The 228,047-nt window shown below is 63.8% G+C and carries 210 protein-coding genes; 133 read left to right on the forward strand and 77 right to left on the reverse strand.

Annotated features, from left to right (window positions below):
• Positions 1–195, forward strand: a 195-nt coding sequence (locus tag IVB31_RS24340; RefSeq protein WP_247328667.1) for a hypothetical protein, incomplete at its 5' end; no start/stop codon positions are given.
• 275 nt (positions 196–470) lie between these two features.
• Entirely contained in the window at positions 471–689 is a 219-nt protein-coding gene (locus IVB31_RS24345; protein ID WP_247328671.1) for a hypothetical protein, read from the forward strand.
• 120 nt (positions 690–809) lie between these two features.
• Here the strand turns inward: IVB31_RS24345 and IVB31_RS24350 are convergent, their stop codons facing one another.
• The 3 genes from IVB31_RS24350 to IVB31_RS24360 form a co-directional block, all read right to left on the reverse strand.
• On the reverse strand, positions 810–1,106 hold the full coding sequence (locus IVB31_RS24350) for a hypothetical protein (RefSeq protein WP_247328676.1): 297 nt from the start codon (positions 1,104–1,106) through the stop codon (positions 810–812).
• A 54-nt stretch (positions 1,107–1,160) separates the two neighbouring features.
• Entirely contained in the window at positions 1,161–2,705 is a 1,545-nt protein-coding gene (locus IVB31_RS24355) for an FAD-dependent monooxygenase (protein WP_247328679.1), read from the reverse strand.
• Positions 2,706–2,935: 230 nt separating this feature from the next.
• On the reverse strand, positions 2,936–3,280 hold the full coding sequence (locus IVB31_RS24360) for a response regulator (RefSeq protein ID WP_247328682.1): 345 nt from the start codon (positions 3,278–3,280) through the stop codon (positions 2,936–2,938).
• A gap of 234 nt (positions 3,281–3,514) precedes the next feature.
• Here IVB31_RS24360 and IVB31_RS24365 point away from each other — a divergent pair, with 234 nt between their 5' ends.
• Both IVB31_RS24365 and IVB31_RS24370 read left to right on the forward strand, forming a co-directional pair.
• A complete protein-coding gene (locus IVB31_RS24365; protein ID WP_247328685.1) occupies positions 3,515–3,871 on the forward strand; it encodes a hypothetical protein in 357 nt (118 codons plus the stop codon).
• A gap of 20 nt (positions 3,872–3,891) precedes the next feature.
• Positions 3,892–4,209 (forward strand): hypothetical protein, encoded by a 318-nt coding sequence (locus IVB31_RS24370; RefSeq protein ID WP_247329199.1) that lies wholly within the window; start codon positions 3,892–3,894, stop codon positions 4,207–4,209.
• A 140-nt stretch (positions 4,210–4,349) separates the two neighbouring features.
• Here IVB31_RS24370 and IVB31_RS24375 read toward each other — a convergent pair whose 3' ends face one another.
• Positions 4,350–5,321 (reverse strand): hypothetical protein, encoded by a 972-nt coding sequence (locus tag IVB31_RS24375; RefSeq protein ID WP_247328688.1) that lies wholly within the window; start codon positions 5,319–5,321, stop codon positions 4,350–4,352.
• A gap of 384 nt (positions 5,322–5,705) precedes the next feature.
• Here IVB31_RS24375 and IVB31_RS24380 point away from each other — a divergent pair, with 384 nt between their 5' ends.
• From IVB31_RS24380 to IVB31_RS24530, 31 genes are all read left to right on the forward strand, one after another.
• Positions 5,706–6,323, forward strand: coding sequence for a M23 family metallopeptidase (locus tag IVB31_RS24380; protein ID WP_346730894.1), 618 nt, complete (start codon positions 5,706–5,708; stop codon positions 6,321–6,323).
• 18 nt (positions 6,324–6,341) lie between these two features.
• The gene (locus IVB31_RS24385; protein ID WP_247328694.1) at positions 6,342–7,628 is read left to right on the forward strand and encodes a phage terminase large subunit; all 1,287 of its coding nucleotides are present in this window, start codon (positions 6,342–6,344) and stop codon (positions 7,626–7,628) included.
• Positions 7,629–8,019: 391 nt separating this feature from the next.
• Positions 8,020–8,430 (forward strand): hypothetical protein, encoded by a 411-nt coding sequence (locus tag IVB31_RS24390; protein ID WP_247328696.1) that lies wholly within the window; start codon positions 8,020–8,022, stop codon positions 8,428–8,430.
• A 156-nt stretch (positions 8,431–8,586) separates the two neighbouring features.
• Positions 8,587–9,162 carry a hypothetical protein gene (locus IVB31_RS24395; RefSeq protein WP_247328698.1) on the forward strand — a complete coding sequence of 192 codons (576 nt, stop codon included), beginning with the start codon at positions 8,587–8,589 and terminating at the stop codon, positions 9,160–9,162.
• Positions 9,163–9,658: 496 nt separating this feature from the next.
• Positions 9,659–10,375, forward strand: a complete 717-nt coding sequence (locus IVB31_RS24400; protein ID WP_247328700.1) for a hypothetical protein — start codon at positions 9,659–9,661, stop codon at positions 10,373–10,375.
• Positions 10,376–10,394: 19 nt separating this feature from the next.
• Positions 10,395–11,546 (forward strand): hypothetical protein, encoded by a 1,152-nt coding sequence (locus tag IVB31_RS24405; protein ID WP_247328702.1) that lies wholly within the window; start codon positions 10,395–10,397, stop codon positions 11,544–11,546.
• A gap of 381 nt (positions 11,547–11,927) precedes the next feature.
• A complete protein-coding gene (locus IVB31_RS24410; RefSeq protein ID WP_247328704.1) occupies positions 11,928–12,101 on the forward strand; it encodes a hypothetical protein in 174 nt (57 codons plus the stop codon).
• 59 nt (positions 12,102–12,160) lie between these two features.
• Positions 12,161–13,822, forward strand: coding sequence for a hypothetical protein (locus tag IVB31_RS24415; protein ID WP_247328706.1), 1,662 nt, complete (start codon positions 12,161–12,163; stop codon positions 13,820–13,822).
• Positions 13,815–13,994 (forward strand): hypothetical protein, encoded by a 180-nt coding sequence (locus tag IVB31_RS24420; protein WP_247328709.1) that lies wholly within the window; start codon positions 13,815–13,817, stop codon positions 13,992–13,994. The genes IVB31_RS24415 and IVB31_RS24420 overlap by 8 nt, the downstream gene beginning before the upstream one ends.
• 1,255 nt (positions 13,995–15,249) lie before the next feature.
• Positions 15,250–15,729, forward strand: coding sequence for a hypothetical protein (locus tag IVB31_RS24425; RefSeq protein ID WP_247328711.1), 480 nt, complete (start codon positions 15,250–15,252; stop codon positions 15,727–15,729).
• Between the two features lie 3 nt (positions 15,730–15,732).
• Positions 15,733–15,984 carry a hypothetical protein gene (locus IVB31_RS24430; protein WP_247328715.1) on the forward strand — a complete coding sequence of 84 codons (252 nt, stop codon included), beginning with the start codon at positions 15,733–15,735 and terminating at the stop codon, positions 15,982–15,984.
• Between the two features lie 141 nt (positions 15,985–16,125).
• On the forward strand, positions 16,126–16,425 hold the full coding sequence (locus IVB31_RS24435) for a hypothetical protein (protein ID WP_247328718.1): 300 nt from the start codon (positions 16,126–16,128) through the stop codon (positions 16,423–16,425).
• A 162-nt stretch (positions 16,426–16,587) separates the two neighbouring features.
• Complete coding sequence (locus IVB31_RS24440) at positions 16,588–17,220, forward strand: hypothetical protein (protein ID WP_247328720.1); 633 nt, start codon at positions 16,588–16,590, stop codon at positions 17,218–17,220.
• A gap of 35 nt (positions 17,221–17,255) precedes the next feature.
• Positions 17,256–18,131 carry a hypothetical protein gene (locus IVB31_RS24445; RefSeq protein WP_247328722.1) on the forward strand — a complete coding sequence of 292 codons (876 nt, stop codon included), beginning with the start codon at positions 17,256–17,258 and terminating at the stop codon, positions 18,129–18,131.
• A 363-nt stretch (positions 18,132–18,494) separates the two neighbouring features.
• Entirely contained in the window at positions 18,495–19,457 is a 963-nt protein-coding gene (locus IVB31_RS24450; protein ID WP_247328724.1) for a DUF5309 domain-containing protein, read from the forward strand.
• A gap of 79 nt (positions 19,458–19,536) precedes the next feature.
• Positions 19,537–19,899 carry a hypothetical protein gene (locus tag IVB31_RS24455; RefSeq protein WP_247328727.1) on the forward strand — a complete coding sequence of 121 codons (363 nt, stop codon included), beginning with the start codon at positions 19,537–19,539 and terminating at the stop codon, positions 19,897–19,899.
• Position 19,900: 1 nt separating this feature from the next.
• The gene (locus IVB31_RS24460) at positions 19,901–20,212 is read left to right on the forward strand and encodes a hypothetical protein (RefSeq protein ID WP_247328729.1); all 312 of its coding nucleotides are present in this window, start codon (positions 19,901–19,903) and stop codon (positions 20,210–20,212) included.
• Positions 20,212–20,544 carry a hypothetical protein gene (locus IVB31_RS24465; RefSeq protein ID WP_247328731.1) on the forward strand — a complete coding sequence of 111 codons (333 nt, stop codon included), beginning with the start codon at positions 20,212–20,214 and terminating at the stop codon, positions 20,542–20,544. Before IVB31_RS24460 ends, IVB31_RS24465 begins: the two co-directional genes overlap by 1 nt.
• Entirely contained in the window at positions 20,541–21,194 is a 654-nt protein-coding gene (locus tag IVB31_RS24470; protein ID WP_247328733.1) for a hypothetical protein, read from the forward strand. The genes IVB31_RS24465 and IVB31_RS24470 overlap by 4 nt, the downstream gene beginning before the upstream one ends.
• A 20-nt stretch (positions 21,195–21,214) precedes the next feature.
• Entirely contained in the window at positions 21,215–21,646 is a 432-nt protein-coding gene (locus tag IVB31_RS24475; RefSeq protein ID WP_247328735.1) for a hypothetical protein, read from the forward strand.
• Between the two features lies 1 nt (position 21,647).
• Positions 21,648–22,370, forward strand: a complete 723-nt coding sequence (locus IVB31_RS24480) for a hypothetical protein (RefSeq protein WP_247328739.1) — start codon at positions 21,648–21,650, stop codon at positions 22,368–22,370.
• A 615-nt stretch (positions 22,371–22,985) separates the two neighbouring features.
• Positions 22,986–24,458 (forward strand): hypothetical protein, encoded by a 1,473-nt coding sequence (locus tag IVB31_RS24485; RefSeq protein WP_247328741.1) that lies wholly within the window; start codon positions 22,986–22,988, stop codon positions 24,456–24,458.
• On the forward strand, positions 24,455–24,769 hold the full coding sequence (locus IVB31_RS24490; protein WP_247328743.1) for a hypothetical protein: 315 nt from the start codon (positions 24,455–24,457) through the stop codon (positions 24,767–24,769). Before IVB31_RS24485 ends, IVB31_RS24490 begins: the two co-directional genes overlap by 4 nt.
• 1,990 nt (positions 24,770–26,759) lie before the next feature.
• On the forward strand, positions 26,760–27,056 hold the full coding sequence (locus IVB31_RS24495; protein ID WP_247328745.1) for a hypothetical protein: 297 nt from the start codon (positions 26,760–26,762) through the stop codon (positions 27,054–27,056).
• A gap of 156 nt (positions 27,057–27,212) precedes the next feature.
• The gene (locus IVB31_RS24500) at positions 27,213–28,100 is read left to right on the forward strand and encodes a hypothetical protein (protein WP_247328747.1); all 888 of its coding nucleotides are present in this window, start codon (positions 27,213–27,215) and stop codon (positions 28,098–28,100) included.
• A 708-nt stretch (positions 28,101–28,808) separates the two neighbouring features.
• Positions 28,809–29,663, forward strand: a complete 855-nt coding sequence (locus IVB31_RS24505; RefSeq protein ID WP_247328749.1) for a tail fiber domain-containing protein — start codon at positions 28,809–28,811, stop codon at positions 29,661–29,663.
• Between the two features lie 10 nt (positions 29,664–29,673).
• Positions 29,674–30,870 (forward strand): hypothetical protein, encoded by a 1,197-nt coding sequence (locus IVB31_RS24510; protein ID WP_247328751.1) that lies wholly within the window; start codon positions 29,674–29,676, stop codon positions 30,868–30,870.
• A 101-nt stretch (positions 30,871–30,971) separates the two neighbouring features.
• Positions 30,972–31,412: a hypothetical protein gene (locus IVB31_RS24515; protein WP_247328753.1), complete on the forward strand. Its 441-nt coding sequence runs from the start codon at positions 30,972–30,974 to the stop codon at positions 31,410–31,412.
• A gap of 167 nt (positions 31,413–31,579) precedes the next feature.
• Positions 31,580–31,846: a hypothetical protein gene (locus IVB31_RS24520; protein ID WP_247328755.1), complete on the forward strand. Its 267-nt coding sequence runs from the start codon at positions 31,580–31,582 to the stop codon at positions 31,844–31,846.
• Entirely contained in the window at positions 31,843–32,337 is a 495-nt protein-coding gene (locus IVB31_RS24525; RefSeq protein ID WP_247328760.1) for a hypothetical protein, read from the forward strand. Before IVB31_RS24520 ends, IVB31_RS24525 begins: the two co-directional genes overlap by 4 nt.
• Positions 32,338–32,596: 259 nt before the next feature.
• A complete protein-coding gene (locus IVB31_RS24530) occupies positions 32,597–33,598 on the forward strand; it encodes a tail fiber protein (protein WP_247328763.1) in 1,002 nt (333 codons plus the stop codon).
• Here the strand turns inward: IVB31_RS24530 and IVB31_RS24535 are convergent.
• Positions 33,591–34,259 (reverse strand): FkbM family methyltransferase, encoded by a 669-nt coding sequence (locus IVB31_RS24535; RefSeq protein ID WP_247328767.1) that lies wholly within the window; start codon positions 34,257–34,259, stop codon positions 33,591–33,593. The genes IVB31_RS24530 and IVB31_RS24535 overlap by 8 nt on opposite strands.
• A 100-nt stretch (positions 34,260–34,359) precedes the next feature.
• Between IVB31_RS24535 and IVB31_RS24540 the strand changes: the two genes are divergently transcribed.
• From IVB31_RS24540 to IVB31_RS24580, 9 genes are all read left to right on the forward strand, one after another.
• Positions 34,360–35,046 carry a hypothetical protein gene (locus IVB31_RS24540; protein WP_247328770.1) on the forward strand — a complete coding sequence of 229 codons (687 nt, stop codon included), beginning with the start codon at positions 34,360–34,362 and terminating at the stop codon, positions 35,044–35,046.
• A gap of 2 nt (positions 35,047–35,048) precedes the next feature.
• On the forward strand, positions 35,049–35,198 hold the full coding sequence (locus tag IVB31_RS24545; RefSeq protein WP_247328772.1) for a hypothetical protein: 150 nt from the start codon (positions 35,049–35,051) through the stop codon (positions 35,196–35,198).
• Positions 35,198–35,449, forward strand: a complete 252-nt coding sequence (locus IVB31_RS24550; protein WP_247329203.1) for a hypothetical protein — start codon at positions 35,198–35,200, stop codon at positions 35,447–35,449. The genes IVB31_RS24545 and IVB31_RS24550 overlap by 1 nt, the downstream gene beginning before the upstream one ends.
• A complete protein-coding gene (locus IVB31_RS24555) occupies positions 35,440–35,823 on the forward strand; it encodes a hypothetical protein (protein ID WP_247328774.1) in 384 nt (127 codons plus the stop codon). The genes IVB31_RS24550 and IVB31_RS24555 overlap by 10 nt, the downstream gene beginning before the upstream one ends.
• Positions 35,820–36,119 (forward strand): hypothetical protein, encoded by a 300-nt coding sequence (locus tag IVB31_RS24560; protein WP_247328776.1) that lies wholly within the window; start codon positions 35,820–35,822, stop codon positions 36,117–36,119. The genes IVB31_RS24555 and IVB31_RS24560 overlap by 4 nt, the downstream gene beginning before the upstream one ends.
• A 67-nt stretch (positions 36,120–36,186) precedes the next feature.
• The gene (locus IVB31_RS24565; RefSeq protein WP_247329206.1) at positions 36,187–36,615 is read left to right on the forward strand and encodes a GNAT family N-acetyltransferase; all 429 of its coding nucleotides are present in this window, start codon (positions 36,187–36,189) and stop codon (positions 36,613–36,615) included.
• Between the two features lie 230 nt (positions 36,616–36,845).
• Positions 36,846–38,114 (forward strand): CoA transferase, encoded by a 1,269-nt coding sequence (locus IVB31_RS24570; protein WP_247328778.1) that lies wholly within the window; start codon positions 36,846–36,848, stop codon positions 38,112–38,114.
• Positions 38,115–38,248: 134 nt separating this feature from the next.
• Positions 38,249–39,454, forward strand: a complete 1,206-nt coding sequence (locus IVB31_RS24575; RefSeq protein ID WP_247328780.1) for an acyl-CoA dehydrogenase family protein — start codon at positions 38,249–38,251, stop codon at positions 39,452–39,454.
• 9 nt (positions 39,455–39,463) lie between these two features.
• On the forward strand, positions 39,464–40,027 hold the full coding sequence (locus tag IVB31_RS24580) for a flavin reductase family protein (protein WP_247328782.1): 564 nt from the start codon (positions 39,464–39,466) through the stop codon (positions 40,025–40,027).
• A 25-nt stretch (positions 40,028–40,052) separates the two neighbouring features.
• Here the strand turns inward: IVB31_RS24580 and IVB31_RS24585 are convergent, their stop codons facing one another.
• Positions 40,053–40,961 carry an NAD(P)-dependent oxidoreductase gene (locus IVB31_RS24585; protein ID WP_247328784.1) on the reverse strand — a complete coding sequence of 303 codons (909 nt, stop codon included), beginning with the start codon at positions 40,959–40,961 and terminating at the stop codon, positions 40,053–40,055.
• 164 nt (positions 40,962–41,125) lie between these two features.
• Between IVB31_RS24585 and IVB31_RS24590 the strand changes: the two genes are divergently transcribed.
• From IVB31_RS24590 to IVB31_RS24615, 6 genes are all read left to right on the forward strand, one after another.
• The gene (locus tag IVB31_RS24590) at positions 41,126–42,109 is read left to right on the forward strand and encodes an ABC transporter substrate-binding protein (protein ID WP_247328788.1); all 984 of its coding nucleotides are present in this window, start codon (positions 41,126–41,128) and stop codon (positions 42,107–42,109) included.
• 78 nt (positions 42,110–42,187) lie between these two features.
• A complete protein-coding gene (ilvD, locus tag IVB31_RS24595) occupies positions 42,188–43,882 on the forward strand; it encodes a dihydroxy-acid dehydratase (RefSeq protein WP_247328791.1) in 1,695 nt (564 codons plus the stop codon).
• Positions 43,883–44,003: 121 nt separating this feature from the next.
• Entirely contained in the window at positions 44,004–44,849 is an 846-nt protein-coding gene (locus IVB31_RS24600; protein ID WP_247328794.1) for an ABC transporter ATP-binding protein, read from the forward strand.
• Positions 44,846–45,631 (forward strand): ABC transporter permease, encoded by a 786-nt coding sequence (locus IVB31_RS24605; RefSeq protein WP_247328796.1) that lies wholly within the window; start codon positions 44,846–44,848, stop codon positions 45,629–45,631. The genes IVB31_RS24600 and IVB31_RS24605 overlap by 4 nt, the downstream gene beginning before the upstream one ends.
• Positions 45,628–46,395: an ABC transporter permease subunit gene (locus tag IVB31_RS24610; protein ID WP_247328799.1), complete on the forward strand. Its 768-nt coding sequence runs from the start codon at positions 45,628–45,630 to the stop codon at positions 46,393–46,395. The genes IVB31_RS24605 and IVB31_RS24610 overlap by 4 nt, the downstream gene beginning before the upstream one ends.
• Before the next feature lie 37 nt (positions 46,396–46,432).
• Positions 46,433–47,479: a peptidase M29 gene (locus IVB31_RS24615; RefSeq protein ID WP_247328802.1), complete on the forward strand. Its 1,047-nt coding sequence runs from the start codon at positions 46,433–46,435 to the stop codon at positions 47,477–47,479.
• On the opposite strand, the gene IVB31_RS24620 is transcribed toward IVB31_RS24615, so the two are convergent.
• The 5 genes from IVB31_RS24620 to IVB31_RS24640 are packed head-to-tail and all read right to left on the reverse strand — an operon-like array spanning position 47,476 to position 53,200.
• Positions 47,476–48,468 (reverse strand): 3-hydroxybutyryl-CoA dehydrogenase, encoded by a 993-nt coding sequence (locus IVB31_RS24620; protein ID WP_247328805.1) that lies wholly within the window; start codon positions 48,466–48,468, stop codon positions 47,476–47,478. The two genes, IVB31_RS24615 and IVB31_RS24620, sit on opposite strands and share 4 nt — an antisense overlap.
• A gap of 3 nt (positions 48,469–48,471) precedes the next feature.
• Positions 48,472–49,560, reverse strand: coding sequence for an NAD/NADP-dependent octopine/nopaline dehydrogenase family protein (locus IVB31_RS24625; protein WP_247328808.1), 1,089 nt, complete (start codon positions 49,558–49,560; stop codon positions 48,472–48,474).
• Positions 49,557–51,080, reverse strand: coding sequence for an AMP-binding protein (locus IVB31_RS24630; protein WP_247328812.1), 1,524 nt, complete (start codon positions 51,078–51,080; stop codon positions 49,557–49,559). Before IVB31_RS24630 ends, IVB31_RS24625 begins: the two co-directional genes overlap by 4 nt.
• Positions 51,081–51,082: 2 nt before the next feature.
• Positions 51,083–52,372, reverse strand: coding sequence for an acyl-CoA dehydrogenase family protein (locus IVB31_RS24635; protein WP_247328816.1), 1,290 nt, complete (start codon positions 52,370–52,372; stop codon positions 51,083–51,085).
• A gap of 12 nt (positions 52,373–52,384) precedes the next feature.
• The gene (locus tag IVB31_RS24640; RefSeq protein WP_247328819.1) at positions 52,385–53,200 is read right to left on the reverse strand and encodes an alpha/beta hydrolase; all 816 of its coding nucleotides are present in this window, start codon (positions 53,198–53,200) and stop codon (positions 52,385–52,387) included.
• A gap of 196 nt (positions 53,201–53,396) precedes the next feature.
• On the opposite strand from IVB31_RS24640, the gene IVB31_RS24645 reads away from it, so the two are divergent.
• The 4 genes from IVB31_RS24645 to IVB31_RS24660 all read left to right on the forward strand — a co-directional run bounded on the left by IVB31_RS24645 (position 53,397) and on the right by IVB31_RS24660 (position 58,789).
• Positions 53,397–54,158 carry an SDR family oxidoreductase gene (locus IVB31_RS24645; RefSeq protein ID WP_247328821.1) on the forward strand — a complete coding sequence of 254 codons (762 nt, stop codon included), beginning with the start codon at positions 53,397–53,399 and terminating at the stop codon, positions 54,156–54,158.
• Between the two features lie 44 nt (positions 54,159–54,202).
• Entirely contained in the window at positions 54,203–55,039 is an 837-nt protein-coding gene (locus tag IVB31_RS24650) for an enoyl-CoA hydratase family protein (protein WP_247328824.1), read from the forward strand.
• A 93-nt stretch (positions 55,040–55,132) separates the two neighbouring features.
• Entirely contained in the window at positions 55,133–57,484 is a 2,352-nt protein-coding gene (locus IVB31_RS24655; RefSeq protein WP_247328828.1) for a bifunctional salicylyl-CoA 5-hydroxylase/oxidoreductase, read from the forward strand.
• A 54-nt stretch (positions 57,485–57,538) separates the two neighbouring features.
• Positions 57,539–58,789, forward strand: a complete 1,251-nt coding sequence (locus IVB31_RS24660; RefSeq protein ID WP_247328830.1) for a flavin-dependent oxidoreductase — start codon at positions 57,539–57,541, stop codon at positions 58,787–58,789.
• Between the two features lie 10 nt (positions 58,790–58,799).
• Here the strand turns inward: IVB31_RS24660 and IVB31_RS24665 are convergent, their stop codons facing one another.
• Entirely contained in the window at positions 58,800–59,258 is a 459-nt protein-coding gene (locus tag IVB31_RS24665; RefSeq protein ID WP_247328833.1) for a cupin domain-containing protein, read from the reverse strand.
• 27 nt (positions 59,259–59,285) lie between these two features.
• Positions 59,286–60,461, reverse strand: coding sequence for an ABC transporter substrate-binding protein (locus IVB31_RS24670; RefSeq protein ID WP_247328836.1), 1,176 nt, complete (start codon positions 60,459–60,461; stop codon positions 59,286–59,288).
• A gap of 276 nt (positions 60,462–60,737) precedes the next feature.
• Between IVB31_RS24670 and IVB31_RS24675 the strand changes: the two genes are divergently transcribed.
• The 3 genes from IVB31_RS24675 to IVB31_RS24685 all read left to right on the forward strand — a co-directional run bounded on the left by IVB31_RS24675 (position 60,738) and on the right by IVB31_RS24685 (position 63,548).
• On the forward strand, positions 60,738–61,229 hold the full coding sequence (locus IVB31_RS24675) for a MarR family transcriptional regulator (protein ID WP_247328839.1): 492 nt from the start codon (positions 60,738–60,740) through the stop codon (positions 61,227–61,229).
• A 147-nt stretch (positions 61,230–61,376) separates the two neighbouring features.
• Entirely contained in the window at positions 61,377–63,068 is a 1,692-nt protein-coding gene (locus tag IVB31_RS24680; protein ID WP_247328843.1) for a benzoate-CoA ligase family protein, read from the forward strand.
• 15 nt (positions 63,069–63,083) lie between these two features.
• The gene (locus IVB31_RS24685; protein ID WP_247328845.1) at positions 63,084–63,548 is read left to right on the forward strand and encodes a RidA family protein; all 465 of its coding nucleotides are present in this window, start codon (positions 63,084–63,086) and stop codon (positions 63,546–63,548) included.
• Between the two features lie 58 nt (positions 63,549–63,606).
• Here IVB31_RS24685 and IVB31_RS24690 read toward each other — a convergent pair whose 3' ends face one another.
• Together IVB31_RS24690 and IVB31_RS24695 are read right to left on the reverse strand one after the other, a co-directional pair.
• Entirely contained in the window at positions 63,607–64,581 is a 975-nt protein-coding gene (locus tag IVB31_RS24690; protein ID WP_247328847.1) for a CHAD domain-containing protein, read from the reverse strand.
• A gap of 25 nt (positions 64,582–64,606) precedes the next feature.
• Positions 64,607–66,139 (reverse strand): bifunctional aminoglycoside phosphotransferase/ATP-binding protein, encoded by a 1,533-nt coding sequence (locus IVB31_RS24695; RefSeq protein ID WP_247328849.1) that lies wholly within the window; start codon positions 66,137–66,139, stop codon positions 64,607–64,609.
• A 193-nt stretch (positions 66,140–66,332) separates the two neighbouring features.
• Between IVB31_RS24695 and IVB31_RS24700 the strand changes: the two genes are divergently transcribed.
• Together IVB31_RS24700 and IVB31_RS24705 are read left to right on the forward strand one after the other, a co-directional pair.
• Positions 66,333–67,172: a universal stress protein gene (locus IVB31_RS24700; protein WP_247328852.1), complete on the forward strand. Its 840-nt coding sequence runs from the start codon at positions 66,333–66,335 to the stop codon at positions 67,170–67,172.
• Between the two features lie 70 nt (positions 67,173–67,242).
• Positions 67,243–69,936 carry a bifunctional acetate--CoA ligase family protein/GNAT family N-acetyltransferase gene (locus tag IVB31_RS24705; protein WP_247328854.1) on the forward strand — a complete coding sequence of 898 codons (2,694 nt, stop codon included), beginning with the start codon at positions 67,243–67,245 and terminating at the stop codon, positions 69,934–69,936.
• Between the two features lie 9 nt (positions 69,937–69,945).
• Here IVB31_RS24705 and IVB31_RS24710 read toward each other — a convergent pair whose 3' ends face one another.
• Positions 69,946–70,434: a phage holin family protein gene (locus IVB31_RS24710; RefSeq protein ID WP_247328856.1), complete on the reverse strand. Its 489-nt coding sequence runs from the start codon at positions 70,432–70,434 to the stop codon at positions 69,946–69,948.
• Positions 70,435–70,710 (reverse strand): hypothetical protein, encoded by a 276-nt coding sequence (locus tag IVB31_RS24715; protein WP_247328858.1) that lies wholly within the window; start codon positions 70,708–70,710, stop codon positions 70,435–70,437.
• A gap of 173 nt (positions 70,711–70,883) precedes the next feature.
• On the opposite strand from IVB31_RS24715, the gene IVB31_RS24720 reads away from it, so the two are divergent.
• Genes IVB31_RS24720 through IVB31_RS24730 form a run of 3 tightly spaced genes read left to right on the forward strand, consistent with a single transcriptional unit; the run spans position 70,884 to position 73,897 of the window.
• Positions 70,884–72,020 (forward strand): ABC transporter permease, encoded by a 1,137-nt coding sequence (locus IVB31_RS24720; RefSeq protein ID WP_247328860.1) that lies wholly within the window; start codon positions 70,884–70,886, stop codon positions 72,018–72,020.
• 2 nt (positions 72,021–72,022) lie between these two features.
• Positions 72,023–72,790 (forward strand): ATP-binding cassette domain-containing protein, encoded by a 768-nt coding sequence (locus IVB31_RS24725; RefSeq protein WP_247328863.1) that lies wholly within the window; start codon positions 72,023–72,025, stop codon positions 72,788–72,790.
• Between the two features lie 3 nt (positions 72,791–72,793).
• Entirely contained in the window at positions 72,794–73,897 is a 1,104-nt protein-coding gene (locus IVB31_RS24730; protein WP_247328866.1) for an MlaD family protein, read from the forward strand.
• A gap of 6 nt (positions 73,898–73,903) precedes the next feature.
• Here the strand turns inward: IVB31_RS24730 and IVB31_RS24735 are convergent, their stop codons facing one another.
• Entirely contained in the window at positions 73,904–74,221 is a 318-nt protein-coding gene (locus tag IVB31_RS24735) for a cytochrome c (RefSeq protein ID WP_247328869.1), read from the reverse strand.
• Between the two features lie 147 nt (positions 74,222–74,368).
• Between IVB31_RS24735 and IVB31_RS24740 the strand changes: the two genes are divergently transcribed.
• Positions 74,369–75,079: a helix-turn-helix domain-containing protein gene (locus IVB31_RS24740; RefSeq protein WP_247328873.1), complete on the forward strand. Its 711-nt coding sequence runs from the start codon at positions 74,369–74,371 to the stop codon at positions 75,077–75,079.
• A gap of 498 nt (positions 75,080–75,577) precedes the next feature.
• Positions 75,578–76,306, forward strand: coding sequence for a Crp/Fnr family transcriptional regulator (locus IVB31_RS24745; protein WP_247328876.1), 729 nt, complete (start codon positions 75,578–75,580; stop codon positions 76,304–76,306).
• On the opposite strand, the gene IVB31_RS24750 is transcribed toward IVB31_RS24745, so the two are convergent.
• Positions 76,303–77,079 (reverse strand): cyclase family protein, encoded by a 777-nt coding sequence (locus IVB31_RS24750; protein WP_247328879.1) that lies wholly within the window; start codon positions 77,077–77,079, stop codon positions 76,303–76,305. The two genes, IVB31_RS24745 and IVB31_RS24750, sit on opposite strands and share 4 nt — an antisense overlap.
• Before the next feature lie 324 nt (positions 77,080–77,403).
• On the opposite strand from IVB31_RS24750, the gene IVB31_RS24755 reads away from it, so the two are divergent.
• The 4 genes from IVB31_RS24755 (at position 77,404) to IVB31_RS24770 (ending at position 81,107) form a co-directional block, all read left to right on the forward strand.
• Complete coding sequence (locus IVB31_RS24755) at positions 77,404–78,375, forward strand: TRAP transporter substrate-binding protein (protein WP_247328882.1); 972 nt, start codon at positions 77,404–77,406, stop codon at positions 78,373–78,375.
• 72 nt (positions 78,376–78,447) lie between these two features.
• The gene (locus tag IVB31_RS24760; RefSeq protein ID WP_247328884.1) at positions 78,448–78,993 is read left to right on the forward strand and encodes a TRAP transporter small permease; all 546 of its coding nucleotides are present in this window, start codon (positions 78,448–78,450) and stop codon (positions 78,991–78,993) included.
• A complete protein-coding gene (locus IVB31_RS24765; RefSeq protein ID WP_247328886.1) occupies positions 78,984–80,276 on the forward strand; it encodes a TRAP transporter large permease in 1,293 nt (430 codons plus the stop codon). The genes IVB31_RS24760 and IVB31_RS24765 overlap by 10 nt, the downstream gene beginning before the upstream one ends.
• Before the next feature lie 24 nt (positions 80,277–80,300).
• Positions 80,301–81,107, forward strand: coding sequence for an SDR family oxidoreductase (locus tag IVB31_RS24770; protein ID WP_247328888.1), 807 nt, complete (start codon positions 80,301–80,303; stop codon positions 81,105–81,107).
• A 12-nt stretch (positions 81,108–81,119) separates the two neighbouring features.
• Here the strand turns inward: IVB31_RS24770 and IVB31_RS24775 are convergent, their stop codons facing one another.
• From IVB31_RS24775 to IVB31_RS24790, 4 genes are read right to left on the reverse strand one after another with little or no spacing between them, the layout of a single operon-like run.
• Positions 81,120–81,818: a substrate-binding domain-containing protein gene (locus tag IVB31_RS24775; RefSeq protein ID WP_247328890.1), complete on the reverse strand. Its 699-nt coding sequence runs from the start codon at positions 81,816–81,818 to the stop codon at positions 81,120–81,122.
• On the reverse strand, positions 81,815–83,947 hold the full coding sequence (locus tag IVB31_RS24780) for a molybdopterin cofactor-binding domain-containing protein (protein ID WP_247328892.1): 2,133 nt from the start codon (positions 83,945–83,947) through the stop codon (positions 81,815–81,817). Before IVB31_RS24780 ends, IVB31_RS24775 begins: the two co-directional genes overlap by 4 nt.
• Complete coding sequence (locus IVB31_RS24785; protein ID WP_247328894.1) at positions 83,944–84,414, reverse strand: (2Fe-2S)-binding protein; 471 nt, start codon at positions 84,412–84,414, stop codon at positions 83,944–83,946. The genes IVB31_RS24780 and IVB31_RS24785 overlap by 4 nt, the downstream gene beginning before the upstream one ends.
• A gap of 15 nt (positions 84,415–84,429) precedes the next feature.
• Positions 84,430–85,401, reverse strand: a complete 972-nt coding sequence (locus IVB31_RS24790) for a tripartite tricarboxylate transporter substrate binding protein (protein WP_247328896.1) — start codon at positions 85,399–85,401, stop codon at positions 84,430–84,432.
• A gap of 234 nt (positions 85,402–85,635) precedes the next feature.
• On the opposite strand from IVB31_RS24790, the gene IVB31_RS24795 reads away from it, so the two are divergent.
• The gene (locus IVB31_RS24795; protein WP_247328898.1) at positions 85,636–87,726 is read left to right on the forward strand and encodes a molybdopterin-dependent oxidoreductase; all 2,091 of its coding nucleotides are present in this window, start codon (positions 85,636–85,638) and stop codon (positions 87,724–87,726) included.
• 133 nt (positions 87,727–87,859) lie between these two features.
• Positions 87,860–88,642, forward strand: coding sequence for an enoyl-CoA hydratase/isomerase family protein (locus IVB31_RS24800; RefSeq protein ID WP_247328900.1), 783 nt, complete (start codon positions 87,860–87,862; stop codon positions 88,640–88,642).
• Between the two features lie 929 nt (positions 88,643–89,571).
• On the opposite strand, the gene IVB31_RS24805 is transcribed toward IVB31_RS24800, so the two are convergent.
• The 3 genes from IVB31_RS24805 to IVB31_RS24815 form a co-directional block, all read right to left on the reverse strand.
• Positions 89,572–90,000, reverse strand: coding sequence for a heme-binding protein (locus IVB31_RS24805; protein WP_247328902.1), 429 nt, complete (start codon positions 89,998–90,000; stop codon positions 89,572–89,574).
• Positions 89,993–92,971: an FAD-binding and (Fe-S)-binding domain-containing protein gene (locus tag IVB31_RS24810; RefSeq protein ID WP_247328904.1), complete on the reverse strand. Its 2,979-nt coding sequence runs from the start codon at positions 92,969–92,971 to the stop codon at positions 89,993–89,995. Before IVB31_RS24810 ends, IVB31_RS24805 begins: the two co-directional genes overlap by 8 nt.
• 105 nt (positions 92,972–93,076) lie before the next feature.
• On the reverse strand, positions 93,077–93,814 hold the full coding sequence (locus tag IVB31_RS24815) for a GntR family transcriptional regulator (RefSeq protein WP_247329209.1): 738 nt from the start codon (positions 93,812–93,814) through the stop codon (positions 93,077–93,079).
• A 133-nt stretch (positions 93,815–93,947) separates the two neighbouring features.
• On the opposite strand from IVB31_RS24815, the gene IVB31_RS24820 reads away from it, so the two are divergent.
• From IVB31_RS24820 to IVB31_RS24860, 9 genes are all read left to right on the forward strand, one after another.
• Entirely contained in the window at positions 93,948–95,150 is a 1,203-nt protein-coding gene (locus IVB31_RS24820; RefSeq protein ID WP_247328906.1) for an alanine--glyoxylate aminotransferase family protein, read from the forward strand.
• Between the two features lie 54 nt (positions 95,151–95,204).
• Positions 95,205–96,488 carry an MFS transporter gene (locus tag IVB31_RS24825; protein WP_247328908.1) on the forward strand — a complete coding sequence of 428 codons (1,284 nt, stop codon included), beginning with the start codon at positions 95,205–95,207 and terminating at the stop codon, positions 96,486–96,488.
• A gap of 116 nt (positions 96,489–96,604) precedes the next feature.
• Entirely contained in the window at positions 96,605–97,804 is a 1,200-nt protein-coding gene (locus IVB31_RS24830) for an aminotransferase class V-fold PLP-dependent enzyme (RefSeq protein ID WP_247328911.1), read from the forward strand.
• Between the two features lie 30 nt (positions 97,805–97,834).
• Positions 97,835–98,632, forward strand: a complete 798-nt coding sequence (locus tag IVB31_RS24835; RefSeq protein WP_247328913.1) for an enoyl-CoA hydratase/isomerase family protein — start codon at positions 97,835–97,837, stop codon at positions 98,630–98,632.
• 541 nt (positions 98,633–99,173) lie between these two features.
• Positions 99,174–103,085, forward strand: a complete 3,912-nt coding sequence (locus tag IVB31_RS24840; RefSeq protein WP_247328916.1) for a VCBS domain-containing protein — start codon at positions 99,174–99,176, stop codon at positions 103,083–103,085.
• 223 nt (positions 103,086–103,308) lie between these two features.
• Positions 103,309–104,283 carry a tripartite tricarboxylate transporter substrate-binding protein gene (locus tag IVB31_RS24845; protein WP_247328918.1) on the forward strand — a complete coding sequence of 325 codons (975 nt, stop codon included), beginning with the start codon at positions 103,309–103,311 and terminating at the stop codon, positions 104,281–104,283.
• Between the two features lie 163 nt (positions 104,284–104,446).
• Entirely contained in the window at positions 104,447–104,989 is a 543-nt protein-coding gene (locus IVB31_RS24850; RefSeq protein ID WP_247328921.1) for a tripartite tricarboxylate transporter TctB family protein, read from the forward strand.
• Positions 104,990–105,000: 11 nt separating this feature from the next.
• Entirely contained in the window at positions 105,001–106,548 is a 1,548-nt protein-coding gene (locus IVB31_RS24855; protein WP_247328924.1) for a tripartite tricarboxylate transporter permease, read from the forward strand.
• 125 nt (positions 106,549–106,673) lie between these two features.
• On the forward strand, positions 106,674–107,549 hold the full coding sequence (locus tag IVB31_RS24860) for an outer membrane protein (RefSeq protein WP_247328928.1): 876 nt from the start codon (positions 106,674–106,676) through the stop codon (positions 107,547–107,549).
• Positions 107,550–107,627: 78 nt separating this feature from the next.
• Here IVB31_RS24860 and IVB31_RS24865 read toward each other — a convergent pair whose 3' ends face one another.
• A complete protein-coding gene (locus IVB31_RS24865; RefSeq protein ID WP_247328931.1) occupies positions 107,628–108,821 on the reverse strand; it encodes a CoA transferase in 1,194 nt (397 codons plus the stop codon).
• Positions 108,822–108,957: 136 nt separating this feature from the next.
• Positions 108,958–109,272, reverse strand: coding sequence for a hypothetical protein (locus IVB31_RS24870; RefSeq protein WP_247328933.1), 315 nt, complete (start codon positions 109,270–109,272; stop codon positions 108,958–108,960).
• 201 nt (positions 109,273–109,473) lie between these two features.
• On the opposite strand from IVB31_RS24870, the gene IVB31_RS24875 reads away from it, so the two are divergent.
• The 4 genes from IVB31_RS24875 to IVB31_RS24890 all read left to right on the forward strand — a co-directional run bounded on the left by IVB31_RS24875 (position 109,474) and on the right by IVB31_RS24890 (position 115,341).
• Positions 109,474–112,413: a M10 family metallopeptidase C-terminal domain-containing protein gene (locus IVB31_RS24875; protein WP_247328935.1), complete on the forward strand. Its 2,940-nt coding sequence runs from the start codon at positions 109,474–109,476 to the stop codon at positions 112,411–112,413.
• A gap of 473 nt (positions 112,414–112,886) precedes the next feature.
• Positions 112,887–113,735, forward strand: coding sequence for a right-handed parallel beta-helix repeat-containing protein (locus tag IVB31_RS24880; RefSeq protein ID WP_247328938.1), 849 nt, complete (start codon positions 112,887–112,889; stop codon positions 113,733–113,735).
• Between the two features lie 70 nt (positions 113,736–113,805).
• Positions 113,806–114,654, forward strand: coding sequence for a right-handed parallel beta-helix repeat-containing protein (locus IVB31_RS24885; protein ID WP_247328941.1), 849 nt, complete (start codon positions 113,806–113,808; stop codon positions 114,652–114,654).
• A 123-nt stretch (positions 114,655–114,777) separates the two neighbouring features.
• Positions 114,778–115,341 (forward strand): tetratricopeptide repeat protein, encoded by a 564-nt coding sequence (locus IVB31_RS24890; protein WP_247328943.1) that lies wholly within the window; start codon positions 114,778–114,780, stop codon positions 115,339–115,341.
• Between the two features lie 17 nt (positions 115,342–115,358).
• On the opposite strand, the gene IVB31_RS24895 is transcribed toward IVB31_RS24890, so the two are convergent.
• On the reverse strand, positions 115,359–115,955 hold the full coding sequence (locus IVB31_RS24895; protein ID WP_247328945.1) for an A24 family peptidase: 597 nt from the start codon (positions 115,953–115,955) through the stop codon (positions 115,359–115,361).
• Between the two features lie 4 nt (positions 115,956–115,959).
• Positions 115,960–118,344, reverse strand: a complete 2,385-nt coding sequence (gene gspD, locus IVB31_RS24900; RefSeq protein WP_247328948.1) for a type II secretion system secretin GspD — start codon at positions 118,342–118,344, stop codon at positions 115,960–115,962.
• A 129-nt stretch (positions 118,345–118,473) separates the two neighbouring features.
• Between gspD and IVB31_RS24905 the strand changes: the two genes are divergently transcribed.
• Genes IVB31_RS24905 through gspM form a run of 9 tightly spaced genes read left to right on the forward strand, consistent with a single transcriptional unit; the run spans position 118,474 to position 125,970 of the window.
• The gene (locus IVB31_RS24905; protein WP_247328951.1) at positions 118,474–120,183 is read left to right on the forward strand and encodes an ATPase, T2SS/T4P/T4SS family; all 1,710 of its coding nucleotides are present in this window, start codon (positions 118,474–118,476) and stop codon (positions 120,181–120,183) included.
• A 5-nt stretch (positions 120,184–120,188) separates the two neighbouring features.
• Positions 120,189–121,400, forward strand: coding sequence for a type II secretion system F family protein (locus tag IVB31_RS24910; RefSeq protein ID WP_247328955.1), 1,212 nt, complete (start codon positions 120,189–120,191; stop codon positions 121,398–121,400).
• 25 nt (positions 121,401–121,425) lie between these two features.
• The gene (gspG, locus tag IVB31_RS24915; RefSeq protein ID WP_247328959.1) at positions 121,426–121,881 is read left to right on the forward strand and encodes a type II secretion system major pseudopilin GspG; all 456 of its coding nucleotides are present in this window, start codon (positions 121,426–121,428) and stop codon (positions 121,879–121,881) included.
• Entirely contained in the window at positions 121,844–122,338 is a 495-nt protein-coding gene (locus IVB31_RS24920; protein ID WP_247328962.1) for a prepilin-type N-terminal cleavage/methylation domain-containing protein, read from the forward strand. Before gspG ends, IVB31_RS24920 begins: the two co-directional genes overlap by 38 nt.
• Positions 122,316–122,711, forward strand: a complete 396-nt coding sequence (locus IVB31_RS24925) for a prepilin-type N-terminal cleavage/methylation domain-containing protein (protein WP_247328964.1) — start codon at positions 122,316–122,318, stop codon at positions 122,709–122,711. Before IVB31_RS24920 ends, IVB31_RS24925 begins: the two co-directional genes overlap by 23 nt.
• A gap of 26 nt (positions 122,712–122,737) precedes the next feature.
• A complete protein-coding gene (locus IVB31_RS24930; protein WP_247328966.1) occupies positions 122,738–123,442 on the forward strand; it encodes a general secretion pathway protein GspJ in 705 nt (234 codons plus the stop codon).
• Complete coding sequence (locus IVB31_RS24935; RefSeq protein WP_247328968.1) at positions 123,439–124,353, forward strand: type II secretion system protein GspK; 915 nt, start codon at positions 123,439–123,441, stop codon at positions 124,351–124,353. The genes IVB31_RS24930 and IVB31_RS24935 overlap by 4 nt, the downstream gene beginning before the upstream one ends.
• Before the next feature lies 1 nt (position 124,354).
• Positions 124,355–125,392: a PilN domain-containing protein gene (locus tag IVB31_RS24940; RefSeq protein ID WP_247328970.1), complete on the forward strand. Its 1,038-nt coding sequence runs from the start codon at positions 124,355–124,357 to the stop codon at positions 125,390–125,392.
• A complete protein-coding gene (gene gspM / locus IVB31_RS24945) occupies positions 125,389–125,970 on the forward strand; it encodes a type II secretion system protein GspM (RefSeq protein WP_247328972.1) in 582 nt (193 codons plus the stop codon). Before IVB31_RS24940 ends, gspM begins: the two co-directional genes overlap by 4 nt.
• Positions 125,971–125,998: 28 nt before the next feature.
• Here gspM and IVB31_RS24950 read toward each other — a convergent pair whose 3' ends face one another.
• Positions 125,999–129,547 carry an autotransporter domain-containing protein gene (locus IVB31_RS24950; protein WP_247328975.1) on the reverse strand — a complete coding sequence of 1,183 codons (3,549 nt, stop codon included), beginning with the start codon at positions 129,545–129,547 and terminating at the stop codon, positions 125,999–126,001.
• 391 nt (positions 129,548–129,938) lie between these two features.
• On the opposite strand from IVB31_RS24950, the gene IVB31_RS24955 reads away from it, so the two are divergent.
• The 9 genes from IVB31_RS24955 to IVB31_RS24995 all read left to right on the forward strand — a co-directional run bounded on the left by IVB31_RS24955 (position 129,939) and on the right by IVB31_RS24995 (position 140,245).
• Complete coding sequence (locus tag IVB31_RS24955) at positions 129,939–130,550, forward strand: hypothetical protein (protein ID WP_247328978.1); 612 nt, start codon at positions 129,939–129,941, stop codon at positions 130,548–130,550.
• Positions 130,551–130,763: 213 nt separating this feature from the next.
• A complete protein-coding gene (locus IVB31_RS24960) occupies positions 130,764–132,317 on the forward strand; it encodes an oligosaccharide flippase family protein (RefSeq protein WP_247328980.1) in 1,554 nt (517 codons plus the stop codon).
• Positions 132,318–132,320: 3 nt separating this feature from the next.
• Positions 132,321–134,159 (forward strand): asparagine synthase (glutamine-hydrolyzing), encoded by a 1,839-nt coding sequence (gene asnB / locus IVB31_RS24965; protein WP_247328982.1) that lies wholly within the window; start codon positions 132,321–132,323, stop codon positions 134,157–134,159.
• A gap of 3 nt (positions 134,160–134,162) precedes the next feature.
• Positions 134,163–135,251 carry a glycosyltransferase gene (locus IVB31_RS24970; protein WP_247328986.1) on the forward strand — a complete coding sequence of 363 codons (1,089 nt, stop codon included), beginning with the start codon at positions 134,163–134,165 and terminating at the stop codon, positions 135,249–135,251.
• A gap of 43 nt (positions 135,252–135,294) precedes the next feature.
• Complete coding sequence (locus IVB31_RS24975) at positions 135,295–135,900, forward strand: acyltransferase (protein WP_247328989.1); 606 nt, start codon at positions 135,295–135,297, stop codon at positions 135,898–135,900.
• Positions 135,890–136,741 carry a class I SAM-dependent methyltransferase gene (locus IVB31_RS24980; RefSeq protein WP_247328991.1) on the forward strand — a complete coding sequence of 284 codons (852 nt, stop codon included), beginning with the start codon at positions 135,890–135,892 and terminating at the stop codon, positions 136,739–136,741. The genes IVB31_RS24975 and IVB31_RS24980 overlap by 11 nt, the downstream gene beginning before the upstream one ends.
• A gap of 3 nt (positions 136,742–136,744) precedes the next feature.
• The gene (locus tag IVB31_RS24985) at positions 136,745–137,680 is read left to right on the forward strand and encodes an NAD(P)-dependent oxidoreductase (protein ID WP_247328994.1); all 936 of its coding nucleotides are present in this window, start codon (positions 136,745–136,747) and stop codon (positions 137,678–137,680) included.
• Positions 137,673–138,866, forward strand: a complete 1,194-nt coding sequence (locus IVB31_RS24990) for a glycosyltransferase family 1 protein (RefSeq protein WP_247328996.1) — start codon at positions 137,673–137,675, stop codon at positions 138,864–138,866. The genes IVB31_RS24985 and IVB31_RS24990 overlap by 8 nt, the downstream gene beginning before the upstream one ends.
• A 329-nt stretch (positions 138,867–139,195) precedes the next feature.
• Complete coding sequence (locus IVB31_RS24995) at positions 139,196–140,245, forward strand: hypothetical protein (RefSeq protein WP_247328998.1); 1,050 nt, start codon at positions 139,196–139,198, stop codon at positions 140,243–140,245.
• A gap of 95 nt (positions 140,246–140,340) precedes the next feature.
• Here IVB31_RS24995 and IVB31_RS25000 read toward each other — a convergent pair whose 3' ends face one another.
• From IVB31_RS25000 to IVB31_RS25080, 17 genes are all read right to left on the reverse strand, one after another.
• Complete coding sequence (locus tag IVB31_RS25000; protein ID WP_247329000.1) at positions 140,341–141,303, reverse strand: UDP-glucuronic acid decarboxylase family protein; 963 nt, start codon at positions 141,301–141,303, stop codon at positions 140,341–140,343.
• Between the two features lie 159 nt (positions 141,304–141,462).
• The gene (locus IVB31_RS25005) at positions 141,463–142,212 is read right to left on the reverse strand and encodes a glycosyltransferase family 2 protein (RefSeq protein ID WP_247329002.1); all 750 of its coding nucleotides are present in this window, start codon (positions 142,210–142,212) and stop codon (positions 141,463–141,465) included.
• A 12-nt stretch (positions 142,213–142,224) separates the two neighbouring features.
• The gene (locus IVB31_RS25010) at positions 142,225–143,628 is read right to left on the reverse strand and encodes a capsule biosynthesis protein (RefSeq protein ID WP_247329004.1); all 1,404 of its coding nucleotides are present in this window, start codon (positions 143,626–143,628) and stop codon (positions 142,225–142,227) included.
• Between the two features lie 4 nt (positions 143,629–143,632).
• Positions 143,633–145,021: a surface carbohydrate biosynthesis protein gene (locus IVB31_RS25015; protein ID WP_247329007.1), complete on the reverse strand. Its 1,389-nt coding sequence runs from the start codon at positions 145,019–145,021 to the stop codon at positions 143,633–143,635.
• 73 nt (positions 145,022–145,094) lie between these two features.
• Positions 145,095–146,609, reverse strand: coding sequence for a hypothetical protein (locus IVB31_RS25020; protein WP_247329010.1), 1,515 nt, complete (start codon positions 146,607–146,609; stop codon positions 145,095–145,097).
• A 10-nt stretch (positions 146,610–146,619) separates the two neighbouring features.
• A complete protein-coding gene (locus IVB31_RS25025; RefSeq protein ID WP_247329013.1) occupies positions 146,620–147,438 on the reverse strand; it encodes an SDR family oxidoreductase in 819 nt (272 codons plus the stop codon).
• On the reverse strand, positions 147,435–148,151 hold the full coding sequence (locus IVB31_RS25030) for an acylneuraminate cytidylyltransferase family protein (protein ID WP_247329015.1): 717 nt from the start codon (positions 148,149–148,151) through the stop codon (positions 147,435–147,437). Before IVB31_RS25030 ends, IVB31_RS25025 begins: the two co-directional genes overlap by 4 nt.
• The gene (locus IVB31_RS25035) at positions 148,148–149,056 is read right to left on the reverse strand and encodes a gfo/Idh/MocA family oxidoreductase (RefSeq protein ID WP_247329017.1); all 909 of its coding nucleotides are present in this window, start codon (positions 149,054–149,056) and stop codon (positions 148,148–148,150) included. Before IVB31_RS25035 ends, IVB31_RS25030 begins: the two co-directional genes overlap by 4 nt.
• Positions 149,053–150,099 carry a nucleotidyltransferase family protein gene (locus IVB31_RS25040; protein ID WP_247329019.1) on the reverse strand — a complete coding sequence of 349 codons (1,047 nt, stop codon included), beginning with the start codon at positions 150,097–150,099 and terminating at the stop codon, positions 149,053–149,055. The genes IVB31_RS25035 and IVB31_RS25040 overlap by 4 nt, the downstream gene beginning before the upstream one ends.
• 84 nt (positions 150,100–150,183) lie before the next feature.
• Entirely contained in the window at positions 150,184–151,182 is a 999-nt protein-coding gene (locus tag IVB31_RS25045; RefSeq protein ID WP_247329021.1) for a methionyl-tRNA formyltransferase, read from the reverse strand.
• Positions 151,179–152,246: an N-acetylneuraminate synthase gene (gene neuB, locus IVB31_RS25050; protein WP_247329024.1), complete on the reverse strand. Its 1,068-nt coding sequence runs from the start codon at positions 152,244–152,246 to the stop codon at positions 151,179–151,181. The genes IVB31_RS25045 and neuB overlap by 4 nt, the downstream gene beginning before the upstream one ends.
• Positions 152,243–153,412 carry a UDP-N-acetylglucosamine 2-epimerase gene (gene neuC / locus IVB31_RS25055; protein ID WP_247329026.1) on the reverse strand — a complete coding sequence of 390 codons (1,170 nt, stop codon included), beginning with the start codon at positions 153,410–153,412 and terminating at the stop codon, positions 152,243–152,245. The genes neuB and neuC overlap by 4 nt, the downstream gene beginning before the upstream one ends.
• Positions 153,405–154,589 carry a LegC family aminotransferase gene (locus IVB31_RS25060; protein ID WP_247329028.1) on the reverse strand — a complete coding sequence of 395 codons (1,185 nt, stop codon included), beginning with the start codon at positions 154,587–154,589 and terminating at the stop codon, positions 153,405–153,407. Before IVB31_RS25060 ends, neuC begins: the two co-directional genes overlap by 8 nt.
• A 19-nt stretch (positions 154,590–154,608) precedes the next feature.
• Positions 154,609–155,628: an NAD-dependent 4,6-dehydratase LegB gene (locus IVB31_RS25065; protein WP_247329031.1), complete on the reverse strand. Its 1,020-nt coding sequence runs from the start codon at positions 155,626–155,628 to the stop codon at positions 154,609–154,611.
• Between the two features lie 133 nt (positions 155,629–155,761).
• Entirely contained in the window at positions 155,762–156,964 is a 1,203-nt protein-coding gene (locus IVB31_RS25070; protein WP_247329034.1) for an HAD-IIIA family hydrolase, read from the reverse strand.
• A gap of 148 nt (positions 156,965–157,112) precedes the next feature.
• The gene (locus IVB31_RS25075; RefSeq protein WP_247329037.1) at positions 157,113–159,605 is read right to left on the reverse strand and encodes a hypothetical protein; all 2,493 of its coding nucleotides are present in this window, start codon (positions 159,603–159,605) and stop codon (positions 157,113–157,115) included.
• 51 nt (positions 159,606–159,656) lie between these two features.
• Positions 159,657–160,541 (reverse strand): class I SAM-dependent methyltransferase, encoded by an 885-nt coding sequence (locus IVB31_RS25080; RefSeq protein WP_247329039.1) that lies wholly within the window; start codon positions 160,539–160,541, stop codon positions 159,657–159,659.
• A gap of 452 nt (positions 160,542–160,993) precedes the next feature.
• Here IVB31_RS25080 and IVB31_RS25085 point away from each other — a divergent pair, with 452 nt between their 5' ends.
• From IVB31_RS25085 to IVB31_RS25095, 3 genes are read left to right on the forward strand one after another with little or no spacing between them, the layout of a single operon-like run.
• Positions 160,994–161,734: a hypothetical protein gene (locus tag IVB31_RS25085; protein WP_247329041.1), complete on the forward strand. Its 741-nt coding sequence runs from the start codon at positions 160,994–160,996 to the stop codon at positions 161,732–161,734.
• Between the two features lie 59 nt (positions 161,735–161,793).
• Complete coding sequence (locus IVB31_RS25090; protein ID WP_247329043.1) at positions 161,794–162,669, forward strand: hypothetical protein; 876 nt, start codon at positions 161,794–161,796, stop codon at positions 162,667–162,669.
• 13 nt (positions 162,670–162,682) lie between these two features.
• Positions 162,683–163,897 carry a hypothetical protein gene (locus IVB31_RS25095; RefSeq protein ID WP_247329047.1) on the forward strand — a complete coding sequence of 405 codons (1,215 nt, stop codon included), beginning with the start codon at positions 162,683–162,685 and terminating at the stop codon, positions 163,895–163,897.
• 71 nt (positions 163,898–163,968) lie between these two features.
• Here the strand turns inward: IVB31_RS25095 and IVB31_RS25100 are convergent, their stop codons facing one another.
• Complete coding sequence (locus IVB31_RS25100; protein ID WP_247329050.1) at positions 163,969–164,907, reverse strand: glycosyltransferase family 2 protein; 939 nt, start codon at positions 164,905–164,907, stop codon at positions 163,969–163,971.
• A gap of 236 nt (positions 164,908–165,143) precedes the next feature.
• On the opposite strand from IVB31_RS25100, the gene rfbF reads away from it, so the two are divergent.
• The 4 genes from rfbF (at position 165,144) to IVB31_RS25120 (ending at position 169,264) form a co-directional block, all read left to right on the forward strand.
• Positions 165,144–165,914, forward strand: a complete 771-nt coding sequence (gene rfbF, locus IVB31_RS25105; RefSeq protein ID WP_247329053.1) for a glucose-1-phosphate cytidylyltransferase — start codon at positions 165,144–165,146, stop codon at positions 165,912–165,914.
• Positions 165,911–166,996 carry a CDP-glucose 4,6-dehydratase gene (gene rfbG / locus IVB31_RS25110; RefSeq protein ID WP_247329055.1) on the forward strand — a complete coding sequence of 362 codons (1,086 nt, stop codon included), beginning with the start codon at positions 165,911–165,913 and terminating at the stop codon, positions 166,994–166,996. The genes rfbF and rfbG overlap by 4 nt, the downstream gene beginning before the upstream one ends.
• Before the next feature lie 80 nt (positions 166,997–167,076).
• The gene (locus IVB31_RS25115) at positions 167,077–168,318 is read left to right on the forward strand and encodes a class I SAM-dependent methyltransferase (protein WP_247329057.1); all 1,242 of its coding nucleotides are present in this window, start codon (positions 167,077–167,079) and stop codon (positions 168,316–168,318) included.
• Positions 168,311–169,264, forward strand: coding sequence for a Gfo/Idh/MocA family oxidoreductase (locus tag IVB31_RS25120; RefSeq protein WP_247329059.1), 954 nt, complete (start codon positions 168,311–168,313; stop codon positions 169,262–169,264). Before IVB31_RS25115 ends, IVB31_RS25120 begins: the two co-directional genes overlap by 8 nt.
• A 10-nt stretch (positions 169,265–169,274) precedes the next feature.
• On the opposite strand, the gene IVB31_RS25125 is transcribed toward IVB31_RS25120, so the two are convergent.
• From IVB31_RS25125 to IVB31_RS25160, 8 genes are all read right to left on the reverse strand, one after another.
• Positions 169,275–170,114, reverse strand: a complete 840-nt coding sequence (locus tag IVB31_RS25125) for an SDR family oxidoreductase (RefSeq protein ID WP_247329061.1) — start codon at positions 170,112–170,114, stop codon at positions 169,275–169,277.
• A 13-nt stretch (positions 170,115–170,127) separates the two neighbouring features.
• Positions 170,128–170,889 carry an SDR family NAD(P)-dependent oxidoreductase gene (locus IVB31_RS25130; protein WP_247329063.1) on the reverse strand — a complete coding sequence of 254 codons (762 nt, stop codon included), beginning with the start codon at positions 170,887–170,889 and terminating at the stop codon, positions 170,128–170,130.
• On the reverse strand, positions 170,886–171,734 hold the full coding sequence (locus IVB31_RS25135) for a TIM barrel protein (protein WP_247329066.1): 849 nt from the start codon (positions 171,732–171,734) through the stop codon (positions 170,886–170,888). The genes IVB31_RS25130 and IVB31_RS25135 overlap by 4 nt, the downstream gene beginning before the upstream one ends.
• Positions 171,731–172,495 carry an SDR family oxidoreductase gene (locus IVB31_RS25140; RefSeq protein WP_247329069.1) on the reverse strand — a complete coding sequence of 255 codons (765 nt, stop codon included), beginning with the start codon at positions 172,493–172,495 and terminating at the stop codon, positions 171,731–171,733. The genes IVB31_RS25135 and IVB31_RS25140 overlap by 4 nt, the downstream gene beginning before the upstream one ends.
• Entirely contained in the window at positions 172,488–173,177 is a 690-nt protein-coding gene (locus tag IVB31_RS25145) for an acylneuraminate cytidylyltransferase family protein (RefSeq protein WP_247329072.1), read from the reverse strand. The genes IVB31_RS25140 and IVB31_RS25145 overlap by 8 nt, the downstream gene beginning before the upstream one ends.
• Entirely contained in the window at positions 173,177–175,096 is a 1,920-nt protein-coding gene (locus IVB31_RS25150; RefSeq protein ID WP_247329075.1) for an N-acetylneuraminate synthase family protein, read from the reverse strand. The genes IVB31_RS25145 and IVB31_RS25150 overlap by 1 nt, the downstream gene beginning before the upstream one ends.
• Before the next feature lie 21 nt (positions 175,097–175,117).
• Positions 175,118–176,494 (reverse strand): CBS domain-containing protein, encoded by a 1,377-nt coding sequence (locus IVB31_RS25155; RefSeq protein WP_247329079.1) that lies wholly within the window; start codon positions 176,492–176,494, stop codon positions 175,118–175,120.
• Between the two features lie 242 nt (positions 176,495–176,736).
• On the reverse strand, positions 176,737–177,960 hold the full coding sequence (locus tag IVB31_RS25160) for an AMP-binding protein (RefSeq protein ID WP_247329083.1): 1,224 nt from the start codon (positions 177,958–177,960) through the stop codon (positions 176,737–176,739).
• Positions 177,961–178,046: 86 nt separating this feature from the next.
• Between IVB31_RS25160 and IVB31_RS25165 the strand changes: the two genes are divergently transcribed.
• Positions 178,047–179,198, forward strand: a complete 1,152-nt coding sequence (locus tag IVB31_RS25165; RefSeq protein WP_247329088.1) for an AGE family epimerase/isomerase — start codon at positions 178,047–178,049, stop codon at positions 179,196–179,198.
• A gap of 3 nt (positions 179,199–179,201) precedes the next feature.
• On the opposite strand, the gene IVB31_RS25170 is transcribed toward IVB31_RS25165, so the two are convergent.
• The 6 genes from IVB31_RS25170 to IVB31_RS25195 all read right to left on the reverse strand — a co-directional run bounded on the left by IVB31_RS25170 (position 179,202) and on the right by IVB31_RS25195 (position 186,336).
• Positions 179,202–180,041 (reverse strand): ABC transporter ATP-binding protein, encoded by an 840-nt coding sequence (locus IVB31_RS25170; RefSeq protein ID WP_247329090.1) that lies wholly within the window; start codon positions 180,039–180,041, stop codon positions 179,202–179,204.
• A gap of 163 nt (positions 180,042–180,204) precedes the next feature.
• Positions 180,205–181,488, reverse strand: coding sequence for an ABC transporter substrate-binding protein (locus IVB31_RS25175; RefSeq protein WP_247329092.1), 1,284 nt, complete (start codon positions 181,486–181,488; stop codon positions 180,205–180,207).
• Positions 181,489–181,533: 45 nt separating this feature from the next.
• A complete protein-coding gene (locus tag IVB31_RS25180) occupies positions 181,534–182,607 on the reverse strand; it encodes a branched-chain amino acid ABC transporter permease (RefSeq protein ID WP_247329095.1) in 1,074 nt (357 codons plus the stop codon).
• 3 nt (positions 182,608–182,610) lie between these two features.
• On the reverse strand, positions 182,611–183,504 hold the full coding sequence (locus IVB31_RS25185; protein ID WP_247329097.1) for a branched-chain amino acid ABC transporter permease: 894 nt from the start codon (positions 183,502–183,504) through the stop codon (positions 182,611–182,613).
• An 82-nt stretch (positions 183,505–183,586) separates the two neighbouring features.
• Positions 183,587–185,518: a long-chain fatty acid--CoA ligase gene (locus tag IVB31_RS25190; protein ID WP_247329099.1), complete on the reverse strand. Its 1,932-nt coding sequence runs from the start codon at positions 185,516–185,518 to the stop codon at positions 183,587–183,589.
• Positions 185,515–186,336 carry an ABC transporter ATP-binding protein gene (locus IVB31_RS25195; RefSeq protein WP_247329101.1) on the reverse strand — a complete coding sequence of 274 codons (822 nt, stop codon included), beginning with the start codon at positions 186,334–186,336 and terminating at the stop codon, positions 185,515–185,517. The genes IVB31_RS25190 and IVB31_RS25195 overlap by 4 nt, the downstream gene beginning before the upstream one ends.
• Before the next feature lie 330 nt (positions 186,337–186,666).
• Here IVB31_RS25195 and IVB31_RS25200 point away from each other — a divergent pair, with 330 nt between their 5' ends.
• Positions 186,667–187,341, forward strand: a complete 675-nt coding sequence (locus tag IVB31_RS25200; protein WP_247329104.1) for a Crp/Fnr family transcriptional regulator — start codon at positions 186,667–186,669, stop codon at positions 187,339–187,341.
• 117 nt (positions 187,342–187,458) lie between these two features.
• Here the strand turns inward: IVB31_RS25200 and IVB31_RS25205 are convergent, their stop codons facing one another.
• The 3 genes from IVB31_RS25205 to IVB31_RS25215 all read right to left on the reverse strand — a co-directional run bounded on the left by IVB31_RS25205 (position 187,459) and on the right by IVB31_RS25215 (position 190,348).
• Entirely contained in the window at positions 187,459–187,893 is a 435-nt protein-coding gene (locus IVB31_RS25205; RefSeq protein WP_247329108.1) for a VOC family protein, read from the reverse strand.
• 226 nt (positions 187,894–188,119) lie between these two features.
• Positions 188,120–189,382, reverse strand: coding sequence for an MFS transporter (locus IVB31_RS25210; protein ID WP_247329111.1), 1,263 nt, complete (start codon positions 189,380–189,382; stop codon positions 188,120–188,122).
• 123 nt (positions 189,383–189,505) lie between these two features.
• Positions 189,506–190,348 carry a uroporphyrinogen-III synthase gene (locus IVB31_RS25215; protein WP_247329114.1) on the reverse strand — a complete coding sequence of 281 codons (843 nt, stop codon included), beginning with the start codon at positions 190,346–190,348 and terminating at the stop codon, positions 189,506–189,508.
• Positions 190,349–190,491: 143 nt separating this feature from the next.
• Here IVB31_RS25215 and purU point away from each other — a divergent pair, with 143 nt between their 5' ends.
• Complete coding sequence (gene purU / locus IVB31_RS25220; RefSeq protein WP_247329117.1) at positions 190,492–191,355, forward strand: formyltetrahydrofolate deformylase; 864 nt, start codon at positions 190,492–190,494, stop codon at positions 191,353–191,355.
• 72 nt (positions 191,356–191,427) lie between these two features.
• Here purU and IVB31_RS25225 read toward each other — a convergent pair whose 3' ends face one another.
• Positions 191,428–191,712, reverse strand: coding sequence for a hypothetical protein (locus IVB31_RS25225; protein WP_247329121.1), 285 nt, complete (start codon positions 191,710–191,712; stop codon positions 191,428–191,430).
• 519 nt (positions 191,713–192,231) lie between these two features.
• On the opposite strand from IVB31_RS25225, the gene IVB31_RS25230 reads away from it, so the two are divergent.
• From IVB31_RS25230 to IVB31_RS25255, 6 genes are all read left to right on the forward strand, one after another.
• Entirely contained in the window at positions 192,232–193,410 is a 1,179-nt protein-coding gene (locus IVB31_RS25230; RefSeq protein ID WP_247329123.1) for an ABC transporter substrate-binding protein, read from the forward strand.
• Positions 193,411–193,602: 192 nt separating this feature from the next.
• Entirely contained in the window at positions 193,603–194,472 is an 870-nt protein-coding gene (locus IVB31_RS25235; protein ID WP_247329125.1) for a branched-chain amino acid ABC transporter permease, read from the forward strand.
• A gap of 8 nt (positions 194,473–194,480) precedes the next feature.
• A complete protein-coding gene (locus IVB31_RS25240) occupies positions 194,481–195,509 on the forward strand; it encodes a branched-chain amino acid ABC transporter permease (RefSeq protein WP_247329127.1) in 1,029 nt (342 codons plus the stop codon).
• On the forward strand, positions 195,506–196,261 hold the full coding sequence (locus IVB31_RS25245; RefSeq protein WP_247329129.1) for an ABC transporter ATP-binding protein: 756 nt from the start codon (positions 195,506–195,508) through the stop codon (positions 196,259–196,261). The genes IVB31_RS25240 and IVB31_RS25245 overlap by 4 nt, the downstream gene beginning before the upstream one ends.
• Positions 196,254–196,970, forward strand: a complete 717-nt coding sequence (locus IVB31_RS25250) for an ABC transporter ATP-binding protein (RefSeq protein WP_247329132.1) — start codon at positions 196,254–196,256, stop codon at positions 196,968–196,970. The genes IVB31_RS25245 and IVB31_RS25250 overlap by 8 nt, the downstream gene beginning before the upstream one ends.
• Before the next feature lie 22 nt (positions 196,971–196,992).
• Positions 196,993–198,111 carry a cobalamin-independent methionine synthase II family protein gene (locus IVB31_RS25255; RefSeq protein ID WP_247329134.1) on the forward strand — a complete coding sequence of 373 codons (1,119 nt, stop codon included), beginning with the start codon at positions 196,993–196,995 and terminating at the stop codon, positions 198,109–198,111.
• Positions 198,112–198,281: 170 nt separating this feature from the next.
• Here the strand turns inward: IVB31_RS25255 and IVB31_RS25260 are convergent, their stop codons facing one another.
• Positions 198,282–199,988, reverse strand: a complete 1,707-nt coding sequence (locus tag IVB31_RS25260) for a caspase family protein (protein WP_247329136.1) — start codon at positions 199,986–199,988, stop codon at positions 198,282–198,284.
• A gap of 175 nt (positions 199,989–200,163) precedes the next feature.
• On the opposite strand from IVB31_RS25260, the gene IVB31_RS25265 reads away from it, so the two are divergent.
• The 3 genes from IVB31_RS25265 to ahcY all read left to right on the forward strand — a co-directional run bounded on the left by IVB31_RS25265 (position 200,164) and on the right by ahcY (position 204,323).
• Complete coding sequence (locus tag IVB31_RS25265; protein ID WP_247329214.1) at positions 200,164–201,519, forward strand: hypothetical protein; 1,356 nt, start codon at positions 200,164–200,166, stop codon at positions 201,517–201,519.
• Positions 201,520–201,579: 60 nt separating this feature from the next.
• Positions 201,580–202,776 carry a methionine adenosyltransferase gene (gene metK / locus IVB31_RS25270; protein ID WP_247329140.1) on the forward strand — a complete coding sequence of 399 codons (1,197 nt, stop codon included), beginning with the start codon at positions 201,580–201,582 and terminating at the stop codon, positions 202,774–202,776.
• A gap of 125 nt (positions 202,777–202,901) precedes the next feature.
• Complete coding sequence (gene ahcY / locus IVB31_RS25275) at positions 202,902–204,323, forward strand: adenosylhomocysteinase (RefSeq protein ID WP_247329143.1); 1,422 nt, start codon at positions 202,902–202,904, stop codon at positions 204,321–204,323.
• Positions 204,324–204,410: 87 nt separating this feature from the next.
• Here the strand turns inward: ahcY and IVB31_RS25280 are convergent, their stop codons facing one another.
• Positions 204,411–205,259 (reverse strand): hypothetical protein, encoded by an 849-nt coding sequence (locus tag IVB31_RS25280; protein ID WP_247329146.1) that lies wholly within the window; start codon positions 205,257–205,259, stop codon positions 204,411–204,413.
• A 161-nt stretch (positions 205,260–205,420) separates the two neighbouring features.
• On the opposite strand from IVB31_RS25280, the gene IVB31_RS25285 reads away from it, so the two are divergent.
• Both IVB31_RS25285 and IVB31_RS25290 read left to right on the forward strand, forming a co-directional pair.
• The gene (locus IVB31_RS25285; protein WP_247329149.1) at positions 205,421–206,878 is read left to right on the forward strand and encodes an NAD(P)/FAD-dependent oxidoreductase; all 1,458 of its coding nucleotides are present in this window, start codon (positions 205,421–205,423) and stop codon (positions 206,876–206,878) included.
• 140 nt (positions 206,879–207,018) lie between these two features.
• The gene (locus IVB31_RS25290) at positions 207,019–207,174 is read left to right on the forward strand and encodes a hypothetical protein (protein WP_167768006.1); all 156 of its coding nucleotides are present in this window, start codon (positions 207,019–207,021) and stop codon (positions 207,172–207,174) included.
• Here the strand turns inward: IVB31_RS25290 and IVB31_RS25295 are convergent.
• Positions 207,105–207,815: a hypothetical protein gene (locus tag IVB31_RS25295; protein WP_247329151.1), complete on the reverse strand. Its 711-nt coding sequence runs from the start codon at positions 207,813–207,815 to the stop codon at positions 207,105–207,107. The two genes, IVB31_RS25290 and IVB31_RS25295, sit on opposite strands and share 70 nt — an antisense overlap.
• Positions 207,816–208,050: 235 nt before the next feature.
• Here IVB31_RS25295 and IVB31_RS25300 point away from each other — a divergent pair, with 235 nt between their 5' ends.
• Positions 208,051–208,980 carry an aspartyl/asparaginyl beta-hydroxylase domain-containing protein gene (locus tag IVB31_RS25300; protein ID WP_247329153.1) on the forward strand — a complete coding sequence of 310 codons (930 nt, stop codon included), beginning with the start codon at positions 208,051–208,053 and terminating at the stop codon, positions 208,978–208,980.
• Positions 208,981–208,986: 6 nt separating this feature from the next.
• Here the strand turns inward: IVB31_RS25300 and IVB31_RS25305 are convergent, their stop codons facing one another.
• Positions 208,987–209,529: a hypothetical protein gene (locus tag IVB31_RS25305; RefSeq protein ID WP_247329155.1), complete on the reverse strand. Its 543-nt coding sequence runs from the start codon at positions 209,527–209,529 to the stop codon at positions 208,987–208,989.
• Positions 209,530–209,659: 130 nt separating this feature from the next.
• On the opposite strand from IVB31_RS25305, the gene IVB31_RS25310 reads away from it, so the two are divergent.
• Positions 209,660–210,118 (forward strand): nuclear transport factor 2 family protein, encoded by a 459-nt coding sequence (locus IVB31_RS25310; protein ID WP_247329157.1) that lies wholly within the window; start codon positions 209,660–209,662, stop codon positions 210,116–210,118.
• Positions 210,119–210,188: 70 nt separating this feature from the next.
• Here IVB31_RS25310 and IVB31_RS25315 read toward each other — a convergent pair whose 3' ends face one another.
• The 3 genes from IVB31_RS25315 to galE all read right to left on the reverse strand — a co-directional run bounded on the left by IVB31_RS25315 (position 210,189) and on the right by galE (position 213,860).
• On the reverse strand, positions 210,189–210,890 hold the full coding sequence (locus tag IVB31_RS25315) for a fumarylacetoacetate hydrolase family protein (RefSeq protein ID WP_247329159.1): 702 nt from the start codon (positions 210,888–210,890) through the stop codon (positions 210,189–210,191).
• Between the two features lie 35 nt (positions 210,891–210,925).
• Complete coding sequence (locus IVB31_RS25320) at positions 210,926–212,728, reverse strand: ABC transporter ATP-binding protein (RefSeq protein ID WP_247329162.1); 1,803 nt, start codon at positions 212,726–212,728, stop codon at positions 210,926–210,928.
• A 118-nt stretch (positions 212,729–212,846) separates the two neighbouring features.
• Complete coding sequence (galE, locus tag IVB31_RS25325) at positions 212,847–213,860, reverse strand: UDP-glucose 4-epimerase GalE (RefSeq protein WP_247329167.1); 1,014 nt, start codon at positions 213,858–213,860, stop codon at positions 212,847–212,849.
• A 126-nt stretch (positions 213,861–213,986) separates the two neighbouring features.
• On the opposite strand from galE, the gene IVB31_RS25330 reads away from it, so the two are divergent.
• Positions 213,987–215,024, forward strand: coding sequence for a glycosyltransferase family 4 protein (locus IVB31_RS25330; RefSeq protein ID WP_247329169.1), 1,038 nt, complete (start codon positions 213,987–213,989; stop codon positions 215,022–215,024).
• Between the two features lie 178 nt (positions 215,025–215,202).
• On the opposite strand, the gene waaF is transcribed toward IVB31_RS25330, so the two are convergent.
• The gene (waaF, locus tag IVB31_RS25335; RefSeq protein ID WP_247329171.1) at positions 215,203–216,273 is read right to left on the reverse strand and encodes a lipopolysaccharide heptosyltransferase II; all 1,071 of its coding nucleotides are present in this window, start codon (positions 216,271–216,273) and stop codon (positions 215,203–215,205) included.
• A 161-nt stretch (positions 216,274–216,434) separates the two neighbouring features.
• Here waaF and rfaD point away from each other — a divergent pair, with 161 nt between their 5' ends.
• The 6 genes from rfaD to IVB31_RS25365 all read left to right on the forward strand — a co-directional run bounded on the left by rfaD (position 216,435) and on the right by IVB31_RS25365 (position 224,387).
• A complete protein-coding gene (gene rfaD, locus IVB31_RS25340) occupies positions 216,435–217,415 on the forward strand; it encodes an ADP-glyceromanno-heptose 6-epimerase (RefSeq protein WP_247329173.1) in 981 nt (326 codons plus the stop codon).
• A gap of 11 nt (positions 217,416–217,426) precedes the next feature.
• Positions 217,427–218,911, forward strand: coding sequence for a D-glycero-beta-D-manno-heptose-7-phosphate kinase (rfaE1, locus tag IVB31_RS25345; RefSeq protein ID WP_247329176.1), 1,485 nt, complete (start codon positions 217,427–217,429; stop codon positions 218,909–218,911).
• Complete coding sequence (locus IVB31_RS25350) at positions 218,908–220,194, forward strand: O-antigen ligase family protein (RefSeq protein ID WP_247329178.1); 1,287 nt, start codon at positions 218,908–218,910, stop codon at positions 220,192–220,194. The genes rfaE1 and IVB31_RS25350 overlap by 4 nt, the downstream gene beginning before the upstream one ends.
• A gap of 112 nt (positions 220,195–220,306) precedes the next feature.
• Positions 220,307–222,220 carry a nucleoside-diphosphate sugar epimerase/dehydratase gene (locus tag IVB31_RS25355; RefSeq protein WP_247329180.1) on the forward strand — a complete coding sequence of 638 codons (1,914 nt, stop codon included), beginning with the start codon at positions 220,307–220,309 and terminating at the stop codon, positions 222,218–222,220.
• 2 nt (positions 222,221–222,222) lie between these two features.
• Positions 222,223–223,443, forward strand: coding sequence for a glycosyltransferase family 4 protein (locus tag IVB31_RS25360; protein ID WP_247329182.1), 1,221 nt, complete (start codon positions 222,223–222,225; stop codon positions 223,441–223,443).
• The gene (locus IVB31_RS25365) at positions 223,440–224,387 is read left to right on the forward strand and encodes an NAD-dependent epimerase/dehydratase family protein (protein WP_247329184.1); all 948 of its coding nucleotides are present in this window, start codon (positions 223,440–223,442) and stop codon (positions 224,385–224,387) included. The genes IVB31_RS25360 and IVB31_RS25365 overlap by 4 nt, the downstream gene beginning before the upstream one ends.
• Here IVB31_RS25365 and IVB31_RS25370 read toward each other — a convergent pair.
• Both IVB31_RS25370 and IVB31_RS25375 read right to left on the reverse strand, forming a co-directional pair.
• On the reverse strand, positions 224,375–225,394 hold the full coding sequence (locus tag IVB31_RS25370) for a glycosyltransferase family 4 protein (protein ID WP_247329187.1): 1,020 nt from the start codon (positions 225,392–225,394) through the stop codon (positions 224,375–224,377). The two genes, IVB31_RS25365 and IVB31_RS25370, sit on opposite strands and share 13 nt — an antisense overlap.
• A complete protein-coding gene (locus IVB31_RS25375) occupies positions 225,391–226,350 on the reverse strand; it encodes a lysylphosphatidylglycerol synthase transmembrane domain-containing protein (protein ID WP_247329189.1) in 960 nt (319 codons plus the stop codon). The genes IVB31_RS25370 and IVB31_RS25375 overlap by 4 nt, the downstream gene beginning before the upstream one ends.
• A 177-nt stretch (positions 226,351–226,527) precedes the next feature.
• On the opposite strand from IVB31_RS25375, the gene IVB31_RS25380 reads away from it, so the two are divergent.
• Together IVB31_RS25380 and IVB31_RS25385 are read left to right on the forward strand one after the other, a co-directional pair.
• Positions 226,528–227,094, forward strand: coding sequence for a hypothetical protein (locus tag IVB31_RS25380; RefSeq protein WP_247329191.1), 567 nt, complete (start codon positions 226,528–226,530; stop codon positions 227,092–227,094).
• Between the two features lie 2 nt (positions 227,095–227,096).
• Positions 227,097–228,047 (forward strand): mannose-1-phosphate guanylyltransferase/mannose-6-phosphate isomerase (locus IVB31_RS25385; RefSeq protein WP_247329193.1); only part of this gene is annotated, 951 nt, incomplete at its 3' end.

The following is a 228,047-nucleotide window of genomic DNA, read 5'->3' on the forward strand; positions in this document are numbered from 1 at the left end:
ACAGGCATGAGCGAATTACTTCAGAAGCTGCTTCAAGCACGTGCTGAACCCCGACAAGAGGCGGAATGGCCGCTTTGGATCGCGCAGGCGCTGACGCACAAGCCCGAGACCCCTCCGGTAGGTGACTCGCCCACCAAAGCGGTCAATACCGGCCAACCGCGCAATATTCGGGTATTGAAGCGCGTCGAACCCTGAGCGGGATCAGCCGCTGGATACGGCGGCTTCTTCGGACCAAGGCTCCGTCTGGAACGCGATCACGCAACAAGCGTTGAAACCATGAGACGATTATTTATGTGACAATGGTCACATTCAACCGTTCGTGTTGTTGCCGTGGCGGCACACCGGGGCCATAATTGTCTCACACATGACTTGAACCTTCTTGGTCGAAGCCGGAACTACCGTTAGCGTAAGGCCTCCTTAACCCGAATGCGCAGAAATAAGAATCACCGAATGCGCTGGAAAGAAGCGTCATGGCTCTGATCGCTTATCTGCAATCTACAGTTGCCGAGCTATCTGAGTGGGTGCATCCGTCTAAGAAAGCCGACAAGGCTGGTGAGCAAGCGCCCATGGTCGGGCACTATAAGGTTGATTACTCGGAGCCGACACAGGCGCAGGTTGACGCAGCTAATGCGGATTGCGCGGATGTGTTGAAAACTGGCGAATGGATTTCCGTCAACCGTAAGTCGTGATATTGCCCCTGTATGGGGCAGCCCTGCTATCCGCTCGACTCACTACCTCAACAGTACGATGTAGTCTGGTGCCTTTATCCGGAAAGCGGACTCACGCCCGGGCCAACAGTTCGACCGTCGTTAGTTCTCGATGTTCGGGTAAATGAGAAAGAGCAGATGGGTGCGGTGGTTTGCACCTACGGCACAGGCGAATTTGACGATAGTCACGTTAAGGGCGACTTGATCATTCCAGTGGGCGAATTCAGGAGTTTGGGCCTCCACAAGCCCACCAGATTTGCCTTGTCCCTGAATAGCCGTATGCAACTGCTTTGGGGGCCAAAATACTTTGTCGCGCAGCCCTATATGAGAGCTATGCAAATCAGGATCGGCAGTCTTACCGATGAGCAGATTGCGCGCGCGATAGCATGTCTCAATCATCGCGGTTTGAAGCCTTACGCCTAACTGCGGCTTGTAGGGTCGACGACGCGGGGTTCATGAGAGAGCAGCCGGTCCGAACCACCTCGTCAGCGCCTCCGCAAGTCCGCGTTGGCTCCCATCTCCCACCCAGGCCACATGCCCGTCGGGCCGCACCAGCACTGCGCTCGGTGCGGTGACTTGTCCGATGGCCGGGAGCGCCCATGCGCCATCATAGTCGGCGTCGACGATAGCGATGCGATCTGCCCAAGCCGTGATGTGAACGCTGCCCGGCTTACCGAAATTGAGCAGCAAGCCTCGCGCGCCGTGCAGCAGCGTGAACAGTTTTAGCGGGCGGCCTGCGACCATCACATCGAGATCGGGCATGCGCCGCCCGAGCAGCTTGTGCCCTTCGCCGAGATCATAGCGAATGTCGAGCCCGCTCATCATCGCGCCGAAGCGTTGTCGCGGCTCGTCCATCGCGAGCAGCTCCGCCACGACATCGCGCGCGGCCTTGAGGCCGTCCTCGCCGCGGCGGAGCAGGGCGATTTGCGCCATGGTGTTGCGCAAGGTCCGCGCGGCGACGGGATGACGCTCAGTGTGGTAGGTGTCGAGCAGGCTGTCGGGCGACATGCCGTTGACGACCTGCGAAAGCTTCCAGCCGAGATTGACGGCATCCTGCACGCCAATGTTGAGGCCTTGCCCGCCGACGGAGTGATGGATATGCGCGGCATCGCCGGCGAGCAGCACGCGTCCCCTGCGATAGGTCACGGCCTGGCGGGCCGCATCGGTGAAGCGGGAGATCCAGGACGGGCTGTGGAGTCCGAAGTCGGTGCCGTACACGGCGACGAGGGCCTCGCTGAGATCGCGCAAGCCGGGCTCGCCGGTGTGCTCGAGCGTCGCTTCCGTGACGACGACCAGCACGCGCCCGCTCTCGGTCTTGCTGAGGCCGTGAAAGCCGAGCGCGTCGTGGCGCAGGCCCCAGGCGGGCTCACATGCCGGCTCACATTCCGGCTCCTGGCGCATCTCGACCTCGGCCATGAGGTTGCTCAGCGTCGGACCTGTGCCGGCGAAGTCGATGCCGGCGGCCTTGCGCACCAGGCTGCGGCCGCCGTCACAGCCGACCAGATAATTCGCGCGCAAGGTCGCACCGCCCGATAGCGTCACGTCGATGCCGGTCTCGTCCTGCGCAAAGCCCGTCACCTCGGAATTCCGATAGATCGGCACCGCGAGCTCGCTGACCCAGTCCGCCAGGATGCGCTCGATGTGGTTCTGCCGCAGCGCCAGCCCGTAAGCGTGCCGGGTCGGGAGATCGCTGATGTCGAGCCTGGTCCAGGCGAAGCCCGCGAGCTGGGTGATTTGTCCTTCGCGCAGGAAGCGGTCTGCGACGCCGCGCTGATCGAGGATCTCGATGGTCCGGGCGTGCAATCCGCCGGCGCGCGTGCCGATCAGGTCCTGGTTCGCGCGCCGCTCGACGATGGCGACGTCGACCTTTGCGAGCGCGAGTTCCGCGGCCAGCATCAGCCCGGTCGGACCGCCGCCGGCGATGACAACGGCATGGTTGGTCTTTGTCTTGGCGCTGGCTCGGCCGCGCGACCCGGACGTCGGAAGCAATACAGGCATCTCGTGACCCCTCGACTGGTTGCTTGGGTCGGGGGTTCTACGGCAGGAGCCGGGACTTGAAGCAAGCCCCTTGCGCACCACATATCAAGCTGGGAGGAAGAGCTTCGTCTCCCGCGCTGCCTGCGTTGACACGTCGGGCAAAACACCGGCAGAATGGTATCATCGAAAAGAGTTTGGTTCAGCCCGCGCGGAAGCATCCGCCGCGGGTTTTGTTTTGGGCGCCGTGCCGTTCAGCACACGCCGGTGGTGCGCTGCATGGTGTCGGCGAGTTCCTCGAACGAGAACGGCTTCCTGATCATCGGCAGGCCGCCGCGCCGGGGCTCGCGCCCCGACAATTGCAGGACCTTCAACTCCGGGCGGACCCGCCTCGCCAGCTCCGCCAGTTCATGACCGTCCATCCCGGGCATGTTGATGTCGGTGATGAGGATGGTGATGTTTCCGTTCTGCCGGAGCCGGTCGAGCGCGTCCGGACCGCTCCGGGCGCTGACCACCTTGCATCCGAGATCGTCCAGCATGTCCGTGAGGACATCGAGCACGCCGGGATCGTCGTCAACAACCAGTACAGTGTGGCTCATCGCACCAAGGTCCTCCTGATGAGAGAATGAACGCGCCACGCGCCGTGTAGGTTCCAGCACGCATTGGTCGAACGACAGACGTTTGACACGTCGGGCAAAACACTGGCAGAATGGCATCATCGAAAGATTTTTGGTTGGGCCCGCGCGGAGCGATCTGCGGCGGGCTTTTTACTTCAACATAGGTTTTGACACGTCGGGCAAAACACCGGCAGAATGACATCATCGAGAACGAGTTTGGTTCACCCGCGCGGACAACATCCGCCGCGGGTTTTTTCGTCTCGATGGCGAGATCGGACGGCGGCGGCGCATTGCGGCCACGCACTCGTCAAACCTGGAGCGCCGATCGGCGCGCCGTCGTCCGAACCATTGCTGGCCGTGCACGCGCGAACGTGCCGGCCCGCGGCGCTGGGCCATTTGCTCGCGCCGCTGCGGTCTCCGGGAACGGAGATAGGGTTCGCGCCCGAAACGATCGCGCTTCGTCATGCGATCTGCCGCGCATTTTCTTTTCTTGGAGAGATGATGACTGCTTACCTGATATCGCTCGCGCTCGCGGGCCTCGTCGCAATCGTGCTGTGGGAGATTTTTTCTTGAGCGAGGAGGTCGACTCGGGGCTGGATAACGCGCCGGCCCGCTCCCCCACGCCCAGGAAGACGTCCAAGGCGCGGACGCTGACCGAGATCCGCTCGCTGGCGCGCAGCCACACCAGAACCGCCATCCGTGTGCTCGTCGGCATCATGCGCAGCGATGACGCGACGCCGGCAGCGCGCGTCTCGGCCGCCAACGCCATCCTCGACCGCGGCTGGGGCAAGGCCGCGCAGCCGATCGAGAACGGCGAGGATGGAGCACCTGATTTTGTTCACCGGGTTGAGCGCGTCATCGTGCATCCGGAAGACACCGGCAATGCCGATGCGGCAGAAGGCAACGTCTGAGCCGGCGGACATGCAAATTCGGAATTTCGATTGATCGTTTGACACGTCGGGCAAAACACTGGCAGAATGGCATCATCGACAGAAGCTTGGTTCAGCCCGCGCGGGAAGCAATCCGCCGCGGGTTTTTCGTTCGGTGATCTCTAATTTGTGGTCTGCTTGCCGGTCCGGCGCTGCCCGGCATAGGCGCGCTGGACGGGGTCGCTGCAGTAGGACAGCCTTCGGCCGTCGCCGGTGAAGTGTCCGTCCTTGATGATCCAGAGGATGACGGTCTTGTGGTCGATCTTCTTGAACATCAGATTCTCACTGTCTGGGGTAGAGGCGGTGTCTTGCACGCTCACGGCATCCGGACCTGAAGTCGCTTGCGGCGCGCAGGTCGCGCCGATCCTGACGGTGTCCGGAAGCTGAACCCGCGTATTGTCAATCTTGCAGATGTTCGAGGCTGTCGTGATCGACTTTCCGGAGAACGAAACGATGGTGTCGTTGAACTTCGCGCAGCGCCCCTCGAAATCGGCGCCTGCTGTTGCGTAGACGCCATCGCGCGGATGGGCGCTCTTGAGGGTTCGCTCCTGTTCAGCCTTCTGCTTGGCTTTTTCCTTGGCTTTTTCCTTGGCTTCGAGTTTTGCCTCAGCATAGGCGCGTTGCGTTTCCTTGGGACAATAGGTCTCTCGCCATGCCGAACCTTCGAACTTTCCGTTCAGTGTCTTTTGAACGGAGACAGTCCCTGCATTCAGTCGCTTGATCAGCATGATCTCTTTGAACCTCCTGTTCTCCCAATTGGGATCACGAGGATAAACGTTCTGGGCCAGATTGTAGTCGTTGCAGGTCATTTCCAGCCTCAAGGAGCCCGGACCGCTTGTCGTCGTTGATCGAATATCGCAGCTCCACTCGTAGCCGACGACCGACTTTTCGCTGAGATCAATCCTGAGATTGTTCTCGTCGTTGCAGGACGATCGAAAGTTCTTGCCAGGCTCGGCGTAGATGCCGTCCTGGAGTCGCCACTTCCCAAGGTTTTGATCTAGGGGCTCTTGGGCAAAAGCAGGAAAAGCAAGTGCGACACAAGTTAGTGCCGGAAGAACTCGGCTCAGAACGCGGCAACTCGAACCTTGTCGCAAGAGGAGTCTCCAACAGTTGCATGAGCCTAAGCGTTACAGCCAGAGCGTGAAGAGGAAACTACCTGACCGGATTGGGTTGAGCAAGTCACCGGTCCCGCCACGAGCGTGCGTGGCAAGTTGTCTGGCGGTTGCGTCTTGCGACCAGTGACCACAACAAGCACTATAGTGGAGTTTCGATTTGTCTTGGGAAGATATGATGCGACGCATTTTGCCGCCAGTCGACGGTGCATCGCCTCATGTTACCAATCGCTATGGTGAGAGGTTCAATAGACCGCCCGGCTCTTCCAATCCTCACGGTGGCGTCGACTTCAATTATGAAGTTGGGGGGCAGCGTGGAATCAATCTCAAGCATCCTGATCTGCGATCGCCAGTAGATGGCGTGATATAGAGAGCGCAGGAGAGGGCACAAGCGGTCGGATTGCGATTAGGGACCGGAACGGCTTTCTTCATGAAATCTTGCATACCGACAGGCAATATGTGCGTGTCGGCCAACCGGTGGCCGCGGGCCAGTTGATCGGCGCGATGGGAAATGTCGGCGTGATAACGCACGACGGAAGGCCTGGCGCCCATCACGTCCACTATCAACTCAAGGATTCCGCTGGCGGGGTCGTGGATCCGGGCGCCTTCGCCGATGCTCTTGGCCCCTTCGATCCCAATCCAGCACCACCGGCATACGTTCCGGAGTATCTGCAATATGTGCGAGATGCGGCCTTCGTACCTGAGTTTTCGCGCGACGACGTGCGGATCCTGAGAAGGATGCCCGCCGGAAGTCCAGATCGGTCCCCCTTCAATTCAAAGCAGGAGGAAGTGCCCTATCCCCGTGCTGCTTCTCCGCTCCCGCCAGGTACCCAAGGGAGTGTCGGCGAGCGCTTCGGATACTGGCCCGAACTGGCCAGAAGCGATGGCTCCGCTGATCCGAACCGGCTTTTGCGAGGACAACCCGGCATCCCAAACAACGAAGACTGGTCCGCGATGTGGCGCAGGCGCATTGGCCTGCCCTAGGGCGAGCGAGCGTATCCATTGTCCATCCTGAAAATTCCGACGGCCAAGATCTTCGAGCCGCTCCTGAAGCCTGCGCGCTATAAGGGCGTCTATGGCGGACGCGGCTCGGGTAAATCGCATTTCTTCGGCGAGCTCCTGGTCGAGACCTGCCAGGCCGAGCGCGGCACGCTCGCGGTCTGTATCCGCGAGGCGCAGCGGACGCTGGCGCAATCCTCGAAGCGTCTGATCGAGGGCAAGATCGCGAGCCTTGGTCTCGGCCACGGCTTCAGGCTCTTCAGCGACAAGATCGAGACCCCCGGGGACGGGCTGATCATTTTTCGGGGCCTTCAGGATCACACGGCCGACTCGATCAAGTCGCTGGAAGGATTTCGCATCGCCTGGATCGACGAGGCGCAGTCGCTGAGCGCGCGCAGTCTCGCGCTGCTGCGGCCGACGATCCGCGCAAGGGACTCCGAGCTGTGGGCGAGCTGGAATCCGCGCCGCAAGAGCGATGCGATCGACGATTTTCTGCGCGGGCGCCGGCCGGACGGGTCTGTCGTCGTCAAGGCGAACTGGCGCGACAATCCGTGGTTCCCGGAGGTACTCGTGGAGGAGCGAACGCTGGACCAGAAACTCTATCCGGAGCGCTACGATCACATCTGGGAGGGCGAGTATGCACGCGCCTTCGAGGGAGCCTATTTCGCCGCGCTCCTGTCGGAGGCGTGTACGCAGGGACGGATCGGTAAAGTCGCCGCAGATCCGCTGTTGCCGCTGCGCGCCTTCGTCGACATCGGCGGCGCAGGCGCCGCGGCGGATGCCTTCACGATCTGGATCGTGCAATGGGTCGGCTCGGAAATCCGCATCCTCGATTATTACGAGAGCGTCGGTCAGGTGCTGGCCTTTCACGTCAACTGGTTGCGCTCGCGCGGCTATGATCGCGCAGTGCTCTATCTTCCGCACGACGGCATCGCCGCCAACAACATCACCGGCAAGCGCTATGAGGATCATCTGCGCGAAGCCGGTTTTGCGGTCGAGCCGCCGGTGAAGAACCAGGGCCCCGGCGCGGCCATGATGCGGATCGAGGCGCTGCGACGGCTCGGGCCGCAGCTCTGGTTCAACGCGGACACGACAGAGCCCGGCCGCGAAGCGCTCGGCTTCTATCACGAGCGCAGGGACGAGACGCGCAACATGGGGCTGGGCCCGGAGCACGATTGGTCGAGCCACGCCGCGGACGCGCTGGGGCTGATGGCGATCTGCTACGAGCAGCCGGGCAGGGCGGCCGCGTTCAACCGGCCGATCCGGTATGCCGAGCAGGGGTGGGTGTGAGTGAGATACGCTGCCGAAGTAAAACCTGGGGTTGACATGTGTTCCTGTTATGTTCTAAGAAATGTAACTTCTACCCCTGCGTGAGTTCTGGGATGTCGGCTTTGGGACTCCTGGTCGATCTGGTCGGATACGCAGTGGCGCGATCCATCTGCCGTTCCTTTCATTCGGCAGGGTCTATGTCGAGCCATTCAGTGCATCTCCACCACCGTTGCGATGGCCTGGCTATCGCCGCAACGCGAACGGGCGGATCGAATTGCGACAAGGCGCTGCCGGGTGGCTTGATTTGGCATTTGCGCCATCGTGCTGCTTGCGGCGGCGCTGGCCGTCCACGTCGCGTTCCAGCGCATAGGACACGCGGACTGACGCGCGCCGATTTCCGACAGGGCTGCAAATGGAATTCCTGATCTACTGGCTTTTCTTTGAGTTCATCGGACGTTCAATCGCGCGGTTTGTCATTCCGGCGCTATCGTTCGGCCGGGCGTATGTCCATCCGCTCAATGCGTCGCCCGAACACTTCAATTGGCTTGGCTATCGAAGGGACCAGGACCGTCGGATCGTGGTCGCGCGCGATGTTGCCGGCTTCATTTTTCGGATACCCGACTATTACGATGCCTGGCAGCTCTACAATTCAGATCCCGCTTGTTGGGAGCGATACTACAATCCGCCGCCCACCGCACCCGAAGCGAAGGATACGTTGGTTCGCGATTCTGCGGCGCAGGCTGGCATTCCGAGCCGCAGGAATGTCTTTGAGTTACCCCGAGCCCGATCCCAGGTCGCCGTCCGCGAAAGGCAGCCCACCTGACCGAGCGTCCGGTAGCGGTCCAGCGGATATTCGTCGTTTGACCCGGATGCCCGCGACGGGACGCCGACGGGGCGCAGGGGCCCCCGAGGCTGGCGACGACCACAGTGCCGTCGCGCATCGCAATATCCACCAGCATTGCCAACCGAAAGCTCATTCATGCCCAAAATGCCAATCTCCGAAGTGAAGGCGATGCTCGCCGCTGAGAAAGCCAATGCGCTCGCCGCAATATCGGCGGCGCGGCTTGCCGAAGAACGGGCTGACGCAATGGACTATTATCTCGGTGACATGCGCAAGGACATGCCGGCGCAGGACGGCCGCTCGCGCGCGGTGTCGACCGACGTTGCCGACACCATCGAAGGCCTGATGCCACAACTGATGGACATCTTCGCCGGCTCCGACGAGGTGGTGCGCTTCGAGCCCGTCGGTCCGGAAGACGTCGCCGCCGCGCAGCAAGAGACGGACTACGTCAACCACGTCTTCATGCAGCAGAACGGCGGCTTCATGATCCTCTATTCCTTCGTCAAGGACGCGCTGCTGTCCAAGGCCGGAATCGTCAAGGTCTGGTGGGAGGAGCGCGAGGAGGAAAGCCGCGAGACCTACTACGATCTCACCGACGACCAATTCGCGCTGCTCGCCCAGGATGTCGCGGAATCGAACGGCGCAATGAAGATCGTCGCGCACACGGCCCACAATGACGGCGCTGCGTCAGAGATGGCGGAAGCGACGAGTTGACGTGGTCGTAATTCAAAATCGCGAAATGTTGTTCTCGTTGACTGCGACGGCTGAGGCTCCATCAGCATCCTCAACGCGGCCGAACGACGCCAGGGAGCAAGGTTATGTTGACATCCTATTGACGATGTTCCCGTTGCGTCTATTGATATCACAGATAGCAGTAGGGCGCCAATACGCGTATTCGAGAGTGTCGCGCAACCATTATCCTTAGCCTTGTTTCTAGCGCAGAGCGACGAGTGCGACATTCCCAGTGAGGTGGAGATATGAGAATGCAAGCGATCATCACCTGGAGGACTAAGCGAATGCCGAGACGTCCGGTCGCGAGTGGTCTTCTTGTTGCTTGTGTTCGCCTTCATGACGTCCGGATGTTTCTGGTCCGGGCCATACTGAACAAGGGCAGTTTATCACATCGACGTGCGGCTCTCTCCCATCTAAAGCCGCATGACGTCGTCGTGCAGGCTTAGAGGCGCGACGCTCCCGACGAATAAGCAGGTGATTGCTCGCCCGGCTCACCGCCGCTCTTGGCCCGCTCGCCTCGATTGAAACGAACTCCTTTGAAGCGGGCTTCATCAAGAAGGACATGACGACCATGAACGTACGGGGCATCCTTAGGACGGCGGTGGGCATCTCCATTGCTTTGTTTTGGTTCTCCATGGAGCCCTGCGCGGCCCAGGAAGAAATCAAGCTGACGAAATCCATCACCATGTTGCCCGATCGACCGTCGGGAATCCAGATGATAACCAAGTTCTGGAACGAGGAGCACACTCAGAACAGTCACTTCGTTCTGACGTTCCTCACATCGGCCGAGCTTCCTGCGGTACGAAGCTATCTCGAGCGCGTGCAAGGTTTTGCGGCTGAAAAGCCGGTCGATTTTACGCTGTGGGAGGGCGCAGACTGCAGTTTCTTCCAGACACTCGTGTTCCGGGTTCGAACCAAAAATGGTCCCAGGCTTGTTGTAGGTAGAGCCGCACGAACAGGGGAGGCGTTCGTCAACGGGCAATTGGTGAAGTCTCTGGGTGATCCCAGCGAGCAACGAATCCAGATCTTTGTTCCGAAGCGGTCCGAGACGGACGATCCCGGCAAGTCGACTCTGTGGCTTGATCCCGTGGCTGAGATCGTCACCAAGCAAAAGCTATGCACGGTCGAAGAGGTTCGGCAAGCGATCCGAGCCTTCGTGCGCGAGCACATGGCGACACTCACGTCGCAGCAATAGACTCTTTTGAGGTCTCGAAATGGCAAAGGCGATATCCGCATCTCAGAACGGACTTAAGCGAGTTTATACAAATGACGATGGTTCGGTCACGGTGCTGGACGGCGGGGGGAGGAATTGGCGCAATAACAATCCCGGCAACATAAAGTACGGCGATAATGCTAAGGCCGCCGGAGCGATCGGACGGGACAATGAGGGTTTTGCGATTTTCCCCGACTATCAATCCGGCCTCCAGGGAATGCTAAATGTCCTCAAGAGGAGATATGGCAATTCCACCATCGATCAGGCGATGCAAAACTATGCGCCGCAGAGCGAAAATGACACCACCAGGTACACAGCATTTCTGAAGGAGAGAGTTGGCGTTCCTGATAGCACCTTGATCAGGGATTTTACGCCGGACGAACTCGACCGCCTTGTGAGCGGCATCCCAATCTACGAAGGATGGCGGGCGGGGGCGGTCACTGGTCCGGATCCCAATATGGGAGGGCCAGCTCAACGCGCGGGAGTCCGTGCCGATCCATTTCAGCGAGGTGGAAGAGCTGTCCCATATTTGGCACAGGCTCAGACCGCGGAGCCGGCGTTCGGTGCAACGAGCTGGCCGTCGCATCCGGCTTCGCCCAACGAGTTGTCGCCGGATGACGCCCGTCGGTTTGCCGGAGCGCAAGGCACCGCGCCGATCCCATTTGTAGACGGCGCGACACGGGCCCAACAGGCACTCGACAATTCGCTTCCCGCTCCGGGAGCTTCGCCCTGGGACCTTTCCGATCGCTTCGGCAATTGGCGCGGCCTCGGTGGCGTGTTCGGGGCGGCGAGCTCAGGCGGAAATAGTGGCCTTGGCCGAACCGACGGCGGCAACGGTCTCGGCGTGAGCAACGAGCGATCTGCGCGGATGAACGTCGATCCCTCCACGCCGGTGCAGCGTAGGACGGCATCGGAGATCAGCGGCGGCACGCTGCCGCTTCCACCCGCGCGGTTTCCGCTTGAGGCATTGCTCGCGCCTGACCCCAGTGGCGGATTGAACGAATGGGCGTCGTTCTCGCGCGGGAGGAGCACGCCTTCTGCGCGAGGTGCCGCTATCTCAGTCCCAGGGATCGAGCCGTCCAATCCTGATCAGGCATCCGCCGGCGGACTGCTGGGCCTGATCCAGGACTACATGCGCAACAACGGCTACTAGGACGACCTGGCTGACTTGCTGACAAACAGCGGGGCACATACGTTTGGGTCGAGAGGTCTGCCACCAAGAGGAAGTCATGGGATCTCTTTTCGGAGTTCTGACGCTCCGCAGATTCCAAGACCATAGATGTCGGCGGGCCGCTATCAAAAATTCTGTTTTATCGCGGGCGGCCGGCTCAGGGCGCTCTGTTTATTCAGAACGAGTACGTAGGTACGCTCTACATTGGAATAGGACGTGATTGACGAGTTCGTCAGCGCTGTTGTCAAGACCTGACATGCGCGGCGGAAGTGCTCGCGGTCGGTCGAGCTCGCCGTCGATCCCGCCAGTGCGATTTCCGCTCGAGGCGCTGCTTGTGCCGGAGCGCGATCGTGCATTGGACCAATGGACCTCGTCCTCGCTGCGGAGAGACGCATCCGCCCACGCAACGCGCTTTCGCCGGTCTCGCGTGCCAGGGACCCCTCGATCACACAGGACGATCCATCCAATCTCGATCGGCCGCCGGTCGGCGGACCACTCAGCATGATCCAGGACTACATGCGCAATAGCGGCTTTTAGCCGCTGCTGCGTTTCTGCCGCCAATCCACACGCGGCAAAACCTGAAAGTTCAATCAAACATGCCCGTTCCCTTGCTAGCCCCGGCGCCGCCCGCGCCGATGGGGTCTCCTGTCACGCATGACGTCACCATCGTCACCACGCGCAAGCTTGCGCAGGCGCGGGTGATGGGCGTGCCGCCCGAAGAATTCGGCATCGAGCGCGGCGCACGCAGCATCCGCGACTGCAACTATTGTTTCCACGAAGTTGTCACCAAGACCGAAGCGCAGTTGATCGCGGAAGGTTTTGATGCCGGCCAGATCAGGGCGCTGCGGCCGCACACCGGCACGACCGAGATCGAGACACTGGCGCGCGACACGGTGGAAGAACATCTGTCGGCGACCGCTGGTGGGGCAAGCGCCAATACGGCCGCGCGGCTGGTGCGCATCACCGAGCATTATGTGCGGATGGATTTTGAGGGCTCGGGCCGTCCCTGTCTCTACCAGGTCATCACCGGTGGCGACCAGGCCGAGATTCTGCGCAAGGACGGCAAGGACTGCATCACGCCGTTCGACGAGATGCCGTTTGCCGCCACCACGCCGGTGCCGGTGACGCATCGTTTCTTCGGCCGCTCGATCGCCGACCTCGTGATGCCGTTGCAGCGCGAGAAGACGGCCCTCAAGCGCGGTGCGCTGGACAACCTCTATCTGCACAACAACCCGCGCGTCGAGGTCGCCGAGCAGAACGCCGGGCCGAACACGCTCGACGACCTTCTGGTGTCGCGGCCCGGCGGCGTGGTCCGCACCAAGACGGCGGGCGGGCTGAACTGGCAGGTGGTGCCTGACATCACCACGTCGATCTATCCGATGCTGCAATATATCGACGCCGAGCTTGAGATCCGCACCGGCCTCGGCAAGCAGACGCAGGGCATCGACGCCAATGCGTTGCAGAACCAGTCGGCGACCGCGGTCGCGCAGGTGTTCTCGGCCTCGCAGATGCGGATCAAGCTGATCGCACGCATCATGGCCGAAGGTGTGCGCGATATTTTTGCACTGCTGCACGGCACGATCCGCAAGCACGGTCAGCGCGAGGAGACGGTGCGGTTGCGCAACGCCTGGGTCGAGGTCAATCCGCGCAACTGGAAGACGCGCGACGACATGACCATCAATGTCGGGCTAGGCGCCGGCGGCAAGGCGCAGCAGTTCGCCCAGACCATGGCGATCGCCAACGTCCAGAAGGAGCTGCTCGCCGGCGGCAAGATCAACCTCGTCGGCGACCAGCAGCTCTACAACACGGCCGCAGAGCTGACCCGGATTATGGGGCATCGCAACCCCGACCAGTTCTTTAACGATCCCATGGCCGTCAATCCGCAAACCGGGCAGTTGCTAAACCCACCGCCGTCACCGCCGCAGCCGCCGCCCGATCCAAAGCTATTGGCCTTACAGGCGCGGGCGCAGGTTGACGCCGCGTTCGCAGCGCACCAGGCGCAGCTCCAGCAACAAAAGGCGCAGAACGACGCGATCCATCTCCAGGTCAAGACGCAAGGGGAAATCGAGCTCGCCAAGATCAAGGCCGCCCTCGACGCCAAGATGACCGTGCTGGAGACGCATCTGAAGGCGGCGATCGACGTCGGGAAAGTGCAGCGTTCATATCCGCCTGGCGCGCGGCAAGCGAGAGACGGCCACCATTATCTGCCGGACTCCGACCGTCCCGGGAAATATCTGCTGGTCGTTCACCATGGCTGATTATTCTCTGGTGCCGGTCGAGCATCAGCCGGACTTCGAGAATGCCTCTCTCGTTCCGGTCGACCACGATCCGTTCAGTGATAGCGGCGTAACGCAGCAGGCGCCGAGCCCGCAAGCGCAGGCGCAACAGGCGCAGACTCCGCCGGCGCAGCCCTCAGCAAGCGCAGACTAAACAGCCTGCGATGGGAGCAAGCCGATCCGGTGCACCAATACTTGGCGTGGCAACAACAGACTCCACGGGATCTGCTGTCACGGCAGGGGCCAGTGACTTCTTCAGGTCCATCCCTCGCGGGGTCGTCTCTGGCTTCAATAGCGCGGCGAGCGCATTGGGACGCGCCACGCAGGCCGAGATGGGGCAAGACATCGACGCGCCGACTCCAGAACAGGGAATGCAGATTCTTGAGAAGGAAGTCACCGGACCAATGTACAGGCCGGAAGGCCGAGCGGGCCAATTCGGTGCATCAGTCGGGGAATTTCTCGGCAATCCCGCTTCCTATGTGGCGCCTGGAAGCGTGCCTCTCAAAGTCGGAGCGGCTGTGCTGGGAGGCCTGGGAAGCGAAGCCGGAGCCCAACTTGGCGAGGGGACTCCTTGGGAAGGACCTCTCCGATTCGCCGGCGGCGCGCTCGGCGTTCTCGGTCCGCACGGTGCAGCCAGGTTGGCAACGGGGGCGCGCGCCGCAGAAGAAGCGAGCGCAGCGCTTGGACCAGCGGCAGAATATGCGCCACGAACTTTCTATAGAGGCGATCAAGCCGGCCTTACGGAATTCCAGTCGCATGCCGCAAAAGTGGGAGGCCAAGCCTACTCCGAAGCGGTCTTGGCAAAAGGGAATAAGAACGACTTGATGACGAATCACTCGCTTGACAGCGCCAATCCTCCGTCTCCATATATCTCCGTAACCAGCGATCCTAACGTTGCCCGATCACACGGTGACACGACCTACCGGCTGCAATTGGCACCGGGCCGAGCAACTCCAAATCCATACAGCTTATATAGCGAAAGCGAGTACCTGGTTCCGCACTACATCTCACCGGACGAAATCAAAGGTACGCTTCCGTAGGTTCAGGTGCGACATGCCGACATTTCGATCTCCTCCATCTCCTCCATTTCCAGCAATCATTCCGACGAAGAGTCTCAAGCTGTCTGCTGTGCCGAACGAATCAGAACCTTGGCCGGTCATCGGACGCTTTGCGCTGACTTTTCATCCGTCCGAGGACGACCCATATAAGCTCAACTGGCGGGACTTGCCTGCCTTGTCAGCCGATAGCGGCCTGGTGCGGCTTCGGGCACACCTGTTTTTGGAGCAGCGGCGCTGGAACCATATGAGCCGCGTGCCTGATGCCGACGTCATGTTAGCCATCCGAAGGGTGGTTGCTCTCATTCGCGCGATACTGTCGGAGCAAAGCAGAGATGCATCGGGGACCGAGGCATGAAATATCCGGCCCCCACTTGGCGAGGACTCATCCGCGCGGAAGCGCCAGGCTGGTTTGTGGATCGGATGGCACATTACACAGACCGGCAGAGGAGCTTTCTGGTCTACGAGCATGGGACTGCGGTTTTTGATAATGGCTCATCCGAGCCGGATATTGCTAAATGCAACGCGGCGTTGCTGGACGTCGTAACCCATGCGCCTGACTTTTCGGTCAGGCCAATGCGCGACGGTAACTTCGTCGTCGATTTCAAAGGGCCGGTATACGGCCTCGTCGATGGTGCGTTCTTTAAGCAGAATCGACAGCAGCTATCGCTAGATGCGAAGAAGCATGGTCTGTTTCCCACCGAGAAACTTTTGTATCCGAGTGAAGAGAGCGTTAGAGCTGGTGAGCATGTCATCGGTCTTTACGCACGCGCAAATCTGTTTCTGGATGTTGAGTGCCCGGTTGTTGTAGGACGGTTTACTCCGCCCATTTGAAACTTGCCGAAGAGCAGCCGGGCGCAAGCCGGCGCCGCGCTCGCCGCACGTCAGGCGCAGCTCCAGCAACAAAAGGCGCAGAACGACGCGGTCCATCTCCAGGTCAAGACGCAAGGGGAGATCGAGCTCGCCAAGATCAAAGCCGCCCTCGACGCCAAGATGACGGTGCTGGAGACGCATCTGAAGGCGGCGATCGATGCAGGGAAGGTGCAGCGCCGGTCAGATACGAAGATCGCGCTTTCGACGCGTATCTGATGACGCTCAGTCAGGAGCAGAAGCTCCAGCACGCGCAGGAGCCTACCGGATGGATGTTGCCGAAGCGGCGCTCAATCTCGCCGCATCCGCCGCGCGCCACGATATGAAGACGCGACGGCCGAACGAAAGAGGAGGAAACCAATGTCTGACGAGAGCACACTGGAGAGGGCGGCCGCGAGCGCGGCCCGCGCCGAAGCGTTGCTCGATGACGAGCTTTTGAACGAGGCGTTCAACGCTCTCGAGAAGAGCTACATCGCGGCCTGGCGTGCCACCACGGTGGATGACGCCGCAGGCCGCGAAAAGCTCTTCCTCGCCATCAACATCGTCGGCAAGGTGCGCGATCACCTCGCGGGTATTGTCGCGAACGGCAAGCTTGCCAGTGCCGAGTTGAAGGAGCTTGCGGAAACGGCGGAGCGGCGGAAGCGGTTCGGGATCATATAGTCTGCAAAGTTTCTGCACAACTACAGGGAGAGTTGACACCGTTCCTGTTTTGTTCAATAAATAGGCATCGCTGACTCTGCAGGACTCTTCGCTGACCTGCATCCTTGCGGGCGCCGCGTTTGGCAGCGATTGGCGAAGAGCTTCTCGTGAACTGGGTGTCATATGAATTCCGATCAGGTGCTGCCTGTCTCCGCGACCGCAGGCGGGGAGATGTTTCGGCGTCCGCCGAAGCTGACCTATGCATTCGCCTTCGTGACGTTGGTGAGCATGGCCGGCAGCCATTTCCTGACATATCCGCGGCCCGAGGTCGCAGACTGGCTCCTGTGGTTCAGTCTGGCGTGTATCGTCGTCGCCGTTATATGGCTCGTCATCTGCGTGTTTATTCGAAAGCCGCGAAGCGCACCGGTCCTCCTCGTTACCTTGCTGATTTTCTATGCTCCGCACCTTGTCGAGAGCGAGAACGCGCCCTGGCTCGTGTCACTCGGATTCCGTCTTCATGCTTCACCGATCGAACAGTACTTGAAGAAGGAGTGTCGTTTGATCGAGTTCGCTGAACAGGGGGCAACGAAAGTCATCGGCGTATGTGAGGACCGGGAAGTCGGGTCCGCGCTCAATCTCGCATTCGACCTGGTCATCTACGATCCGTCGGGCGCGCTTCTCAAGCCGGAGCGAAGAACGCCTGAATGGACGCATGCATGGCATGATCTCGTCTACGGCGATGCAGCTCGTATCACGAGTTGCGGAGGGCCCACTCGTCTCATCGATGATTTCTACCACTTCTGCCAATCCTTCTAGCTTGGACCTCATTCTCGTAAAGACGGATCAATTTGATGGCTGAACAGATATTCTATGCTGGCGCAAAGCGCGGCAGGAACGTGGTCGGCTTTGTGCCGGCCAAATTTTTGACGCGCGACGGCGCGTATGTCGCGGACCCGATGCCTGGCGGCTCCCAAGGTTACGCGCTCTATTCCGACGGCCGTGGGAACAACAGAACCGAAGGAAAAATCGCAAACCCGAACAACTATCTCATCGTGCCCGCGAATTACGATGAGCAGCAGGCGAGAGGTTTTGCCGCGGAGATTACCCGGAAATGGAATACGGTGAATCCCGGCGGCGACGACGTTGGCTTGGCAGGACCGAACGAAGCTCTGATGGCGATGGCGCGAGCCTTCAGGCCTGGCGGTGCGCAGGATTTGCAGCGTCATCCCCAATGGGGCGTTCCGAATGGCCTCTTTGTGCCAGCCTTTATCAGCAGTGCTTCGAATCATCTGGGACACGTCACTGCGTTGACGCCGATCCCGATGGAAGCTGCCGAGGTCGGCGGCGGGGCTTCGAACAGGTTGGGCGCCATGGGCGAGTGGTTGAAGGAGTTCAACAAGAGCCGAAGAAATACCGGCGCGCAATCGCCATCTCCGCCGCCCATGGATACGTCCGGTCCCTACGGCCTCTCACAGCAAAACCATGCCAACATCGTTCATGGTTATGAGTACGGCCGCCGTAGCATGCTCCCGCCGTCCGCCTTCGAGGAGTACGGCAACAACGCACCGCCACAAAGCACAGCCGCGGTCATTGGCGACGGCAACGGTGTCGCGCCCTTTCCGGGCTCGCTCGCTGGCGTGAACGTCGATGAGCCGGCGCCCGCGGCCTGGCCCCCTGCAGCAGTCGCCCCCGTGCGCTATCTGAGCTCGTATCGCGTCCCATACTGATCGCAAGCCAACGGATGACCGTACGACGACGCCCTCATGTCGTGGCTAAGGGGCAATGCGTGGCTGCGGTAACATTGGGAGCTCAGCGCCGGCCGGTTGCCCAAGCTGCGTCTTCGTCTGCGTTGCGTGTGCGGCCAGGCTGACGCCACCGATCACGTCAACCATCCCAATTGCGCCGACCCTGCGCGATACGCGCAGGCGCCCGGCAGAGATGTCTCGCGGATCCGCGAACCGGAAACCGAATTTTCCGCGCCATCGCGTAAGCGAGAACAGAAAACGCCAGTCAACCAGGCTGCAGTTTCTCAGAGGCGCAGCGTCATCGCTGCGCTATCGGAACAGCGCGGCCCTTACAAGGAAACATCGATGTCTCTACCGACTTCCACTTTCGTCACCTACTCCGCGGTTGGCAACCGCGAAGACCTCAGCGACATGATCTATCGCATCGATCCGGTCGATACGCCCTTCATGAGCGGCGTCGACAAGGAGAAGGCGACTGCCGTCAATCACGAATGGCAGACGCAAGCCCTTGCCGCCGCGGACAACTCCAACGCCCAGCTCGAGGGCGACGATCCCAACACCAACACGACCACGCCGACCGTGCGGCTCGGCAATCTCTGCCAGATCTCCTACAAGGTCGCGCGAGTCTCGGGCACGCAGCAGGCGGTGGATCACGCCGGCCGCGACAATGAGCTCGCCTATCAGGAGATGCTGAAAGGCCTCGAGCTCAAGCGCGACCTCGAGACCATCCTGTGCGGCACCAACCAGGCCAAGGTCGCCGGCAACACCACGACGCCGCGCAAGTCCGCTTCCGTCCTCTCCTGGGTCCTTTCGAACACCTCGAAGGGAACGGCGGGAGGTGCGGCGGATCCGGCCGCCGCCGACGGCATGGGAACGCGAACGGACGGCACCCAGCTCGCCTTCACCGAAGTGCGTCTGAAGACGGTGCTGTCCTCGATTTGGGGCAATGGCGGCAAGCCCGGCACCATCATGACCGGCGCTTTCAACAAGCAGGTGTTCTCGACCTTTACCGGCCGCTCCACCGCAATCGAGGAGTCCAAGTCGAAGAAGATCGTCGCGTCGGTCGACGCCTATGAGTCCGATTTCGGCAAACTCAAGGTGGTCGCCAACCGCTTCCAGCGCCCGCGCGACGTTCTGGTGCTCGAGCTCGACAAATGGGCGGTGGCTTATCTCAACGGCCGCAACATGATCTCGATCCCGCTCGCCAAGACCGGCGATTCCGATCGCCGGCAGATCCTGGCGGAATACGCGCTGGTGGCCCGCAACGAGAAGGCCTCGGGCGGCGTGTTCGACAACACCTCCTCCTGAGCGATCAGGATCATCCGTTCCACCCTTGTCCACTCTTGGGGCAGCCTTCGGGCTGCCCCTTCCTTTTTGGAGAGCCAAGATGCCGCTTCCCGGCAATCGCACCCTCAATACCGCCGATCTCACGGCCTACACCCCGTCCTGCGGCGCGAGTCCCGTCGCTGCTTATGTCCGCATTCCCTTTCGCTGCCGCGTGCTGAAAGTCGCCGGCATCCTTGGCGGCGCGATCACGACCACCGATGGCACCATCACAGTCTCGGCCAATGCGACGACGCTGGCAACGTTCACCGTGACGCAGGCGGGATCGGCCGCTGGCCAGTTGTTCTCGGCCGTGCCGCCGTCGCCGACCTATCTCAACGAGGACGACGTGATCGTGCTGACGCCATCTGGCGCCTCCGGCGCGACGATCCCCATGCATTTCTCGATTTCCGTGAGGACCGCCTGACATGCCGTTCTTCTCCAAGCAAAACTCCTCGCGCGTCGGTCCCAGCCAGACGGTCGCGTATGACAGCAGCGTCGGCGCCACCAACGCGTTCGGACCGGAAACCTATCAGCTTCGCCTGGTCGCCAATTCCGGCTGTTGCTACCGGATCGGCGACGGCGCGCAGACCGCGACCATCTCCGATCCCTATCTGCCGGCCAATGTCGTCGAATACGTCACGGTCAGTCCAGGCCAGCGCATTGCGGCGCTGAAGGCCGCGACCAACGGCCTGATCACAGCGACCGCCGGCACTCTCTGGGTCACGGAGATGTCGTGATGGACGGTGTCCTGATCAGGCCGCATCTCGACAGCAACGGTCGCGAACTCGCGATCGAGCATGTCCAGGACGTGGCGCCGATCCTGGAATGGAATAGGCAGGCGCGCCAGGACGAACAGCATGGCGACTGGGGGCGGCACGTCGCCCGCATTCCCAATGTCATCTACGTCCGATGGCTCAACGAGGAGCATGCGAGGGGCAACGCCTCGCTGCGGCTGTTCACGCCCGAATTCGACGCGATCGTTCAGCGGAAGCTGGACGATCCCGAATGGGCCTATTTGCGAACCGACAGGCCGAAATTGCAGGCCGGCTGGTCTGCGGAGCTCAAATGACCCAGATTACCGATTACACGTCGCTCCAAACCGCGGTGACCGAATATCTCGCGCGCGACCAGGATACGACGCTGATCGCGCGGATCCCAACCTTCGTCCAGCTCGCGGAAGCCAAGTTCAACCGTCAGCTCTTCGTGCGGCAGATGGAGCAGCGGGCGACCGCGCTTGTCGATCTCGGCTCGAACGAGCCGGAGTTCATCTCGCTGCCGTCGGATTTCCAGTCCATGCGTCGGGTCCGGCTGTCGAGCGTGACAGGAAAGCCCTGCCTCGAGTTCAAATCGGGGACGCAGATGGACGAATATCGCTTCGCGACGTCCGATGTCGCGGCGCGGCCGCGCTATTTCACCGTGTTCGGCAGCGAGCTGGAGCTCGCGCCGACCCCTGACACCACCTACACCATCGAAATGGTCTATCGGCAAAACGTTCCGGCGCTCGCGTTGAACGCCGGCAACTGGCTGCTGGCTATGGCGCCTGATCTCTACCTTTACGGCGCCCTGCTGGAATCCGCGCCGTACATCAAGGAAGACGCTCGTATCCAGACGTGGGGGCTCGGGTTCACGTCGGCGCTCGCGGATCTCAACAATCTCGGGTTGACGTCGACCTTCAATGCCGGGCCGATGACGGTGCGCGTTTCCGGACAGGTCATCTAGGACATCTTGGGAGAACAGTCTTGGCAAGTTTCAACAAGTTCAATTGCTTCGTACAGGATGTCGCCAACGCGCTGCACGACATGAAGACCGGTACGGCGCAGGTCTACAAGATCTATCTGACCAACACGGCGCCGGTTGCCGCGAACACGGTCTATAACGCGCCAGCAGATCTCGCAGCCGGCAACGGCTATACCGCGGCCGGCAACAGCATCGGCACCATTACCGGCGCGCAAACGACGGGCACGTTCAAGTTTGTCGGCGGGACCGATCCGGCGTGGACGGCATCGGGCGGCTCGATCGGGCCGTTTCAATACGCGGTGCTCTACAATTCGACGTCGTCGACGAAGCCACTGATCGGCTGGTGGGATTATGGCACGGCGCTCACGCTCACCAATGGCAACACCTTCACCGTTGATCTCGACCAGACCAACGGCATTTTGACGATCACCTGACATGGCAGCTTTTCTCGACGTTTGCAGGTTCACGCCGTCGGCAGGCGGCACGACCGACTGGACCTATGCTGCGGCCGTCACGGGCTATCAGAGCCCTGTCGCAGCCGGCGTGGTCAATGGTCGGTTCTACAAATATCGGGCCGAGAGCTCCGATCTGTCGCAATGGGAGGTCGGGGAGGGTGCGTACAACACCGGGACCGGAGTCCTGGCGCGAACCACCGTGCTGTTCAATTCATCAGGCACGACCTCGAAAATCAACTTCTCCGCCACGCCGCAAGTCGCGATCGTTGCCCTCAAGGAAGACCTGATCTCTATCGAAGAAGCGAACAGCTTCACGACGGCGCAGAAGCTCCAGGTGCGCACCAATATCGGAACGTTCGACGAAGGCGCATGGAGCCCGTTCACGCCCTCTCCATCCGCGGCCGGCGTCTCGGCTTGGACCGTCAACTCCGCGCGCTACAAGCAATGGGGCAAGGTCGTCCATTGGGAGATTGATCTCGCGATCACGACCGGCACATGGACCGCCGGCAGCACCATGACATTTACCCTGCCGGCCACGGCGAATTCACCGGGCAGCGGCTCCGGGTGGGAATTTGTCGCAATCGGTGTGGGTATCTTCTTTTACATCAACCCGGGCGGTCTGTCGCAGATGAGTGCGCGATGCGGCTCGAACCTCATCGCGACATCGAGGTTTGTAGCCTCCGGCATCTACGAAAGCACCTAGCCCATGTCACTGCTCGGCTTTGACGCTCCCGGCCGGCTCGCTCTCGGGCAGTTGCCGACGCTCGGGCCGACTAACACGGTTATGCCCACGACCACGGGCGCCTATGCAGTCGCGGGGCAAACGGCGGCTTTCAGGTGGACGCAATCAGGCAATCAGGGCCTGTTCGTAGCCTTCGGTCTTGCCGCCACGTTCAGCACTGTGCTGTCGGAGGCGACAGGCAGCCACCTTGCGGCGGGAAATAGTGCTTCATTCGCATCGTCCTTTGCCGCAGGCCCCGCTGCATATTCAACTGGCGGACAGTCGGCAAAGGCTGCTGTTCGGCTCTCTTCATTGCCGGGCACCTATTTGCTCGCGGGAAACAGCGTATCAGTTCGCACGTCGATGCTATCGGCTTCCGGCGCCTACGGCGTGAGCGGGTATCCTTCGACATTTTCCCGCGATTTCGAGGCCTGGTTTCCGCGACCGTTTGATTTCGACAGCTGGACTGCCAGGGGGACGGAGCACGAGGCTTGGACCCCGCGGGATGGCGCCGCGGCTTCCTGGGCGATTGGGGCGGAGCCGTCAATTGCGTGGACATCCGCCACGATTGAACCCGAAACATGGGATGACTGAATCATGCCACTTCTTGCCTACGGCGAATACCGCCCCGACGTCAGCGACTATGAGGGGCAAGCTACGCGCAACATCCTCAACGTGATTCCGCGCGGCGATGGCTATGGACCGTTTCCATCCTTCTCGGCTTACACATCAGCGCTTCCGGCGCCGTGCCGCGGCGCATTCTACGCGCTGAAGTCGGACGGCACGGTCATCACCTTCGCGGGCACGGGCACCAAGCTCTACCGGCTCAACAACATCGACTTCAGCTGGGTCGACGTCTCGAAGGGCGGGGCGTCCTATTCGGCGCTTTCCGCAACTGCGCAGTGGCAATTTGCCCAGACCGGGAATTTTGTCTTTGCGACGCAGGCCAACGCGGTACTCCAGATATTCGACCTTTCATCGTCCACGGCGTTTGCCGATGCACTGGGTACGCCGCCGCAGGCCGCCTATATCAGCGTGGTCGGGCGCTTCCTGGTGCTGTCAGGCCTGCTGTCGACTCCATACCGGATCCAGTGGTCCGGGCTAAATAATTTCAATGCTTCGGACAGCTGGACCAGCGGCATCAAATCGTCGGACTTCCAGGACTTCCCGGATGGCGGCATCGTTCGCGGCGTGGCCGGCGGCGAATCCGGCGTCATCTTCCAGGACCAGGCGATCCGGCGCATGTCTTATGTGCCGGGCTCGCCGATCATCTTTCAGATCGATCGCATCACCCAGGACAAGGGACTCTACGCGCCGTACTCGATCATCCGCGCCGGCGAGCGAATCTTTTTCTACGCCGGCCAGGGCTTTCACAAGATCGAGCCGGGCGGCGTCCCGCAGCAGATCGGGCGCGAGAAAGTGGATCGCAGTTTTCTCGCTGATCTCGACAAGGGCAATCTCCAGCTCTTCATGGGCGCGGCCGACCCGCGCTCGACACGCGTCTACTGGGCCTACAAATCTGTTTCCGGCACGGTCGGCGCTTTCGACAAGCTGCTTGGTTACGACTTCCTGCTCGACCGCTTCTTTCCGGTCTCAATGACGGGCGAGTATCTGCTCGGCATCTCACAAACTGGACTGACGCTGGAAAACCTCGACAGCATCTCGTCATCGCTGGATGCCTTGACGCTGAGCCTCGACGCCTACGCGACCGCGGTGCAGCCGGAGATCGCGCAGTTCTCCAATGCCCATGTGCTCGGCTTCTTCCGCGGTCCCAGTCTCGAGGCCACGATGGAGAGCCCGGAGCAGGGCACGGACGAGAACCGTATCACCATCCGCGGCTTCCGTCCGGTGACCGATGCGGCAACATTGTTCGGCTCGGTGTCTTGGCGCGACACGCCGGCAGCGGCGGCAACGCCAGGTGCGGAAGTTCTGGTCAATGCCCGCACCGGCCGCTGCGACGTGCGACGCGACACCCGCTATTCCCGCTTCAAGGTTCGTATCCCGGCGGCGACCTCGTGGTCGTTCTGCGCCGGCATCGTCCCCGATCTCAAACCCAACGGCACGCTATGACAGCCTACGTCCCCGGTATCACCGAGACCGACCTGAAGAAGATCGTGCTCGCGATCCAGCAGCTCGCGGCGGGACGATCGAATGCGGTCGGCAGCGTGACGCTCACGACGGGAGCGTCGAACACGACGGTGACGACGGCGAATTGTGCGGCGGGTTCGGTGCCGATCCTGGTGCCGGCGTCGGCGAATGCTGCGGCGGAGGCCGGTAACGGGACGATGTATGTGAGCGCTGTGGCGAATGGCGCGTTCACGATCTCGCATGCGAATGCCGCGACGACGGGGCGGACGTTTTTGTATGCGGTGATAGGGTGAGGGCCTCGCAGGGACTCTCCTGGGAAAAGACAGAAATCGTTTGACCAGTCATTCGACCTTGCTGAGCTCGCATCGCGGCGGCCGGGCCGGATAGCGCTATGCGCCTTTCACTCCCTATTTTCAGCAATAGCTTTGCGAGAGATTTTCGATGGCAACTCCCGATATCCAGAATCTGTTTGACCGCTTTCTTCAAATCTACGGAGGACAGAGCAGTCCCACCGAATCCGCCCCATCAGAGCTGCGCTCCCAATCTTCACAGCCGGCCTACACCGCACCACGTGATACTTATGAAGCCGACGGCGGCAAATCGCCGACGGGTGGAGTGCTCCGCGGGCTGAACTCGTCCTCGGCTATCCCGTGGTGGGCTCAGGCTCTCGCGCGCCCAGGAGGAATAGCAGTCGGCCCACGTGGACCGTTGCCAGTTGGTCGCTTCCGAGGTTTTGGCTTTCCGCTGGTGCCGTCGGATCCCGTCGAGATTCCGAGCCCACATCTTGAAAGAGTCATTCCTCAACCCGCTCGCGACATCTGGAACGCCGCTACGCTTTTACGGGGGATGTTGCGAGACCGACTGGCCGGTGACGAGCCATCAAATGGAAGGATCGAAGAACAGAATGGAGTGACATCATCCGAACCCCCTCGTGAGTCCCCAGCAAATCGTCCCGGTAGTCAGCCCCCCTGGTACGCCGGCCCGCCCGTATCGGATGAGGAACGCAAGCGACAATCCGCCTCGGATGAAAGCGAGCGGCGGTCGGCGCGGCAATTGGACCCCGATTTCAGAAAGCTAGCTCGGGTTGACTCCGCAAAGGATTATGCCGCGGTAGCACTTCCGCAAGCTACGGGGAGAAAGGTGCCACGGATAGCTTCCCCGCCTGTGGTGCCTGAGGCAGAGGAGCCTGAGAGTAAATTCGAAAGGGAGGGGGTGACCGGCGGAGGAAACTGCGGAAACGGGCGGGATGACGAGGGGCAGGAGCCTGATAAGAACGGATATTGCGATGCTCGACAAGATACTGAAATAGAGAGGTGCGACCTGAGAAGCCAGAAACGTCCACGTTGGCCGAATTTCCTTGCTTGCGTGGCTCGTGCGAGGACCCGAGGCGATCTTTGCCGAAGGAATGGTGGCCTGCCCCCTCTAATGGAGCGCGAAGAGTGGGGTATTGACGACGAGCATCAGATTAATAGCGATAAGCGTTTCATGAAGCGTCAAGAACGACAGACCAATGTGCCTAAGGGTAGCCGGAAATATAGAAAGTAAAGGGCTAAAACGACCAGCCGGATACCAAGCCGGCCGATCGTTGATCTTTGCCGCTCCGGGAACTCTGTTTGTCATTTCTCTCTAATCTGAGATTGCATGACCACCCATCATCCCGACATCTATGCACCCCCACTTGGTCCAACCGGTGAGGTCGCAGCGGATGAGCCCTCAGAGTTCTGCGCACGATGCTTGGCGTTCGTCGCGCCCTTCCTGTTGAAGAGCAATTTGGAGTTCCGGCGAGAACTCGAGCGCCGAGTGGGGCCTGATATGGCAGGGCGACTACGCTATTGAGGACTTTGCCCGCACCATCCTTGATCAACCGGATCATGTGCTGGGAACGCGCGGACGGACAGCTTCTCATCGAGATAGCAGTCGGCCAGCGTATCGCGCCGCTGCCGGCTGCTCCGCGCGATGATGCAAGCGATAAGAATAAATAGGAATCGCATCATCCTCCAGAACTCTTCCGCGCGGTAACTGGCGAGGCGATGCCGGTGTCCGGCTGCACGTCGGTTGCGCAGTCTTCGGAATCCTGACTCCACGCGCGCCGTCCGGCATTTTGCTATGCGGGATTTTCTCATGAATAGCCGAATATCGCGCACCCACGATTCCAGTCCGGATCGGCGCGCTGGAGGCACTGAGCTCGTCTGCATCGATCCGAAATGCGTGCAGGATATCTGGCCTTCTACCGCTCCACTACTAAAGCAGGCGATTGCCAAGACGGGGCTTGCGCAGTTCGCCATGATCGAGCGCGACATTCTTGACGGTCGTTCGCTGCTCTGGGTCGCCTGGAACGGTTCGATGATAGAAGCCGCCGCGTCGACGAGCCTTCAGCAGACGGATGCCGGCAAGGTCTGCATCATCACGGCCTGCGCCGGGACCGGCATGACGCGCTGGCTGTCGCTGATCCGCGCAATCGAAGCGTATGCGCAAGCGGAAGGATGTCGCTGCGTGCGCATCTTCGGGCGGAAGGGCTGGGCGCGCGTGCTGGAAGGATACGAGCAGACTCATGCGATCATCGACAAGCGCCTGTCGTAACCCCATGAGATTTATGCCGATCGTGGCCGCTCACTGATGAGGCGCCTTCCGCCGATGTCTTATGACAATGGCATCGCAATGCATCCGGGGGTTGCGCATGTTCGTGATTTGTTCTACAGTACATTTGTCGATCCGTCGCACATGTAGAGATCGTAGATGTCGCATGCCGGGCCCCGCCGGGGTGAACGAGGTTTGTTCGGGGATGTCAGCTGGAAGCAAGGAAGCCGCGCCCGACGTTGCTGGCCGACGGGAAGCGGGTTTGCGCTGCTGCTCTGTTTGCTGTTCAGCATTGGCGGCGGAAGCAAGTCGGCTTCGCAAGAGACCGACCTTGGGCCTTACGCTCGTGCCGGTGACTATTGTCGTGGCGATGTCGCGCGTCCGATCGCGCTGTCTCCAGACAAGCGCGTGCTCTGTCTGGACGGGATCATCAAGTCGGACCTGAACGTTGCCGTCGCCATAGACTTGGCAAATCGCGGTATCGCGGTCGTTCGCAGTTCCGGCGGCGATCGCGCTCGCGCAATCGAACTTGCGAATGTGCTGAGGGATCGCGATGCGGTCATCGTCGTCCAGGATGTCTGCCTGTACGCCTGCGCGAGTTTTCTCGTGCTTGCCTCGTCGGAGACGTATGTCCTGGGGGGCGCTCTCGTCGCCTGGGGAGTGATGCGGCGCTATCCGGACCATCACTGCTTTGGTTTCCTCGACGGTATCGACGAGATGGGTCCTTTTCTCACCTCGGTGCAGTGCGTTCCAGCCTACGCTGACGAGAATCCGGCTGACCGCATATGGTCAGAATTTTATCGAGACAGAATTGCAGGACCGGCCTTCACCGATCCGCCGGAGAGCAGGTTCATCAGACGCGCGTTGATGAATTCCTTTCGCGCGACCGGTGAATATCCCGTCGTGCTGTGGACCTGGAATCCGCGTCACCATGCCAGCGCGGTCAAGACCAAGATCGTCTACCAGCATTATCCGAATAGCCAGGGAGAGGTCGACGCAATCGTGAAACGATTGGCCATAGCGTATCGCGTCATCTACGACCCTTGAGCCGTAGTCGGTCGATAAGCCTCCGATCTGAACAGTTTTCGAAGATGTTCTCGAACGGTCTGGCGGTCGAGACACCCCATCCTATTCCATTTACTGAGAGTACTGATGACGAGATCATTTCGAAATCCTCATTTCCGCGTGCCCAATTTCGGAATTGAAGGCGCTCTGCCGCAGAGGCGACCTGAGTGGGTTGATCGCAATTGGAGAATAATCCCGCCGGCGTTCCCTCCTTGGTCACCTCCGCCGTCGTCTCCTCAAGATGGCACCGATCCGTTCGGCGATCCACCCGGCATCCAGCCCCCGGTGCAACCAAGATCGGATGACATACAACACCCTGCCGACTCGGATTTGATCGATTGGTTGTTGAAAACTTACCGCACCCATCGCGAGGGAAGTGCAAGGCAACTTCCGTGGCCGGGTGCGGCTGGGCGTGCGCCAGAGCCGTTTCTGGACTCACGTCCTTGGCGGGTTGCCGAACCGCCCCCAAGCCTTCTGCAACCCATGCCCTTTGACGCGGACCAGGCGGGGACGTTGCTGAGAATCCGGCCGAAAGACCTCGAAAGTCCGACCAGAAGCGGGCCTTCAAAAGAGAGGGCGGTCCAGCCGCCAATCTTCTTTCCGTTCGACTGACGCATATCGCCGATCAGTCGATTCGACCGCCACTCGCTTTCACGCAGAATGAACTCCATACGCAAGGAAACATCGTCCATGGGCGGACAATCTACCTCCACACAGACCGTGCAATCGCAATCGGCGCCATGGTCTGCCGCGCAACCTGCGCTGCAAACGATGTTGGGCCAGATCGGCACGGGGCTCAACAATACCGGCCTGACGTCGGCTGAGAGCTCTGCGCTCGACACGCTGAAGACCAATGCTGCATCGGGCAACCCTTATGCGGGCCAGATCGGCGGCTACGCACAGTCGCTGCTGGGCGGCGGCGGCGCCACCGCGCAGGCCGGCAATGTCCAGGACAATCTCGCTTCCTATCGCAACTGGCTGACGCCCTACGCGAACGGCAGCATGGTCGGCAACAACCCGGCACTCGCGGCGCAACTCGCGCAGATCCGGTCGGACGTAGGCAATGACGTGAACTCGCAGTTCGCCGCCGCAGGTCGCGATTTTAGCGGCGCCAATCAGATGGCCTACGGAAGGGGCGTTGCAGCGGCAGAGGCGCCGGTCATCGCGGCTCAATACAATCAGGACGTGGCGAACCAGCTTGCTGCGGTGAACGGGCTATACAACGCCGGCAATACCACGGCGAACACCCTGACCCAGATGCAGCAAAGCGATCTCGCCAATCGCGGCCAGGGCGTCACGGCCGCGCAATCGGCGCTCGATGCCCAGAACTACGGAGCCAACGCCACTCTCGCGGCGGAGGCCCAGCGCCGCGGCATTCCCGTGCAGGCGTTGAGTCTGCTGGCCCAGATCGGTGTGCCCATCGCGCAGCTTGGGACGCAGGGCAACAGCACGACGACAGGGACGCAGGAGAAGTCGGGGGTAGATCAGTTTGCAACGATTGCAGGCGGAATCAGCGGTCTGATCAATGCCATCAAACCCAAATAAGGAAGCTGGAATGACGGACCAAACCGAGGCGGAGCTGACCGGGGCCTCTTTCGACCTGGTCAATGCGGGTTATGCGGAAATGCCGGACCCGGACAGGGAGAGCGAACGCCAGTCGATCAACGGCGACAGTGCATCGCTGCGTGATGCCGCCGACCAGCGATCCGATTCGCAGTCCAGAACTGTCGTCAGGCAATATACAGACGCAGAAGGCAAGCCCGCTGCCGCAAACGAGGCTGTAACCCTCGCGCGCGCCGCCAGGGATTATGCCAGCGCAACGGCCGGCGACCGGAGGATCGCCGAAAGCGAGTCTTCGGAGGCGCTTGCCGCTGAGATCGACGCACGACGTGCGGAAGTGGCCGCCAACGATTCCGATGCGCCCGAGTTTTACGGTTTTGAGCAGCCCGCAGACGCCGACGGGCGTGACGAAGAGATCGAAGCCCTGTCAAATGCGACGAAGAGGCAAGGCGAACGCCCCTCCGAACTCGATCCCGATCTCGATAAGCTCATGCAGCATCCGCAGGTGCGGCTGGCACTCGAGGAAAAGGTGGGCGAGGTCGAGCGCGCACGGCGGAGCTATGTCGACGGCCTCGATACGGCCATGCAGATGGCGCAAGCGAGCTTTATCAGCCAGTTTCCGGAATTGGCCGGCATGGCACCGGAGCGGCTTCCGGAAGCCCTCGCGCAAATAGCGCACCAGGATCCCGCAAAGCTGTCGCGCATCCAGGCAATCATTGCGGCGAGCGAGCAGTTGCGCGCCCGGCAGAATGAGGAGATGCGGCGGACGGCGGATGCCTTGCGGCGCACCTTTCTGACCTATGCAAAGGCGGAGGACGCCCGGCTCGAGACGTTGCTCAAGCAGGAGACGAGAGACGTCAGGCAGGCCGTGGCGCAGGAAATCATGGCGTCGGCCAAGGCCAGCGGCATCGAAGCGGAGGAAATGCAGCGTCTGTTCGACAGCGAGCCGCTGATGCGCAATGCGACGTTCCAGCGCATGATGTATGACGCCGGCAAGTACCGGCTGATGATGAAAGCGAGGGACGCCGTCACGGCAAAGTCGATGCCGCCGGTGCAACGGCCGGGGACGGCGGCGCGCAGGGGCGAGGGCGAGCAGCATGATCTGCGGACACTGAGTGCGCGGCTTTCGAGCTCGGGCGAGCTCAAGGATGCGGTTGCACTATATCAAGCGAAAAGGACGGGTCGGCGGTGAAAGATGTGCCACCACTACCGTCCACCCGAACTATCGACAACGAGTGTACCTCCCAATGCAGATGTTTCATACATAGAATGCCCGTGCCGTTGAGCCGCATCTTGTCCGTCACGATCGCCGCGATCGGCGTTTTTTTATCGGTTGACGCGTTCGCCGGCGATTACACCGTTTCTTATGCCTTCGACGGCACGACGAAGGAGCACGTCGCAGCGGGCGCAACGAACTCGTTCAACGAGGCGGGCATCGCGAAGGAATGTCAGTATGACAGGCCATGCACGATAGAGCTGACAAAATCGGATCTGACGATATCGTTGAACGTGCAGCGTTCAGGGCGCCATAAGGTGGTCGTCTTTGCCGACGGCGGCCGTAGCCGCAGCATCGGTTGCTGCTATTTTTCGGGCGGGGAGCAGCGCGCTGAAGGGGACCTTACTCAGCCGATGCTTTGGCTGCGCATGTACGAAGGGCACGCTCGCAAGAGAAACGAGGTCGTCCAAAATATCCATTTGGGGCTCCTGTATCTCCAATTTTCAGATTTGAGATAGTTCGGCGTCGGGAGCGCCGCTAATCCATTTTTACCCCCCTTTAATCGTCAGCCAATCCCTGCCGGGCAGCGGGACGAGCAGGCCGGAGCGGCCCATCGCGCCAGGAAGTCGGTGTCGTTCGCCACACCGACCACGGGAACAAAGTCAATTGCGACAGGAAGGACATCATGAGCGAGGACGATCGGAATTTCATTGAACGGGCCGAATCCATCAGCGGGAATCTATATGGCGAGCCGATGTCGCCGGATCGGATCGCGGAAAACTTCGCGCTCTACGGACTGAAGAAGCGCGCGGCAGCGCTTGAAAAGTTCGACGCCGAACTCGGTGGCGAGATCGACTCGAGCCCTCACAGCCTGCGAAGGCGGGTTCAACTCGTCGATGTGCGCCGGCGCATGGGCGATCTCCATGAGGCCCTGCGCAAAGCGAAGCGATGACCCATCCGCTCCTGACGGCGCTTGCGCAGGCACGACTGCGCGATGCCCCCATGTTCGCCAAATGGTGTGAGCTGAACGGCGCAACCGCCTGTCCGGCGACGCCGGCATCGGTGGCGCGTTTCGTGGCCGACTGTGCCTCGCTCGGCATGAACCGGTTGTGGCCGGCCGTTCAGGACATATCGCGGATGCACGTCGCGCTCGGACTTGCGGATCCCACGCTAGGCGGCCTGGCGGCAAGCGCGATGAGTGGGATTGCGGCTATTCCCCCGCCACGGTCGTGGCCGGGGCGGTTCAAACAACAGTTCGACGCGCTACCCTACGATATTCAGGTCCGCCTGGCCTCGCACGAAGCTCAGCGGGAACGCGCACTGCGGCGTGCGCAGAACGATGCGGCCTCCGCTCGCCAGAAGCTGGCGGCATTCGAGGCTCAAACGAAGGACGAAAAGACCAATGGCAGTGAAACCACAGCAGCAGCGGGTGACAAGAATTGAGGATCGGATCGAGGAGCTGCGCGCTGAAATCGATGGGATCATCGACGCGCGTGTGGCCGGTATCGCAAGCGAGAGCCCCGGCGTCCCCCCGGGCGTGATCCGCAACCTCCTGACGGCACGCGCCCCGTCCTGTCGCTGCGCTCAGTATATCGAGCTGTGCGGCAGAGAGAAGAGAACCCCCGACTGACGACCCGCGCGCCGGTTTTTCGAAGCTCATGATGGCGCTTCGCGGCGCCATTTCTCCAATTGGGGATGCAGTATGACTCTCTATAAATGGTCTCAAACGGCGTCCGCCGACGCGACTGCCGATTCTACGATCAACTGGGCGGAGGGGCAGTCTCCCTCCAGCGTCAATGACTCGGCGCGCGCGATGATGGCGGCGGTTGCGAAATATCGGGATGACGTCGCCGGCGCGACCGTGACGACCGGCACCTCGACGGCCTATGCGGTCAGCACCTACCAGGTGTTTCAGTCGCTCTCGCAATTGAATGGCCAGATGGTCGCTTTTACGCCCCACGTAACGAACGCGGCGGGCTCGCCCAACGTCACTCTTAATATTGACGGCCTCGGCGCGAAATCGATCCGAGCCGACCCCACCACGGAAATGCCAGCCGGCGTCTTGGTTTCCGGCACGCCCTATGTTGCGATCTACAATAATAGTTCTGGGTTGTTTCTTCTGCAAAACGTCTTCGGCAATCCGTACAACATCCCGATCGGCGGCAGCCTGGACTTCTGGGGATCTTTTGCGCCGAACAGCTCCTTCGCGCTGATGTATGGACAGGCCGTCTCCCGCACAACGTATGCCGTGCTGTTTTCGCTTCTTGGCACCACTCATGGCACGGGCGATGGGTCGACGACGTTCAACATCCCCGACCTGCGAGGGCGGGTAGTTGCCGGCAGGGATGATATGGGGGGTGCTGCGGCTGGCCGTCTGACGTCGTCTTACTTTGGAGGCACGGCGACTAACCTTGGTGCAACGGGTGGCTCGGAAAGCCATCCGCTGACAACGGCACAACTGGCCTCACACACACACTTGAATACGTTGATAGATCCTGGACACATGCACTCGTATCAGCGCGCCGAGATGGGCGAACAGAAGCCAGCATCCGGCGGAACTGCACCGTTTGCCGCTTATTCCTCACAAAATACGGGATCGGCGACTACAGGGATCACAATCAACAACGTCGCAGCAGGCGGTGGAAATGCTCATAACAATACAAAACCTACGATCATCGCCAGTAAGCTGCTGCGGATTATTTAGAGGCTCTATGCCATCGCATCATTTGATGATCTTGCGGGATGATTGATCCGATAGCGTCCTCTGGAAAAAAGATAAAATCTCGATGGCCGCTCAATCCGAACTTAGGATGAGGGGTTCGTGAGAGTTCGTCTACCCGTGCGTATGTCTTCCCAAGAAACATAACGCCCAAATAGCCGAGACCGCTAAAGAACTCTAGCAACGGGGCAATTTCTCCCGACATGCTCTCAAACTGGATGACCGGAGAGAACCTACGAATCAAATTTTCTCCGCCACGAAAAACCTTCAGTTCATGCCCCTCTACGTCGCACTTGATAAATTTCAAATTCGAAATCGGTCCAATATCATCTAGCTTGGCGAGCTTAACAGGTATTGAAGTGCCGATGTTCCTAGAGAGAGAGGCACTCCCGTCTCCAGGACGCTTTCTTGACAGTTGAGAGACGCCATCAGCGTCAGAAAATGCAAGATTGACTATCTCGACATTAGGTCCAAGCCGGCGCTGACGAATATACTCGGCCATCTCCGGCTGAGGTTCTATTGCGAGAACTCGACCGCGCCGTCCAACTGCTTTAGCCAGCCAATACGAATAGATGCCTTTATTGGCGCCAATATCCAGAACGGTGGCGCCAGTCAGCCGCAATTGCAGAAGAGTCTTGATCTGCAAACTTTCGGTTCTCAGCCTGTAGCGCAGGCATCGAACTAAAAAATGAACATCCTCGAGCATATCTTGAGGCTACTACTACAACCCCCAACCGAGTCAACCCATGGTAGACCTAAACGCCCTCGCTCGGGCGAACGCCGACCGCTGGTCAAAAGCCAAGCTGACCCGGAAATCCGAGGCCGGCGCTATTGCTTTGCGGCTCTACAAGGCCAAGCCCCGTTACCAGGCCGTCGAGCGAGAGACCGGGGTCCCTTGGCCGGCCATTGCGGTCATTCATGAGCGGGAATCCTCCCAAGACTGGAGGGCTTCGCTGGCTCAGGGCGACCCCTGGAACCGGGTCTCGGTTCACGTGCCGGCCGGACGAGGTCCTTTCGTCTCTTGGGAGGCGGCCGCCATCGATGCGCTGGTCAAGTGTCCGCCCTTCCTCGCGCGCCACAAGGACTGGTCGACCGCGGCAGCGTTGACCGCGCTCGAAACCTACAACGGCATTGGTTACGCAGCCCGGGCCGTGCCGTCGCCCTATCTCTGGTCCGGGACGAACCAATACCGCGCCGGAAAGTACGTCCGGGACGGCGTCTACGATCCAGGCAAAGTCGATCCTCAACTGGGATGCGCTGCACTCATGATCGCCCTGATGGAGCTCGATCCCGAAATCAGCTTTGCGGGAGCGAAGAGTGCAAAGAGCCCGGCGGCCGGCGACCCGGCGCGACCATCACTGACGAACCCGTCGAAAGGCTCGATCGGCGCGTTCGTGATCAATTTGGTCCGAGCGATTCTTGGAAGGAAATGAACATGCGGACGATCCTCGACATCCTCCTCTTTGCCGCAGGCTTTGGCCTTTGCTGGTTCTGCAAGGAACCGGTCCTCCGGTTCGTGACCGGCACCGACGCCCTGATCAAGTCGCTCGAGGCAAGACTTTCCGCGCTGAGGGGCAAACCGTGATGCTCGCAAGAATCAAAGCGGCCTGCCTGCACTCCATGACCATTGCCTGGAGCTATTGCATCGCGCTCGCCGGTGCGCTGGCATCAATCATCGACGACCTTGTCGATGCGCTTGGCGATCCCGGCGTCAAGGATCAGATCAACTCGGCCATCGGCGACGTCACGACGACGGGACGCATCATGCTGGTGATCTCCGTCGTAACCATCATTGCGCGCCTGCGAACCCTTCGGAGAAAAGACCAATGTGGATGACACTCATCTCGTTTCTCGGTGGCCCCGTCGTCAAGGCGCTGATCGATGCCTATAGCGCGAAGCTGAAGGCTGAAAATGTCGACAGCAAGATCGCGGCGGATCTCGCGGCCAGCGAGATCGCGTCGCAGACGGCTGAAACGAAAGCCGTCATGCAGTACCGCATCGCGGAGATCGGGCACTGGCATGAACCGGACAAGTTGATGGGCTATTGCGTCGCGCTTTACTTCGCAAAACTCCTGGTCTGGGACAAAGTCCTCGGCTTTGGTTCCACGGAAGCCTTGGCGGGATTTGCGGCGATCACCGCCAATCTGGTTGTCTCATTCTACTTCGCCAAGCGCGGCTTCGAGAATGTCGCGAGGATCATCAAGCGGTGAAGATGCCAGATGTCGAGATCAGGGCGATCGTTGCCGAGACGCTGGCCGAGCAGCACAGGCTTCAGCAGGCGAATATCGATGCGATTGTATTGAAGACGGTGGCATCGATGCTGGCCTCTTTTGGAGTCGAGGACGACGATCGAAAGGAGCTGAGGGCCGACTTTCAGCACCTGCGCCGATGGCGGACGAGCGTGGAGCAGGCGCAGAGCTACACCTTCAAGGCCGTGATTACGGTGATCGCCACCGGCCTGATGGGTGCGGTTTGGCTAGGCGTCAAGGTCGTGCTCGGTAAATGACCTTCGCGTGGCGCCAACCTCGCCGCGTGCCCGACTAAAGGATCGTTTCGCTCCAATGAGTCATCCCATGTACAGAATTCGTATCGTCGATGCGTCCGATGATGACGTCGTCGACACCTTGTCCGATTTGCACCAACTGACGTTTTTCGATACCGCGGCGATGCCCCAGTTCGACTTTGGAGCGTGGTGGCTGGCCTATCACGGCGACGACGCGATCGCCTTTGCCGGCGTCGTGCCATCCACGTACGCGCGAAATAGCGGCTACTTCTCCAGGGTCGGGGTCGTGCAGCGGCATTGGGGGCGGGGACTTCAGCGCAGGCTGATGCGGGCGGTCGAGGCACGAGGGCGGCGCATCGGGTGGGACAGCATCGTCTCCGATACGACGAGCAATCCGGTGTCTGCCAATAATTTCATTCAGGCAGGTTATCGGCTCTACGAACCCGAGGTGCCCTGGGCTTGGTCGCATACCCTTTATTGGCGAAGGTCGCTTCACTGACGGTTCGAGCAGGTTTCCCGCGATGCGGAACGTGGCTGTTACAACGCGCGAGACGCGGTACCGACGGCATGTCCAGAATGTCCAGGGCCCGGCAGCTTCGGCTGCCGGGCCCTTTTTTTCGTATTCGAGCGATGCGGGTGAGGCACTTGCGAAGTCGGCGGTGGCGGGCTTTAAGTTTGCTCTCGCAGAAAATTCGGCGGCCATAAGCCGATGTAAAGGGAGCCCTATCGATGCCCACCAAGCCTCAACTGCCGGAACGTTCGTCACGGGCGACAGGAGGGCCGACCGCACTCGATGGTGTGCTGGTCGTTGATTTTACGCGTGTGGTTGCCGGTCCCGCCTGTACGCAGACGCTTGCTGATTTCGGCGCGCATGTCATCAAGATCGAGAATCCAGACGGTGGTGACGACACGCGTGCGTATGAACACGCCGAAATCGGTGGCGAGAGTGCTGCCTATCTGAGCCTGAACCGCAACAAGCGCGGCATCGCGCTCGATCTTACCGTGCCGGAGGCTCGTGAGATTGCGCTGGATCTGATTCGCAAGGCCGATGTCGTCGTCGAGAACTTTTCCAGCGGGGTCATGCGGAAATTTGGCCTCGACTATGAGGCTGTCGTGCCACTCAATCCGCGGCTGGTCTATTGCTCGATCTCCGCCTATGGGCGCACCGGACCGTTTGCCTCGCGTCCCGGTTTTGATCCGATCACCCAGGCGGAAAGCGGCTTCATGTCGCTCAACGGATTTGCCGATGGTCCGGCGGTTCGCACCGGCCCGCCGATCGTGGACATGGCGACGGGGATGTCCGCCTGCAACGCTATCCTGATGGCACTGTTGGCGCGGGATCGGCTCGGGCGCGGCCAGCATGTCGAGGTCGCCTTGTTCGACATCGCGATGGCGATGACGGGCTTCTACGGCATGGCCTATCTGATCAACGGCGAGAACCCCGGGCGGTTCGGCAATTCGCCGAGCGGGTCTCCCACCGTCGGCGTCTACGAGGCCTCCGATGGACCGCTCTACATGGCGTGTGCCAACGACCGGCTCTATCGCAGGCTCGTGGTCGAGGTGCTGAACAGGCCAGATCTCATTAACGATCCGCAGTTTGCAACGCGCAAAGCCCGCTCCGAGAACAAGGAGCTTTTGCGGGCAGCCATCGCGGAGGTCTTTGCAGGCGATACCCTCGAGAATTGGATGACGAAGATGAAGCTGGCCAATATCCCGGTCGGCTATCTCCGGACGGTCGAGGAGGGGTTCAACGCACCGGAGTCGCGCGAGCGACATCGCCTGAGCCAGATTCCGCATCGTACGGCAGAGTGGGTCCCCAACATCGAGCCGCCGATTGCCATGAGCCTGACGGGCGCGATTGATCCCATCGCCGCCCCCCTGTTGGGCGAGCACACCGAGGACGTCTTGCGTGATACGCTTGGTTACGACCAGCGTCGGATCGCGGAGTTTGCCCAAAAGGGGGTCTTCGGCTCAAGCAAGCCCTCGACGGCGGTTTGAGCAGCTCTTTCGGTCAGCCGGAATTTGGTGCGGGCGCACCGCGCTCTTGTTGCGTCGGCTTGATTTGGTGAGGGGCCCGCCGCATAAGTATGTGGGAGCGAGGGATACGAATGGCGCCTGGTCAAGAGCCGAGCATGAGCCAGCCGACGCGGCAGGAAGCCGGCGAGCGCGCCTATGAGGCAGTGATCGAGAAGGCTCGGGCGCTCCTGCCGCGGCTGCGGGAGCGGGCGGCTCGGACCGAAGAGCTGCGGCATCTTCCACCGGAAACCGAGAAGGATCTGCACGACGCTGGTCTGTTCCGGATGCTCCAACCGGTTCGCATTGGCGGCGGCGAACTCGACTATGTCGCCCTTGTCGACTGCGCTGAGCTGCTCGGGCGGGCGGACGCGTCTGTGGCGTGGAATCTCGCCAACCTGGCAAGCCACCACTGGATGCTCGGCATGTTCGAGCCGAAGGCGCAGGATCTGGTCTGGGGCCGTGATCCGGGCGCGCTGATCGCATCCTCGTTCATTTTTCCTGCCGGTCGCGCCACGAGGGTCGAAGGCGGATACAGATTGCATGGCAGCTGGCCGTTCTCCTCCGGCGTTGCCTCCTGCGAATGGAACATGCTTGCGAGCGTTGTTTACTCTGACGACGAAGCCGACGGCATCCAGTATCGAATCTTTCTGCTGCCGAAGGCCGATTACAAGGTCCTCGACACCTGGAACGTCACTGGACTGCGCGGGACGGGGTCTTGCGACGTGGAGGTCAGGGACGTCTTCGTGGCTGACCACATGACGGTCGCGGTCGGAGATCTTGCCGGCGGGCCCACGCCGGGAAGCAAGGTCAATCTCAATCCGCTGTATAAGCTTCCCGTGTTCTCGCTGTTTCCTTACGTCCTGTCGGGCGTGGCGCTGGGGAACGCACAGGCTTGCCTGGACGACTATGTCGAGGTCGCACGTCATCGCATATCGACCTACAATCGCGCCAAGCTGAGCGACTTTCAAAGCACCCAGATCAAGATCGCCGAAGCCTCGGCGAAGATCGACGCTGCACGGTTGATCATGCGTTCGGCCTGTCTGAATGCCATGGAGGAGGCGCGGCGCGGTCATATTCCCGATATGGCGACCAAGACCAGATATCGGCGCGACGGGGCTTTTTCAGTAAACTCCTGCACGGATGCGGTGTCGATGCTGTTTGCCGCGAGCGGAGCGCGGGGCCTGTTCACGTCGGGCGTGTTACAGCGGCAGTTCCGCGATGCGCACGCGATCAACTCACATCTCGCATTCAATTTCGATGCGGCCGGGACCAATTATGGACGCGTGGCGCTGGGCCTGCCGTCCGAGAATCTCACGCTTTGAGGCCGGCCGATGAATGATCTGCCGAAGCAGCCGGCCCTTCCCGATCCAGCCAACGAACTCGCCAGCGACAGCTCGACGATCGATCCCCGTGATTTTCGCAGCGCGCTCGGCACCTACGCCACGGGCGTGACGATCATCACAGCCGCTGCTCCTGATGGCAAGCCTTATGGCCTGACGTGCAATTCGTTCGCCTCGGTCTCGCTGAATCCTCCGCTGATTCTTTGGAGCCTGGTCGTCTATTCCTCCAGTCTGACCATCTTCCAGAACGCCAGCCATTTCACCGTCAACGTGCTTGGCGCGTCGCAACAGGCGCTTGCGATCAAATTCGCCAAGTCATCGGACGACAAGTTCACCGGCGTGGACTGGGCGCCGGGCCTCGGAAACGCGCCGGTGCTCGCCGAGAGCGTCGCCAATTTTCAGTGCCGCTCGGTCAATCGCTATTACGGCGGTGACCACGTGATCTTTCTCGGTGCGGTCGAGGCCTATACTTACAATGCAAAGGAGCCGCTGCTCTTCGCGCGGGGCGCGTTTGGCCGATTTCTCGTCGAGGACGGCCCTAAGCAGTCACCCTAACGTGCTTCATCTCGCGCTCGACGGTTCAGTGCTCCCCCGCCGAAAGCTTGTAGATCTCGAGCGCATCCGCATCCGCGCCTCGCGCGGCCTTGGCGAGCCTGAAAAGCTGCCCCGCAAGCGAGGCCATGGGCACCGGCGTCGACGTCGCCCGGGCGACATCGGCAACCGTATCGAGATCCTTGAGCATGGTAGCGATGTGACCGAGCGGCGGAGAGTGAATGCCCTGGGCCATCCGCGGCACGAACAGCTGAAGCGGAATGGAGTCCGCGAAGCCGCCGGCGAGTGCTTCGGGCAATCGGTTCGCGTCGATTCCGGCGTTCACGGCAAGGCGCGTTGCTTCCGCAAGGACGGCCATCGCGCATCCGACGATCACCTGGTTGCAGAGCTTTGTGGTCTGGCCGGCGCCGGTCGGGCCCATATGGGTGAACCTGCGTGCCATAGCGAGCACATAGGGCCGGACCCTCTCGATGTCGCCTGCTTCCCCACCGGCCATGATCGCAAGGGTGCCTTCCTCCGCGCCCTTAGTGCCGCCGGACACTGGTGCATCGATCCAGCCCGCGCCGTTCGCAGCTTTCAGTCGCGTTGCAAGGTCTCGTGCAGCGCCAGGATGGATCGACGAGAAGTCGACCACGAGCTTCCCTGCGCCGGGAGCGGTTGAAAGGCCTTCGGGCCCGAAGATCACCTCCTCGACGGCGGCGGCATCCGTCACGCACATGAAGACGATGCCGGCGCTCTCCATCAACTCGCGTGGGGTGGCAGCGCGCCTGGCGCCGGCCTCGACGAGCGCAGCCGCCTTGCCTTCCGAGCGATTCCAGACAGTGACCTGATGGCCAACCTTGAGCAGGCGCCGGGTCATGGGTGCCCCCATGAGACCAAGGCCGAGATAGCCGAGCCTCTCGCCACCGTGCGGGTTTGCCTTGCTCGCATCAGCCATAGGTTGCCTCCTTCCGTCGCTCCGCGATGCCGCTTTACCATACATCGCAGATCGGAAGGCGAAACTGCCTGGCCCGCATGGCTTGCCTGATTGTTTGAACCATGAAACATTTGGCCGGTCGGGTTGGAGGTGCCAGTCGGCGCCGGAGCAGCGGAGTGGGCACGATGCGAGCCGTTTCGAAGTGGGTCCTGGCTTTGGGGGCGGCGGCGGCCGTGAGCGCGAGCGCAGGCTCGTCATGGGCGCAGCAGACGATCCGCGTCGGCTGGACGATTCCGGCTGAGGAATCCAAATACTGGATGATGCGGCGCCCGGCCGAGTTTCCCAATATCGGCAAAGCCTACAACGTCGAATGGACCCAATTTCAGGGCACCGCTCCGATGACGCAGGCACTAGCGGCCGGCGCGCTCGATTGCGCGACGCAGGCGCCGCTGTCGCTCGCCAACGGCGTGGTTGGCGGCAATCTCAAGGCTTACATCGTGGCGCAGCACGTCTTCGAGAAACCCGGCGGTTTCTCGGTCTACTGGGCCGTCATGGAGGACTCCCCGATCAAGACGATCGCCGATCTCAAGGGCAAGACGATCGGGATCTCCGTGATCGGCGGCGGCACGCAGGGCCCGTTCAATCTGCTCCTGAAGCAGAATGGCGTCGATCCGGCCAAGGACATCAAGCTGGCCGAGGTCGGCTTTGCCATCTCCGAAGATGCATTGCGACAGGGCCGCGTCGATGCGGTCAACATGAACCAGCCGTTTGCCGCGCGCGCGGAGGCCAAGGGCGGGACCCGCAAACTGTTCTCACTGTCGCAGGCCATGCCGAACATCGTGCACATCCTGGAAGCCTGCCGGGCCGATTTCGTCGACAAGAACCCGGAATTGGTGAAGGCTTATGTGCGTGACATCACCTCTGGCATGAAGAAAGCGCTGGCCAACCGCGAAGAGACGTTGAAGGTCGTCAACGAAGTCCTGAAGGCACCCATCCCGGTGCTCGAGACCTACCTGCTCAAGGACAATGATTTCGGCCGCGATCCGGGTGCGGCACCGAATTTCCCCGCGATCCAGAAGATGTTCGACATCTACGCGGAGACAGGGATGCTGCCGAAGCTGGATGCCACGCAGTTCAAGCATCCGACGATCGTCGCACCGCTGGAATAGGCGACGGGACGAATGATCCGAACGAAGTGATCGCGGCGTCCCGAGTGATATGGGACGCTGCATCAAGAAGATGGACGTATGAAGAAGTTGCGATCACGGGTCACGACAGATGGCCTCGACCGGGCTCCGCACCGCGCATTCATGCGCGCAATGGGTCTCGACGACACTGCGATCGCCAAGCCGATGGTGGGCGTCGTCAGCATGAAGGGCGAGCAGACGCCCTGCAACATGACGCACGACTTTCAGGTCGCGGCCGCCAAGACGGGAATCGAGGAGGCCGGCGGCACGCCGCGCGAGTTTTCGACCGTGTCGGTTTCCGACGGTATCAGCATGAATCACGAAGGGATGAAGTTCTCCCTGTTTTCGCGGGAGCTGATTGCAGACTCGATCGAGGCCGTCGTCCACGGTCTCGCCTACGATGCGCTGATCGGATACGGCGGATGCGACAAGACGCTTCCCGGCGTGATGATGGGCATGGTCCGGTGCAACGTGCCGTCCATTTTCATCTACGGCGGCAGCTCGCTGCCGGGCCGCGTGGACGGGCGAACCCTGACCGTGCTCGACTCCTATGAAGCTGTCGGCAGCTTCATGACCGGAGAGATCGACGGCGCCACGCTCGAGCGGATCGAGCGAGCCTGCCTGCCGACCATCGGCGCGTGCGCCGGCCAGTTCACGGCGAATACCATGGGGATGGTGTCGGAGGCGATGGGCCTGACCATTCCGAACGTGTCGATGGTGCCGGGCGTCTATGCCGAGCGTGCCCAGATCTCGCGACACGCCGGGCGGCTGATCATGGAGATGCTGGAGCGCGGCGGGCCGCTGCCGCGCGACATCGTGACGCGGAAATCCCTGGAAAACGGTGCGGCAATCGTGGCTGCCACGGGTGGTTCGACCAATGCTGCGCTGCATCTGCCAGCGATCGCGAACGAGGCCGGGATCGCATTCACGATCGATGATGTCGGCGAGGTTTTTGCCAGGACGCCGCTGATCGGAAACCTGCGGCCTGGGGGCAAATATACGGCGAAGGATGTCTACGATATCGGCGGCGCAGCCGTCGTAATCCGGGAGCTGATCCAGAGCGGGCATATTGATGGCAGTTGCCTGTCCATCACGGGCCGTACACTTGCCGAAGAATATGGCGCTGCCAACGCGCCCGACGGAGAGGTGGTTTACGCGGCTCGTGCGCCGATCATGCCCGATGGCGGCGTGGCCGTGCTGAAGGGAAATCTCTGCCCAGATGGTGCGGTGATCAAGATCGCGGGCTTGAAGAGCCAATTGTTCGAAGGTGTGGCGCGCATCTTCGAGGACGAAGAGGCATGTGTCGCAGCGGTTCGTGACCGCAGCTACAAAGCCGGCGAGGTGCTTGTGATCCGCAATGAAGGGCCGGTCGGCGGCCCAGGCATGCGCGAGATGCTCGGCGTCACCGCGCTGATCTATGGACAGGGCATGGGGGAAAAAGTGGCCCTGATCACCGACGGACGGTTCTCCGGCGCCACTCGTGGAATGTGCGTCGGCTATGTGTCTCCCGAGGCCTTCGTTGGCGGTCCACTGGCGCTGGTTCGTGATGGCGACAGGATTCGGATTGATGCCGCAAATCGGCGGATGGATATGCTGGTCGACGAGCAGGAACTCACCGCGCGCCGGCACGATTGGAAGCCGCGTCCGCCTCGTCACCGTGCCGGCGCTCTCGCGAAATATGCGCGATTGGTTGGCCAGGCACCGGGCGGGGCCGTCACGCATGAAGGGCCCGCCGAATGGCCCTGGTTCGAGTGACGCGGCCCACCTGCTCGGAAATAGTCGGTTGTCTGGCAAGTTTCTTGCTAAGCTCGTGCGGCTGATGGAGGACATTCAGCGAGTCTGTTGCGCAGGGTTCGCGCGAATGAAGTGAGACGGGATGAAGGTAGTGCCTTCGAGATCGAGCGAATGGGTGAGACCGGTGACGCCGCAAAAACCGGCTTCTGCAATCATCGAGATCGACCGCGTTTCACAGGTCTTTCAGACCTCGGCGCGCAAGGATCATGTGGCGCTATCGGACATCTCCCTGACGATCGAGGAGGGAGCTTTCGTTTCCATCCTTGGACCGTCCGGGTGTGGCAAGTCGACACTGCTTTACATCGTCGGTGGCTTCGTCAGCCCGACCAGCGGTGCAGCGAAGATCAAGGGACAAGCGATCACGGGCCCGGGACCGGATCGCGGTCCGGTTTTCCAGGAGTTCGCGCTATTTCCGTGGAAGACCGTGCTTGGCAACGTGATGTATGGGCCACGCCAGAAAGGCGTACGGGCTACCGAGGCCGAGGCGCAGAGCCGGGCCTTGATCGAGATGGTCGGCCTCAAGGGCTATGAGAATTTCTACCCCAAGGAGCTGTCCGGCGGCATGAAGCAGCGCGTGGCGCTGGCGCGTACGCTGGCTTACCATCCTGAGGTTCTGCTGATGGACGAGCCGTTCGGCGCGCTAGATGCTCACACCCGGACGCGCCTGCAGAATGATTTGCTGAACATCTGGGAGCGTGACCGCAAGACGGTGCTGTTCGTTACCCACTCGGTCGACGAGGCCGTCTTTCTCTCGGACAAGGTCGTGATGATGTCGAAGTCTCCCGGCCGTATTCGGGACGTCATCGACATCGACCTGCCCCGACCACGCCGCCGCAACGAGCTGTTGCTCGATCCGCGCTATCAGAAGTACGTCGTCAATATCGAGCGCATGTTCGACGAGAGCGACGAAGCCGGGTCGCCTTCATGATATCGCTGGCCGCCTTGGCGAGACGTGCTGCGCCGGTGCTGGCCTGCATCGGATTGCTCGCAATGTGGCAGGTCGCATCGATCGTGCTGAAGAATGACAGCTTTCCAACGGCGATCGAGGCGATCCGGGCGATCCCCGACATTCTTGGCGACAGGGAGTCGCTGCTCAATATCCTGGCTTCGCTCCGCCGCATGGCGATCGGGTTCGGCGTAGCCGTGCTGGTTTCGATTCCGCTGGGTCTGTTGATGGGCCGCAGCCGGTCCGTCGCGGCCTTCTTCAATCCGCTCCTGATGGTGATCTATCCGGTGCCGAAGGCGGCCTTGATGCCGATCATCATGCTGTGGTTGGGCGTCGGCGACATCACGAAGACGCTGGTGATCTTTCTCGGCGTCAGCCTGCCCGTGATCTATCACAGCTTCGAGGGCGCCAAGGCGGTGGAAGAGAAGATGCTGTGGTCCGGCGCAGCGATGGGGCTGTCGACCGCGCAACGCCTCGTGCGGATCGTGCTGCCGGCGGCGCTGCCGGAGATACTCACCGGGTGCCGCACAGGACTGGTGCTGGCGCTGATCACGATGATCACCAGCGAGATGATCGCCCGCCAGTCCGGCGCCGGCAACATCCTGTTCAACGCGCTGGACATGGGCCAATACGACACCGTCTTCGCGATGATCATCATCGTGGGGGCGATGGGAATCTGCCTGGATGCGATCTTCGAGCGGATCCGCGCCAGGCTGGTGCGCTGGTCCGAGCCTCAGTTCGACATGCCGCTGAGCTTTTCATGATGTCGCGCCTTCACTCTACCAGCGTCTTCCTCGGGCTCGCGCCAATCGTGCTGGTGCTTGCGCTGTGGCAGGGCCTGGTGTCATTTGGCTTTGCGCCTGCGGTGTTGCTGCCGCCGCCCGGATCCGTCTTCAGCAGGCTGCTCCAGCAACTCGTGACATGGACGTTTCAGCAGGAGATCGTGGCGACCCTGATCCGGCTGTTTGCCGGCTTCGCGATTGCGGTCGTGCTCGGTATCAGCATCGGCATCGCCGCTGCCGCCAATCAGGCTATCAACGCCGTGGTTCGGCCGATCGTTCGCGTGTTGGCGCCGTTGCCCAAGGTTGCGCTTTATCCGGCACTTCTGCTGCTGCTCGGTTTCGGACACGGGTCGAAGATCACGCTGGTGGCGGCGGACGCGCTCTTTCCCATTTTGCTCTCGACTTATTACGGCGCCTCGACGGTGGAGCAGAAGCTGATCTGGTCGGCCATGGCGGCGGGGACGCCGCGCTATGAGATCCTGTTCAAGGTGGTGCTGCCGGCGGCGATGCCGTCGATCCTGACCGGCTGCCGGATCGGCCTTGTCATTTCCTGCATCGTGGTGTTTCTGGCCGAGATGATCACGTCAACGGACGGGTTGGGGCACGCGCTCGTGACAGCCGCCCGAACTTTCCAAGCCGTCGACATGTTCGTGCCGCTGATCACGATCTCGCTTTTGGGGTTGATCCTGAACGGCCTGTTGGGCGCCGTGCGATCTTACCTCCTACGGGGCTTCCCTGAAGCGTGATCTGACTGAACAAGAAACCACGTACCGGGAGTTGACCATGCTGGCTGATCGCATCGAGGCAAAATGGATCGACGCATTTTGCGAGATTTTTGAGCGATGCGCCGTCAAGGCCGGCGATACCGCCGCGATTCTCTCGGAAACCCAGTCACGTGCGTTGAACGTTCATCTGGCCGAGCTCGCGCTGCTGCGGATGGGTGCGCGGCCGTTTCACGTGGTGTTGCCGACCCCGCGCAACCGGAATATCGTTCCGGTTCGCTCGACGGGAGCGAGTGAGGCGATCCAGCGGCTTGGGCCGGTGATCAGCGCGCTTCAGCAGGCCGGCTTTGTGGTGGATTGCACCATCGAGGGCCTGATGCATGCCGTGGAAACGCCGGAGATCCTCAAGGCCGGCGCGCGTATCCTGGTGATCTCCAACGAGCATCCCGAGGCGCTGGAGCGGATGGTGCCGGATTCCGCGCTCGAAAAGCGCGTTCGTGCGGCGGCCAAAATGCTGCGTGGGACCAAGCGGATGCGGGTCACCTCGAAGGCTGGCACGGCGCTCGATGTCGACATGGTCGGCGCGTCCACGGTCGGCGTGTGGGGGTGGACGGACAAGCCCGGTACGCTGGCGCACTGGCCCGGCGGCATCGTTGTCAGCTTCCCCAAGAGCGGGACGATCAATGGCACGCTGGTGATGGCGCCCGGCGACATCAACCTGACCTTCAAGCGTTACCTGACATCTCCGGTGAAGATGACGCTGAAGGACGATTATGTCGTCGAGCTCGACGGCGAGGGCACGGATGCCGCGATGATGCGCGCCTATCTCGCCGCGTGGGGCGACCGTGAGGCCTATGCGGTATCGCATGTCGGCTTCGGCATGAATCCGGGCGCACGCTACGAGGCGCTGTCGATGTATGACCAGCGCGACACCAACGGCACGGAAATTCGCGCCGTCTCCGGCAATTTCCTGTTCTCGACCGGGGCCAACGAATTCGCCGGCCGCTACACGGCGGGCCATTTCGATCTGCCGATGATGGGGACGACAATCGAGCTCGATGGCGTCGCGGTGGTGCGTGAAGGGGTGCTTCAGGACGTCTTCGACTAGCTGCGATCGAGCACCGGCGGCCGTGCCAGGTCGAAGTGCCGGAGCAGGTCGACCATGGCCTGAAGCCGTTTTGCCCGGTAGGCGTCGACGTCCATGCCTGAATAGTCGAGAAAACCTGAACCTGTGCGCAGGCCAATCCGGCCCTCGTGCATGTTCCTTGAAATCACGTCCGGTGCGCGATAGCGATCGCTGCCGAGTGCGCCCTCGAGATAACGACTGGCGTAATAGAGGATGTCGCCGCCGCCCCAGTCGATGAATTCGAGCAGCCCGAGCACGGCGTAGCGGAAGCCAAAGCCGTAGCGGATCGCCTTGTCGATCTCCTCGGCGCTGGCGACACCTTCCTCGACCATGCGTGCGGCCTCGTTCATCGCCAGCGCCTGGATGCGTGGGACGATGAAGCCGGGCGTCGCCGCGCAGACCACCGGCACCTTGCCGATTCCTTCGAGCAGCGCCTTGACCTCGTCGATGATAGCGGGGTCGGTAGCCTTGCCGGGCGAGACCTCGACCAGCGGTATCAGATAGGCCGGATTGAGCCAGTGCACGTTGAGGAAGCGGCGCGGGTTCACGATTGCGCCCGAGAGATCGTCGACGAGAATGGTCGACGTCGTGGATGCAATGATCGTATCCGGGCCGACCTGTTTTGAAGCCGCTCCCAACACCTCGCGCTTGAGCTCCACGACCTCAGGAACACCCTCGAACACCATTCCGGCTTCGGCCAGCGCCGCGCCGCTTTGGCCGGCCGGCACCACCGAGATCCGTGCGATGAGGGGATCAACATCTGCCTCGCTCAGCAGCCCCAGCTTCGAGAGGCTTGCAAAGGTCTTTTTGACTTCGCCGCGTGCGTCCGCCTCCAGCTTGGCGAATTCTTCTTCGGAGCGGGCCTTGATGTCGATCATCGTGACCATATGGCCCGCGTAGGCGAACGCGACGGCGATGCCGCGCCCCATGCGGCCGGCTCCGAGACAGGCGATGACGGCTCGGCTGGTCATCGGTCAGAATCCCTTGCGCAGAAGTGTCTGCAGTTCGGCCTTGCCGAGATTGCCGAGCCCCAAAGTTTCGAGTGTCCGGCCGCCCTGTGCAAAATCTTCACCGCAGATTGCGCCACCGATGGCCAGGAATGCCTTGGCCAGCGGCGTAGCCACGCGCGTCAAGGCGGCGGCTGAGACCAGCAGCGATAGCCCCAGCCGCAAATCCTCACGCATGTAGCGATGCTCGGACAGCACGATCCGCTCGCGCCAGTCGCCGGAATCAGTCAGCCGGTCATGCGAGCCGCGGCCATACATCCAGATCTCGCCTTCCCTCGCGTAGTGATGGGCCAGCGGAAAATGCGGCGCGCCGTACCCGAGCGCCTCGCGCACCGCGATCCGTTCAGCGTCGAGCGCGTCGGTAACCCGGCGAATCGCGGCTTGCGTTCCTTCCTTGTGAATATCCCACCGCTCGAAATGTTCGATCGGACCCGCGTTCATGACGATCAGTGGCGGATGGATGATCGGACCCGCGTTCATCAGCGCGCCGGAGAGAGCATCTCCGCACGGTTCGATCACACCGGGGAAAGCGCGTCCAATCACCTCAAGCGCGTGATGGGCCTGATCGAGCGGGAACACGCCGACCGGCAGTCGCTTGGCGCGGATGGTGATGGCGACCTGGAATGGCCCGTGCTTGCGGGTCAGCCAGGGCAACGTCCCGGTCTCGGCAAAGCTCGCCTTGGCGCGATTGCCCGCATCTCGCGCGGCTTGCGCGAAGATCATCGAGCCAAACGTGGCCGGTGGCAGAAACACGACCTGTCCGTCCCGCAGATGTGGCGCTAGCAGCCGGGCAATGTCCGGCTGCGCGAAGGCCGGCGCGGGGCACAGGATCAGCTCCGCGCCGGCGACAGCTTCGGCAATGTCGGTCGTCACCCCCGCGAGCTTGACGTCGTGACGGCCGTTATGATCCTTCACCAGGATGCGCGAGCCGGCGGCACGATGGGCCGCGACCTGATCCGCATCGCGGCGCCAGAGCCGGACCTCATGTCCCGACAGCGCAAAATCGCCCGCGGCCGCGAAACAGCCGTTCCCTCCACCCAGAACCGCAATCTTCAAGATGCTTCTCCTTGGGTGAGCGATTGCGCATCAAGCTGCTTCAGCAGGAAATGCTGGACCTTGCCCAGCGCCGTGCGCGGCAGGTCGGTGACGAAAACGATGTCGCGCGGAACCTTGTAGCGAGCGAGTTGAGCCTGAAGATGGACTTTCAACGCGTCTGCTTCCAGTCGACAGTCGGATCGCCGGATCACGTAGGCGATGGGCACCTCGTCCCAGCGTGGATCGGGCCGGCCAATCACGGCGCATTCGCTGACATCGGGATGCTCGAGCAGGACCCGCTCGATCTCCGCAGGGTAGACATTCTCGCCGCCGGAAATGATCATGTTCTTCTTGCGGTCGCGCACCCAGAAATAGCCGTCCGCGTCGCACAGGCCGATATCGCCGGTGAGATACCAGCCATCGTGCAGCGCATCCCGCGTCGCGTCCGCATTGGCCCAATATTCGAAGAACACGTTGGGGCCGCGCAGCGCGATCTCGCCCGGCGTGCCCGCTGGCATCTCGTTGCCGGCCTGACCAATCACCTTCGCTTCGCAGCACAGGCCGGCAAGACCGGTCGATCCCACGCGCGAGAGATCGCCACCGAGCCGGGTATAGACGGCGATCGGGCAGGTTTCCGTCGAGCCGTAGACCTGAAGCACCGGCACGCCGCGCGCAACGAAGCGGTCGATCAGATGCGGCGGCACGATGGTCGATCCGGTGGCGACCGCTTTCAGCGATGAGAGATCGGTCGTGGCCCAGGTGGGATGCTCGCTCACGGCTTGAATGATCGCCGGCACCATCACCGTCAGCGTCGGCCGTTCGTGCTCAATGGCCGCGAGCGCCGTATCCGGCGTGAAGCGGGCGTGAACCGTGACGGTCGCGCCAAGTTGGAGCGCGGGCGTGGTCTGAATGTTGAGGCCACCGACATGGAAGAACGGCAGCACGGTCAGCACATGATCGTCGGACGTCATGTTGTGCATGTGCTGGCTCATGACGCCGTTCCAGAACAGCGCCTCCTGCCGCAGCACCGCGCCCTTGGGCCGTCCGGTCGTTCCCGATGTGTAGACAATGAGCAGCGGGCAGGAAAGATCGGTGTGCGGGTTGCGGCCGCTGCCCTCGCTGCGTGCCAACAGGTCTTCGAACGTCGTGCCGCGAGGCGGCTCGAAATCGAGCCCGACAATTGCAGTCCCCTCAAGCTCGGCAAGAATCCCCTCAAATGCCTGCTCGAGCACCAGGACCTTGGCGCCGGCATCGGTGAGAATGAAAAGCTGCTCGGCGATAGCCAGCCGCCAGTTCAGCGGCACCAGCATCGCGCCGAGCCGCGCGCAGGCATAGAGCAGAACCAGATAGTCTGGCCGGTTCAGGCTGAGGATCGCAACGCGGTCGCCCCGGCCGACGCCGAGCTCCTGCTTCAATGCCGTGGCGGTTCGCTCGATGCGCGCGGCGAACTCCGCGTAGCTCAGCCGTTTCCCTTCGAAGGCAATGGCTGTCTTATCCGGCGCGAACGCCGCGTTGCGATCGATCAGACTACAGAGGTCCACGGTCAGTCGTCCGCTTCACCGGCCTCGTACAGCGCCTCGCGCCCGATCCGGTCGAGGCAGAGCTCGGCCGTCCAGGGCAGCATCAGCGAGCCGCAGCGGCTGTCGCGATAGATCCGCTCCAGCGGCAGCGACCGGAGCATGGCCTGGCCGCCGCAGGTCCGGATCGCGAGGGCCGCGAGCTCATTGGCGCCTTCCATCACCGAATATTGCGCGGCATAGGCGCGCAGCACCTGCTCCTTGCTTGGATTGGCACGGGCCTCGGTGACGGCCTGGAACCAGATCGCCTTGATCTGCTCGAGCTTGATCTGCATCTGCGCGAGCGCAATTTGCTTGGTCGGGTACATCCTGCGCTTGACCGGCGGCATGCCCGGCACTTCGCCGCGCAGATATCGCACGGTGAAATCGTAGGCGGCTTGCGCCAGGCCCATATAGGTCGGCGACAACGTCAAGAACATGTGTGGCCAGCGCATCGCGGCCTGGAAGTAGACGCCCCGCGGCATCAGCGCCGAATCCTTCGGTACGAACACGTCCTTGAACAGGAGCGTCCGCGAGACCGTGCCCCGCATGCCGAGTGGGTCCCAGTCGCCGACGACTGAGACGCCTTCCGATTTCGCAGGGATCGCGAGGTAAAGCGTATTGCGGCGCGAAGCCTTCTCGCCTTCCTCGGTCTCGGTGCAGAGTACGCCGTAATAGTCGGCGTGACCGGAGAGTGATGCAAAGATCTTCTTGCCGTTGACGATCCAGCCGCCCTCGACTGGCCGTGCTTCGGTACCGAAAGCGACGCCGCCTGCGGCAGCCGCACCGCCCTCCGAGAAGGGCTGCGAATAGATGGCGCCGTCCTCGACGATGCGCTTGTAGTGGACCGCGCGCCGTCGCTCGTGCTCGGCGCGGGTCTCCGCATCCATGTCGAGATCGTCGGCGAGCGGGCCCGACCACAGCGTCGAGCAGACATGCATGTTCCAGGTGAGCGCAGTCGCGCCGCAATAGCGGCCGATCTCGGCCGCCGCCAAGGCATAGGTCTGATAGTCCGCACCGAGTCCGCCGTGCTTCTTGGGGACGGCAATGCCAAGCAGGCCGACGCGATGCAGATCGCGATAATTCTCGCTCGGGAACGTCGCCTCGCGATCGTACGTCGCAGCGCGGCCGGCGAACACGCTCTGGCCGATCTCGCGGGCGCGCGCGATGATGCCGGCCTGCTCGTCGCTCAGGCGGAATGCGACGGGATCGAAGATCGGGGCATCCAGCGCGACCTTGTCGGTCGTGCCGATGTTCTTGCTGACTTGCATGGTCATTGCTCAGTCACCCTATTTTTTGGTCGCGACGGAGTTCAGGAACCGGCCGAGGGCCTCGTCAAAGGCATCGGGACGCTCGAGGTTGGCGAGATGGCCGACAGCGTCGAGCTCGACATATTCGGCGGCAGGAATGTAGGTCGCTGTCTTTGCCATCATCGGCGCAGGCGCGTTGTTGTCCTTGGAGCCGGACAGCAGCAGCGTCGGGACGGAAATGTCCTTGAGCGTGGCCCGCTGATCGAAGCCGATCAAGGCCAGCATCATGGCGCGATAACTTGCCTCAGGCACGCTACCCATGCACTCGCGCGCAAGCTCCATCCCTGCGGGATCAGGATCATCGCCGACAAGCTCCTTCACAAGGGAGGGCGCCAGCGACTTCATCGTTTCCCCGCGATCGAGCGGCCCCAGGCGTGCCGCGATGAACGATTTCTGCCAGTCGCCGTCGGCCTTGCCGAAGGCCGGGCTGGTCTGCGCCAGCACGACGGCGCGCGCCAGTTTTGGGAATTGCACCAGCCATTTCTGGACGATCATGCCGCCGATGGAATGACCGACCAGAATGGGCTTGCTCGCGCCAAGCTGCTCGATGAATCGCTGGAGCGCATCCGCCAGGGCAGCGATGCTGACGCTGGCGAGCGGCGCCGATCCGCCATAGCCAGGCATGTCCCACGCAATCGCGTGGAAGCGGTCACCGAATGTGGCAAGCTGCTGCCGCCAGGCCCGCGCCGCGCCGCCGATGCCATGCAGGAAAATCAGAGGTGTCGCGCCCGGATCGCCCGCGGCTTCATAGGCGAAGCGGCCGTCCTTTGTTATCATCGGCGCAGGTTGCGACACGGGACATCCTTTGGCTTGGCCTTTTGATGCTAACAGGCCGGTGAGGGATGGGAAGAGATAATTTTATACTTAAAGCAATTTTCGGGCCGGTCTTCAGCGTGCGGCCGTTCCCGTACCAGGTCGAGCTTTGTTTGCAAAAGTTTGAAGGTTAAAATATATCGAGAGAGCGATCAGCAGAATGCAAGGGAGCCAGCGCATGTCCGGATTACCGCATTCGCCGCACGCGCTGGTGACTGGTGGCGGTCGCGGCATCGGCCGTGCGATCGCAGCAGCGCTCGTCGAGGCCGGTGCGACGGTGACCGTCCTTGGCCGGAACGCTGCCACACTTGAAGAGGCTATCAGTGCGGGGGCCGCGCATTTTGCGGCCGTCGCCGACGTCTCGGACGAAACCTCATTGAAAGCCGCCATCGCCGAAGCGAATGCGCGGCAGCCGATCGACATCCTGATCGCCAACGCGGGAAGTGCCGAGTCCGCGCCGTTCTCCAAATCCGACAGCGCCCTGTTCGCGCGCATGATGAACGTCAATTTCATGGGCGTGGTTCACGCTGTCAGCGCGGTGCTCCCGGGGATGAAGGATCGTCCCTATGGCCGTATCGTCGCGATCGCGTCGACGGCGGGGCTCAAGGGCTACGCCTATGTCAGCGCGTACACTGCGGCCAAGCACGCCGTGGTCGGTCTGGTGCGCTCCCTTGCACTCGAGATGGCTGGCAGCAATGTGACCGTCAACGCGGTGTGTCCCGGTTTCACCGATACTGATCTGGTCGCCGGCAGCATCGAGACCATCATGAAGAAGACGGGCCGTAGCCGCGAGCAGGCGATTGCCGAGCTCGCGAAACATAATCCGCAAGGACGGCTGATCTCTCCTCGGGAGGTCGCGGATTGCGTGCTCTGGCTGTGCGGTGAGGGCGCCGGCGCAATCACCGGACAGGCCATCGCTGTTGCCGGTGGCGAGATTTAGCGCGCATGACGCAGGCGCGGAACAAGGAAGCCTAAGGAGATCGCATGAGCAGACCCGCCAATCCCGTGACATTGCCGCTCGCGGACTATTCGCCGCAACACTTCCTGCTGGCCGTGGTCGACGGTGTTGCCACGGTCACGCTCAATCGTCCTGAACGGAAGAATCCGCTGACCTTCGAGAGCTATCGCGAGCTCACTGATTTCTTCCGGGCCTGCGCATTCGACGATGCGGTCAAGTGCATCGTCGTCACCGGCGCCGGTGCCAATTTCTCGTCCGGCGGCGATGTGTTCGAGATCATCGGTCCGCTCGTGAAGATGGACACCAAGGGGCTGACGGCATTTACGCGGATGACCGGCGACCTCGTCAAGGCGATGCGGGCCTGCCCGCAGCCGATCGTTGCCGCCGTCGAGGGCATCTGCGCCGGCGCGGGCGCGATCATCGCCATGGCGTCGGACATGCGGCTTGCGGCGAGCGGGACCAAGGTCGCATTCCTCTTCAACAAGGTGGGCCTTGCGGGTTGCGACATGGGCGCCTGCGCGATCCTGCCGCGGATCATCGGACAGTCCCGCGCCTCCGAATTGCTCTACACCGGCCGGTTCATGACCGCGGAGGAGGGCGAGCGCTGGGGTTTCTTCAGCCGCCTCGTCACGCCGGAGCAGGTGCTGCCCCAGGCACAGGTGCTGGCCAAGCAGATCTCGGAAGGGCCGACTTTCGCCAACACCATGACCAAGCGGATGCTGGCCATGGAATGGGCGATGTCGGTGGAGGAGGCAATCGAGGCGGAAGCCGTTGCTCAAGCGCTGTGCATGACGACGGCCGATTTCGAACGCGCCTTCGAGGCTTTCGCCAACAAGGTCAAGCCGGTCTTCAGGGGCGACTAGGTCGGGCTTTGCCCACAGCTTGCCGTAATGGGGCTTGCGCCAAATTAGTTTAGGCTTAAAATAGTTTCGGCGGGTTGAATTGGCGAGGCTCCCATGAAAGTCGCGATCATCGGTGGCGGACCTGCGGGTCTCTACGCAGCCATCCTGCTTAGGAAGCAGCGCCCAAGCGCCGACATCACCGTTTACGAACGCAACCGTGCCGACGACACTTTCGGCTTCGGCGTGGTGTTCTCTGACGCCACGCTCGACAATTTCGAGAAGCACGATCTTCCGAGCTATCGCCGTATCACCCAGGAGTTCGCTTACTGGGATGACATCGCCGTGCACTTCCGCGGAACGGTCCATCGGGTCGGCGGCAACGGCTTTTGTGGTTGCTCGCGGCAGAAGCTGCTTCTGATCCTCCAGGCGCGGGCGCGCGAACTGGGCGTGAACCTGCAGTTCGAAGTGGACGTGGAGGACGAATCCCGCTTTGCGGACGCCGATCTCGTCGTGCTCGCGGACGGCATCAATAGCCGCTTCCGCGACAAATACGTCGATCATTTCGAGCCGGAGGTCGACCTCCGCAGCAACAAGTTCGCCTGGATGGGTTCGACCAGGCCGCTCGATGCCTTCACCTTCATCTTCCAGGAGACGGAGTGGGGGCCGTTCATCGCCCATGCCTATCAATATGAAGCCGGGCATTCGACCTGGATTTTTGAGACCGATCCGGAGACGTTCGATCGGGCGGGACTGACGGGGCTGAACGAAACCCAGTCCGCCGCGCGGATGGCTGATATCTTCGGCTGGTTTCTCGATGGGCACCAACTGCTCACCAATCGCTCGACTTGGCGCAACTTCCCGATGATCCGCAGCAAACGCTGGGTCAAGGACAACATGGTGCTGCTCGGCGACGCCAAGGCGACCGCGCATTTCTCGATTGGTTCAGGCACCAAGCTCGCGATGGAAGACGCGATCGCGCTGGCTGACGCCATGGAGAGGGCGCCCAGCATCAAGGCGGCACTCGACGTCTACGAGCACGGCCGCCGCGAAGAGGTCGAGAAGACGCAGCACGCCGCCGACGTCTCGCTGGTCTGGTTCGAGCATGTCGACCGCTTCTGGGATTTCGATCCCGTGCAGTTCGCCTTCGGCGTGATGACGCGCTCGAAGGCGATCACCTATGACAATCTGAAACTTCGCGCGCCCGATTTCGTCGCCGAGGTCGAAAGATCGTTTGCCAAGCGTGTTCGTGACAGCGGTCTTGAAGTCGACACCAAGAAACCGGTGGTGCCGTTGTTCCAGCCGTTCCGGTTGCGCGAGATGGAGATCGCCAATCGCGCGGTGGTGTCGCCGATGTGCATGTATTCGGCGAAGGAGGGCGTGCCGACCGATTTTCACCTTGTGCACTACGGATCGCGCGCGATCGGTGGTGCCGGCCTGATCTTCACGGAGATGACCTGCGTCGCCCGCGACGCCCGGATTACACCCGGCTGCGCCGGCCTGTGGAACGACGAACAGGAGGCTTCCTGGCGCCGGATCGTTGATTTCGTGCATGCCAATTCTGCCGCGAAAATCTGCCTGCAATTGGGGCACGCCGGGCGTAAGGGCGCGACTAAGCTGATGTGGGACGGCATGGATCGTCCGCTGGACGACGGCGGCTGGGACGTGTTCTCGGCATCGCCGCTGCCCTATTTCCCCGACAGCCAGGTGCCGCGCGAGCTCGATCGCGCCGGCATGAACGTGGTGAGGGACGCCTTCGTCGCGGCGGCCGAGCGCGGCGAACGCTGCGGCTTCGACATGCTCGAACTGCACTGCGCCCACGGCTATCTGCTTGCGAGCTTCATCTCGCCGCTGACCAACACCCGCACGGATGAGTATGGCGGCTCGCTCCAAAACCGCCTGCGCTTTCCGCTCGAAATCTTCGAGGCGCTGCGGACGGTGTGGCCGTCGCAAAAGCCGATGTCGGTGCGCATTTCCGCGACGGACTGGGCCGAGGGTGGTATCGGTGGCTACGATGCGGTGACGATCGCGCGCGCTTTTGCCGAAGCCGGTGTCGATCTCGTCGATGTCTCGACCGGGCAGACCGTGCGCGATGGGCAGCCGATCTATGGCCGCATGTTCCAGACGCCGTTCTCCGACCAGGTCCGCAACGAGGCGCGCGTGGCCACCATGTGCGTCGGCAACATCACGACGGCGGACCAGGCCAACACCATCCTGGCCGCCGGCCGGGCGGACCTCGTTGCGCTCGGGCGGCCGCATCTGGTTGACCCCTTCTTCACCATGAGGGCGGCGGCCTGGTACGGAGCGGGCGACGCGTTCTGCCCGCCGCAATATCTTCCCGGAAAAGATCAGATTTTCCGCAACAGCGTGCGCGACCGGCAGGATCTCGAGGAGCTGCGCATTAAGGCTAAGCCCAAGACCCGGGCCGAGCTCAAGGCGGAGGCGACGAAGCCGCTTGCGGCGGAGTGACTGCCCGTGCGACTTTAACCCCATTGCCTGGCGTTTTGAGTGGAGTTTAAGGCGATGAAGGCGATTATCGTCGGTGGCGGTATCGGTGGTCTCACCACCGCATTGATGCTGCGTGCGCGTGGCATTGCCTGCGAGATTTTCGAGCAGGCCGATACCATCCGCGAGCTTGGCGTCGGCATCAACACGCTGCCGCATGCGATGCGTGAGCTTGCCAGCCTGGGTCTGCTCCAGCAGCTTGACGATGTCGCGATCCGTACCGATCAGCTCTACTACCTCAACCGTCATGGCCAGGAAGTCTGGCGCGAAGCCCGTGGCATCGACGCCGGCCACGACGTGCCGCAATTCTCGATTCATCGTGGCCGCCTTCAAGGCGTGATTCATCGCGCCGTCGAGGAGCGGCTCGGGCACGAGGCGATCCACACCGGCTGCCGTCTCGGTGCATTCACCCAGGACGAGGGTGGCGTCACCGCCTATTTCTTCGACCGCTCAGGCGCACACATCCATACCGCACGCGGTGATATCCTGATTGGCGCGGACGGCATTCATTCGCGCGTCCGCGACACGCTGTTCCCGAACGAGGGGCCGCCGTGCTGGAACGGTCTGATGCTGTGGCGCGGCGCACGCGATTGGCCCCAGTTTCTCACCGGCAAATCGATGATCGTGGCCGGCGGCCTCAACGCCAAGGTGGTGATCTATCCGATCGCGGATGGATCGAGCCCCGCGAGCCGCCTCACCAATTGGGCAGTGCTGGTGAAGGTGGGCGAGGGCAACGCGCCGCCGCCGCGCAAAGAAGACTGGTCGCGACCGGGCCGGCGCGAGGAGCTGATGCCGCATGTCGCGCGCTTCTCGGTGCCGTATATCGACGTGAAGAGCCTGATCTCGGCGACGCCGGAATTCTACGAATATCCGACCTGCGACCGCGATCCGTTGCCTTATTGGTCGTCCGGGCGCGTTACGCTGCTCGGCGATGCCGCGCATCCGATGTATCCGGTTGGCTCCAATGGCGCCTCGCAGGCGATCCTCGATGCGCGCTGCCTTGCCGACGCGCTGGTGCGCGCCGAGCACCCGCGCCAGGCGTTGCTTGAATACGAGAAGAAGCGCCTGCCGATGACCGCGGACATCGTCCGCTCCAACCGGCGCGGCGGCCCCGAGGGCGTCATCGACGCGGTCGAACAGCTCGCGCCCGACGGTTTCGACAATGTCGACAACGTGCTGAGCTATTCCCAGCGCGAGGCGATCGTGCGCGGCTATGCCACCAAGGCCGGCTTCGCCGCCGTGCCGGGGCTGGCGGCGGTGCGCGCTTGATGTGAAGCTGCTAGCCGGCGCCGGGAGGCGGCGGCAGGAAGTGGATGTTGAACTCGGCAGCCATCGCGACCACGTCTTCCGGCTTCTGCTCCTTCATGTTGTGAAGGCCCCAGAAAAGGTCGAACAGCTTGCGGGTCGGCGACACCCAGAACAGCACCTTTGCGGTCTGCTCCGACTTGTTGAAGATGCCGTGCGGCACGCCCATGCCAAGGCGGATCAGATCGCCCGCGGTCGCCTGCGACTCGGAATTGCCGAGCATGAAATCGAGCTTGCCCTCCAGCATGTAGAGATACTCGTCCTGGTCGGGATGGATGTGCGGCGGCACGAACGTGCCCGGCGGCAGCGTCGCGTGCCAGGAGAAGCTGTGCTCGGTATTGCTCTTCGGCACGTAGGTCTGGCCGAGGATATTCCAGGAAATGCCCTGGATGCCCTCATTGGCCCGTGTGATGCCGGTGATTTCGCTCTTCATTGCAGTCCTCCCGTAACGCGATGCGGCTTAGTTCGCCGCCTTGCACTCCTTGGCATAGCGGTCGCCGTAATTCTCAAACACCTTCTGAACGATCTCGGTCTGGAACTTGCCGTCCGCACGCTTGGCGACCTTGGTCAGGTAAAAGTCCTGGATCGGATAACCGTTGGTGTTGAACTTGAAGGCGCCGCGCAACGAGGTGAAGTCGGCTTTCTTCAGCGCGGCCCCGACGGCGTCCTTGTTGGAGAGATCGCCCTTTACGCCTTTGACGGCGCTGTCGATCAGCATCGCGGCATCGTACGCCTGGAATGCGTAAGTGCCGGGCACGCTGTTGTAGGCGGCCTCGTAGGCGGCGACGAACTTCTTGTTCTGGGGATTGTCGAGATTGGGCGCCCAGTTTGCGCCTCCGAACATGCCGACGGCCGCATCCTGCTGCGCCGGCAAGGTCGACTCATCCACCGTGAAAGCCGAGAGCACCGGAATGCTGTCGGCGAGGCCGGCCTGCTTGTATTGCTTGACGAGATTGACGCCGAGGCCGCCCGGCATGAACGTGAAGAGAGCATCGGGCTTCTGCGATGAAATCTTGGAAAGCTCCGGCTGGAAGTCCAGCGTGTTGAGCGGCATGTAGGATTCCTCGACGATCTCGCCCTTGTAGTCGAGCTTGAAGCCCGCCACCGAATCCTTGCCGGCCTGATAGTTCGGCACCATCAGGTACATGCGCTTGTAGCCGCGATCCTGCGCGACCTTGCCAAGGATCTCGTGCACCTGATCGTTCTGGTACGAGGTCACATAGAAGAACGGGCTGCAGTCCTTGCCGGCAAACGTCGATGGGCCGGCATTCGGACTGATCAGGAAGGTTTTCGATTCCGTGACCGGCCGGTGGATCGCCTGGAGGATGTTGGAGAAGATCGGGCCGACCACGAAGTCGACCTTGTCGCGTTCCAGAAGGCCCTTGACCTTAGTGACCGCTGCGTCCGGCTTCAATTCGTCATCGACCACGACGACCTCGACATCGCGGCCGCCCATCTTGCCGCCGAGGTCCTTCATCCCGAGCGCAAACCCGTCGCGAACCTGCTGGCCGAGCGCGGCGGCGGGCCCCGACAGCGTCACGATTACACCCAGCCTGATCTTCTCCTGGGCGAGGGAGGGGCTCACCGCGGCGCCAAGCAGCAAGGCGGCTGCGGCCAAGGTCATTTGCGTCTTCATGATCTGTCCCCCGTGACATCAGGGCTTGCGCTGCAAGCCGCGTACTTCAATACAAGCTTATGCCGATGATGGCTGCCGCGGCAAGCAGAGCTCAAGGTGTCACCATTCGGCGGTCAGTGCGCATGCAAGCGGCGCGCCAATTACTTGAAGCCTAAAGAAGTTCGCGTGCGGTCGATTGTTGCAGCTTTGGACTTGCAGCCGGCGTCAATTTACTTGAAGCTCAAAACGTTGGGGAATCCGCGCCGGCGCCAATGCCGGCCGTGAGTGATTGCATCGATGCTCGATTCCGAGACCAAGGCCGTCGAAACGCCGGAGGACCACGCCGAAGAGCTTCGGCTGTGGCTGCGTCTGCTCACTTGCACGACCCTGATCGAGGGCGAGGTTCGCGGCCGGTTGCGGCAGCGCTTCGATGTCACGCTGCCCCGTTTCGACCTGATGGCGCAGCTCGACAAGGCGCCCGACGGCATGACGCTGTCCGACGTCTCCAAGCGCATGATGGTTTCCAATGGCAATGTCACCGGCCTAGTCGAGCGGCTCGTGGAATCCGGCCATCTCGACCGTCGCACCTCGGAGACGGACCGCCGGGTTCAAGTGATCCGGCTCACCAAGCTTGGACGCGCCGAGTTTCGCAAGATGGCCGCGGAACACGAGACCTGGATCGCCGATCTCTTCGCCGATTTGACGCCGAAGGATGTGCGCGAACTGATGCGGCTCCTGGCCAAGACCAAGGCGTCCGCGCAGAAATCGGCTGCGCGCCGCCGGCCTTAGTCCCCCGGGCGGGGCAGTCGGCCTATCCCTTTGCCACAGGAAAAAGCACGGGATGCCCAAAATCCGCTATTGCGCCAAATTGCTTTAAGCCTAAAATGTTTCCAAGATAGTGCTGCCGGGTGCTTTCCATGCGCAAAGGAGCGTGCGATGGCCAACGCCGCCAAGATCCAAGTGTCGGGCTCGCATGACGGCAACGCTGCGACCGCCCATGTCGATACATTCGCGCGGCAACATCTGCCGCCGCCTGAGCTCTGGCCCGAATTCATCTTTACGCGGCCGGAGCTGCGTTATCCGCCGCGATTGAACTGCGTCAGCTATTTCGTCGATCGCTGGGTCGAGCAGGGGCATGGCGACGCGCCTTGCGTCATCAGTCCCGCCGTCAGCTACAGCTATCGCGAGCTGCAAGCGCTCGTGAACCGCATCGCAAACGTGCTGGTCGGCAAACTTGGTCTCGTAACCGGCGGACGCGTGCTGCTGCGCTCGGCCAACAATCCCATGATGGTCGCGACCTATCTCGCGGTGATCAAGGCCGGCGGCATCGTCGTGGCGACCATGCCATTGCTGCGCGCCAAGGAGCTGTCCTATCCGATCCAGAAGGCTGAGATCACGCTCGCGCTCTGCGACGGAAAACTCTCCGACGAGATGGAGAAGGTGAGAGCTGCAGCGCCCGGTCTCAAGCGGGTCGTTTATTGGGGCAACGGCGCGACGGACTCGCTCGAGGCGATGATCGCGGACGCAAGTCCCGAATTCAGCGCCGTCGACACCGCCTCCGAAGATATTTGCCTGATCGCCTTCACGTCGGGCACGACTGGCGATCCCAAGGGCACCATGCACTTCCACCGCGACATGCTGGCGGTCTGCGACGGATATGCGCGCAACATCTTGCGCGCGGAGCAGAAGGATCGCTTCGTCGGCTCGGCGCCGCTTGCCTTTACGTTCGGTTTCGGTGGCGTGCTGTTTCCGATGCATATCGGCGCCTCCTTCGTCGTTCTGGAGAAGACGTCGCCCGACGACATTCTGAATGCGATCGAGCAATACAAGACCACGGTCTGCTTCACTGCGCCGACCGCGTACCGGGCGATGATCGGCAAGCTTCCGGGCCGCGACATTTCCTCGCTCCGCAAATGCGTGTCCGCCGGTGAGACGCTGCCCAAGCCGACATTCGATGCCTGGCTCAAGGCGACCGGTATCAAGCTGATGGACGGCATCGGTTCGACCGAGCTGCTGCACATCTTCATCAGTGCGACCGAGGACGAGATTCGCCCCGGCGCGACCGGAAAGCCCGTGCCGGGTTATGAAGCAAAGATCGTCGACGACGCCGGCAACGACGTGCCGCCGGACACTATGGGATTCCTTGCGGTGCGCGGGCCGACCGGCTGCCGCTATCTCGCCGACGAGCGGCAGCGCAAATACGTCCAGAATGGCTGGAACATCACCGGCGATACTTACCTCATGGATAGCGACGGCTATTTCTGGTACCAGTCGCGCTCCGACGACATGATCGTGTCGGCGGGTTACAACATCGCGGGTACCGATGTGGAGGCCGCGTTGCTGACACATGAGGCGGTTGCCGAGTGCGGCGTCGTCGGCGCGCCGGACGAGGCGCGCGGGATGATCGTGAAGGCCTATGTCATTGCCGCACCCGGCGTGACGCCGGACGCCCAGCTCGTGGCCGCGTTGCAGGAGCATGTCAAACGCGAGATCGCGCCGTACAAATATCCGCGTGCGATCGAGTTCGTGACGCAGCTACCGAAGACCGAGACCGGCAAATTGAAGCGCTTTGCCCTGCGCCAACTGGCACAGGCCGCAGTGACGTCCTCTGGCGTCGCGGCGGAATGAGAGAAGGATAGAAAATTGTCCGTGACGACGCCGAAAGGCCCGCACCTCGCGGTGCTGCCGACAGCAGCCGGAGATGAAACCCGCTCAGGAGCGCAGGTGCTCCAGCCGTCCGGCTGGCCGGTGCCGAAAGGCTATGCCAACGGCATGGCCGCCGAGGGCCGCATCGTCGTCACTGGCGGGGTGATCGGCTGGGATGCAGAGGAGCGTCTCGCGGACGGCTTCGTCGCGCAGGTGCGCCAGACCCTTCGCAACATCGCCGAGATCCTCGCGGAGGCCGGTGCGCAGCCCGAGCATTTGGTGCGCCTGACCTGGTACGTTGTCGACATGGACGAGTACCTGGCGAACCTGAAAGAGCTGGGCAAGATTTATCGTGCCATCTTCGGCGCGCACTATCCTGCGATGGCTCTCCTTCAGGTCGTCCGGCTGGTCGAGAAAGCGGCGCGCGTCGAAATCGAAGCCACCGCCGTCATTCCCCGCTGAACCGCAGCCTGCTTCAATTTGCCTTGGCGAGGTCGCCGTCCTCGGGGCTTGCGCGCGGTTAATCCTCAGGCTCCGCATTCGGCGCAAGGTCGGCGGAGCGGAAGGGCTTGGCCTCGTCCAGTTTCCGGTAGGCCTTCGAAGCGGTTCGCAACAGCTTCTTTTCCCGCTTGCGATCGAGAAAGCGAATGCCCGCCTCCGGGACGGCCTCGTTCAACGACGCGGCCAGGGTCTGCCCTCGGGCGTCATCGTTCAGTTGTCCGAGGGACTTTTGCGCCTTGCGCAATTGCTTGAGGATCGACTTCTGTTTGGTCAACGAATCGTCGGCGAACAAATCCTCGAGCGATTCGATCGAATAGGTCAGCCGCTTGTTGAGAAGCCGCAGCTTGTGCCGTTTCTCGACGTCGAGCTTGCGGAGTTTTCGCGCCTTCTTGAGCAGCGTCGTCTCCCAATCGGTGAGTTGCTCCGTCGCGTGGTCGGCGAGCGAGCAGCGGCGCAATCGGATGGCCTCCTTGCTGCGCCGGGTCGACCAGGGGCCGCTCTCGATCCAGGCCGATGTCTGCTCGACGAGACGGCGATACCGCGCGGATTGCAGCGCGCGGGCCAGCAGGCGGTGGCTCTCGGCGCGCTTCTCATCCCAATGTTGGAGCTCGGCAATCACGGTCAAATCGCCGCCGCTCTCGGCGATGACCCGCTCGATCGCCACGTCGAGGTCCCGCACCATCCCGAGCTGGCTGTTCAGCCATTTCAGCTCGGCCCACACCTGCGGCCGTAGCGCGTCATCGACCATCGGCGAGAAGAAGCCGACGGCAGTGCGCAGATGCGTCAGCGCGATCCGGATCTGGTGCAGCGCCTCCGGGTCGCCGCCGCATGTACCGTCATGCTGGGCGAGGACAGCGTCGAGGTGGCGGCGCGCGATGATCCGAAAAGCCGTATCGCAGGCCATGCCCGGGCTGAGGCGGCCGGGCAGGGCATTGCTCCTCGCCGCGGGCTTGGCGCGCGCGGTCGCCGTCGAACTCGTGCTGGGTCGCGCCATCCTTGCCCGCGTCAATCAGATTGCCTTATTTGCCCGCTGCGATCGCGTCCCGGCAATTCTGGAGCGTCTGCTCTTGCGTCCCGGATGCATCGATGGTCGCCCAACCGACATGGCCGATATTATAGTGCTCTTGCCGCGCGGCAACCTCTTGCGTGGCGTCGGATGCGTCGCCCCGGCGGCCTCCGATCCGCGCCTGACGGGTCGCGAGGTCCGCAACCAGAAACAGGCCCCTCAGCGGCACGTTGTGTGCGCGTGCCAGTGCGGCGACCGCGTCTCGTTCGTCCTCACGGGCGAAGACGCCGTCGATGATCGCCGAATGGCCTTGCGCCAGCACCCGCCAGGCGTCCTGAGCCAGCATTCCGTAAACGCGGGCCGTCACCTCCGGCGTGTATGCGGATGCCGGCAGCCGTTGCGTCTCGTCGACCCCGAACATTTTCTTGCGGACGAGGTCGCTGCGCAGCACGACAGCCCCCGGCTGCGGCGTAACGTCCGGCGCGAGCGCGCGCGCCAAAACCGTCTTTCCAGTGCCTGACAACCCGGCGACCGCAATCAGCCGGGGAGCGGAGGGGTGGATCAGCTCCCGGGCGAGGCCAAAATAGCGCCGTGCGTCGTCTACGATGCCGGGATCATCAGAATGGGACGGCTTCAGCCGTGCCAGGGCCACCTGGGCGCGGATCGCCGCGCGGACGGACATGAACAGCGGCAATGCGGAGAGCGCGTCGAGATTTTCGGGCGGCGTCGCTGCGAGATACCGGTTCAGCACGAGGTTGGCCGCGCGTGGTTGATCGTGGCGCAGCAGGTCCATCAGCGTGAATGCGAGATCGTAGAGCACGTCGATGGTTGCGATCCGAGCGTCGAACTCGATGGCATCGAACAGCACCGGTTGTTCGTCGATCGACACGATGTTCGCAAGATGCAGGTCGCCGTGGCAGCGGCGCACGAAGCCCTGACGGCCGCGCGCTACGAGCAGCGGTCGGAGGCGCAGGAACATTGCGAGCGAGGCGTGGCGGAGCTGTGCAATCTCTTCAGCTTCGAAATGGTTGCCGCTCCGCAGGCCATCGCTGTTGCCGTCGATCAGGCCGGAGATGGACGCAACCCATGCCTTGCCGTCGGCGCGGAGCGCCGGCGCATGCGAAGCCACGATCGCGTCAGCGGCAGCCGAGGCGAGGCTGGCATCCAGCGGCCCGGCCTTGGCCAGATGGTCCAGCGTCCGGCTCTCGTCGAAGCGCGACATGTCGACGGCATATTCGATCGGTCGGCCGTCGCCGCCGATCTTCACAGATCCGTCCGCCTCTTCCGTGATCGCCACGACGCCGTGATAGATCTGCGGCGCCAGCGGCCGGTTGATCCGGATCTCCTCCTCGCAGGCCGCCTTGCGCTTCTCGAGCGTTGAATAATCGAGGAATGGAAACCTGACCGCGCGCTTGATCTTCAGCGCGCGCTTGCCGTCGAGGAAGACTGAAGCGGCGTGGGTATCGATCCGCCTGACGCCGGAATGCACCGCGGAGGCTGTCAGAGCCGCAAAGATCCGGTCCTGGGTCGCAGAATCGTCTGTCATTCCAGCTGGCACATCCAGATGTTTCGAAAGGCGGTCGGCCGCCGGTCAGGTTAACCCTTAGGAGGTGATCGCGGCCAGTCCTTGACTTTGGTCAACGCCTGTCGCCGGCTGACCGGACGGTGCTCTAAAGGCTTGACGAGGATCAAGCATCCCGACCAAGCCGGGTCTATTCTGGCGGCCAAGGAGAATCCCGATGCCCATCAAGAACGTCTTTCTGCCGCTCGTCGGCCAGCCGCGCGGGCCGGCCCTTGCTGCGATCGAGAAATGCGTAGCCGTTGCCGCCGATCTCGGCGCCAGGATCACCGCGCTCGCAGTCGAGGAGGATGTTTTCGTGCGGCCGAAGGTGGTGCTGCCGTCTGATGCGGAATCCGTCGAGGCCACGGGCGGGCGCGAGGTGAGCGACATGCAGCAACTCCTGAACGCCTTCACCAACGCAGCCGCCCGCGCCAACATTCGCGCTCAAAGCCGATCGGCCAAGGTGCCGACGGACCAGATCGCGGCAATCCTGGCCGAGCACGCGCGTTTCAGCGATCTCACGCTGGTGCCCGTGAGGTCTCACGACAGCCGAACGGAGCGGATCGTCGAAACATTCCTGTTTGAATCCGGCCGGCCGCTTCTGCTCTGTCCGGAGGATCGCGTAGAGGAACTTCGCCCGGAATTCGAGAACGTCGTGGTCGCCTGGGATCACTCCGCCCGCGCCGCGCGCGCGGTCGGCGACGCGCTGCCGATCCTGCAATCTGCTTCTTCGGTCCGCGTGGTGACCGTGGCAGAGGACAACACGGAGGCGATCACGCAATCCGGCACAAGTCTCGTCCATCATCTCAGGGAACACGGGATCTACGCGTCCTTCGAAACGGTGAAGGGCGGTGGAAGCTCGATCGGCAAAGTGCTGGGGACCTGGGCTCAGTCGCATAAGATCGACGCCATCGTCATGGGCGCCTACCACCATTCGCGCCTGAACGAGATCGTCTGGGGCGGTGTGACCAAGACTGTCATCGGCCAGCCACCATGCTGGGTAATGATATCGCACTAGGTGCGTTCACCCAAAATCCGAGCTAGCTTCGCGACTGTCGGACTCCTCGCCCGATCGGACGATTGTAATCATGTCGACCTACCGCCTGAAACACCTGCTGTCGCCCAAGTCGGTCGCACTTGTCGGTGCGAGCTCCCGTCAGGCGTCCGTGGGGCGCGCCGTTCTCGACAATATTCGGAAGGCGGAATTCAAAGGTCCGTTTGGTCTGGTGAATAAGCGCCACGCCCAGATTGACGGCATGGCTGCGGTCAGCAGCCTGGACAAGCTGCCTTTCGTCCCTGAACTGGTCGTCATCACCGCGCCGGCGCACGAGGTTCCCGGCATCATCGATCAGGCTGGGCACCGGGGCTCGGCGGGCGCCCTGATCGTCTCGGCCGGGCTCGGTCATGGATCTGGATCTCTGTGCGAGGCCGCAATCGCTTCGGCGCACAAATACGGAATGCGCCTGATCGGGCCGAACTGCCTGGGCATCATGATGCCCGGGGTGAGCCTCAATGCAAGTTTCGCCGCACACATGCCGGGAGCGGGGAATCTTGCGCTGATTTCGCAATCGGGTGCGATCGCGGCCGGCATGGTCGATTGGGCCGCGCAGCGCGGCGTCGGCTTCTCCGGCATCGTCTCGATCGGCGATCAGATCGACGTCGACATTGCCGATCTGCTCGACTATTTCGCGATGGATCACAAGACCCGCGCGATCCTGCTCTACATCGAAGCCGTCAAGGACGCGCGCAAGTTCATGTCGGCCGCGCGCGCCGCGTCGCGCGTGAAGCCCGTGGTCGTGGTGAAGTCCGGCCGAATGGCGCAGGGCGCGAAGGCGGCCGCCACCCATACCGGCGCGCTCGCGGGCGCCGACGCCGTCTATGACGCGGCGTTCCGGCGCGCGGGCGTCCTGCGGGTCTCCGATCTGCGCGAGCTGTTCGACTGCGCCGAGACGCTCGGTCGCGTCGAGTCGCCGGCGGGAAAGCGCCTCGCCATTCTGACCAATGGCGGCGGCATCGGCGTCCTCGCTATCGACCGATTGGTCGAGCTCGGCGGCATTCCGGCAACCATCTCGGCGGACGCCCGCAACAAACTCGACAGCGTGCTGCCGCCGACCTGGTCTGGCGCAAATCCCGTCGACATCGTGGGCGACGCCGATGCCTCGCGCTATGCGGCGGCGCTGGAGGTGCTGCTCGCCGATCCCGACAACGATGCGGTCCTCGTCCTCAACGTGCAGACCGCGATTGCCTCGGCTGCCGATATCGCAACGATGGTGACCGAACGAGTCAAAGCATATCGCGAGAAGCACCGCAGTTGGGCCAAGCCCGTGCTCGCCTCGTGGATCGGAGCAGACCAGAACATCATCGAAACACTGTCCGGCGCTGGCATCCCGAACTATCCGACCGAGGATGACGCCGTGCGTGGCTTCATGTACCTCGTGAGGCACCGCGAACTCGTGGAGGAACTGAGCCAGGTTCCACCGGCGATGCCCGAGACTTTCGTGCCGGACGCACGTGCTGCGAAGCAGATCGTAGCTGCTGCCATCGCAGACGGCCGCCAATGGCTTGAACCCGTCGAGATCAAGCACCTGCTCGAAGCCTACGATATCGCGATGGTGCCCACATACGCCGCGGCCGATGTCGAGCAGGCGGTGGCCCACGCGGAAGAAATCCTCGCGCAAGGCGCCACCGTCGTGCTGAAAATCATGTCGCGCGACATCGTCCACAAATCCGATGTCGGCGGCGTCGTGCTCAATCTGACGACGGTCGAGGCGGTGCGCGCCGCCGCCACCGACATTATCGCTCGGGCAAGAAAGCTGCGTCCCGAAGCTCGCATCGAGGGCGTCATCGTGCAGGCGATGGTCGTCAAGGCCAAGGCGCGCGAGTTGATCCTGGGCCTTGCCGACGACCCGACCTTTGGAGCCGTCGTCGTATTCGGCCGCGGCGGGACCGCGGTCGAGATCATCAACGACAAGGCGCTGGCGATGCCGCCGCTCGATCTGCAATTGGCCCGCGACCTGATCGGCCGCACGCGGGTGTCACGGCTGCTTCGCGCTTACCGGGACGTGCCGGCAGTGAAGCCGGACGCCGTTGCCATGGTGCTGGTCAAGCTTGCGCAGATGGCCGCCGACATCCCCGGGATCCGCGAATTCGACATCAATCCGCTGCTGGCGGACGAAACCGGCGTGACCGCGGTCGATGCCCGCGTCGCGGTCGGGCCGCCGCAACGGAAATTCGCCGGCTCAGGTCCTGCCAATTTCGCCGTTCGGGCCTATCCCTCGCAATGGGAGCGCCGCCTCGCGCTCAAGGGCGGCTGGCGCATCTTCGTGCGGCCCTTGCGTCCCGAGGACGAGCCGACCATCCACGAATTCCTGCGTCACGTCACGGCGCACGACCTTCGTCTGCGTTTCTTCGCCCCGATGAAGGAGTTCACCCACGAGTTCATCGCGCGTCTGACCCAGCTCGACTATGCGCGTGCGATGGCCTTCATCGCGTTCGACGAGGTGACCGGCGAGATGGTCGGCGTGGTCCGGCTCCATTCGGATTCGATCTATGAGAGCGGCGAATACGCGATCCTGCTGCGGTCCGATCTCAAGGGCAGGGGGCTGGGATGGGCCCTGATGCAGTTGATCATCGATTACGCAAGGTCGGAAGGACTGAAGGCCATATCGGGTGACGTGCTCCAGGAGAACACCGTGATGCTGGAGATGTGCCGGCAGCTCGGCTTCGAGGTAAAGCCGGATCCGACCGAGCCGGATATTCGCGACGTCAGGCTGAAACTCTGAGCGCGCCCGCTAGGGGCGCGCTTCAGCCGAATTTGCGGAAGCGGAGGCCTTGGCCGTCCTCCGCAAATTCTTGACGAGGACCGCAATCAGCGGCACCAGCACCGGCACGACCGTGCTGAGCGGATGATGCACGGCGCCCGACACCTCGGCCTGGAGGGCGCGCGCCTCGAGCTGAAGGGCTTCAATGGAGGCGCCGTGGATCTCGTTGGCGAGTTCGATGTCACGGCCTGACGGGGGACGTCCGGCGACGAAGAAGAGGAGCCCCGCAATGACGAAATTGATCGTGCCGAGAGCGGCAGCCGCCGCAACTGCACTCCAGATCTGAACCAGCGCGAAATAGGCGGACAACTCCAGCATCAGGAGCCCGAACGCGGCAATCAGCGCCGCAAAGGTGCGCAGGCCAAGGCCTGTCAGCAGGTGGCGCAACCTGATGTCAGCGATGATCCTGTCGGTGCGCCAGAGTACGCGCAGATGTTTGACGACATTTTCCGTGTTCACCTAGTGCCTCCGCAGCATGAACCCGACGACCACGCCGAGCGCGAAAGCCGAGGCAAGCGATGTGATCGGGCGGTCCGCAATGAGGCCCTGAAGCTGCTCCTGCTCCTCGTCGACGGTCTCGCCGAGTTCGGTGAGCGCGGCCCTGATCTGGTCGGCAAGCGCCTCGGCGCGGTCTTTCGAGCTGTCGAAGATTTCCTCGCCGGAGGTGCTCAGCAAGCGCGTGACGTCAACCTTCAGCGCGCGCAGCTCTTCGCTCATCCTGTCGCTGTCAAACATGAATTTGATATCCCCATTGAATGGAAGCGAACCTAAGACCCACCGGCGCGGCCGCGCTTGATTTGCGTCAAGGGGGGCGCGGCCCTGGTCTTGAGACAGGTCAAGCCGGCCGCCACACGCTGGCCTAGAAATAGCGGCTGAATGGGGATCCGTTGTCCCGATGAGGTGGAAGCGTGAACTCCGAACCGCTGTTGCTGGCGACGCCTTCCGGCGATGTGCTCAAATTGCGCCCGGAAGGGCCTTGGACCGCCGCGAACGTGTCGGCGTTGGAGACATTGTCCCGGTCGGTCGGGGCGAATGTCGATCAATCCAGAGCCGTGACGCTGGACATGTCAGGCGTCAGCGCGCTCGACACGCTCGGCGCCTGGGTCTTGGAAAAGCTGTCGCGCAGGGCCTCATCATCCGGCAGATCGGCCGAATTTATCGGTGTTGCCGACCATTTCAGTGGTCTGATGGACGAGGTGCGGCAGGTCAACCGCCACACGCCGCCGCCGTCGCCCGCACCGAACCCTGTTCTGCTCAGGCTGAACGATCTCGGCAAGTCCACGGTCGGCGCGCGCGAAGACCTCACGATCTTTCTTCAAATGCTGGGCGCCTTGTTCATGGCCGTGATCGGCGTGCTGCGCCGGCCGCGCTCGCTGCGGCTGACGTCGCTGGTGTATCAGCTCTACCGCATCGGCTGGCAGGCCATCCCCATCGTCGTGCTGATCACGTTCCTGATCGGCGCCATCATCGCCCAGCAGGGCTTCTTCCATTTCCGCAGGTTCGGCGCGGAGTCCTACACTGTCGACATGGTCGGCATTCTGGTGCTGCGCGAGCTCGGTGTGCTGATTGTCGCCATCATGGTCGCCGGCCGCTCGGGAAGCGCCTACACCGCCGAACTTGGCTCGATGAAGATGCGCGAGGAGATCGACGCACTCTCGACCATGGGGCTCGACCCCGTCCACGTCCTGATCCTGCCGCGGATTGCGGCCCTGGTCATTGCGCTGCCGATCCTTGCCTTCATCGGATCGATCGCGGCACTCTATGGCGGCGGCCTGGTTGCGCAGTTCTACGGCGGCATGGCGCCGGCGATCTATATCGCGCGGCTGCACGAGGCGATCTCGGTCGCCCATTTCGAGGTGGGCATCCTGAAGGCGCCGTTCATGGCGCTGGTGATCGGAGTAGTCGCCTGCAGCGAGGGCTTGCGCGTGAAGGGCAGCGCCGAGTCGCTGGGACGACAGACCACGACGTCGGTGGTCAAGTCGATCTTCCTGGTGATCGTGCTCGACGGCCTGTTCGCGATCTTCTTTGCCTCGATCGGAATGTGACGATGGCCGAATCGCAAGAGCAGTTCGCGATCCGCGTCCGCGACCTCGTGGTCGGCTTCGGTCGGCAGACCGTGCTCGATCATCTGTCGCTCGACGTCCGCAAGGGTGAGATCCTCGGGCTCGTGGGGGCGTCCGGTGGCGGCAAGTCGGTGCTGATGCGAACCATCATCGGCCTCATCCCACGCCAGGGCGGGACCATCGATGTCACGGGACGGCCGGTCGGCGGCCGCACCGAAGGCGCGGCCACGACATGGGGGATCCTGTTCCAGCAGGGCGCGCTGTTCTCCTCGCTGACGGTCCGGCAGAACGTCCAGTTTCCGCTTCGTGAAAATCTCGTCCTGTCGCAGGAGCTGATGGACGAGATCGCGATCGCCAAGCTCGAGATGGTCGGGCTGCGGGCGCAGGACGCCGATAAATATCCGGCGGAGCTATCCGGCGGCATGACCAAGCGCGTGGCGCTGGCGCGCGCGCTCGCGCTCGATCCGCCGATCCTCTTCCTGGACGAGCCGACCTCGGGCCTCGATCCGATCGCTGCGGGCGATTTCGACGCGCTGATCGGGACACTGCAAAAGACCCTCGGCCTTACCGTGTTCATGGTCACCCATGATCTTGCGAGCCTGACCACGGTCTGCGATCGCGTCGCCGCGCTCGCCGACGGCAAGATCGTGGCGATCGGTCCGATGCGCGAGCTGCTGCAATCCGAGCATCCCTGGGTGCGCGCCTATTTCCATGGCAAGCGCTCGCAGATGCTGCAACACGAGATGAGATGAGACATGGAAACCCGCGCTCCCTACGTGCTGATCGGCAGTTTTGTGCTGGCCGCGATCCTCGCGGTGTTCGGCTTCGTCTATTGGCTGAACAACACCGGTGGTATCGGGCCGCGCACGACCTATCACGTGCAATTCCAGGGCCCGGTGCCCGGGCTTCTGGTCGGCGCCGGCGTGCTGTTCAACGGCATCCGCGTCGGCGAGGTGACCCAGCTCGGGCTTGCGCCGGACAATCCACGCTTCGTCAATGCGACGATCTCGGTTGCTTCAACCACCCCGGTACGCGCCGACAGCAGGGTCGGGCTCGATTTCCAGGGGCTGACCGGCGTACCGGTGGTGACGCTTGAGGGGGGCATCATCGTCGCCAAATCCGGCGAGCCCCCGACCTTGATCGCCGAGGCCGGTGCGGGCCAGAGCATGACGCAGGCCGCGCGCGATGCGCTGCGGCGGGTCGATACCGTGCTGGAAGACAATTCGGGCCCGCTGAAGGACACCATCGCCAATCTCAAGACCTTCTCGGACGGGCTCGCGCGCAACACCGGCAAGATCGACGGCATTTTGGCGGGCCTGGAGAAGATGACGGGTGGCGGAACGCCAGCGCAGAAAGTGACCTACGACCTGCGCACGCCGCAGAACCTCGGTCCGGCCGGCAAGACGCTCTCGGCGTCGCTGGCCATTCCCGAGCCCACAGCGGTCGCCATGCTCCAGACCCAGCGCATGCTGTTCGCGCCTGGTGGCGACAATCCGGGCTTTGCCGACTTCCTCTGGGCCGACAGCATCCCAAAACTGGTGCAGGCGCGGCTGATCGACAGTTTCGAGAACTATGACATCGCCCACGCGCCGTTGCGCGCGGCCGATCTCGGGCAGGCGGATTACCAGCTCCTGATCGACATCAGGCGCTTCCGCATTGCCACGGAGGGGGAGACACGGGTCGAGATCGGACTGTCGGCTCGGATCGTCGACAAGAACGGCAAGGTGATCGCCTCGCGTCTCGTGGAGACCAGCGAAAAGCTCGACAAGGTCGAGCCGGCCGCGGCGGCCGCAGCATTCGATCTGGCCTTCACGCGCATCGCGAAGGAGCTGATCGGCTGGACCGTGCAGGCGGTATGACGCCTGCTATTCCAGGGTCTTGAGGTAAGACAGGAGATCGTGGATCTGGTCCGGACTGAGCTCGAAGGCCGGCATGTCGGCGTGGCCGGTGTTGATGCCCTCGGCCAGCGCCTCCCCAAGGCTCTCGATGGGGTAACGCTGGTGCCAAGTCCGCAGCGGCGGTGCGATCTTGAGCGGACTGTTCGACGCACGGTCGATCGCGTGGCAGCGCGCGCAACTGGCGCGCGCAAAGGTCTTGCCGCGTTGTTCGGCGGTCGGGGCCGCCAGGGCAGGCGTCATCAGAAGCAACCCGATCAACCCGTGACGCAGCGTTCCTTGCAGCATGTAAAGTGGCCCCGTTTAATCTGGGAGAAGAATAGGGCGGGGATTCCCTCCAAAATTGATCTGGGTCAACCGCCTTTGGCGCAGTGCAGTAAAATGCATCCGCGCGGCGGAATGGGCCTGATGGGCAGCCGGCGCTTGGAGCGATCGATGAAGCCCGTGGTCACGATTGAGCCGAACTGGCAGCTCTGCAGCGATTGCGCCGTCCGCGCATCAGCGGTTTGTTCGTCGTTGGATGCGGTCGAGCTTCGGGAATTCGAGCATCTCGGCCGGCGCGTCCATTTTTCCTCAGGCGAGACTGTGTTCTCCGAGGAGGACGTCACCACCTCGTTCTACAATCTCCTCGAGGGCGTCATGCGGCTTTACAAGCTGCTGCCCGACGGCCGCCGGCAGATCGTGGGCTTTGCCTTGCCCGGCGATTTCCTGGGGATGAATATTTCGGGCAGGCACAATTTTTCAGCCGATGCCATCGGCGCGGTGACCGTATGCCAATTCGCGAAGGTACCCTTCGGCCGTTTCATCGAGGACCGGCTGCACCTCCTCAGGCGGATCAACGAGCTGGCAATTCGCGAGCTGAACCAGGCCCGGGACCACATGGTCCTGCTCGGTCGCCGTTCGGCGGACGAAAAGGTTGCGGCCTTTCTGCTCGGCTGGCGCGAGCGGCTGGTCTCGCTAAAGGGGGCGTCGGACACGGTTCCGCTTCCGATGAGCCGCCAAGACATCGCCGACTACCTCGGCCTGACCATTGAGACCGTCAGCCGCACCTTTACCAAGCTGGAGCGCCACGGCGTGATCGAGATCATTCATGGCGGGATCAGCCTGCTCGATCCGGCGAAGGTCGAGGCCTTGGCCGCAGCCTGATTCCGACGCAGTGCCGCTCGATTTTGATCGGGATCAATGCATTCGGCCGGGTAGCCCGAATAATGCCCGAAACCACAGGGGAGGGCATCATGCCGGCTGACGCGTTGCTTATGAGCATCTTTGTCGTGGCGATCTTTGTCACATTCGCCGGGGCACTGGTCTGGGCAGACCGGCAAACCAGTGCGGGCCACCTCAAGTCAGACGTCAAGCGTCGAAGCTCCTGAGATCACCATCGCATTTTGCGGCGCGCGCGGCGCGGGCTACGCCGTGCAGGTCCGGGAGGGTTAGCAGCGCCTCAACGCAATGCGGCTTGCGGTGTTTGCAACTCTGCATGGTCCGGGGCGCATTGGCTCATCCTTCGGCTGCCGGCTTCGCGCCTCACCGCGGCATTTTTCGCCGCGTTTGCCTCAAATCGAGAGCATGCTTTCCGGTTGAAAAACTGGGCTACACTGACTACGCAGGGATCTCAGTGCCTCGCAGTCTTAGGAGCCCAGTGGCGTGCCTCAGGACAAGACCGGCGACGACCCCCGACAAGCGGCGGGGAATAAATTATCGGTCCTGCGCAAGCACCCGATCTTTGCGGATCTGGAGCCGGAGGCGCTGGATCAGCTCTGCCGTTACGCCAAGCACACCACGGTGAAGCGTGGCGCGACGATCGCTGCCAAGGGTGATCCCGGCAACAACCTGTTTGCGGTGATCACTGGGACGGTGAAGATTTCCTCTTCGTCGCCCGACGGCCGTAACGCCATTCTCAATCTAATCGGTCCCGGAGAGATCTTCGGCGAAATCGCGGTGCTCGACGGCGCTCCGAGGTCGGCTGATGCGACCGCCAACACCAATTGCGAGCTCTACATCATCGATCGCCGGGACTTCCTGCCGTTCGTGAAGAGCCAACCGGCGCTCGCAATGAAATTCATCGAGCTGCTCTGTGCGCGCCTGCGCTGGACCAGCCAGCAGGTCGAGCAGGTGATCCTGCAAAATCTGCCGGGCCGGCTCGCGAGTGCACTGCTCGGCCTGACCGAAGAACGCAAGTTCGACTCCGGCAGCGGCACGCTCGCTATCACGCAGCAGGAGATCAGCGAGATGGTGGGGATGACGCGCGAGAGCATCAACAAGCAATTGCGCGCCTGGGCGGGCCGCAACTGGGTTCGCCTCGAGCACGGCGCCATCGTCGTGCTCGACATGGAAGCCTTGCGCGAGCTCGCCGAGAGCGGGCTCGACAGCTAGCTGTCGATGATCGCGACGGCGCGGGTCCAGCCCGCGGAGGCCCGCTCGATCTTCACCGGAAAGCACGAGACCGTGAACCCGGTCGAGGGCAGCTGGTCGAGATTGTGCAGCTTCTCGAGATGGCAATAGCCGATGTGCCGCCCCGCCTTGTGGCCCTCCCAGATCAGGCCGGCATCTTTTGTTTCTGCATATTTCTTCGCGGTGTAGACGAACGGCGCGTCCCAGCTCCAGCCGTCGGTGCCGGTCAGCCGCACGCCGCGTTCGAGCAGGTACATGGTGGCCTCATAGCCCATGCCGCAACCGGAGTTGACATAGTCGGTCTGGCCGAACTTGGCACCGGCGCCGGTGTTGACGACGACGATCTCCAGCGGCGACAGCGTATGCCCGATCCGCCTCAACTCCTTCTCGACGTCGTCGGCGCTCGCCACATAGCCGTCGGGCAGATGCCGGAAGTCGAGCTTCACGCCGGGCTGAAAGCACCATTCCAACGGCACCTCGTCGATCGTCCATGACCGCTCGCCGCGGTTCATGGTCGGATGGAAGTGCCAGGGCGCATCGAGATGCGTGCCGTTATGGGTCGACAGCGAGACCTGCTCGACGGCCCAGCCCTGGCCATCCGGCAAATCCTGCGCCTCGAGCCCCTCGAAGAATTGCAGCATTCGCGGCAGGCCCTGCTGGTGATCGATGTACTGGATCGTCGGGTGATTGCCCGGCGGATCGGCTGTCACGTCGTTCCTGAGCGGCACGGAGATGTCGATCAGCTTCCGCGGCATGGGCATCCCCCCGGATAGTTGGTTTGTTTTCGGAGCATCTTGTGGGGGCCGCACCGGCGCCGTCAAGCGATGCGGACGAACGCATCCCGCGGCGGGCAGCCATGTAGATTCGGGAAAAGCCGACCCGCCCGCCGATTGCATCCTCGGGGTCGCCTGATCCATCGATGCAACTCTAGCATTGATCGATGCCGGATTTGGCTTGGACTCAGAATGCCGCTCGCCCTAGGGACGACATTGGCGCTTGACTTCCCACCTGAAGTGGAGCGACCCAAGGCGGCCCGCAGCATCTGCCCAACGATATAATCACCTCAGGAGGAAGCCCAGATGAAGACACTCACCGGCATCATCGCAGCCGCTCTGCTCGCGGTCTCAGCCCCCTTGGCGACCGCACGCGATTTCCGTTCCGCCGACATCCACCCCGCCGATTATCCGACCGTCGAGGCCGTCAAGTTCATGGGCAAGCAGCTCGCAGCGGCGAGCGGCGGCAAGCTTGGCGTGAAGGTGTTTCCCAACGGCGCCCTGGGCTCCGAGAAGGACACCATCGAGCAGCTCAAGATCGGCGCACTCGACATGATGCGGATCAACGCATCGCCCTTGAACAACTTTGTGCCGGAAACCATTGCGTTGTGCCTGCCCTTCGTCTTCCGGGACACGCAGCATATGCGTACCGTCCTCGACGGGCCGATCGGCGATGAGATTCTGGCGGCCATGGCGCCCGCAGGCCTGGTTGGCCTTGCCTATTATGACAGCGGCGCCCGGTCCATTTACACCGTCAAGGCACCGATCAAGTCGCTCGCAGACCTCAAGGGTCTGAAGATTCGCGTCCAACAGTCCGATTTGTGGGTGGGCATGATCCAGAGCCTCGGGGCCAACCCGACGCCGATGCCGTATGGCGAGGTCTATACCGCGCTCAAGACCGGTCTGGTGGACGCTGCCGAGAACAACTGGCCTTCTTACGAATCCTCGCGCCATTTCGAGGCCGCCAAGTTCTACAACGTCACCGAGCACTCCCTGGCGCCCGAAGTTCTCGTGATGTCCAAGACGGTCTGGGACACGCTGAGCAAGGAGGATCAGGCGATGGTCCGCAAGGCGGCCAAGGAATCGGTGCCCGTGATGCGCAAGCTCTGGGACGAGCGTGAGCAGGCGTCCCGCAAGACCGTCGAAGCCGCCGGCGTCCAGGTCGTCACGATCGCCAACAAGGCGGAATTCGTCGACGCCATGAAGCCGGTGTACGACAAGTTCGCCGGTGACGAGAAGCTGAAGGGCCTCGTCAAGCGAATCCAGGACACGAAATAGGACATCGCGTCGGTCCGGCGTCGCCGCGAGGCGGTGCCGGGCCCGCGCAAGGTGACGCGCAAGGAGACCTGGATGACAGACCCACACGTCGCAAGCCACGAACAGGAGGCGGGACGCCCGTCGACTGTCCTGTTGTCGCGGATCAATGCCGTCGTCGCGCGCGCGGGGATGTACCTGTCGGTGACCGGACTGCTCGTTATCGTCACCATCGTCTTCTACCAGGTGTTCGGACGTTACGTGCTCAATTCCAGCCCGACCTGGACGGAGAACCTCGCGCTGGTTCTGATCCTCTATGTCACGCTGATCGGCGCCGCTGTCGGCGTCCGCGATGCCGGGCACATCGGCATGGACAGTCTGCTGGTGATGCTGCCGGATCATGTGCGAGAGAAGATCGAGCTCGTGATCCACGTCCTGGTGGCCGTGTTCGGCATCGCGATGGCCTACAATGGCTGGATCCTCGGAGCGTCGGTCGGGACCGTGAAGATCCCCAATCTCGGCCTGCCTGAGGTCATCCGCTACGTGCCGCTGATCGCCTCCGGCGTCCTGATCGTCTCCTTTTCAATCGAGCACATCATTGCACTCCTGCGCGGCGAAGAGGTCGTCCCCTCATGGAACTGATCATTCTCGGCGCCACTTTCTTCGGCTTTCTCGTCCTCGGCGTACCGGTCGCCTTCGCGATCGGCCTCTCGGCGATCTGCACCATCCTCTACGAAGGTCTGCCGGTCGCCGTCATCTTCCAGCAGATGATGTCCGGGATGAACATCTTCTCCTTCCTCGCCATCCCGTTCTTCGTCTTCAGCGGTGAGCTGATGCTGCATGGCGGCGTCGCCGACAAGATCGTGCAGCTCGCCAAGAATCTCGTGGGGCACATTCGCGGCGGGCTCGGCATGTCGAACGTGGTCGCCTGCACGCTGTTCGGCGGTGTCTCCGGCTCGCCCGTGGCCGACGTGTCGGCGATGGGGGCGGTGATGATCCCCATGATGAAAAAGGAAGGCTTCGACACCGACTACGCCGTCAACGTCACCACCCATGCCTCGCTGGTCGGAGCGCTGATGCCGACCAGCCACAACATGATCATCTATGCGCTCGCCGCCGGCGGCAAGGTCTCGATCGGTGCGCTGATCGCCGCCGGCTTGCTGCCGGCGCTCGTGCTGATGGTGTGCATGCTGGTCGCCGCCTACGGGGTCGCGGTGAAGCGAGGCTATCCGGCCGGCAAGTTTCCCGGTTGGCCCGCGGTTTTTCGCTCGTTCGCGGCCGCTCTGCCCGGCCTTCTGATCGTCGGCATCATTCTGACGGGCATCCTGTCCGGCGTTTTCACGGCAACCGAATCCGCGGCCGTCGCGGTCACCTACACGATCCTGCTGACCTTCTTCATCTACCGCACCATGACCTGGCCGAACTTCCTGCGCGCCGCGGCCAAGGCGGTGAAGACCACCGGCGTGGTGCTGCTGCTGATCGGCGTCTCCACCATGTTCCAATATCTGATGGGGCTGTACGAGGTCGCCGACCTCGCAGGCGAGATGATGAGCAAGGTATCCCAGCAACCCTGGGTCATCTTCCTGCTCATCAATATCATCCTGTTTCTGCTCGGCACGTTCATGGACATGGCCGCGACGATCCTGATCTGCACGCCGATCTTCCTGCCGATCGCGATGAAGGCGGGCATGGATCCGGTGCAGTTCGGCATGCTGATGCTGATCAACTGCGCGCTGGGGCTGAACACCCCGCCGGTCGGGACGACGCAGTTCGTGGGCTGCGCCATCGGCGGCATCTCGGTTGGGGCGGTGATGCGCACCATCCTGCCGTTCTACGCCGCCCTGATCGCAGCTCTGATGTTCGTGACCTACGTCCCCGCGTTCTCGCTGTGGCTGCCCCGCCTGCTGATGGGCTACAAGGGATAGCAGCAACGCAGGGAGAATCCGTCCGTGACTGACTATCGCAAGCTCTTCGACCTCACCGGCAAGACGGCCGTCGTGCTCGGCGCCGCATCCGGCATCGGCAAATCGTCGGCCGAGGCGCTGGCCGGACTCGGTGCTCGAATTGTCTGCGCCGATCGCGCGCTTGATGCGGCGGAAGCAACCGCCGCCGGCATTCGCGAGCAGGGCGGCTGGGCCGAGGCTGCTCCGTGTGACGCCGCGAGCGCTGCGGACGTTAATGCGCTGGCCAAGACCGTGATGCAGAAATTCTCACGGCTCGACATCGCGGTGACGACCCCCGGGCTCAACATTCGCAAGACCATCCTCGACTACACCGAGGAGGATCTCGACCGCGTCCTCAACCTCAACGTCAAGGGCACGGTCTGGTTCTTCCAGGCCTTCGGCCGCATCATGGTCGAACAGAAGGGCGGCAGCATCATTGCCTGCTCCTCGGTGCGCGCTGTGACCATCGAGCCCGGCCTTGGCGTCTACGGCTCGACCAAGGCGGCGATCGGCCTGCTGGTGAAGGGCTTTGCCTCGGAGGTCGGCCGCTCCGGCGTGCGCGTCAACGCGATCGCGCCGAGCATTGCCGAGACCGCGCTGACCGGCCCGTTCAAGCAGCGTCCCGACATCTACAATCTCTACGCCGGCCACACGGTGTTCAACCGCTGGAGCAGCGCCGACGAGGTTGCCACGGCGGTGGCCTATCTCGCCTCTGACGCGGCGAGCTATGTCAGCGGCAGCACGCTGTTCGTCGATGGCGGCTGGACCGCCGTGGACGGTCCGCCGACAGGTCTAACCCAGTTGCACAAATAGGGCGGCCCGCATCTAGCCGGCAAAGCCCATGCGCTGGCGCAATTCCTTCCGATCTGCACCGGTCAGCAGCGCGATCAGCGTGGCCGCCTCTTGCGGATGCGCGGCGCGCGTGGTCACGCCGGCCGTGTACATGGTCACGAGCTCGCAACTTGGTGGCAGCGCCCCTGATAGCGCGATGCCCTCGGTCGCGATGATCTCGGTGGCCTGCGTGCATCCGATCGGCCGCGTCGCAGCGGAGGCCGCGAGCTCCCGCATGGCGGTCGCGCCATTCGGAAAGATTTTCAGGCGCGAGGCGACCTCATAGGCGATGCCGAGCTGATCCAGCACTTTCGCGACATGTTGCCCGGCGGTCGAAGCCTTCGTATCCGGGACGAAAATCGCGTCGGCGCTGCGCAGCACCTCGCGCAAATCGGCCTCGGTCTTCACGCTCACCTTGGGATCGCGGCTGCGGACTGCCAGCGCCGTCTCGACCCGCCCGACATCTGTGATCGAGGAGAGAATGACGAGCTTCTCTTCCGCGAGCTTTGCAAGCAGCGCCTGCGTCAGGATCACGAGATCGGCCGCCGTCCCCGCGCGCAGCTTGTCGGCCATCATGCCGACCGCGCCGAACTCGCCGTCGACGCCGAAGCCGGTCAGTGCCTTGAAGGGCTCGCTGAGACTACGCACCAGGCCCTGCGCAGCCCCGCCGCTCAAAACATTCACTGTCGTCACGATGCAAGCTCCATGGCTGCGATGATCTTGGCGCGCGTGATCGGCAGGTCGCGCACGCGGACGCCGAGGCAGTCGAACACGGCATTCGCGATCGCCGCTGTCACCGGGCCGTGGGCGGCCTCGCCGGCACCGACCGGCTCGATCTCCGGCCGCTGGATGATCTCGACATCCACTGCCGGCACCTCGCTGAAGGTCAGGATCGGATAGTCGGTCCAGGACGTCGATGTGATCCGCGTCCGGTCGAAGCGGATGCGCTCCTTCAGCACCCAGCTCGTCGCCTGGATCGCACCGCCCTCGATCTGATTGATGACACCATCCGGATTGATGGCTTCGCCGACGTCGACAGCAAGCGTCAGCCGCTTGACGCGGATGTCATCTGTGCCTTCGATCTCGGCAATCGCGGCGCAATAGGCGCCCGTGTTCTTGTAGCGGGCGAAGCCGACGCCATGACCAATGCCAGACCGCTTCTGCGGTTTCCATGCCGCGCGTCGTGCTGCGGCGCGGATGACGTTCGTTGCCCGCTCGTCGCGCAGATGCCGCAAGCGAAATTCGATCGGGTCCTCCCCGCGCAGCGCGGCGATCTCGTCGAGCAGGGACTCGATGGCGAACACATTGCCTTGTCCGCCGAGTGTCCGCAGCGCAGAGGTGCGCACCGGCATGGTCAGCAGCCGGTGGCTCATGACCGTCCAGGCCGGAAGGTCGTAGAGCGGAACGGAGTTGCGGTCGCCGCCGCCGCCGTTCGCAGCGGCGGGGTTCGTAGAAATCATGCGCGGGTAGGGGTTCGCAATCTCGGTTGCGGCCAGCAGCGCAGGCTGTGCCGCGCGCCCCGGCCGCGCCGCATGGCCGTTGCTCCAGATCGCATGGCGCCAGCCGACGATCTCGTTGTCCGGGTCGAGATCGGCCTCGATCTCGATCGCCATCGCGGCGCCAAACGGTGCGTGGGCCATCTCGTCATGGCGCGACCATTGCACCCGAACGGGACGGCCGCCGGCCGCTTTCGCCAGCAGCACGGCATCGAGCGCGACGTCGTCGGCGGCATTGTGGCCGTAGCAGCCGGCGCCCTCCATGTGCTCGACGACGATGTTTTCGGCCGGCAGCTCGAGCACGATCGCGAGATCGGCGCGGAGCAGATAAACGCCCTGGCTGTGCGTCCAGACATGGACGCGATCGCCGTCCCAGCGCGCCATGGCGCAGGATGGCGCGATCGAGGCATGCGCGATGTAGGGACGGGTGTATTGCCGGCGGAGTGTGTGCGCAGCTTTCTTCGTCGTCGCCGCTCCTCTGGTGTCGATGATGGTCGTCTCGACCGGCTGGCTCTTCAGGAATCCTGCGAGATCATCTTCATCCGGCAGCGGTTCGCCGGCGAACCATGTTGCGCCCTTGCGCAAGGCCTTCAGCGCAGCTTCCGCCGCCGCCTCGCTCTCGGCAACCACGCCGGCAAAGCCGCCGTCCCGGACGATCGCGACGATGCCGGGAACGGCGCGCGCGGTCGTTTCGTCGAGCGCGATCAATTTGGCGCCCGAGACGTCCGGCCGCAGCACGCGTCCGTGCAACAGGTCTGGCAGCGCACAGTCATGGATGAAACGCGGCCGCGCGAACACCTTGTCGGGAATGTCGATGCGCTGGACGGAGTGTCCGGCGATGGCGCGCCTGGCGACGCTCTTCGCTATCGTGCCCGCCGCCGCCTCGTGGTCGAGCGAGACATCGCCAGCAAGTTCCCAATAGCTGGTCCTGATATTGCCCGGGCCGGAGATCGTGCCGTCTTCGATATTGAGCAGCGATGCATCGACGCCGAGACGCTCCGATGCCGCAGCGAGGAAGCGCTGGCGGACCTGGGCGCAGGCATGTCGCAGCGCGCGGCCGGACTGCTGGATTGAGAGGCTGCCCGAGGTGACGCCCTCGTTCGGGCTGGCCGCCGTCGTGGCGCGGATCATCTCGATCCTGGAGATATCGAGGTCGAGCTCGTCCGCGGCGATCTGGGCCAGCGCCGTGACGATGCCCTGGCCGATCTCGACCTTGCCGGGCGAAATCGCCACACGGCCGTCGCCGGTGAATTTTATCCAGGACGACAGTCTTGGATTGGCCACGAGGCTGACGGGCAGTTTCGGAGCAGGGGATGGCGCACTCATGACGTCGCCATCTCCGAGGCCGCCCGCAGCACGGCGCGCACCATGCGATTGTGTGATCCGCAGCGGCACAGATTGCGATCGAGCGCCGCTTTCACCTCCACCTCCGTCGGCGACGGGTTGCGCTTCAGCAGCGCCGCCGCGCTGATCAGGATCCCGGAGACGCAATAGCCGCATTGCATGGCCTGTTCGACGATGAAGGCGCGCTGCAGCGGATGCGGTGCGTTCGCTGTGCCGAGGCCTTCCACCGTGACGACGTCCTTGTCCGCGACCGACCACATCGGCATGTCGCAGGAGGCCATCGCGCGGCCGTCGACCATGACATGGCAGGCGCCACACTCACCGGCTCCGCAGCCGAAATGCGGACCGGTGACGCCGAGCCGGCCGCGCAGCACATCGAGCAGCGTCTGATCGGGATCAGTATCCACGAACGTGGCCGTGCCGTTGAGCTGGAATTGAATTGTCGGCATGGTCGGTCTGCGATTTCAGGATTTGTCGAACTTCTTGACGACATCGGCCCATTTCTCGATGTCGCCGCGCAAGAATTTGTCGAACGCCTCCGGTGTCATCGACATGGGCACCGCTCCCTGCTCAGTCCAGAGCTTGACGATGTCGGGCCGCTTCACCATCGCATTCACAGCGGTATTGAGCTTGTCGATGACTGGCTTTGGTGTGCCGGCCGGGGCCATCAGACCGAGCCAGATCGTGGCCTCATAGCCTGCTAAGCCAGCCTCGATCGCTGTCGGCACGTTCGGCAGCACCGCCGAGCGCTGCTTGCCGGTGGTCGCGAGCGCGCGGACCTGGTTCTCGCCGATGTTCGGCGCCATCGCCGGCACCGCGTCGATCATCATCTGTACCTGCCCGCCGATCACGCCGCTGCGGGCTTCGCCACTGTTGCGATAGGGGACGTGGACGAGGTCGATGCCGGCCATGGCTTTGAACAGCTCCCCGGCCATGTGATAGGGCGTGCCCTGGCCCGAGGAGGCATAGTTCAGCTTGCCGGGTTGCGCTTTGGCGAGCGCGACGAACTCCTGCAGCGTCCTCGCCGCGACTTGCGGGTTCACCACGATGACGAGATCGGAAGAGTTCACCGGCGCGATCGGCGCGAGGTCGCGCATCAGTTCGTATTTGCGCTTGTCCGGCGTCAGCAGCGATTCGTTCGCGGTCTGGGTGTTGGACATCATCAACAGCGTATAGCCGTCGGCCGGCGACTTCGCCGCTTCGACCGTGCCGATGACGCCGCCCGCGCCGGTACGGTTCTCGATCACGAAGGGCTGGCCAAGACTCTCCTGGAGGGCGTTGCCGATCAGCCGGGCCGCCACGTCGGCCGGTCCGCCGGCGCCGAAGGGCACGATGATCCGGACGGCGTGGGTCGGGTAGTCCTGTGCGAATGAGGGGGCTGCCGCGAATGCGCCGAGCAGTCCGGCCAGCGCCAGCATAAGTCCTCGGGCCGTCATGCCCACCTCCCTGAAGTCGTTCTTGTTGGCCGGTACTGTAGCGGCAGGGGAGGCGGACTGTCGACGGCTCACAAAGCCGATCGTGCCGGGAATATCGGGCGGTTTTCGGGGTGGCCGCGCTGCCTTTCGCGGTGGTGGCAGGAACCGGCGGCGGGCGCGGTTTGAGCAAATCGCATGGGCGTTGCCGGATAAATGCCCTCGGCTGGCAGGTCTTTTGGTGTTACGAATTTAGCCATGAACCAGCACGCCAAGATCGAAATCCGCCATTCGACCTGTCCGCATGATTGTCCCTCGGCCTGTGCCCTCGATATCGAGGTGCTCGAAGGACGCAGCATCGGCCGCGTTCGCGGTTCGAAAAAGCAGACCTATACGGCCGGCGTGGTCTGCGCCAAGGTCGCCCGTTATGCCGAGCGCATCCATCACTCCGAGCGGCTGACGTATCCGCTGCGCCGAACGGGTGCGAAGGGCTCCGGGCAATTCACGCGGATCACCTGGGACGAGGCGCTGGACGAGATCGGGCATCGCTTCAACCAGGCGGAGCGCGAGTTCGGCGCGGAATCGATCTGGCCCTATTACTACGCCGGCACGATGGGGCTGGTGATGCGCGACGGCCTCAATCGCCTCACGCATGTGAAGAAATATTCGCGCTTCTATCAGACCATCTGCGCCAATGTCGGGCGGATCGGCTTCGCGATCGGCACCGGCAAGATCGCCGGCGTCGATCCGCGCGAGATGGCGCTCTCCGATCTCGTCGTGATCTGGGGCACCAATCCCGTCAACACGCAGGTCAACGTGATGACGCACGCCGCGCGCGCCCGCAAGGAGCGCGGCGCCAAGATCGCGGCCGTCGACATCTACGACAACGACACCATGAAGCAGGCGGACATCAAGATCCTCCTGCGGCCCGGCACCGACGGCGCGTTCGCCTGCGGCGTGATGCACGTGCTGTTCCGCGACGGCCATGCCGACCGCGCCTATATGGACAAGTATACCGATTGCCCCGATGAGCTCGAGGCGCATCTGAAGACACGTACGCCGGAATGGGCCTCCGCAATCTCCGGCGTGCCGGTGGCGGAGATCGAGGCTTTTGCCAAGGCGGTCGGCGAGACCAAGCGGACCTTCTTCCGGCTCGGCTACGGCTTCACCCGCTCGCGCAACGGCGCGACGCAGATGCATGCCGCGAACTGCATTCCCGCGGTGACCGGCGCCTGGCAATATGAAGGCGGCGGCGCCTTCTTCAACAATTTTGCATTGTGGCACTTCAACGAATCCATCATCGAAGGCCATGATGCGCTCGACAAGTCCATTCGTGCGCTCGACCAGTCGCAGATCGGCCGTATCCTCACCGGCGATTCCGGGGCCCTGCAGGGCAAGGGTCCTATCAAGGCGATGCTGATCCAGAACACCAACCCGATGACGGTGGCGCCGGAGCAGGCGCTGGTGCGGGAGGGTTTTGCGCGCGAGGACCTGTTCGTCGCGGTGCACGAGCAGTTCATGACCGAGACGGCAGAGATGGCCGACATCGTGCTGCCGGCGACGATGTTCATGGAGCATGACGATCTCTATTACGGCGGCGGCCACCAGCACATCTCGGTCGGTCCGAAGCTGATCGACCCGCCTGGCGAATGCCGCTCCAACCACGAGGTCTTGCAGGCGCTGGCGCCGCGGCTTGGCGCCACGCATCCGGGCTTCGAGCTGACGCCGCGCGAATTGATCGACGCGACGCTGAAGCTCAGCGACCACGGCGACATTGCGGGGCTCGAAGCCGACCTCTGGCGCGACCTGCAACCGGACTTCCGCACCTCGCATTATCTCGACGGCTTCGCCCATGCCGACAGGAAATTCCACTTTAAGGCGGATTGGGCGCATCCACCGTTCGGCCAGACGATGGGTGACTTCGACAAGATGCCGTCGCTGCCGGACCATTGGGCGGTGATCGAGCACACTGACCAGGCCCATCCGTTCCGGCTTGCGACCAGTCCGTCGCGCAGCTTCCTCAACACCACCTTCAACGAGACGCCTTCCTCGCAGGCGCGCGAGGGCAAGGCGAGCGTGATGATCCATCCCCTGGATGCGGCCACGCTCGACATCGCCGAGGGCGATACGGTGACGCTGGGCAACATTCGCGGCGAGACCACGCTGATTGCCAAACTGTTCGAGGGCGTACGGCGCGGCGTGCTGGTCGCGGAGTCCGTTCATCCCAACAAGAATCATATCGGTGACCGCGGCATCAACATGTTGACCGGCGCGGACACGATCGCGCCGATCGGTGGGGCCGCTTTCCACGACAACAAGGTCTGGATCAGGAAAGCAGCCGCGGCCTGAGCGCGCGCGTCGGTCGCCCTTTCAATTTTGTGTCGAGGCGCTAAAGCGGGTGCCTCGCCGCAGATTGCCCTTGCACCTTCCGCCTTAGCTGCCGCAAATGGCCGCAAAACGGAAGCCAAGGAACGAGCGCGCCATGACCGACACCACAGCAATCATCACCGAGAAGCGCGGGCAGGCGCTCTGGATCACCATCAACCGGCCCGAGAAGCGCAACGCGCTGAACGGCGAGGTGATCGCCGGCATCACGAAGGGTTATCGCGAGGCGCATGACGACAAGGACGTCCGCGTCATCGTGCTGACGGGCGCGGGCGACAAGGCGTTCTGCGCCGGCGCGGATCTGCAGAACTCCGGCGCGGCTTTCGCGATGGATCATTCCAGGCCGAATGTCGACTATGCCGATCTGTTGCGCCTGTCGCAGAATGCGACCAAACCCGCGATCGCGCGCGTCGGCGGCGTCTGCATGGCCGGCGGCATGGGTCTGTTGTGCATGACCGACATGGCTGTCGCGGCCGATCACGTCATCTTCGGCCTGCCGGAGGTGAAGGTCGGCGTGTTCCCGATGCAGGTGTTGAGCCTGTTGCAGTCGATCGCGCCGCCGCGGCTCGTCAACGAATGGGCGCTGACCGGCGAGCCGTTCGACGCGAGGGCGGCGCAAGCAGCGGGTCTGCTCAATTATATTGTGCCCACGGCCGAGCTCGACGCAAAAGTCGACTGGCTGATCGGCCGCATCGTCGACAAGTCGCCGACCGCGATCCGCCGCGGCAAATACGCCATGCGCGCCATCGCCTCGATGTCGTTCGACGAGAGCATCGCCTACACCGAAAGCCAGATCGCACTGCTCGCCATGACCGAGGATGCCAAGGAGGGCCTGAAGGCGTTCGGCGAGAAGCGCAAGCCGGTCTGGACGGGACGGTGAGGGCGCAGCACTCTCGTGTCCCGGACGCGCTGCAACGCTCTTGCGTTGCTGCGCAGAGCCGGGACCCAGAAGGCGGCTCGGTACAACGCGGCGGGATGGGCCCCGGCTCAGCAGCGCACCGCTGAAGAAGCGCTGCGCTGCGTCCGGGGCACGAGAGTGTGCTCAACCGACACAGATTTGATTGTCAAACAGCAAACACAGCTTCGCCTTCTCGCGGCGTGTTCCGCCCGAGCTTTGCTGTTCGTTTCACACCCTCTCCGAAAAAAGGGTGCAGGGAAGGCCGGGTGCCGGCTGGCACCCGCAAGACTCCCGTGCAAGAATGATGCACACGCAAGGCACAGGAGCGATACAGGGCAGCCAGACATCCGGCCTTCCCTGCGCAATGGTTTGACGGCTTATGCGCGCTCTCCCCGGAGACGAGTTCCTGCTTGCCTCCGTCACTTTCGCAAAATCCACGGACGCCGCCCCGGTTGAAGCCACGCCGCATTCGCAAAAGCTTGACCGTAGCAACGACGGCCAGGACCACACGGTTTTGCCGTACGCATTCAGCGCCGTCCGTCGTATCGGTCCGCGATGCGCTCACGGGGTTCATCCCGCCCTGCACACCCCATTCCGCATCGGCGCCGCTCGCGTCCACCGCAGCCCGATCCGCGGCTCGTGACGACGTACGACCGCCCCTTTTCGCCGGATCAGGATGGCGGCAGGATGCGATAAATCAGAAATTCTGTAAAGGCGAATATTTTTGTGGGTGGCGTTGACCCAGAACTTGGGTGTTTTGCCCGTCGGGCAACGCAAGGGATTGGAGTGCGTAGGGTGGGTTAGCGCGCGGCTGCGCGAAGCGCTGTCCGCTAGCGTAACCCACCGCTTCTGTTGCTGCGGATGCCGACAGTGGTGGGTTACGCCTTCGGCCAACCCACCCTGCGGCACCTTTACCCCGCGTTGGCTTTCAGCCCCGCTGCCTGGATACCCGCCACCGCGCAGGCCTCGTCGTTGTCGGAGGTGTCGCCGGAGACGCCGACGGCGCCGAGCAGTGACGTGCCGTCCATGATCAGGACGCCGCCGGGGACCGGCACCAGTGCGCCCTTGGCAATCGTGTTCACGGCGTCGATGAAATAGGCTTGCTCCTGCGCGCGCTGGTACAAAGCGCGTGAGCCCATGCCCAGCGCGACCGCGCCATAGGCCTTGCCGTGGGCGATCTCGGCGCGCATCAGGCTGGTGCCATCCTGCGCGGCGGCGATCTTGAGCACGCCGCGGGCGTCGAGGATGGTGACGACGAGCGGCTTCAGCTTCAACTCCGTGGATTTCGCGAAGGCGGCGTCGAGGATCTTGCGGGCAGTGTCGAGGGTGAGGTCAGCCATGGCTGGTTTCCTTGGTGATGGGAGTGGTTGTGGATTGGGTCTCGGCGCGATCGAGGCTCATCGCCAGCACGCGCGCGACGTGAAGCGCCTCGCGTTGCGCACCGTCGTGGATCTGGTGCCGGCAGGAGGTGCCGTCGGCAACGACCAGCGTCGTCTGGTCCGCGCGCCGTACGGCAGGCAGCAGCGACAGCTCGGCCATCTCGATCGATGCATCATAGGTGTCGGCGCCATAGCCGAAAGCGCCGGCCATGCCGCAGCAACTCGATTCGATGGTCTCGACCTCGAGGCGAGGGATGAGGCGCAGCACCTGCTCGACCGGCTTGAAGGCGCCGAAGGATTTTTGATGGCAATGGCCGTGCACGACCGCCTTGTCGGCGACAGTGCCGAGCGGCAGTTGCAGCCGTCCGGCCTCGGCCTCGCGCACCAGAAATTCCTCGAAGGTCAGCGCGTGGGCACCGACCGCCTTGGCGTCATCGTCTTTGCGGAGCGAGGCCAGCTCGTCGCGCAGCGTCAAGAGGCAGCTCGGCTCGAGGCCGACGATCGGCACGCCGCGCGCGGCAAAGGGCGCAAAGGCGGCGACCAGACGATCGAGTTCGGACCTGGCTTCATCGACGAGACCGGCTGACAGGAACGTGCGGCCGCAGCACAGCGGGCGGCTGCCGCTCGCAGGCTTCGGCAGATGCACGCGATAACCGCCAGCCGCGAGCACGCGGAGCGCGGCCTCGAGATTTTCGCGCTCATAGATGCGATTAAAAGTGTCGGCGAACAGCACGACCTCGCGGCCGGCTTCCGGACCGACGCTGCCGGCCGGCGGCGCGAACACGTCGCTGCGGAAGGCGGGCAGGGCGCGGCGTGCGCTGATGCCGGCAAAGCGCTCGAACAGCATTCGCAACAGCGGGCTGCGGTTGCGCAAATTCGCCAGCGGCGCGAAGCGCGCGGCGAGGCCGGCATAGCGCGGGAGGTAGCCGACCAGCCGGTCGCGCAAGGTCAGGCCGTGCGAGGCAACACGGGCCGAGAGCACCTCGATCTTCATCTTGGCCATGTCGACGCCGGTCGGGCATTCATGGCGGCAGGCCTTGCAGGAGACGCAGAGTTTCAGCGTCTCCATCATCTCGTCGGAAGAAAGCGCGCCCTCGCCGAGCTGGCCGGAGATCGCCAGCCGCAAGGTGTTCGCACGCCCGCGCGTGACATCCTTCTCGTTGCGCGTGGCGCGGTAGGACGGACACATCACGCCGCTCTCGAGCTTGCGGCAGGCGCCGTTGTTGTTGCACATCTCGACCGCGCCCTGAAAACCGCCGCCGGCCCCGGGATAAGCCGACCAGTCGAGTTTTGTCTTGAGCTCAGCGACGCGATAGTCGGGTTTGAAGCGGAACAGCGAGCGGTCGTCCATCTTCGGTGCGTCGACGATCTTGCCGGGGTTGAGGACGCCGTCGGGATCGAAGCGCTGCTTCACCTCGCGGAAGTCGGCGACGAGGCGCTCGCCGAACATTGTTTCGTGGAATTCGGACCGCACCAGGCCGTCGCCATGCTCGCCGGAATGCGAGCCCTTGTATTCCCGCACAAGCGCAAAGGCTTCCTCGGCGATGGCCCGCATCGCCTTGACGTCCTTATCGAGCTTCAAATTCAGCACGGGCCGCACATGCAGGCAGCCCTCGGAGGCATGAGCATACATCGTGCCGCTGGTGCCGTGCTTTGCGAAGACCTCGTTCAGCCGCGCGGTGTAGTCGGCGAGATGCGGCAGCGGCACCGCGCAGTCCTCGACGAAGGAGACCGGCTTGCCCTCCTGCTTCATCGACATCATGACGTTGAGGCCGGCGGCGCGGAAATCGGCGATGCCGCCCTGGAGCGCGGGCTCGGTGATCTCGACCACGCCGCCCCATTTGCGCTTGTCGTTGTTCCAGCCGAAACCGAGGTCGCCCATTAGCTCGCCGAGCTGCTTCAGGCGTACGAGATTGTCCGCCTGATCCTCCTCGGCGAACTCGACCACCAGCACGGCATCCGGATCGCCTTTGATCGCGGCGGAAATGATCGGCCGGAACATTGCGATGTCGCGGCCGAGTGCGAGCATGGTGCGATCAACCAGCTCGACCGCGATCGGCTTCAGCTTGACCAGGTGCTGGGCCGCGTCCATCGCCTCGTAAAAACTGCCGAAATGGCAGATGCCGAGCGCCTTGTTGCGGATGACAGGCCACAGTTTCAATTCGACCTTGGTGGTGAAGGCCAGCGTGCCTTCGGACCCGACGAGCAGATGCGCCATGTTGTTGCGGGCATTGCGCGGCACCAGCGCATCGAGATTGTAGCCGCCGACGCGGCGCTGCACCTTTGGAAAGCGCGCGGCGATCTCATCGGCCTCGCGGGCGCCGAGATCGAGCATGTCGCGGAACAGGGGGCGTGCGCTACTGTCCGCATCGAGATCGGAGAGATCACGCGACACCTCGGCGAAGCGGCTCAGCGTGCCGTCGGCAAGGGCCGCCTCCATCGACAGCGTGTTGTCGCGCATGGTGCCGTAGCGAAGCGAGCGGCCACCGCAGGAATTGTTGCCGGCCATGCCGCCGATGGTGGCGCGCGAGGCCGTGGAGACGTCGACCGGAAACCACAGGCCGTGCTTCCTGAGCTGGCGGTTGAGGTCGTCGAGCACGATGCCCGGCTCGACCACGCAGGTGCGGTTCGCGACGTCCAGCGACAGGATGCGATTCAGGTGCTTCGAGAGATCGACGACGAGGCCGTCATTGACGGTCTGGCCGCATTGCGAGGTGCCGCCGCCGCGCGGGGTGACCTTGCGTCCGTCGTCGCGGGCGATCGCCAGCGCCCGCAAGGCCTCGTCCATGGTCCTGGGGACCACGACGCCGGCCGGCACGATCTGGTAGAACGAGGCGTCTGTGGCATAGCGGCCGCGGCTGAAGCTGTCGAACAGGACGTCACCGGTCATGTCCGCGCGCAGGCGCCGTTCGAGCGAGGAGGCGTTTGTCATCCCTGGTCCCGGACTGATTCCGCGAGGTGGCCCAGCCTTGCTGAGTTATTCATTATCGTTCACGACCGATTATATTATGAATTCAAAATGAGCAAGCCGGTCGGCTCAAGGCGAGGCCGGTGCGTCCCCTTGGGGCTCGGTCAAATGCTCGATCGCGGCCGTCCGCTTGTTGCGCAGGTGGAGGAACAGGATGTCGCTGAGCTCGCTGCCGGCACGGCGGCGCAGCGCATCGAGGATGGCTTCGTGCTCGCGCATCGCTTCCCCCCAGCGCTGCCGTTTGCGGGCGAAATTGGCGGAATAGCGGATACGGCGGATGCGGCCGGCGAAATTGCCGTAAGCGGTCTTCAGCGCCTCGTTGCGCGCGGCCGCGACGATGCTCTCGTGGATGCGCTGGTTGATCTGGAAATAACCGTGCATGTCGCGATGCAGATAGTGGCCGTACATCTCGTAATGCAGCTGCTCAATCCCAGTGATTTCCGCGTCCGTAATGGCCTCGCAGGCGAGGCGCCCGGCGAGGCTCTCCAGTCCCGCCATCACGTCGAACAGTTCTTCCAGGTCGCGCTGGCTGAGCTGGCGAACCCGCGCGCCGCGGTTAGGGAGCAACTCGATCAGCCCCTCGGCGGCGAGGACCTTTAGCGCCTCGCGCAGTGGCGTGCGGGAGATGCCGAGCATCTCGCAGAGCTGCCGCTCGGGAACGCGCGCGCCATCGGGGATGTTTCCCTCGACCACGTAGTCGCGCAGCCGCAGCAGGATCTCGCCGTGAAGCGAGGCCTCCTGGCGGTCGCCGCCATTGCCAGTGGGCAGGGCGATCGGAACCCCGGTGTCGGGAATCGTGGATTTCATTTGCAGCACAATAGTTTGCCTACTTGGGCGCGTCGACGCCCACAATCGAATACCAAATTTTGGTTGAAAGTACAAAAAATGAATGCAAAATGGACTCCGGAGCCGGCCATAGTCCGCCGCCAGGGAGGTTTTCATGCATCAGGGACGTCATTTCCTTCAGATTCCTGGCCCGAGCCCGGTCCCCGAGCGCGTCCTGCGCGCGATGGACATGCCCGTCATCGACCACCGGAGCGCGGAATTCGGCGAGCTCGGCCGCGCCGTGCTCGAAGGCAGCCAGACCATTTTCCAAACCAAGGGACCGGTCGTGATCTTCCCCTCGTCGGGAACGGGGGCTTGGGAGGCCGCGATCGTCAACACGCTGTCCCCGGGTGACAAGGTGCTGATGGTCGAGACCGGCCATTTCGCCACCCTGTGGCGGCAGATGGCGGGCCGGTTCGGCATCGAGGTTGATTTCGTTCCCGGCGACTGGCGCCGTGGCGCCGACCCCGCCGCGATCGAAGCGAAACTCGCTGACGACATCGCGCGCTCCATCAAGGCCGTGATGGTCGTGCACAACGAGACCTCGACCGGTGCGACCAGCCGCATCGCCGAGATCCGCGCCGCGATCGATCGCACGGGCCATCCTGCGCTCTTGATGGTCGACACCATCTCCTCGCTCGGCTCGGTCGACTACCGCCACGACGAATGGAAGGTCGATGTCAGCGTCAGCTGCTCGCAGAAGGGTTTTATGCTGCCGCCCGGCCTCGGCTTCAACGCGATCTCGGAGAAGGCGCGCGCCGCCGCCAAATCCAACAGGATGCCGCGCTCCTATTTCGACTGGGAGGAGATGCTCAAGCCGAACGCCAACGGCTTCTTCCCCTATACGCCGGCGACCAATCTGCTCTACGGCCTGCGCGAGGCGATCGCGATGCTGCTCGAAGAAGGGCTCGACAACGTGTTCGCGCGGCATCAGCGGCTGGCTGCCGCGACGCGCGCCGCCGTCAATCATTGGGGCCTCGAGATCCTGTGCCAGGAGCCATCGGAATTTTCGCCGGTGCTCACCGCGGTGCTGATGCCGCCCGGACATGATGCCGATCAGTTCCGCAAGATCGTGCTCGACAATTACAACATGTCGCTCGGCTCGGGCTTGTCGAAGGTCGCCGGAAAAGTCTTCCGCATCGGCCATCTCGGCGAATGCAATGCCCTGACGCTGCTCGGCGCGCTCACCGGCGTGGAGATGGGCCTGTCGGTCGCCGGCGTGCCGCACCGCTCCGGCGGCGTCGATGCCGCGATGAAGCTGTTGGAGCAGCGCCCACAGGGCAATGCGTCGCCGCATCTGAAAGTGGTCGGCACATAGAAAGCGCGAGACACGCGGCCGACAATCATAAGAAGCGGTCAGGGAGGGGTAGAGATGAAAATTCGGTTCAAGGCCACGCATGTCGTGCTGGCGATGCTCTGCGCGATGTATTTCATCACCTATGTCGACCGGGTGAACATCGGCACCGCCGCCAGCGAGATCCAGAAGGAGCTGGGTCTGTCGAACACCCAGCTTGGCCTCGTCTTCTCCGCCTTCGCGTATCCCTATCTGTTGTTCCAGGTGATCGGGGGCTGGGTCGGCGATCGTTTCGGGCCGCGCAAGACGCTGTTCTGGTGCGGCATGATCTGGGCGGTGGCGACCATCTCGACCGGCTTCGTGCATGGCCTCGCCGCGCTGTTCGTCGCGCGCTTTGCGCTCGGCTTCGGCGAGGGCGCGACCTTTCCGACCGCGACGCGTGCGATGCAATACTGGACTCCGGCGAACCGCCGCGGCTTCGCGCAAGGATTGACCCATTCCTTCGCCCGGCTCGGCAATGCGGTGACGCCGCCGGTGGTCGCGCTCTTGATCCTGTGGCTGACCTGGCGCGGTGCGTTCGTCGTGCTCGGCCTCGTCAGTCTCGTCTGGGGCGTCGTCTGGGTATGGTATTTCCGCAACGAGCCGAAGGAGCACGCCTCCATCACCGAGGCCGAGCTCGCCGCACTGCCGCCGCGCCCGAGCGGCGAGCGGCCGCGCGTGCCGTGGGGCCCGCTATTGGGCCGGATGTGGCCGGTGACGCTGACCTATTTCTGCTACGGCTGGTGCCTGTGGCTGTACCTCAACTGGCTGCCGCTGTTCTTCAAGAACAACTACAATCTCGACATCAAGAATTCGGCGCTGTTCGCCTCCGGCGTGTTCTTCGCCGGCGTCATTGGCGACAGCGTCGGCGGGGTGCTGTCAGACAAGATCCTCGACCGCACCGGCAATGTCCGCCTGGCGCGGCTGAGCGTCACCGTAACAGGGTTTGCGGGGGCGCTGCTCTCGCTGTTTCCGATCCTGTTCGTGCACGACATCACGATCGTCGCGCTGTGCCTGTCGGCCGGCTTCTTCTGCGCCGAGCTGGTGATCGGCCCGATGTGGTCGATTCCGATGGACATCGCCCCGAAACATTCCGGCACTGCCTCGGGACTCATGAACACAGGCTCGGCCTTTGCCGCCATCGTGTCGCCGCTGGTCGCGGGCTTCGTGATCGACGCGACCGGCAATTGGTACCTGCCATTCCTGATGTCGATGGGGCTGCTGCTGCTCGGCGGCTTTTCCGCCTTCCTGATGCATCCGGAGCGCCCGTTCACGGAGGCCGAGGGAACGGGGCCAGCCGGAAAGATGGTGGCCGCGGAGTAGGGGCGCGGACCGCCCGCCGGCCATGCATGGGAGCCGTCTTTAGGAGAGGGGACAAGCCGGTCAAATGGTGCTATTCGGCGGCCATCAAAATCAAGGCAAGACCGGGAAGGACGCCGATGACCGTGCATACTGGAAGGCATTTTCTTCAGATTCCAGGACCGACCAACGTGCCCGACCGGGTGCTGCGGGCGATGGACATGCCGACGCTGGACCATCGCGGTCCGGAGTTCGCCGAGCTCGGTTTCGCGGTCCTCGCCGGCATGCAGCGGGTGTTTCGTACCAAGCAGCCCGTGATCATCTTCCCCTCGTCCGGCACCGGTGCCTGGGAAGCTGCGATGGTCAACGTGCTGGCACCCGGCGACAAGGTGCTGATGTGCGAGACCGGCCAGTTTGCCGTGCTGTGGCGCGGCATCGCCGAAAAGTTCAAGCTCGACGTCGACTTCATCCCGAGCGACTGGCGCCATGGCGCCGACCTCGCCGAGATGGAGAAGCGCTTGGCCTCCGACAAGCAGCACGCGATCAAGGCGGTCTGCGTCGTGCACAACGAGACCTCGACCGGCTGCGTGACGCCGCCGCTGGAGGTGCGCAAGCTGCTCGACCGCGTCAAGCATCCGGCGCTGCTGATGGTCGACACCATCTCCGGCCTCGGCTCGATGGAATATGAGCACGATGCCTGGGGCATCGACGTTTCCGTCGCCGGCTCCCAGAAGGGCCTGATGCTGCCGCCGGGCCTCGGCTTCAACGCCGTCTCGGAGAAGGCGCTCGCGGTGGCGAAGGCGAACCCCGGCATGCGCTCTTATTGGGACTGGCAGGAGGTCATCAGCTTCAACAAGCTCGGCACCTTCCCCTACACGCCCGCGACCAATCTGCTCTACGGCCTGCGCGAAGCGGTCAAGATGCTGGAAGAGGAAGGCCTCGAGAACGTCTGGACCCGCCACAAGCGCCACAGCGCGGCGACGCGTGCCGCGATCAAGGTCTGGGGCCTGGAGACGCAGTGCACCGATCCTGCCGCACATTCGCCGGCGCTGACCGGCGTGCGCGTGCCTGATGGCCACGACGCCGACGCCTTCCGCAAGGTGGTGCTGGAAAACTTCGACATGTCGCTCGGCACCGGCCTGAACAAGATCAAGGGCAAGGTGTTCCGCATCGGTCATATCGGACATTTCAACGATCTGATGCTGATGGGCACGCTCGCCGGCGTCGAGATGGGCCTGGATCTTGCAAAGATTCCGCACCGGAGCGGCGGCGTATTGGCGGCCATGGACGTCCTGAAGGGACGCGACGTGGTGCCGATGGCCAAGGCTCAAGTGGCCTGACCCGACCGTAGTGAAGAAAGTGAGCGCGCGATGAACGCACCGACGACGACGAACGAAGACCTGCTCTACTCCGTCACGGACGGCATCGCGCGGATCACCTTCAACCGCCCGCAGGCGCGCAACGCACTGACCTTCGCCATGTACGAGCGCATGGCGGAGATCTGCCTCGAGATCAACGCCGACCGCTCGATCAAGGCGCTGATCCTCACCGGCACCGGCGACAAGGCGTTTGCCTCCGGCACCGACATTTCGCAATTCCGAGCGTTCAAGACCGCACAGGATGCGCTCGACTATGAGGCGCGCATCGACCGCGTGCTCGGCACGCTCGAACAGTGCCGCGTGCCCGTGATCGCGGCGATCGCAGGGGCCTGCACCGGCGGCGGCGCCGGCATTGCGGCCTGCTGCGACCTCCGCATCGGGACTGAAGCGACGCGCATCGGATTTCCGATCGCGCGCACGCTCGGCAACTGCCTGTCGATGTCGAATATCAGCCGCGTCGTCTCGCTGGTCGGCCCCGCCCGCACCAAGGATATGATCTTCAAGGCGCGCCTCGTCGAGGCGCCGGAAGCGCTGGCGCTCGGCCTGCTGACCGAGGTCGTGCCCGACGTCGAGACGCTGCAGCGCCGTGCGGACGAGACCGCAAAGCTGGTCGCAAGCCACGCGCCGCTGACGCTGGAAGCTACCAAGGAAGCGGTGCGCCGCATCCGCCGCACGCTGTCCCGCGAAGAGGGCGAGGATCTGATCCTCAAGGCCTATATGAGCGAGGATTTCCGCGAGGGCATGGACGCCTTCCTCAACAAGCGCACCCCGAACTGGAAGGGCAAGTAGCGCAAGGGCTTCGGTTTTGCGCTGCTCCTGGAGCGGCGCGAAAGGCGGAAGCGACCGCTGACGTCAATCGTCAGCCGCTCAGCGCGCCTGACATCGTCACAAATACTTCAAGCGGTTCCGCCGTCCGGAACCGCAATTGCGCGCGTGCGCGCCTGCGTGTTCACGTTGACGGCATGACGGGCTCGGGCATAAGATCGCGGAGGTTGCATGGCGCCGTCTCTTTTTTGAGGCGGCGGGCCGGCTGGATGATTTGAGTCCAGTCGAATTGTGCGACCTGAGTTTGTTGCAACCGGAAGTCATTGAACTGAAAAAGTAGCGAAGTAGTTTCGACGACGCGAGCCGCGCCAGAATTTTCATTGCTGCTGCCCATCCCGACGCCAGGCACGGCCTCGCGAACAAGCCATACCCATACTCCAAGACCCTTAAGCCGGACTCTTAAAGTCAAGACCGTTTGAGTCTCGTCTGATTTCTCAGACCGATTAGTCACGTCGCCGCACCCTCTGCGGCGGCGCCTTCATGGCAACGCAGGCAGGGATTTTCCATGACCAATCACACCCCGGTTTTCACCTCGTCATCCGCGACTGGCAGCTTCACCGAATTCGCCAACCTCGACGATTCCACCACGCTGCACACGCTGTCCGGAACGATGAGCTTCAAGGACAGCGACAAGACCGACACCCATACGACGGCCGCGACGCTGCATTCCGCGGTGCTGTCCAGCGGAACGATCATCCCTGCGGCCTCGCTTGCGCATTTCCAGACCGCGATGCAATCGCAGATCCTGAGCGATTCAAACGGCAACGGCCAGCTCAAGTGGAGTTTCAGCGACCAGGACCAGGATTTCGATTTCTTGTCCAAGAACCAGACGCTGGTCCTGACCTACGACGTCAAGGTCTCCGACAATCACGGCGGCTTCGCCATCCAGACCGTCAAGATCACGGTGACCGGCACCGACGACAAGCCGGTGATCAACATGACGACGGCGGCGACCGTCACCGAGCAGGCCAACCAGACGCTGTCGCTCTCGCCCGACACGGTTCACGTCGCGCTCAACTTCACCGACGACGATCTCACCAACACCGGGCATACCGCGACCGTGATCGGCGTATCCGCCTCCGGCGCCACCGCAGGCCTCCTGCCGGGTTCGCTCGGCGATGCCGAGCTGATGGCGTTCTACCACGTCGACAACGTCGTCAAGACGTCCGGCTCCTCGACCGGCACCATCAACACCACCTTCTCGGCGCCCGATCTCGCCTTCGACTATCTCGCGGCGGGCCAGCATCTCGACATCACCTACACGGTGCAGCTCGACGACCACGCCGGCGGGGTCTCGACGCAGACGGTCACGGTGACCGTGGTCGGCAGCAACGACAAGCCGATCTTCCTGTCGTGCCCGGAATCGGCCGCTCTCGTCGAGGACCACAATGTCGACCCGACCGGCAATCTCACCGCCCATGACAGCCTGTTCTTCACCGACATCGATCTCGCCGACGCGCATACCGTTTCGACGACAGTCACCGCGACCCGTTCAGGCGGGGGCGCGATACCGCTGACGAATGCGCAATTGCTGGCCGCGTTCGCCACCGGACTTCATGATTCGACGGGTCATGTGATCGGCGAGGTCGACTGGAATTTCGCGTTCCCCAATTCCTCTGCCAATTTTCTCAATGGAGGCGAGACGCTCAAGCTCGTCTATCACGTCGCGGTCGACGACGGTCACGGCGGCACCACCACGCAGGACGTCACCATCACGGTCCTCGGCGTCAATCATCCCGTCGTGATCACCAGCGGTCCGGAATCATCCACCGTGGCCGAGCAGGACGCCACCACGGGTTCCTCGCTGCCCGATACGACACCGACGATACCGGCCGGCACGCTGGCCTTCACCGACCAGGACACCAGCGATACGCACACCGTGACGGTGACGCTCGGCTCGACCTCCGGGCCGACGCCGCCGGCGGCGACGCAGGCCGATCTCGCCGCGGCGCTGACGACGGCGCTGCACGATTCCACGGGCACCGGCTCCGGCAGCATCGACTGGAATTTCGCGATTGCCGACAAGGATCTCGACTATCTCGCGTTCAACGAGACGTTGACCGTGAACTACAACATCAAAATTGCCGACGGCTCGACCAGCTCGATACAGACCGTCTCCGTCGTCATCACCGGCGCCAATGACGCGCCGGTCATCACCAGCGGACCGGGGTCCGCTTCGCTGTCCGAGCAGCCTGGCATGACCGGATCGCAGTCGCCGGATACCACGAGCCCGATGCCGACGGGCACACTGGCCTTCAACGACGTCGATCTGTCGGATGCGCATTCGGTCAGCGTGGTGATGGATTCGGCGGTGTGGTCGGCGAGTACTTTCGCAGTCCCGGGCCAGACGCTGGTGGATCTCCAGTCGGCGCTGTCCACGGTGCTGCATGATTCCACGGGGACCGGGACCGGCAACATCGACTGGACCTTCAGCATCCCCGATGCCGATCTCGACTTCCTCAGCGTCGGCGAGACGCTGACGGTGCAATATGACGTCAACGTCTGGGACGGCTTCACCAATTCGACCCAGACCGTCACAGTCACGATCGACGGTGCGGCCGATCCGCTGGTCCTGACCCCGATCACGACCGCGGCGTCCGACACGGCGGGTCCGGATGCGGGCACGGGAATCGCAACCGGCGCCCTCTTCGACGTCACCCAGCCGGTCGATTTGACCACGCCGCGGACGGTCACCGAGGTCAATGGCAGCGCCGCCAATGTCGGCCATTCGGTGGCCGGCGCGCATGGAACGCTGGTGCTCAACGCCAACGGCTCCTACGGCTATGTCGCGGATTCGTCGGTCGACGCGCTGCACGCCGGCGACAACGTCACCGACCAGTTCACCTTCACGGTCGATGACGGCCAGGGCCATCAGGCCTCGACCACGCTGACCTTCGACATCGCGGGCGCCAACGACAATCCGCTGGTCACGGCGGCCAATGTCAGCGGATCGGTCACCGAGGACGCCGGCCCGCCGGTGATCCTCAACGGCGATTTCGAGACCGGCAATTTCGCCAATTGGACGGTGAGCGGCAGCCACATCCACGTCGCCCAGCTCGAGTTCGGCGGCAGCTTCGGCCACTATTCGGCGGAGCTCTTGCCGACGAGCGGCAGCCCGGAAACGCTGTCGCAGAACGTCGCGACGGCGCCCGGCCAGCATTATTTCGTCAGCTTCGACGTCGTCGGCGATCCCGAGGGCGTCAACACGCCGTTCTCGGTCTCCTGGGACGGCGCGACGATCCTGTCGCTCGGTCACGTGCCGGCCGGCGTCAACCACTATTCCTTCGATCTCCTCGGCGACGCGTCGCTGTCGTCGACGCAGCTGCTGTTTTCCTATGAGGACGATGCCACCGGCATGATCCTGGATTCCGTCAACGTCAGTCCGGCGACGGGACCCGCCACCGAATCCACGGCGGGGGCCCTGTCGTTCTCCGACGCCGAGACGGCGGATACGCACAGCGCGAGCTTCCTGCCGAACGGCAGCGGTTATGTCGGCACGTTCTCGCTCGATCCGGTCAGCGAGGCCGGCGGCACCGGATCGGTCGCCTGGCACTACACGGTGAACAATGCCGACATCCAGTTCCTGGCCCAGGGGCAGACGCTGACGCAGGACTACTTCGTGACGATCGCCGACAACAATGGCGGATCGACCACGCAGGACGTCACCGTCACCATCAACGGCACCAACGACGCGCCGACCGCGGTGAGCGAAACGGTGATCACTGACGTCGGCACCAGTGCAACGGTGCAGATCCCCAATTGGGCGCTGGCCTTGAACGATACCGACCCCGACACCATCGATCATCTTTCGCTCGGCAATATCGCGGGCAGCTCCGGCGGCAGTGCCGTCAAGTTCGGGGATGCCTTCTTCGGCGACGACGCGACGCTCGGCGGCTCGTTCAGCTACACGACCTCCGACGGGACGACGACCTCGTCCAACATCGCAACTGCGACCGTCGTCAACAACGCGGCCAACGCAACTGCGCTGATCGGCACCGGAGGCGACGACATCCTGATCGCCACCAACGGCACCGAGACGATGAGCGGCGGCGGCGGCAGCGATGTCCTGATCGCCACGCTCAGCGGCAATGCCATGAGCGGCGGCGGTGGCAACGACACCTTCGCCTTCCTCCAGCAGCCGACCGGCCTGAGCGCGGTCGGCGACTTCAACAACACCAGCGAGCACGACCGTATCGCCGTCTCGGCAAGCGGTTTCGGTGGCGGGTTGGCGACAGGGATGGACGTGACGTTCGAGACCTCCGGCGACAATGCGTTCTCGGGGTTCTCCCAATTCCATTTCGACACCGGAAACCAGACGCTCTATTACAGCGCCGACGGGAGCCAGGGCGCGGCGATCGCCGTGGTCAGCGTCCAGAACGGGGTGCTGCTCAACCAGCACGACATACTGGTCGTGTGAGCCGCGGCCAGTGAGGTCGACAGGCGAGGCGCGGGCCCCGAAAGGGGCCCGCTTTTTCTTGTGTCGTGCCAATCTCATTCCAAAGTCATGAGGGGGATGACATCGGATGGGTTGAACTCGGCCGGATTCGCCCGCACAATAAGGGCTGAATTCACCTCTGAATTTTTCCAATCCAAACAAGACCATAGGTGAAACCTTGGGGAAGACGCGCGTGGGACAGGGAATGAGGGCCGCGATGACGCTTGCGGCCGTGCTTTGCGGCACGCCGGCGTTTGCCGGCTGGGAGCCGGCCAAACCGGTGGAGATCGTGGTCGCGGCGGGCGCGGGCGGCGCCTCCGACCAGATGGCGCGGATGATGCAGGCCGCCATCCAGAAGAACAATTTGATGAAGCAGCCGATCGTGGTCTCGCTCAAGGGCGGCGCGTCGGGCGCGGAAGCGCTGATGTACATGAAGTCCAGCGAGGGCGATCCCAACAAGGTGCTGATCGCCTATTCGCTGATCTACATGCTGCCGTTGTCGGCGAAGATCCCGTTCAACTGGCGTGAGCTGACCCCGGTTTCGGTGATCGCGCTCGACCAGTTCGTGCTGTGGGACAACAGCGCGGGTCCCAAGACGGTGAAGGAGTTCGTCGCCGCGGCGAAGGCTGCGAGCGCGCCGTTCAAGATGGGCGGTACCGGCTCCAAGCGCGAGGATCACGTGCTGACCGTGTTCCTCGAGCAGAAGACCGGCGCGAAATTCTCCTATCTGCCCTACAAGTCCGGCGGCGAGGCCGCGACCCAGCTCGTCGGCAACCACACCGAATCCAACGTCAACAATCCAAGCGAAAATCTCGAAGTCTGGCGCGCGGGCCAGGTGCGGCCGCTCTGTGTGTTCGACAAGGAGCGAATCTCCTACACCAGCAAAGTGACCGACACGCAGTCCTGGGCCGACATCCCGACCTGCAAGGAGGAGGGCGTCGACGTCCAGTATCTGATGCTGCGCGCGACGTTCCTGCCCGGCAAGGTCACGGCTGAGCAGCAGGCGTTCTATGTCGATCTGTTCCACAAGGTGACGCAGACCGCCGAATACAAGGACTACATGGAAAAGCAGGCGTTGAAGCCGATCTTCCTCACCGGCAAGGACATGGTGCAATTCCTCGAGGAGGACGATGCCGCCAACAAGTCGCTGATGACGGAAGCCGGATTCGTCGCGAAGTAGCTGTCTCTTCTCCCTCTCCCCGTTCTTACGGGGAGAGGGTAGGGTGAGGGGCTCTGTCCGCGAGTCCAATCCTCACCGTCCTCGTGGAGACTCCCCCTCACCCCAACCCTCTCCCCGCAAGCGGGGAAAGGGGGAATTGAACGCACTCCGTCCCTAACGGCTCATGTCCCAAACCGAACTCGAAATCGTCGTCGACGATCCGACCGCGCCCGAAGAGGACTCGCCCGCTGTCGCGCGTTCCGGCACGGTCGAGATCGTGGTCTGCCTTCTGCTGCTCGCGCTGGCCGCGACGCTCGGCTACGACAATTGGCGCACCGGCGTCTCCTGGGATTCGACCGGACCCGAGCCCGGCTATTTCCCGTTCTATCTCTCGATCGTCCTTGGCGGCGGCAGCCTCTATGGCCTGATCCTGGCCATGCGTGCGCGCCACGTGGGGTCGGAAATCTTCGTCACGCGCGCGCAGGCCCGCCGCGTGATGGCGGTGTTCGTGCCGACGCTGCTGTTCTGCCTGGCGACGCAGTTCCTCGGCCTCTATGTCGCGAGCTTCCTGCTGATCGCGACATTCATGCGCCTCGTCGGCAAGATCGCGCTGTGGAAGTCGCTGCTCACCGCTGTCGTGTTCACGGCGATCATGTTCGTCACCTTCGACATCGCCTTCGACGTCATCATGCCGAAAGGGCCGCTCGAAGCGGCCTTCGGCTACTAGGCGGACCCGCGATGGAAGCTTTCGGTCTCTTGCTTCACGGCTTCGCCGTCCTGATGACGTGGAAGACGCTCGTGCTGATGATGGTTGGCCTCGTGCTCGGCATCTTCGTCGGCGTGCTGCCCGGGCTCGGCGGCCCCAACGGCGTTGCGATCCTGCTGCCGCTCACCTTCACGATGGATCCGACCTCGGCGATCGTGATGCTGTCCTGCATCTACTGGGGCGCACTGTTCGGCGGCGCGATCACCTCGATCCTGTTCAACATCCCCGGCGAAGCCTGGTCGGTCGCGACCACCTTCGACGGTTATCCGATGGCGCAGCAGGGCAGGGCGGCGGAGGCCCTGACCGCGGCATTCACGTCTTCTTTCATCGGCTCGCTGGTCGCGGTGCTGCTGATCACCTTCCTCGCCCCGATGATCTCGTCCTTTGCGCTGAAGTTCGGCCCGCCCGAGTTCTTCGCGGTGTATCTGCTGACCTTCTGCTCCTTCGTCGGATTGGGGCGCGAGGCCAAGCACAAGACCGTCATCTCGATGTCGCTGGGGCTCCTGCTCGCCGGCGTCGGCATGGATACCGTGTCGGGGCAATTGCGCATGACCTTCGGCTCGTCCGAGCTTTTGCGCGGCATCAACTTTCTCGTCGCCGTCATCGGCCTGTTCGGCATCAGCGAGATCCTGCTGACGATGGAGGAGCGGCTGGCGCTGCGCGGCCACGCTGCGAGCATTTCGCTGCGCGTGGTGCTGAAAGTGTGGAAGGACCTGCCGAAATATTGGGTGACGCTGCTGCGCTCCTCCTTCATCGGCTGCTGGCTCGGCATCACCCCGGGCGGCGCGATCGCGGCGTCCTTCATGGGCTATAATCTCGCCAAGCGCTTCTCCAAGGATCCCGAGAGTTTTGGCAAGGGCCGCATCGAGGGCGTGTTCGCGCCGGAGACGGCGGCGCACGCCTCCGGCACCGCGGCGCTCTTGCCGATGCTGGCGCTCGGCATTCCCGGCTCCGGCACCGCCGCAATCCTGCTCGGCGGGTTGATGGTGTGGGGGCTCAATCCGGGGCCGCTGCTGTTCGTCGAGCACAAGGACTTCGTCTGGGGCCTGATCGCCTCGATGTATCTCGGCAATGTCGTCGGCCTCGTGCTGGTGCTGACGACGGTGCCGATCTTCGCCTCGATCCTGCGCGTGCCCTTCGCAGCGGTCGCGCCGATGATCGTGGTGTCCTGCGCGATCGGCGCCTATGCGATCCAGAACGCCATGTTCGACATCTGGCTGATGCTCGGCTTCGGCGTCGTCGGCTATGTCTTCAAGAAGATCGGCATTCCGCTGGCGCCGTTTACGCTGGCGCTCGTGCTCGGCAACCGCGCCGAGGATGCCTTCCGCCTGTCCATGATCGGCTCGGGCGGGAACCTCGGGGTGTTCTGGTCGAACGGCCTGGTCGGCTCGATCACGACCTTGGCGATCGTGCTGCTGTTTTGGCCGGTGATCGACCGTTTGCTTGCCTGTGTCGGATTGACGCAGCGGGCCAAGGTGACTCGCGGTAGGCCGGAATCATCCACTGATTCAATGGCGTAGGGGGTGATGTCGCCGCAGTCCGGGCGCCACGCGCCCCGATTGTTTCTGGTTGTTGCTAGCCCGGCACAGCTCTTGGGCGCCCCTGGGCGTATATTTTGATCACAAAATTGTGCGGAGGAATTGCCATGAAGCGGATCGTGATTGGAATGGCAGCGGCGATGTCGCTGTTCGCTACGGGCGCGCTGGCTGCTGATCTGGCGGCAAGACCCTACGTCAAGGCGCCGGTCATGGTCGATCCGGTCTGGAGCTGGACCGGTTTCTACGTCGGCGGCAATGGCGGCTATAGCTGGGGCCGCTCGCGCACCGACGTCTCCTATTTCAACTCGGCAACCGGCCTAGGGATCGTGCCTCCGGCCGGCTCCATCACCAATGCCTCCTTCGACATGAATGGCGGCGTTGCCGGTGGCCAGGCCGGCTACAACTGGCAGAGCGCCAACTGGGTCTACGGCATCGAGGGCGACCTGCAATGGTCGGGCGAGAAGGGGAGTTCTGTGTACTCCTGCGTCGGCACGGCTCCTGCTGGCGGCGTCTGTCTTCCCACTTTTACATTCCTTCCGCCTGGCGGTCTGGCAGGCACGACCTTGGCGGTCGACCAGAAGCTTCAGTGGTTCGGGACGGTGCGTGGCCGCGTCGGCATCCTGGCGACCCCGAAGGTGCTGTTCTACGGCACCGGCGGTGTGGCCTTCGGCGAGATCAAGACCACGGGCACCATGTCCAGCTTCAGCCTCGTCGCGCCCTTCGGCCCGATTGCGTCGGTCGGCTCGTCCTCCACGACGCGCGTCGGCTGGACGGCCGGCGCGGGCGTCGAAGGCAAGATCACCCAGAACTGGAGCGCCAAGCTCGAATATCTCTACATGGATCTCGGACGCTTCTCGTCCGGTCCGTTCACTGTGGCGCCGGCGCTTCCGATCAGCGCCAACGTCTCGTCGCACTTCACCGATCACATCCTGCGCGCCGGCATCAACTATCAGTTCGGCGGCCCGGTGGTCGCCAGGTACTAAGACCAACAAAGGCGTCAACAAGAAGCAAAGCCCGGCCTTGAGCCGGGCTTTGTCGTTGGCGGCCTCTCAACGCAGCGCTCACACCACCTTGGCATCCCGGAGCTTGCTGATTTCGTCCGCGCCGAAGCCGAACTCCTTCAATACCTCCTCGGTCTGCTCGCCGAACTCCGGCGGCCGCGCCACCATTTTGCTCGGCGTGCGCGACAGCGTTACGGGCTGGCCGACGAGGCGGATGTCGCGATCCTCGTCGTTCGGCACCGCCTGCGCGATGCCGAGATGCTTGACCTGCGCATCCTCGAACATCTGGTCGATGGCGTAGATCGGTCCGCAGGGCACGCCGGCTTCGTTGAGCTCACTGACCCAGGTGTCGGTCGACTTCGTCAGCGTGCGCTTCTCGATCTCGGCGTTGAGCGCGTCGCGGTTCCTGGAGCGGGCCGGCGCGGTCGCATAATCAGGATGGCTGTAGAGCTCCGGCGCGCCGATCGCCTGTGCGCAGCGCTCCCAGATCCGACCGCCTGTCGTGGCGATGTTGATGTAGCCGTCCGAGGTCCTGAACACGCCGGTCGGAATGCTGGTCGGGTGATTGTTGCCGGCCTGCTTTGCCACTTCCTTCTCCATCAGCCAGCGCGCGGCCTGGAAGTCGAGCATGAAGATCTGCGCCTGCAGCAGCGAGGTCTGTACCCACTGGCCCTTGCCCGAAACCTCGCGCTCCAGCAGCGCGGTGAGGATGCCCATGGCGCAGAACAGGCCGGCAGTGAGGTCGGCGACCGGAATGCCGACCCGCATCGGCCCTTCGCCCGGCGCGCCGGTGATCGACATCAGCCCGCCCATGCCTTGCGCGATCTGATCGAAGCCCGGCCGCTTGTGGTAGGGCCCGTCCTGGCCGAAGCCGGAGATGCTGCCATAGACGATGCGCGGATTGATCTTGGCGAGGCTCTCATAGTCGATGCCGAGCTTCTTCTTCACGTCGGGACGGAAATTCTCGACCACGACGTCGGCCTTGGCAGCGAGGCGCTTGAACACGGCAAGCCCGCGCTCGTCCTTCAGGTTCAGCGTCATCGCCCGCTTGTTGCGATGCAAATTCTGGAAGTCGGAGCCCCGCCGCGGCCCGCCCGGCTGCTCGCCGCCCGCATCCTCGGTGAGCGCGTCGACCTTGATCACATTGGCGCCCCAGTCCGCGAGCTGCCGCACGCAGGTGGGCCCGGACCGGACGCGGGTCAGATCGAGCACGGTGAAGCGCGACAGGGCTTCGGAGGCATGCGGAAAGGGCATCTTGAAAGGCTCCGGGACAGATTGCGGGCCCACCATAGAGCCGAAAGACCATGCGGCAAGACATCCCGCGGCAGGTCTGGGCCGCGCGGATGCCGCCCGTTGCAATGCAATGCCTGAGGGCGCGGCGCGCCAGGGATCAGCGCGCGAGCTGCTTCAGCTCGGCCCGCGCCTTCTCGACCAGGGGATCGTCGCCGTGACGGGCGATGAAGAGCTCGAACGCCTCCCGCGTCCCCTGCCGGCGGGCTGCTTCGTACTCCGTCGCCACCGTGGCGGCAGGATCGCGGGCCATGGGCATGACAGGCGCACGTCCTGCTTTGCCATCCTGCCCGCTGCTGTCGTCCGCATTGGCTTTGCCGACCATGGCAGGCTGTCCTCCGAGGGGCAGGCGATCCGGCCCCGCCAACACCGCCAGGACACCGATCAGACCGGCTAAGACTTGACCTGGTTTCATGGATTTCCTTTACGGATCCTGCTGGTAGGCGGAACCGTCACTCCGCCCGCGACCCGTATGATTACCGAATTTCATGGCTAACACAGCCTTACGGAAGGGGGCGGGCGCTGTCGCCAAAATTAAACCATAAGTATAAATCTCAAGCTAGAATCGCGCCCCTGCGTCCCGAATCGCGCGCGACGGATTGCTCCGGAGAGTCCATTGGCCACAGCTGTTAGCGTCAGTGCCACCAACAACGCCGAGATTGACGGCCTGCTGTCGGGCTACAAATGGACCGGCACGATCACCTACAGTTTTCCCGACTCGCCCAGCGACTACGCCAGCCCGTACTCCGGCGGCAGCAGCGAACCGACCTTGGCAGGCTTCGGCCCGGCGCCGAGCCAGATGCAGGCGGCGATCAACTACGCGATCGGGCTGATCCAGAGCTACACCAACGCCAGCATCCAGTATGCGGGGACCGACGGCGCCGACATCATGGTCGCGCAGTCGTCGAAGCCCAATCCGACCTCCTATGCCTACTATCCCGGAAATTACGCGGCCGGCGGCGACGTCTGGTTCGGCACGCACTACGACTACACGCAGGCGAAGCTCGGCAACTACGAGTTCACCACCGCGCTGCATGAGCTCGGCCATGCCTTCGGCCTGAAGCACAGCAACGAAACCACCGGCGGCGTCGCCAATGTCGCGGTGCCCAGCGCGCATGACGATAGCGAATATACCGTCATGAGCTATCGCAGCTATGTCGGCGCCTCGGACACCGCCGGCTACAGCAACGAAGCGTACGGATTTCCGCAGACCTACATGGCCAACGATATCCTGGCCCTGCAGACGATGTACGGGGCGAACTACACGACCCAGAGCGGGACCACGGTCTACACCTGGAGCCCGACCACGGGGCAGGAGTTCATCAACGGCGTCGGGCAGCTCGCGGACGGTGGTGGCGCCGGCGGTTCGGCCAACCGCATCTACGAGACGGTCTGGGACGGCGGCGGTGTCGATACCTACGACCTGTCGAACTACACGACGAATCTCAGCATCAATCTCAATCCCGGCGCGTCGTCGCTGTTTTCCGCCGTGCAACTGGCCAATCTCGGCGACAACCAACATCTCGGCTACAACCATTATGCGTCCGGCAACGTCTACAACGCCTATCTCTACAACAACGACGCGCGTTCCTACATCGACAACGCCACCGGCGGTTCCGGCAACGACGTGATCGTCGGCAATGCCATCGCCAATTTGCTCAACGGCGGTTCGGGCAACGACACGATCACCGGCGGCGGCGGTAACGACACCATCATCGGCGGCTCGGGCACAGATACTGCGGTGTTTTCGGGCAACCGCAGCAGCTATCTGGTCTCCTTTGACGCGACGACCCAGACCTTCACGCTCGTCGATGAGCGTGGGCTTTCGCCTGACGGCACCGATGCCGTCACGGGTGTCGAGTCCTTCCAATTTGCGGATCAGACCGTCTCGAGCGCGACGCTCGCCAGCAGTGGGCCTTATCTCATCGAATCCGCAGGCGCCACTTCGCTCATTCAGGGCAGCGGCAATTATCTCCTCGGCGTGGGCGGGTTCTTGCTGATGAAAGGTGGCGCGCCGGTTGCGGTCGGCGCCTATGGCGCGTGGGCGCCGATCGGCGCCGAGGCGGTCACGGGCGGCTACGACATCGCCTGGAAGAATTCGGCGAACGGCCTCTATTCGTTCTGGAGCACGGACACCAACGCCAACTTCACCTCAAATCTCACGACCGACCTTCCGGGCAAGAGCCCGATCGTGGAGTCCTACGAGACGATCTTCCAGCAGGATCTCAATGGCGACGGCGTCATTGGTGTCCCGACGACGACGATCGAGGCGATCGGCTTGACCAGCCTTGTGCTGTTCGGAACCACCTACGAGTTGAACAGCACCAGCAGCGGGACGGGCCCCGTGCTGAAGTCCGGCGGTTCTGCCGTGGAGGCCGGCAATTATGGCGTCTGGAGCCCGGTCGGTGCGGAACAGGTCACGGGCGGCTATGACATCGCCTGGAAGAACGCGACGACGGGGCTGTTCTCGTTCTGGAGCACCGACTCCAGCGGCAATTACACGTCGAACCTCACCTCGGACCTCCAGGGTGTGAGCACCACCGTGGAAACGTTCGAGACGACGTTCCATCAGGACTTCAACGGCGACGGCACCATCGGAATTCCCATCGTCACCATCGAGGCGGCAGGATCGACCAGCCTGGTCCAGGTCGGGTCGAACTACGACCTGAACAGCATCAGCAGCGGAACCGGTCCTGTTCTGAAGTCGGGCGGCAATCCAATCTCTGCCGGCAACTATGGCGTCTGGTCACCGGTTGCCGCCGAGCAGGTCTCGGGCGGCGGCTACGACGTCGCCTGGAAGAATTCGTCGACCGGCTATTTTTCGATCTGGAGCACCGACAGCAGCGGCAACTATTTGTCCACCCTGACGCCGGAAGTACCTGGAACGGACTCGCGCCTGATCGCGCTGGAGCCGGCGTTCCATCAGGATCTGAACGGCGATGGCACGATCGGCGTTTCGACCACCACGATCGAGGCCCGGGGCACGACCAGCCTGGTCCTGAGCGCAGGCAACTACTACCTCAATCCGACTGCGGGAGGCGCCGGCCCCGTCCTGAAGAATGGCGGCTCCGCGGTCGTCGCCGGCAACTATGGCGTGTGGTCGCCGGTGGCCGCCGAGCAGGTCTCGGGCGGCGGCTATGACGTCGCCTGGAAGAATTCGTCGACCGGCTATTTCTCGGTCTGGAGCACCGACAGCAACGGCAACTTCGTGTCGACCCTCACGCCCGAAGTGCCGGGAAGCGACTCCCGTCTGAAGGCGCTCGAGCCGGTGTTCCACCAAGATCTCAATGGTGACGGCGCCACGGGCGCTGCGCCGCTGGCGAGCGCGGGGCTCGCGAGCGCCGGTGGCAACTTCGTTTTCAATTTCGACCCGGGCGGAACCACACTGCCCAATTCGTCCGAGCCGCCGGATTCGATGCCCGAGCCGACCAGTGTGCAGATCGCGTCAGAGCACGCGACTTTTGCCGAAACGGCCGGGAACCACGATGCGGTTGTGATCGGCGGTCTGACTGACTTTCTTCACAACCTGCACAGCGCCGGTTTCCTGCTCGGCTGACGGCGAGGATCGCGTCGCGTCCAATCGACGCAGTGCGACGCGTCATTTCCCCCACAGATCGCGTGTCACGTCGCAGTTGTTGGATATGCACGACACTTGTATGATCCATTGGTGCTGACTGCCGCTATCGACGATGTCCGAGACGTCGCGGTCAAAGTTCCGGAAGATAAAAAAAGCACGTCAAATTGAACCTTGCCTGATCCGGTGCGACCACTAGAAGATCCGCGGTCCGTCGCGCAACAGTTGCGCGATGGAGAAGTGCCAAGAAGTCTGCATCCGTTTTTCCCAGTAGCGTTGCGTACCCAAAAAATTTCAACACGAAGGTCTTATTTGCGAACGCCCAAAGCGGCGGGGGAAGTTTCAGCGAAATCTGGAAGGTGATGCCGTGAGGCTGCGCGACGCGCAGGCCACGGCAGCGAAGACTTGTGCATGGCAACAAGCTGTTGATTTCAGCTTCATCTTGGGAGGAAGAAATGCGTCGAATTGCACTCTGGGCCCTGATTGCAGGATTGTTCGTACCATTGATTGCGTCGCAACCGGCCCACGCCCAGGCCACGAGAACCTGGGTTTCCGGCGTGGGCGATGACGCCAACCCGTGCAGCCGCACCGCGCCCTGCAAGACCTTTCCCGGCGCGATTTCGAAGACGGCGGCGGGCGGCGAGATCAATTGCCTCGACTCGGGCGGCTTTGGCACCGTGACCATCACCAAGGCGATCACGATCTACTGCGAGGGCGTCGTCGGGAGCATTCTGGCGTCCGGCACCAACGCCATCAACGTCAATGCCGCAGCGACGGATCATATCGTGCTCCGCGGTCTGGACATCGAGGGAGGCGGCACCGGGCTCAAGGGCATCAACGTCTTGCAGGCGGCCTCGGTGGTCATCGAGCATTGCTTCATCAGGGACTTCAACAGCGCAGGCGGCGTCGGCGTCTTCGTCAACCCGTCGAACTTCAACTCGATGCTCATGATCCGTGACAGCGTGATCTCGCACAACGGCACCGCGGCCGACGGCGCCGGCGTTCAGATCAACACCAACGGCGGCAGCGCCCGCGCCACGCTCAATAACGTCGCCATCCACAAGAACTTCGTCGGGCTGAACGTGCTGGGGACAGCCAACGTCCAGGTCAACAACAGCAACATCTCGGAGAATCTGAGCACGGGCTTCGCCCTGAGCGGTGCCGCCTCGGCTCGCATCGGCCGGTCGATGATCGTCAACAATCTGGGCGCGGCGACCTCCGGCAGCGTGCTGTCGTATCTGGACAACCAGATCAACGGCAACGCCCCGGACACGACGCCGGGAACCGCGGCCGGATATCACTAGCCCCCCGTGCTTTCCAAGAATCTTGTGCATGATGACAGGGAATTTTTCAGTTCAATTTTGGAGGTTCAAAATGCGTCGCATTGCTCTATGGGCTCTCATGGCGGGACTGCTCTTGCCGTTCGCCCTATCGCAGCCGGCTCACGCCCAGGCGACCAGAACGTGGGTTTCTGGTGTCGGCGATGACGTTAATCCGTGCAGCCGCACCGCGCCGTGCAAGACGTTCGCCGGCGCCATCTCGAAGACCGCGGCTGGCGGCGAGATCAATTGTCTTGATTCCGCGGGCTTCGGCACCCTGACGATCACCAAAGCCATCTCGATCTATTGCGAAGGTGTCGTCGGCGGCGTGCTGGCGGCCGGAACCACGGGCTTCATCGTCAACGCAGCCGCGACGGATCACATCGTGCTGCGCGGTCTGGACATTGACGGCGCTGGAATCGGGGTCAAGGGCGTCAACGTCCTGCAGGCTGCATCCGTCCTCATCGAGCATTGCTTCATCAGAAATTTCAACAGCGCGGGCGGCGTCGGCGTCTTCGTCAACCCCTCGAACTTCAACTCGATGCTCATGATCCGTGACAGCGTGATCTCACACAACGGCACCGCGGCCGACGGCGCCGGCGTTCAGATCAACACCAACGGCGGCAGCGCCCGGGCCACGATCAACAACACCGCCATCCACAAGAACTTCGTCGGGCTGAACGTGCTGGGGACAGCCAACGTCCAGGTCAACAACAGCAACATCTCGGAGAATCTGAGCACGGGCTTCGCCCTGAGCGGTGCCGCCTCGGCTCGCATCGGCCGGTCGATGATCGTCAACAATCTGGGCGCGGCGACCTCCGGCAGCGTGCTGTCGTATCTGGACAACCAGATCAACGGCAACGCCCCGGATACGACGCCGGGCACCGCCGCCGGATATCACTAGACCAGGACCAACCGACGAGCTCCGGGCGCAACGCGCCCGGAGCTTTTTCGTGTCCGCCGCCCGCTATGGATTTTGGGATAGCCACCGACTAATCTGGCAGCCCAAGCAAGGAGAGCGGATGGGATGCAGACCCTCGACAGCCAGGATCCGGGGTATTGCCGCGAGGTGCCGCGGGCAAGCGGCTTTTCGCGACGGGCGGGATGGTGCACCGTCATTCTCGTGATGCTCGTGACGCTGACGCCCGCCATCCCGGCCCATGCCCAGTCGCTCCGCCAGGGAGTCTCCGCGTTCCAGCGCCAGGACTATGTGACGGCCTCCCGCATCTTCATTCCGCTCGCGGAGCGCGGCAATGCGCCGGCGCAGTCCTATCTCGGCTTCCTGTTCGAGACCGGCCGCGGCATGCCGCAGAATTACACGGAAGCCGCGATGTGGTACCGGCGAGCAGCCGAGCAGGGCGACAGCCGCGCCCAATATTCCCTGGGCCTGCTCTACGACCGCGGCCAGGGCGTGCCGCAGGACATCGTCGAAGCCTCGAAATGGCTCAATCTGTCCACGGCCGCAGCGCCGCGGCCGGCGCGCGAGGCGCGAGCCCGGATCCGCGATGCCGTCACCACCAAGATGACGCGCGGAGAGATCGCCCAAGCCCGCCTGCGGGCGCTGGAATGGGCTCCGAGCCGCGAGCACTGATCGCCCGGCCTATCATCTCAGCCCGGCCAGCCGCCGAGCCAGTTCGTATACCAGCTCTCGCCCAACCAGCCGATCCAGATCGCCGGCGCCAGGAATAGACCGAACGGCAGGAATGCCGTGGCGCGGAGCCGCTCTCTTCGCAGCGCTGCATTGGCGACATAGGCGCCGATCGCGAGCAGCGCTGCAAGCTCGATCACCGCGGCCACCGTCGCGAGATCGAGCCAGGCGCCGCAGACCGCGGCGAGCTTGACGTCGCCGAGCCCGAGCCCATCGCGGCCACGCCAGCGCCGGTAGAGCAGCATCAACAGCAGGAGCGGGGCTGCGACAGAGCCGGCGCGGACGACCGCCCAGAGCATCGCCTCGACGCCTGTCTCCTGTGCGAACCCGCCGGCGCGGAGCAGGGCGAGCGCGAAGGCCGCCGCCGTCAGCTCGTTCGGAATGCGGTAGTGGCGGGCATCGTTGGTCGCGACCGCAAGCATCAGGGCGGCGAGGAACGCACCGTACAGGCCTTCCGCGCCCGGCGCGGTGACGAGGCTTGCGAACACCCCCAGCAGCAGCGCGAGGCTGAGCGCGAGCGGAGGGCCCGCCCCGTCATTCGCGGCCGGATCCGTCACGCCGTCAGCGCGCCGCCTTGGGCGGGCTCACGGTGATGACGGGATTGCTGGTTCCAACGAGGCGGCTGTTCATCTTGCTGCGCATCTCCTCGGCGATGACATGCGCATCGACGCCGTCCTTGATGACGGTCGGGCGAATGAACAGGATCAGCTCGGTGCGGGCACGCGCGGTGGTCTGATGCGAGAAGGCGTCGCCCACGCCGGGGATGGAATCCAGAATCGGAAGGCCCTGGCGCTGCCTGTTCTCGGTCTCGCTGATCAGGCCGGCGAGCAGCACGGTTTGCCCGCTCGTCACCGCGATCGAGCTCTTGACCTTGCGCTGCGAGATCGTCGGCGTCAGCGAGTTGGCGCTGCCGGCGGCGACGCTCGAGATTTCCTGCTCGATGTCGAGCACCACATTGCCGTTGGCGTTGGCGCGCGGCAGCACGCGCAGGATGATGCCGGTGTTCTTGTAGTCGATGGTGTTGACGACGGTGTTGTTGGCGGTCAGCACGGTCGCGGTGCCGGTCGAGAACGGCACCTGGTCGCCGACCTGAAGGGTCGCCGCCTGGTTGTCCAGCACCACCAGCGACGGGTTCGACAGCACCTTGACATTGGTGACGCCGTGCAGCGCATCGAGCACGACGCGCGGCGAGTTCTCGGCGCCGATCAGGAAGTTGAAGCCCGGCAGTGCCCGGCCGAGCAGGGCGCCGGCCGCGGCGTTGACGGCGTTGCTCGTTCCCTCGATATTGCTGCCGATCGTGCTCGAATTGCTGATGCCCGAAATGGTGTTCGAGATCGAGCCCTGCTTGCTGGCAAGGAAGAATTGCACGCCGTAGTTCAACTGGTCGTTCAGCGTCACCTCGGCGATCGTCGCTTCGATCGCGATCTGGCGCTGCGGCCGGTCGATCTGCCGGATCGTCTGCTCGACGACGCGTTGCGATTCCGCGTTGGCATAGACCAGAACCGCGTTGTTGGTGACGTCGGCGGTGATCCGCACGTTCTGGAGGATCGCATTGGTGGCAGGTTTCGCGCCCGAGCCAAGCAGCGAGCCGGAGCCGTTGTCCTGGGCGGGCGCGCCGATGGCCGCAGGAGCGGGGCGCGCGCCGAGCGGAGAGCCGGGAGCACCGGTGACGGGCGTAGCGGCGCCAGCGGCCGCGGTCGGAAGCGCGCTGAGCGAGGCCACCGGATTGGCTCCGGAGGAGGACGTCGCGAGGCCCGAGCCGGGCGAAATCTGGCTCGCGGAATTGTCGAGCGAGGAGCTGCTGGTCGCGCTCTGGCTGAACAGTATCTCGTTCAACAGCGCCACCACCGCTTTGGAATTGCCATAGCGCAGCGGATAGGATTTCAGGTTCACGCCGTCCGTGTCGGAGCGGTCGAGCCGCGCGATCCACACCTGCGCGCGCTTGAGAAACTCCGGCTTCTGGCTGACGACCAGGATCGCGTTGAGGCGGCCGATCGGCTGGAACTTGACCACGCTCTGGCTCAGGCCGCCTTCGCCCGAATCCATGATCTTTTCCATCTCGGAGATGAGCGGCTCGGGCGTGGAGTTGTGCACCGGGAAGATGCCGACCGATTGTCCGCGCATCCAGTCGGCGTCGAAGGAGAGGATGGTGTCGACCGCGGTCGCCCGGTCGGTTCCGCTGCCGCTGACGATCAGCGTGTTGCGGGCACTGTCGGGACGCATGGTCGAGGCCTTCACGCCGAAGGCATCGAGCAGCTTGAAGATGTTCTGGGCCGAGACATAGCGCAGCGGCACCACCGTGATGCCCTGGCCGGCTGCGGCATTGGTGGAGCGATCGATGCCGCCGGGACCGGCTTCCGGCGCCGGCAGCAGGCGGTAGCCGGTGCGGTCGCGCACCAGCGCCACGCCGGACATGCGCAGCGCGTTCTCCAGCACGTAGAGCGCGTCCGCCTTGGGCACCGGGCGCACCGAGGCGAGCGTAACGGTTCCCTGCACGCGGGGGTCAATCGTGTAGCCGACGTTGAGTACGTCACCAAGGATGACCTTTGCGACGGTGGCGACCGGCGCGTTCTCGAAATTGAGGTCGTAACCGCTGCCGCCGGCATCGTCGCGCTCGGCCATCGCGCCGCCTTGCGGCGTTGCACCATCGCTGAGATAGATCGCGGGCTTCGACGATTTCGACTGGGCAATGCCGCTTGCCCCGGTATCGGCGGGTTGTCGCGGCTGAAGATCGAGGGAGCGGACCTTGTCGGCGATGTCCTGCGCACGCGGATCCCTGGGGTCCGCCTCGACCGACTGGTCGGCCGTGACGATGCAGGCCGTGAGCAGGAAGGCGGACGACAACAGAACGAGCGTTCCAGTCAACGCTGAGCGGAGCTGCAAGAGCGGCTGGACCACTTCAAACAAGATACGCCCACCAACTCTGAGTGTGACAGAAATATGCATCCGATCCCCCCTTGGTTCGGACGCGCAATAATTTGCGCCACGATTATGTTTTTGCTAAGAAATAAGTCAAGGGCAAAGGGCCTTCGTGGCCCGCCGAAGTTGTTGCATTCAGGTAACAAGGTCAATGCTGTGAATGCGATGCGCGACCGCTCCGCAGATAGCTTCCGGCAGCACCTCCTGGAAAAATATTCGCTGCCGCCGCGGGCCCATGCCCATGCCCAAGCTCATGTCGACAAATCAGCCAATCCCGCCATCACGCGCCCCTTACGCGAATTGTGGGAGGCCACGGATCTTTCCGCAGCCGAATTCGCCGACGAAGTGTCCGATCATTTCGGCCTGCCGCGGCTGAGCCTTCCGCAGCTGCTTGCGGTGACGCCTCGCCTCGACGGTTTTTCGCGCCGCTTTCTGCGCGAATCCACCATCTTCCCTTTCAGTGCGTCGAATGATTTTTTTCGGCTGGCTGTTGCGGACCCCTCCGACACGGCGGCCATTCGCGCCGCCGAAATCGTGTTCGGAACGCCGGTGGACGTCGTCGTGGCGTCATATGAGGATATTACCACGGTCCTCGATCAACGGGCCGAGGCCGACGACGCAAATGCCGATCGAAGCGGCAGGAGCGTTGCGCAGCAGTCCGACGACGACATCGAGAGCCTGCGCGATCTCGCCAGCGGCGCGCCGGTGGTGCGCGCGCTCAACGATCTCCTGGAGCGCGCGGTGGACTTGCGTGCCAGCGACATTCACGTCGAACCGTTCCGCGCCGGACTCGTGGTGCGCACGCGCGTCGACGGTTTGCTGCGCGCGCTGCCGTCGCCGCACGGCATCCCGCCTCAGGCGCTGATCTCGCGCATCAAGATTCTCGCCAGCCTCAACATCGCCGAGCGGCGCCTGCCGCAGGACGGCGCGGCGCGCGTGCGGGTCGGGCGAAGCGAGCTCGACGTCCGCGTCGCGACCATGCCGACGCAGCATGGCGAGAGTGCCGTCATCCGCCTGTTGCCGCGCGACCGCGGCCTGCTGGAGATGAGCAAGCTCGGGCTTGGCACGCGCGACGAGAGCGCGATGACGCGGCTGCTCGCCATGCCGCACGGCATGATCGTGGTCACCGGCCCGACCGGCAGCGGCAAGACCACGACGCTTGCGACCATGCTGTCGATCCTCAACGAGCCGACGCGCAAAATCCTGACCATCGAGGATCCCGTCGAGTACGAAATCGCCGGCATCAACCAGTCCCAGGTCAAGCCGTCGATCGGCCTGACATTTGCCTCGGCGATGCGCGCCTTCGTGCGCCAGGACCCCGACGTGATCATGGTCGGCGAGGTCCGCGACGCCGAGACCGCGCATATCGCAATTCATGCGGCGCTGACCGGCCATCTCGTGCTGACGACGCTGCACACCGAGACCGCGGCGGCTGCCGTGCCGCGCCTGATTGATCTCGGCATCGAGGGATTTTTGCTGAAGTCCACGCTGCGCGCCGTGGTGGCGCAACGCCTGGTGCGCGTGCTCTGCGACCGTTGCAAGGTGCCGCACGCGCTGACCGAGGCCGATCTCGCCAGGGACCCCCGCTTCGCGGTGATCGGTTTCAGGTGCGGCGAGGTCGTGCACGAGGCCGGCGGCTGCGAACGCTGTGGCGGCACCGGCTATCGCGGCCGCAACGGCGTGTTCGAGATCCTCGAAATGTCCGACGAGGTGCGCACGCTGATCGGCCCGCAGACCGACTCCCACTCGATCGATGCCGCCGCGATGCGCGGCGGCATGACGACGATGCTGGAGGATGCCGTCGCCAAATGCCGGGCGGGAATGACGACGGTGCCCGAGGTCTTCCGCGTCACGACGGTGCGCTAGAAATCATGCCGAATTATCGCTACCGCGCGCTCAATGCCAACGGCGAACTGGTCTCCGGCGCCATCGCCGCGCCCGCGCCCGGCGACGTCGCGCTGCGTATCGAGCGGCTTGGCCTGGTGCTGGTCGACAACGTCACGCCGGAGGAGGGTGGCGGGACCGGCAGCGTGTTGAGCCTCTTCAACAGGCCGAAGCCGGAAGACATCACCATCTTCACGCGCGATCTCGCGCTGCTGCTGCGCGCCGGCGCGCGCATCAACGACGGATTGGAGCTGCTCGCGGCCGACCCCGATTTCGGCCGGCTGCGCCCGGTCGTTGCCGACATCCGTTCGCGCGTGGTCGCGGGCGAGAGCTTTGCCGAGGCGCTGGCGCGGCACGAAGGGCTGTTTCCGCCGATGTATATCGCGCTGGTGCGGGTCGGCGAGGCCTCGGGCTCGCTGGACCAGGTTCTGGAAGTGCTGGCCGGCGAACGCGCGCGCAGCGAGGCCTTGCGGCGCCGGCTGTCGGATGCGATCCGCTACCCGCTGTTCGTGCTCGGCGCGGCCGGCTGCGTGCTGCTGTTCTTCCTCACTTTCGTGCTGCCGCAGTTCGCCAGCGTGTTGCAGGATTTCGGCGCCAAGGTCGATCCGATCGTCGGAATCTTCCTCAACATTTCGAGCTTCCTGCGCGGCAATTCCGATGCGGTGCTGGCCGGGCTTGCGGCCATCATCGCCGCAGCGTGGCTTTTGCTGCGGCAGCAGCGCGTCCGCCGCGGCCTCACCAATGCGATCACGCGGCTGCCGGCGATCCGCAACGTGATGCGCGCGTACCGCACCGCGCTGTTCTGCCGTAATCTCGGTCTGCTGCTCGGCAGCGGCGTCAATCTCACCACCACGCTGCGCATCCTGATCGACATGATGGCAACGACCGGCCCGTCCGCGGTCTGGAGCGATGCCGCCGACCGTGTCCGCCACGGCTCGAAGCTCTCGGACGCGCTCGCCGAGACCGAGGCGCTGCCAGCGATGGCGGTGCGCATGCTGCGGCTCGGCGACGAGACCGGACAATTGCCGATGCTGTCCGGACGGGTCGCCGAATTCTACGAGGTCAAGTTGCAGCGCACGCTGGACCGTGCCGTCGGCATCGCGGGACCGGCGGCGATCATCGCGATCTCGCTGGTGGTCGGCGGCCTGATCACGTCGGTGATGACGGCGCTGATGTCGGTGAGCCAGATTGTCGGTTAAGACAGGTAATGGGGAGAGGCTTGAAGTGACCAAACAACCATCCGCAAGGCGTGGCCGGCGGCGCGCAGGCCGTGGGGAGGCGGGCTTCACCCTCGTCGAGATGCTGGTCGTCATCACCATCATCGGGATGATCATGGCGCTGGTCGGCCCGCGGGTCCTGAACTATCTCAGCGAGTCCAAGGCGAAGGCGGCGAAGATCCAGATCGAGAGTTTTTCCAGCGCGCTGGATCTCTATTATCTCGATCTCGGGCGCTATCCGACCTCCAACGAGGGGCTTGCGGCGCTGACCCGCAATACCAGCCAAGCCGGCTGGAACGGGCCTTATTTGCGCGGCGGCCTGGTGCCCAGCGATCCCTGGGGACACGTCTATGTCTATCGCTCGCCAGGCGCGAGCACACCCTACGAGATCATCTCGCTCGGATCGGACGGTCAGGAAGGCGGCAGTGGAACGGCAGCCGACATTGTCAGCGGCGCGCGCTGACGGCATCCGCGATGCGCGCGGTTTCGCGCTGATCGAGATCCTGTGCGTGCTCGCGATCATCGGCCTGCTCGCGGCGATCATCCTGCCGGCGGTTCCGCGGACGACGACGCGGGCCAAGTTGGAAAGCTACGCGGTCGAGATCGCCGCGCTGCTGAAGGCCGACCGCAACGCGGCGTTGCGCCGGGAGGTCAGGGTGACGACCCAGGTGGATGCGGAGGCGCGCGCGGTCCGTTCCGGCGTCACCGGGCGGACCATCCGCCTGCCGGGCGACGTGGTCGTGCAGGCGATGCTGGCCTCGCGCTGCGCCGAACGCGCGACAGGGCGGTCGATCGATTTCTTTCCGTCGGGCATGTCGTGCGGCGGCGTGATCGCGCTGGCGCGCCCGGGCATGGGCTATGAGGTGCGCGTCAACTGGTTGACCGGAGGCATCGAGATTGTCCCGCAGAAGCTGCTCTGACGCCGCCGGCTTCACCCTGATCGAGGCGCTGGTCGCGCTCGCGATCATCGCGGTCGTGCTCGGGGCGATCGGCTCGGTCATCGCCACGACGGTGAAAGGCACGCGTGCGATCGACCAGCATCTGGCCCTCGCCGGCACGGCCGAGACCCTGCTTGCGGACCTGCCGGCGCGTTCCTTGCTGAAACCCGGCCGGCAGACCGGCGAACTGGCTGGCAGCCGCTGGCGCGTCGACGTCGCGCCGATGAACGTGGCGGGCGGCGATCCCGCCACCGACCGCTTCGTGCCGCTGGCCGTCAATCTGCGGCTGCAGCGCGCCGACGGCAGCGCGATCCAGATCACCACGGTGAAGCTGGTGCCGAGGGCTGCGCAGTGAAGGGCTTCGCAGTGAAGGGCCTGGCAATGAAGCGCTTGAGCCGCGCGCTGGCCGACGAAGCAGGCTTCACCCTGCTCGAAGTGTTGCTCGCGACGCTGCTGATGACCGTCATCCTGGCGGCGCTGGCGACCGTGACCGCGCAATGGCTGCCGAACTGGAATCGCGGCATCGCGCGCGTGCAGCGGGCCGAACGTCTCGCGACCGGCCTCGACCGCATCGTCGCCGACCTGTCGGTCGCCGAGCAGATGACGGTCAACGGCGACGCCAAGGTGCCGCTGTTCGACGGCGCCGAATTGTCGGTGACCTTCCTGCGCACGGCGCTCGGCCCGAGCGTGCGCCCAGGGCTCGAATTCGTCCGCCTGGTCGAGAAGGCCGACGCGCAGGGGCTCGCTCTGGTGCGCGAGCGCGCGCCGTTCCAGCCGATGCCGACCGACGGCCAGATCCGCTTCGTCGACCAGGTGGTGCTGATCCGCGCGCCGTTCCGCGTGAGCTTCACCTATGCCGGGCCGGATGGTCAGTGGCAGCCGACCTGGCGCGGCCAGGCGCAGCTGCCGGATCGCATTCGCATCACCGTGCGCAACAGCGCCACCGGCCAGGTCCTCTCGGTCTCAGGCGCGGTGACCCCGCACATCACGGCCCCGGCCGAATGTGCGCGGGCCAAGAATCCGGCGACCTGCGTGACGGCGCGCACCCGGCCGCAACAGGCGGACAAAGAAGAGCAGCAGCTGTGAGCGGAGCGAGGCGCGACCGTGCGAGCCTTCGTGACGGCCGCGGCTTCATCGTGGTCGTGGTGCTCTGGATGCTGGCGGCGCTGGCCGCGCTCGCGCTGATCTACATGACTTATGTCACCAACACCGCGGTCACGGTCGCCGTCAACGCCGACCGGTTGCAGGCGGACGCCCTGGTGAACGCCGGGCTCGAGCTCGCGGCCTACCGGTTGACGGCGCGAAACGAGGCCACGCGTCCGACCAGCGGCACCTTCAATGCCCGCGTCGGCGCCGGACGTGTCAGCGTTACCTTCCGGTCGGAGGCCGCGCGCGTCGATCTCAACATGGCGCCGAAGCCGATGCTCGCAGGGCTGATGCTGGCGCTCGGCGTCCCGGCGGCGGACGCGCCGGTTTATGCCGACCGGATCCTCGCCTGGCGCTCGTCGACGGAGCCCGGCCAGGACAATCCGGAGGATTCCTACTACCGCACGCTCGGCGCGTCCTATCTGCCGCGCCACGCGCCGTTTCCGCACAGCGACGAGCTCTGGCTGGTGCGCGGCATTCCGGCCGCCGTCGTGGAACGCGCGTTGCCCTTCGTCACCGTGTTCAGCAACATGCGGACCGTGAACGTGCTCGACGCCGCGCCGCAGGTGGTGGCGGCACTGCCGGGCATGACGCCCGAGAGGCTGCAACAGGTGCTGCGCGACCGCGCCGATCCCAACATCGATCCGAAATCCCTGATCGGGCTCGCCGGCAGCACCAACGCGACGGTCGAGAGCTCGAAGGCGTACCGGCTGACGGTCGCGGCCGAGGTGCCGTCGCATCGGCGGAGCTCGGCCGAGATCGTCATCCTGCTTCTCGAAAGCGGCGATGAGCCGTATCGTGTATTGTCGTGGCACAACGCCTACGACGGCTCCGCCGGAAAGTCTCTGTGAGATGAGTTCGCTCAGTTCCCTTCGCGCCATTGTCGATGCATGGACCGGCACCGTGGCCGGCACGGTCGTTGCCGGCCTGGAGCGGATGGTATCGCCGCGCGTGGTGCGGCTGGTCGAGGCCGAGAGCGGTGTGTTCGCGCTGGACGCGGCGAAGTCGGAGAACGTCCCGAAGGAAATCGCATTCGAGGACGGCAAGTTCATTGGTGCCGATCTCGCGCAGATCGTCCGCGGCAGCCGCATCGAGATCGTGCTGCGGTCGACACGTTTCCTGTTCCGTCCACTGGAGCTGCCGGCGCGCGCGGCCGATTTCCTCGACGGCATCGTGCGGGCGCAGATCGACCGGCTGACGCCCTGGAGCGCGAGTGAAGCCGTATTCGGTTGCAGCGTTCCGGTGGCGCATGGCAGCGAGAGCATCTCCACGGAGATCGCGGCGGCACCGCGCAGGCTGGCGATGAGCTATGTCGAGGCGGTGTCGCCCTTCCATCCGACCGCGATTGCGATCGTGACGGAGACGCCCGAGAACGGGCGCATCAAAGTGTTCGAGCAAAGATCGCGCGGCGCGATCGACCCGGTGCGGCTGAGCCGGATGTTGCAGGCGGTGCTGGCTCTCGCTGCGGTCGCAGCGGTGATCGGATCAGTCGCGGCAAGCTACCTGGCCGACAGCCTCAGCGGGCAGGAGAGCGAGCTCGAACGGCAGATCACCCAGCGGCGCGCCGCGCTTCGCGGCAGCGACGGCGGCGAGCGCTCGCCGCTCGCGCTGCTCGAGCGCCGCAAGTACGAGACGCCGGCGAGCGTGATCGTGCTGGAAGCGCTGAGCCGGCTGTTGCCGGACCACACCTATGTCACCGAGCTGCATCTGGCCGGCAACAAGGTCCAGATCGGCGGCATCACCCGCGATGCGCCCTCGCTGATCCCGTTGATCGAGCAGTCCCAGCATTTCACCCGCGCGACCTTCTATGCCCCGACGACGCGGAGCCCGTCCGATCCCGGCGAACGCTTCCACATCGAGGCGCAGATCGAACCGAGGAATGCGCCATGAGCATCGCCAAGGTCGCAAACGGAAATGCGGTTGGGCGGGCACTCTCCGGCTCGCCGCTGATCGCGGTCACGCTCTATCTCGCCGTCGCAGGCGGGCTGTTGCTGATGGCGGGGCTGTCGATCGCCGACGTCATCGCCCACCGCCAGGCGCTGGCGCAGACCTCCGACCTGCTCGACCAGCTGCGCGGCCGCAAGAGCGGCGCCAAGAGCGCCGCGGCTCTATCGGCCGAGCATCCCGGCACGCCGTTCCTGGAAGGGCCGACCGTGACGGTGGCGGGCGCCAATCTGTTGCAGCGGGTTGCCGCCGCGGTGAGTGATGTCGGCGGCTCGGTCCAATCCTCGCAGGTCGACGTAACAGGCGCGCAGACCAAGGACGGTTTCGTCGGCCTCGTCGTCAGCTGCGAGCTGGAGCAGCCCGCGCTCCAGAAGCTGCTCTACGATCTCGAAGCCGGCATGCCATTTCTGTTCATCGACCAGCTCGACGTCCAGGTGCCGCAGACCACGGCGCTGAGCGATGCCGGCGCCGGCCGGGTCAGGGTGATTTTGGGCGTCTCCGGCCAATGGCAGGCGGGGAAGTAGGGCTACCTCGTCAGCTCACTAAGTCGGCTCACCAAGCGTACTTGAACACGCCCTTGCCGGAATAGCTGGCGACGTTGCCGGAGAACTCGCCGTCGAAGGTGCCGGCGATCGAGAAGCCGCTCAGCCATTTCATCTCGGCGCTGGCGCTGAGAAGCGCGGAGTCGGCATCGACCCGGGCGCCGTTGACGACGAAGCTGGTGCCCGGCAGGGTCTGGAACAGCGCGGTGACCGCGCGGCCCGGATTGTAGTCGTGGGCCCAGGCGGCGCGGCCGCGCAGCGTCAGCACGCCGTTCTGCATCGCGTACGATTTGTCGGTGCGCAGGCCGAGCTCGGAGCGGGTGTCGGTCAGCGATTGCGAGGCGTAGTTCAGTGCGAACAGGCCGCCGCCATTGAGGCTGATTTCGGAGTAGTTGGGCAGGTTGACGTTCGTCACCTGCGCCGCCGCGTAAGGCGTGATGCCGAGCAGCGGCGTCGCGAAGCGGTAGCCGCCCTCGAAGCGGGCCGAGAAGGTGTCGGCCTTGAAGCGGCCCTGCAGCTGGTCAAAGCCGACCGGCGCCACGGTGCGTCTGGTGGTGACGTCGTGCCAGCCATAGGCGAGCGCGGCCGAGATATAGGCCGGGCCGAAATTGTGCCGGCCATAGACGCCGGCCTGGAACAGATCGGCCGAGCCCGAGCCCATCGCGTTGGCGAGCGAGTAGCTCAGTCCACCGCCACCGAGCGCGAAGCCGACCAGCGTGTCCACCGAGATCCTGTAGTCGGCGCCGGCCGCGCCGCCCCAGACGCTTGCGGTCAGGTCCTGCGAGCCGACCAGCGCATTGCCGCCGACATTGGCAGCGCCGCCATAACCGGCCGCCCAGACGCTCCAGCGGTTGGCCGGCTGCGAGGAGAGCAGCGGCGCCTTGGTCGCCATCGCATAGGCCTCGCGCTCGCGTGCGTTGGCCGGGCGCATGGACGCATAGGCGGCCGCGTCGTCGCTCTCGGCGAATTGCGCGACGCTGCCCGCCTTGGCGAAGCCGCCCGAGCGTCCGATGACGGTCGGGTCGAGCATCAAGTTCAGGAACTGGCCGTCGGCGTTGATCGCCGACTGGATGATGCCGGTGCCGAGCTCGCCCGAGGCGGTCGTCAGCCCCGCCGGCGACAGCGCGGCAAAGGCTGCGGGAATGCCGCCGGTGGTGTTGAAGAAGTTGGTCAGCGTGTTCGCGACGTTCTGCTGGTTGACGTTGAGGCCGCCCGCCTGCGCGAAATTGACGTTGACGTTGAGGAACACGTTGTTGGGGTCGTAGCTCAGCGTGGCGTTGATCGTCGGCATGTTGGAGACGACGGCTGCGTTGAAGGTGGTGGCGCCGAGACCGCCGGCCGCAGACAGGATCGTGTACTGCTTCTTGACCGTACCCGAGGTGAACATCGCGCTCACGGTCGCGTTGCCGAGCGTGGCTGCGCCGGTGACATTGGTGAGGCTGGCATTGGTCGGGGAGACCTGCACCAGATAGGTCGAGGCGGCGGTGAAGGTCAGGGGTCCGTTGACCGTCAGCGGGCCGAACGGCGTCGCCGTGCTGCCCGGGGCGAGCGTACCGCCATTGACCGCGACGCCGGCGACCGTGCCGCTGCCGGCGAGCGTGCCGCCGGTGTTGACCGTGGTCGCGCTCACGATCGAGCCGTCGACCACCAGCGTGCCGCCGTTCACGTTGGTGGCGCCGGTATAGGTGTTGGCGCCGGTCAGTGTCTGCCTGCCGCCGGTCACCGTCAGGCCGCCGCCCGCGCCTGCATCGTCGATGACGCCGGCAAAGGTGTCGTTGGCGGCGGTGATGGTCAGCGTCTTGGTGCCGAGATTGACCAAGCCGGAACCGGACAGCGATTTGATCGACGTGCCGGTACTGAACAGGAGATTCGTAATGTCGAAGGTGCCGTTTGCGATGACCTTGCTGGACGTCGCAATGCTACCATCGCCGCCACCGACGGAAGAAAGATCGAGTTCGCCGCCGGTGTCGATTGTGGTGGTGCCAGTATAGGTGTTGATGCCGGCGAGCTGCTGCAAGGTGCCATTGGCGATGACGAGATTGCCGCCGGTGCCGCCGCCGATACCGCCGTCCTGGATCACGCCGGCAAACACGTTGCCGTTCGTGATCGTCAGCGTCTTCGATCCCAGCGCCACGGTGCCCAGGAAGAGCGAATACAGGCCGCCGACGGACGTTCCGCTGGTCGTCTGCGAGATATCGAGCGTGCCCCCGCTGTTGAATGCGACATAGGCCGAGCCCGCGATCGATCCGCTGCCCTTCAGTGCCAGCGTGGCACCCGAATCGATCTGGGTCGCGTTGGTGTAGGTGTTCACGCCCGAGAGCGTTTGCGTCCCTCCGAAAACCTCAAACCCGCCCGTTCCCTGGATCACGCCCGCGAATTCGGTCGAGCCGTTGGTGATCACGAGCCCGTTGCCGCCCATGCTGACGACGCCGGAGGAATTGCCGGCGAGCGTCGTGATAGCGTTGAACGAGACAGCGGATGCCGAGATGTCGAGCGTCGCATCGACCGTCACGACGCTGGACGAAGAGATGCTGCCGAAGCCCGAAATCGCCAGCGTGCCCGCCGAAATCGTCGTCGCGCCCGTATAGGTATTGGTGCCGGTCAGCGTCATCGTGCCGGTGCCGACCTTGGTGAGCCCGCCGCCATTGCCCGAGATCACGCCGTCGACCTGGGTCGAGGTGTTGAGGCTGCCGGTGGTGAGCGTGTTGGCGCCGAGAATATAATTGCCCGCGCCTTCGATCGAGCCGGCCGTCATCCCGCCGCTCGTCAGGCCGGAAATATCGACCGTGCCTCCGGCATTGTTGATGAATCGCGCGCTGCCGCCAGTGCTGGAGGCGTCGAAGGTCACCGTTCCGTCGTTGGTGATGGTCGACGTGGCGGCGGTTGTGTTGTTGTGGAAGTTGAGCGTCGCCGATGCCAGGTTGTTGATCGTGGCGCTGCCTGCGGAAGCGCTGGTGAAGAAATCAATCTGGCCGTTGGCGTTGTTGGTGATCAGGGCGCTGCCGGCAGTGCTGGAATCCTCGAACGTGACGAAGCTGTTGTTGACGAGGCTCGCCGTTCCCGCGGTGCTGTTCTGGAGGAAGTTGACGGTGCCGCCGAGATCATTCGTGATGGTCACGGCCCCGGCGCCGGTGCCGCCGCGCGCGGTACTGCTGTTCTGGAACACCAGATTGTTGCCGGAGGTGACTTCGAAATTCTGCGCATTGCCGGAATCGTTGATGATACCCGTCCCGTTGATGATGAACGGGTTGCCGATCGTGACCGAGTAGGCCTGCGCGATGCTCGTGAAGTTGATCGTGCCGATGACGACGACGCCGTTGTTGTTGTCGACGGCCGTGCTGCCGGTGTTCGTGAAGGTCGCGGTTACGTCCGGCACAATCGGGTTGGACGACCAGTTCGTGCCGTCCGTCCAGTCGCTGGTGCCGACCCAGGTGCCGCTCGCGGCGTGGGCGGCGACGACGCCGAGCGCTGTTGTCGCCAGCAGGGTCGTCAGGAAGTGGCGCAGGACCGATCGCAGCCCGTATCCGTTCCGCCCACCAGCCTTTGTCGGTCCAGCCATCAGGTCTTCTCAAATCAGCAAAGAAATCGTCGCAAACGGGTAACGGAGGCGCGTGGCAAGGCCCGGCGCTTTCGCCATGATCTCATAGCGTTGCAGCGTGCCGCAATGAACGGATATCCATCTGCGTCGGGTTCCGCCCTGTTCCGCCTTGCATTTTCGACCATCGTGGCCCTCGGGCAACATATTCATGCATTGCAACATCTGCGGAGCAAATGGCTCTCGGTTCGGCAGCACGCTTTAGGTTGATGGCGCTGACGATCGGAACTAGTTTGGCGCGGACGCCTCGCCGTCTTTTCGTGCGAACGGTGGTCGCAGGGGAATGTCGATGTCCGGGTGGTTGAGGCCGACAGGACTGGCCGTATTGTGCGTGGTTCTGGGCCCCGCCGGGACCATGGCCGCCACCTCATCGCGCATCGATGTCCTGTCCGACGATGCTGCGGGCAGCCCCGCCGACAGTGTCGATGTCGGAACGATGCGCCCGATCGCGCGGCCACCGCAGCCGGCTCCGACCAAGCCCGCTCCTCGCGGCAATCCGCTGTGGTCGGTGCCACTCTCGGCCCTGACCGCGACCCAGGAGCGCCCGATCTTCTCGGCCATGCGCCGGCCGCCGCCGCGCGCGGTCGCGGCATCGCCGGTCGAGGATATCTCCGCACCGCCCCCCAAGCCGGTCGAGGCCCCGCCGCCGCTGTTGCTGGTCGGGGCCGTGGTGGGCGAGGGCGATGCCATCGCGATTCTCGTCAACCGCACCGATCAGAAGGTCGTGCGCCTGCGGCAGGGCGAATCGCTCGGCGGCTGGTCGCTGACCTCCGTGCAGCCGCGCGAGGTGACCTTCAAGCAGGGCGAGCGCAGCGAGGTGCTGGCGCTCCAGCGGCCGGACGCAGCTGCTCCCGCGGGCCCGCCCGCGGATGCCGGCGGAAGGCCGACGACGCCGGGCCTGACCGACCCGTCCTCGCCTTTCGTGCCGCGCTCGACGCCCAAGAACGGCGAGTCGGATGGGCTCTGAGCGTGCTTTTCCGGGATCGGGCCGCACACATCCGTGATCTGTCCGGAAAGCCTCCGGACGAGCCCGAAAGAACGGTCGAACCGTGCCGGCTGCGGCCGCCGCCGGCTATCGACATTCCGTGAACCGACTGCTAGCCCGAATTCGCGCTGCCTTGGGGGGAACCCTGACCGGCGCGGGGCAAAGGCTTGTTGAGGTGATGGCCGGGTGGCTGGCATGAGGTTGAGAAAAACACCGCCCGATCTGCTGGGGAATTCTGCGTGGAATGCGACGGCCTTCCTGGTGGCCGTGGTGCTGAACCTGGCCATCCTGCCTTTCGTGATCGCTCACCTCGGCCTCGCTGCGTTCGGCGTCGCAGGTCTTGTCACCGCATGCATTGCGCCGGCACTGGTGTTCAGCAACGCGCTCGGACTGTCGACGGCACGCGAGCTGGCACAGCGGCTGGAGCCGTCCGACCGCGACGATGCGCGACGCCTGTTCGCGACCGCGGTCATGCTCGCGGTCGGCGCGGGTGGCCCGATCGCCATTTTCCTTCTGGTTGCCGGGGCTCCGCTTGCGCGTCTCGGATTTCATCTGTTGGGTCCCGCCGCCGACGATCTCGCGCTGGCCTTCGCGCTGGCCGGTATGGGCTGGCTGTGCCAGTGTGTATCGGCCGTCTTCGTTTCGTTGTTCACCGCGCGACAGGACTATCGCCGGATCGCCTCGATCGGCATCGTCAGCACCGTGGTCTCGACTCTTTCGATGCTCCTCCTGATCCCCGCCGCGCCCTACGCATCGACCTTCCTGGGTTGCCAGGCGCTGGGATTGGCGATCGGCCTGCTGCTGGCACTGGCCTGGTGTAGCGGCCAGATGCGCAAGTGGCTGGCGCCTCCGGCATTGCATCGCGAGGCGCTCGGCAAGCTGGTTCGGATGGGCGGATGGCAAGTTGCCGCACAGGGCGGTGCGCTGCTTGCGGGGCAGGCCGATCGATATCTGCTCGGCGCGCTGCTCCAGCCGCAGTTCGTCGGTTTCTACGGCGTTGCGCAGCGCCTGCAGGAGGCGACCTATATCGGTATCCTGAAGGTCGGCGAGATCCTGTTTCCCTTCTTCAGCACGCTGCAAGGGGAGAGCGAGGATCGCAAGGTCGATCTGCTGTTCCGATCGTCGTGGGTTCTCAACGTCCTGGCCGCAAGTGCTCTTGGCGGATTGATCCCCGTGGCTGGACCGCTGCTGCATGTCTGGACCGGCGCCGAGGTCGCAGCAGAGGCTGCGCGGGTCCTCGTCGTGCTGTCGATTGCCGGAATCCTCGGATCGAGCGCGAATGTCTTCGGCTTCTACTTGCTGGCGCACGGGCGGTCACGCTCCAACGCGCGGATCGCCTTGATCACGGGGGTCGTCACGCTCGTGACCAGCGCGATCGCATTGCCACGCTTCGGATGGGAGGCCGCGGGCTGGAGCGCATGCGCCGGCATGATCGCGCAGATGGCGGCCATTGTCTTGCTGTTGCGCCGTAGTTTTGACCTCGCCGGCATGTGGTCGCGTATCGTGCATTGCGTGCTGATGCCGCTTGGCATCGGGATCGTGACGGCGCTGGCGGTGCGCTGGGGTCTCGACCACGCGCCATTCCAGCTTGCGCCGTCCTGGTGGTCGGTGGGAGCTGTCTCGTCGCTGACGGCAGCGATCATCTTCGTGATCGCGGTTGCCGCCTCGCAATTGGGTCCGTATCGAAGGGCCTGCTGGCAGGATATTCGTTCGATCGTCAGTCGCTTCTTGCCCGTCAAGGCTGTCTAGGACATGTGCGGAATCGCAGGTATCGTTAATCTGGGTGGCAATGCGGTCGAAGCGGCCGAGATCTCGCGGCTGACGAGCCTGGTCGCGCATCGCGGTCCGTTCGGCGAGGGGACCTGGTTCAGCGCGGACCGGAGCCTCGCATTCGGCCACCGTCGGCTGGCGATCATCGATCCCGGCGAGGGCGGTTATCAGCCCATGGTGTCCGCGGACGGCCGCCACGTGATCGTGTTCAATGGCGAGATCTACAACTTCCTCGAGCTTCGCCGCGAACTCGAGGCCCAGGGCGCGGTGTTCCGCAGCCAATCCGATACCGAAGTGATCCTGGCCGCCTGGCAGGCCTGGCGGGAAGACATGCTGCCCCGCTTCAACGGCATGTGGGCCTTGGCGATCTACGACACCGGCACCCGCGAACTGTTTCTTGCGCGCGACCGCTTCGGCATCAAGCCGCTGCTCTATGCCGCGTCGCCGGAACGATTCATCTTCGCGTCCGAGCAGCGGGCGCTGGTGCGCAGCGGACTGATCGATGCGTCCGTCGACGTGGAGGTCGCACGCCGGTTGCTGCTCGATGCCTTCGGCATCGAAGGAAGCGAGCGGACCCTGTTCCGGCAGGTTCGCCGCCTGCAGGGCGGCCACTGCATGTGGCTTCGCCAGGGCAAGGTCAGCGTCAGGCGTTGGTGGCGGACAGTGGATCATCTGCCACCCGTGCCGGCCACCGAAGCCGAACGCGTCGCGCGCTTTCGCGAGCTGTTCCAGGATGCCGTGGCCCTGCGCATGCGCAGCGATGTGCCGATCGGAACGTGCCTGTCCGGAGGCTTCGATTCGTCGGCGGTGATTTGCGCCATGGCGGCGCACGAGAAGGCAGGCATGGGGCCGCGCGACAGCGCCGCATGGCGTCACGCCTTTGTTGCCGCGTTCCCCGGCGCCTCCAACGACGAGCGGCCGATGGCCGAGGAGGCGGCCGCCTGGGCCAACGTCGCGCCTTCTTTTCTGGAAATCGGACAGGCCGATGCGCTGACGGACCTCGATCAGATTCTCGACGATCTCGATGACGTCTACATCGCGTTGCCCAGCGCCATATGGCTGCTCTATCGGCAATTGACGCGAAACAACGTGACGGTGTCACTCGACGGCCACGGGGCCGACGAGTTGATGGGCGCCTATCTGCAGGAAGGACAAGCGCGCGCATTTCGAATACGGAACGCGGCTGAAGACCTCGCTTCACGTTCGAAGCTGGCCCGGCGCGGCGTGGATGTCCTGCGTGCGTTGGCGCTCAAGCGGAAGGGCGTGTATTTTCTGCGCGGCGGCCTGCGCGATCTTCCCGCCCCGCTGCCGTTGACGGCGGAGGACGATGTGCTGCCGCGTGAATGGGGTGGCCTGAACAAGCGCCTCTATCGCATGTTTCACAGCACGGTGCTGCCCACCATCCTGCGCAACTTCGACCGCTTATCGATGGCGCACGGCGTCGAAGTCCGCATGCCGTTTATGGATTGGCGCCTGGTGACCTACACGATGGCGCTTCCTGAAAGCAGCAAGTCGGCAGACGGCTATACCAAGGCTGTTGCCCGGCGGGCGATGGCCAATTTGATGCCCGAGTCCATCCGCACCGCGCGCCGCAAGGTCGGCTTCAATTCGCCGATGCCGGAATGGTTGAACGGACCGCTGGCGCGCTGGACCGCCGACCTGCTCGACAGGAACGTGCCGGCGTTTGCGGAACTGGTGGATGAAGCGGCCCTGCGCGCGGCGGTCAGCCGCTTGACGGCGTCGAAGTCCTGGGATTGGGAGTCGGTCGGGCGGATCTGGCCGTATCTGAACATGAAATGGATGTTGGCGAGGTACGCGTAAACGATGCGTCTGTTCCAGAATAGCGCCCTGTATCCGTCTTATCTGCCGCGGTTGAACCAGCTCGCGGCGAACACGCAAAGCTTCGCGGACCGGCGGCGCGTGTTTCTGGACGACCGTTTCGGCGCGTCGCATTTCCTTCAACCGGTACTCGGCGGATCGCCGGAGGCCTTCTTCACCAATGGGGACGACGAGGTCCTGCAGCGCCGCTGGGCGCGCGAGCAGGGCATGTCGGGCGAGCCGACGCTCGAGGCCATCCTGCTCGCGCAGATCGAGCACCACGCCACCGAGGTGTTCTACAATCTCGATCCGGTGCGGTACCCGAGCGCATTCGTTGCCAAGCTGCCGGGCTGCGTCAAGAAGGCGCTCTGCTGGCGTGCCGCGCCGTCGGGACATGCCGATTTCACGGCCTATGCCGCCGTGCTCGGAAATGCTCCGTCGATCCTCGATATCTGGCGCCGCAACGGATGCCGGGTCGAAACATTCTTTCCCGCGCATGATCCGGTGATGGACGAGTATGGCCACGGCGAGCGTACCGTCGACGTCGCCTTCGCCGGCGGTTACTCGCGACACCATCGCGCGCGCGCGCGGACGCTGGAGCAGGTCGCACAGCTCGCCGACAGCCGCAATGTCGTGCTTTGTCTCGATGCATCGCGCCTGACCAGGCTCGCGGAGAGCACGATCGGGCGATTGCTGCCGCTGCGACGGCACCGGCGCCCCGATGCCATCGCCGCCGTTGCCCGGCCCCCGGTGTTCGGCAGAGCCCTCTACGAACTGATTGGCTCGTCGAAGATCGTGTTCAACGGCGCGATCGACATGGCCGGCACCGATCGCGGCAACATGCGTTGCTTCGAGGCGATGGGATGCGGCGCACTGCTTGTCTCCGACGCCGGCAGCTATCCGGCCGGGATGCAGGAAGGCGTGACCATCGAGACCTACGGTACCTCGGAACAGGCCGTCGAGGTCATTTCACGTTGTCTGCAAGACTGGCCCAGATCGGCGGAGATCGCCGCGCTGGGTCGGGCCCGCATCCGGGAGATCTACAGCAAGGACGTGCAATGGAAGCAGTTCGGCGACCTCGTCGGACGGGTTTAGCCGTGCTAGAGCGTCCGGAACGACGCGATTTTCAGTTGATTGCATGAACCTCAACTTCCTGATCCAGCGGCTCACAGGCCGCAATGCCGACTACCTGACCCAGCGAATGATCGGCCGGGCGACTTGCCGTCTCGATGCGGGGGCGGCGCTCGGCGCCAGCGCGAGGATCAGGAACATCCGCGGCGATACCGACAGGATCGTCATCGGCGCGCAGAGCCGGATCCTCGGCGAGCTCATGACCTTCGCCCATGGCGGCGAGATCAAGATCGGCGAATGGTGCTATGTCGGGGAGGGAACGCGGATCTGGTCGGCCGGCTCCATCGAGATCGGAAACCGGGTTCTGATCTCCCATTCGGCGAATGTCTTCGACAGTCTGACCCATCCGATCGGGGCGGCCGCGCGGCACGCGCAGGTCCGGCAGATCTTTTCAAGCGGTCATCCGCGCGAGCTCTCGCTTGACGAAAGCCCGGTCCGGATCTGCGATGATGCCTGGATTGGCGCGGGTGCCATGGTGCTGCGCGGCGTGACGGTCGGGCAGGGTGCGGTGGTGGCGGCCGGGGCAGTCGTCACCAAGGACGTCCCCGCCTTCTCGATCGTCGCCGGAAATCCGGCGGTGCTGGTCAGGGAGCTCCGGCCCGATGAGCGGTGAGGGGAAATTCACGACATGGGAGGACGCCGTGGTCTGGCTGCGCAATCAGCCGGATCAGGGTCAGCTCGTGCGTGATGCCTTCTACGATGATCCGCTGATCGCGGCCGCCAAGCGCTATTTCCAGAGTTCCGAATGGCAGGCGGTCGCAGCGCTCCTGGCCGGGCGCTCCGGCTCGGCACTCGACGTGGGCGCGGGTCGTGGCATCGCCAGTTACGCACTGGCCCGCAGCGGGTTCGAGGTGACGGCACTCGAGCCCGATGGCAGCGCCATCGTCGGCGCGGCGGCAATCCGGGATCTTGCGTCGCGCGCGCAGCTGCCCATTCACGTGGTCGAGGAGTTTTCCGAGCGCCTGCCGTTCGCCGACGGGACCTTCGATCTCGTCTTCGCGCGCGCCGTGTTGCATCACACGCGCGACCTCGAGGGTGCCTGCCGCGAGATGTTTCGCGTGCTTCGTCCCGGCGGCCTGCTGATCGCGGCGCGTGAGCACGTGATCAGCAAGGAAGGCGATCTTCAGAAATTCCTCGATCAGCACCCGCTGCATCATCTCTACGGAGGCGAGCATGCCTACCTGCTCGACCGCTATACCGGCGCGCTGAAGTCGGCCGGCTTTGCCAATGTCGAGACATTGGCTCCGCTGCGGAGCGCCATCAATCTGTTTCCGTATACGATGCAGACGCTGCGATCCGCGGTCGTCGAAAAACTGACGCGGAAGATCCCCGTCGGTCCGCTGTGGCGCGCCGCGTTTGCCTCGCAGCATGTCTTCGCATTGCTGCTCTCGCTTGCCGAGCGCTTTGACCACCGGCCCGGCCGGCTCTATTCGTTCGTCTGTCACAAGGTCTAGGACATGTCCACGTGGGTTACCGGTGCGAACGGATTCATCGGACGTCATCTCGTTCGCGAACTGGCGGGCGCCGGGCATGCGGTCCATGGCGTCGGTCACGGTGCGCTCGATCCGGCCCAGGCACGCGCTCTCGGTTTGCAGACATGGATCAATGGTGAAGTCGACGCTGCCAATCTGAATGCGCTCGCCGCCCTGCACGGCCTGCCGTCGCACGTCTTCCATCTGGCCGGCGGGTCGTCCGTCGGGTTGTCGATCGAGCGCCCGTTCGAGGACTTTTCGCGGACCGTGGCGAGCACGGCGCGTCTGCTGGAATGGCTTCGAAGTTTTGCCCCCGAGAGCCAACTGGTCGTGGCCTCGAGTGCGGCGGTCTACGGCGCAGACCATGCCGGTCCGATCGCCGAAAGCGTTGCGCTGGCGCCGATGTCGCCCTACGGTCACCACAAGCGGATGATGGAACAGCTGTGCCAAAGCTACGCCCAGAGCTTCGGCATTCACTGCATGGTCGTGCGGCTGTTCTCGGTCTACGGTCCGAACCTTCGCAAGCAATTGCTCTGGGACATCTGCTCTCGGTTGCGGAGCCAGGTGGGAACGCTGAATCTCGGAGGGACAGGGGCCGAGATCAGGGACTGGACCGACGTTCGCGACGTCGTTCGCTTGCTGGCGAGCGTCGCGGAGGCGGCGGCGTGGCAGCACGATTTTGGCGTGATCAATGGCGGTTCGGGGCGCGGCGTCAGCGTCGCCGAGATTGCCGACGGACTGATCAGGCATTGGGACAGCAACACGGTCGTACGCTTTTCAGGCGTCGCGCGGCCAGGGGACCCGACAAGCTTGCTGGCGGATAACGGGCGCGTGCTCGGCATGAATTTCGAGTGGCAGATCCCGCTGGAGCGCGGTCTCGCCGACTACGTCGAATGGTTCAGGAGCGTGGCCCGTGCCTGAGCGCGCGCCGCTGCGGATCGCGTTCACCAACATCCCGCGCCGGCTATGGGCGGGCGGCTACAACTATCAGCGCAATCTGTTCGAGGTGCTCCACCGGTATTCTCCGGGAACGGTGGCACCTGTGCTGTTTGCCGGAACGGCGGACGATCCCGAGGAGATCAGTGCGTTGGCCGGCATTCCCGGCGTCGAAATCGTGCGCTCGCCGGTGTTCGATCACGCAGCGACCGGTCTTGCCCGGGCGACGGACCTCGCCCGCGCGATCGTCTTTGGTCTGGACGCGCCTGCCGTCGCCGAATTCAGGGCCAGCAATATCGACATGGTGTTCGAGTCCGCGCGCTTCTTTGGCTGGCGGCTGCCATTTCCGGCAATCGCATGGTTCCCGGATTTCCAGCATCGCCTGCTCCCCCATCTTTTCTCCAGGGGCGCCTATTGGCGGCGTGATCTCGGCTTTCGGGTTCAGATCGCGTCCGGCCGGCACATCATGTTGAGCAGCGCCAGCGCGCTCGGCGATCTCAAGAGGTTCTATCCGGGCAACTCGAACGGCGTCTCGGTCGTTCGGTTTGCGACCGAGCCGCCCGTCAGCCTGCTCGCCACCAAGCCGTCCGACGTGATCGCCCATTATGGCCTTCCGCCGCGATATTTCTATCTGCCAAACCAGTTCTGGCGGCACAAAAATCACCAGCTCGTGATCGATGCGCTTGATCTGCTGAAAAGCCGCGGGCGCGACGTCGTGGTCGCGGCATCCGGTAGCACGCAGGACTTCCGTGCATCCGGCCTTTTCGAGAGGACCATGAGCGAGGTCAGCTCGCGCGGTCTCGAGATGAACTTCAAGCATCTCGGAATGATTCCGCTGGATCACGTCTACGCGCTTCTGCGCGCATCGATGGCTCTCATCAATCCTTCGGAATGCGAGGGGTGGAGCACGACCGTCGAAGAAGCAAAGTCGTTTGGCGTCCCGATGATCCTGTCCGGCATCGATGTCCATCGCGAACAGACCGAGGGCAACGCGCGATATTTCGGCATCCACGACGCCGAGGCGCTGGCCGATCACATGCTGCAGGTTGTGGAAACCGCCGGGCCTGCGACCGTCCGCGATTTGTTGCCGAATCTGGAGCCGCGCGTGGAGGCGTTCGTTGCGGATTTCATCCGGCTGACTCGGGATGTGATGGCGCCACGGGGCGGCTAGGCCTGCCGGTCCTGGTTGGGAGCGCGGATGCGTTTGGCAACGATATTTACAAGGGGATGCCGCAATGGTAGCAGGTGCGCGTAGTAAGGCGTCGTTGCTCGCTCAGTTGTAGTCATGATTGATATCGATGCCATCAGGCTTTTTGCACCTCTCGTCACGAGGACAGGGTTATTGATCGTCCCGGCGATCGGGTGTCAGCGATCAAACCGATGACGAAGACTTGGTTGACGAACGCGGCAATAGCGGTTTGGACCTCAACCAACTCAGTCCTTATCCTCTTGTACGGCATAAGTGGCACGAAGGGTCATGCAGCCATAACAGCGGCTGTGATGATCGCGCCGCTCCTCGTCATAGCGAGGAAGTTCCGGCCGCTACCGGCAGACTATTTGTTCGCTGCATTGGCGGCGCTCATGGTGGCTTCGGTCGTCGTCAACGGTCGAACGACGACTGATCGCGAGTATGCGCTGCTCGCCCTTTCCATGGCCGCCTATCCCGCGTTCCGGGCCGTGGGTCATCGTTTTGATCTCTCGCGTTTCTCTTACGTCACGGCAGCGATCGTTTTGGTTGGGACCCTGCTGACGGCTTGGGCGGTGGTTTACGATCGGAGCGGCGAGTACAAGCCGCTGGTTCTGGGCTTCGGCGAAGGTCCGACCGTGTTTTCGCTGACGTGGTGCTTCCTGGTCTTTGCCCTTGTTTCGATCCACCTGTCGTCGCGCCAGTGGCGCCTCGCTGGCGGATTGATCGCCTTGCCTTCGTTCGTGTTTGCCGCAGCAATGGTGCGACACCCTTTCATCGCCTTGGCTCTCACGCTCGTTGCGACGGCCAAGACCGGCGGCCGGCGCCAGCTCGCGGTAGCCGGCGTCGTCTGTCTCAGCATTGTCGTTGGTTTGGCTGCTCGTCCCGCGATGTCCGGCAAGATCATCGGACTTGTCGTGCAGAATGCGCAGAAGCCGGTCGTGTCGTGCGATACCGAGGATACCTTTGCGATTCGAATCATACTCACAAGGGAAGCCTTGACCCTGTTGCCGAAGGTTGGTCTTCTCGGCCAGGGTATCGGAACGTTCGCCCAACAATCCTGCTATAAGGCGGAGCCTCATAACGTTGTACTGCAGGCCGCAGTCGAAGTTGGGGTTGGCGCCGCGCTGCTTCTGGCTGCTGCGTTCATTTTGGCTCTGATGTCGGTGGCGAAGCGTGCGCGCTCTGAAGCAACCGCGTCCTTTGTTTTTGCCGGCCTGGTATTCGTGGGGATTGAGTATTTGATAAGTGGTTCACTGACGAACTCAGCGCTGCTATTTGGATTTATGGGCTGGGCGGTTGGGCTGCCACAGAATGACGGGCACGAGACAGGCGGTGACCTGCGCCCGCTCGCCGGCCCGTAGCCGATGGCTCTGGCCGTGACCATCTCCAGGTCCGGAGCATGGCGGTCCGCTCATTGCGGAAGCTCGCTTGCTGCCGACGGACGTTGCGAGCGGGGTCAGGCCAGCTCGAGCGTACGCTTGAAATAGGCGATCGTCTCCTTCAGCCCGTCCTCGAGCGCGACCTTCGGTTCCCAGTCCAGCGCGGCCCTTGCCTTGGTGAGGTCGGGTTGGCGCTGGCGCGGATCGTCCTGCGGCAGCGGCTGGAAGATCAGCTGCGAGCGCGAGCCGGTGAGCTTGATCACCTTCTCGGCGAGTTCGCGGATGGTGAACTCCGAATTATTGCCGATGTTGATCGGTCCGGTGATGTCCTCGCCGGTCGCCATCAGCCGCATGATGGCCTCGACGAGATCGTCGACATAGCAGAACGAGCGCGTCTGGCCGCCGTCGCCGAACACGGTGATCGGCTCGCCCTTGAGTGCTTGGACGATGAAGGACGACACCACGCGCCCGTCATTGGGCTGCATGCGCGGGCCGTAGGTGTTGAAGATGCGCGCGACCTTGATCGGCAGGCCGTGCTGGCGCCAATAGTCAAAGAACAGGGTTTCGGCGCAGCGCTTGCCTTCGTCGTAGCAGGAGCGGATGCCGATCGGGTTGACGTTGCCCCAATAGTCTTCGGTCTGGGGATGGATCAGCGGATCGCCGTAGACCTCGCTGGTGGAGGCCTGGAAGATGCGCGCTTTGAGCCGCTTGGCGAGGCCGAGCATGTTGATGGCGCCGTGCACCGAGGTCTTGGTGGTCTGCACGGGGTCGCGCTGGTAGTGGATCGGCGAGGCCGGGCAGGCCAGGTTGAAGATCGCGTCGACCTCGATGTAGAGCGGGAAGGTGACGTCGTGCCGGACCGCCTCGAACAGCGGATTTGCGATCAGATGGGAAATGTTGCGCCGGCTGCCGGTGAAGTAATTGTCGACGGACACCACCTCGGCCCCGGTATCGAGCAGGCGCTCGCAAAGGTGCGATCCGATGAAGCCGGCGCCTCCAGTCACGAGGATGCGGCTGTTCTTGTAGCTTTCAAACGGCATGATCGGTTCCAGACTGTCGGCGGCGGAGCGCGATGAGTGGTATCGGCAACGGCCGGACTCGCCAATAGCCAAAAGGCTTGGTCGGAGGTATCTTTGCACCGGTACTGTGCATGGGGTTGTTTTCGATTTTTTTTGTGGGGGCGCTTGGCAGGGCGCGGGCTAGAACTCCCGCCGCTTCAGCCAGGCCCGGGCGCCCCAATGGGCAAAGCACCAGGCCGATCTGATCAGGGAGAGGCGTTCGACATTGCGGTAGATCTGCCAGACCCATTTGGCGGAGCGCACCGGGCGGCTGGAGACCGAAGAGCCCCGGACGCGGTAGCGCGCAAGGTCTTCGTTGAGGCCGTATGCGGTGTGGCCGCGCTTGAGGATCGAAAGCCACAGGCAGAAATCGTCATAGCCCTCGTTCTTCATGGCGATGGGACCGGCGATCTCGCGGTCGACCATCGCGGTCAGCGTCGCGATCGCGGTGTTCTCCAGGAGCTGGCCATAGGTGAGCGAGGCCGGCACCTCGATCAGGCGTCCGGTGACCGCGTTGCTCTCGTCAATGCGGCGGAAGGCGGTGTAGCTGAGGGCAGCCCGCTTCTCGCGGCCGAAGGCGAGCTGGCGCTCGAGCTTGCCGGGCAGCCACAGATCGTCGCTGTCGAGGAAAGCCAGATAGCGGCCCTGCGCGGCGTCGATCGAGGCCTGGCGGGCGAGCGCCGGTCCGCCATTCCTGGCCTGCCGGATCAGCTTGACGCGGGGGTCGCGCTCGCTGATTGCGGCGATGATCGCCGGCGTCGCGTCGGTCGAGCAGTCGTCGGCGATCAGGAGCTCCCAATCGGCGAATGTCTGGTCCTGCACCGAACGGATCGTCTCCTCGATCAGGCCTTCGACGTTCCAGGACGGTGTGATGATCGAGACGAGCGGCATGATGGGTCTCGTTCAGTTCGTACCGGCGGGCGCGGCGATTGCCGCGCGCAAGGAGGCGGCAAACGTATCGAGCAGATTGGGATCGCCGATATAGAGCTCGCCAGGATAGGACCGGCGCCAGGCAGATTCGAAATAGGGCGCCCCCCTGGCCGGATCGAACGGACCGGCGGAGAGCGCTTCGCGCAGCCGCGCCGGCACGTCGGCCAGGCGATCGACCGCATAGACAAGCGGGCAGGAGCGGTAGAACGCATCGCCCATCACCACGACCGGCTTGCCGAGCAGCAGCGCTTCGGCGCCCGACTTGCTGTTGACGGAGATCACGGCGTCGGCGCGATTGAGCACGGTGTAATTGTTGGTCTGCGGCGGCAGCAGCACGAAATTGTCGAACCGGCGCGCGAGCTCGAACAGGCGCGAAGCCGCGATCGCGCCGATCTGGGCGGGATGTTCCTTGACCACGAGCACATGCGAATCCGGGATCGTGCGCAGCAGGAAGTCGACGGTCGCGACCTGGTCGAGATAGTCCGGCGAGCGCAGCGTCAGCGCCATGTCGGCCGGAACGTGGAATGGATAGTAGACGAAGGGCGTCTCGGGGAGCGGGCGATAGAGCTTGCGCAGCCGCGTCGCGTTGAGCGCCATCGCCGCATGAACACGGGCGTGGCGCAGATTGTGCCCGAACTCCTGGTGCTTGCCGAGCGCGAACTGGTCCCAGAGTTTTTCGGCGAGACGATGCGCATTGCGCGGGTTCAGGACCTTCTTGAAAGCCGCCGAATAATGGTGCTGGTCCTTCTTGGGAATGACGATCGCACGCTGCGTCAGCGTGTCGTCGAGATAGGCGCGCACCTCCGATGACACTGCGTCCGCCGGTGCCGGCATCACGTCGGGCGCAGCGAGGCTGTCGGGCGTAAAGTACATCCGGCCGCGGAAGAACGACGGCTCGATGAACCAGTTGCGGATGTTGCGGCGCTTGGCGGCGTAGAAGCTGGCGATGACGGAGAGAAAGCCGCCGAGCTCCTGCACCAGCTCGGCGCGCGTCCCCTGCGCCTCCAGCCGGTCGAGCAGCGCCTCCATGGCGTTGGCGTAGATCATGAAGCGCCGGCGCAGCGCGGCCGTGTCGCGGATGCCGAAAGTGAAGCGCTCATGGCTGAACAGGAAATTGGTTCCGTCGAGGCCGTAGGCGGCAACGCGCGCGTCGAACGCCTTGCGGTCGTCGGGCGCCGGGCCGGCCTTGAGACCCTCGCGGTACATGTTCGTGACCGGCACGCCTGCAGCGGCCGAAATCTCGGCGCTCCGATCGTCGAAGGCGAGCAACTCGACATCATGGCCTGCCGTGCGCAATCGCTGCGCGACCGGAATCCAGAACCGGGTCTGGTATTCGGCAAGCGTGGTGATGAGAATGGTCTTTGCAGATGTGGTCATGGCTCTATGGGACCCGTTCGATCGCAATGCTCGCGAGCGGCAAGCCCGTCGTCGCGCAATGCGCGCGTCGCGCCGTGAATTGCGACGGGCTCGCGCGATCATGAGCCGCGATCCGCTGAAGCAGGGTTTTGACGAAGTCAGGCTCGATCCGCTTGTCGCGCCGGGCCGGATTGAACCGGCTGCGCAGCCGCTCGGTGACGGCCGAGCCGAGCGCGGCGCTGGCAGTGCCCTTGACGATCTGGCCGAGGCTCGGCCTGGCGCGCGTGCCCTTCACGGTGGCAAGCAGCGAGACGTAAGGCCGGCGCGAACCGGTCGCGCGGGTCAGGACGTCGGCGACCCGTTCGGCGGCCTGTCCGTCGTTGAGATGGAAGAAAGCCTCGATGTCGGCGGCGTGGACCCCGGCGAAATCGAAGGTCTCGGTCTCGCGCTCGACTTGGTCGATCGCACCAAGCAGCTGATCGAATGAGCCCACCGGACGGCTGACGCGCGCGGGCAGCACGGCATGGGCCGCCGTCGTCGGTGTGTTCAAATATTCGAGCTGCAGCGGCAGCTTTCCGAGCAATACCGATTCGACGGCGGTCCCACAGTTGAGATGAACGACTGCAGCCGCGTTGCGGATGCGGTCGAGCACGCTGCCGGTGCCGTCGATCACGACGTTGGCATGGCGCGCGAGCGCGGTGCGATAGACGTCCTCGCTCTCGAAGGGATGCGGACGGACGAGAATGTGCTGGTTGGGCCGCGCTGCGGCGAGCCGCTCGATCTCGGCGAGATAGCTGGTGAAGACCTGTTTCAGGTCCGCAATGAAGCGATCGACATAGGCGCCGTCCCAACCGGCCCGCACCATCGCCTCGCGCTCTCCGCCCGGCTTGCCGGTGAAGCGCGAATTGAGCAGCGGGAAGTTGGCGTTGACGAGCAGATAGCCGCGCGATTCGCCGTCCAGCAGCGCGCGCCAGCGTGGCGCCGCAAAGTCGAAGCGCGGGCAGCCGGTGAGGTGAAGCTGCTCCGGCTGCATGGTCCCTGCCGTGAGGAAAGCGTCGTGGAGCCGGCTGCCCCAGAAGAAATAGCCCGCTAGGATTTCGGCGTAGCCGCTGTCCTTGATGTGTGCGGCCATCGCCGGCGGTGAGTTGCCGCCCTTTTCCGCGAGCACGCCGCCTTCGGTATCGAGCACGTACAGCGCGAGGCCGGCCTTGGCAAAGCTGCGCATCAGGTCGAGATTGACGGGACGTGCGTAATTGACGACCAGCGCGTCCAGCCCGAGCCTGGGGACATCGACCGCCTGCTCGTACATCGGTACCAGCACCACGGAGGCGCCGCGCCGCGCGAGTTGATAACCGAGCATGACGGCCCCCGGCAGGTCACGCTTGGGGTGATCGACCACCAGGCCTATGCGCACCGTTCGCGTCTCCTCGTGAAATCAACCAAGGTCGTCACCGGTCTCTCGAACATGTTGGCGCTGAGTTGCAAGGCTAGGTCGAATCCCAGCCGAAGCGATGGCCAAGTTCCACGAAGATCGCCCGCTGGCGCTGTTCGAGAACGAGGAAATATTGCACGAGCCAGCTCGCGGCGCAGAAGGCTGCGACCGCAAGCCCTAGACCCCAGTACCTGTCGATCGTGAAGTAGTCGGCGAGCTTGAGCAGCAGCAGGCTTCCGACCACGAGAACGACGACCTGGGCGAGAAGTGCTCTGAGGAGGCGGTGGGAGTCAAGCTGCAACCCGCGGCTCATGGCGGCGATCTGCAATGGCAGAATGACGGCGTTGCCAACCACCTGGCCGAGAATCAGCGCGCGCTCGTCGAATATGCGCAGCGTCGCAATCGCCACAACGGCCCAGACCGCCAGTTGATAGATCATCAGCCGGTTCAGGCGGGACTGCACGTCGGCGCGGGTCAGGAACATGACGTTGCCGAACGCCAGATACTGGGCGCAGATCGGCACCACGAAGCTGAGGCCCATCCAGAAGGCGTATGGAACCATTTGCGGTCCGATCCACACCTGCATGATCTCGGGCGACAGCACTGCCGCCGCCACCAGCGGCGGAACCGTGAACATCGGCAGGATGATGAGCCCGAATTCGCCGAGCTGCTGAAAGGCCTTGGCGTTGCCGCGCTCGTCCAGACGGCTCGCCACCGGCAGCAGGGCCGACGTGAGCATGCCGACGATGATCTTGAAGACGCGGGACAGCCGGACCACGGTGTCGTACACGCCGACGCCTTTGGGTCCGAATAAAAGGCCGACGAGGAAGGGCTGGACCGGCAGCGCCAGGCCGCCGGTCAGCTTGCCCTGCGCGAACAGCGCGCAGCGATACATCAGCTCGCGCCGGATCGGCGCGTCCCACATCGCGAGCCTCACCTTGCGTACGACGGCGATGAAGGCCGCGACAAACACCAGAACCGCACGCATCAAGGTGCTAGCGAGATAGGCATAGGCCACGAGCTCGAAGGCGGCCCCGGCGTTGGAGGCCCAGATCGTGCAGGCGACATAGACGATGGTCGAGCTCACCTCCGCCAGCCGCAGGACGTTGTAGCGCTCAAAGCCTTTGACGATGCCCTCCCAGACCAGCGCCGGGATCAGCACCAGATTGGCCAGCGCCGTGTAGCGCAGGATCTGCGAAAACCTGTCGATGTGGACCGGGTCGACGCGCAGCGCGATGCTGAGGTAGGGCGCAGCGATCCAGATCGCGACTGACAGGAGCGCTGCGAGACCGAAGGCCATCACGGTCAGCAGTGCGAGCTGCTGGCCGGCAAGGCGCCAGTTGCGGTGCTCGCGCGCCCGCGCGACCGCCTGCGTCGTGACCTCGGAGAGGCCGAGATCGAGCAGGCCCATCATACCGCTTGGCAGCAGGATGCGGGCAAGCACGATGAGGCCGAACTCGGTCACGCCCCAGCTGCGGATGATGACGGGGATGACGATCAGGCCGAGCACGGCCGCGACCCCGAAGGCCGCGCTGGAGAGCACCGTGTTGCGGATCAACTGTTTCAGCATGCTCCGCCGCTCACCAGGCGCTCAGGCCGCCGTCGACGGCGATGTTCTGGCCCGTTACGTAGGACGCGGCATCAGATACCAGGAACAGCATCGTTCCCACCATCTCGTCCGCGCGGGCCATGCGGCCGAGCGGAACGCGGGCTCCATAGCGCGCCTTGAAGGTTTCGTTCTGCCCGCTCTCGACCCCGCCCGGGGTGAGGGTATTGACGCGAACGCCTTTTGCCGCCCAATAGGTCGCGAGGTGCTTGGTCAGGCCGATGACGCCGGCTTTGGACGCCGTGTAGACCGCAGGCGTGTTGATGGCGCGGCCGAGATATTCGGAGCCTTCATAGATGCGCTGGTCGGGCGCCATCAGGCCGTAGATCGAGGCGGTCTGCACGATGGCGCCGTAGCCGCGCTCGGCCATTCGGCCTCCGAACACCTGCGCGACGTTGAACATGCCGTCGAGATTGACCGCCATGATCTCCCGCCATGTGTCCTGTGAAAATTTCTCGACGGGTGCGAAGAAGGCGTCGACATCACGTGTCTTGCTGGCGGCGTTGTTGAGCAGGATCGAGACTGGTCCGAAGTCGGCTTCGATCGCATCGGCCGTGTTGCGCACCGCATCGGGCTGCGTGATGTCGCAGCCATAACCCCTGGCGCGGATAGCATGGCGTGACGTGACGTCGGCTGCCGCAGCATCGGTTGCGCCCTGGTCGAGATCGATGATGGCGACATTGGCGCCGAACTCGGCGAGGCCCTCGGCGAAGCGACGGCCGAGAATGCCGCAGCCTCCGGTCACGATAGCCGTGCGGCCGGTGAGATCGAACAGAGCCTTGAAGCTCGTCATGATGGTGTTCCCTGGAGTCCCTGACGTTGACGCAGCAGGAGCTCGACCAGTGCGAAGTCGACCTCGGAATCAATGTCGACCGAACGTTCCTCCGGCATCTCGAACAGGCGGGTGTCCGGATAGAACACCGCCGGCTTATCGAGGAATGACGCGACGCGCCAGACGTAGATCGAGGCGTTCATGTCGAAGCAGCGCGGGCTGTCCTGCCGCCGCACGATCGGCGGATCCGCGATCTTCGACAGGCCGACGCTGCCGTTCTTGCGTTCTTCGACCAGGTTGAAATAGGGCGAGCGGCGGGCGGGCGCGCCGGTGATAACGTTGGGCGCGCTGGAACTACGCAACAAATCCACCGCGCCTGTGATGTCGGAGGCGAGCCGCAGAGGCGAGGTCACGTCGAGGTCGACGAAGATATCGGGCGTCTGCCCTGTGCGCAGCATCGCCTGTTCGAGACAGTGGCGAATGGCAGGAATTTTCGGCGCCGTGTCGGTCGCCATCTCCTTCGGGCGCTTGACGGCGATGTCGGCCCCGGAGCGCAGCGCTTCCTCGAGCAATGCATCGGAGTCGCTGCTGAACGCGATTGCCGTGAAAAGACCGGTCTGCTTGGCCTGCTCGATCGTCCAGGCCAGCATGGGCCGACCCAGCAGGATGCGGCTGTTCTTGCCGACGACGCCCTTGGAGCCGCCGCGGGCGCATATTGTGCAGATCAGGCTCATGCGAAAACCCAGCTCTTCGAATTCAGCGCGCGTTCGCTGGCGTCGATCAAATCCACGACGGCAATGCCTTCGGCGAGCGAGCAGACCTGGCCATCGCCGTTCAGCACGGCCTGGTGCATCGCCCGATAACTGGTGTCGCGTTCGCTGGCGTAGGGCGCAGCGATGCCATTGACGATCAGGTTGCCGCCGACGAGGTCGGCCTCGATCGTCTCATCGGCAAGATTGATGCGGATCCGGCGCAGGCCGGCGCGGTCGAGGTAGTCGAGATGAACCTGTACGACCTGCGCCCGCGCCATCTCCATCAGCAGCGCGAGGTGATCGTCGACCTCCAGGTCGCGTGTCCCGGACGCGCCGCCGAGCGCGGCGACGCGTCGCCACGGTCCGAACAGCCAGAGCAGATAGTCGAGCTCATGGCTCAGGTCGCGCAGCACCCCGCCGCCGGCAGCTACCGTCGACGAGGCGGTGGCGCGATGGTCGCGACCGGGCCGCCAATCCCGAATGTCCTGTCCGACATAGGCCGAGACGGTGATCGCGGGGCGTCCATCAAGGTGCCCGGCGAGCGCGACCATCACCGGATGGAAGCGCAGATTGTAGGCGACGAATAGCTTTGCGAAGGCAAAGGTCGGCAGCGGCTCGGGCCTTGCAAGTATCGGCTTTTCCACCAGAACCGTTCCACGAAAGCCGGCGTCCGCAAGTCCGCGCAGCGCCTCGACGTGTTGTGCCGTCTCGGTGGCGATGACGACATAATCGACCGGCCCGCGCGAAAGCGCTTCGCCAATACTGCCATGGTTTCCGCCGCCGCGGCGGCTGACGGTCGTCACCGAAAGGCCGAGCTCGCCGAGCACTCGCGCATGTCGCGTTCCGATCGAGCCGAGGCCGACGACGACCGCGCTTGCCGGGCTCACTGGAAGACCTCGTGAAACTCGGCATGTGCCTGCTCGAAATCCTCGACCCGGCCGATGTCGAGCCAGTACTCCCGAATCGGATATACTGCGACACGGCCCTCGCTCGCGACGACGCGCTCCAGCACGGCCGGCATGTCGACCTTCGCGCCTCGGTCAACAAGCCGAAACACGTTTGGGCCAATCACGTAGATTCCGGCGCTCACGAACCAGCTCTCGGTCGGCTTCTCCCGGATGACCTGGAGATATCCTTCCGATGCGGTGACGACGCCATAGGGAACATGGACCTTGTGCTCGCGCACCGCCATCGTGGCCTCAGCCGGCGCTGCGTTGTGGAAGTCGAGCAGTGCGCCATAATTGATGGTCGTGAGAATGTCGCCATTGGTCACGACGAGGGGCAGATCGGGGCTCGACGGAAACAGGCCGAGCGCGCCCGCGGTGCCGAGGCGCTCGATCTCGTGGATGTAGTGGATCGTTGCGCCGTAGCTAGATCCGTCGCCGAAATGATTCTGGATCAGCTCGGCTTTATAGTTCACCGAGATGAAGATGTTCCGGAACCCCTGCTGCACGAAATTGCGCACGATGGTCTCGAGTAGCGGCCGGCCGCCGACGTGAAGCATCGGCTTCGGCACCTCGCGCGTCAGCACGCCCAGGCGCTCGCCGAGTCCGCCGGCCATGATCAGCACGGGATTTTCGTATTGCGGCGTTTCGAGCAGTTCGTCGAAGGTTTCGACGCCGATGATCTTGCCACCCGCATCGGTTAGCGGAAGCTGCTTGATCGATTTCTGCCGCATCAGGCGCAGGCGCTCGTCGCGCGGCAGGTTGACGGAAGCCGACACCGGGCTCGGGTTCATCACGTCGATCGCGCGGCCGCTCAGCGGGATGCCACGCAACAACCCGCGTCTTATGTCGCCGTCCGTGACGATGCCGGCGAGCCTGCCGTCGTCGAGGACCAGCGCAATCTGAATGCTGCCGCTTTCGATGGCGGCAATGGCCTCGCTCACCGTGGCTTCCGTTCCAACGATGGCCTTTTGCCAGGACTTCATGGTGATGGACCTCGCGGGCGGCCGCGCCTATGCTGGCGCGCGCCCGATCAGAAAGCAGCTATATCGCGGCTGCGAACGGGGACGTCAATCCCCGCGGCCGGGACCCAATTTGGCCTCCAGAGCTACCAATTTCGCCTCGGCCTTTGCCAGTTCAGCCTTAAGATTTCGGCCGAGCCGGCTGCCGCGCGTGGCGTCCGGAACGAGGGCCGCGCCAAGGGCGCAGTCGGTTCCGACCGGTGCCCAGCGCGTGAGTCGAATGAAATTGTCGCCGGTCTTGACCAGGATGCCGGCACTGTCCCGGCCGATCACCTCGCCGGGAGCACCGATATAGGATCTAGCGCCAGGGATCAGCTCGGCGGCAAGGATGGCATAGGATTTATCTTTCCAGATCGTGCGCGCTCCAGGGCCGGGCGGCACCAGCGCACGGACGAAGCGTTCTAGCGCGGCGCTGCCGAAGGTCCAGTCGATCTCCTCGTCGCCCTCCCGGCGCCGGCAGCAATATAGGCCAACCGGATCGATCGTCGACTGCACGATGCGTTTGTCGGTGCCGCGATGGACGTCCGAGATCGCCTCGACCAGCGTGTCGGCGCAACGCGTCTCGGCCGTCTTGAGCAGCGTCGCATAGGTATCGGTTGCGGAAATCGGAACCTTGATCTGCCGCACGATGTCGCCAGTGTCGATGCCGAGATCGACCCAGTGAACCGTGATCCCGAATTCGGTCTCGCCGTTGATCAGCGCCCAGGTCAGCGGATTGCGGCCGCGATAGAACGGCAGCGCGCCGGCATGACAATTGAGCGTGCCGCGCGGCGGCAGCGCCAGAATTGCCTCGCGGAGAATCTGGTCGTAGGACATCGAGACGTGAAGCTCGGCCGCGAATGTCGCGATCTCGGCAAGACTCTCCGGCGCATTGACGGCCTTGGGGCTCAGCACCGGAATGCCCTTCGCTTCCGCGAGCGCGACAAGCGTCGAATCCGGGCGCGATGCGCGCACCGCGACGAAGGCGATGGTGTAGCGGGGATCGTCGATCAGCCGGGCGAAGGCGCGTTGCGCCCAGACGCCGTCACCAAAATAGCCGATCCTCATAGCGGGTCTTCCTCGTCATAGGGACGGGTGACCGTGGTGCCGATCAGCGACCAGTATTCGATCGGCGGCCGGCCGGAGCCCGGCCGCTTGCAGGTAAGATCCTCGGGTGCAAGCACGTCGCCAACTTTCAACGCACGCGCGGCGACGATGCTCTTGCGCGCGATGTCGATGTTCTTGATCTCCGAATTCCTGGGCGCCTTGATGCCGTCGCCCCGCGCCTGCTCGATGCGCCGGATGGCGGAGACCATGCGTTTGAAGTCGCCAGGCTCCAGGGACGCTGCGTGATCCGGCCCGTCCGCGTTGCGGTCGAGCGTAAGATGCTTTTCGATGATGGTGGCGCCCATCGCCACGGCCGCGAGCGAGATCTCAATGCCGTCGGTGTGGTCGGAATAGCCGACCGGGAGCTGGAAGCCGGTCCGCATCGTCTGCATCGCGGCAAGGTTCACGTCTTCGGGCGGGCAGGGATATTCGGTCGTGCAGTGAAGCAGGCTGACGCGCCCGGACAATCGCGCGCGGGCTTCGCCGTCGCGCCACGCGGCGCGGAAGGCGGCAAGGCCTGGCGGCGTGTTGCTGCGGCCATAACCATGCGCAAGCACGCCCAGCGCCTCCTCAACCTCGATCAGTGTCGCCATGCCGGTCGACAGGATCAGTGTCATGTCCGCGCGCGCAATCGCGTGCAGCAGCGGCGCGTTGGTCAAATCGCCCGAGCCGATCTTGATCCGGGGCAGGCCGAGCGTGAGCAGGAAATTGAGCGACTGATGATCGAACGGCGTCGACAGAAATTCGATGCCGCGCTCTTTGGCGCGAGCGATTAGCAGAGGATGCGCCGAATGCGGCAATTCGAGCCGCTTCAGCATCGCCTGCTGGCTCTCTGCGGCGTCCGTTGTACGCTGCTGGTAGTCGGCCTTGCGCGCGCTCTTGCCCGCGAGCGAACTCGCGTTGAAGGTCTGGAACTTGACGATGTCGGCGCCGGCATCAGCGGCCGCATCGACCAAGGCGAGGGCGGTCTCCAGGCTCCCGGAATGATTGACGCCAGCTTCGGCGATGATGAGCGTGCGCGTCATGTCGCGGCCTCGCCGTCGTAAAAGCCCTTCTTCAGCAGCGCGTTGAAGTCGGGAATGCCCGCGATCCTGTCGGCGACGCGGCGACTGGTCTCGCCGTCACCATAGGGGCTGACCGTCGGCTGCCGTCCGCGCGCTAGCGCGCTAGCGATGGCCGCTGAAATCGACGCACGACCAGGCGCGGCGTGGAACACGGAGGCAGCGCGCTCGCGTCCCTTCTGCCGGTCGCCGATGTCGACGGTCGGTACGTTGAGCGAGGGCGCTTCATAGATGCCGCTCGACGAATTGCCGACGACGACATCGGCCTGGTTCATCAGGCTGATATAGCGAAGCTGTCCGAGCGAGGCTACCGCGATGGCGTTCGGCCGGCCGGCGACGAAGGCCTTGATCCGCTCGTTGAGTGCGCGGCCTTCCGCGTCGGCGTTCGCAAGCGTGAAGAACAGGCTGAACTCCGGATCGAGCGCTTTGAGCGATGCGAACAATTCGTCCATTGCGCCGACCGAGCGGTCCATCTCGACCGTAACAGGGTGGAACGTGACCAACACGTTGCGCTTGCCGAGCTTCATCCCGACCTCGCGGCCGATGGTCTCGCGGTCCATCAGCTTGAGGCGCTTGATCGAATCGATGCCCGGCGAGCCGACGGTGAAGACGCGCGCCGGATCCTCGCCGAGCCGGGTCAGCCGTCGCGCCGAGTCGGCGTTGGTGGCAAAATGCAGATGCGACATCTTGGTGATGGCGTGGCGAATGGCTTCGTCGATCGCGCCTTCGGTGACGTCACCGCCGAACAGATGCGCCATCGGCAGCCGCATGAACATCGCGGCCTGCGCCGCCGCAAAAGTCTCGTAGCGGTCGCCGAGCACGACGACGAGGTCCGGTTTCAGCCGCGCGAAGGCGTCGGCAAATCCAATCACGCCAAGGCCGACCGACTTGGATACGCCGACCCCGGAATCGCTCGAGAGCAGCGTCTCGACGCTCTCGTCGACGTCGAATCCTTCCTCGCGGATGTTGTTGATGGTGTAGCCGAACTCGGGCGACAGATGCATGCCGGTGGCAATGAGCTGAAGCGTCAAGCCGGGCGTTTCGCGGATCGCGCGCATCGGCCAAATGATAAGGCCGAAATCGGCGCGGCTGCCCGTGACGAAACAGATCTTGCGGCTTTGTTCACTCATCGCGGGCCCGGATGCTGGCGCTGGAAGGAAGGTTGATCAGGCGGCGCTCGATCGATTCGGCGGTGCCGAGATCGCCACGCGGGTTTTGCGCGTACATCGGCAGCTTGTGCATCAAGGTCCAGGCCGGACGCGCGCCGAAGTCAGCGTCGTTGAGCGCGGCGAGCAGGTCGTCGCGCCGACCGGCATGGACTTCGTCGATCAGGATGGCATTCAGCCAGTAATTGCTCGTCGTGTCCTTCGGCTCGCGCGAGAAGCGGACCCCGGGAACATCCGCGAAGGCGCGCTGATAGGCTGCGGCCAGCTTGCGCTTGCTCGCAAGAAAGCCTGCGAGCTGCTCGAGCTGCGCGCAGCCGAGAGCGGCATTCAGGTTGGGCAGACGGTAATTGAAGCCGATCTCGTCATGCACGAAGGCCCATTTGTGCGGCAGCTTCGCGGTGGTGGTGAGATGCTTGGCGCGGCGCCCCAGTTCCTCGTCATTGGTCAGGATGGCACCCCCGCCGCCGGTGGTGACGATCTTGTTGCCGTTGAAGCTCAGCGCCGCGAGCCGCGCCTGGGATCCGACGGCGTGACCCTTGTAGGTCGAGCCCAGCGATTCCGCGGCGTCCTCGACCAGCGCGATGCTCCAGTCGCGGGCGATAGCAGTGATCTCGTCGAGCTCGACCGGATGCCCGAACGTGTGCATCGGCGTGATCGCGGCGATGCGGCGTCCGGTCTCGCGATTGATCGTCCCATTGGCGGTCCGCTCCGCGATCGCCTCGAGCCGCGCGGCGAGTGCGCGCGCATCCATGCCGAGCGTGACGAGCGAGCTGTCGACGAAATGCGGCGTTGCGCCGCAATAGGCGATCGCATTGGTCGTCGCAATGAAAGTCAGCGCCGGCGAGATGACCTCGTCGCCCGGCTCGACGCCGGCGAGGCGGAAGCAGGCATGCAGCGCCGCCGTGCCGTTGACGACGGCCACCGCGCGCCTGGCGCCGGTGACCTCCTCCAGCATGCGCTCGAAGCGATCGACGAACGGGCCGACCGAGGAGACGAAGGTGCTCCTGATGCACTCTTCGAGATAGGCGATCTCGTTGCCGGCAAATACCGGCTCGTGCAGGCCGAGCGTTCCGTTGGGCGTTCCTGCGGCGCGCCGCACGGCATCGACGATCGTCTTGGGCTCGAAGTCTGACCTGGTCACGGGACTGTCCACCATCGCCTCAGACGTTGTAGACGTCAGCCTTGTAGCGGCTGAGGTTTGCAGGATTGGTGAACCAGTCGACCGTCTTGATCATGCCGCGGCGCATGCCGTCGACACCGCCGAATTCAGGGCTCCAGCCGAGCTGCTGGCGTGCCTTGGAATTGTCGGCCCAGAGCCGTTCGACCTCACTGTTGGCGGGACGCAGGCGCGCCTCGTCGGTCTCGATTTCGATGGTCGTCCCCATGACATCGGCGATCATCTGCGCGGTCGCGCCGACCGAGATCTCAAAACCGCTGCCGAGATTGATGGTCTGGCCGACGACCTGCTCCGCGGGCGCCGTAACGCCCGCGATCAGGCCGCGTGCGGTGTCGGTGACGAACGAGAAATCGCGCGTCGGACTGACGGCACCGAGGCGGATGTTCCGCTTGCCGGTCGCGATCTGGCTGATGATCGTCGGGATCACCGCGCGCGCCGACTGTCGCGGGCCGAAGGTGTTGAACGGGCGGATCACCACCACGGGCATGTCGAACGAAGCCTGGAACGACAGTGCCATCTGGTCGGAAGCGATCTTCGAGGCCGAGTAGGGGGACTGTCCGACCAGCGGATGGCTCTCCTTGATCGGAACGGTCTGGGCCGTGCCATAGACCTCGCTGGTCGAGGTCTGCACGAAGCGGCGCACGCCGGCCATGCGCGCGGCTTGGAGCACGTTCACGGTGCCGCGCACGTTGGTTTCGACATAGGAATCGGGCGCGACATAGGAGAACGGGATCGCGATCAGCGCCGCCAGATGCAGCACGTCGGTGCAGCCGCTCGCGGCCGCGATCATGAAATGCGGATCGCGGATGTCGCCGGCGACGACCTCCACCGACGTCATGACGTCGGCCGGCACCGTGTCGAGCCAGCCCAAGGAGTTGAAGGAGTTGTAATAGACGATCGCCTTGACGCGGGCCCCGGCTTTCACCAGTTCCTCGACGACATGCGAACCGATGAAGCCATCGCTGCCGGTAACGAGGACGCGGGCGTCCCTCAGATCTGCCATGCCGGACCCCAAAGGGCGATTAAGCCAGTGTTCGCAACAAGATGGCGCTATAGCACACTGGCGCTCGCGTGCAACAGAGCACCGTTCGATATCCGCCAAATGCCCGGGGATGCAGCGCTTTTGGGATCTGCGCCTACGCCGGCTGGGCCGGCTTCAGGCGTTGCTTCACAAACGCTTCCAGATTTCCGTCCTCGAACAGATGGCCCGCAAGGCCTGCGGCCTGCGCAGCCTCCACGTCGCTTTCCTTGTCCCCGATCACCATGCTGCGCGTCATGTCGACGGGGAAACGCTGCGCGAGATCGGTGATCATGCCGGGCGCCGGCTTGCGCCGGTCGCTGGTCCGGCAATAGCGCGCGACGGTGCCGTCCGGGTGATCGGGACAATATTCGAACGCATCGATATGCGCGCCGACCAGCGCCATCTGGTCCGCCATCCAGCGGTGCAGGGCGACGACGTGATGCTCCTCGTAGTAGCCGCGTGCGACGCCGGATTGATTGGTGATGACGAAGGCGAAGTAGCCGGCGTCGTTGACGGCCTTCACGGCTTCGCGTGCGCCCTCGATCCATTCGAGCTTGTGCGCCTCGAACGTGTAGCCTGAATCGTGGTTGAGCACGCCGTCGCGGTCGAAGAACACGGCCGGCCGCCGCAGCTTCTCCCTCAATTCGCGATCGGCGCGCGCGAAATCATCGGGAATGCCGATGTCGATGAAGTAGCCGCGATAGGCTGTGCCGCGCAGCGCGCCGCTCGCGGCAAGGCCGGGGAACACGTCCGCTTCGAGGGAAGCAGGAAGCTGCGTGAGGCCGGCGACGACCGGCTTGTCGATGACATAGACGCCGGCGTTCACCGGGCCGGTCGCGCCTGCGCCCGGTGCCACGAAGGTACGGACCATATCGCCCTCCAGGACGACGCGGCCGTAGCGATCACCTTCGACGTCGGCGCGCAGCGCCATGTGGACCCCGTCGGCGCCCGCGCGCGCGATCAGGTCGAGCAGGTTGAAGTCGAACAGGGAATCGCCGTTGAGCAGCAGGAAACGGTCATGCAGGAGAGGGGCTGCGTGAACGAGTGCACCCGCCGTGCCGAGCGGCTCCGTCTCGCGCGATACGATGATACGGGCCCGTCCCCGGCTCGCGTTGGAATAGTGTGTCTCGACGATCTCGGCCTTGTGGCCGGCAAGCAGGAGAATTTCCTCGAACAGGTCATAGCGAACGAGTTCATCGATCAGCGTGTCGAGGAACGGCCGTCCGCCGATTTCGAGCATCGGCTTCGGCACTTGCTGGGTGCGCTCGCCAAGCCGCGTGCCGAGCCCGCCGACGAGGATAACGGCCTGTTTCAGCATGAGGGCCTTGCTTCGGACAACAGATGGACCCGCATGTTCGCCGCTCCATGAGACGTTACTGTCAACCGCTTTCCCTTTCCTTTTGACGGCATCAGATGACATCTCGCCAGACTTGCTCTGTCGGCGACGGTACGCCGCAGATCGAAACTTAATCGGTACATGGGATGCGGACGACCACGGTCTGCTTATTTGAATACAGAACCGGCAGCGGTCCCGCATTGAGCGTTTTGGCAAGATCGGGATCGATCGACCCGGTCGGGGGAAAATAAGCGAGACGCAGACTAGGCGGGAGTTGGGTCCACTCGATCGTCCGGGGATTGATGATGGCTACGAGATTCCAGGATTCGTTGCCGCTCTTCATGAGACCCTCGATCGTTTGTCGCTCTTCCTCACGAGACTCGGTCGTGACTTCCGGCGTCGAGGACGGTAGCGGTTCCGGTGCTTTCGTGGTGCGGACGGGCTTCAAAACGCCGGCGAGACCATCGGATTTCCGCATTTGAAAGTAGGTCTCCGAATTGATCTCTCGCAAGAATGGAGCGACCAAGCTGCAAACGTTTTCAAGCCGATTGCCTCCGTCGTCCCCTTGGACGATCGCAGAAAGGATGGCCTTCGTTTGCCGTGCGATGGTTTCATTCACGGTATCCAGATTGGAGAACAGATAGGCCGCTGGTGCGCCCGTGAGGGCCTGCATCAACCCCTGCGTATAAGGGTCGGACAAGATGACTCCCTTGCGGAGATGGTCGTGGAGCCAGTGCGCCACCTCAAGATCACTGGCATTGTAGTGGGACACGACGGCTGTACCGTCGGGAAGGGGACCGTAGCTGTAGGTCTTCGTAACACCGGACAGGCCGGCCCGGTCAACCGCGACGCCCAATGCTACGATGCCAGCGAGACTCCAGATGTAGACTGGCCTCGACCGGGCCAAGGCGAATGGCACGAGTACCGCGAGCAGCACGACGCCCGCGACTTCCGTTGGCCGAAGGAACGCGCGATAGTCGGTAAATTGCACGTTAGTTCGCCAGCCAAACGCATAGACGGCGGTAACAAGAACAGCCGCGAGGACGACGACTGTCGCCGCGACCAGGACTCGCCGACGTCGCGGAGATGGAAAGGGATCGACCAGCAACTGAAAGAAGACTTCGGTGGCCGTAATCGAGAACAGCGACAGAATGATTGCGGCTGTCCGGTACAGGAAGGGGAAGCCCGAGAGTACGGCGAGAGACAGGCCGCATCCGGCAATCCATGACCACACGAGAATCGCACCCCGATCGGCGTGAGGTCCGGTTGTCCCTGTGGCACCACGAAGGACAGGTCGAGCCATCCACCACCATGCAACGCCGAGCGTGATGCAGACGGCGAATAGCGGACCTATTGCCCGGCCAAGCTCGATCACGGCGACCTGTGGGCCGGCGCCCAAGAATAGCTCTTCACCGCTTTCGATCTTCCTGTTCAAGATCAACCCGGTAATTGACGAAAACGTGTCGTTGGCGTTCGTCGATGGAATATAGCCGAAGCGCATTCCCGCAATGCAGCCGACGATTCCGGCAATCAGCAGCGGCAGCGCGAAGGAGGGAAGCCGCAGGATCGAGGTGCTGCGTGCCGGCCAAGCGGATATGGCCTGCACGATGACGATGTACAGGAGCCAGCTGGCCAGGATGGTTGGAACGAACAGGTTGGATCCGCGGTGTGCGAGCAGCAGCGTCGTCGGCCAGGCGCAGCCAAGAAACAAGATCGCCGAAGATCTTCCGGCCTTGTTCAATACCCTGAGCAGGAAGAACCCGGCCATCAGCAGCGTAAGGACCAGCGCGTTGTTGTTGAGGAAGAAAACCAGCAGCAACGTCGCGCTGGAAGCCACAACCAGCAGTGGGACAAATCCGGTCCGCAGGTCTATTGTGTCCGCATCTGTATTTCTCATCAACACGCCGAGGAACACCACGCTGCCGGCGACCGCCAGGCTGCCGTTCGTCATCAGGATGGCGACGCCGGTCGCAGCGAAGAGGAAGGTAGTCCATTTTCGTCGTGGATCGTCCGCATAGATACCCTGTGAAAAGGCGTATGACGCGAGCAGGAAGAACAGGACCGAGAAATAGCGATAGGTCCAGCCAAATTGCAGCAGGTCCAGCCCAAGTGTACCGGAGAGGGCGCCGGCAAGCGCCGAACGAAGGTCGACATAGGACTGAGCCGCGTACGGATTGATGACGCCACTATCCGCGTATTCCTGCGCCGTCTTCATCCAGTGGACATCCGCGCCGATATCCGTGAACGGAAAGCTTGAAAATGCGCCGAACGAACACCACCAGATCGTGAGCGCAATCGGCAGCGACAGGATGCACCAGGTTGCTATCGCGCGCGTCTGAGCCGGATGTGGGCGCCAAATCGACCAAGTCCATGCAAGTCCGAAGCAGGACACCGCAACGATAGCTGCGCACTGAAGCCATATGCCGTTGATCAATAGCGACAGCAGCCCGAGCAAGATGCCGGTCGCGGGGGCGCCGATGGTGATCCCGAGAACAATGAACTGAGCCTTCGTAAGCCGGCACGCTTCGATGAGTTTCGCCGGCGCAATTGCCAGAATCGAAAACCCGGTACCCAGCTGTATCAGGAAGAACAGGAACGTCAGGACAAATGTGGTCGTCCACATCGCGAGATCTCTATGGTGGGAACCGGCCAAATCGCCCGGGATCGGCTATCTTCAGTTGCCTCCCGACAGGTCGGCCGGGCGGCCGACGATCAGGGAACCTAGCGTAAACAGGTCTTCTTCGGAGAAGCCCCTGAAGCATGGTGCCAGTCGTTGCAGGATGTCTTGCTCCGGTGGCCGGCGGTCAGGTTGATCGCAGAGCAGCTCAAACCCGGCCTCTTGAAAGAGCTGCAAATATTCGCTGTGTCGCAAGCGATTGACGTATTGGAAGCGTGACTGGAAAGGCGCCCAATCCTCCTCGGAATATGTCAGGAAATTGAACGAGCTGATGGACGGATCGAAGCCCTTGAAGTGGTCGCCGTAGTCGATTTGCATGAGCACCAGTCCGTCAGGACGCATGATGCGTCGCAGCTCCTTCAGGATTGCCGCGATGTCGTGCTTGGGAATGTGCTCGAGCGTTTCGACGGAGACCGCGCAGTCGATCGAACCGGCCGGCAGGCCCGTCGTTCGGGCATCGGCCGGTGCGCGATACTCGATCCTCCACGAACGTTCGAGGTCCTCCATGGAGTTTATGTCGGGCTGGTCGGTGCCGCTGGCTCGCGAAATGATGGCTGCGTTGGAGCGGACCAACTCCAGCTTGGCAAGGCGCTCGATGTCCACGGTGACGAAGCGACGGGCCCCATGCGCGCTGAAGGCCAGCGGAACGATCAGATCGCGCCCGGTACCGAACTCGAAGCAAGTCGAATCCCGCAGCGGACGGAAGCTGTACTTCTGGTGAACGCCCAGCAGCCGCTGCGCAAGGGTATAGATTGATCTGACCTGCTTCTCGGGTCGCGGCAGTCGTCGTGTGACATAGCGCTGCAGTGCGTAGTGGATGTCTTCGCCCAAGGGAATGTTCGACAGAACCGAGAACGCCCGCGCTTTGGTTTGCCAGCGCACGTCAGCGATTCCTCGGCGAAACGGACGTCGCGTTTGGAGCAATGCTGACGAGCGGTCCTTGAAGCACGGTGTAGGTCCAGGATAGGCTGATGTTCCGGCTGTTCAGGCGGATACCTAGTGACGTAGCCAGTTTCGGTCATAAGGGAGCCGCACGGGCAATGCAAGGATTCCCAGGCGGGCACCATCGCGCGAGCATCGGGCCGAGAGCAGGGTGTCATCATGACCGGTCGCTACGCGACAGGTGCTCCAGGCTTGACAACCGTGCTCGTGGCGAACCGCGTTTCGCAACCGCCTGTGGCAGCGCCGTTCCCGGTTGATTCCCCTGTTCGCTGAGCGTAAACAGAGCCTCAAATTGCATCGACGTTTTAGCATGCGGGCAAGAACATTGCGTATGACTGGTAGAATGCCGCCGGCCGGTTCGGATCCCATGCCCTCCCGCCAAGTTTCGCCGCATGTCCGGTGAATTGCAGATCGACGATGCAGTGGCAAGGGGCTATCCGCCTGCTGTGCTCTACCTGCGTAACGACGAGATCGTCACGACGGAAGTCTGCGCATTCAACTACTTCTCGGTTTTCATGAAGGATAATCCGGAGGCGGACGCCCATATCTGGTTCTTCGACGGGGCGGGCAGGCCGGCGGGCTACTTCCACAGGGAACTCGGTGTCAACGGGCAATTGCAGTTGCAGACGTCGGAGCTGTGCCCGCGCGTTTCGGGGACGGTGGCGATGTCGCTGATCCCGAAGCAGGAGACGAAGCTGCGTCCAGGCCGAAAAGTAACGACCGGATACTATGCGCAGTATTTTTCGCAGCACGGAGCGATCACCTTGTCGCACGAGCGCGAGCCCGTATCCGCGGTCTCCTTTCCGACCACCGCGTGGGTGCAGACCTACCTGACGCGCTTCCTCGAAGAATCCGGCGTCGTCCTCGTGAATTCGTGCATGGCCGCCAATGGCTCATCGGTAGGCACCGCGCGGCTTCTGGCAGTGGATGGGCGCGCCTTGGGAGAGCTGGCTTTGCCCGAAATTCCGCCGATGGGCGCTGTCAGCATTGCCACGACGACGTTGTTCCCGGATGCCAAGCGCCTGATCGGCCAGGCCGAAAGCTTTGCGCTGGAATTCAAGGGAACTAACATCGCAAGCCCGTTCAGCTACTATGAGTTTGCCAACGGCAAGTTCAGTTTGCATCATTTTTAGGGGCCGCGGCCGTGCCACGTTTTTCGTCCAGTCCTTGGAAGCCCTACGAGCCGAGATTCATGTTCCCGACCTTTGCGGGTGTCGAGTCGCGCATGGGCTTCTCGATTCCGGTCTGGTACCGTCCGGTAGACCGCAAATACCTTCGCAGTCTCGTTGCAGGAAGCCTGCGCAAGAATTTCCGCGAAGTGCTCAAGGATCTCCTGCCCGAACTCGGCAGCCTGATTGCGTCCGGCGTGAGCAAGAAGCTGCGGTTCAAGCTCCATATTCTGTCCCGCGACGGAGACTATCGCACGACGTATGAATTTCCCGACAGCTTTGCGCCGGGGGCATCCGTCGAGATCGAATTGTCGGATCTTTTCGAGAGGCTGAAACTGCCGCAGGACGACTATCTGGTCATCATCGTGATGTCGCGCGGGCGCATGGACGGCTATCGATCTTCGCCCGGAAGCTATTCGATGACCTATGTCGATCAGGACAACGTCGCAATCTACCGTACTGGCGCGTTCGCCCGGCCGCTGAACGAGGGCAGGCTCAAGGCGCATGTCGGATTCACCGGGATCAACCCGAAGATCATTGCGACCAAGGACATCGTCAGCAGCCTGATGCTGATCAATCATTCCTCGGATCCCGAATATGCCTATACGGCGCGGCCCGTATTGAAGCTGATCCGCGGGGACGGCGAGCAGCTCACCGGCGACTTCGGCGAGATTCCGCCGCTGGGTGCGCGCGAGGTGTCAGTCGTGGACGTGTTCGGCAACGCCGTGTTCGACTTCCTCAAGCCGTTCGGCGGACGGGGAACGACGGTCACCACCTGCACCGGGATGACGTTGGCGAGCCTGCATTTGCAGCGCACGAACGACAACCGGCGGACGCTGTTGGGCATCGAGCACTCGCGCCCTGCGCACATGAACCTCTCCGGCATCCTCCAGCATTAATCGGATATATCAGTTGTCACAACGTGAGCTCCAGACGTCGCCGCTTGGCCGCCTGTTCAATCGTTTCGTCACGTTCGATCCCGACATGACGACGCCGTCGCTCAGGCTCATTCTGGGGTTCTGGATCATCACCAACATCCTGGTGGTGGTGTGGTGGCGTCTCGAGATTTCCGACAGGTGGCTCCCCGGCGCCTGGCGCTATCTCGGCATCGCGATTTACGTCCTCGTTGCCCTCGCGCCGCTGGCGCTTATCTTCCTGATCCGGCAGAGCTTCTTCAATCCGGTCGTGCTGGGCTTGCTCGTCTGCTGCTGTCTCGCGATGTCGATCACCGGGCACGAGGCCAATCTGCTGCGCGAACAGATGCAGTTCAGCCTCGATCACGAGCGCGAGGTCGCTCACATGGATCTGGTCGAGGGCGTCATCCGGCCCCTGATCTCGAAGATCGTGGAGGTCTACGTTCAGGTCCTAGGTGACGATCATTTGCGGGGATCGACGGTCCGGACCCATATCGCGATCAACTACATGTTTGGTTCGTTGTCGTTCCTCGCAGTGTTCTCGCTCGGGACCCTGCTGCTGTCGCGGACCTCGGCGTGGATCTGCCTCTTACTATTTGCCTTCTACACGCAGATCGCGATCTTTCCGGGGCGCATGGGCGCGGTGTTCATCGCAGGCGGGGTGTTCTGGCAGTTGTTTCTGATCGTGTCCCGGCGCTATCCGGCGGCGATCATCTCGGGGCTGATCATCTGTTTCGCGCGCACCGACGTCGTGTTCGCATCCGCCTTCACTCTGTTGAGCCTGGCGGCGTTCGAGCGGCGTTGGCCCAGCGTGAAGGAGTGGGGAGTGTTCGCCGCCCTGGTGGGCATGTCCGTGCTAATTCCCAAATTGCTGATCTGGGCGCATCCGCAGGCGGATTTCAGATCATTCCTCATCACACACGGCGATTACTACTCCAAACTCGTCGGCAATCTTCTCACGATGAAGCTTGCGGTGGCCATTGCCAGTCCCGTCCTCGCAATCGCGATCGTGCGGACGTTTGCGGTGACCCGGACGATTGCCGTCGTCGTTCCGGCCGCGCTCGTTCATGTCGGGATCGTCTTTGTGATTGCCGACTTTTCCGAGACGCGCCTGATCGTGCCTGCGATGGGTGCGCTTGCCTTCGTGGCGAGCGAAGCGCTGGGAAAGCTGCTAGAAACGGGCGACTCCCAGCGCGGGGAGATGTCCGCGTAGGACGCCTCTTCAGGTCACGGCTACTCCGTGCGGCTCGGCCGATCGCTGATCGACCGAGCCCGGAGACAGGATCAAAAATTGACTCGTTCGCGTTCGACGACGATCGGCCGCCGCCGGACCTGGTTGAAGATCGCGACGATGTACTCGCCGAGCACGCCGAGGAAGAAGAGCTGCACGCCGCCGAAGAAGAACAGGCCGATGACGATCGTGGGAATGCCCCGCGGGCCGATGTCGAAGCCCGCGATCTTGAGCAGGAACACGATGAACGCGTAGGCGAAGCTCAGCGACGAGATGATCAGCCCGAAGAAGAATGCCGAGCGCAGGGGTACGGTGGAAAAGCTGATGGCGCCAAGCAGCCCCTGGTCGATCAGGCTCGATAGCCGGTTGCGGGATATGCCGTGCTTTCGCGCGAGCCAGGTGTAGGGCACGCCGATCGAGCGGAAGCCGCATTCGAACGGCATCATCCGCATGAAGGGCTGGACGTCCTCGAACTGCTTCATGGCGTCGAGCACCTTGCGGTCGACCAGCTGGTAGTCGCCGACGTCGGCAGGATAGTCGACATAGGACATGCGGCTGATCATCTTGTAGTACAGGTGCCGCGCAGTGCGGCTCAGGAACGGCTCCTCGCGCCGTGCCCGGATGCCAAACACGATCTCGTAGCCGTCCTCCCAATGCTTGACGAAGGTCGGAATCAGCGCCGGCGGGTCCTGCAAATCGGCCGGCATGAACAGCACCGTGGCGTCGCCGGTCGAGGCCAGCACGCCGTTGTAGGTGTTCCTGAGCACGCCGAAATTCCGGGAGTTCACGATGACCTTGACCGAGGGGTCCTGGGCCGCGATTTCCTTCAGGATCTCCACGGTCCGGTCGGTCGAGGCGTTGTCGCAGAAGATGTGCTCGCGCTCGTAGCCCGGAAGCTCCCGATCGAAGATGTCCTTGATCGCTGCGTAGCACTCACGGATCCCCGCCTCCTCGTTGTAGCAGGGGGTCACAAGGCTGATCTTCTTCGGCATCACTCCTCCAGGCGTCCATCGAAAGAGATCGGTCACCCGCGGCTCGGAATCAGGCGGATGGCAGCCGCTCGAGGCGGGTTGGCGCGCCGGTGGTGGGGTTGCCATCTTTCAATCGTTTCTTTAGCAGGTAAGCCGACAACTTCAACCGCTCCCAGGATGGGGGCACGGGCCAGATATTGTTGACAAGATTGGCCTATTCGTTCTGATGTGACGTTTTCTGCTGGACGGGTATGAGCATGAAGGCCGTGATTCTGGCGGGCGGATTCGGGACACGCATCACCGAAGAGAGCCACGTCAAGCCGAAACCCATGATCGAGATCGGCGGCAAGCCGATCCTGTGGCACATCATGAAGATATTCTCGTCGCACGGCATCGACGAGTTCGTCGTCTGTTGCGGCTACAAATCCTACGTCATCAAGGAGTATTTCGCGAACTATTTCCTGCACATGGCGGACGTGACATTCGACCTCGCCAACAATTCGATGGAAGTGCACAACAAGTTCGCCGAGCACTGGAAGGTGACGCTGGTCGATACCGGCCTCAACACCATGACGGGCGGACGGCTCAGGCGCGTCAGGGACTACGTGGGCAACGACACGTTCTGCATGACCTATGGCGACGGCCTCGCAGACGTCGATATCGGCGCGTTGCGCGATTTTCATCGCGCCCACGGCCGGTATGCGACGGTTACCGCGATCCAGCCACCGGCGCGGTTTGGTGCGCTCGACATCGGCGACGACGTGGTCCGGCATTTCGAGGAGAAACCGCGGGGCGATGGCCGCTGGATCAACGGCGGCTTCTTCGTGCTGGAGCCCGCGATCTTCGACTATCTCGGCGACGACGCCACCATCTGGGAGCAGGAGCCGCTCAAGCGCCTGTCGCAGGACGGGCAGCTTGCGGCCTACCGTCATGGTGGCTTCTGGGAAGCGATGGACACGCTGCGGGACAAAGTGCACCTCGAACAGCTCTGGGACAGCGGGCAGGCGCCCTGGAAGAGCTGGCCATGAACGCCGGCTTCTGGGCGGGCAAGCGCGTTCTCGTCACCGGGCATACCGGTTTCAAGGGCGGCTGGCTGGTCGCGTGGCTGCGCCATCTCGGCGCCGAGGTCGCGGGCCTCGCGTTGCCGCCCGCGACGACACCGAACCTGTTCGATCTGGCACAGACCGAGCGGGACATCGTGTCGGTCTTCGCCGACATCCGCGACCCCGCTGCCGTCAAGGCGGCGTTCGACCGGTTCCAGCCGGAGATCGTCTTCCACATGGCGGCGCAGGCGATCGTGCGCGCGTCCTATGAGGACCCGGTCGGCACCTACGCCACCAACGTGATGGGCACTGTGCATGTGTTCGAGGCGGTCCGGAATTCGGGCGTGCGCGTGCTGGTCAACATCACCAGCGACAAATGCTACGACAACAAGGAATGGGTGTGGGGGTACCGTGAAACCGATCCGCTCGGCGGCAAGGATCCGTATTCCAACAGTAAGGCCTGCGCCGAACTGGTGACACAGGCTTACCGGTCGTCATTCTTCAGTGGAACCAACGGTATCGGATTTGCCAGCGCCCGGGCCGGCAACGTGATCGGCGGCGGCGACTGGGCGCAGGACCGTCTGATCCCTGACGTGATCGCTGCGATCCGCAGCCGGCAGCCGGTGCCGGTCAGGAATCCCGAGGCCGTGCGGCCATGGCAGCACGTGCTCGAGCCGCTCTCGGGCTATCTACTGCTCGCCGAGCACCTGTGGCAGGACCCGGCTGCGTTCTCCAGCGAATGGAATTTTGGTCCCGATGCCGACAGCGTGCGCACCGTGCGCTGGCTGGTCGACCGCCTAGCCGTGCTCTGGGGTGTTCCACCGCAGCAGATGCCGCAGCCGGGACAGCATCCGCATGAGGCGCAACTGCTGTCGCTGGACAGCTCCAAGGCGCGGGCACATCTGGGGTGGGCGCCGCGCTGGGGCCTCGATCGTGCCGCGTCCGCAGTGGTGGAATGGTACAAGGCGTTCGAGCAGGGCGCCGCGATCAGGCCGGTGATGGTTGACCAGATCGACGCTTTCATGAAAACCAAGCGGGATCAGAGCATGATCCGGAAAAGTGTGTAGCGGTTTTCCGAAAAGGTCATGCTCTAACGATAGGCTTTTTTTCTCTCGGCCTGTTCGGGCCGCAAACTGGATCCAATCTGATGGCCACCACGTCGACGCGACCGCTCACCGAGATCAAGAGCTGCGAGGTTTGCGGCAGCGACAAGCTCGTGCCGGTGCTCGATCTCGGCCTGCATCCGCTGTGCGACGATCTGGTGACGGTCGGCGATTCGCGACAATGCCGCGAATATCCGATTCTGATCGACTTCTGTCCGACCTGCGCCACCGGCCATCAGCGTTTCCAGGTCCCGAAGGAGGATCTGTTTCCCGGAGACTATCACTACCGCTCGCGCTTCACCGCCGACGTGTTGTCCGGGATGAAGAGCCTCGTGGCAACCTGCGCGGAGCGGATGGGGCCCTTGACCGGGAAGATCGCGCTCGACATCGGCTGCAATGACGGCAGCCTGCTCGACTTCTTTCGCGAGGCCGGCGCCAGAACCGCCGGCATCGAGCCGACCGGCGCGGCGCAGGACGCTGCCGCAAAAGGCCATTTCGTGGTGCAGAACTATCTGAGCACCGAGACTGCGGCCGAGATTTGCCGCGGCGTCGGCGCGCCCGACATCATCACCTTCACCAACGTGTTCGCGCATATCGAGGATCTGAACGGCGTGCTCGCGGCGCTGAAGGTGCTGCTCGGGCCCGACACGGTGATCGTGATCGAGAATCATTATCTCGGTGCGGTGCTGGACCGGCATCAGTTCGATACTTTCTATCACGAACATCCGCGCACCTATTCTTACAAGTCGTTCAGCTTTATCGCGAAGTCGCTCGGCCTCGACATCGTCAACGTCGAATTTCCCGCGCGCTATGGCGGCAACATCCGCGTCATCCTCGGGCGCGCGGCGAAGAACGACGCCGTCGCGGCCGATGTCGTTGCCCGCGAGAACAATTTCCAGACCGAGTTTGCCCAACTTGCGCGCGACGTCGAGCTCTGGAAGGCCCGCAAGGGCGAAGAGCTGAAGAAGATCATCGCGGCCCACGGACCCATTCGTGCCAAGGCGTTTCCCGGCCGTGCCGCCATCCTGGTCAAGCTGCTCGGCCTGACGGAGAAAGAGATCGTCGCGGTTCACGAAAAGCCGGGCTCGATCAAGATCGGACATTACGTGCCGGGCACCCGCATTCCGATCGTGTCGGACGACGACTTGTTGGCGCATGGCGACCAGAGCAAGCCGCTGCTCAATCTCGCCTGGCACATCTCGCGCGAGATCCGTCAGTATCTCCAGGACAACGGCTACAAGGGCCCGGTGATCGACGTGCTCGGCGCCGGCGACTTCCATGCCTGAGGCACCCGTCTTCACGATCCTCGGATCGGGTTTCGGGATGTACGGATATCTGCCCGCGCTGATCGAGTGCGGGATCAAGGTGGCGCTGCCAGAGCGCTACCGTGCGGTGGTTGGCGGCCGGAGCGAGCTGGCCAAATATCTGCCCGAGGTGACCTGGTGCGCCGACAGGGACGAGGCGCTGGCGCGGGCAACCGGCGCGGTGGTGGCGCTTCGTCCTGCCGATCAGGCCGACTGGATGGCGCGGCTGGTGGAGACGCCTGGCATTCGCGACCTCATCCTGGAGAAGCCAGTCGCGCCCACACCGCAGCTCGCGGCGCAGCTCGTCGAGGCGTTTGAGCGCACCGGCAAGCGCTATCGCGTCGGCTACACCTTCCGTTTCCTGCCATGGGCGGAGCCGCTGCGCGCCATCCTCGCCGAGGGCGTCGACGGGCTGTCGCTGGACTGGAGCTTCATGGCGCATCACTATCGCGCCGATCTCGACAACTGGAAGCGGTTCGATGCCAGCGGCGGGGGCGCGCTCCGCTTCTACGGCATTCACCTGATCGCGCTGCTAGCGGAGCTCGGCTACGACGACGTCTCGTCGTCGGCGGTCGCGGGCCCCTCGGATGCCGAGACGGCGTCCTGGGAGGCCGTGTTCACCGCAAAAGCCCTGCCGCCGTTCGCGCTGCGCGTCGACAGCCGCGCGACGCAAACCTGCTTCAGGCTCACGGCAGACGGACGCGGCGGTCCTGTCATCGTGGACCAGCTCGATCCGTTCGCATCTGTGAACCAAGTCTCGGTGAACGCCCGCGATGCCAGGGGCACCCGCGATTCCAGAGTGGATGTGCTCGCGCGTTTGTGCCGATCGCTCGACGAGGATGACGCCGATCATGCGTCGCGTCAGCGCGCCATTGTTGCGTTGTGGACGCGGATCGAGGCGGTGTCGCGACGGGTATCTGCGACCTGAGTTGCGCGCGCTACCACACGCTCCGGCCGCCATCCATGACCAGATTCTGTCCCGTCATGTAGCTGGAGGCGTCCGAGCAGAGAAACTGCACCGCCGCCCGGTATTCCTCGACATCTGCCATGCGGCCCATCGGGATCAGGCGCGTCAGTCGTTCGACGAAGGCGGGGTCCTGGTTGTTGAAGACGCCGCCGGGCGAGATCGCGTTGACGCGCACGCCGTGATCGGCCCAGTAGGTCGCCAGATATTTCGTCAGCCCGATCAAGCCGTGCTTGATCACCGAGTAGGTCACGGGTTTCACCGGTTGTTCTTCTTCGCGCGTCACCTGCGGCTGGCGGTAGAGCCGCTGGTCCGGCGCGATCACGCCGAGGTCGGAGGCGATGTTGAGGATCACGCCGCGCCTGCGTTTGGCCATCTCGCCGCCGAACACCTGCGCGCACAGCATCGCGCCGGTCAGGCCGACGGCGATCTCGGTCTGCCATTGCGGCACCGGGAATGCCTCGAAGCGCGAGGAGTGCATGACGCCCGGGCTCGACGTCACCTTCGGATCAATGGCGGCGTTGTTGACGAGGATGTCGACGGTAATGCCGCGGCCTGCAAGCTGCTCGTTCGCGGCGCGTACTGAGTCGAGCGAGGTGACGTCGATTGCAAGCGCGATCAGATCGGCTGAAGCCGCGACCTGCTTCAGCGCCGCGATGGCGGCTTCGGCCTGCGTTAGACCGACATCGGTGACGACCACGCGCGCTCCGGCTTCGGCGAGCGCTGCAACGTGCTGCTTGCCCAACAGGCCGCCGGCGCCGGTCACGAGCGCGGTCCGTCCGGTCAGGTCGTAGCGGGAGGAGGGGTTTGCCATCGAAGGCTCCTGTTCAGCTTCTGAGCTGGCCGCCGTCGGCCACCATCACGCTGCCGGTGATGAAGGCGGCGCGGGGCGAAGCAAGGAAGGCGACCACATCGGCGATCTCCTCGGGGGTGCCGAGCCGGCGGAGGGCCACCTCGCGCTGGAGCATGTCGTCGACCGCCTGCTTGTTGTCGGCGATCTTGCGCGCCCAGGTGCCGTCCGGGCTCAAGATGTTCCCGGGGGCGACCGCATTGATGCGGATGCCCTCCAGCGCCAGCGGGCGCGCCAGACCGCGCACGGTCGCATTCAGCGCCGCTTTGGCGGCGTAGTAGGTGACGGGCGCGCCGAGTGCGGCCATGCCTGCGATCGAGGAGATGCAGACGATGGCCCGCTCGCCGCTGCCGCGCGCCATCAGCGGCCGGGCGGCTTCGATCATGTTGGTGGTGGCGAAGAGATTGAGGTCCATTACCCGCGACCACTCTGCCGCGGTTTCCTTCCCCGGTGGGACGGACGCGCCGCTGCCGACGTTGCAGACGAGGATGTCGAGCCGGCCCCACTGCTTTTCGACGTCCTGAACAAGACTCGCCGCAGCGACGGGATCGGTGACGTCGGCCACGTGAATCGAGCTGCGACCGCCGACGGCCGCCCGCGCGGTGTTCAGCGCATCGGCGCCGCGCGCCGCGAGCGCGACCTTGGCGCCTTCGGCCGCGAGCGTCGTCGCGATCGCAAGCCCGATCCCGCGGCTGGCGCCGGTGACGAGAGCGACGCGATCGTTCAGCTCGAGCTTCATCGCACGGCGTCCTCGACCCAGCGAACCGTCATGTCGCGGTATTTCGCCAGCGCGCCGGCGTGGTCGCCGTCGGCGGCGCGGGCGGTTTGCAGGATGTATTGGCCCTTGTAGCCGGATCGCTCGATCAGCCGGATCGTCTTGGCAAGGTCCGCGTTGCCGGTGCCGAGCGGCACGGTGGTTCCGCCGCGGATGCGGTCCTTCACGTGCACATTGAGGATTCGCGGTGCGTAGGCACCGATCTCCTCGTCGCTTTCATAACCGAGCGAAGCACTGTTACCGCTGTCGTAGTTGACGCCGAAGACGTCCGCCGGAAATGCTTCCATGAACCGGGCGAGCTCGCGCGGCGGCAGATCGGATTCGAAGACGATCTTTATGTTTCGCGTTGCAAGCGATTCGTGGCGGGCCAGCAGCACGCGCTTCAACGTATCGCTCTCGCTCTCGCGCTCGATCTTGCCGTTGTCGACCAGCGGGATCACGACGAATTCGATGCCGATGCGGCTACAGGCGGCGATCAGGAGATCGAGATCGGCGACGAGCGCGTCGCGCTCGACGGCATCAACCTTCCAGAACGGCGCCTGCATGAAGCAGTCGCCGGTCAGGCTCGGGATCCGCACGCCGTTCTCGCGCGACAGCGCCAGAATGCCCCTCTGGCCCGGCTCGGTCGTAAGCGGGTTCTCGCGCAGCCGTTCCTGATCGATGGTCCATTCCATCCGCGTCAGGCCGAGCGCCTTCGCACGCGGGAATTCCTCGCGCCATTCATTCCATGGGAATGCCTGGATCCTGCCGTCGACGAGAGCCGACAGCCTGCCTTGCATGAAGCCGATGCGTTGCAGCGTTGTGGTCACGATTTGCTATCCGAACTGATGGCGAGGCCCTTGGCGGTCCAGCCGCCGTCGACGAACAGCTCTTGGCCGGTCATATAGGCGGAGGCTTCCGACGCCAGGAAGACGGCGGCGCCCACCATGTCGGCGGGCTGTCCCCAACGGCCGAGCATGGTGTGGCGGCGCCTCTCCTCATGCATGACAGGATCGGCAAAACTCTTTGCGGTCATCTCGGTCGCGACATAGCCGGGCGCGAGCGCGTTGACGCGGATGCCGTCGGGCGCATAGTCGGCGGCGAGTGCACGCGTCAGCCCGGCAAGACCGGCCTTCGCCGCCACATAACCGGGATTGCCGGGAAAGCCGCGGAGCGAATTGATGCTGGTGACGTTGATGATCGCAGCCGAGCCTGCGTTCTTCAGTAGCGGATGGGCGGCAAGGATGGTGGCGTAGACGCCGGTGAGATCGGTGGCGACCGTGGCCCGGAAGCGCGCGAGCTCGCTCCCGGCGCTTTGAGCCGGCAGGCTGATGCCGGCGGCGTTGACCAGCGCGTCGATGCGTTCGCCTTGTGCGGCCACGGTGCGGAATGCGCTCTCGATGGCCTCGTCGTCGGAGAGATCGCAGGCAATCGCGATCACGCCCTCGGGCGCGGTCCCGGAACGGCTGAGGCCGAACACCGTGGCACCGGCATCTTGCAGGCCGGCTGCAATCGCAGCGCCAATGCCGCGCGAGGCGCCGGTCACGACCGCGATCTTTCCGGCGAGAGAGAAGGCGCTGAGGTCAGGCATAGCCGTAACTACGCATGATGGCGGCGCAGAGCTTGACGTCTTCGGGGCGATCGATCTGGAACATCTTGTGACGATCCATCACGTGAAAGCCGATCTTACCGCCGAGACGATTGTTCTGCTCGCGCAGGAGTGAAGGGATCAGGACGTAGAACGAGCCGTTCTCCAGGTAGCGGGTCTCGATCTGCTGGCGCATGCGGCGGTTGCGATAATCGTAGTTGATCGGCTCTGGTCCGCTCGCGCCGATACGCCAGTTGAAATAATCCTCGACCTCGCAAACCGAGAGCAGGCTGTCGAGATGCTCGCGGTCGAAGGTCGCAAGCGCGTTCTCGATGTCGCTGGACTCGCGGATCGGCGAGGTGGCCTGGAGCGCGACGACCCGCTCGAACCGTCCCATCCGCCCGTCGGTCGCATTCAGCGCGTGCAGCCAGGCGGATTCGGACGAGGCGAGGTCACCCGAAATGTCTTCGGGGCGCCGCACGCCGATGGCGCCGGCGGCTTCGGCCGCCGCGAGGATGTCGTCGCTGTCGGAAGAGACCGCCACCACGTCGACGCCGCGCGCCGCGCGTGCCTGCTCCACCGTCCATGCGATCAGCGGCTTGCCGCAGAGATCGAGCAGGTTCTTGTGCGGAATGCCCTTGGAGCCGCCGCGCGCGGCGATCACGGCCAGCGTCTTGGGTGCCATCAGATATGCCCCTCGAGACGCTCGAGCGCGATCCAGAAGCCTTCGCCCATGTTCTTGTGGCCCTGCCAGATTTCGGGGATGAAGGACGCGGTCGGCGCGTGCTGGCGCAGCACCCGCCCGATCTCGTCGAAATCGATCTCGCCTTCGCCAACCTGGAGCCCTTCGCCGTCGAGCCCCTTGGCGTCGCCGAAATGCAGATGCGCGGTGTGCGGCCCGAGCTGCGCCAGGCCATGTGCGAAGTCGAAGCCGAAATGGTTGGCGGCGAGCTTGGTGTGGGAAATGTCGACGCACATCCGCAGATCGTGCTTGGCGCAAAACGCGGCCGACTCTTCCGGGAAGATGAAAATATTCTGGTGGCGCTGGCCGCCGAAATGCCAGGGGAACGGTGCCATGGTCTGCGGCGTCAGCTCGACGCCGTCCATGTCGAGCTCCTTCAGGCTCTGGGCGAAGATACGGTAGCGCTCGACCTTCTCCTCCGGCGGCAATGGCTCGTCCATGGTGAAACCGCCGATATTGGCGACGATGGGCGGACGCTTGGTGTTGGGGAAGAATTTCTTCAGGCCGCGGGTGATGTCGATCACGGCCTGGGTCTGCTCCAGCGAGTATCGCCGCAGCGCCTCGTCGGGGGTTGCGAGGTCCATCAGCTTGGAACCGGCAAACAGCTCCGGCGCATGCACGACGAAGCCGAGATCATAGGTGCCGGAGAGATACGCCGCGGGATCGCGCTCCATGTCGCTGTAGCTGAGATGGAACTCAAGGATGTCAGGCTCGCAGATCTCCAGGAAGCGTTCGGTGTCGTGATAGCGCACCGGCACGCCCCAGGGCCGATCGAAGCGGTAGCGCCGCGCTTTCGCGGTACCATCGTCGAGGTCGCTCTGGAAGAAATAGTCGTCGGTCGCCATCGCCCGCGTCAGCTTGCGCCCGAGCAGCGCCGGCATCTTCAGCGGCGACAGGCCTTGTCCCGGGCTTTTTACGGCGACGTCGCTGTCGGAGATCACGGTGCCGGCCGGAAGGTCGCGCGCGGCCACCAGGCTCTTGGCGAGGTTTTCGCGGTTGATCAGCTCACCTTGGCTCAGCGCGCGCTCGGCCAGTTTCTCGCCGCGCGCCGCCTCCACCTCGCGGATGCCCGAGACCAGCGTCCTGAATTCCTCCGGCTCCAGGCTCGCGGCATGGTCCGGACCTTCCATCTCGCGGTCGAGCGTGATGTGGCGTTCGATGACGACGGCGCCGAGCGCCACCGCGGCCGTCGAAACGGCAACACCGCGCTCGTGGCCCGAATAACCGACGACCGGATGGATCTCGCGCAGCGTTTCCATGAAACGCAGATGGATGTTGTGGAGCGCGGCCGGATAGGTGCTCTGGCAGTGCAGCAGCACGTAGCTCGCTTCGCGGTCGTCGAGGAATTTCGCCGCGGTCTTGATCTCGTCCGTCGTGCTCATGCCGGTCGAGACGATCAGCGTCTTGGCGGTGGCGGCAAGGCACGCAAGCAGCGGCAGGTTGGTGAGGTCGGCGGAGGCGACCTTGTAGGCCTGCACGCCGAACCCTTCGAGCACGGCGACGCTCTTTGCGTCCCAGGGCGTGCAGAGATACTCGATACCCTTCGTTGCGCAGTATTCGGCGATCTTCTTCTGCTGCGCGGTCGGGAGCTCGAAGCGGCGCAGCAGATCGAGCGTGTATTCGACGGCGAGGTCGTCGTCCTTCCCGGACAGGCTCGAAGCACGATAGACCTCGTCGAGCTTGCGCATCTGGAACTTGGCGCAATCGGCACCGGCCGCGACCGCGGCATCGACCAGCGCAATGGCGCGATCGAAGTCGCCATTGTGGTTGTTGCCGATCTCGGCGATGACGTAGCAGGGTTCGCCATCGCCCAGTAGACGGTTGCCGATGCGGACCGGGGCAGGCTGTTTGGGCGATGTCATCAACATTCTCGTCTCATATCGTCAGGCGAAACGCGCGGGAAAGCGCGACTTCCACGTCCGCAGCCCGTTCTCTTCGAACATGATGCGCGAACAGCTGTGCCCCTGTTGTTCCAATGCGGCAATGAGCTGGTAGCGCTCGAACGGACGCACGAAGAACATGAAGTAGCCGCCGCCGCCGGCGCCCAGCAGCTTGCCACCGACCGCGCCGTGCTGTTTGGCGAAATCGTAGATCGCGTCGATTGCGTCGGACGAGATCTTCGAGCTTAGCTTCCGCTTGGCGTGCCAGGCGTCGTCGATCAGCCGGCCGCATTCCAGTAACTGGCCGCGCAGCAGATGCCGCCGGATGTCGCGCGTCACTTCCTTCTGCTTGGCGGCGGCGGCGACGGCGTCGCTGGTCTCGTGCTGGGCCTTCTGGTCGCGGTGGATGGTGCCGGAATCGCGGCCCGAGCCGGCGTAGCAGAGCACCAGGCTCTCCTCGAGCTCGGCGATGATGTTGGGATCGAGACGAAGCGGCACGATCGTGTTCTGGTCGGAGAAGAACTCCATGTGATTGAAGCCGCCGAATACGGTGGCGTACTGATCCTGCCAGCCGCCGGGAATGTTGAGCATCAGCCGCTCGGCCTGGAACGCCATCTCGGCAACCTCGTGACGGTCCCACTGGTCGCCGCGGAATTCGTTGAAGCAGCCGATGATGGCGGACGAGACCACTGCCGAGCCGCCCAGTCCGGAGCCGACCGGGAAGTCGGCGGACACTTCGAGCTCGAATCCGTAGGTCGGCTTGATCAGGCGTACCACCGACTTGATCAGTGCGAGATCTCCGCCCGTGCCAAGTTCCGCGAGATCGTCCGCCTCGATCGTGGAGCGGAAATCATGCGAGTAGATCCGGATGCTGGGATCGCTCCGGCGCCGCAGCGTCGCGTGAGCGTACATCTTGATCGTGGCGTTGATGACGGCGCCGCCGTCATTTGCCACGAAATAATGCGTCAGGTCGGTGCCGCCGCCCGAGAAGCTGATCCGCACCGGCGAGCGCGCGCGCGCGAACACTTCGCTCTCTTCCGACAGGTTGAACAGCTCGCGGCTGAACACGTCGACCAGCCGTCCCTCGCCATCGAGGATCGGCACCACGTGCACGCGCTGATCGAGCAGCTTGAGAATCTGCTCGCGCGGCCCGCCGGCTCTCGCCCAGACGAAGTTGCGATTGATGCAGGCGTCAACCCGGTCCTGAATCGTGGTGCCGGTCAGCATGCGCCTGCGGATGTCGCCGTCGGTCACCGCGCCGACGATTCGTCCGGTCGCGTCCTGCGCGAACAGGATACCGAGCATGTTCGCATTCAGGCGCCGGAAGGCTTCCTCAATGGTCTCGGTCTCGGCGATGGTGACGAGGGATCGTTCAAGCACGTTTTAGGGTCCAGAAAGGGCCATTTCGGGCCATATCGCGGCAAGGTTGGTAATACGGGAGCGACAGGGACGATGCAAGGTTCCTGCGCCCGGGGCATCGCGCCTCGGCCCTGATCAACACCGGCATCAACATCAACGAGCAGCCCGCCGTGAACGCGCTGCTGGAGGCGTTGTAGACCTATTACTGCTGGGGTCCGACCGTGCACATCTCTGCAATCGCAGGCTGTCGAGGGCGGCTGAACTTACCGCTCGTCCGCGATCACCTTGCCGTCGTTCGGCAGCGCGCCGGGCTGCACCAATTCAACGTCGCCTCCGAGTTTCGTCACCGCGCGCAAGGTGCCGGCAATCTCCTCGCGCAATGCATCGTTCGCGGCAGCCGTCTCCGCTTTCAGCGTCATTGTATCGGCCTCGCCCCGGCGCGTGACGACGAGGCGCAGTCTTCCAAGCGCGGAATGACGCTTGCCGATCTCGGCAACCTGCTCGGGGCGGACGAACATGCCCTTGACCTTGGTGGTCTGGTCCGCGCGCCCCATCCAGCCCTTGATGCGCATGTTGGTGCGGCCGCAGGGGCTGGTGCCCGGCAGCGCCGCGGTGAGGTCGCCGAGCGCGAGCCGGATCCAGGGATGGTGCGGGTCGAGCGAGGTCACGACGATCTCGCCGACATCGCCCGGTGCCACGGGCTCGCCGGTGCCGGGCTTGACGATCTCCATGATCAGATCCTCGTTGACGACCATGCCCTCGTGCGCCCCGGTCTCGAAGGCGATGATGCCGAGATCGGCGGTGCCGAAGGCCTGGTGGGCATCGATGCCGCGGGACTTGATCTCCGCCTGGAGCGAGGGCGGGAATGCCGCGCCCGAGACCAGCGCGCGCTTGATTGAGGAGACGTCGCGGCCCGAGCTTGCGGCAGCATCGAGCAATATCTTCAGGAAGTCCGGCGTGCCGCTGTAGCCGACGGGACGATAGGCCTCGATCAGCTCGAATTGCTGCTCGGTGTTCCCAGGACCTGCGGGGATAACGGCGCAGCCGAGCGCGCGCGCCGACGCATCGAAGATGAAGCCGCCGGGGGTGAGATGGTAGCTGAAGGTGTTGAGCACGATGTCATCGGGCCGGAACCCGGCCGCGAACAGCGCCCGCGCGCCGCGCCAAGGGTCGGCCTGTCGCCCCTCCGGCTCGAAAATCGGCCCTGGGGACGTAAAGAGGCGGGCGAACGAGCCGGGCGCAGCGGCGACGAAGCCGCCGAAGGGCATGGAGGCCTTGTGCAGGGCCGGCAGTTCCGACTTGCGCAGCACCGGCAGGCCGGCGAGGGCTGCCCTGGAGGTCACGGCGGCCGGATCGACGCCTTTCAGCCGGTCGGCATAGGTGGGCGCGGTCATCGCACTGCGCAGCACGCCGGGCAGGCGAGAGAACAGATCGGCCTCGCGCGCGGCTTGCTCGCGCGTCTCGAGGGCGTCGTAATGGGCGGTCATGGCTGATCTTTCCGGGTTGGCGTCCGTTGCGTGCCGCCGCCGGCATGGCTATCAGACGGCCATTGGCGAGGTTTGAAGAGGACGCGATGGCGGACGAAGGACTCATTGCGACGGACGAGGCAGCGGATGTCGTCCCGCGCCTGAAGCGCCGCATGATCGACGAGGCGCTGCCGTTGTGGTCGACGGTCGGCTGGGACCATGGCGCGGGTGGTTTCATCGATCGGCTGCGCCGTGACGGCATGGCGGATGTGGCCGCGCCGCGGCGCGTGTTCGTGCAGGCCCGCCAGATCTATTGCTATGCCAAGGCCGCGCAGATGGGCTGGTATCCTGCGGGGCGCGCCATCGCACTGAAGGGGCTGGAGCATCTGCTGGCCAAGGCGAAGGCGCCCGACGGCCGGCCCGGCTACGTGCACCGGCTGACGCCGGAGGGCACGGTGCTGGACGGCCGGCGCGATGCCTACGACCACGCTTTCATCCTGTTTGCGCTGGCGGCCGTCTATGCGCTCGACCAGGACGCGCAAATTCGCGCCGAGATCGACGCCCTGCTCGCCTTCCTCGACGGTCGTTTGCGTTCGCCGCATGGCGGCGTCCACGAAGGCCTGCCGGTTTCGCTGCCGCGCCGGCAGAACCCGCATATGCATCTGTTCGAGGCAATGATCGCCTGCTTCGACGCGACCCACGATTTGTCGTTCCAGAACCGCGCCGGCGAGTTCTTCGCGCTGTTCCTCGCCAATCTCTACGACAAGCAGACGCGCGCGCTCGGCGAATATTTCGAGGAGGACTGGTCGAAGATCGCACCGGTCAGCGTTGAGCCAGGTCACCAGGCGGAATGGGTCTGGCTGCTGAAGGGATTCGAACGTATCACGGGATGCCCGACCGGGCAGCGGCGCGCCGAACTGCTGACGACCGCGCTGCGCTATCGCGACGGGGCCACCGGCTGCCTGATCGACGAGGGCGACGATGCCGGCAACATCCGCCGCAGCACGCGCCGGCTGTGGCCTCAGACCGAGATTGCAAAGGCTTGGATCGCGCAGGCCGAATCCGGCGAGGCGGGCGCGGCGGACGAGGCGCGCATGGCGCTGGTGCGGCTCGAACGGCATTACCTCAGCCATCCCGTGAAGGGCGGCTGGTACGACCAGTTCGATCGCGACGGCAAATCGCTGATCGACACCATTCCTGCGTCGTCATTCTATCATGTTCTCTGCGCAGTCGCGGAAGCGGAGCAGGTGCTGGGCTAGAACTCAGAGCCACCTTTTGCGCCGCTTGAAACTCTTGAGGTTCTTGAAGCTCTTGCGCTGGTCGCCGGCGCCGCCGAGATAGAATTCCTTGACGTCCTCGTTGTCGCGCAATTCGTCCGCGGTGCCGTCGAGCACAACCTTGCCCTGCTCCATGATGTAGCCGTGGCTCGCGACCGACAACGCGGCGCGCGCGTTCTGCTCGACCAGCAGGATGGTAACGCCGAGGTCGCGGTTGATCTTCTGGATGATCGAGAACACCTCTTTCACCAGCAGCGGCGACAGGCCCATCGACGGCTCGTCCATCAGGATCATCTTCGGACGCGCCATCAGCGCGCGGCCGATCGCCAGCATCTGCTGCTCGCCGCCGGAGAGATAGCCGGCAAGCCCGGTGCGCTCCTTGAGGCGCGGGAAATAGTTGAAGACCATGTCGAGATCGGCATCGACCCCGCGGTCCCTGCGGGTGAAGGCGCCAAGCTTGAGGTTTTCCAGCGAGGTCATGTCGGCGACGATGCGCCGGCCCTCCATCACCTGGAAGATGCCGCGGCGCACGATCTTGTCGGGATCGATGCCGGCGATTGCGGAGCCCTCGAACAGGATCTCGCCGCGCGTGACTTCGCCGTCCTCGGTCTTGAGCAGCCCCGAGATCGCCTTCAGCGTCGTCGACTTGCCAGCGCCGTTGGCCCCTAACAGCGCCACGATCGCGCCCTTGGGCACGTCGAGGCTGAGACCGCGCAGCACCAGGATCACGTCGTCATAGACGACCTCGATGTTGCGCACGGCGAGGAGGGGAGGAGCCGGCACGACGGTAGGAGTGGGGTGAATCGCTTCGGCGGTTTGGGTCATGCTTCTTCATTCTCCGCTGCTGTCGCCCGGCTTGACCGGGCGACCCAGTATTCCAGGGGCGCTGAACGTTCCTCGATAAGCCGCGGCGTACTGGATCCCCCGCTCCAGTGCGCGATGCGCACAAGGCGGGGGATGACAGTTGTGTGTGTGGTGAAGGCCAGGCTCACCAGCCCAGCAATTCCGCCTTGCGCGGCAGCTCGACGGTCTTGACCTTCTCGAGCTTGATCGTGCCCTTGGTCATGAGGTCGTTGAGGTCGCCGTCGGTCGCGCCCGCGATCCTGGTGCGGTAGAGATCGACCTTCAGCGTGCCGCGGTGGTCCTTGTCGGTCCAGGTCGAGGGATTGCAGACGCCTTCCATACCGGCCGGCACCCAATCCTTCTTCTGGTAGAAACCCTTCACGACGTTGTCGCCGGTGGCGCCGCCGTTCTTGGCGGCCCAGTCGAGCGCTTCCTTCATGTAGAGCGCCGAGCAGACGGCCGCGATGTAGTGCACCGGGCGATAGACCTTGCCGGTGGGGTCGGACATCTTGGAGATCTCCATCACCGTCTTCATGCCGGGCGCATCGCCACCCCAACTCACCGCGGTGCGCAGCGGGAAGATCACGCCGTCGGCGGCATCTCCGGCCGTCTTGGCGGCGTTCTCGTCCATGCCCCAGACATTGCCCATGAACTGGATCTCGACGCCGGCAGTCTTGCAAGCCTTCATGACGGAGATGTTGGAAGCCGCGGTGTTGCCGAGATAGGCGTAGTTGGCGCCCGAGGATTTCAGGCTCAGGCACTGCGCGCTGTAGTCACCCGGCGCCAGCGCAAACACCAGCGGCGGCAAAACCTCGAAGCCGAGCTCCTGCGCCATGGCTTCGCCGGCGGCCTTCGGCGCGTTCGGATAGGGGTGGTTGGCGCCCATATGGACGAATTTCGGCTTGCCGGACTTGCCTTTGGCCTTCCAGTCCTCGGCGGCCCACATCAGCATCGCGCGCAGCGAGTCCGAATAGCTCGGGCCATAGAAGAAATTATAGGGCGCGGGCTTGGCCTTGCCGCTGACGCCTTCGGGATCGGTGAGGGCGGCGGCGTAGGAGCCCGAGAGATCGGGGATCTTGTCCTGCGCGAGGAAGCCGGTCAGCGCCTCGGTGTCGGCGGTGCCCCAGCCCATGATCGCTGCGACCTTGCTGTCCGGCGCCGACCACTTCTTGTACAGCGCGATCGCCTTCGGCACCTGGTAGCCGTAGTCGTTGGTGTCGACGCTGAGCTGCTTGCCGCCGACGCCGCCGTTCTTGTTGACCCACGCGAAGGTGTCGGCGACGGCCTGGCCGTAGGGCGTGCCGACGTCGGAGGTGCCGCCGGAATAATCGGCGAGATGCCCGATCGCGATCTGCGCCTGCGCGCCTGCCGAGCCTACGGCGAGCGTCAGCGCCAGCGATGCGGTGCTCAAAAGGGATTTTGTCTTCATTGGTTGCCTCCTCCTGTTTATTTGTTGGTTAGAGAGTAGCCGCGCTCAATGCGAGAACGGGTAGAGTTTCCAGTACGTCTTGATCTGCCGCCAGCGATGCGCGAGCCCGTCCGGCTCGAACATCAGGAACACGATGATGATCGCCCCGATCGCGATCTCGCGCAGGAAGGTGATATTGTTGTTGAGAGAGAGCGCCTTGTCGATCGCGCCGCCCTTCAGGTAGACGCTGAGGAGTTCCATCGACTCCGGCAGCAGCACGACGAAGGCGGTGCCCATCAGCGTGCCCATGATCGAACCGGTGCCGCCGATGATGATCATGGCGAGGAACAGGATCGAGCGCTCGATGCCGAAACCCTCCTGCGACACCACGAGCTGGTAGTGCGCATAGAGCGCGCCGGCGATGCCGGCGAAGAAGGCGGCGAGGCCGAACGACAGCGTGCGGTATTTGGTGAGGTTGATGCCCATGATCTCCGCGGAGAGGTAATGGTCGCGGATCGCCACCAGTGCGCGGCCGTCGCGCGTGCGCATCAAATTGGTGACGAGGATGTAGCTCGCGATCACATAGGCGAGCACGACATAGAAATATTGCCTGTCACCGCGGAGCGCGTAGCCGAAGATCGAGAACGGATTGGCGCTGGCCGGCACCGACCCGCCGGTGAACCACTCCGCGCGGGAGAAGAAATCGAGCAGGATGTATTGCGCCGCGAGCGTCGCGATGACGAGGTAGAGCCCCTTCAGTCGCGCCGCCGGGATGCCGAAGACAAGGCCGACCAGCGCGGTGACAACGCCCGCGAGCGGGATCGCGAAGAACACCGGGATCGGTGCGTTGTTCGAGATGTAGGCCGAGGTAAAAGCGCCGAGCAGGAAGAAAGCGGCGTGCCCGATCGAGATCTGGCCGGTGAAGCCGACCAGGATATTCAGCCCGAGGGCCGCGATCGAAAAGATGCCGATCTGGATCAGGATGCTGAGCCAGTATCCGCCAAGGACTTGCGGCACGAGGCAGAGCACCAGCACGCCGGCGATCGCAAAGTTGCGGCTGGTCGTGGTCGGAAAGATCGTGGTGTCCGCCGCATAAGAGGTGCGGAAGTCACCAGCAGGGATGAGGGCAGGGCCGGCCATGAATCAGATCCGCTCGATGTCGTGGGTGCCGAACAGGCCATAGGGCTTGATCATCAGCACGATGATGAGGACGTAGAACGGCGCGATCTCGTAGAGATTGCCCCAGTGCAGATATTCGCTGTCGACATATTGCGCGATGTTCTCGAGCAGCCCGATGATGATGCCGCCGAGCACGGCGCCGCCGACGGAATCGAGCCCGCCGAGGATCGCCGCCGGAAACACCTTGATGCCATAGCCGGCCAGTCCCGAGGACACGCCGTTCACCACGGCGACCACGATGCCCGCGACCGCCGAGACTGTCGCCGAGATCGCCCAGGCCATTGCGAACACGCTCTTGACGGAAATGCCGAGCGATTGCGCCACCTGCTGGTTGAACGCGGTGGCGCGCATCGCAAGGCCGTATTTGGAGACGCGGAAGAACCAGGCCATGCCGATCATCATCGCCACCGACACCACGAGGCTCATGATATAGACGGTCTGGATCTGGAGCCCAAACAGGCTGACCGACTGGCTTTCGAACACGCGCGGGAACGGCTGCGGATTGACGCCGAACATCCATTTCAGCGTCGCCTGCAGCACGGTGGACAGGCCGATCGTCACCATGATGACCGAGATGATGGGCTCGCCGATCATCGGTCTCAGGATCAGGACCTGGATCGCGATGCCGAACATGAACATGAACACCAGCGTCATCGGCATGCCGATCCAGAACGGCACCTGGTATTTCGCGAGCAGCGCCCAGCATACCCAGGCGCCGACCAGCAAGAGCTCGCCTTGCGCGAAATTGACGACCTGCGTCGCCTTATAGATCAGCACGAACGACATCGCGACCACGCCATAGAGCGTGCCGACCACGAGGCCGTTGACCAGGAGCTGAATGAGGAAGGCGGTGTTCATGGGATATGGTGTCCTTCGCCTCTCCCCGCTGGCGGGGAAGAGGGGTCATCGATCGGCAACGCACTCTGTATCGGAAGCGTGCTCACTCCGCGGCCTCCGCGAGCTGCCGCGGTCCACCCAGATCCACCACCCGCAGCGTCGTTCGCACGCGCTGCGTGGTGCCGTCCTGGAAACGGATCACGGTGTCGACGGGGATGTCGGCGTCGCCGCGGTAGATCGCGTCGATGATGCCTTCGTATTTTTCGTTGATGACACTGCGGCGCACTTTTCGCGTGCGGGTGAGCTCGCCGTCGTCGGCGTCGAGCTCCTTGTAGAGCAGCAGGAAGCGGGAGATGCGCTGCGCCGGCGGCAGCGTGACGTTGACGGTCTCCACCTCCTTCCGGAGCAGCGCGTAGACCTCGGGCCGCGAGGCGAGATCGCTGTAGGTCGTAAAGGAGAGCCGGTTCTTCTCGGCCCATTTCGAGATGATGGAGTAGCGGATGCAGATCATCGCCGCGAGTGCATCACGGCCGGCCCCCAACACCACGGCCTCGGCGATATAGGGCGAGAACTTCAGCTTGTTCTCGATGAACTGCGGCGAGAAGCGCTCGCCGCGCGAGGTCTCCGCCAGATCCTTGATGCGGTCGATGACGACGAGCTGGCGGTTGGCGTTGAAATAGCCGGCGTCACCGGACAGCATCCAGCCGTCCCTGATGTCGGCGACGCTTGCCTCCGGATTCTTGTAGTAGCCGAGGAACATGTTGGGATGCCGCACCACGATCTCGCCGACGCCGTGGACGTCGGCATTGTCGATTCGGATCTCGACGCTGCCGGCCATCGGCACGCCGGTGGTATCAGGATCAACCTTGCCCTCGGGATGCAGCGTATAGGCACCTAACAGCTCAGTCTGGCCGTAGAGTGTGCGCAACGGCACGCCCATGGCCTGGAAGAACTTGAAGGTCTCGGGCCCCAGCGCAGCGCCGCCGGTCGCGGCCGAACGCAGGCGGGTGAAGCCGAGGCGGTCGCGCAGTGCGCGGAACAGGATCGCGTCGGCAAAGCCGGAACGCTTGCCGTCTGCGAGCGCGGTGAGACCCGACTTCATGCCGATGTCGAACAGGTATTGCTTGTACGGCGTCGCGTCCATCACCCTGGCGCGGACGTCGGCTGCGATCGATTCCCAGACGCGCGGTGCAAACAGGACAAACGTCGGCGCGATCTCGCGCAGATCGTTCATCATGGTTTCGGGCTCCTCGACGAAGTTGATCTTCATCCGGCAGAGCAGGCCTTTGCCGAGCACATAGACCTGCTCCATGATCCACGGTAGTGGAAGCACCGAGACGTATTCGTCGTCCGGCCCTTTCGGGTCGAAAGAGAGGTAGGTCGCGCAATGGCCGAGCACGCGGCCGGCGGCGAGCATCGCAAGCTTCGGGTGCGAGGTGGTGCCCGACGTGGTGCAGAGAATCGCGACGTCCTCGCCCTTGGTGGCATCGACGAGCCGGTCGTAAAGCTCGGGCTCGCGCGTGGCGCGAGCGCGGCCGAGCTCGGCGAATTTCTCGGCCGACATCAGCCGCGGGTCGTCATATTTCCGCATGCCGCGCGGATCGGAATAGATGATGTGCTTGAGCCGCGGCACGCGCTCGGCCAGCGCAAGCAGCTTGTCGACCTGCTCCTCGTCCTCGGCGAAGACGAGCTGGGCCTCGCCATAGGTGAGGAGATAGGCGGCCTCTTCATCCAGCACGTCGCGATAGAGCCCGAGGCTGAGGCCACCAATCGCGTGAGTCGCAATTTCCGCAGCGACCCAGTCCGGCCGGTTGTCGCCGATGATGCCGACGACATCCTCGCGCCCCAAGCCCAATTCGACGAGGCCGAGTGCAAAGTCGCGCACGCGGGTGTGGTAGTCATTCCAGGTGAAGGGGCGCCAGAGCCCGAGATCCTTTTCGCGCAACGCGATCTCGTTGCCGTACTCCTTCGCGTTGAGCCGGAGCATCTTCGGATAGGTGTCGGCCTGCGCGACGCGGCCCGCGTAATCCATCATGCCGCGCTCTCCTGCGCCGGCGAGGCATCGTCGGGATCGACCAGCACCTCGTCCTCCTCGCCGAGATAGGCGCGCCTGACGTGGGGATCGGCGAGCACGGCGGCCGGATCGCCCTCGGCGATCTTGCGGCCGAAATCCAGCACCATGACGCGGTGGGAGATATCCATCACCACGCCCATGTCGTGCTCGATCATCACCACCGTCATCCCGAACTCCTCGTTGAGGTCGACGATGTAGCGGGCCATGTCCTCCTTTTCCTCGAAGTTCATGCCGGCCATGGGCTCGTCAAGGAGAATGAGACGCGGTTCCAGGGCCATGGCGCGCGCCAGCTCCACGCGCTTGCGCAGGCCGTAGGAGAGGGTGCCAGCTGGCGCTTTTCGCACAGACTGCAGGTCGAGGAAGTCGATGATCTCCTCAACCTTGCGGCGATGCTCGAGCTCTTCCTTGCGCGCACCGGTGAGCCAGTACAGCGAGCCCGTGAGGAAATTGTTCTTCAACAGGTGATGGCGGCCGACCATGATGTTGTCGAGCACGCTCATATGGTGGAATAGCGCCAGGTTCTGGAAGGTGCGGCCGATGCCGAGCGAAGCGCGCGCATTGGGCGTCAGGCCGGTGATGTCGCGGCCCCGGTAGAACAGCTGGCCTTCGGTCGGCTTGTAGCGGCCGGAAATGCAGTTCACGATCGAGGTCTTGCCGGCGCCGTTAGGACCGATGATCGAGAACAGCTCGCCTTCCCTGATGGCGAAGCCGACATCGGTCAGTGCACGAACGCCGCCGAATCGCAAGGACACGCCGCGCACTTCAAGACTGGTAGCCACCAAACGAATCCCTCCCGGTGATGGCGCATTCAGTGGCGCTCTTCGTCCGTTTCTCTTGGGCGATCCTAGTACGGCTGTGCCGGTCAGGCCATGCAGCAGATGGTCCCGACCGAGCCGCGCCACTCTCGTTCCCCTTTGGGATCAAAAGCCGCATCGTCCAAGGTGGTCCTCAATAGGGGAAAGCGCTATTTAGAAATGTCTCCCGGCTGACAATTCTGCGACAAAGTTTTCGGGCGATAGCAGCCTCCGTCTTTCGTCGGATGGTGGTCGAAACAAGCATGCTGCATTGCAGCAGAAGGAGTGACGTACGGTGCGGCTGGCTTCGGGATCATGATTTCAGAGGATCAACTGAAGCGCGTCGCCGCCTGGTCGCGCGAGCTCACGCAAGCGGAGATCGAGGTCGCGCGTACCGGGATCACGGAGCGGTCGTTCGGCACCGGCGAGACCGTGTTCATGCGCGGCGACACGTTCGATTACTGGGCCGGCATGGTCTTTGGCCTGGCCCGGATGGGCGGGGTCTCGCGCGACGGCAAGGAGACCAGCCTTGCCGGATTGACGGCCGGGGCCTGGTTCGGCGAAGGCAGCGTGCTCAAGAACGAGCCGCGCCGCTATGACGTGGTCGCGCTGCGCAACAGCCGCATCGCGCTGATGGAGCGCAGCGCCTTCATGTGGCTGTTCGAGAACAGCGTCGGCTTCAACCGCTTCCTGGTACGCCAGCTCAACGAGCGGCTCGGCCAGTTCATCGGCATGCTCGAGGTCAACCGCACGCTCGATGCCACCGCGCGCCTCGCCCGCAGCATCGCCTCGCTGTTCAACCCGATCCTCTATCCGGAATCGACCGCGCATCTGGAGATCACCCAGGAGGAGATCGGCGCGCTCTCCGGCATGTCCCGGCAGAATGCCAATCGCGCGCTGAACAGGCTGGAGAAGGAGGGCTTGCTCCGGCTCGAATATGGCGGGGTGACGATCTTGGATATCGATCGGCTGCGTGGGTATGGAGACTAGGGCGTGTACTCATAAAGTGGGCTTCAGACGCTTAAGCCGAAGTCGCACCGCTCGGTCCTCATCGACTGCTTTTGACCCCGAGCGGTCACCCCCCAAGTGGGATTGCTCGGTTGAAAGCTATCTTTTTCCCAAGTCTTGCGCGAAGCGCAGAAGGTAGCCGTCGGGGTCCTGCACCAAAAACTGCCTGTTGCCTCGCTCCTCACCGGCAATCCGATACCAGGCATCGTGACATTCCCTGTAGAGCGGCCATTCTGCATTCTTTAAAGCGTCGAGAAGTGGCGCGACGGAGCCGACAAAGATTTGGAAGTTGATACCGCGCCCCAGTGGTCGGTCCAAAACACCAGTTTGCCAATGACCACTGTGCTGTCTGAGCATGACCTGCGCACCCTGAAACTCCAAGTACACGAATTGACTTTCAGGCCGCTGATAAGCGATCCGGAAGCCGAGGATATCACACCAGAACGTTATGCTCTGATGCAGGTCGAACACATCCATTTCCGGGACCAGATGAGCAAAGCCGCCAGCGGGTAATCTTTCTTCTGACACAGCCATCGCCTGCAAAGTCCTCGCTCGTTTTGTGCCGCGGCAGATTTCGCGATTTCATATTGAGATACGCAATCAAAACAACGATCGCAGCGTTGGAGATGACGAATGCTGAAGGGTGACATGCCCGCTAAGGTAGCACAAAGGCGCCATGAGTTGGCAGCCCTCCGAGAACTAGGGTTTGCAGACCATGAAGTCTGCTGCTGGCCCGACGCGGAAGTCCTGCGACATTCCCCTACCGCGCATTAGCGGGTGCGTGCAGCGGCCAGAGGTCGGCGCGCCAGCGGATCGAGATCGCCAGCATGGCGATGAAGCCCGCGGCGGCATAGAGCGAACCCGTCGCGGAATAGCCGATGATGTCGATCAGGCTGCCGGCCGCGAGCAATCCGATCGGCAAGCCGTAGATCACCATCATGCGCACGCCCATGACGCGGCCGCGCAGATGTGCGCTGGCGGTGCGCATCAGGATCACGGCCGCCGAGATCATCGACATGCTCTGGGCGATGCCGGCGAGCACGAGGCAGGCCATCGCGACCGGAATGGTCCTGATCTCGACGAACACCAGCAGCATGGCGTACCAGGCCAGCGTCGCGCCGATCAGAAGCCGGGCAATGCGCAGTCCGCCGACGAGGCTGAGCGTGATCGAGCCGATCAGCGAGCCGACGGCGAAGCTCGCCGAGAGATAACCGAGGCCAGTCTGGTCAGTATGGAAGATCTCGCGCGCGATGTAGGGCAACAATCCGCCGGTGAAGGGAAAGGCGGTGAGATTGGCCAGGAAGGCGACGCACAGCGCCGCGCGCATTCCCGGACCGCTCCAGGCATAGACGATCCCCTCCTTGAGGTCGCCCAGCAGCCGCAGTACTGCGTGGCCGTTGGCCGGTAGATCGCTGGTGGTGACAGTCCGTTTTGGCCGGGTCAGGCAGGACATGAGGATCGCGGCCGCGAGGTAGAGGCTCGCGACCGCCGCATAGACGAGCCCAATGCCGAGCGCGGCAAACAGTCCGGCTCCGGTCAGCGCTCCGGCGATGCGCGCGCTATCCTGGGTCGTGCGTGACAGTCCGATTGCGCCCACTAGCCGCTCGGCCGGCATGATGTCGGCGAGCAGCGCGCTGCGAATGCCGAGATCGGAGGAGCGGATCAGGCCCATGATCGCCACGATGATCATGACGTTGAGCGGTGCCAGACGGCCGGTCAACGCGAGCGCCATGATGGTCGAGGCGAGCGCCGTATAGGTGAGGCGGAGCACGACAAGGAGATCGCGATGACCCATGCGGTCGCCGATCATCCCGAGTGCCGGTGCAACCAGCGTTCCGACATATTGCAGCGACGCGAGGATGGTCAGCAGCAATACCGATCCTGTCTCGACCAGGATGTACCAGCCGAGCACCAGCGTCTCGATCTCGAACGCCCAGGAGGTGAGCAGGTCGGATGGCCACTGGAAGCGATAGTTGCGGATCCGGAATGGCGCGAGTGCGGAAGGTCGTGCGCCTGTGCTCAAGACGTGATGACGCGGATCACGGCGATACCCTTCCCTCGGTGTTTCTCGTTTGCGTCCGGCAACGTAGCGCTGGTGAAGGTCGTGTCAATCGGAGCCGCCGCAGGCTGCCTCTGCGCTCGGCTCCTAGCTCGCCGTGGTTTGCTGCTTTCGTTCCGCCAGCGCCGCAGCCATCGCCGAGATCAGCGGCCGCATGAAATAGGCTTCGTCCGCCGGCAAGACGTCGGTGCGCAGGCCGTGCGCGGCGAGCTCGCCGGAGACCGCCGGGCCCACCGAGGCAATCAGCGTCCGTTCGAATCCCGTACGCAGCTTCGCTTCGCTGCCATGCGCTTTCGCGGCCTCGATCAGGCGGCGGACCTGGCCGAGATTGGTCAGCGCGATGGAATCGATTCGTCCGTGCGCCATGTCGTCGATGGCGGCGACGATGTTGGCATCCGCTGCCTTGGTATCGTAGACATAAGGCAGCACGGTATCGACTTCGGCGCCTTGCGCGGCGAGTGCGCCGGTCAGTGTGCTGTGATCCTTGTCGGGATAGAGCTGGAGGCCGAGGCGATGCCCTTTCAGATCGAGCTTGCCCAGCATCTCGATCACGCCCTCGGTGGTCGGCTTCTCCGTGGTCTGCTGCGCCTCGAGTCCGTTCTCGCGCAGCGCCTTGCCCGGCTTGGGGCCGCGGGTGAATTTTCGCGATTTGGCAAGCGACGCCACGAGAGCCTGGTCGAGCCCGCGGGTGCGCCCGAGCTTCATGATCCGCCGCAGTCCTTCGCCGGTCATCAGCACGAGGTCGTCGAACGGCTTGTCGATAGCGCGGCGAATCCAGGCCTCGACCGGGGCGGGGTCCGGCGCATCCTCGATCGTGAACATCGGGCATTGCACGACCTCGGCGCCTTGCTCGGCCAGAAGCTTCGAAAACTGCGCCTCCTCGCGCGTTTCCAGGATCAGGATGCGGGTGCCGTTCAAGCGGTCGGCCATGAGTGTGCTCCGGTCAGTCAATCGCAATGGTACGTTCATCCTGACTCCGCGTGCGGGATTGGCGCAAGGGTGGGGTCGGTGATAGAGCAGGGCGCAAATCGCAGGTCGTTCCGCACCCTTTGCCCAAACCTTCATCAAGGCCCATGCCCGATCATCAATATGTCCTGACCCTGTCCTGTCCGGATCGCCCCGGCATCGTCTCGGCGGTGTCGACCTTCCTGGCCCATAACGGACAGAACATTCTCGACGCCCAGCAGTTCGACGACGTCGAGACCAAGAAGTTCTTCATGCGGGTGGTGTTCACCGCGGCCGATCTCGCCGTGGAGCTGTCGGCGCTCCAGACCGGCTTTGCCGCGATCGCCGAGCGTTTCGGCATGGAGTGGCAGATGCGCGACCGCGCCGCGCATCGCAAGGTGATGCTGCTGGTGTCGAAGTCCGACCACTGCCTGGTCGACATCCTCTACCGCTGGCGTACCCGCGAGCTGCCGATGACGCTTGCGGCGATCGTCTCCAACCATCCGCGCGAGGTCTATGACGGGCTCGATTTCGGCGGCATCCCGTTCCACCATCTGCCCGTTACCAAGGAAACCAAGCGCGAGCAGGAGGCGCAGATCCTCGATCTCGTCGCGAAAACCGGCACCGATCTCGTCGTGCTCGCCCGCTACATGCAGATCCTGTCGGATGATCTCTCGGCAGAATTGTCGGGGCGCTGCATCAACATCCACCACTCGTTCCTGCCCGGCTTCAAGGGTGCAAAACCCTATCACCAGGCCCATGAGCGCGGCGTCAAGCTGATCGGCGCCACCGCCCATTACGTCACGCGTGACCTCGACGAGGGCCCGATTATCGACCAGGACGTCGAGCGCATCAGCCACCGCGACACGCCGGAAGATCTCGTCCGAAAGGGGCGCGACATCGAGCGTCGCGTGCTGGCGCGTGCGATCCGCTACCACCTCGACGACCGCGTCATCCTCAACGGCCGCAAGACCGTGGTGTTCATGGATTAGCGAATGGTGAGTGGCGGGTGGCGAATATAAAACGGACCTTATCCGCCACTCCCTATTCGCCATCTCGCTCCGTCAGCGCACCGCGGTGCCGGAAGCCGGGCCCGTGGCGCCCTTCTCTGCCTGCTCTTCCTTCTCGCGATCGGCCGCCGGCATCAGCCGCTTGCGCTCGCGCTCCTTCATGTAGGCATCATATTGCGGCGTGCCGGCCCGCGGCGGAGCGTCCGACGGCAGGCCGCCGGCCCATTGCGGGACGTAGTCGCCCGCGCCGGCCGAGAGCTTTTCGTTGATGGTGCCGCAACCGGCCAGCCCCGCGGAGAGTGCGAGGAGGATCAGGAGGGATCGAAAAGACTTGGGCATTGTACCGGCGCGCGCGAGGTCAGTGGCGTTGGACGCCAGGTTGGGCTGGCGCCATGAGCCTAGCCTTCAACAAGGTAAAATAGACTTATTCGAGATAGGTAGCATGTTACCGAACTGACGGCAGCGGCAATGTTCAAATTATGCAAATGAAAGACGAAATCCTCCATCCACCCGGCGGGCCGCGCTTCTAGACTTCGGCAAGGGGGTCGCGACAAAGTGGCTTGGTCGGCGAGGGGGCTTTTTCGTTGACAGGTCCATTTTATTTGTACAATCGTACAAATAGTCGCGATTGTAATCGGTGCGCCCAGGTCACCCCGACGTAACCCCGACATGGCTTCCTGGCGTCGGCCGCGAGACGTCGGCTTGCGCCGAGTGGTCGCCAAACGTCCGATTGACAATAAGGGCGCGAAAGACGCCATGTGGCGCGCGACATCACGCGTGCGTCAGCTAAACTCAAGGCAAGGACCGGGCACTCGGTCCGGCGCACAAGAGATCGGGAATGAAGGGGAGGGACATCTGATGTTCAAACGCAGGCAGTTTTCAACAATCGCTGCATTTGCCGCCATCGCGAGCGTAGCGGCCGTCGCGCCCGCCACGGCGGAGGACACCGTGAAGGTGGGCCTGATCCTGCCGATGACCGGCGGCCAGGCCTCGACCGGCAAGCAGATCGAGAACGCGATCAAGCTCTACATGCAGCAGAAGGGCGACACCGTCGCCGGCAAGAAGATCGAGATCATCCTCAAGGACGACGCGGCAATTCCGGACAAGACCAAGACCGCCGCGCAGGAGCTGATCGTCAACGACAAGGTCAGCTTCATCGCCGGCTTCGGCGTGACGCCGGCCGCGCTCGCGGCGGCTCCGCTCGCGACGCAAGCCAAGATTCCCGAAGTCGTGATGGCGGCCGGAACCTCCATCATCACCGAGCGCTCGCCCTATATCGTGCGCACCAGCTTCACGCTCGCGCAGTCCTCCACCATCATCGCCGACTGGGCGGTGAAGAACGGCATCAAGAAGGTGGCGACGCTGACCTCGGACTATGCGCCGGGCAATGATGCGCTCAACTTCTTCAAGCAGAACTTCACCGCCGGCGGCGGCGAGGTGGTCGAGGAGGTGAAGACGCCGCTCGCCAATCCCGATTTCGCACCGTTCCTTCAGCGCATGAAGGATGCCAAACCCGACGCGATCTTCGTGTTCGTGCCGGCCGGCCAGGGCGGCAACTTCATGAAGCAATATGCCGAGCGTGGCCTCGACAAGGCCGGCATCAAGGTGATCGGACCCGGCGACGTCACCGACGACGACCTCCTCAACAACATGGGCGACGCTGTGCTCGGCACGGTCACCGCGCACCTCTATTCCGCGGCGCATCCGTCCGCGATGAACAAGGATTTCGTCGCGGCCTACAAGAAGGCGTTCGGCAGCCGCCCGGGCTTCATGGCGGTGAGCGGCTATGACGGCATCCACCTGATCTACGAGGCGCTGAAGAAGACCAATGGCGACACCGACGGCACCAAGCTGGTCGAAGCCATGAAGGGCCAGAAGTGGGAAAGCCCACGCGGTCCGATCTCGATCGACCCCGAGACCCGCGACATCGTGCAGAACATCTACATCCGCAAGGTCGAGAAGGTCGACGGCGAGCTCTACAATGTCGAGTTCGCGACCTTCGAGGCCGTCAAGGATCTCGGCAAGACCAAGAAATAAGGACGTGTTGTTTGCGTAGCTCGCCGCAAACTCGCTGCACCTCTCCCACTTGCGGGAGAGGTCGGCGCAAAGCGCCGGTGACCTCGTTGGGAGCCTCTCTGTGGAGACACCCTCACCCCGACCCTCTCCCGCAAGCGGGAGAGGGGGCGTAGCGCCACCCTCGACTAAACATGAGATATTCCAAGACCCCCGATGACCTCGATCCTGACCAATTTGTTCGACGGTGTTGCCTACGGCATGCTGCTGTTCGTGCTCGCTTGCGGGCTTGCGGTCACGCTCGGCCTGATGAACTTCGTCAATCTCGCCCACGGCGCGTTCGCCATGGCGGGCGGTTATGTCTGCATGGTGCTGGTCAACCGGATGGGCTGGCCGTTCTTCGCCGCGCTGCCGCTTGCCTTCGTCTCGTCGGCGGCGATCGGCATCGTGCTCGAACGCATGCTCTACCGTCACCTCTATGCCCGCAGCCATCTCGACCAGGTGCTGTTCACCATCGGCCTCACGTTCATGTCGGTCGCGGCCGTCGACTACGTCCAGGGCTCGTCGCGGGTGTTCATCAACCTGCCGGCCGCGCTGCAGGGCCAGTTCGACCTGTTCGGCGTCGGCATCGGCCGCTATCGGCTGATGATCATCGTGATCTGCGGGCTGCTCACCATCGGTCTCCAGATGGTGCTGGCCAGGACGCGGTTCGGCAGCCGGCTGCGCGCCGCGGTCGATGATCCCCGCGCCGCGAGCGGTCTCGGCATCAACGTGCCGCAGGTGTTCGCATTCACCTTTGCCTTTGGTTGCGGCCTCGCCGGCCTCGGCGGCGCCCTGAGCGCCGAGATTCTCGGCCTCGATCCGTACTTTCCCCTGAAATTCATGATCTACTTCCTGATCGTGGTCACCGTCGGCGGCTCGTCCTCGATCACCGGCCCGTTCCTGGCCTCGCTTCTGCTCGGCATCGGCGACGTCGCCGGCAAATATTACGTGCCGAAGATGGGACCTTTCGTGATCTACACCATGATGATCGTGATCCTGATCTGGCGCCCGAACGGCCTGTTCGGCCGCACGGCCGCGCGTTGAGTTCGCCGATGAGCGCTTCTTCCGACGTCGGCTATCACGCCCAGCGCCAGGCACGCTGGCACTATGGCGAGGCCGCTTTCTGGCTGATCGTGCTGGCCTGCGGCTTCGCATTTCCCACCCGCTATCTAATCATGACTGACATCCTGCGGCTGGCGCTGTTTGCGATGTCGCTCGATCTGATCCTCGGCTACGCCGGCATCGTCTCGCTCGGCCATGCCGCCTTCTTCGGCGTCGGCGCCTATGCGGCGGGGCTTCTTGCGCTGCACGGCATCATCAACGAGCCCGTGCTTGCCCTTGTCGTCGCCGGCCTTGCCGCGATGGTGCTCGGCTTCGCCACCAGCTTCCTGGTGATCCGCGGCGTCGATCTCACCCGGCTGATGGTGACACTCGGAATCGCGCTGCTCTTGGAAGCCCTGGCCGAACGCTTCTCCAACATCACCGGCGGCACCGACGGACTGCAGGGCATCGAGATGCAGCCGATCTTCGGCGAAGTCCCGTTCGACATGTTCGGCAAGACCGGTTTCTTCTATTCGCTCGCCGTTCTGTTCCTGTTGTTCCTGTTCGCCCGCCGCGTCGTGCATTCGCCGTTCGGCCTGTCATTGCGGGCCATCAAGAACAATCCGCTGCGCGCGGCCGCCATCGGCATCCCCGTCAACCGCCGCCTGATCGCGATCTACACGCTGGCGGCGTTCTATGCCGGCATCGCTGGCGCGCTGTTCGCCCAGACCACCGCGATCGCGTCGCTCGACGTGTTCGCCTTCGAGCGCTCGGCAGACCTGATGCTGGTGCTCGTGATCGGCGGCACCGGCTATCTCTATGGCGGGCTGGTTGGCGCGGTGCTGTTCCGCCTGCTCCAGGAATTGTTCTCCACAATCACCCCGCAATACTGGCAGTTCTGGATCGGCCTGGTGCTGGTCGTGATTGTGCTCGTCGGCCGCCAGCGCCTGCATCGCTGGATGCTGTACGTGCCGAACCTGGTCATCAGGCAGATTGCCGGGCGCAAGGCCGTGGTTGCCGTTCCGGAGAGCGACACATGACCATCGCGCTCGAAACCCAAAATCTCGAAAAGCAGTTCGGCGGCCTGCGCGTCACCCGCGATCTGTCCCTGAAGATCGAGCAGGGCGCCCGCCATGCGCTGATCGGCCCGAACGGCGCCGGCAAGACCACGGTGATCAACCAGCTCACCGGCGTGCTCAAGCCGAACTCGGGGCGCATCCTGCTCGAAGGCCAGGACATCACGGACCTTGCCGTGCACAAGCGTGTGCTGCGCGGCCTGTCGCGCACCTTCCAGATCAACCAACTCTATCCCGACCTGACCCCGCTCGAAACCATTGGCTTGGCCGTCTCCGAGCGCCTCGGCCATGGTGGTGACTGGTGGCGGCGGATGGGGACGCGCAACGACGTCAACGACGAGATCGCCGATCTCCTCACGCGCTTCCATCTGCTCGACGCCATGAACGAGCAGACGGTGACGCTGCCTTACGGCAAGCAGCGCCTGCTCGAGATCGCGGTCGCCATCGCGGGCAAGCCGCGCGTGCTGCTGCTGGACGAGCCCGCCGCCGGCGTGCCCGAGAGCGAGCGCCACGACATTCTCGCCGTCGTAGGCAGCCTGCCGCGCGACGTGACGGTGCTGCTGATCGAGCACGACATGGATCTCGTCTTCTCCTTTGCCGATCGCATCTCCGTCCTGGTCTCCGGCGCGCTGCTCACCGAAGGTCCGCCCGAGCAGGTCGCGCGCGATCCGCAGGTCAAGGCGGTCTATCTCGGCGAGGAGCCGGTCAATGTCTGACATCCTCGCGATCGACTCGCTTCGCGCCGGCTATGGCGAGGCGGTGGTGCTGCCCAACATGTCGCTGCGCCTCGCCGAGGGCCAGGTGCTGGCGCTCCTCGGGCGCAACGGCACCGGCAAGACCACGCTGATCAACTCCATCGTCGGCGTCACCCGCCGCTTTTCCGGCACTGTCGGACTGGCCGGAACCGACGTCACGGCCTTGCGGCCCGACCAGCGGGCGCGCGCCGGCATCGGCTGGGTGCCGCAGGAACGCAACATCTTTCGCTCGCTCACGGTGGAAGAGAACATGACCGCGGTGGCCCAGCCAGGTCCCTGGACCGTCGAGAGGGTCTACGAGATGTTCCCGCGGCTGAAGGAGCGGCGGGGCAACTTTGGCAACCAGCTTTCCGGCGGCGAACAGCAGATGCTGGCGATCGGTCGCGCGCTGACCCTCAACCCGAAAGTGCTTCTCCTTGACGAGCCGACCGAGGGCCTTGCCCCCATCATCGTCGAGGAACTGTTGAAGGCGATTGGCACCATCGCCCGGGCCGGCGGCATCTGCTCGATCATAGTCGAGCAGAACGCCCAAAAGATTCTGGGGCTCGCCGACCGCGTTGTGATATTGGAGCGCGGAACGATCGTCCACGATGCCCCGAGCGCCGCGCTGAAGGCCGACCCGTCGGTCCTGGAGCGCCACCTCGGCGTCGCAGGAGCGGTCGCCCACTAGAGAATTTCGGGAGTTAGACGACATGCAGCGAACCAAAGCACCCTTCCGCGCCGACGAGGTCGGCAGCCTTCTGCGTCCTGCCAAGATCAAGGAAGCCCGCAGCCGGCTGGAGAAGGGGGAGATTTCGGCCGACGATCTGCGCAAGATCGAGGACATCGAGATCGAGAAGGTCGTGCACAAGCAGGCCTCGGTCGGCCTGAAGCTCGCGACCGACGGCGAATTCCGCCGCTCCTGGTGGCATTTCGACTTCCTGGCCAAGCTCACCGGCTGCGAGCTGTTCCACCCTGATGCCGGCATCCAGTTCGCGGGCGTGGAGACCCGCCACGACGCGGTGCGCGTGATCGACAAGCTCGATTTCCCCGACGATCACCCGATGCTGGACCACTTCCGCTTCCTGAAGAAGTCCGCCGATCAGGCCCACGTCACCGCCAAGATGACGATCCCGTCGCCCGCGGTGCTGCACTTCCGCGGCGGCCGCAAGGCGATCTCCAAGGACGTCTATCCTGATCTGGACGCGTTCTACGAGGACCTCGGCAAGACCTACCGCAAGGCGGTCAAGGCGTTCTACGACGCCGGCTGCCGCTATCTCCAGTTCGACGACACCGTGTGGGCCTATCTCTGCTCCCCGGACGAATTGCAGAAGGCGCGCGAGCGCGGCGACAATCCGGAAGGCCTGCAGCAGATCTATGCGCGCATCATCAACTATGCGCTGGCCGAGAAGCCTGCCGACATGGTGGTGACCACCCACGTCTGCCGCGGCAATTTCCGCTCGACCTGGATTTCTTCAGGCGGCTACGAGCCCGTTGCCGAGACCATGCTCGCCGGCACCAATTACGACGGCTACTTCCTGGAATACGACAGCGACCGCGCCGGTGGCTTCGAGCCGCTACGCTTCCTGCCCAAGGGCAACAAGGTCGTCGTGGTCGGCGTCATCACCTCGAAGTTCGGCGAGCTCGAGAAGAAGGACGACATCAAGCGCCGTCTGGAAGAAGCCGCCAAGTTCGCACCGCTGGAGCAACTCGCACTCTCCCCGCAGTGCGGTTTTGCGTCGACGGAGGAGGGCAACGTCCTCTCCGAGGAAGAGCAGTGGGCCAAGCTCGGCCTCGCGGTGGAGATCGCGAAGGAAGTTTGGGGCCAGTAAGGCTCTTTGCTCCGCTGTCGTTCCCCGCGCAGGCGGGGAATCCAGTACGCTGCGGCTTCTCCGTATCTCTCGCCGTCTCGGAGTGTTGGATCGCCCGGTCGAGCCGGGCGATGACACCGAACGAGCGGCCGTGGCATCGCGCTCCTGACTAGCGGGGAGCAAACGCCGCCCTACTTCTCCGTCAGATAGACCTCGCCCAGCAGCGACGAGTTCGACCACGGTACCTGCTTGCTTTTCGTGGACGAGACCACCTCGGCCCGCACCCGCGTCAGCATCTGCTGCACCTCCAGGCCGGGCGTTCCGAGGTGACGGGAGAGGGCGGCCGAGAACGGTGAGTTGGCGCCTTCGCCGTCGAGCGCGACCTGGCCCGGTGCTGTGGCGAAGGCGATCAGCGTGCCTGCGCCGAGCGTCGCACCGGCGCCGAGGCTCGTCGGCGCTGCGAGGCCCGAAGCGCCCTCGATGGCGCGGTTGCTACCGGTGGATGCGACCTGCTGTGCCATCGGATTGTTGCGGCAGGCATCGAAGATCAGAATGTTGGTGCGGACCTGGTCGTCGAGGCCGGCCATGATCGTGTCCATGTCGATCATCGCGTCCGTCATGCTCGCGCCCGGCTTGAGTTCGACGTCGATGGGGATGAGATAGTTGCGGCCGTCGACCTGCACGCCGTGGCCGGCATAGTAGACCACGACGACCTGCGCTCGCGCCGCCTCCCGTAAAAAGTCGCGGGTCATCTTCTGCATCGCTGCGCGGTCGAGATCGACGCCTTCCGACACGGTGAATCCGATGTCGCGGAGACTCCTGGCCACGGCGCGCGCGTCGTTGGGCGGATTGGGCAGCGCCTTGACATGCGCATAGGCGCCGTTGCCGATGATCAGCGCCATGCGCGTGCCACGCGCGACCGGCGCGGGTGAGGGGGCCGCGCCCGTCTGCTGAGGAGCCGGTGCCGGCTGCGTCACTGGTGACGGCGCATCGCGCGGGATCGGTACGTTCGCGTCGGTGACCAGAGACAGCCGCACCTTTGCGGTGGCCTGGTTGGCCTTGCTGCCGGCATCGGAAGCCGCGATTGCCAGCGTCGCCTTGTAGTCATCCCGTGCGTGCGCGTAGTCGCCTTTCGCCTCATAGGCCAGCGCACGATGGGTGTAGCCCGAGATCAGAACGCTGTTCGGCGGCGTCATGATGTTGACGGGCGGCTTCTCCTTCGCGAGCCGGATCGCTTCGCTGCCGTCGGCAATCGCGCGATCGTAATCGCCCCTGACGCGCCAGATCGCGGTACGGTTGATCAGCGGCTGCGGCAGCGACGGGTCGAGCCGGATCGCCTGGTTGATGTCGGTCAGCGCGCCGTCGAGATCGCCCAGTGCCTCCTTGGCGATGCCGCGGTTCTGGAACGAGAACGCCGAACTGGGATCGGCCTTGATCGACATGTCGTAATCGGCGATCGCCTTGGCGTAGTCACCCTTGCCGCGCCAGGCATTGCCGCGATTGTGGAAGATGATACCGCTCGGTGGGCCGAGCTTGAGCGCATCGTCGAAATCGGTGATGGCGATCTCGTGCTCGCCCCTGTCGTAATAGGCCGATCCCCTGAGATTGTAGGCTGCTTGGCTCGGCTGGAGCCGGATCGCTTCCGTGGCGTCAGTGACGACCTTTGCGTAATCGCCCTTCTTGTTCCAGCCCACCGCGCGCCAGAAATAGACCGTCGCGAGCTGCTCGCCTTTGAAAACCTTCAGCGCGATGATCTTGGTGCAGGCATCGACCATCTGGTCCGCCGGCGTCGTGTCGGTGGTGCAGAGCGGCCCAAGCGAGCTGCGTGTTTGCGCAAATGCGCGCGCGGACGACAGGATTGCGGCGAGCAGGCAGAGCGCGACGAGCAGGCGACGCATGGCGGAGGTCCCGTCAAGGAGGAGGAGGCGCCTGTTTGTTGCCCGGCAGGGCGCAGTGGTTCAGGGCTTTCATTGTTGCGGACGGCGAACCGAGGCGCCACTTCCCCTATTCCCTCAGTGGGCAGATTTTGCTAGGAGGCAGGGCCAACCCCTCCTGCCCACCGCGTCCCACTCGATGAAAAACGACGAAATCCTGAGCCAGATCACCGAGTTCTGCCGCAAGGCGGACATGGCGGAATCGACGTTCGGCCGGCGCGCGGTGAATGATGGGAAGCTCGTGCACCGCTTGCGCGAGGGCAAGCGCATCACCATCGACACGCTGGAGCGGATCCAGGCCTACATGGCCGCATCGATGGCCGGCGGCGTTCCGCCGCCGCGGGGACTTCAGGTGCCGCCGGAAAAGCGCGACCCACGCGGCAATTTCCGCTTTTTCGAGAACCGCCAGAAATACCTGCTGTTCGTCCACACCTGCAGCGAGAAGCGGGTGATCGCCGAGCGCGTGGCGCTGGAGCTTGCCAGCATCCATCCCCGGCCGCCGGCGCTGCGGGTGTTCGACGCCGGCGTCGGCGACGGCACGGTGCTGGCGCGCGTGCTGCGCTCGATGCATCAGCGCTTTCCGCACATGCCGTTCTATGTCGCCGGCAAGGAGCTCAGCCTCGAGGACCTGCGCCTGACGCTGGAGAAGGTGCCGGATCGCATTTTCGAGCATCCGGCGTCGGTGTTCGTCTTTACCAACATGTTCTACTCGGAGGCGCCCTGGCTTACGCCGGCATCGCCCGCGGCGGCGGCCGCGACGGTCTGGCACGAAGTTCCCCTGCGGGGCGCGTCCTCGGGCGAGTTCGAGACCCAGATCGCGGAACTGAAGCCGTTTTTGGAGCAGAACTGGCGCGCGGCGGTCAGCCCGCGTACCGGCATGCCGCTGTATGAGCGGCCCGTCGTGCTGGTGCTCTACCGCGAAGACCAGCGGTTTCTGCTCGATTCGACCATTCCGCGGCCGGGCCAGACCGAGGCGAATTTCGACCTCGTTATTGCCTCCCAGCCATACCGGGCGCTGTCCTCGGTCAATTTTCGGGCAAAACGGATCATTGCGCCCTTGGCGCGGGCCCTGCGGGGAGGCGGCCGCCTGATCGGTATTCACTCCCACGGTCAGGATCCGGGCATGGAAATGATCCAGGCGATCTGGCCCGGAGAAAATCCTTTCTCAGTGAGCCGTCATGAGCTATTGCGCGCAGTGAAGTACGAGCTCGGCTCAGTGGGCCGCGACTTAAATTTTAATGCTTATGCAGATAACCGCTCGATCTTCAGGTATGATATGGAAGCTCTGCCCAACGAGGTGACAGGCACTATCGGAACCTCGACGGCCTTTGCAGCGTGGAACGCGGCGGTGTACGTCGCTCAGATCGAGGACGACCGGTTGACAGAAATGGCTCAAAGCGGCCGCACTCTGGATGCCGCCAGGGACGTGTTGCGCAAGTATAACGGGCTCTGGTTCTACGACGAATCCTACGTGATCTCGCGCCGGCGGGATTGACTTAATCACGGGTAAACATCGCAAACGACCGCCGATGAGTGGCGGAACAAGGGGTTACTGATGCGCGCGTCCTATCTCTTCACCAGCGAGTCCGTGTCCGAAGGCCATCCGGACAAGGTTTGCGACCGGATCTCCGATGAGATCGTCGATCTGTTTTACCGCGAAGGACCGAAAGCCGGCATTGATCCCTGGCAAATTCGTGCCGCCTGCGAAACGCTCGCGACCACCAACAAGGTCGTGATCGCGGGCGAGACCCGCGGTCCCGCATCCGTCACCAACGAGCAGATCGAAGGTGTCGTTCGCAATGCGATCAAGGACATCGGCTACGAGCAGGATGGCTTCCACTGGAAGACCTGCGACATCGAGATCCTGCTGCATCCGCAGTCGGCCGACATCGCGCAGGGCGTCGATGCGCTGCAGCCGGGCGAGGTCAAGGAAGAAGGCGCGGGCGACCAGGGGATCATGTTCGGTTATGCCACCAACGAGACGCCCGATCTGATGCCGGCGCCGATCTTCTACGCCCACAAGATCCTGCGCCTGATCTCCGAAGCGCGCCACTCCGGCCGCGAGAAGGTGCTGGGTCCCGACTCCAAGAGCCAGGTCACCGTGCAATACGAGAACGGCAAGCCGGTCGGCGTGCGCGAGATCGTGGTGTCGCATCAGCATCTGGTCGAGGACATCTCCTCCAAGCAAATTCGCGACATCGTCGAGCCTTATGTGCGCGAGGCGCTGCCGGCGGACTGGATCACGCCGAAGACCATCTGGCACATCAACCCCACCGGCAAATTCTACATCGGCGGTCCCGATGGTGACTCCGGCCTGACCGGCCGCAAGATCATCGTCGACACCTATGGTGGTGCGGCCCCGCATGGCGGCGGCGCGTTCTCCGGCAAGGATCCGACCAAGGTCGATCGCTCTGCGGCTTATGCGGCCCGCTACGTCGCCAAGAACATCGTCGCGGCCGGTCTTGCCGACCGCTGCACGCTGCAGCTCGCCTACGCCATCGGCGTGGCGCGCCCGCTGTCGATCTACATCGACACCCACGGTACCGGTAAGGTGCCGGAGGACCAGCTCGAGAAGGCCGCCGCCAAGGCGATGGACCTCACCCCGCGCGGCATCCGCAGCCATCTCGACCTCAACCGGCCGATCTACGCGCGTACCTCGGCCTACGGCCATTTTGGCCGCACGCCCGACAACGAGGGCGGCTTCTCCTGGGAGAAGACCGACCTCGTCGAAGCGCTCAAGCGCGCGGTCTAAGTACCAATCATTCCTGGCCGCCGCCACGGCGGCGAGCCCGGGATCCTTATATCCATCATGTCGAGAGTCCGGGTTCGCCTCGTTAGGCGACCTGGAATGACCACTTCAACAACAGGACCTCCGCAATGAACGCGAAGCCCGGCTTCACCGATTATATCGTCAAGGACATTTCGCTCGCCGATTTCGGCCGCAAGGAGCTCTCGCTGGCCGAGACCGAGATGCCGGGCCTGATGGCCACGCGCGAAGAATACGGCCCGAAGCAGCCGTTGAAGGGCGCACGCATCGCCGGCTCCCTGCACATGACGATCCAGACCGGCGTGCTGATCGAGACGCTGGCAGCGCTCGGCGCCGACGTCCGCTGGGTCTCCTGCAACATCTATTCGACGCAGGATCACGCGGCGGCTGCGATCGCGGCGGCCGGCATTCCGGTGTTCGCGGTCAAGGGCGAGACGCTTGCTGAATATTGGGACTACACCGCCAAGCTGTTCGACTGGCACGGCGGCGGTCACCCGAACATGATTCTCGATGACGGCGGCGACGCCACCATGTACGTCCATCTCGGCCTGCGCGCCGAGAATGGCGACACCAAGTTCCTGGACAAGCCGGGTTCGGAAGAAGAGGAAGTCTTCTTCGCGCTTCTGAAGAAGCAGCTCAAGGAAAAGCCGAAGGGCTACTTCGCCGAGATCGCCAAGAGCATCAAGGGCGTTTCCGAAGAGACCACCACGGGCGTGCATCGTCTCTATGACATGCAGAAGGCCGGCACACTGCTTTGGCCGGCCATCAACGTCAACGACAGCGTCACCAAGTCGAAATTCGACAATCTCTATGGCTGCCGTGAATCGCTGGTCGACGGCATCCGCCGCGGCACCGACGTGATGATGTCGGGCAAGGTCGCGATGGTCGCGGGCTTCGGCGACGTCGGCAAGGGCTCGGCTGCCTCGCTGCGCCAGGCTGGTTGCCGCGTCATGGTCTCCGAAGTCGATCCGATCTGCGCGCTGCAGGCGGCGATGGAAGGCTACGAGGTCGTGACGATGGAAGACGCCGCTCCGCGCGCCGACATCTTCGTCACTGCGACCGGCAACAAGGACATCATCACGATCGAGCACATGCGTGCGATGAAGGATCGCGCCATCGTCTGCAACATCGGCCATTTCGACAACGAAATCCAGATCGCGGGTCTGCGTAACCTGAAGTGGACCAACATCAAGCCGCAGGTCGACGAGATCGAATTCCCCGACAAGCACCGCATCATCATGCTGTCGGAGGGCCGCCTCGTGAACCTCGGCAATGCGATGGGTCATCCGTCCTTCGTGATGTCGGCCTCCTTCACCAACCAGACGCTGGCGCAGATCGAGCTGTTCGCCAACAACAAGGACGGCAAGTACAAGAAGGAAGTCTACGTGCTGCCGAAGTCTCTCGATGAAAAGGTCGCGCGCCTGCACCTCGCCAAGATCGGCGTCAAGCTCACCGAGCTGCGCAAGGACCAGGCCGACTACATCGGAGTCAAGCAGGAAGGCCCGTACAAGAGCGATCATTATCGCTACTGAGCGAAATGGCTCCTGCTTTTTGAATCAAGGATGGCCGGGTGCAAACCCGGCCATCGCCTTATGTAGCACCTGGACGTGTAACGCCGGTCAGGATTGCTTCTTTTGGTCCCGCCCGGTGCCGCGCAATTGAACGAACTTTTGCAACGTGTCGAACCAGAATGGCGCGCCGAACAGCGCGGCGACGGCACTGATGAGCCATCCGGGAATGACGAGCAGCCAGTTCACACCCGAGAAAAAATTCCCGAAGACGCCATTACCCCAACCGAAGGGCAGTTGGAGCTTTTTCAGTTCCGCTAGCGCCTGCTCAGCATTCGAACCTGCCGACGGCGAGATACCCTTGAGCAAGATCGGCTGATTCCATAGCGTGGCCGCAATGTTGATCGTGTCGATGTTCAAGAGGATAGCGACAGCGAGAGCGATAATGAGCGACCATAGTTGCGTCTTGCGCTTGTACGAGCCCGAGACCCGCTCCATGCTTTGATCGAACCATGAGGCGATCTCGTCGCGAATCTGCCCGAAATTGCCGTTCGTGCGGTCGACGATTCCGTTGAGAACGTCCTTCAGTTGCTGGTCCTGAACAGTGCTTATGCTCGCCTTCAACTCGGCAACCGTCTGAGTGGGATTGAGGTTGACCACGTCGGTCAGGGCGGACGCAAACAGCTTTGGATCGATGTAGGATGGCTTGGTCGACGGAGGGGTCCCAGCGGTTGTGGTGCCACTTGAAAGACCGTTCACCAGGCCGTGGTTGTAGATGTCCACTGCCAGTCCAGTGAAGTTCTGATCGTTCAAGAGTTTCTTGACGCCTTCGAACAGCGTGTTCGCCCGCCAGGACATGGCCGAGGAAAGCGCCTCCGTTACCGTACTGGCGATCAAGCTGACCGTCAGAAAAGTGAAAATCAGGCCAATTGCGATATCCAGCACATTGCTGCCAAACATGAAGCCCCCGCAAAATGGTGAGTTGAAATCGAAGACTGTGCGTAAGTATGAGAACCACCTATAGTAGTTGTAGCCGTCGGGCGGTCAACCGTGTCCTTGCTTACGCGGCTGCGCTATTTTGACATCTGAGATGCGACCGACTGCGTCCGAGGAGAAACGTAATGGCAGACCATTTCGACGTGCTGATCGTCGGTGCCGGCCTGTCCGGCATCGGCGCGGGCTATCACCTTCAGACCAAGTGCCCCGGCAAGAGCTACGTCATCCTCGAGGGGCGCGACTGCATCGGCGGCACCTGGGACCTGTTTCGCTATCCCGGCGTCCGCTCCGACAGCGACATGTTCACGCTCGGCTATTCCTTCAAGCCGTGGACCGATCCGAAGGCGATCGCGGACGGGCCGCAGATTCTGAATTATGTGCGCGAGACCGCAGTCGAGAACGGCGTCGAGAAGCACATCCGTTTCCACCATCGTGTCAAGCGCGCGGCGTGGTCGACGAGTGAGGCGCGCTGGACCGTCCAGGCCGAACGCATCGCGGGCGAGGGCGCGACCGAGACCGTGCGCTTCACCTGCAATTTCCTGTTCATGTGCTCGGGCTATTACAAATACGAGGCCGGATACACGCCGGAGTTTTCGGGTGTTGCGGATTTCACCGGCCGCATCGTGCACCCACAGAAATGGACCGACGACATCGACTGCGCGGGCAAGCGCGTCGTCGTGATCGGTTCGGGCGCGACCGCAGTGACGCTGGTGCCGGAACTCGCCAGGACGGCTGCGCAGGTCACCATGCTCCAGCGCTCGCCGACCTATGTGGTGTCGCGCCCGGCGCAGGATCCCGTCGCCAACAAATTGCGCCGCAATCTGCCGACGCGGCTGGCTTACCATCTGATCCGCTGGCGCAACGTGATGTGGGGGATGTTCTTCTTCCAGCTCAGCCGGCGCCGGCCTGCGAAGGTCAAGGAGCTGGTTCTCAAGGGCGTGCAGATGGCGCTTGGTCCTGATTACGACGTCGCGACCCATTTCACCCCGCGCTACAATCCCTGGGACCAGCGGCTGTGTCTCGTGCCGGACGGCGACTTGTTCAAGGCGATCCGCGAGCAGCGCGCCGCCGTCGTCACCAAGGAGATCGACACGTTCACGCGCGACGGCATCCGCCTGAAGGACGGCAGCGAGCTTGCGGCCGACATCGTCGTGACCGCGACGGGGCTGGTGCTCCAGGTCGTCGGTGGTCTCGAAATCAATGTCGATGGCCGCGCCGTCGATTTCGCCAACACGCTCACCTACAAGGGCATGATGTATGCCGACGTGCCGAACATGGCGTCGGCCCTCGGCTATACCAACGCGTCATGGACGCTGAAATGCGATCTCACCTGCGAATATGTCTGCCGGCTCATCAACTACATGGACCGGCACAATTTCCGGCAGTGCATGCCGCATAATGACGACCCCGAGATCACCGCGCAGCCGTCGCTCGATTTCACGTCAGGCTACGTGCAGCGCTCGGTCGGCAAGCTGCCGAAGCAGGGCTCGAAGCAGCCGTGGCGGCTCTATCAGAACTACGCGCTCGACGTCATTTCGTTGCGCTTCGGCAAGATCGATGACGGCGTGATGCAGTATTCCTGATCGCGCGCCGGGCAATGCGTTGTTTTGCGTATACGGCCACCCAGGTGAATCGGCCATGCTGGCGGACGGTTAACGCCGATTTAACGGATGAGTCCTAGCCTGTCTCGGCCGGGGTTACTCGCAAGGCCGAGGTGAGCCCAATGGAAGCCCAGAAGATCGCGGTCGACGCCGTCGTCGCGTTGACCGATTGCGACCGCGACGCCGTCATCGCCTTCATCCGCCGGCTTTATCTCGCCGGCGTCACCGACCCCAAGCGGCTGACCTTCAAGGGCCTCCAGGCGCTGTCGCGGGTGTGACCGGCACGCGCGCAATCGAATCTACCTTGCCCCAACGGCCGGATCGCTGATCCGGATCGAGGTGACGCGGTCCTCCCGCACCTCGAACGAGAAGGCCACGGCCCGTAGGTCCAGAGTTCGGTCTTCCCCAGCCCGCTCGGCCCGACATGGAAGGGGTTGCCGAACTGCGCCCTGAGTTTCTCGGTGCTGTCACCGAGATTGACCTGGTTGAAGCCGTAGGCGGCGGCCGGCGCCGTCCCGCTGATCTGCAGCGCAAGAACGCGGTTCGCCTTCACGGCCGCGGCGAGATAGGGGAACCGGTCGGCCTTGCCGAGGAAGTACACATAGGTCGCGGCGTTGTTCGCCGGCGGCAGCTTGCGATGCGGCTCGCCGAGCACGGCCTTGAGTGACGCCTCCGAGATACCGACGCCGAGCGCGCCCATGCGCTGGCAGGCAAAGCTGAGTATGTCGGGATCGGGCGCAGCAACGCGCTTTCCGGCTTCGACCTTGCAGGCAAGCCCTTGCCCGGCCCGTAGCCACTGGCCGCGCAGCTCCCGATCCGGAGTCTTGCTGCTTGGCGGCGGCAAGAGAGCCGCCCCTTGGCCTGTTACGGGTCCCGACAGTCCGGCCAGAAACAGCGCGAGCGAACAGCCCGCCAGCAACGCGACATCGCCAAGACCCTCTCCCCATACCGCTCCTGCGCAGCCAGAATATCATGCCGGATATAGCCCGCAACGCCGGGATTGACGGTGCCGCCGGCCGCGATCTGTAATTGTGCACGGTGCGGATCATCCCGATCACAACCTGCGGAGCAACCCGCCCGCGCCTGCCTTGACCTTGCCGCTTGGGCCGGCCCGGGGTAGATCACGTCCCCGGCTAAGTCTCTGGGTTGGGGATATGCTGAAACAGCTTTTTGCGCCGCAGCTCGTCATTCTCTATGTACTGGCGGCATCAACGATCTACGTTCATTTCCGCGGCAAGCAGCGGCTGCGTTTTGCGCGCCAGCTCGGCGATCACTCGACCTATCTCGCGCCCTACAATGTGCTGATGTATGCGGGCTCGGCCGTGCCGAACAAGCCTGTGGTTCCGGTCGAGCAGTTTCCCGAGCTGAAGCCCCTCAGCGAGAATTGGGAGACCATTCGCGACGAGGCCGTTCGCCTGTTCGATGAAGGCTTCATTCGCGCCGCCGCGAAGAACAATGATTGGGCCTTCTACTCGTTCTTCAAGAGCGGCTGGAAACGGTTTTACCTGAAATGGTACGACGATTTCCTGCCCTCGGCGCGCACGCTGTGTCCGCAGACAGTTGAGCTGCTCAACGCGATCCCAAGCGTGCACGGCGCGATGTTCGCGATGCTGCCGCCCGGCGGCAAGCTCGGCGCGCACCGCGATCCTTTCGCGGGCTCGCTGCGCTATCACCTCGGCCTCGTCACGCCGAACTCGGACAAGTGCCGTATCCTGGTCGACGGCGTCGCATGCGTCTGGCGCGACGGCGAAGCCTTCATGTTCGACGAGACTTTCATTCACAGTGCGGAGAATGCGACCGAAATCAACCGCATCATCCTGTTCTGCGACGTCGAGCGTCCGATGAAGTACGGCTTCATGACCGTGATCAACCGCTGGGTCAGCCACCACATCGTCAAGGCCTCAGCAACCCAGAACGTCGACGGCGAGAGCGTCGGCGTGCTCAACAAGGTGTTCGGCAAGCTCTACGAGATCCATCTCGCCAGTCGCAAGGTCAAGGCGTGGAATCGTAGCGTCTACTACACGCTGAAATATTCGCTGACGGCGCTGGTCCTCGGCCTCATCGTGCTGTCGGCGCTGCGGTGACCGCGTCTAATGATGGTGCTTGTGTTTTTCGGAGCCATCAGGGCGTTGGTAACCGCGCAGCTCCGCGTACCGCTGCATCTGGCTCCGATCGAGCAAGGCGGTTGTCGACAGATGATATTTGAGGTGGCTTTCGCGGAGCAGTGCCTGGGTTTCCGAAATGGCGGCGAGGGTCGCCTTGAGTGATTCCGATGTCACGACGCGGGCGGAGAAGAGCCCGTCCAACTCCGTTTCCTGCTCGACCAGCTTGTTACCCAGCGGGACCGCCTCTTGCTTCATGGCATCGAAGAGGCGCTGAACCTGGATGCGCTGATCCGCGGTCAGATCAAGCCGATCACCGAACTCAAGAACATGGCTCGGACCGGGATATCCATTGAGCTCGGCGGCGAGCGCCAGGCCCATGCCACGTCCGGCTCGAAGATCGTCGATCTGCTGGTGCGACAGCGCCTTGATGGGGCGATGCTCAAGGCCGGCATAGGGCTGACTGGACTGTGCGCTGGCAACGTTGCACGAGACGATAAGCGTGGCCGCAAGCAGGAGAAGGCGTCTCATGAGTCTGACTCCATGCAATCGGACCGGTTCGTCGATCGATCTCCACCGGTGCTCTCCACATATCTTGCTGGACGGTTCGCCCCATGGCAACAAGATTGCCGAGATTGAGTTGCCGAATATGGAGCAGGCGATGGCCTCCTTGCCGACCGCGAATACCGAGATCACGCAGTTCTTTCGCCAGTGGCTGGAAACCTTCGCGGGCTATGTCCGCGAGGTCGACTATGCTTCGGCGCGGCCGCTCTTCCATCCGGATGTGCTGGCCTTCGGCACGCACAACGACGTCATTCCCGGCCTCGACCAATGGGTCACCACGCAATGGGACAACGTCTGGCCCAAGACGGCCGACTTCCGTTTCGTCATCGACCAGGCCTCGATCCTGGCATCGTCCGATGGCACGATGGCGACCGTGATCGTGCCGTGGACGAGCACGGGCTATCATCCCGACGGCAGCGCGTTTCCGCGCCCCGGCCGGGCCACGATGGTGTTTTCAAGACATGGCGATGGTTGGCTGTGCGTGCATTCGCACATGTCGCTCAATCGCGGTGTGCCGCAGGCAAGCCACGCCGATCGGTCGGTGAAGGCCTGGTAGATCGGCATCGTCCGCCAATGCAAAAGGCCCCGGACATTCCGGGGCCTTTTTATTGGAGCCGCCGTAAGCCTTACTCAGGCTGGCCGATCGAGACCTTCAGCGTGCCGACGCCGTCGACGCCGCATTCGAGCTTGTCGCCGGGCTGGAGCTGCGACACGCCGGCCGGGGTACCTGTCATGATGATGTCGCCGGCGGCGAGCTTCACCTGCTGCGAGAGCTGCCAGATGATCTCCGGCACGTTCCAGATCAGTTCGGTGAGGTCGCCCTTCTGCGCTTCCTTGCCGTTGACCGTCAGCCAGATCTTGCCCTTCGAGGGATGGCCGATCTTCGACGCCGGCTGCACGGCGGAGGCGGGGGCAGAACCGTCGAACGACTTGCCGACCTCCCACGGACGCTCCTTCTTGCGCGAGGCGATCTGGAGGTCGCGGCGGGTGAGGTCGATGCCGACGGCATAGCCGTAGACATGGTCGAGCGCCTTGTCGGCGGGAATGTTGAGGCCGCCGCTCTTCATCGCGACGATCAGCTCGACCTCGTGATGGAGGTCCTTGGTCAGCGGTGGATAGGGAATGGTGGCGCCGTCGGGCACCAGCATGTCGGCGTGCTTGGCAAAGAAGAACGGCGGGGCGCGCTCGTCATTGCCCATCTCGCGGATGTGCTCGAGATAGTTGCGACCGACGCACCAGATGCGGCGCACGGGATAACGGCCGCTCTCCCCGACGACGGGAAGCGACGGCTGAGTTGGGAGCGGGATGACGTAGGAGGCGGCGTTCATGTAGCGGTCTCGCTGCTCTTGGGGTGGAACGAACTCTATGCGGTTGCGCTGATCGGCGCCAGAGCGCCGGCACCGTGATGCTGCAGGCGGAAGAACGAGGCGTAGCGGCCCGAGCGGCGCAGCAGCTCGTCATGCCGGCCCTGCTCGACGATCTCGCCGCCCTCGACCACCAGGATCGCGTCGGCGTGCATGATGGTGTGCAGGCGGTGCGCGATCACGATGGTGGTGCGGTTCTGGCAGAGATGCTCGATCGCCTCCTGCACCTGCCGCTCGGACTCGGAATCCAGTGCGGCGGTGGCCTCATCCAGCAGAATGATCGGCGCGTTCTTGATCAGCGCACGCGCCACCGCGATGCGCTGGCGCTGGCCGCCCGAGAGCTGCGTGCCGTGCTCGCCGACCGGCGTGTCGTAGCCGAGCGGGAAGCTCATGATGAAATCATGCGCGCAGGCCGCCTTCGCGGCGTCGATGATCTCGTCCCCGCTCGCGCCGGGCTTGCCGAAGGCGATGTTGTTGCGGATGGTGTCGCGGAACAAATAGACGTCCTGGCCGACATAGGCGGTCTGCGCCCGCAGCGACTTTCGCGAGATCGCGCCGATCGACTGGCCGTCGATCACAATGTCGCCTTGCGTCACCTCGTAGAAGCGCAGCAGCAGCGCCAGCACAGTCGACTTGCCGCCGCCGGACGGGCCGACCAGCGCGGTGACCTTGCCGGGCTCGGCAACAAAACTCATGCGGTTGAGCACGGTCTCGCCGGTGCGATAGGAGAAGCTGACGTCACGCATCTCGATCCGCGCGTCGGAGAGTTTCAGCGGCGGCTTGTCGTCGTCGGAATGCTCGCTCGCGGGGCTGTCGACGACTTCGAGCAGCATGCGCGCGCCGACGAGCTGGCTGTTGAGGTCGATGTTGAGCCGCGCCAGCCGCTTGGCCGGCTCGGTCGCCATCAGGAACGCGGTCATGAAGGAGAAGAACGCGCCGGGCGTGGCATTGAGCGCGACCACGCTGTAGCCGCCATAAAGCAAACAGCCGGCGACCGCGAAGCCGCCGAGCATCTCCATCAGCGGGTTGGAGCGATTGGCGACGCGCGCCATCTTGTTGGCATTGCGCTCGACGATCGCAATGTTCTCGTCGATGCGCTTCTGCATCGTCTCTTCAAGCGTGAACGCCTTGACCGTGCGGATGCCTTGCAGCGACTCCTGCATGGTCTCCATGATATCGGCGGTGCCGGTGAACTGGTTGAAGGCGAGGCCCTTGATGCGCTTGACCAGCTTGCGCAGTACCAGCATCGCCGGCGGCACGGCGACGAGGCCGATGAACGACATCACCGGATCCTGCCACACCATCACGCCGATCATGGCGAGCAACATCATGAGGTCGCGCCCGACCGCATTGACCAGCATGTTCAGGACATCGGTGATGGACTTGGCGCCGGCCGTCAGTCTTGCCAGGAATTCAGACGAGTGCCGCTCGGAGAAGAAGCCGACGCTCTCGCGCATCAGCTTGGCGAAGAGCTGGCGCTGGTTGGTGGCGAGGATGGCGTTGGAGATCTTGGTGAGAATCACCATGTGGCCGTAGGTTGCCACGCCCTTGATGAACAGCAGGATCACCGTGATGCCCGAGAACATCGCGATGCCCGGGATGTTCTTGTCGACATAGGCCTGGTTGATGACCTGGCCGAGCACGTAGGTCGCACATGCGGTCGATCCGGCGGCAACCGCCATCAGCGCAAAGGCAACGAGGTAGCGCCGCCAGTAGGTGACGCCCTGTTCCGTGACCAGGCGGCGAATCAGGACCGCTGCCGCATAGGGATCGTCGGTGATTTTCTTTGGAAACTGGGCCATCCGGTGTCCATTGACGGCGCAGGGAAAGGCCTGCGCGCGCGTCAGGGATCGAATGGCCTCTGTGCCCGCTAAAGCGGGGTTTTTCAAGCCCAATTAAGGGCTTGCGTTGGGATGGAATCTAGGCCGAGGCGGCGTGGCGGAGTTCGCCGTGGCGCTCGCGGAACAGCTTGTCCTCCCACGCGAGAGCGTGGGCCGCGATGGTCTCGAGGTCGTCGTATTGCGGCTTCCAGTCGAGCAGGCCGCGAATGCGGCTGGTGTCGGCAACCATGGTCATGATGTCGCCGGGCCGGCGCGGCGCGTATTGCACGGCAAAGCTGCGGCCCGAGACCCGGCGCACCGCGTCGATGGTCTCCAGCACGGAATAGCCGCGGCCATAGCCGCAATTCAGCGTCGTCGAGGCGCCGCCATTGCGCAAGTAGGCGAGCGCCGAGCGATGCGCCTGCGACAGGTCCGTGACGTGGATGAAGTCGCGGATGCAGCTGCCGTCCTGGGTCGGATAGTCGGTGCCGAACACGTCGATCTTGGCGCGCTGACCGGTCGCGGCCTCCACCGCGATCTTGAGCAGATGCGTGGCGCCGACCGTGGCAAGGCCAATGCGCGCCTGCGGATCGGCACCGGCGACGTTGAAATAGCGCAAGGTCACGTACTGCATGCCGTAGGCGGCGGCGACGTCGTGCAGCATGATCTCGGTCATCAGCTTCGACGAGCCGTAGGGCGACAGCGGGCGCGTCGGCGCGTGCTCGGGCACCGGCACCAGATCCGGATTGCCGTAGACGGCGGCGGTCGAGGAGAAGATGAAGCGGTCGATGCCGCGCTTGACCGCGACGTTGAGCAAATTGCGGGCGGTCGTGAAATTGTTGCGGTAATAGCCGAGCGGATCGCGCATCGAATCCGGCACGACGACGGAGCCTGCGAAATGGATGATGCTCTCGATGTTGTGCTGGGCGATCACGCCTTCGAGCAAATTCTCGTCGCCGGCGTCGCCAATGAACAGCGGCACGCCTTCCGGCAGGTACGCGGAGAAACCGGTGGAGAGATCGTCGATCACGACGACGTCCTCGCCGGCTTCCGCCAGCGCCAGAACCGTGTGACTTCCGATATAGCCGGCGCCGCCGGTGACTAGCACAGTCATGGTCTCACCCGTCTTCGATCAACGCGCCAAGCTAACGTTTGCGTGGTGAAGAGGGGGTATCGGCGCGGCTGAACTGGTCACTATGCTTAATGTTGCGTATAGGGGGTCAACGAAGCGGAGCATGACGTGGCGAATTCCCCCGGCGATCTCGAAGTGATCGTGCCAAATCTGCACAGGCGCTATTCCGGGGTCACCGCTACCAACCGGATGGTGGCGCCGCGGCTGGCAAAGCTGTTTCGCGCAGGCTGGTTCGGCTCCGACGCGCCGGAGGGGATTGCGCGCCTGAATGTTGCCAACCTCCTGAAATTGTGGAGTCGGAAGACGCCGCTGATCTGGCACGCGCGGCGTAACGACGAGATGATCGTCGGCGTGCTGCTGCGCGCGCTCGGCTGGCCGTTAAAACTCGTGTTCACCTCGGCGGCGCAGCGGCATCACAGCTGGATCACGCGCTGGCTGATCCGCCGCATGGACGCGATCATTGCGACCTCTGACATCTCGGCCTCGTTCCTGAAGGTGCATGCGACCGTGATCCCGCATGGCGTCGACACCGATGTCTATGCGCCGCCAATCCATCGCGCCGCGGCGTTCGCGGAAGCCGGGCTGCCCGGCCGCTACGCGATCGGCTGCTTCGGTCGCGTGCGCGCGCAGAAGGGCACGGATTTGTTCGTCGATGCGATGTGCCGGTTGCTGCCGCGCCATCCGGATTTCGCCGCGATCATCGTCGGCCAGGTCACGGCCGAGCAGACGCCGTTTGCGAACGACCTCAAGAAGCGGATCGAGGCTGCCGGCCTGCAAGCGCGCATCGTCATCACCGGCGAATTGCCGATCGAACAGGTGCAGCGCTGGTATCAGCGGCTGACGATCTACGCCTTCACCTCACGCAACGAAGGCTTTGGCCTGACGCTGATCGAGGCGATGGCGGCCGGCAGCGCGCTGGTCGCCGCGCGCGCCGGCGCGGCCGAACTCGTGGTCGAGGACGGCGTGACCGGCGTTTTGATCCCGACCGGAGATGCCGATGCGCTGGCTGCGGCGCTGGAGCCGCTGATGCGCGATGTGGCTGCCGCAACCGCGATGGGTGAGCGCGGGCGGGTGCGGGTGCTCGAAAGATTCAGCCTCGATGCCGAAGCGGCGCGGATCGGCGAGGTCTATCGGCCGCTGCTCTGAGGCCCCATTTTCAAAGCCGCAAAACAAAAAACGCGAAAACAACCCCATGCACAGTAGCCGGGGACAGCAAAATCAATGGCTTGGCGGTGGGGTCGATGTGTTGCGGATTTTACGAAATGGATTTGACCCGTCGGGCAAAACACTGGCAGGATGTCATCATCGGCGCAGCCCAATGGCCTCAAGTGGTAACGCGTCCCCCCGCCTCGCTCAGCACCCGCTCCGCAATCCCCACCACCTCCGCCGCCGCGATATCCCGCATGCAGCGGTGGTCGTTCATCTTGCAGATCGTGCTCTGGCAGGGCTGGCAGGACAGCACGCTCTTGTCCTGGACCACGGTTGCGGCGAGGCCGTTGAGGGGCGCCCAGAGGTAGGGGCTGGTCGGGCCGAAGATGCCCATGGTCGGCGTGCCCAGGGCGGCTGCGATGTGCATCAGCCCGGAATCGTTGGAGATTGCGACGCCGGCCGCGGCCATGGCCAGCACGCCGTTGCGCAAATCATTGCCGGTGAGGTCCCGCACCCCCGCGCCGCCGGCCGCGACAATCTCCTGGGCGAGGCCCTTTTCCCCGGGGCCGCCGACCACCCAGACCTCCAGCCCACGCTCGACCAGCAGGCGGGCGGCCTCAGGATAGTAGGTCCAGCGCTTTGACACCCCGACCGAGCCGGGAGCCAGCGCCACGGCGGCACCGGCGCTGAGGCCGTTGGCCTGCCGCCAGCGGACGATGTCCTCGGACGGGACCCGCAATTGCGGCACCGGCCATTCCGGGGGCAGGGGGGCGCCGTCGGGCTGGGCCAGCGCAGCGTTCTTGTCGATGAAGCGGGGTAGCTTCTTCTCGCCCCAGCGCCAGCGGTTGAGCAGGCCGAACCGGAATTCGCCGACGAAGCCGACCCTTTCGGGAATCCCCGCCAGTGCGGGCGCAATGGCCGCCTTCCAGGTCCGGGGCAGCACCAGGGCGGTGCCGTAGTTCCGCTCGCGCAGGAGCCTCGCCAGACCGAGTTGGCGGCCCACGGCGAGCCGGCTGCGCGGCAGGTCCCAGACGATCCCCTGGCGCACGCCGGGCATGTAATCGACCAGCGGGGCGCAGAGAGAGGTGGTCAGAAGATCGACCGGCCGGTTCGGCCAGCGCTCCTTCAGAACCCGGACCACGGTATGATTCCGGACGAAATCGCCGATCCACATGTACGGGACGATCAGGATCGGGCGGGTGTCGCTCCGGTATGCATCTCCGCTAAGTTGCGAATCTTTATTCATTCGTTAAATTGGACCGAGCGCGTGCTGATGGTGGCGGTTCGGTTAGCCGGTCCGGGCGGGCAGGTAAAGCCGGGAGAACGTCGGTCCCAAAATGCTTACACTTTGGCAAATGATGCGCTACGGCAGTTATCGGGCCGCACAAAATCGGGCAGGTAGGTGGAATGTTGCTGGTGACCGGCGGGGCCGGTTTTATCGGATCGAATGTCGTCGCCGCGCTCAATGACGCGGGCCGCAGCGACGTCGTCGTCTGTGATCTCCTTGGCACTGACGGCAAATGGCGGAACCTCGCCAAGCGCCAGCTTGTGGATATCATTCCGCCGCTCGAACTGCTCGACTGGCTGAAGGACCGCAAGCTCGACGCCGTGATCCATCTCGGGGCGATTTCCGCGACCACGGCGACCGACGGCGACCTCGTGTTCGAGACCAACTTCCGCCTATCGATGCGCCTGCTGGACTGGTGCACGGCGAATGCGGTGCCTTTGATCTACGCCTCCTCGGCGGCGACCTATGGCGACGGCGAGGCAGGATTTGACGACGATGCCTCGCTGCCGGCGCTGAAGAAACTGCGGCCGATGAATCTCTACGGCTGGAGCAAGCACATGTTCGATCTCGCAGTCGCCGGGCGCGTCGCGAACGGCGATCGGCTGCCGCCGCAATGCGTGGGCCTGAAATTCTTCAACGTGTTCGGCCCCAACGAATACCACAAGGGCTCGATGATGAGCGTACTGGCGCGGCGCTTCGACGACGTCAAAGCGGGCCGCGTCGTGCAATTGTTCAAGTCGCACCGCGATGGCATCGCCGACGGCGATCAGCGCCGCGATTTCATCTATGTCGACGACGTCGTGCGCGTCGTCATGTGGCTGCTGGCGACGCCGTCGGTGTCCGGCCTCTTCAATGTCGGCACCGGCAAGGCACGCAGCTTCAAGGATCTGATGCTCGCGGCCTATGCCGCGATCGGCGCCAGGCCCAACATCGAATACATCGACATGCCCGAGCAGATCCGCGGCAGCTATCAGTATTTCACCCAGAGCGAGGTCGATCGCCTCCACCGCGCCGGCTACAATGGTGGTTTCACGACGCTCGAGGACGCGGTGAAAGCCTATGTCGGGGATTATCTCGACCGGCCCGACCGCTTCCGCTGAGGCCCATCACCATGCCGACGCCCATTCTCGATTTCGATGCCCTCGCGCAAGCCATCTCTGGCCGCACGGTGCTGTGCATCGGCGACATCATGCTGGACGAGTTCGTCTATGGCGAGGTGTCGCGGATCTCGCCGGAAGCGCCGGCGCCGGTCATCGCGGCTCAGCGCAGCGAGATCCATATCGGCGGTGCCGGCAACGTCGCGCGCAATGTCGCTTCCCTCGGCGGGCGGTGTATCTTCGTCGGGCTCGTCGGCGAGGACGATGCGGGCAGGCAGCTCGCCTCGGCGCTTGCGGAGCAGGGGGCAATCGAAAGCGTGCTGGTGTGCGATGCCTCGCGCCCGACCACGCGAAAGGTCCGCTTCGTCTCCGAGCATTTTTCCACGCACATGCTGCGTGCGGATTGGGAGCAGGCACATCCTGCCTCCGATACGATCGAGACCAAGCTGATCGAGGCGATCCTGCCGCAGATCGCGCGCGCCGACATCGTGCTGCTGTCCGACTACGCCAAGGGCGTGCTGACTGCGCGCGTCATCCGCCACACGATCGACGCCGCGCGAAAACTCGGCAAGCCCGTGATCGTCGATCCCAAGAGCCTGAACTGGGCGATCTATCGCGGCGCGACGCTGCTCACGCCCAATCGCAAGGAATTTTCGGAAGCGACCCGAAGCCGCGCCGACACGCCGCAGAGCATCGTCGATGCCAGCGAGGACGTGATGCGGCTCGCCGATTGCGAAGCAATCCTGGTCACGCAAGGCGAGCACGGCATGACGCTGGTGCCGCGCAACGGCGAGGCCGTTCACGTTCCGGCGTTCCCGGTCAAGGTGCGCGACGTCTCCGGCGCCGGCGACACCGTTGCCGCGGCGCTCGCGGTGTCGCTCGCCACGGGCGCGGACTGGGACACGGCGCTACGCATGGCCAGTGCCGCGGCCGCCGTCGCCGTCGGCAAGCAGGGCACCGCCACCGTGAGCTCGGCCGAGCTGAGGCGGAAGATATTGCCGCATGCCTATCTCGCGGTCGAGGAGAAGGTCGTGCTCGAGCCTGATACGCTCGACGCGCAACTCGCGGAATGGAAGCGGCAAGGCCAGCGCGTCGGCTTCACCAATGGCTGCTTCGACATCCTGCATCCCGGCCACGTCAAGGTGCTGACCGCGGCGCGCGCTGCCTGCGACCGCCTGATCGTGGGCCTCAACAGCGACGCCTCGGTGCGGCGGCTGAAGGGCGCCGATCGCCCCGTTCAGGACGAGCGGGCGCGTGCGGAAGTGCTGGCGGCGCTCGAAGCCGTCGATCTCGTCGTTATTTTCGATGAGGATACGCCGATCGACCTGATCACCCGGATCAAGCCGAGTGCGCTGGTGAAGGGCGGCGATTACACCCGCGAGCAGGTGGTCGGTCATGAGGTCGTCGAAGCTGCGGGCGGGACGGTCGTACTGGTCGACATTCTCAAGGGCTTCAGCACGACGGCGCTGGTTCACCGCGCGCGGGGAGAGGGCAAATGACTGTTCTCGCCGGGGAGACGACCGGCCAGGTGCTGTGGCGGCGTCTGCGCAGTCCGGCGGCCTGGTCAGAGACGGTCGACCTGTTCGCGATCCTGACCGCGGCCTCGCTGCCATGGTCGACGTCGCTTGCGGCGATCTTCAATGTTCTGATGCTGCTCTGCATGGTGCCGTTCCTCGACGTCCGCGAGTTCCTGCAATCGCTCAAGCGCCCGTTCTGCGCGGCGCCGATTGCGCTGGTTCTGCTCGCGCTGATCGGGACGCTGTGGTCGGACGCGGCTTGGGGCGCGCGCTTCTACGCGGTCAATCCGACCGTCAAGCTGCTGGTGCTGCCGGTGCTGCTCTATCACTTCGCGCGCTCGCCGCGCGGGCATTGGGTGTTCGTCGCCTTCCTGGTGTCCTGCGCGCTGTTGTCGGTGATGTCCTGGCTCGTCGCCTTCTACCCGGACCTCGCGCTCAAATCCGACCGCGTCGAACGCGGCATCTTCGTCAAGAACTACATCGACCAGAGCCAGGAGTTCACGCTCTGCGCGGTCGCGCTCGCCTATCCGGTCGCGCAGTTGCTGCGCCAGAAGCGCTACTGGATCGCCGGGCTGCTCACGGCGCTCGCGCTCGCCTTCTTCCTCAACATGGCCTTCGTGGTGGTGTCGCGCACCGCGCTGGTCACCGTTCCGATCATGTTCGGTGTGTTTGCGTTGCTTCATCTGAGTTGGCGCAGCATCGCGATCATCTCCGCCGCCCTGCTCGTAGGCGCGATTCTCGCCTGGCAGGCCTCGCCGCAATTGCGCAAGACCGCCGACAGCTTTGCCAGCGACTACACACGCTATGTGGAAAAAGGCGCGCCGACCTCGGCCGGCTTGCGGCTCGAATTCTGGCGGAAATCCCTCGGCTTCTTCGAGGAGGCGCCGATCAAGGGGCACGGCACGGGCTCGACCCGCGGATTGTTCGAGCGGGCCGCGACGCCGGGCGACGGCCTGTACCAGGCATCATCCGAGGTGATCGGCAACCCGCATAACCAGACGCTGAACGTTGCCGTGCAATGGGGCATCATCGGCGTTGTCGTTCTCTACGCCATCTGGATTCTGCATCTGCTGTTGTTTCGCGGCGACGGGCTCGCAAACTGGGTCGGCCTCCTGGTCGTGGTCCAGAACGTCTTCACCTCGCTGTTCAACTCCCATCTGTTCGATTTCCACGAGGGCTGGATGTACGTCATCGGTGTCGGCGTTGCCGGCGGCATGGTGATCCGGGCCCAGCAGGCCGAGACGAAGGCGGAAGCCGGTTCCTGAACGACCGCGCGGATTGCAAACCTTGACTGGCAAGCCTTGACTGGCATGTCTTGCCGAGATGGGTTATCAGCGCGGTCAGGTTGCACCTCAACGGATTTTCATCGGTCAGCGGATGACGCGTCTTTCGCATCTCACCTTGCGCAATTTCTTCATCGCGCTCCACGACCTGCTGGCGACCGCGGCGGCGCTGTTCGCTGCCTTCTATCTGCGCTTCGAGGGCGGCGACGGTTTCTTCGACCGCCTGCCGCTGCTGATCCAGATCCTGCCCTATTTTCTCGCCTTCAGCGTGGTCGTGTTCTTCATCTTCAACCTGACCACGACGAAATGGCGCTTCATCTCGCTGCCCGACGCGCTGAACATCATCCGTGTCGCGACCGTGCTGACGGTTGCACTTCTGGTGCTCGACTACATCTTCGTCGCCCCCAACGTCCGCGGCGCCTTCTTCCTCGGCAAGGTGACGATCGTCCTCTATTGGTTCATCGAGATATCCTTCCTCAGCGCGTTGCGCATGGCCTACCGCTATTTCCGCTATACGCGGGTGCGGCGTCAGGCCCGCACCGGGGACGCCGCGCCGACGCTGCTGATCGGCCGCGCCGCGGATGCCGAGGTGCTGTTGCGCGGAATCGAGAGCGGGGCGATCAAGCGCATCTGGCCGGTCGGCGTGCTGTCGCCGTCGAGTTCCGATCGCGGCCAGTCCATCCGCAACGTCCCGGTTCTGGGCGGCGTCGATGATATCGAGGATGTCGTCGCCGACTTCGCCAAGCGCGGCAAGCCGATCGCGCGCGTGGTGATGACCCCCACGGCATTCGAGCCGGAGGCCCATCCCGAATCGATCCTGATGCGGGCGCGCAAGCTCGGCGTGATCGTCAATCGCATGCCCTCGCTCGAGAGCGGTGATACGCCGCGGCTGACGGCCGTCGCCGTCGAGGACCTGTTGCTGCGGCCGAGCGAAAAGATCGACTATGCGCGGCTCGAGGCCCTGATCGAGGGCAAGGCGGTGATCGTCACCGGCGGCGGCGGCTCGATCGGTTCCGAGATCTGCGAGCGCGTCGTCGCGTTCGGCGCCGCGCGCCTCCTGATCGTGGAAAATTCCGAGCCGGCGCTCTACGCCATCACGGAAGCGCTCGCGGCGCACGGCACGGCTGCTTCGGTCGAAGGGCGGATCGCCGACATCCGCGACCGTGAGCGCATCATGCGCCTGATGTCCGAGTTCAAGCCGGACATCGTGTTCCATGCCGCCGCGCTCAAGCACGTGCCGATCCTCGAGCGCGACTGGAGCGAGGGCGTCAAGACCAACATCTTCGGCTCGATCAACGTTGCCGATGCCGCTCACAGCGCCGGCGCCGAAGCCATGGTGATGATCTCGACCGACAAGGCGATCGAGCCGGTGTCGATGCTCGGCCTCACCAAGCGCTTCGCCGAGATGTATTGCCAGGCGCTCGATCATGATCTTGCGGCAGGTGGCGGCGGCGCCAGGCGCTCGATGCGGCTGATCTCGGTCCGGTTCGGCAATGTGCTGGCGTCGAACGGCTCGGTGGTGCCGAAGTTCAAGGCCCAGATCGATGCCGGCGGTCCCGTGACGGTCACGCATCCCGACATGGTCCGCTACTTCATGACCATCCGCGAGGCCTGTGATCTCGTCATCACGGCGGCAACGCATGCGCTCGGAACGCAGCGTCCGGACGTGTCGGTGTACGTGCTCAACATGGGCCAGCCGGTGAAGATCGTCGATCTCGCCGAGCGCATGATCCGTCTCTCGGGCCTGCAGCCCGGCTACGACATCGAAATCGTGTTCACGGGCATGCGGCCCGGCGAACGCCTGCACGAAATCCTGTTCGCCTCCGAGGAGCCGACCCGCGAGATCGGCGTCGCCGGCATCATGGCCGCGCAGCCGAACGAGCCGCCGATGCAGACGCTCCGCAAATGGATTGCCGCGCTGGAGCAGGCGATCGCGCGCGACGATCGGGCCACCATCAGGACCATCCTGAAGGACGCGGTTCCGGAATTCGGGTCGACCGCGGCCTGATCATGCAGCCTCGAGGCAAGATCGTCGTTGCGAGCCAGCATTATCCGCCTGATCCGAGCACGACGGCGTCGATCATGGCCGAGATCGCCTGCCGCATCGCCGGAGATCACGAGGTCGTGGTGCTATCGGGCTCGCCTGGCGGGTTGCCGGCGTCGCAAACCGGCCCGGGCAAGCCGCGCGTCGTCGCGGTCAAGAACCGGATGGCGGGCAAGGCGGCGCTGGTGCGGCGCGGGGTGTCCGAGCTGCTGTTCGCCGCGCGCATTTTCTTTACGCTGCTACGGGAGCTGAGGCGAGGTGACGTCGTGCTCACCGTCACCGCACCGTTCATGTTGCCTTACGCGGTCGCGGGGGCTGCAAGGCTGAAGGGCGCGCGCTCGGCGCTGATCATGCACGACCTCTTCCCCGATGTGCTGGTGATGGCGGGCCTGCTCACGCCCGGTTCGATCGTGACCATGACGATGCGCGCCGCCAACAGCCTGATGTTCCGCGCGCTCAATGCCGTCATCACCATCGGCCGCGATGCGGAACGGCCGCTGCTGAGCTATTCCGGCATGACGCGCAACAAGATCCGCTTCATCCCGAACTGGGCAACGCTCGTGCCCGCACCCCGGCCGGTGACGGCGGACAATCCGTTCCGCAAGGCGCTCTCGGCGCGTTTCGTCGTCGGCCTGTCGGGCAATCTCGGCTTCACCCATGATCCGGAGATCGTGTTCGAGGCGGCGCGCCTTTTGCAGGACGAAGCGGACATTCACTTCCTGCTCTCCGGCTGGGGCATCGGTTTCGAGCGGCTGAAGCAGTTGCAGGCCGAAGCGAACTTGCCCAATGTCTCCTTCGTGGCGCGGGTCGAGGATGCCGAGCTCGAGGCGTTCCTGGTGTCCGCCAATCTCTGGATCATTCCGTACCGGAAGGACGTTGCGGGGGTGTCGGTGCCGAGCCGGTTCTACAATCTGCTGGCGGTCGGCCGTCCCGTGGTGCTGGTCTCCGAGCCGGAGGCCGAGGCCGCGTTGACGGTGGTGGAGAACGGGCTCGGCTGGGTCGTGACACCCGGCCGTGCCGATCAACTGGCCGAGGCGATCCGCGCGGCGTCTCGCTCCGACGGTGGCGCCATGGCGGAGCGCGCGGTGAAGGCGGCAGCGAAGTTCGATCGCGTCACCGCGATGAACGCCTATGCCGCCCTGGTCGATGAATTGCTGCGCAACGCCGAACTGGCAGGACAACGATGAACGAGCGCAAGCCAGTCGTGCTGGTGACGGGTGCGAGCGGTTTCGTCGGCGGTCATGTCGTGCCGGCGCTGGCGGGCGCGGGATGGTCGGTCCGCCGCGCGGTGCGCGGCCCGGAAGGCATGGACGACGAGGTCGTGATCGAAACGATCGGCCCTGAAACCGACTGGCAGGCCGCGCTTCAAGGCGTCGACGCCGTCGTTCATCTCGCCGCGCGCGTGCATCACAAGCACGAGGAGCATGCGGTCCAGCTCTACCGCAACGTCAATATCGCAGGCACGCTGCACCTGGCGCGCAGTGCGGCGATGGCCGGCGTGAGCCAGTTCATCTTCATCAGCACCGTTCTCGTGCACGGCCGCAGCAACGAGGGCCGCGCGCCGTTCAGCGAGGACGATATCCTGACGCCGCGGGGCCTCTACGGCATGTCCAAAGCCGCGGCCGAGGCGGGCTTGAAGACGCTGGCGCGCGACAGCGCCATGAAGATCTCGGTTATCAGGCCGCCACTGGTCTATGGTGCGGGCGCAAAGGGCAATTTCGCGCTGCTGACGCGTGCCGTGAACCTCGGGCTGCCGCTGCCCTTTGCCGCGATCCGCAATCACCGCGCCTTCCTTGCCGTGCAGAACCTGTCGTCGTTCATCCTGCGCCGGCTCTCTCATCCCTATCCCGAGAGCAATTTCGAGATCTTCCTGGTGGCCGACAGGGAGCAGGTCTCGACGCCCGAATTCATCGAGCGGCTGGCCAAGGCTTCCGGCAAGAGCTCGCGGCTGTTCGGCATGCCGCCCGACCTGCTCAGCACGCTGCTGAGCGTGATGGGCCGGCATGATGCGCATGACAGCCTGATCGGCTCGCTCGAGCTCAACCTCGCCAAGGCGATCGCAACCGGCTGGCAGCCGCAGGTCACTCTCGACGAGGGCTTGCGGCTGGCGCTGTCGGCTCAGGACGCCTGAGGGCGGGAGAAGCGGCGCAGCACGAATCCGACCGTGATCGCGCCGGCGAGCAGGCAGACGATCGTGATCGCCATCGAGCCGGCCCGCACGGTGACGATGGCAAGCAATGCCAGCACCAGATTGAGCGCGAACACCTCGCGAATCACTTGCCGAACCGTGAAGGCGTTGTCGGTGGCACGCTGATAGAAATGCGAGCGATGCGCCGACCAGAATTGTTCGCGGCGGGCGATGCGGCGAAACAGCGTGAGGGTGGCATCGACGAGATAGTAGGCCGGCAGCAGCAGCGCCGCGGCGGCTTGTCCGTACCAGGCGAGCTCCAGCAGGCACCATCCGAGCAGAAGGCCAATCGGCAGGCTGCCGACATCGCCCAGGAACACTTTTGCAACCGGTGTGTTGAAAGGCGCAAAACCGAGCATGGCGCCGCACAGCGTCGCGGCGATCAGCGCTGCCGGCCACGACAAATCGCCGAGCAGTCCCAGCAGCAGCAGCGCCGCGGTGACGGGCACCACCTCCGCCACCGTCATGAGGTCGAGCCCGTCCATGAAGTTGACGAGGTTCACGAACCACACGCCCGCCAGCAGGATGAGGCCGCGCTCCAGCGCGAGCGGCAGCGCCGGCACGACGCGCGCGGTCTCGGGCGCGGTCAACACGACGGCGCCGACCGCGGCAGCCTGCAGCACGAGGCGCACGAGCACCGGCAGCGACACGATGTCATCGGCAAATCCGACCAGGGCGATCAAGACCGTCGCGGCGATCAGCGCCGGCGGGATCGCGAGGTTCGCCCAGGCCGCCCAGACTGATGCGACCAGCAGCGTCGCGGCGATCACCGCGATGCCCGCACCCTGCGGGGTCGGGATACGATGCGAGGACCGCGCGTTGGGCCGCGCCAATGCGTAGCGCTGGAGCAGGGGGCGGCTGGACCAGGTGATGACGGCCGATACCAGCGCGGCGATCGCAACGGCAAGCAGCGAGGGTAGGGTGCCGAGCGCGTCAACGGCCGCGTTCACTCCGGCACCCCGAGCGGCGCCGACCCTTGCGCGGCTTTCTCCGCGCTGAGGATCCAGACCAGGCCGCCGACCGCGCCGACGATGAAGTACACGGCGCCGAACAGCAGCGAGACGTTGACGCCCTCGTTTGCGGCAAGTCCGGCGAAGCCGAACGCGAGGCCCATGGTGGCTTCGCGCACGCCCCAGCCGGCAATCGAGATCGGCATCATCGTGATCAGCATCACCGGCGGCACGAGCACGAAGACATCGCTGAAGCCGACCGGTGCCGCGATCGACTGCACGACGCACCAGGCGACGACGACGGCCAGCACATGCACGGCGAGCGACAGGATCGCGACGGCCGGTCCGCGCGAGCGGCTGAAGATCACGCGGTTGGCGATCACGGCACAGGCGTGAATGTGATGCGTGGCCCACCAGGTTTTCAGCCAGTGCCATTTCAGCGCGCCGAACACCAGGAAGCCGAGGCCACCCGCGAGTGCCGCGAGGTCGACGAGCAGCAGCGCCGAGCGCCCGTGCGGATCGGCGATGAGGCTGTAGCTCCAGGGCAGGCTGGCGACGATGATGATCGCGAGCGCGATCAGGCCGATCGCGCGATCGACGAAGATCGAGTAGGTCGCAGCGCGCCAGCCGGCACCGGCGCGCGCGACCAGCCACAGCCGCACCGCATCGCCGCCGATTGCCGAGGGCAGGGTCTGGTTGAAGAATGCGCCGATCACGTTGTAGCGCATGGCCCGGCCGAGCTCGAGCGGGGCGCCGCATGCGGCGCTGACCTCGCGCCAGCGCAACACGCCGACGAAGATTTGCAGGAACGTGATCGCGATCGCCAAGCCGATCCAGAACAGGCTGGTCACGGTGAAGCGCGAAAACAGTTCGGAGAGATCGACCTTGCGCAGCGCCAAATAGAGGAGCGCTCCGGAAATCAGGATCTTGGCCGTCGACAGCAGGATTCGGCGCATTTCGCCCGCATGTACAGGGTTTGCGAAGATAGAAGCAACCCGACGCGAGGCGTCGAATTCGGCCGCTTTGGTATGGTTTTGGCGCCGATCTTGCAATAGCTGTCTCTCGGGCTATGGCGACCCCCTCGATCGCGCGGCCAAACAGGCGCCGCGAGCCAAGGGTTCCTTGGGAACAGGATGACGGATCAGGCGATTTTGGCCACGGGTGCCGCCGACTTCATCGGCTTTCAGGTCGCCCGGCAGCTCCTGGGCGAGGGCCGGCCCGTCGTCGGGCCCGACAATCTCAACAGCTATTACGATCCGGCGTCGAAACAGGCGCGCCTTGCGCCGTTGCGCGGCGATCTGTTCGCGAATGCCATCATGGCCGATCGGCCGATCCGGCTCTTTAACCATGGCAAAATGCGTCGCGGCTTCACCTATATTGACGACGTCACCCGTGTCGTGTCCAAGCTCATCGATCGGGTGCCCGCGGATGAGCTGGCTGCCGCAAATGCGCCGTCTAAGGTCGACAATGTCGGCAACCACCCTCCGGAAGAGCTGATGCATGTCGTCGGACTTCTGGAGCAGGAGCTGGGTCGGACGGCGGTCGAAGAATCGCTGCCGATGCAGCCGGAAGACGTTTTGGAAACGTTCGCGGATGTCGAGGATCTGATGCGCGACACCGGCTTTGCACCGTCAACGCCGATCGCGCACGGTGTTCGAAATTTTGTCACCTGGTCGCGACTACTTCAAGGTTTGAAATGACGATGGACAAACGCATTATCCCCCTGATCATGTGCGGCGGTGCCGGAACGCGGCTGTGGCCGGCTTCGCGCGAGGTGCGCCCCAAGCAATTCCTGCCGCTGTTCGGTACGCGCTCGACCTTCCAGGACACGCTGCTGCGCGTGTCGGAGGCCTCGCTGTTCGATCGTCCGATCGTCATCACCAATGCGTCCTACCGCTTCATGGTGCTGGAGCAGCTCGCCGAGATCGGCATCGAGGCCGACGTGATCCTCGAGCCGATGCGGCGCGATTCCGGGCCGGCGATCGCCGCGGGCGCGGTGTTCGCGCAGAACCGCGCCAGCGACGCCATCGTGCTCGCGCTCGCCGCCGACCACGTGGTGCAGGACAATGCTGCCTTTGTCGCGGCCTGCCGCGAAGGCCTCACTGCCGCGAGCGCCGGCCGCATCGTCACCTTCGGCGTCAAGCCGGAGCGGCCGGCGACCGAATACGGCTATATCAGCCCGGGCGAGATGATCTCCGGTGAGGTGCACGCGGTGGCGCGCTTCGTCGAGAAGCCGGATGCCGTGAAGGCCGCCGACTACGTCAATTCCGGCTATCTCTGGAACAGCGGCAACTTCATGTTCCCCGCCGCCGTGCTGCTCGACGAATACCGCAGGGTCGACGCGGCGAGCGTGGAGGCGATCTCCAATGCGGTGGCCAATGCCGGCCGCGATCTCGGCTTCGTGACGCTGGAGCCCGAGGCGTTCGGCGCGGCCAAGGCGATCTCGATCGACTATGCCGTGATGGAGAAGACCTCGCGCGCAGCCGTCGTGCCGGTGTCCTGCGGCTGGTCCGACGTCGGCTCCTGGCACGCGGTGTGGGAATTGTCGGACAAGGACGCGCAAGGCAATGCCGCGCATGGCACCGCCGTGTTCGAAGACTCCCGCAACTGCAACGTCACCACCGATTCCGCGCTGGTCGCGCTCGAAGGCGTC

This window comes from Bradyrhizobium sp. 21, from assembly GCF_023073335.1.
Lineage (GTDB): Bacteria > Pseudomonadota > Alphaproteobacteria > Rhizobiales > Xanthobacteraceae > Bradyrhizobium.

Bases quoted from the DNA above. Each gene is read 5' to 3' on its own strand.
- neuC (WP_247329026.1), bottom strand. From the start codon at position 153,412: ATGAGTGAACAAAGCCGCAAGATCTGTTTCGTCACGGGCAGCCGCGCC.
- IVB31_RS24545 (WP_247328772.1), top strand. From the start codon at position 35,049: ATGCGGACGATCCTCGACATCCTCCTCTTTGCCGCAGGCTTTGGCCTT.
- IVB31_RS24450 (WP_247328724.1), top strand. From the start codon at position 18,495: ATGTCTCTACCGACTTCCACTTTCGTCACCTACTCCGCGGTTGGCAAC.
- IVB31_RS25310 (WP_247329157.1), top strand. From the start codon at position 209,660: ATGGCCTCCTTGCCGACCGCGAATACCGAGATCACGCAGTTCTTTCGC.
- rfaE1 (WP_247329176.1), top strand. From the start codon at position 217,427: ATGCCGACGCCCATTCTCGATTTCGATGCCCTCGCGCAAGCCATCTCT.
- IVB31_RS25365 (WP_247329184.1), top strand. From the start codon at position 223,440: ATGAACGAGCGCAAGCCAGTCGTGCTGGTGACGGGTGCGAGCGGTTTC.
- IVB31_RS25235 (WP_247329125.1), top strand. From the start codon at position 193,603: ATGACCTCGATCCTGACCAATTTGTTCGACGGTGTTGCCTACGGCATG.
- rfbG (WP_247329055.1), top strand. From the start codon at position 165,911: ATGAACGCCGGCTTCTGGGCGGGCAAGCGCGTTCTCGTCACCGGGCAT.
- IVB31_RS25260 (WP_247329136.1), bottom strand. From the start codon at position 199,988: ATGCGTCGCCTGCTCGTCGCGCTCTGCCTGCTCGCCGCAATCCTGTCG.
- IVB31_RS24460 (WP_247328729.1), top strand. From the start codon at position 19,901: ATGCCGTTCTTCTCCAAGCAAAACTCCTCGCGCGTCGGTCCCAGCCAG.
- IVB31_RS25130 (WP_247329063.1), bottom strand. From the start codon at position 170,889: ATGAAGCTCGAGCTGAACGATCGCGTCGCTCTCGTCACCGGCGCCAGC.
- IVB31_RS25380 (WP_247329191.1), top strand. From the start codon at position 226,528: ATGACGGATCAGGCGATTTTGGCCACGGGTGCCGCCGACTTCATCGGC.
- IVB31_RS24740 (WP_247328873.1), top strand. From the start codon at position 74,369: ATGAAGCCCGTGGTCACGATTGAGCCGAACTGGCAGCTCTGCAGCGAT.
- IVB31_RS25090 (WP_247329043.1), top strand. From the start codon at position 161,794: ATGTTCCCGACCTTTGCGGGTGTCGAGTCGCGCATGGGCTTCTCGATT.
- IVB31_RS25265 (WP_247329214.1), top strand. From the start codon at position 200,164: ATGAAAAACGACGAAATCCTGAGCCAGATCACCGAGTTCTGCCGCAAG.
- IVB31_RS24815 (WP_247329209.1), bottom strand. From the start codon at position 93,814: ATGAAATCCACGATTCCCGACACCGGGGTTCCGATCGCCCTGCCCACT.
- IVB31_RS24670 (WP_247328836.1), bottom strand. From the start codon at position 60,461: ATGAAGACGCAAATGACCTTGGCCGCAGCCGCCTTGCTGCTTGGCGCC.
- IVB31_RS24985 (WP_247328994.1), top strand. From the start codon at position 136,745: ATGTCCACGTGGGTTACCGGTGCGAACGGATTCATCGGACGTCATCTC.
- IVB31_RS25145 (WP_247329072.1), bottom strand. From the start codon at position 173,177: ATGGCACCCAAGACGCTGGCCGTGATCGCCGCGCGCGGCGGCTCCAAG.
- IVB31_RS24970 (WP_247328986.1), top strand. From the start codon at position 134,163: ATGCGTCTGTTCCAGAATAGCGCCCTGTATCCGTCTTATCTGCCGCGG.
- IVB31_RS24660 (WP_247328830.1), top strand. From the start codon at position 57,539: ATGAAGGCGATTATCGTCGGTGGCGGTATCGGTGGTCTCACCACCGCA.
- IVB31_RS24575 (WP_247328780.1), top strand. From the start codon at position 38,249: ATGAGCCAGCCGACGCGGCAGGAAGCCGGCGAGCGCGCCTATGAGGCA.
- IVB31_RS24840 (WP_247328916.1), top strand. From the start codon at position 99,174: ATGACCAATCACACCCCGGTTTTCACCTCGTCATCCGCGACTGGCAGC.
- IVB31_RS24610 (WP_247328799.1), top strand. From the start codon at position 45,628: ATGATGTCGCGCCTTCACTCTACCAGCGTCTTCCTCGGGCTCGCGCCA.
- IVB31_RS25005 (WP_247329002.1), bottom strand. From the start codon at position 142,212: ATGCCGCTCGTCTCGATCATCACACCGTCCTGGAACGTCGAAGGCCTG.
- IVB31_RS25355 (WP_247329180.1), top strand. From the start codon at position 220,307: ATGACGCGTCTTTCGCATCTCACCTTGCGCAATTTCTTCATCGCGCTC.
- gspD (WP_247328948.1), bottom strand. From the start codon at position 118,344: ATGCATATTTCTGTCACACTCAGAGTTGGTGGGCGTATCTTGTTTGAA.
- IVB31_RS25250 (WP_247329132.1), top strand. From the start codon at position 196,254: ATGTCTGACATCCTCGCGATCGACTCGCTTCGCGCCGGCTATGGCGAG.
- IVB31_RS25040 (WP_247329019.1), bottom strand. From the start codon at position 150,099: ATGAAGTCCTGGCAAAAGGCCATCGTTGGAACGGAAGCCACGGTGAGC.
- IVB31_RS24350 (WP_247328676.1), bottom strand. From the start codon at position 1,106: ATGATTGAGACATGCTATCGCGCGCGCAATCTGCTCATCGGTAAGACT.
- IVB31_RS24415 (WP_247328706.1), top strand. From the start codon at position 12,161: ATGCCCGTTCCCTTGCTAGCCCCGGCGCCGCCCGCGCCGATGGGGTCT.
- gspM (WP_247328972.1), top strand. From the start codon at position 125,389: ATGAGCATCGCCAAGGTCGCAAACGGAAATGCGGTTGGGCGGGCACTC.
- IVB31_RS25285 (WP_247329149.1), top strand. From the start codon at position 205,421: ATGGCAGACCATTTCGACGTGCTGATCGTCGGTGCCGGCCTGTCCGGC.
- IVB31_RS24655 (WP_247328828.1), top strand. From the start codon at position 55,133: ATGAAAGTCGCGATCATCGGTGGCGGACCTGCGGGTCTCTACGCAGCC.
- IVB31_RS24390 (WP_247328696.1), top strand. From the start codon at position 8,020: ATGGAATTCCTGATCTACTGGCTTTTCTTTGAGTTCATCGGACGTTCA.
- IVB31_RS24500 (WP_247328747.1), top strand. From the start codon at position 27,213: ATGTCGCATGCCGGGCCCCGCCGGGGTGAACGAGGTTTGTTCGGGGAT.
- neuB (WP_247329024.1), bottom strand. From the start codon at position 152,246: ATGACGCGCACGCTCATCATCGCCGAAGCTGGCGTCAATCATTCCGGG.
- IVB31_RS24890 (WP_247328943.1), top strand. From the start codon at position 114,778: ATGCAGACCCTCGACAGCCAGGATCCGGGGTATTGCCGCGAGGTGCCG.
- IVB31_RS24735 (WP_247328869.1), bottom strand. From the start codon at position 74,221: ATGCTGCAAGGAACGCTGCGTCACGGGTTGATCGGGTTGCTTCTGATG.
- IVB31_RS25185 (WP_247329097.1), bottom strand. From the start codon at position 183,504: ATGAACACCGCCTTCCTCATTCAGCTCCTGGTCAACGGCCTCGTGGTC.
- IVB31_RS24455 (WP_247328727.1), top strand. From the start codon at position 19,537: ATGCCGCTTCCCGGCAATCGCACCCTCAATACCGCCGATCTCACGGCC.
- IVB31_RS24410 (WP_247328704.1), top strand. From the start codon at position 11,928: ATGGACCTCGTCCTCGCTGCGGAGAGACGCATCCGCCCACGCAACGCG.
- IVB31_RS24695 (WP_247328849.1), bottom strand. From the start codon at position 66,139: ATGACAGACGATTCTGCGACCCAGGACCGGATCTTTGCGGCTCTGACA.
- IVB31_RS25045 (WP_247329021.1), bottom strand. From the start codon at position 151,182: ATGAGGATCGGCTATTTTGGTGACGGCGTCTGGGCGCAACGCGCCTTC.
- IVB31_RS24580 (WP_247328782.1), top strand. From the start codon at position 39,464: ATGAATGATCTGCCGAAGCAGCCGGCCCTTCCCGATCCAGCCAACGAA.
- IVB31_RS24425 (WP_247328711.1), top strand. From the start codon at position 15,250: ATGAAATATCCGGCCCCCACTTGGCGAGGACTCATCCGCGCGGAAGCG.
- IVB31_RS24570 (WP_247328778.1), top strand. From the start codon at position 36,846: ATGCCCACCAAGCCTCAACTGCCGGAACGTTCGTCACGGGCGACAGGA.
- IVB31_RS24800 (WP_247328900.1), top strand. From the start codon at position 87,860: ATGACCGACACCACAGCAATCATCACCGAGAAGCGCGGGCAGGCGCTC.
- IVB31_RS24490 (WP_247328743.1), top strand. From the start codon at position 24,455: ATGACAGCCTACGTCCCCGGTATCACCGAGACCGACCTGAAGAAGATC.
- galE (WP_247329167.1), bottom strand. From the start codon at position 213,860: ATGACTGTGCTAGTCACCGGCGGCGCCGGCTATATCGGAAGTCACACG.
- IVB31_RS24605 (WP_247328796.1), top strand. From the start codon at position 44,846: ATGATATCGCTGGCCGCCTTGGCGAGACGTGCTGCGCCGGTGCTGGCC.
- IVB31_RS25160 (WP_247329083.1), bottom strand. From the start codon at position 177,960: ATGACCGCCCATTACGACGCCCTCGAGACGCGCGAGCAAGCCGCGCGC.
- IVB31_RS24880 (WP_247328938.1), top strand. From the start codon at position 112,887: ATGCGTCGAATTGCACTCTGGGCCCTGATTGCAGGATTGTTCGTACCA.
- IVB31_RS25305 (WP_247329155.1), bottom strand. From the start codon at position 209,529: ATGAGACGCCTTCTCCTGCTTGCGGCCACGCTTATCGTCTCGTGCAAC.
- IVB31_RS24885 (WP_247328941.1), top strand. From the start codon at position 113,806: ATGCGTCGCATTGCTCTATGGGCTCTCATGGCGGGACTGCTCTTGCCG.
- IVB31_RS24435 (WP_247328718.1), top strand. From the start codon at position 16,126: ATGTCTGACGAGAGCACACTGGAGAGGGCGGCCGCGAGCGCGGCCCGC.
- IVB31_RS25375 (WP_247329189.1), bottom strand. From the start codon at position 226,350: ATGCGCCGAATCCTGCTGTCGACGGCCAAGATCCTGATTTCCGGAGCG.
- IVB31_RS24565 (WP_247329206.1), top strand. From the start codon at position 36,187: ATGTACAGAATTCGTATCGTCGATGCGTCCGATGATGACGTCGTCGAC.
- IVB31_RS24725 (WP_247328863.1), top strand. From the start codon at position 72,023: ATGGCCGAATCGCAAGAGCAGTTCGCGATCCGCGTCCGCGACCTCGTG.
- IVB31_RS25180 (WP_247329095.1), bottom strand. From the start codon at position 182,607: ATGGCCGGCCCTGCCCTCATCCCTGCTGGTGACTTCCGCACCTCTTAT.
- IVB31_RS24650 (WP_247328824.1), top strand. From the start codon at position 54,203: ATGAGCAGACCCGCCAATCCCGTGACATTGCCGCTCGCGGACTATTCG.
- IVB31_RS24395 (WP_247328698.1), top strand. From the start codon at position 8,587: ATGCCCAAAATGCCAATCTCCGAAGTGAAGGCGATGCTCGCCGCTGAG.
- IVB31_RS25205 (WP_247329108.1), bottom strand. From the start codon at position 187,893: ATGGCTGTGTCAGAAGAAAGATTACCCGCTGGCGGCTTTGCTCATCTG.
- IVB31_RS24975 (WP_247328989.1), top strand. From the start codon at position 135,295: ATGAACCTCAACTTCCTGATCCAGCGGCTCACAGGCCGCAATGCCGAC.
- IVB31_RS25065 (WP_247329031.1), bottom strand. From the start codon at position 155,628: ATGGCAGATCTGAGGGACGCCCGCGTCCTCGTTACCGGCAGCGATGGC.
- IVB31_RS24950 (WP_247328975.1), bottom strand. From the start codon at position 129,547: ATGGCTGGACCGACAAAGGCTGGTGGGCGGAACGGATACGGGCTGCGA.
- IVB31_RS24485 (WP_247328741.1), top strand. From the start codon at position 22,986: ATGCCACTTCTTGCCTACGGCGAATACCGCCCCGACGTCAGCGACTAT.
- IVB31_RS24750 (WP_247328879.1), bottom strand. From the start codon at position 77,079: ATGCCGCGGAAGCTGATCGACATCTCCGTGCCGCTCAGGAACGACGTG.
- IVB31_RS25300 (WP_247329153.1), top strand. From the start codon at position 208,051: ATGCTGAAACAGCTTTTTGCGCCGCAGCTCGTCATTCTCTATGTACTG.
- IVB31_RS24360 (WP_247328682.1), bottom strand. From the start codon at position 3,280: ATGAGCCACACTGTACTGGTTGTTGACGACGATCCCGGCGTGCTCGAT.
- IVB31_RS24940 (WP_247328970.1), top strand. From the start codon at position 124,355: ATGAGTTCGCTCAGTTCCCTTCGCGCCATTGTCGATGCATGGACCGGC.
- asnB (WP_247328982.1), top strand. From the start codon at position 132,321: ATGTGCGGAATCGCAGGTATCGTTAATCTGGGTGGCAATGCGGTCGAA.
- IVB31_RS25225 (WP_247329121.1), bottom strand. From the start codon at position 191,712: ATGCCCAAGTCTTTTCGATCCCTCCTGATCCTCCTCGCACTCTCCGCG.
- IVB31_RS25030 (WP_247329015.1), bottom strand. From the start codon at position 148,151: ATGAGCCTGATCTGCACAATATGCGCCCGCGGCGGCTCCAAGGGCGTC.
- IVB31_RS24870 (WP_247328933.1), bottom strand. From the start codon at position 109,272: ATGAAACCAGGTCAAGTCTTAGCCGGTCTGATCGGTGTCCTGGCGGTG.
- IVB31_RS25200 (WP_247329104.1), top strand. From the start codon at position 186,667: ATGATTTCAGAGGATCAACTGAAGCGCGTCGCCGCCTGGTCGCGCGAG.
- IVB31_RS24835 (WP_247328913.1), top strand. From the start codon at position 97,835: ATGAACGCACCGACGACGACGAACGAAGACCTGCTCTACTCCGTCACG.
- ilvD (WP_247328791.1), top strand. From the start codon at position 42,188: ATGAAGAAGTTGCGATCACGGGTCACGACAGATGGCCTCGACCGGGCT.
- IVB31_RS24820 (WP_247328906.1), top strand. From the start codon at position 93,948: ATGCATCAGGGACGTCATTTCCTTCAGATTCCTGGCCCGAGCCCGGTC.
- IVB31_RS25075 (WP_247329037.1), bottom strand. From the start codon at position 159,605: ATGTGGACGACCACATTTGTCCTGACGTTCCTGTTCTTCCTGATACAG.
- IVB31_RS24510 (WP_247328751.1), top strand. From the start codon at position 29,674: ATGACGGACCAAACCGAGGCGGAGCTGACCGGGGCCTCTTTCGACCTG.
- IVB31_RS25280 (WP_247329146.1), bottom strand. From the start codon at position 205,259: ATGTTTGGCAGCAATGTGCTGGATATCGCAATTGGCCTGATTTTCACT.
- IVB31_RS24495 (WP_247328745.1), top strand. From the start codon at position 26,760: ATGATCGAGCGCGACATTCTTGACGGTCGTTCGCTGCTCTGGGTCGCC.
- IVB31_RS24755 (WP_247328882.1), top strand. From the start codon at position 77,404: ATGAAGACACTCACCGGCATCATCGCAGCCGCTCTGCTCGCGGTCTCA.
- IVB31_RS25230 (WP_247329123.1), top strand. From the start codon at position 192,232: ATGTTCAAACGCAGGCAGTTTTCAACAATCGCTGCATTTGCCGCCATC.
- IVB31_RS24765 (WP_247328886.1), top strand. From the start codon at position 78,984: ATGGAACTGATCATTCTCGGCGCCACTTTCTTCGGCTTTCTCGTCCTC.
- IVB31_RS25120 (WP_247329059.1), top strand. From the start codon at position 168,311: ATGCCTGAGGCACCCGTCTTCACGATCCTCGGATCGGGTTTCGGGATG.
- waaF (WP_247329171.1), bottom strand. From the start codon at position 216,273: ATGAATAAAGATTCGCAACTTAGCGGAGATGCATACCGGAGCGACACC.
- IVB31_RS24520 (WP_247328755.1), top strand. From the start codon at position 31,580: ATGAGCGAGGACGATCGGAATTTCATTGAACGGGCCGAATCCATCAGC.
- IVB31_RS24810 (WP_247328904.1), bottom strand. From the start codon at position 92,971: ATGACAAACGCCTCCTCGCTCGAACGGCGCCTGCGCGCGGACATGACC.
- IVB31_RS25100 (WP_247329050.1), bottom strand. From the start codon at position 164,907: ATGCCGAAGAAGATCAGCCTTGTGACCCCCTGCTACAACGAGGAGGCG.
- IVB31_RS24780 (WP_247328892.1), bottom strand. From the start codon at position 83,947: ATGAGTGCGCCATCCCCTGCTCCGAAACTGCCCGTCAGCCTCGTGGCC.
- IVB31_RS24525 (WP_247328760.1), top strand. From the start codon at position 31,843: ATGACCCATCCGCTCCTGACGGCGCTTGCGCAGGCACGACTGCGCGAT.
- IVB31_RS25320 (WP_247329162.1), bottom strand. From the start codon at position 212,728: ATGGCCCAGTTTCCAAAGAAAATCACCGACGATCCCTATGCGGCAGCG.
- IVB31_RS24550 (WP_247329203.1), top strand. From the start codon at position 35,198: ATGCTCGCAAGAATCAAAGCGGCCTGCCTGCACTCCATGACCATTGCC.
- IVB31_RS24865 (WP_247328931.1), bottom strand. From the start codon at position 108,821: ATGCCCTTTCCGCATGCCTCCGAAGCCCTGTCGCGCTTCACCGTGCTC.
- IVB31_RS25315 (WP_247329159.1), bottom strand. From the start codon at position 210,890: ATGAACGCCGCCTCCTACGTCATCCCGCTCCCAACTCAGCCGTCGCTT.
- IVB31_RS24635 (WP_247328816.1), bottom strand. From the start codon at position 52,372: ATGACCATGCAAGTCAGCAAGAACATCGGCACGACCGACAAGGTCGCG.
- IVB31_RS25025 (WP_247329013.1), bottom strand. From the start codon at position 147,438: ATGACGAGCTTCAAGGCTCTGTTCGATCTCACCGGCCGCACGGCTATC.
- IVB31_RS25085 (WP_247329041.1), top strand. From the start codon at position 160,994: ATGTCCGGTGAATTGCAGATCGACGATGCAGTGGCAAGGGGCTATCCG.
- IVB31_RS25255 (WP_247329134.1), top strand. From the start codon at position 196,993: ATGCAGCGAACCAAAGCACCCTTCCGCGCCGACGAGGTCGGCAGCCTT.
- IVB31_RS24860 (WP_247328928.1), top strand. From the start codon at position 106,674: ATGAAGCGGATCGTGATTGGAATGGCAGCGGCGATGTCGCTGTTCGCT.
- IVB31_RS24715 (WP_247328858.1), bottom strand. From the start codon at position 70,710: ATGTTTGACAGCGACAGGATGAGCGAAGAGCTGCGCGCGCTGAAGGTT.
- IVB31_RS24540 (WP_247328770.1), top strand. From the start codon at position 34,360: ATGGTAGACCTAAACGCCCTCGCTCGGGCGAACGCCGACCGCTGGTCA.
- IVB31_RS25350 (WP_247329178.1), top strand. From the start codon at position 218,908: ATGACTGTTCTCGCCGGGGAGACGACCGGCCAGGTGCTGTGGCGGCGT.
- IVB31_RS24850 (WP_247328921.1), top strand. From the start codon at position 104,447: ATGTCCCAAACCGAACTCGAAATCGTCGTCGACGATCCGACCGCGCCC.
- IVB31_RS24440 (WP_247328720.1), top strand. From the start codon at position 16,588: ATGAATTCCGATCAGGTGCTGCCTGTCTCCGCGACCGCAGGCGGGGAG.
- IVB31_RS24960 (WP_247328980.1), top strand. From the start codon at position 130,764: ATGAGGTTGAGAAAAACACCGCCCGATCTGCTGGGGAATTCTGCGTGG.
- IVB31_RS24675 (WP_247328839.1), top strand. From the start codon at position 60,738: ATGCTCGATTCCGAGACCAAGGCCGTCGAAACGCCGGAGGACCACGCC.
- metK (WP_247329140.1), top strand. From the start codon at position 201,580: ATGCGCGCGTCCTATCTCTTCACCAGCGAGTCCGTGTCCGAAGGCCAT.
- IVB31_RS24555 (WP_247328774.1), top strand. From the start codon at position 35,440: ATGTGGATGACACTCATCTCGTTTCTCGGTGGCCCCGTCGTCAAGGCG.
- IVB31_RS25240 (WP_247329127.1), top strand. From the start codon at position 194,481: ATGAGCGCTTCTTCCGACGTCGGCTATCACGCCCAGCGCCAGGCACGC.
- IVB31_RS25115 (WP_247329057.1), top strand. From the start codon at position 167,077: ATGGCCACCACGTCGACGCGACCGCTCACCGAGATCAAGAGCTGCGAG.
- IVB31_RS24405 (WP_247328702.1), top strand. From the start codon at position 10,395: ATGGCAAAGGCGATATCCGCATCTCAGAACGGACTTAAGCGAGTTTAT.
- IVB31_RS24785 (WP_247328894.1), bottom strand. From the start codon at position 84,414: ATGCCGACAATTCAATTCCAGCTCAACGGCACGGCCACGTTCGTGGAT.
- IVB31_RS24355 (WP_247328679.1), bottom strand. From the start codon at position 2,705: ATGCCTGTATTGCTTCCGACGTCCGGGTCGCGCGGCCGAGCCAGCGCC.
- IVB31_RS24730 (WP_247328866.1), top strand. From the start codon at position 72,794: ATGGAAACCCGCGCTCCCTACGTGCTGATCGGCAGTTTTGTGCTGGCC.
- IVB31_RS25000 (WP_247329000.1), bottom strand. From the start codon at position 141,303: ATGCCGTTTGAAAGCTACAAGAACAGCCGCATCCTCGTGACTGGAGGC.
- IVB31_RS24615 (WP_247328802.1), top strand. From the start codon at position 46,433: ATGCTGGCTGATCGCATCGAGGCAAAATGGATCGACGCATTTTGCGAG.
- IVB31_RS25010 (WP_247329004.1), bottom strand. From the start codon at position 143,628: ATGACCACATCTGCAAAGACCATTCTCATCACCACGCTTGCCGAATAC.
- IVB31_RS24995 (WP_247328998.1), top strand. From the start codon at position 139,196: ATGATCGCGCCGCTCCTCGTCATAGCGAGGAAGTTCCGGCCGCTACCG.
- IVB31_RS24700 (WP_247328852.1), top strand. From the start codon at position 66,333: ATGCCCATCAAGAACGTCTTTCTGCCGCTCGTCGGCCAGCCGCGCGGG.
- IVB31_RS25070 (WP_247329034.1), bottom strand. From the start codon at position 156,964: ATGCTGAAACAGGCCGTTATCCTCGTCGGCGGGCTCGGCACGCGGCTT.
- IVB31_RS25140 (WP_247329069.1), bottom strand. From the start codon at position 172,495: ATGCCTGACCTCAGCGCCTTCTCTCTCGCCGGAAAGATCGCGGTCGTG.
- IVB31_RS24505 (WP_247328749.1), top strand. From the start codon at position 28,809: ATGGGCGGACAATCTACCTCCACACAGACCGTGCAATCGCAATCGGCG.
- IVB31_RS24760 (WP_247328884.1), top strand. From the start codon at position 78,448: ATGACAGACCCACACGTCGCAAGCCACGAACAGGAGGCGGGACGCCCG.
- IVB31_RS25170 (WP_247329090.1), bottom strand. From the start codon at position 180,041: ATGACCCAAACCGCCGAAGCGATTCACCCCACTCCTACCGTCGTGCCG.
- IVB31_RS25020 (WP_247329010.1), bottom strand. From the start codon at position 146,609: ATGCTGAAACAGTTGATCCGCAACACGGTGCTCTCCAGCGCGGCCTTC.
- ahcY (WP_247329143.1), top strand. From the start codon at position 202,902: ATGAACGCGAAGCCCGGCTTCACCGATTATATCGTCAAGGACATTTCG.
- IVB31_RS24445 (WP_247328722.1), top strand. From the start codon at position 17,256: ATGGCTGAACAGATATTCTATGCTGGCGCAAAGCGCGGCAGGAACGTG.
- IVB31_RS24795 (WP_247328898.1), top strand. From the start codon at position 85,636: ATGAACCAGCACGCCAAGATCGAAATCCGCCATTCGACCTGTCCGCAT.
- IVB31_RS24805 (WP_247328902.1), bottom strand. From the start codon at position 90,000: ATGGCTGACCTCACCCTCGACACTGCCCGCAAGATCCTCGACGCCGCC.
- IVB31_RS24980 (WP_247328991.1), top strand. From the start codon at position 135,890: ATGAGCGGTGAGGGGAAATTCACGACATGGGAGGACGCCGTGGTCTGG.
- IVB31_RS24480 (WP_247328739.1), top strand. From the start codon at position 21,648: ATGGCAGCTTTTCTCGACGTTTGCAGGTTCACGCCGTCGGCAGGCGGC.
- IVB31_RS24790 (WP_247328896.1), bottom strand. From the start codon at position 85,401: ATGACGGCCCGAGGACTTATGCTGGCGCTGGCCGGACTGCTCGGCGCA.
- IVB31_RS25360 (WP_247329182.1), top strand. From the start codon at position 222,223: ATGCAGCCTCGAGGCAAGATCGTCGTTGCGAGCCAGCATTATCCGCCT.
- IVB31_RS25150 (WP_247329075.1), bottom strand. From the start codon at position 175,096: ATGACATCGCCCAAACAGCCTGCCCCGGTCCGCATCGGCAACCGTCTA.
- IVB31_RS24825 (WP_247328908.1), top strand. From the start codon at position 95,205: ATGAAAATTCGGTTCAAGGCCACGCATGTCGTGCTGGCGATGCTCTGC.
- IVB31_RS25175 (WP_247329092.1), bottom strand. From the start codon at position 181,488: ATGAAGACAAAATCCCTTTTGAGCACCGCATCGCTGGCGCTGACGCTC.
- purU (WP_247329117.1), top strand. From the start codon at position 190,492: ATGCCCGATCATCAATATGTCCTGACCCTGTCCTGTCCGGATCGCCCC.
- IVB31_RS25215 (WP_247329114.1), bottom strand. From the start codon at position 190,348: ATGGCCGACCGCTTGAACGGCACCCGCATCCTGATCCTGGAAACGCGC.
- IVB31_RS24590 (WP_247328788.1), top strand. From the start codon at position 41,126: ATGCGAGCCGTTTCGAAGTGGGTCCTGGCTTTGGGGGCGGCGGCGGCC.
- IVB31_RS24830 (WP_247328911.1), top strand. From the start codon at position 96,605: ATGACCGTGCATACTGGAAGGCATTTTCTTCAGATTCCAGGACCGACC.
- IVB31_RS25165 (WP_247329088.1), top strand. From the start codon at position 178,047: ATGGCGGACGAAGGACTCATTGCGACGGACGAGGCAGCGGATGTCGTC.
- IVB31_RS24620 (WP_247328805.1), bottom strand. From the start codon at position 48,468: ATGACCAGCCGAGCCGTCATCGCCTGTCTCGGAGCCGGCCGCATGGGG.
- rfaD (WP_247329173.1), top strand. From the start codon at position 216,435: ATGTTGCTGGTGACCGGCGGGGCCGGTTTTATCGGATCGAATGTCGTC.
- IVB31_RS25245 (WP_247329129.1), top strand. From the start codon at position 195,506: ATGACCATCGCGCTCGAAACCCAAAATCTCGAAAAGCAGTTCGGCGGC.
- IVB31_RS24470 (WP_247328733.1), top strand. From the start codon at position 20,541: ATGACCCAGATTACCGATTACACGTCGCTCCAAACCGCGGTGACCGAA.
- IVB31_RS24855 (WP_247328924.1), top strand. From the start codon at position 105,001: ATGGAAGCTTTCGGTCTCTTGCTTCACGGCTTCGCCGTCCTGATGACG.
- IVB31_RS24585 (WP_247328784.1), bottom strand. From the start codon at position 40,961: ATGGCTGATGCGAGCAAGGCAAACCCGCACGGTGGCGAGAGGCTCGGC.
- IVB31_RS24600 (WP_247328794.1), top strand. From the start codon at position 44,004: ATGAAGGTAGTGCCTTCGAGATCGAGCGAATGGGTGAGACCGGTGACG.
- IVB31_RS24420 (WP_247328709.1), top strand. From the start codon at position 13,815: ATGGCTGATTATTCTCTGGTGCCGGTCGAGCATCAGCCGGACTTCGAG.
- IVB31_RS24345 (WP_247328671.1), top strand. From the start codon at position 471: ATGGCTCTGATCGCTTATCTGCAATCTACAGTTGCCGAGCTATCTGAG.
- IVB31_RS24680 (WP_247328843.1), top strand. From the start codon at position 61,377: ATGGCCAACGCCGCCAAGATCCAAGTGTCGGGCTCGCATGACGGCAAC.
- IVB31_RS24930 (WP_247328966.1), top strand. From the start codon at position 122,738: ATGAAGCGCTTGAGCCGCGCGCTGGCCGACGAAGCAGGCTTCACCCTG.
- IVB31_RS24705 (WP_247328854.1), top strand. From the start codon at position 67,243: ATGTCGACCTACCGCCTGAAACACCTGCTGTCGCCCAAGTCGGTCGCA.
- IVB31_RS24955 (WP_247328978.1), top strand. From the start codon at position 129,939: ATGGCCGCCACCTCATCGCGCATCGATGTCCTGTCCGACGATGCTGCG.
- IVB31_RS24690 (WP_247328847.1), bottom strand. From the start codon at position 64,581: ATGGCGCGACCCAGCACGAGTTCGACGGCGACCGCGCGCGCCAAGCCC.
- IVB31_RS25290 (WP_167768006.1), top strand. From the start codon at position 207,019: ATGGAAGCCCAGAAGATCGCGGTCGACGCCGTCGTCGCGTTGACCGAT.
- IVB31_RS24665 (WP_247328833.1), bottom strand. From the start codon at position 59,258: ATGAAGAGCGAAATCACCGGCATCACACGGGCCAATGAGGGCATCCAG.
- IVB31_RS24910 (WP_247328955.1), top strand. From the start codon at position 120,189: ATGCCGAATTATCGCTACCGCGCGCTCAATGCCAACGGCGAACTGGTC.
- IVB31_RS24845 (WP_247328918.1), top strand. From the start codon at position 103,309: ATGAGGGCCGCGATGACGCTTGCGGCCGTGCTTTGCGGCACGCCGGCG.
- IVB31_RS24645 (WP_247328821.1), top strand. From the start codon at position 53,397: ATGTCCGGATTACCGCATTCGCCGCACGCGCTGGTGACTGGTGGCGGT.
- rfbF (WP_247329053.1), top strand. From the start codon at position 165,144: ATGAAGGCCGTGATTCTGGCGGGCGGATTCGGGACACGCATCACCGAA.
- IVB31_RS24465 (WP_247328731.1), top strand. From the start codon at position 20,212: ATGGACGGTGTCCTGATCAGGCCGCATCTCGACAGCAACGGTCGCGAA.
- IVB31_RS24530 (WP_247328763.1), top strand. From the start codon at position 32,597: ATGACTCTCTATAAATGGTCTCAAACGGCGTCCGCCGACGCGACTGCC.
- IVB31_RS25190 (WP_247329099.1), bottom strand. From the start codon at position 185,518: ATGATGGATTACGCGGGCCGCGTCGCGCAGGCCGACACCTATCCGAAG.
- IVB31_RS25125 (WP_247329061.1), bottom strand. From the start codon at position 170,114: ATGGCAAACCCCTCCTCCCGCTACGACCTGACCGGACGGACCGCGCTC.